This is a genomic window from Hominiventricola filiformis, assembly GCF_020686965.1.
In the GTDB taxonomy this organism is placed as follows: Bacteria; Bacillota; Clostridia; order Lachnospirales; family Lachnospiraceae; genus Hominiventricola; species Hominiventricola filiformis.
Genome location: NZ_JAJEPS010000002.1, coordinates 1 through 230,686, shown reverse-complemented (window position 1 = coordinate 230,686; position 230,686 = coordinate 1). Strand labels below are relative to the sequence as shown.

239 protein-coding genes, 3 tRNA genes, 1 pseudogene, 2 riboswitches and 1 other annotated feature (1 of these 246 cut by a window edge) are annotated in these 230,686 nt (G+C 44.5%); of the genes and pseudogenes, 212 read left to right on the top strand and 31 right to left on the bottom strand.

Annotated elements, in window-relative coordinates; genetic code table 11:
- The 19 genes from LKD36_RS03985 to LKD36_RS03895 form a co-directional block, all read left to right on the top strand.
- Positions 1 to 410, top strand: the 3' end of a protein-coding gene (locus LKD36_RS03985; protein ID WP_308458784.1) for a bi-domain-containing oxidoreductase. It extends 1,732 nt beyond the left edge of the window; the window shows 410 of its 2,142 coding nt (coding positions 1,733–2,142); its start codon lies beyond the left edge, outside the window; the stop codon is at positions 408 to 410.
- Entirely contained in the window at positions 391 to 1,383 is a 993-nt protein-coding gene (locus LKD36_RS03980) for a glycosyltransferase (RefSeq protein WP_308458782.1), read from the top strand. The genes LKD36_RS03985 and LKD36_RS03980 overlap by 20 nt, the downstream gene beginning before the upstream one ends.
- 59 nt (positions 1,384 to 1,442) lie before the next feature.
- Positions 1,443 to 1,949 (top strand): SEC-C metal-binding domain-containing protein, encoded by a 507-nt coding sequence (locus tag LKD36_RS03975; RefSeq protein WP_118770238.1) that lies wholly within the window; start codon positions 1,443 to 1,445, stop codon positions 1,947 to 1,949.
- 68 nt (positions 1,950 to 2,017) lie between these two features.
- Positions 2,018 to 2,224 carry a hypothetical protein gene (locus LKD36_RS03970; protein WP_308458781.1) on the top strand — a complete coding sequence of 69 codons (207 nt, stop codon included), beginning with the start codon at positions 2,018 to 2,020 and terminating at the stop codon, positions 2,222 to 2,224.
- Entirely contained in the window at positions 2,209 to 3,057 is an 849-nt protein-coding gene (locus LKD36_RS03965) for an acyltransferase (RefSeq protein WP_308458780.1), read from the top strand. Before LKD36_RS03970 ends, LKD36_RS03965 begins: the two co-directional genes overlap by 16 nt.
- Positions 3,058 to 3,379: 322 nt before the next feature.
- Positions 3,380 to 5,308, top strand: a complete 1,929-nt coding sequence (gene thrS / locus LKD36_RS03960; protein WP_308458779.1) for a threonine--tRNA ligase — start codon at positions 3,380 to 3,382, stop codon at positions 5,306 to 5,308.
- A gap of 5 nt (positions 5,309 to 5,313) precedes the next feature.
- The gene (locus tag LKD36_RS03955; RefSeq protein WP_308458778.1) at positions 5,314 to 6,489 is read left to right on the top strand and encodes a hypothetical protein; all 1,176 of its coding nucleotides are present in this window, start codon (positions 5,314 to 5,316) and stop codon (positions 6,487 to 6,489) included.
- 93 nt (positions 6,490 to 6,582) lie between these two features.
- A tRNA-Met gene (locus LKD36_RS03950) sits at positions 6,583 to 6,656 on the top strand.
- A gap of 74 nt (positions 6,657 to 6,730) precedes the next feature.
- Positions 6,731 to 8,488, top strand: a complete 1,758-nt coding sequence (locus LKD36_RS03945; RefSeq protein WP_308458777.1) for a CotH kinase family protein — start codon at positions 6,731 to 6,733, stop codon at positions 8,486 to 8,488.
- A 27-nt stretch (positions 8,489 to 8,515) separates the two neighbouring features.
- Positions 8,516 to 9,373 carry an alpha-1,2-fucosyltransferase gene (locus tag LKD36_RS03940; protein WP_118770233.1) on the top strand — a complete coding sequence of 286 codons (858 nt, stop codon included), beginning with the start codon at positions 8,516 to 8,518 and terminating at the stop codon, positions 9,371 to 9,373.
- 13 nt (positions 9,374 to 9,386) lie between these two features.
- A complete protein-coding gene (ispF, locus tag LKD36_RS03935) occupies positions 9,387 to 9,920 on the top strand; it encodes a 2-C-methyl-D-erythritol 2,4-cyclodiphosphate synthase (protein ID WP_118770232.1) in 534 nt (177 codons plus the stop codon).
- A complete protein-coding gene (locus LKD36_RS03930) occupies positions 9,908 to 10,753 on the top strand; it encodes a GNAT family N-acetyltransferase (protein ID WP_308458776.1) in 846 nt (281 codons plus the stop codon). Before ispF ends, LKD36_RS03930 begins: the two co-directional genes overlap by 13 nt.
- A 71-nt stretch (positions 10,754 to 10,824) precedes the next feature.
- Entirely contained in the window at positions 10,825 to 12,384 is a 1,560-nt protein-coding gene (locus LKD36_RS03925) for an NAD(P)/FAD-dependent oxidoreductase (RefSeq protein WP_308458775.1), read from the top strand.
- A gap of 39 nt (positions 12,385 to 12,423) precedes the next feature.
- Positions 12,424 to 12,649 (top strand) — a binding site (T-box leader).
- Positions 12,650 to 12,710: 61 nt separating this feature from the next.
- Positions 12,711 to 13,376 carry a serine O-acetyltransferase EpsC gene (epsC, locus tag LKD36_RS03920; protein WP_118770229.1) on the top strand — a complete coding sequence of 222 codons (666 nt, stop codon included), beginning with the start codon at positions 12,711 to 12,713 and terminating at the stop codon, positions 13,374 to 13,376.
- Positions 13,376 to 14,782 (top strand): cysteine--tRNA ligase, encoded by a 1,407-nt coding sequence (gene cysS, locus LKD36_RS03915; RefSeq protein ID WP_118770405.1) that lies wholly within the window; start codon positions 13,376 to 13,378, stop codon positions 14,780 to 14,782. The genes epsC and cysS overlap by 1 nt, the downstream gene beginning before the upstream one ends.
- Positions 14,767 to 15,198 carry a Mini-ribonuclease 3 gene (locus LKD36_RS03910; protein ID WP_118770228.1) on the top strand — a complete coding sequence of 144 codons (432 nt, stop codon included), beginning with the start codon at positions 14,767 to 14,769 and terminating at the stop codon, positions 15,196 to 15,198. Before cysS ends, LKD36_RS03910 begins: the two co-directional genes overlap by 16 nt.
- Positions 15,195 to 15,935, top strand: a complete 741-nt coding sequence (gene rlmB / locus LKD36_RS03905; RefSeq protein ID WP_308458774.1) for a 23S rRNA (guanosine(2251)-2'-O)-methyltransferase RlmB — start codon at positions 15,195 to 15,197, stop codon at positions 15,933 to 15,935. Before LKD36_RS03910 ends, rlmB begins: the two co-directional genes overlap by 4 nt.
- Position 15,936: 1 nt before the next feature.
- Positions 15,937 to 16,527 carry a sigma-70 family RNA polymerase sigma factor gene (locus tag LKD36_RS03900; RefSeq protein WP_308458772.1) on the top strand — a complete coding sequence of 197 codons (591 nt, stop codon included), beginning with the start codon at positions 15,937 to 15,939 and terminating at the stop codon, positions 16,525 to 16,527.
- Between the two features lie 39 nt (positions 16,528 to 16,566).
- Positions 16,567 to 16,639: transfer RNA gene (locus LKD36_RS03895), tRNA-Thr, on the top strand.
- Positions 16,640 to 16,656: 17 nt separating this feature from the next.
- On the opposite strand, the gene LKD36_RS03890 is transcribed toward LKD36_RS03895, so the two are convergent.
- The 4 genes from LKD36_RS03890 to LKD36_RS03875 form a co-directional block, all read right to left on the bottom strand.
- Complete coding sequence (locus tag LKD36_RS03890) at positions 16,657 to 17,778, bottom strand: tyrosine-type recombinase/integrase (protein ID WP_308458771.1); 1,122 nt, start codon at positions 17,776 to 17,778, stop codon at positions 16,657 to 16,659.
- Positions 17,779 to 17,950: 172 nt separating this feature from the next.
- Positions 17,951 to 18,433, bottom strand: a complete 483-nt coding sequence (locus LKD36_RS03885; RefSeq protein ID WP_308458770.1) for a hypothetical protein — start codon at positions 18,431 to 18,433, stop codon at positions 17,951 to 17,953.
- A gap of 2 nt (positions 18,434 to 18,435) precedes the next feature.
- On the bottom strand, positions 18,436 to 18,888 hold the full coding sequence (locus LKD36_RS03880; protein ID WP_308458769.1) for an ImmA/IrrE family metallo-endopeptidase: 453 nt from the start codon (positions 18,886 to 18,888) through the stop codon (positions 18,436 to 18,438).
- An 11-nt stretch (positions 18,889 to 18,899) separates the two neighbouring features.
- Positions 18,900 to 19,322 (bottom strand): helix-turn-helix domain-containing protein, encoded by a 423-nt coding sequence (locus LKD36_RS03875; RefSeq protein ID WP_308458768.1) that lies wholly within the window; start codon positions 19,320 to 19,322, stop codon positions 18,900 to 18,902.
- Positions 19,323 to 19,554: 232 nt separating this feature from the next.
- Here LKD36_RS03875 and LKD36_RS03870 point away from each other — a divergent pair, with 232 nt between their 5' ends.
- The 17 genes from LKD36_RS03870 (at position 19,555) to LKD36_RS03795 (ending at position 28,250) form a co-directional block, all read left to right on the top strand.
- Complete coding sequence (locus LKD36_RS03870) at positions 19,555 to 19,743, top strand: helix-turn-helix domain-containing protein (protein WP_308458767.1); 189 nt, start codon at positions 19,555 to 19,557, stop codon at positions 19,741 to 19,743.
- Between the two features lie 10 nt (positions 19,744 to 19,753).
- Entirely contained in the window at positions 19,754 to 19,954 is a 201-nt protein-coding gene (locus tag LKD36_RS03865) for a helix-turn-helix transcriptional regulator (RefSeq protein WP_308458766.1), read from the top strand.
- 107 nt (positions 19,955 to 20,061) lie between these two features.
- The gene (locus LKD36_RS03860) at positions 20,062 to 20,310 is read left to right on the top strand and encodes a hypothetical protein (protein ID WP_308458765.1); all 249 of its coding nucleotides are present in this window, start codon (positions 20,062 to 20,064) and stop codon (positions 20,308 to 20,310) included.
- Complete coding sequence (locus LKD36_RS03855) at positions 20,310 to 20,507, top strand: hypothetical protein (protein WP_308458764.1); 198 nt, start codon at positions 20,310 to 20,312, stop codon at positions 20,505 to 20,507. The genes LKD36_RS03860 and LKD36_RS03855 overlap by 1 nt, the downstream gene beginning before the upstream one ends.
- Positions 20,437 to 20,655, top strand: coding sequence for a helix-turn-helix domain-containing protein (locus LKD36_RS17650; protein ID WP_408610909.1), 219 nt, complete (start codon positions 20,437 to 20,439; stop codon positions 20,653 to 20,655). The genes LKD36_RS03855 and LKD36_RS17650 overlap by 71 nt, the downstream gene beginning before the upstream one ends.
- Complete coding sequence (locus LKD36_RS03850) at positions 20,652 to 20,930, top strand: hypothetical protein (protein WP_308458763.1); 279 nt, start codon at positions 20,652 to 20,654, stop codon at positions 20,928 to 20,930. Before LKD36_RS17650 ends, LKD36_RS03850 begins: the two co-directional genes overlap by 4 nt.
- A 10-nt stretch (positions 20,931 to 20,940) precedes the next feature.
- Positions 20,941 to 22,371 (top strand): AAA family ATPase, encoded by a 1,431-nt coding sequence (locus tag LKD36_RS03845; protein ID WP_308458762.1) that lies wholly within the window; start codon positions 20,941 to 20,943, stop codon positions 22,369 to 22,371.
- Positions 22,372 to 22,381: 10 nt separating this feature from the next.
- The gene (locus tag LKD36_RS03840; protein WP_308458761.1) at positions 22,382 to 23,053 is read left to right on the top strand and encodes a hypothetical protein; all 672 of its coding nucleotides are present in this window, start codon (positions 22,382 to 22,384) and stop codon (positions 23,051 to 23,053) included.
- Positions 23,050 to 23,847, top strand: a complete 798-nt coding sequence (locus LKD36_RS03835; protein ID WP_308458760.1) for a PD-(D/E)XK nuclease-like domain-containing protein — start codon at positions 23,050 to 23,052, stop codon at positions 23,845 to 23,847. The genes LKD36_RS03840 and LKD36_RS03835 overlap by 4 nt, the downstream gene beginning before the upstream one ends.
- A gap of 2 nt (positions 23,848 to 23,849) precedes the next feature.
- Entirely contained in the window at positions 23,850 to 24,161 is a 312-nt protein-coding gene (locus tag LKD36_RS03830) for a cytochrome c-type biogenesis protein (RefSeq protein ID WP_308458759.1), read from the top strand.
- Positions 24,158 to 24,556, top strand: coding sequence for a RusA family crossover junction endodeoxyribonuclease (locus tag LKD36_RS03825; protein ID WP_308458758.1), 399 nt, complete (start codon positions 24,158 to 24,160; stop codon positions 24,554 to 24,556). Before LKD36_RS03830 ends, LKD36_RS03825 begins: the two co-directional genes overlap by 4 nt.
- Positions 24,557 to 24,664: 108 nt before the next feature.
- Positions 24,665 to 25,015 carry a hypothetical protein gene (locus tag LKD36_RS03820; RefSeq protein WP_308458757.1) on the top strand — a complete coding sequence of 117 codons (351 nt, stop codon included), beginning with the start codon at positions 24,665 to 24,667 and terminating at the stop codon, positions 25,013 to 25,015.
- A gap of 4 nt (positions 25,016 to 25,019) precedes the next feature.
- The gene (locus LKD36_RS03815; RefSeq protein ID WP_308458756.1) at positions 25,020 to 25,751 is read left to right on the top strand and encodes a hypothetical protein; all 732 of its coding nucleotides are present in this window, start codon (positions 25,020 to 25,022) and stop codon (positions 25,749 to 25,751) included.
- Positions 25,717 to 26,520 (top strand): ATP-binding protein, encoded by an 804-nt coding sequence (locus tag LKD36_RS03810; protein ID WP_308458755.1) that lies wholly within the window; start codon positions 25,717 to 25,719, stop codon positions 26,518 to 26,520. Before LKD36_RS03815 ends, LKD36_RS03810 begins: the two co-directional genes overlap by 35 nt.
- Entirely contained in the window at positions 26,517 to 26,696 is a 180-nt protein-coding gene (locus LKD36_RS03805; RefSeq protein ID WP_308458754.1) for a hypothetical protein, read from the top strand. Before LKD36_RS03810 ends, LKD36_RS03805 begins: the two co-directional genes overlap by 4 nt.
- Positions 26,697 to 26,701: 5 nt before the next feature.
- Positions 26,702 to 26,968, top strand: a complete 267-nt coding sequence (locus LKD36_RS03800; RefSeq protein WP_308458753.1) for a hypothetical protein — start codon at positions 26,702 to 26,704, stop codon at positions 26,966 to 26,968.
- A 121-nt stretch (positions 26,969 to 27,089) separates the two neighbouring features.
- Positions 27,090 to 28,250: a hypothetical protein gene (locus LKD36_RS03795; RefSeq protein ID WP_308458752.1), complete on the top strand. Its 1,161-nt coding sequence runs from the start codon at positions 27,090 to 27,092 to the stop codon at positions 28,248 to 28,250.
- Positions 28,251 to 28,279: 29 nt separating this feature from the next.
- On the opposite strand, the gene LKD36_RS03790 is transcribed toward LKD36_RS03795, so the two are convergent.
- Positions 28,280 to 28,352: transfer RNA gene (locus LKD36_RS03790), tRNA-Ile, on the bottom strand.
- A gap of 94 nt (positions 28,353 to 28,446) precedes the next feature.
- On the opposite strand from LKD36_RS03790, the gene LKD36_RS03785 reads away from it, so the two are divergent.
- The 14 genes from LKD36_RS03785 to LKD36_RS03720 all read left to right on the top strand — a co-directional run bounded on the left by LKD36_RS03785 (position 28,447) and on the right by LKD36_RS03720 (position 34,940).
- A complete protein-coding gene (locus LKD36_RS03785; RefSeq protein ID WP_308458751.1) occupies positions 28,447 to 28,593 on the top strand; it encodes a hypothetical protein in 147 nt (48 codons plus the stop codon).
- Positions 28,580 to 29,992, top strand: a complete 1,413-nt coding sequence (locus tag LKD36_RS03780) for a DNA cytosine methyltransferase (RefSeq protein WP_308458750.1) — start codon at positions 28,580 to 28,582, stop codon at positions 29,990 to 29,992. Before LKD36_RS03785 ends, LKD36_RS03780 begins: the two co-directional genes overlap by 14 nt.
- A gap of 37 nt (positions 29,993 to 30,029) precedes the next feature.
- Positions 30,030 to 30,452: a DUF551 domain-containing protein gene (locus tag LKD36_RS03775; protein ID WP_308458749.1), complete on the top strand. Its 423-nt coding sequence runs from the start codon at positions 30,030 to 30,032 to the stop codon at positions 30,450 to 30,452.
- Positions 30,453 to 30,454: 2 nt separating this feature from the next.
- Complete coding sequence (locus tag LKD36_RS03770; protein ID WP_308458748.1) at positions 30,455 to 30,628, top strand: hypothetical protein; 174 nt, start codon at positions 30,455 to 30,457, stop codon at positions 30,626 to 30,628.
- Positions 30,615 to 30,920, top strand: coding sequence for a Lar family restriction alleviation protein (locus tag LKD36_RS03765; protein ID WP_308458747.1), 306 nt, complete (start codon positions 30,615 to 30,617; stop codon positions 30,918 to 30,920). Before LKD36_RS03770 ends, LKD36_RS03765 begins: the two co-directional genes overlap by 14 nt.
- A gap of 359 nt (positions 30,921 to 31,279) precedes the next feature.
- The gene (locus tag LKD36_RS03760; protein WP_308458746.1) at positions 31,280 to 31,552 is read left to right on the top strand and encodes a hypothetical protein; all 273 of its coding nucleotides are present in this window, start codon (positions 31,280 to 31,282) and stop codon (positions 31,550 to 31,552) included.
- A complete protein-coding gene (locus LKD36_RS03755) occupies positions 31,549 to 32,037 on the top strand; it encodes a YopX family protein (RefSeq protein WP_308458745.1) in 489 nt (162 codons plus the stop codon). The genes LKD36_RS03760 and LKD36_RS03755 overlap by 4 nt, the downstream gene beginning before the upstream one ends.
- The gene (locus LKD36_RS03750; RefSeq protein WP_308458744.1) at positions 32,009 to 32,443 is read left to right on the top strand and encodes a hypothetical protein; all 435 of its coding nucleotides are present in this window, start codon (positions 32,009 to 32,011) and stop codon (positions 32,441 to 32,443) included. The genes LKD36_RS03755 and LKD36_RS03750 overlap by 29 nt, the downstream gene beginning before the upstream one ends.
- Entirely contained in the window at positions 32,430 to 32,927 is a 498-nt protein-coding gene (locus LKD36_RS03745; protein ID WP_308458743.1) for a hypothetical protein, read from the top strand. Before LKD36_RS03750 ends, LKD36_RS03745 begins: the two co-directional genes overlap by 14 nt.
- Before the next feature lie 2 nt (positions 32,928 to 32,929).
- Positions 32,930 to 33,061 (top strand): hypothetical protein, encoded by a 132-nt coding sequence (locus LKD36_RS03740; RefSeq protein WP_308458742.1) that lies wholly within the window; start codon positions 32,930 to 32,932, stop codon positions 33,059 to 33,061.
- A complete protein-coding gene (locus LKD36_RS03735) occupies positions 33,058 to 33,639 on the top strand; it encodes a hypothetical protein (RefSeq protein WP_308458741.1) in 582 nt (193 codons plus the stop codon). Before LKD36_RS03740 ends, LKD36_RS03735 begins: the two co-directional genes overlap by 4 nt.
- Positions 33,636 to 33,974 carry a hypothetical protein gene (locus tag LKD36_RS03730; protein WP_308458740.1) on the top strand — a complete coding sequence of 113 codons (339 nt, stop codon included), beginning with the start codon at positions 33,636 to 33,638 and terminating at the stop codon, positions 33,972 to 33,974. Before LKD36_RS03735 ends, LKD36_RS03730 begins: the two co-directional genes overlap by 4 nt.
- A 77-nt stretch (positions 33,975 to 34,051) precedes the next feature.
- Complete coding sequence (locus LKD36_RS03725) at positions 34,052 to 34,531, top strand: hypothetical protein (RefSeq protein ID WP_308458739.1); 480 nt, start codon at positions 34,052 to 34,054, stop codon at positions 34,529 to 34,531.
- 4 nt (positions 34,532 to 34,535) lie between these two features.
- Positions 34,536 to 34,940 (top strand): sigma-70 RNA polymerase sigma factor region 4 domain-containing protein, encoded by a 405-nt coding sequence (locus LKD36_RS03720; protein ID WP_308458738.1) that lies wholly within the window; start codon positions 34,536 to 34,538, stop codon positions 34,938 to 34,940.
- 46 nt (positions 34,941 to 34,986) lie between these two features.
- On the opposite strand, the gene LKD36_RS03715 is transcribed toward LKD36_RS03720, so the two are convergent.
- Genes LKD36_RS03715 through LKD36_RS03700 form a run of 4 tightly spaced genes read right to left on the bottom strand, consistent with a single transcriptional unit; the run spans position 34,987 to position 37,105 of the window.
- Positions 34,987 to 35,889, bottom strand: a complete 903-nt coding sequence (locus tag LKD36_RS03715) for a hypothetical protein (protein ID WP_308458737.1) — start codon at positions 35,887 to 35,889, stop codon at positions 34,987 to 34,989.
- A gap of 13 nt (positions 35,890 to 35,902) precedes the next feature.
- Complete coding sequence (locus tag LKD36_RS03710) at positions 35,903 to 36,193, bottom strand: hypothetical protein (protein ID WP_308458736.1); 291 nt, start codon at positions 36,191 to 36,193, stop codon at positions 35,903 to 35,905.
- 48 nt (positions 36,194 to 36,241) lie between these two features.
- Entirely contained in the window at positions 36,242 to 36,553 is a 312-nt protein-coding gene (locus tag LKD36_RS03705; RefSeq protein ID WP_308458735.1) for a hypothetical protein, read from the bottom strand.
- Between the two features lie 48 nt (positions 36,554 to 36,601).
- Positions 36,602 to 37,105: a DnaJ domain-containing protein gene (locus tag LKD36_RS03700; RefSeq protein ID WP_308458734.1), complete on the bottom strand. Its 504-nt coding sequence runs from the start codon at positions 37,103 to 37,105 to the stop codon at positions 36,602 to 36,604.
- A 175-nt stretch (positions 37,106 to 37,280) separates the two neighbouring features.
- Between LKD36_RS03700 and LKD36_RS03695 the strand changes: the two genes are divergently transcribed.
- The 22 genes from LKD36_RS03695 to LKD36_RS03590 all read left to right on the top strand — a co-directional run bounded on the left by LKD36_RS03695 (position 37,281) and on the right by LKD36_RS03590 (position 58,803).
- Entirely contained in the window at positions 37,281 to 37,643 is a 363-nt protein-coding gene (locus LKD36_RS03695; RefSeq protein ID WP_308458733.1) for a hypothetical protein, read from the top strand.
- Positions 37,644 to 37,775: 132 nt separating this feature from the next.
- Positions 37,776 to 38,249 (top strand): hypothetical protein, encoded by a 474-nt coding sequence (locus LKD36_RS03690; protein ID WP_308458732.1) that lies wholly within the window; start codon positions 37,776 to 37,778, stop codon positions 38,247 to 38,249.
- A 414-nt stretch (positions 38,250 to 38,663) separates the two neighbouring features.
- Complete coding sequence (locus LKD36_RS03685) at positions 38,664 to 40,151, top strand: hypothetical protein (protein ID WP_308458731.1); 1,488 nt, start codon at positions 38,664 to 38,666, stop codon at positions 40,149 to 40,151.
- The gene (locus LKD36_RS03680) at positions 40,145 to 42,064 is read left to right on the top strand and encodes a hypothetical protein (RefSeq protein WP_308458730.1); all 1,920 of its coding nucleotides are present in this window, start codon (positions 40,145 to 40,147) and stop codon (positions 42,062 to 42,064) included. Before LKD36_RS03685 ends, LKD36_RS03680 begins: the two co-directional genes overlap by 7 nt.
- Positions 42,045 to 42,224 carry a hypothetical protein gene (locus tag LKD36_RS03675; protein WP_308458729.1) on the top strand — a complete coding sequence of 60 codons (180 nt, stop codon included), beginning with the start codon at positions 42,045 to 42,047 and terminating at the stop codon, positions 42,222 to 42,224. Before LKD36_RS03680 ends, LKD36_RS03675 begins: the two co-directional genes overlap by 20 nt.
- A gap of 64 nt (positions 42,225 to 42,288) precedes the next feature.
- The gene (locus LKD36_RS03670) at positions 42,289 to 43,107 is read left to right on the top strand and encodes a hypothetical protein (RefSeq protein ID WP_308458728.1); all 819 of its coding nucleotides are present in this window, start codon (positions 42,289 to 42,291) and stop codon (positions 43,105 to 43,107) included.
- Positions 43,108 to 43,122: 15 nt separating this feature from the next.
- Positions 43,123 to 43,521: a hypothetical protein gene (locus tag LKD36_RS03665; RefSeq protein ID WP_308458727.1), complete on the top strand. Its 399-nt coding sequence runs from the start codon at positions 43,123 to 43,125 to the stop codon at positions 43,519 to 43,521.
- Between the two features lie 14 nt (positions 43,522 to 43,535).
- Complete coding sequence (locus LKD36_RS03660) at positions 43,536 to 44,537, top strand: hypothetical protein (RefSeq protein ID WP_308458726.1); 1,002 nt, start codon at positions 43,536 to 43,538, stop codon at positions 44,535 to 44,537.
- Between the two features lie 297 nt (positions 44,538 to 44,834).
- A complete protein-coding gene (locus tag LKD36_RS03655; protein ID WP_308458725.1) occupies positions 44,835 to 45,083 on the top strand; it encodes a hypothetical protein in 249 nt (82 codons plus the stop codon).
- 17 nt (positions 45,084 to 45,100) lie between these two features.
- Positions 45,101 to 45,703, top strand: coding sequence for a phage adaptor protein (locus LKD36_RS03650; RefSeq protein WP_308458724.1), 603 nt, complete (start codon positions 45,101 to 45,103; stop codon positions 45,701 to 45,703).
- 3 nt (positions 45,704 to 45,706) lie between these two features.
- On the top strand, positions 45,707 to 47,563 hold the full coding sequence (locus tag LKD36_RS03645) for a hypothetical protein (protein WP_308458723.1): 1,857 nt from the start codon (positions 45,707 to 45,709) through the stop codon (positions 47,561 to 47,563).
- A 4-nt stretch (positions 47,564 to 47,567) separates the two neighbouring features.
- On the top strand, positions 47,568 to 48,161 hold the full coding sequence (locus LKD36_RS03640) for a hypothetical protein (protein WP_308458722.1): 594 nt from the start codon (positions 47,568 to 47,570) through the stop codon (positions 48,159 to 48,161).
- Between the two features lie 12 nt (positions 48,162 to 48,173).
- The gene (locus LKD36_RS03635) at positions 48,174 to 48,827 is read left to right on the top strand and encodes a hypothetical protein (RefSeq protein ID WP_308458721.1); all 654 of its coding nucleotides are present in this window, start codon (positions 48,174 to 48,176) and stop codon (positions 48,825 to 48,827) included.
- An 82-nt stretch (positions 48,828 to 48,909) separates the two neighbouring features.
- A complete protein-coding gene (locus tag LKD36_RS03630) occupies positions 48,910 to 49,257 on the top strand; it encodes a hypothetical protein (protein ID WP_308458720.1) in 348 nt (115 codons plus the stop codon).
- A gap of 111 nt (positions 49,258 to 49,368) precedes the next feature.
- Complete coding sequence (locus LKD36_RS03625; RefSeq protein ID WP_308458719.1) at positions 49,369 to 49,686, top strand: serine/threonine protein kinase; 318 nt, start codon at positions 49,369 to 49,371, stop codon at positions 49,684 to 49,686.
- 12 nt (positions 49,687 to 49,698) lie between these two features.
- On the top strand, positions 49,699 to 50,193 hold the full coding sequence (locus tag LKD36_RS03620; RefSeq protein ID WP_308458718.1) for a DUF2829 domain-containing protein: 495 nt from the start codon (positions 49,699 to 49,701) through the stop codon (positions 50,191 to 50,193).
- Positions 50,194 to 50,203: 10 nt separating this feature from the next.
- Positions 50,204 to 50,521 carry a hypothetical protein gene (locus tag LKD36_RS03615; RefSeq protein WP_308458717.1) on the top strand — a complete coding sequence of 106 codons (318 nt, stop codon included), beginning with the start codon at positions 50,204 to 50,206 and terminating at the stop codon, positions 50,519 to 50,521.
- A 3-nt stretch (positions 50,522 to 50,524) separates the two neighbouring features.
- Positions 50,525 to 50,788 (top strand): DUF6275 family protein, encoded by a 264-nt coding sequence (locus tag LKD36_RS03610; RefSeq protein WP_308458716.1) that lies wholly within the window; start codon positions 50,525 to 50,527, stop codon positions 50,786 to 50,788.
- A gap of 15 nt (positions 50,789 to 50,803) precedes the next feature.
- Positions 50,804 to 51,127, top strand: a complete 324-nt coding sequence (locus LKD36_RS03605; protein ID WP_308458715.1) for a ribonuclease — start codon at positions 50,804 to 50,806, stop codon at positions 51,125 to 51,127.
- A 57-nt stretch (positions 51,128 to 51,184) separates the two neighbouring features.
- Positions 51,185 to 52,192: a glycoside hydrolase family 25 protein gene (locus LKD36_RS03600; protein WP_308458714.1), complete on the top strand. Its 1,008-nt coding sequence runs from the start codon at positions 51,185 to 51,187 to the stop codon at positions 52,190 to 52,192.
- Between the two features lie 53 nt (positions 52,193 to 52,245).
- Positions 52,246 to 53,265 carry a hypothetical protein gene (locus LKD36_RS03595; protein ID WP_308458713.1) on the top strand — a complete coding sequence of 340 codons (1,020 nt, stop codon included), beginning with the start codon at positions 52,246 to 52,248 and terminating at the stop codon, positions 53,263 to 53,265.
- Positions 53,266 to 53,280: 15 nt separating this feature from the next.
- A complete protein-coding gene (locus tag LKD36_RS03590; RefSeq protein WP_308458712.1) occupies positions 53,281 to 58,803 on the top strand; it encodes a PBECR3 domain-containing polyvalent protein in 5,523 nt (1,840 codons plus the stop codon).
- Between the two features lie 53 nt (positions 58,804 to 58,856).
- Here LKD36_RS03590 and LKD36_RS03585 read toward each other — a convergent pair whose 3' ends face one another.
- Positions 58,857 to 59,300, bottom strand: a complete 444-nt coding sequence (locus tag LKD36_RS03585; RefSeq protein WP_308458711.1) for a hypothetical protein — start codon at positions 59,298 to 59,300, stop codon at positions 58,857 to 58,859.
- A 357-nt stretch (positions 59,301 to 59,657) separates the two neighbouring features.
- On the opposite strand from LKD36_RS03585, the gene LKD36_RS03580 reads away from it, so the two are divergent.
- Positions 59,658 to 61,325 carry a glutamine--tRNA ligase/YqeY domain fusion protein gene (locus tag LKD36_RS03580; protein ID WP_308458710.1) on the top strand — a complete coding sequence of 556 codons (1,668 nt, stop codon included), beginning with the start codon at positions 59,658 to 59,660 and terminating at the stop codon, positions 61,323 to 61,325.
- Between the two features lie 62 nt (positions 61,326 to 61,387).
- Here LKD36_RS03580 and LKD36_RS03575 read toward each other — a convergent pair whose 3' ends face one another.
- Complete coding sequence (locus tag LKD36_RS03575; RefSeq protein ID WP_308458709.1) at positions 61,388 to 61,681, bottom strand: hypothetical protein; 294 nt, start codon at positions 61,679 to 61,681, stop codon at positions 61,388 to 61,390.
- A 161-nt stretch (positions 61,682 to 61,842) separates the two neighbouring features.
- On the opposite strand from LKD36_RS03575, the gene LKD36_RS03570 reads away from it, so the two are divergent.
- On the top strand, positions 61,843 to 62,838 hold the full coding sequence (locus LKD36_RS03570) for a peptidylprolyl isomerase (RefSeq protein ID WP_308458708.1): 996 nt from the start codon (positions 61,843 to 61,845) through the stop codon (positions 62,836 to 62,838).
- Between the two features lie 57 nt (positions 62,839 to 62,895).
- On the opposite strand, the gene LKD36_RS03565 is transcribed toward LKD36_RS03570, so the two are convergent.
- Positions 62,896 to 64,020, bottom strand: coding sequence for a pyridoxal phosphate-dependent aminotransferase (locus tag LKD36_RS03565; RefSeq protein ID WP_308458707.1), 1,125 nt, complete (start codon positions 64,018 to 64,020; stop codon positions 62,896 to 62,898).
- A gap of 108 nt (positions 64,021 to 64,128) precedes the next feature.
- Between LKD36_RS03565 and LKD36_RS03560 the strand changes: the two genes are divergently transcribed.
- The 14 genes from LKD36_RS03560 (at position 64,129) to LKD36_RS03495 (ending at position 81,544) form a co-directional block, all read left to right on the top strand.
- The gene (locus LKD36_RS03560) at positions 64,129 to 67,239 is read left to right on the top strand and encodes a DUF5717 family protein (RefSeq protein WP_308458706.1); all 3,111 of its coding nucleotides are present in this window, start codon (positions 64,129 to 64,131) and stop codon (positions 67,237 to 67,239) included.
- 14 nt (positions 67,240 to 67,253) lie between these two features.
- Complete coding sequence (locus LKD36_RS03555; protein WP_308458705.1) at positions 67,254 to 68,417, top strand: DUF5716 family protein; 1,164 nt, start codon at positions 67,254 to 67,256, stop codon at positions 68,415 to 68,417.
- Positions 68,338 to 69,039: a tetratricopeptide repeat protein gene (locus LKD36_RS03550; RefSeq protein WP_308458704.1), complete on the top strand. Its 702-nt coding sequence runs from the start codon at positions 68,338 to 68,340 to the stop codon at positions 69,037 to 69,039. Before LKD36_RS03555 ends, LKD36_RS03550 begins: the two co-directional genes overlap by 80 nt.
- A gap of 128 nt (positions 69,040 to 69,167) precedes the next feature.
- Positions 69,168 to 70,070, top strand: coding sequence for a transporter substrate-binding domain-containing protein (locus LKD36_RS03545; RefSeq protein WP_408610908.1), 903 nt, complete (start codon positions 69,168 to 69,170; stop codon positions 70,068 to 70,070).
- Positions 70,071 to 70,196: 126 nt separating this feature from the next.
- Positions 70,197 to 70,883 (top strand): amino acid ABC transporter permease, encoded by a 687-nt coding sequence (locus LKD36_RS03540; RefSeq protein WP_118770218.1) that lies wholly within the window; start codon positions 70,197 to 70,199, stop codon positions 70,881 to 70,883.
- A 13-nt stretch (positions 70,884 to 70,896) separates the two neighbouring features.
- Positions 70,897 to 71,682 carry an amino acid ABC transporter ATP-binding protein gene (locus tag LKD36_RS03535; protein WP_118770217.1) on the top strand — a complete coding sequence of 262 codons (786 nt, stop codon included), beginning with the start codon at positions 70,897 to 70,899 and terminating at the stop codon, positions 71,680 to 71,682.
- 225 nt (positions 71,683 to 71,907) lie between these two features.
- Entirely contained in the window at positions 71,908 to 73,356 is a 1,449-nt protein-coding gene (gene purF, locus LKD36_RS03530) for an amidophosphoribosyltransferase (RefSeq protein WP_308458701.1), read from the top strand.
- A gap of 60 nt (positions 73,357 to 73,416) precedes the next feature.
- On the top strand, positions 73,417 to 74,850 hold the full coding sequence (purB, locus tag LKD36_RS03525) for an adenylosuccinate lyase (RefSeq protein WP_118770216.1): 1,434 nt from the start codon (positions 73,417 to 73,419) through the stop codon (positions 74,848 to 74,850).
- A gap of 30 nt (positions 74,851 to 74,880) precedes the next feature.
- Entirely contained in the window at positions 74,881 to 75,780 is a 900-nt protein-coding gene (locus LKD36_RS03520) for a putative ABC transporter permease (RefSeq protein ID WP_308458700.1), read from the top strand.
- 91 nt (positions 75,781 to 75,871) lie between these two features.
- Positions 75,872 to 76,321, top strand: a complete 450-nt coding sequence (locus tag LKD36_RS03515) for a MarR family winged helix-turn-helix transcriptional regulator (protein WP_118770214.1) — start codon at positions 75,872 to 75,874, stop codon at positions 76,319 to 76,321.
- Positions 76,314 to 78,068, top strand: a complete 1,755-nt coding sequence (locus tag LKD36_RS03510) for an ABC transporter ATP-binding protein (RefSeq protein ID WP_118770213.1) — start codon at positions 76,314 to 76,316, stop codon at positions 78,066 to 78,068. Before LKD36_RS03515 ends, LKD36_RS03510 begins: the two co-directional genes overlap by 8 nt.
- Entirely contained in the window at positions 78,061 to 79,953 is a 1,893-nt protein-coding gene (locus LKD36_RS03505) for an ABC transporter ATP-binding protein (protein ID WP_118770212.1), read from the top strand. The genes LKD36_RS03510 and LKD36_RS03505 overlap by 8 nt, the downstream gene beginning before the upstream one ends.
- Positions 79,950 to 80,609 carry an HAD family hydrolase gene (locus tag LKD36_RS03500; protein ID WP_308458699.1) on the top strand — a complete coding sequence of 220 codons (660 nt, stop codon included), beginning with the start codon at positions 79,950 to 79,952 and terminating at the stop codon, positions 80,607 to 80,609. The genes LKD36_RS03505 and LKD36_RS03500 overlap by 4 nt, the downstream gene beginning before the upstream one ends.
- A gap of 32 nt (positions 80,610 to 80,641) precedes the next feature.
- Positions 80,642 to 81,544 carry a DMT family transporter gene (locus tag LKD36_RS03495; RefSeq protein ID WP_308458698.1) on the top strand — a complete coding sequence of 301 codons (903 nt, stop codon included), beginning with the start codon at positions 80,642 to 80,644 and terminating at the stop codon, positions 81,542 to 81,544.
- A gap of 219 nt (positions 81,545 to 81,763) precedes the next feature.
- Here LKD36_RS03495 and LKD36_RS03490 read toward each other — a convergent pair whose 3' ends face one another.
- From LKD36_RS03490 to LKD36_RS03480, 3 genes are read right to left on the bottom strand one after another with little or no spacing between them, the layout of a single operon-like run.
- The gene (locus LKD36_RS03490; RefSeq protein WP_308458697.1) at positions 81,764 to 82,633 is read right to left on the bottom strand and encodes a deoxyribonuclease IV; all 870 of its coding nucleotides are present in this window, start codon (positions 82,631 to 82,633) and stop codon (positions 81,764 to 81,766) included.
- 16 nt (positions 82,634 to 82,649) lie between these two features.
- On the bottom strand, positions 82,650 to 82,973 hold the full coding sequence (locus LKD36_RS03485) for a PTS lactose/cellobiose transporter subunit IIA (protein WP_118770208.1): 324 nt from the start codon (positions 82,971 to 82,973) through the stop codon (positions 82,650 to 82,652).
- A 4-nt stretch (positions 82,974 to 82,977) separates the two neighbouring features.
- Complete coding sequence (locus LKD36_RS03480; protein WP_118770207.1) at positions 82,978 to 83,277, bottom strand: PTS sugar transporter subunit IIB; 300 nt, start codon at positions 83,275 to 83,277, stop codon at positions 82,978 to 82,980.
- 77 nt (positions 83,278 to 83,354) lie between these two features.
- Here LKD36_RS03480 and LKD36_RS03475 point away from each other — a divergent pair, with 77 nt between their 5' ends.
- From LKD36_RS03475 to LKD36_RS03410, 14 genes are all read left to right on the top strand, one after another.
- Positions 83,355 to 84,068, top strand: coding sequence for a MurR/RpiR family transcriptional regulator (locus tag LKD36_RS03475; protein ID WP_308458696.1), 714 nt, complete (start codon positions 83,355 to 83,357; stop codon positions 84,066 to 84,068).
- A gap of 224 nt (positions 84,069 to 84,292) precedes the next feature.
- A complete protein-coding gene (locus LKD36_RS03470) occupies positions 84,293 to 85,699 on the top strand; it encodes a family 4 glycosyl hydrolase (protein ID WP_308458695.1) in 1,407 nt (468 codons plus the stop codon).
- 18 nt (positions 85,700 to 85,717) lie between these two features.
- Positions 85,718 to 87,016: a PTS sugar transporter subunit IIC gene (locus tag LKD36_RS03465; RefSeq protein WP_308458694.1), complete on the top strand. Its 1,299-nt coding sequence runs from the start codon at positions 85,718 to 85,720 to the stop codon at positions 87,014 to 87,016.
- Positions 87,017 to 87,166: 150 nt separating this feature from the next.
- Positions 87,167 to 88,252, top strand: a complete 1,086-nt coding sequence (locus LKD36_RS03460; RefSeq protein ID WP_308458693.1) for an LURP-one-related/scramblase family protein — start codon at positions 87,167 to 87,169, stop codon at positions 88,250 to 88,252.
- A 4-nt stretch (positions 88,253 to 88,256) separates the two neighbouring features.
- On the top strand, positions 88,257 to 88,919 hold the full coding sequence (locus tag LKD36_RS03455; protein WP_308458692.1) for a hypothetical protein: 663 nt from the start codon (positions 88,257 to 88,259) through the stop codon (positions 88,917 to 88,919).
- Between the two features lie 97 nt (positions 88,920 to 89,016).
- Positions 89,017 to 90,783, top strand: a complete 1,767-nt coding sequence (gene argS / locus LKD36_RS03450; RefSeq protein WP_308458691.1) for an arginine--tRNA ligase — start codon at positions 89,017 to 89,019, stop codon at positions 90,781 to 90,783.
- Positions 90,784 to 91,611, top strand: a complete 828-nt coding sequence (locus tag LKD36_RS03445) for a CPBP family intramembrane glutamic endopeptidase (RefSeq protein ID WP_308458690.1) — start codon at positions 90,784 to 90,786, stop codon at positions 91,609 to 91,611.
- A 370-nt stretch (positions 91,612 to 91,981) separates the two neighbouring features.
- Entirely contained in the window at positions 91,982 to 93,130 is a 1,149-nt protein-coding gene (locus tag LKD36_RS03440; protein ID WP_308458689.1) for an ABC transporter substrate-binding protein, read from the top strand.
- A gap of 76 nt (positions 93,131 to 93,206) precedes the next feature.
- Positions 93,207 to 94,010 carry an ABC transporter ATP-binding protein gene (locus tag LKD36_RS03435; protein ID WP_308458688.1) on the top strand — a complete coding sequence of 268 codons (804 nt, stop codon included), beginning with the start codon at positions 93,207 to 93,209 and terminating at the stop codon, positions 94,008 to 94,010.
- Complete coding sequence (locus LKD36_RS03430; RefSeq protein ID WP_308458687.1) at positions 94,007 to 94,897, top strand: ABC transporter permease; 891 nt, start codon at positions 94,007 to 94,009, stop codon at positions 94,895 to 94,897. The genes LKD36_RS03435 and LKD36_RS03430 overlap by 4 nt, the downstream gene beginning before the upstream one ends.
- Before the next feature lie 4 nt (positions 94,898 to 94,901).
- Positions 94,902 to 95,588: an L-2-amino-thiazoline-4-carboxylic acid hydrolase gene (locus LKD36_RS03425; protein WP_308458686.1), complete on the top strand. Its 687-nt coding sequence runs from the start codon at positions 94,902 to 94,904 to the stop codon at positions 95,586 to 95,588.
- Positions 95,589 to 95,600: 12 nt separating this feature from the next.
- Complete coding sequence (proC, locus tag LKD36_RS03420; RefSeq protein WP_308458685.1) at positions 95,601 to 96,407, top strand: pyrroline-5-carboxylate reductase; 807 nt, start codon at positions 95,601 to 95,603, stop codon at positions 96,405 to 96,407.
- Between the two features lie 101 nt (positions 96,408 to 96,508).
- Positions 96,509 to 97,231, top strand: a complete 723-nt coding sequence (locus LKD36_RS03415; protein ID WP_308458684.1) for a class I SAM-dependent methyltransferase — start codon at positions 96,509 to 96,511, stop codon at positions 97,229 to 97,231.
- Between the two features lie 101 nt (positions 97,232 to 97,332).
- A complete protein-coding gene (locus LKD36_RS03410; RefSeq protein ID WP_308458683.1) occupies positions 97,333 to 98,844 on the top strand; it encodes a 4Fe-4S dicluster domain-containing protein in 1,512 nt (503 codons plus the stop codon).
- A gap of 82 nt (positions 98,845 to 98,926) precedes the next feature.
- Here the strand turns inward: LKD36_RS03410 and LKD36_RS03405 are convergent, their stop codons facing one another.
- Together LKD36_RS03405 and LKD36_RS03400 are read right to left on the bottom strand one after the other, a co-directional pair.
- Complete coding sequence (locus tag LKD36_RS03405) at positions 98,927 to 99,487, bottom strand: biotin transporter BioY (protein WP_308458682.1); 561 nt, start codon at positions 99,485 to 99,487, stop codon at positions 98,927 to 98,929.
- A gap of 143 nt (positions 99,488 to 99,630) precedes the next feature.
- Positions 99,631 to 99,990 carry a metal-dependent transcriptional regulator gene (locus tag LKD36_RS03400; RefSeq protein ID WP_118770191.1) on the bottom strand — a complete coding sequence of 120 codons (360 nt, stop codon included), beginning with the start codon at positions 99,988 to 99,990 and terminating at the stop codon, positions 99,631 to 99,633.
- A 151-nt stretch (positions 99,991 to 100,141) separates the two neighbouring features.
- On the opposite strand from LKD36_RS03400, the gene LKD36_RS03395 reads away from it, so the two are divergent.
- The 26 genes from LKD36_RS03395 to LKD36_RS03270 all read left to right on the top strand — a co-directional run bounded on the left by LKD36_RS03395 (position 100,142) and on the right by LKD36_RS03270 (position 127,419).
- A complete protein-coding gene (locus LKD36_RS03395; RefSeq protein ID WP_308458681.1) occupies positions 100,142 to 101,482 on the top strand; it encodes a vWA domain-containing protein in 1,341 nt (446 codons plus the stop codon).
- Positions 101,479 to 102,948, top strand: a complete 1,470-nt coding sequence (locus LKD36_RS03390; protein WP_308458680.1) for a MoxR family ATPase — start codon at positions 101,479 to 101,481, stop codon at positions 102,946 to 102,948. Before LKD36_RS03395 ends, LKD36_RS03390 begins: the two co-directional genes overlap by 4 nt.
- The gene (gene yfcE, locus LKD36_RS03385; RefSeq protein WP_308458679.1) at positions 102,926 to 103,468 is read left to right on the top strand and encodes a phosphodiesterase; all 543 of its coding nucleotides are present in this window, start codon (positions 102,926 to 102,928) and stop codon (positions 103,466 to 103,468) included. Before LKD36_RS03390 ends, yfcE begins: the two co-directional genes overlap by 23 nt.
- Positions 103,469 to 103,571: 103 nt before the next feature.
- Positions 103,572 to 104,465: an ABC transporter substrate-binding protein gene (locus LKD36_RS03380; RefSeq protein ID WP_308458678.1), complete on the top strand. Its 894-nt coding sequence runs from the start codon at positions 103,572 to 103,574 to the stop codon at positions 104,463 to 104,465.
- Positions 104,466 to 104,693: 228 nt separating this feature from the next.
- Positions 104,694 to 105,416: an amino acid ABC transporter permease gene (locus tag LKD36_RS03375; RefSeq protein WP_308458677.1), complete on the top strand. Its 723-nt coding sequence runs from the start codon at positions 104,694 to 104,696 to the stop codon at positions 105,414 to 105,416.
- Entirely contained in the window at positions 105,403 to 106,125 is a 723-nt protein-coding gene (locus tag LKD36_RS03370; RefSeq protein ID WP_308458676.1) for an amino acid ABC transporter ATP-binding protein, read from the top strand. Before LKD36_RS03375 ends, LKD36_RS03370 begins: the two co-directional genes overlap by 14 nt.
- A gap of 53 nt (positions 106,126 to 106,178) precedes the next feature.
- Positions 106,179 to 106,418 (top strand): preprotein translocase subunit SecG, encoded by a 240-nt coding sequence (gene secG / locus LKD36_RS03365; protein ID WP_118770184.1) that lies wholly within the window; start codon positions 106,179 to 106,181, stop codon positions 106,416 to 106,418.
- A 106-nt stretch (positions 106,419 to 106,524) separates the two neighbouring features.
- Positions 106,525 to 108,657: a ribonuclease R gene (gene rnr / locus LKD36_RS03360; RefSeq protein WP_308458675.1), complete on the top strand. Its 2,133-nt coding sequence runs from the start codon at positions 106,525 to 106,527 to the stop codon at positions 108,655 to 108,657.
- A gap of 7 nt (positions 108,658 to 108,664) precedes the next feature.
- Positions 108,665 to 109,129 carry an SsrA-binding protein SmpB gene (gene smpB, locus LKD36_RS03355; protein WP_308458674.1) on the top strand — a complete coding sequence of 155 codons (465 nt, stop codon included), beginning with the start codon at positions 108,665 to 108,667 and terminating at the stop codon, positions 109,127 to 109,129.
- Between the two features lie 126 nt (positions 109,130 to 109,255).
- Positions 109,256 to 109,522 carry a 30S ribosomal protein S15 gene (gene rpsO / locus LKD36_RS03350; protein WP_118770181.1) on the top strand — a complete coding sequence of 89 codons (267 nt, stop codon included), beginning with the start codon at positions 109,256 to 109,258 and terminating at the stop codon, positions 109,520 to 109,522.
- 187 nt (positions 109,523 to 109,709) lie between these two features.
- Positions 109,710 to 111,800: a polyribonucleotide nucleotidyltransferase gene (locus LKD36_RS03345; protein WP_118770180.1), complete on the top strand. Its 2,091-nt coding sequence runs from the start codon at positions 109,710 to 109,712 to the stop codon at positions 111,798 to 111,800.
- A 237-nt stretch (positions 111,801 to 112,037) separates the two neighbouring features.
- Entirely contained in the window at positions 112,038 to 112,880 is an 843-nt protein-coding gene (locus LKD36_RS03340; RefSeq protein WP_308458673.1) for a tyrosine-type recombinase/integrase, read from the top strand.
- A 376-nt stretch (positions 112,881 to 113,256) separates the two neighbouring features.
- Complete coding sequence (locus LKD36_RS03335; RefSeq protein WP_308458672.1) at positions 113,257 to 117,102, top strand: InlB B-repeat-containing protein; 3,846 nt, start codon at positions 113,257 to 113,259, stop codon at positions 117,100 to 117,102.
- Positions 117,103 to 117,150: 48 nt separating this feature from the next.
- A complete protein-coding gene (gene lepB, locus LKD36_RS03330; protein ID WP_118770402.1) occupies positions 117,151 to 117,636 on the top strand; it encodes a signal peptidase I in 486 nt (161 codons plus the stop codon).
- A gap of 156 nt (positions 117,637 to 117,792) precedes the next feature.
- On the top strand, positions 117,793 to 118,851 hold the full coding sequence (locus LKD36_RS03325; protein WP_118770401.1) for a QVPTGV class sortase B protein-sorting domain-containing protein: 1,059 nt from the start codon (positions 117,793 to 117,795) through the stop codon (positions 118,849 to 118,851).
- Positions 118,852 to 119,416: 565 nt separating this feature from the next.
- Positions 119,417 to 120,154 carry a class B sortase gene (gene srtB / locus LKD36_RS03320; protein ID WP_308458671.1) on the top strand — a complete coding sequence of 246 codons (738 nt, stop codon included), beginning with the start codon at positions 119,417 to 119,419 and terminating at the stop codon, positions 120,152 to 120,154.
- Positions 120,155 to 120,178: 24 nt separating this feature from the next.
- Entirely contained in the window at positions 120,179 to 120,868 is a 690-nt protein-coding gene (locus tag LKD36_RS03315) for a Spy0128 family protein (RefSeq protein WP_308458670.1), read from the top strand.
- A gap of 126 nt (positions 120,869 to 120,994) precedes the next feature.
- The gene (locus LKD36_RS03310; protein ID WP_308458669.1) at positions 120,995 to 122,434 is read left to right on the top strand and encodes a tyrosine-type recombinase/integrase; all 1,440 of its coding nucleotides are present in this window, start codon (positions 120,995 to 120,997) and stop codon (positions 122,432 to 122,434) included.
- A gap of 454 nt (positions 122,435 to 122,888) precedes the next feature.
- Positions 122,889 to 123,794, top strand: coding sequence for a stage III sporulation protein AA (spoIIIAA, locus tag LKD36_RS03305; RefSeq protein ID WP_308458668.1), 906 nt, complete (start codon positions 122,889 to 122,891; stop codon positions 123,792 to 123,794).
- Positions 123,788 to 124,306, top strand: coding sequence for a stage III sporulation protein AB (locus LKD36_RS03300; protein WP_118770173.1), 519 nt, complete (start codon positions 123,788 to 123,790; stop codon positions 124,304 to 124,306). Before spoIIIAA ends, LKD36_RS03300 begins: the two co-directional genes overlap by 7 nt.
- A gap of 18 nt (positions 124,307 to 124,324) precedes the next feature.
- Positions 124,325 to 124,519, top strand: coding sequence for a stage III sporulation protein AC (spoIIIAC, locus tag LKD36_RS03295; protein ID WP_118770172.1), 195 nt, complete (start codon positions 124,325 to 124,327; stop codon positions 124,517 to 124,519).
- Between the two features lie 15 nt (positions 124,520 to 124,534).
- Positions 124,535 to 124,918, top strand: coding sequence for a SpoIIIAC/SpoIIIAD family protein (locus tag LKD36_RS03290; protein ID WP_118770171.1), 384 nt, complete (start codon positions 124,535 to 124,537; stop codon positions 124,916 to 124,918).
- 4 nt (positions 124,919 to 124,922) lie between these two features.
- The gene (locus LKD36_RS03285) at positions 124,923 to 125,951 is read left to right on the top strand and encodes a stage III sporulation protein AE (RefSeq protein ID WP_308458667.1); all 1,029 of its coding nucleotides are present in this window, start codon (positions 124,923 to 124,925) and stop codon (positions 125,949 to 125,951) included.
- Between the two features lie 21 nt (positions 125,952 to 125,972).
- Positions 125,973 to 126,203: a stage III sporulation protein AF gene (locus LKD36_RS03280; protein WP_118770169.1), complete on the top strand. Its 231-nt coding sequence runs from the start codon at positions 125,973 to 125,975 to the stop codon at positions 126,201 to 126,203.
- Complete coding sequence (locus tag LKD36_RS03275; RefSeq protein WP_308458665.1) at positions 126,200 to 126,739, top strand: stage III sporulation protein AG; 540 nt, start codon at positions 126,200 to 126,202, stop codon at positions 126,737 to 126,739. Before LKD36_RS03280 ends, LKD36_RS03275 begins: the two co-directional genes overlap by 4 nt.
- Complete coding sequence (locus tag LKD36_RS03270; RefSeq protein ID WP_308458664.1) at positions 126,736 to 127,419, top strand: SpoIIIAH-like family protein; 684 nt, start codon at positions 126,736 to 126,738, stop codon at positions 127,417 to 127,419. Before LKD36_RS03275 ends, LKD36_RS03270 begins: the two co-directional genes overlap by 4 nt.
- Before the next feature lie 65 nt (positions 127,420 to 127,484).
- Here LKD36_RS03270 and LKD36_RS03265 read toward each other — a convergent pair whose 3' ends face one another.
- From LKD36_RS03265 to LKD36_RS03255, 3 genes are read right to left on the bottom strand one after another with little or no spacing between them, the layout of a single operon-like run.
- Positions 127,485 to 128,339 (bottom strand): TlpA disulfide reductase family protein, encoded by an 855-nt coding sequence (locus tag LKD36_RS03265; protein ID WP_118770167.1) that lies wholly within the window; start codon positions 128,337 to 128,339, stop codon positions 127,485 to 127,487.
- 18 nt (positions 128,340 to 128,357) lie between these two features.
- A complete protein-coding gene (locus tag LKD36_RS03260; RefSeq protein WP_308458663.1) occupies positions 128,358 to 129,236 on the bottom strand; it encodes a 4Fe-4S binding protein in 879 nt (292 codons plus the stop codon).
- The gene (locus LKD36_RS03255) at positions 129,229 to 129,369 is read right to left on the bottom strand and encodes a CD1871A family CXXC motif-containing protein (protein WP_308458662.1); all 141 of its coding nucleotides are present in this window, start codon (positions 129,367 to 129,369) and stop codon (positions 129,229 to 129,231) included. Before LKD36_RS03255 ends, LKD36_RS03260 begins: the two co-directional genes overlap by 8 nt.
- A 96-nt stretch (positions 129,370 to 129,465) precedes the next feature.
- On the opposite strand from LKD36_RS03255, the gene LKD36_RS03250 reads away from it, so the two are divergent.
- The 3 genes from LKD36_RS03250 to LKD36_RS03240 are packed head-to-tail and all read left to right on the top strand — an operon-like array spanning position 129,466 to position 132,639.
- Positions 129,466 to 130,152: a response regulator transcription factor gene (locus tag LKD36_RS03250; protein WP_308458843.1), complete on the top strand. Its 687-nt coding sequence runs from the start codon at positions 129,466 to 129,468 to the stop codon at positions 130,150 to 130,152.
- A complete protein-coding gene (locus LKD36_RS03245; protein WP_308458661.1) occupies positions 130,149 to 131,306 on the top strand; it encodes a sensor histidine kinase in 1,158 nt (385 codons plus the stop codon). Before LKD36_RS03250 ends, LKD36_RS03245 begins: the two co-directional genes overlap by 4 nt.
- 25 nt (positions 131,307 to 131,331) lie before the next feature.
- Positions 131,332 to 132,639 carry a putative ABC transporter permease gene (locus tag LKD36_RS03240; RefSeq protein ID WP_308458660.1) on the top strand — a complete coding sequence of 436 codons (1,308 nt, stop codon included), beginning with the start codon at positions 131,332 to 131,334 and terminating at the stop codon, positions 132,637 to 132,639.
- 57 nt (positions 132,640 to 132,696) lie between these two features.
- Here the strand turns inward: LKD36_RS03240 and LKD36_RS03235 are convergent, their stop codons facing one another.
- A complete protein-coding gene (locus LKD36_RS03235; RefSeq protein ID WP_308458658.1) occupies positions 132,697 to 133,482 on the bottom strand; it encodes a Uma2 family endonuclease in 786 nt (261 codons plus the stop codon).
- A 255-nt stretch (positions 133,483 to 133,737) separates the two neighbouring features.
- Here LKD36_RS03235 and LKD36_RS03230 point away from each other — a divergent pair.
- Positions 133,738 to 134,172 (top strand): annotated as a pseudogene (locus LKD36_RS03230) (FKBP-type peptidyl-prolyl cis-trans isomerase); the annotation flags it as partial.
- Positions 134,173 to 134,213: 41 nt separating this feature from the next.
- Positions 134,214 to 134,855 carry a class I SAM-dependent methyltransferase gene (locus LKD36_RS03225; RefSeq protein WP_308458657.1) on the top strand — a complete coding sequence of 214 codons (642 nt, stop codon included), beginning with the start codon at positions 134,214 to 134,216 and terminating at the stop codon, positions 134,853 to 134,855.
- Between the two features lie 57 nt (positions 134,856 to 134,912).
- On the opposite strand, the gene LKD36_RS03220 is transcribed toward LKD36_RS03225, so the two are convergent.
- Complete coding sequence (locus LKD36_RS03220) at positions 134,913 to 135,407, bottom strand: hypothetical protein (RefSeq protein ID WP_308458656.1); 495 nt, start codon at positions 135,405 to 135,407, stop codon at positions 134,913 to 134,915.
- Between the two features lie 224 nt (positions 135,408 to 135,631).
- On the opposite strand from LKD36_RS03220, the gene LKD36_RS03215 reads away from it, so the two are divergent.
- From LKD36_RS03215 to LKD36_RS03180, 8 genes are all read left to right on the top strand, one after another.
- The gene (locus LKD36_RS03215; protein ID WP_118770158.1) at positions 135,632 to 136,111 is read left to right on the top strand and encodes a DUF2975 domain-containing protein; all 480 of its coding nucleotides are present in this window, start codon (positions 135,632 to 135,634) and stop codon (positions 136,109 to 136,111) included.
- A 12-nt stretch (positions 136,112 to 136,123) separates the two neighbouring features.
- Positions 136,124 to 136,363: a helix-turn-helix domain-containing protein gene (locus tag LKD36_RS03210; protein ID WP_118770157.1), complete on the top strand. Its 240-nt coding sequence runs from the start codon at positions 136,124 to 136,126 to the stop codon at positions 136,361 to 136,363.
- Entirely contained in the window at positions 136,344 to 137,624 is a 1,281-nt protein-coding gene (locus LKD36_RS03205) for a DUF4153 domain-containing protein (RefSeq protein WP_308458655.1), read from the top strand. The genes LKD36_RS03210 and LKD36_RS03205 overlap by 20 nt, the downstream gene beginning before the upstream one ends.
- 128 nt (positions 137,625 to 137,752) lie before the next feature.
- Entirely contained in the window at positions 137,753 to 138,427 is a 675-nt protein-coding gene (locus LKD36_RS03200; protein WP_308458654.1) for a response regulator transcription factor, read from the top strand.
- 156 nt (positions 138,428 to 138,583) lie between these two features.
- Entirely contained in the window at positions 138,584 to 139,807 is a 1,224-nt protein-coding gene (locus LKD36_RS03195; protein WP_308458653.1) for a dicarboxylate/amino acid:cation symporter, read from the top strand.
- Positions 139,808 to 139,865: 58 nt separating this feature from the next.
- The gene (locus LKD36_RS03190; RefSeq protein ID WP_308458652.1) at positions 139,866 to 141,353 is read left to right on the top strand and encodes an AAA family ATPase; all 1,488 of its coding nucleotides are present in this window, start codon (positions 139,866 to 139,868) and stop codon (positions 141,351 to 141,353) included.
- Positions 141,354 to 141,375: 22 nt separating this feature from the next.
- Positions 141,376 to 142,080: a FadR/GntR family transcriptional regulator gene (locus tag LKD36_RS03185; protein ID WP_308458651.1), complete on the top strand. Its 705-nt coding sequence runs from the start codon at positions 141,376 to 141,378 to the stop codon at positions 142,078 to 142,080.
- A gap of 127 nt (positions 142,081 to 142,207) precedes the next feature.
- Entirely contained in the window at positions 142,208 to 143,338 is a 1,131-nt protein-coding gene (locus tag LKD36_RS03180; RefSeq protein WP_118770151.1) for an Ldh family oxidoreductase, read from the top strand.
- Positions 143,339 to 143,435: 97 nt separating this feature from the next.
- Here LKD36_RS03180 and brnQ read toward each other — a convergent pair whose 3' ends face one another.
- The gene (gene brnQ, locus LKD36_RS03175; RefSeq protein WP_308458650.1) at positions 143,436 to 144,536 is read right to left on the bottom strand and encodes a branched-chain amino acid transport system II carrier protein; all 1,101 of its coding nucleotides are present in this window, start codon (positions 144,534 to 144,536) and stop codon (positions 143,436 to 143,438) included.
- A 145-nt stretch (positions 144,537 to 144,681) separates the two neighbouring features.
- Here brnQ and LKD36_RS03170 point away from each other — a divergent pair, with 145 nt between their 5' ends.
- The 18 genes from LKD36_RS03170 (at position 144,682) to LKD36_RS03085 (ending at position 165,101) form a co-directional block, all read left to right on the top strand.
- Positions 144,682 to 145,389: a hypothetical protein gene (locus tag LKD36_RS03170; RefSeq protein ID WP_308458649.1), complete on the top strand. Its 708-nt coding sequence runs from the start codon at positions 144,682 to 144,684 to the stop codon at positions 145,387 to 145,389.
- A complete protein-coding gene (locus tag LKD36_RS03165; RefSeq protein WP_308458648.1) occupies positions 145,386 to 146,423 on the top strand; it encodes an N-acetylmuramoyl-L-alanine amidase family protein in 1,038 nt (345 codons plus the stop codon). The genes LKD36_RS03170 and LKD36_RS03165 overlap by 4 nt, the downstream gene beginning before the upstream one ends.
- A gap of 87 nt (positions 146,424 to 146,510) precedes the next feature.
- Positions 146,511 to 147,893: a uracil-xanthine permease family protein gene (locus LKD36_RS03160; RefSeq protein ID WP_308458647.1), complete on the top strand. Its 1,383-nt coding sequence runs from the start codon at positions 146,511 to 146,513 to the stop codon at positions 147,891 to 147,893.
- Positions 147,894 to 148,023: 130 nt separating this feature from the next.
- Entirely contained in the window at positions 148,024 to 149,469 is a 1,446-nt protein-coding gene (locus LKD36_RS03155) for a uracil-xanthine permease family protein (RefSeq protein ID WP_308458646.1), read from the top strand.
- A complete protein-coding gene (gene yqeC, locus LKD36_RS03150) occupies positions 149,459 to 150,091 on the top strand; it encodes a selenium cofactor biosynthesis protein YqeC (RefSeq protein ID WP_308458645.1) in 633 nt (210 codons plus the stop codon). The genes LKD36_RS03155 and yqeC overlap by 11 nt, the downstream gene beginning before the upstream one ends.
- On the top strand, positions 150,084 to 150,926 hold the full coding sequence (gene yqeB, locus LKD36_RS03145; protein WP_308458644.1) for a selenium-dependent molybdenum cofactor biosynthesis protein YqeB: 843 nt from the start codon (positions 150,084 to 150,086) through the stop codon (positions 150,924 to 150,926). The genes yqeC and yqeB overlap by 8 nt, the downstream gene beginning before the upstream one ends.
- The gene (locus LKD36_RS03140) at positions 150,919 to 151,971 is read left to right on the top strand and encodes an XdhC family protein (protein ID WP_308458643.1); all 1,053 of its coding nucleotides are present in this window, start codon (positions 150,919 to 150,921) and stop codon (positions 151,969 to 151,971) included. The genes yqeB and LKD36_RS03140 overlap by 8 nt, the downstream gene beginning before the upstream one ends.
- Positions 151,958 to 153,109 carry an aminotransferase class V-fold PLP-dependent enzyme gene (locus LKD36_RS03135; protein ID WP_308458642.1) on the top strand — a complete coding sequence of 384 codons (1,152 nt, stop codon included), beginning with the start codon at positions 151,958 to 151,960 and terminating at the stop codon, positions 153,107 to 153,109. Before LKD36_RS03140 ends, LKD36_RS03135 begins: the two co-directional genes overlap by 14 nt.
- A 15-nt stretch (positions 153,110 to 153,124) precedes the next feature.
- A complete protein-coding gene (gene selD, locus LKD36_RS03130) occupies positions 153,125 to 154,168 on the top strand; it encodes a selenide, water dikinase SelD (RefSeq protein ID WP_408610906.1) in 1,044 nt (347 codons plus the stop codon).
- Positions 154,169 to 154,181: 13 nt separating this feature from the next.
- Complete coding sequence (gene yedF / locus LKD36_RS03125; protein ID WP_308458640.1) at positions 154,182 to 154,790, top strand: sulfurtransferase-like selenium metabolism protein YedF; 609 nt, start codon at positions 154,182 to 154,184, stop codon at positions 154,788 to 154,790.
- 1 nt (position 154,791) lies between these two features.
- Complete coding sequence (locus LKD36_RS03120; RefSeq protein WP_308458639.1) at positions 154,792 to 155,031, top strand: DUF3343 domain-containing protein; 240 nt, start codon at positions 154,792 to 154,794, stop codon at positions 155,029 to 155,031.
- A gap of 32 nt (positions 155,032 to 155,063) precedes the next feature.
- Positions 155,064 to 155,858: an FAD binding domain-containing protein gene (locus LKD36_RS03115; RefSeq protein WP_308458638.1), complete on the top strand. Its 795-nt coding sequence runs from the start codon at positions 155,064 to 155,066 to the stop codon at positions 155,856 to 155,858.
- Positions 155,858 to 156,385 carry a (2Fe-2S)-binding protein gene (locus tag LKD36_RS03110; protein ID WP_308458637.1) on the top strand — a complete coding sequence of 176 codons (528 nt, stop codon included), beginning with the start codon at positions 155,858 to 155,860 and terminating at the stop codon, positions 156,383 to 156,385. Before LKD36_RS03115 ends, LKD36_RS03110 begins: the two co-directional genes overlap by 1 nt.
- Complete coding sequence (locus tag LKD36_RS03105; protein ID WP_308458636.1) at positions 156,372 to 158,711, top strand: xanthine dehydrogenase family protein molybdopterin-binding subunit; 2,340 nt, start codon at positions 156,372 to 156,374, stop codon at positions 158,709 to 158,711. Before LKD36_RS03110 ends, LKD36_RS03105 begins: the two co-directional genes overlap by 14 nt.
- A complete protein-coding gene (locus tag LKD36_RS03100) occupies positions 158,712 to 159,410 on the top strand; it encodes a nucleotidyltransferase family protein (protein WP_308458635.1) in 699 nt (232 codons plus the stop codon).
- Positions 159,411 to 159,650: 240 nt separating this feature from the next.
- Positions 159,651 to 159,822, top strand: a riboswitch (Lysine riboswitch).
- 104 nt (positions 159,823 to 159,926) lie between these two features.
- On the top strand, positions 159,927 to 161,441 hold the full coding sequence (locus LKD36_RS03095; RefSeq protein ID WP_308458634.1) for a Na+/H+ antiporter NhaC family protein: 1,515 nt from the start codon (positions 159,927 to 159,929) through the stop codon (positions 161,439 to 161,441).
- A 564-nt stretch (positions 161,442 to 162,005) separates the two neighbouring features.
- Positions 162,006 to 164,129 carry an ATP-dependent helicase gene (locus LKD36_RS03090; protein ID WP_308458633.1) on the top strand — a complete coding sequence of 708 codons (2,124 nt, stop codon included), beginning with the start codon at positions 162,006 to 162,008 and terminating at the stop codon, positions 164,127 to 164,129.
- 39 nt (positions 164,130 to 164,168) lie between these two features.
- Entirely contained in the window at positions 164,169 to 165,101 is a 933-nt protein-coding gene (locus tag LKD36_RS03085) for an AEC family transporter (RefSeq protein WP_308458632.1), read from the top strand.
- A 69-nt stretch (positions 165,102 to 165,170) separates the two neighbouring features.
- Here the strand turns inward: LKD36_RS03085 and LKD36_RS03080 are convergent, their stop codons facing one another.
- The 3 genes from LKD36_RS03080 to LKD36_RS03070 are packed head-to-tail and all read right to left on the bottom strand — an operon-like array spanning position 165,171 to position 167,756.
- Positions 165,171 to 166,346: a M20 metallopeptidase family protein gene (locus LKD36_RS03080; RefSeq protein ID WP_308458842.1), complete on the bottom strand. Its 1,176-nt coding sequence runs from the start codon at positions 166,344 to 166,346 to the stop codon at positions 165,171 to 165,173.
- A 2-nt stretch (positions 166,347 to 166,348) separates the two neighbouring features.
- A complete protein-coding gene (locus LKD36_RS03075) occupies positions 166,349 to 167,035 on the bottom strand; it encodes a hypothetical protein (protein WP_308458631.1) in 687 nt (228 codons plus the stop codon).
- Between the two features lie 13 nt (positions 167,036 to 167,048).
- Positions 167,049 to 167,756 (bottom strand): DUF5058 family protein, encoded by a 708-nt coding sequence (locus LKD36_RS03070; protein ID WP_118770132.1) that lies wholly within the window; start codon positions 167,754 to 167,756, stop codon positions 167,049 to 167,051.
- Positions 167,757 to 167,944: 188 nt separating this feature from the next.
- On the opposite strand from LKD36_RS03070, the gene LKD36_RS03065 reads away from it, so the two are divergent.
- The 12 genes from LKD36_RS03065 (at position 167,945) to LKD36_RS03010 (ending at position 182,995) form a co-directional block, all read left to right on the top strand.
- Positions 167,945 to 169,564, top strand: coding sequence for a PucR family transcriptional regulator (locus LKD36_RS03065; RefSeq protein ID WP_308458630.1), 1,620 nt, complete (start codon positions 167,945 to 167,947; stop codon positions 169,562 to 169,564).
- 112 nt (positions 169,565 to 169,676) lie between these two features.
- On the top strand, positions 169,677 to 170,957 hold the full coding sequence (locus tag LKD36_RS03060; protein WP_308458629.1) for a 2-hydroxyacyl-CoA dehydratase subunit D: 1,281 nt from the start codon (positions 169,677 to 169,679) through the stop codon (positions 170,955 to 170,957).
- Positions 170,954 to 172,657: an acyl-CoA dehydratase activase gene (locus LKD36_RS03055; protein ID WP_308458628.1), complete on the top strand. Its 1,704-nt coding sequence runs from the start codon at positions 170,954 to 170,956 to the stop codon at positions 172,655 to 172,657. Before LKD36_RS03060 ends, LKD36_RS03055 begins: the two co-directional genes overlap by 4 nt.
- Before the next feature lie 683 nt (positions 172,658 to 173,340).
- Entirely contained in the window at positions 173,341 to 173,628 is a 288-nt protein-coding gene (locus LKD36_RS03050) for a WYL domain-containing protein (protein WP_408610905.1), read from the top strand.
- 9 nt (positions 173,629 to 173,637) lie between these two features.
- Entirely contained in the window at positions 173,638 to 174,876 is a 1,239-nt protein-coding gene (locus LKD36_RS03045) for a WYL domain-containing protein (RefSeq protein WP_308458626.1), read from the top strand.
- A complete protein-coding gene (locus tag LKD36_RS03040; protein WP_308458625.1) occupies positions 174,877 to 175,788 on the top strand; it encodes a WYL domain-containing protein in 912 nt (303 codons plus the stop codon).
- 202 nt (positions 175,789 to 175,990) lie between these two features.
- Positions 175,991 to 177,457, top strand: a complete 1,467-nt coding sequence (locus LKD36_RS03035; RefSeq protein ID WP_308458624.1) for a DUF2828 family protein — start codon at positions 175,991 to 175,993, stop codon at positions 177,455 to 177,457.
- A gap of 29 nt (positions 177,458 to 177,486) precedes the next feature.
- A complete protein-coding gene (locus LKD36_RS03030) occupies positions 177,487 to 178,722 on the top strand; it encodes an RtcB family protein (protein WP_308458623.1) in 1,236 nt (411 codons plus the stop codon).
- A gap of 489 nt (positions 178,723 to 179,211) precedes the next feature.
- Positions 179,212 to 179,451 (top strand): hypothetical protein, encoded by a 240-nt coding sequence (locus tag LKD36_RS03025; RefSeq protein WP_308458622.1) that lies wholly within the window; start codon positions 179,212 to 179,214, stop codon positions 179,449 to 179,451.
- 16 nt (positions 179,452 to 179,467) lie between these two features.
- Positions 179,468 to 181,375: an SRPBCC family protein gene (locus LKD36_RS03020; RefSeq protein ID WP_308458621.1), complete on the top strand. Its 1,908-nt coding sequence runs from the start codon at positions 179,468 to 179,470 to the stop codon at positions 181,373 to 181,375.
- Complete coding sequence (locus LKD36_RS03015; RefSeq protein WP_308458620.1) at positions 181,359 to 182,240, top strand: hypothetical protein; 882 nt, start codon at positions 181,359 to 181,361, stop codon at positions 182,238 to 182,240. The genes LKD36_RS03020 and LKD36_RS03015 overlap by 17 nt, the downstream gene beginning before the upstream one ends.
- Positions 182,240 to 182,995 carry a DUF6339 family protein gene (locus tag LKD36_RS03010; protein ID WP_308458619.1) on the top strand — a complete coding sequence of 252 codons (756 nt, stop codon included), beginning with the start codon at positions 182,240 to 182,242 and terminating at the stop codon, positions 182,993 to 182,995. The genes LKD36_RS03015 and LKD36_RS03010 overlap by 1 nt, the downstream gene beginning before the upstream one ends.
- A gap of 40 nt (positions 182,996 to 183,035) precedes the next feature.
- On the opposite strand, the gene LKD36_RS03005 is transcribed toward LKD36_RS03010, so the two are convergent.
- From LKD36_RS03005 to LKD36_RS02995, 3 genes are read right to left on the bottom strand one after another with little or no spacing between them, the layout of a single operon-like run.
- Positions 183,036 to 184,637 carry a DNA cytosine methyltransferase gene (locus LKD36_RS03005; protein WP_308458618.1) on the bottom strand — a complete coding sequence of 534 codons (1,602 nt, stop codon included), beginning with the start codon at positions 184,635 to 184,637 and terminating at the stop codon, positions 183,036 to 183,038.
- 1 nt (position 184,638) lies between these two features.
- Complete coding sequence (locus LKD36_RS03000; protein ID WP_308458617.1) at positions 184,639 to 184,851, bottom strand: helix-turn-helix domain-containing protein; 213 nt, start codon at positions 184,849 to 184,851, stop codon at positions 184,639 to 184,641.
- A 60-nt stretch (positions 184,852 to 184,911) separates the two neighbouring features.
- Entirely contained in the window at positions 184,912 to 185,433 is a 522-nt protein-coding gene (locus LKD36_RS02995; RefSeq protein WP_308458616.1) for a GNAT family N-acetyltransferase, read from the bottom strand.
- Positions 185,434 to 185,735: 302 nt separating this feature from the next.
- On the opposite strand from LKD36_RS02995, the gene LKD36_RS02990 reads away from it, so the two are divergent.
- From LKD36_RS02990 to LKD36_RS02935, 12 genes are all read left to right on the top strand, one after another.
- Complete coding sequence (locus LKD36_RS02990) at positions 185,736 to 186,185, top strand: very short patch repair endonuclease (protein ID WP_308458615.1); 450 nt, start codon at positions 185,736 to 185,738, stop codon at positions 186,183 to 186,185.
- A 217-nt stretch (positions 186,186 to 186,402) separates the two neighbouring features.
- Positions 186,403 to 186,975 carry a hypothetical protein gene (locus tag LKD36_RS02985; protein WP_308458614.1) on the top strand — a complete coding sequence of 191 codons (573 nt, stop codon included), beginning with the start codon at positions 186,403 to 186,405 and terminating at the stop codon, positions 186,973 to 186,975.
- Between the two features lie 377 nt (positions 186,976 to 187,352).
- Positions 187,353 to 187,694 (top strand): arsenate reductase family protein, encoded by a 342-nt coding sequence (locus tag LKD36_RS02980; RefSeq protein WP_308458613.1) that lies wholly within the window; start codon positions 187,353 to 187,355, stop codon positions 187,692 to 187,694.
- Positions 187,695 to 187,813: 119 nt separating this feature from the next.
- Entirely contained in the window at positions 187,814 to 188,119 is a 306-nt protein-coding gene (locus LKD36_RS02975) for a HigA family addiction module antitoxin (RefSeq protein WP_308458612.1), read from the top strand.
- Between the two features lie 97 nt (positions 188,120 to 188,216).
- Positions 188,217 to 189,470, top strand: a complete 1,254-nt coding sequence (locus LKD36_RS02970) for an RNA-binding domain-containing protein (RefSeq protein WP_308458611.1) — start codon at positions 188,217 to 188,219, stop codon at positions 189,468 to 189,470.
- A gap of 25 nt (positions 189,471 to 189,495) precedes the next feature.
- Positions 189,496 to 189,984: a YaiI/YqxD family protein gene (locus tag LKD36_RS02965; protein ID WP_308458610.1), complete on the top strand. Its 489-nt coding sequence runs from the start codon at positions 189,496 to 189,498 to the stop codon at positions 189,982 to 189,984.
- On the top strand, positions 189,956 to 191,707 hold the full coding sequence (locus tag LKD36_RS02960; RefSeq protein ID WP_308458609.1) for a DUF2075 domain-containing protein: 1,752 nt from the start codon (positions 189,956 to 189,958) through the stop codon (positions 191,705 to 191,707). Before LKD36_RS02965 ends, LKD36_RS02960 begins: the two co-directional genes overlap by 29 nt.
- Positions 191,708 to 191,717: 10 nt before the next feature.
- Positions 191,718 to 192,038 carry a nucleotide pyrophosphohydrolase gene (locus LKD36_RS02955; RefSeq protein WP_118771435.1) on the top strand — a complete coding sequence of 107 codons (321 nt, stop codon included), beginning with the start codon at positions 191,718 to 191,720 and terminating at the stop codon, positions 192,036 to 192,038.
- A gap of 140 nt (positions 192,039 to 192,178) precedes the next feature.
- A complete protein-coding gene (gene yfcC / locus LKD36_RS02950) occupies positions 192,179 to 193,699 on the top strand; it encodes a putative basic amino acid antiporter YfcC (protein ID WP_308458608.1) in 1,521 nt (506 codons plus the stop codon).
- A 97-nt stretch (positions 193,700 to 193,796) separates the two neighbouring features.
- Positions 193,797 to 194,945: a beta-aspartyl-peptidase gene (gene iadA, locus LKD36_RS02945; protein WP_308458841.1), complete on the top strand. Its 1,149-nt coding sequence runs from the start codon at positions 193,797 to 193,799 to the stop codon at positions 194,943 to 194,945.
- Positions 194,946 to 195,130: 185 nt separating this feature from the next.
- Complete coding sequence (locus tag LKD36_RS02940) at positions 195,131 to 195,397, top strand: type II toxin-antitoxin system Phd/YefM family antitoxin (RefSeq protein ID WP_118771432.1); 267 nt, start codon at positions 195,131 to 195,133, stop codon at positions 195,395 to 195,397.
- Positions 195,390 to 195,653 carry a Txe/YoeB family addiction module toxin gene (locus LKD36_RS02935; protein ID WP_308458607.1) on the top strand — a complete coding sequence of 88 codons (264 nt, stop codon included), beginning with the start codon at positions 195,390 to 195,392 and terminating at the stop codon, positions 195,651 to 195,653. The genes LKD36_RS02940 and LKD36_RS02935 overlap by 8 nt, the downstream gene beginning before the upstream one ends.
- A gap of 107 nt (positions 195,654 to 195,760) precedes the next feature.
- Here the strand turns inward: LKD36_RS02935 and LKD36_RS02930 are convergent, their stop codons facing one another.
- Together LKD36_RS02930 and LKD36_RS02925 are read right to left on the bottom strand one after the other, a co-directional pair.
- Entirely contained in the window at positions 195,761 to 196,204 is a 444-nt protein-coding gene (locus tag LKD36_RS02930) for an Rrf2 family transcriptional regulator (RefSeq protein ID WP_308458606.1), read from the bottom strand.
- Positions 196,205 to 196,492: 288 nt separating this feature from the next.
- Entirely contained in the window at positions 196,493 to 197,125 is a 633-nt protein-coding gene (locus LKD36_RS02925) for a TetR/AcrR family transcriptional regulator (protein WP_308458605.1), read from the bottom strand.
- Between the two features lie 173 nt (positions 197,126 to 197,298).
- Between LKD36_RS02925 and LKD36_RS02920 the strand changes: the two genes are divergently transcribed.
- The 29 genes from LKD36_RS02920 (at position 197,299) to LKD36_RS02780 (ending at position 230,427) form a co-directional block, all read left to right on the top strand.
- Complete coding sequence (locus LKD36_RS02920) at positions 197,299 to 198,069, top strand: ATP-binding protein (protein ID WP_308458604.1); 771 nt, start codon at positions 197,299 to 197,301, stop codon at positions 198,067 to 198,069.
- 85 nt (positions 198,070 to 198,154) lie between these two features.
- The gene (locus tag LKD36_RS02915) at positions 198,155 to 199,087 is read left to right on the top strand and encodes a MoxR family ATPase (protein WP_308458603.1); all 933 of its coding nucleotides are present in this window, start codon (positions 198,155 to 198,157) and stop codon (positions 199,085 to 199,087) included.
- Positions 199,088 to 199,093: 6 nt separating this feature from the next.
- Positions 199,094 to 200,911: a cobaltochelatase CobT-related protein gene (locus LKD36_RS02910; RefSeq protein ID WP_308458602.1), complete on the top strand. Its 1,818-nt coding sequence runs from the start codon at positions 199,094 to 199,096 to the stop codon at positions 200,909 to 200,911.
- A gap of 16 nt (positions 200,912 to 200,927) precedes the next feature.
- Positions 200,928 to 201,122, top strand: a complete 195-nt coding sequence (locus LKD36_RS02905; RefSeq protein WP_055149523.1) for a hypothetical protein — start codon at positions 200,928 to 200,930, stop codon at positions 201,120 to 201,122.
- A 20-nt stretch (positions 201,123 to 201,142) separates the two neighbouring features.
- Positions 201,143 to 201,769: a DUF3786 domain-containing protein gene (locus LKD36_RS02900; RefSeq protein WP_308458601.1), complete on the top strand. Its 627-nt coding sequence runs from the start codon at positions 201,143 to 201,145 to the stop codon at positions 201,767 to 201,769.
- A gap of 96 nt (positions 201,770 to 201,865) precedes the next feature.
- A complete protein-coding gene (locus LKD36_RS02895; RefSeq protein ID WP_118771424.1) occupies positions 201,866 to 202,642 on the top strand; it encodes an ATP-binding protein in 777 nt (258 codons plus the stop codon).
- 49 nt (positions 202,643 to 202,691) lie between these two features.
- The gene (locus tag LKD36_RS02890) at positions 202,692 to 202,898 is read left to right on the top strand and encodes a hypothetical protein (protein ID WP_308458600.1); all 207 of its coding nucleotides are present in this window, start codon (positions 202,692 to 202,694) and stop codon (positions 202,896 to 202,898) included.
- A 428-nt stretch (positions 202,899 to 203,326) separates the two neighbouring features.
- Entirely contained in the window at positions 203,327 to 203,533 is a 207-nt protein-coding gene (locus LKD36_RS02885) for a transposon-transfer assisting family protein (RefSeq protein ID WP_308458599.1), read from the top strand.
- Between the two features lie 157 nt (positions 203,534 to 203,690).
- Positions 203,691 to 205,010, top strand: a complete 1,320-nt coding sequence (locus LKD36_RS02880) for an AAA family ATPase (RefSeq protein WP_308458598.1) — start codon at positions 203,691 to 203,693, stop codon at positions 205,008 to 205,010.
- Positions 205,003 to 205,599 carry a hypothetical protein gene (locus tag LKD36_RS02875; protein WP_118771420.1) on the top strand — a complete coding sequence of 199 codons (597 nt, stop codon included), beginning with the start codon at positions 205,003 to 205,005 and terminating at the stop codon, positions 205,597 to 205,599. The genes LKD36_RS02880 and LKD36_RS02875 overlap by 8 nt, the downstream gene beginning before the upstream one ends.
- A gap of 160 nt (positions 205,600 to 205,759) precedes the next feature.
- The gene (locus LKD36_RS02870) at positions 205,760 to 205,885 is read left to right on the top strand and encodes a hypothetical protein (RefSeq protein ID WP_278321588.1); all 126 of its coding nucleotides are present in this window, start codon (positions 205,760 to 205,762) and stop codon (positions 205,883 to 205,885) included.
- Positions 205,886 to 206,060: 175 nt separating this feature from the next.
- Positions 206,061 to 206,192: a hypothetical protein gene (locus LKD36_RS02865; RefSeq protein WP_308458597.1), complete on the top strand. Its 132-nt coding sequence runs from the start codon at positions 206,061 to 206,063 to the stop codon at positions 206,190 to 206,192.
- Positions 206,193 to 206,202: 10 nt separating this feature from the next.
- Entirely contained in the window at positions 206,203 to 206,967 is a 765-nt protein-coding gene (locus LKD36_RS02860) for a PDDEXK nuclease domain-containing protein (protein WP_331465111.1), read from the top strand.
- A complete protein-coding gene (locus LKD36_RS02855) occupies positions 206,964 to 207,104 on the top strand; it encodes a TnpV protein (protein WP_331465099.1) in 141 nt (46 codons plus the stop codon). Before LKD36_RS02860 ends, LKD36_RS02855 begins: the two co-directional genes overlap by 4 nt.
- A gap of 1,782 nt (positions 207,105 to 208,886) precedes the next feature.
- Positions 208,887 to 209,981 carry a tyrosine-type recombinase/integrase gene (locus tag LKD36_RS02850; RefSeq protein WP_308458596.1) on the top strand — a complete coding sequence of 365 codons (1,095 nt, stop codon included), beginning with the start codon at positions 208,887 to 208,889 and terminating at the stop codon, positions 209,979 to 209,981.
- A gap of 152 nt (positions 209,982 to 210,133) precedes the next feature.
- Positions 210,134 to 210,317: riboswitch (cobalamin riboswitch) on the top strand.
- 58 nt (positions 210,318 to 210,375) lie between these two features.
- On the top strand, positions 210,376 to 210,690 hold the full coding sequence (locus tag LKD36_RS02845; RefSeq protein WP_308458595.1) for a homing endonuclease associated repeat-containing protein: 315 nt from the start codon (positions 210,376 to 210,378) through the stop codon (positions 210,688 to 210,690).
- Positions 210,687 to 210,998, top strand: coding sequence for a hypothetical protein (locus LKD36_RS02840; RefSeq protein ID WP_118771406.1), 312 nt, complete (start codon positions 210,687 to 210,689; stop codon positions 210,996 to 210,998). Before LKD36_RS02845 ends, LKD36_RS02840 begins: the two co-directional genes overlap by 4 nt.
- A gap of 229 nt (positions 210,999 to 211,227) precedes the next feature.
- A complete protein-coding gene (locus tag LKD36_RS02835; protein ID WP_308458594.1) occupies positions 211,228 to 212,166 on the top strand; it encodes a DUF4430 domain-containing protein in 939 nt (312 codons plus the stop codon).
- Between the two features lie 29 nt (positions 212,167 to 212,195).
- Complete coding sequence (locus LKD36_RS02830; RefSeq protein ID WP_308458593.1) at positions 212,196 to 213,077, top strand: energy-coupling factor transporter transmembrane component T; 882 nt, start codon at positions 212,196 to 212,198, stop codon at positions 213,075 to 213,077.
- The gene (locus LKD36_RS02825; protein WP_308458592.1) at positions 213,050 to 214,714 is read left to right on the top strand and encodes an ABC transporter ATP-binding protein; all 1,665 of its coding nucleotides are present in this window, start codon (positions 213,050 to 213,052) and stop codon (positions 214,712 to 214,714) included. The genes LKD36_RS02830 and LKD36_RS02825 overlap by 28 nt, the downstream gene beginning before the upstream one ends.
- Positions 214,690 to 215,574: an ECF transporter S component gene (locus LKD36_RS02820; protein WP_308458591.1), complete on the top strand. Its 885-nt coding sequence runs from the start codon at positions 214,690 to 214,692 to the stop codon at positions 215,572 to 215,574. Before LKD36_RS02825 ends, LKD36_RS02820 begins: the two co-directional genes overlap by 25 nt.
- Complete coding sequence (locus LKD36_RS02815; RefSeq protein WP_308458590.1) at positions 215,571 to 216,272, top strand: ABC transporter ATP-binding protein; 702 nt, start codon at positions 215,571 to 215,573, stop codon at positions 216,270 to 216,272. The genes LKD36_RS02820 and LKD36_RS02815 overlap by 4 nt, the downstream gene beginning before the upstream one ends.
- Positions 216,269 to 218,377, top strand: a complete 2,109-nt coding sequence (locus LKD36_RS02810; protein WP_308458588.1) for a COG1361 S-layer family protein — start codon at positions 216,269 to 216,271, stop codon at positions 218,375 to 218,377. The genes LKD36_RS02815 and LKD36_RS02810 overlap by 4 nt, the downstream gene beginning before the upstream one ends.
- Positions 218,370 to 220,004 (top strand): ABC transporter permease, encoded by a 1,635-nt coding sequence (locus LKD36_RS02805; RefSeq protein ID WP_308458587.1) that lies wholly within the window; start codon positions 218,370 to 218,372, stop codon positions 220,002 to 220,004. Before LKD36_RS02810 ends, LKD36_RS02805 begins: the two co-directional genes overlap by 8 nt.
- Positions 220,005 to 220,019: 15 nt before the next feature.
- Entirely contained in the window at positions 220,020 to 220,508 is a 489-nt protein-coding gene (locus tag LKD36_RS02800; RefSeq protein WP_308458586.1) for a hypothetical protein, read from the top strand.
- A gap of 134 nt (positions 220,509 to 220,642) precedes the next feature.
- On the top strand, positions 220,643 to 221,878 hold the full coding sequence (locus tag LKD36_RS02795; protein WP_308458585.1) for a hypothetical protein: 1,236 nt from the start codon (positions 220,643 to 220,645) through the stop codon (positions 221,876 to 221,878).
- A gap of 223 nt (positions 221,879 to 222,101) precedes the next feature.
- Positions 222,102 to 225,980, top strand: coding sequence for a DUF5018 domain-containing protein (locus tag LKD36_RS02790; protein ID WP_308458584.1), 3,879 nt, complete (start codon positions 222,102 to 222,104; stop codon positions 225,978 to 225,980).
- Positions 225,981 to 225,995: 15 nt separating this feature from the next.
- Complete coding sequence (locus LKD36_RS02785; protein ID WP_308458583.1) at positions 225,996 to 229,457, top strand: InlB B-repeat-containing protein; 3,462 nt, start codon at positions 225,996 to 225,998, stop codon at positions 229,455 to 229,457.
- A gap of 130 nt (positions 229,458 to 229,587) precedes the next feature.
- On the top strand, positions 229,588 to 230,427 hold the full coding sequence (locus tag LKD36_RS02780; RefSeq protein WP_308458582.1) for a leucine-rich repeat domain-containing protein: 840 nt from the start codon (positions 229,588 to 229,590) through the stop codon (positions 230,425 to 230,427).
- Positions 230,428 to 230,686 lie beyond the last annotated feature (259 nt).

Below are 230,686 nucleotides of genomic sequence, written 5' to 3'. Positions count from 1 at the left end.
ACCTGGATGGCAGCGAGCTGACGGATATGAACGTGACCGCAGCTTCCAACAATGCTTATCCTATGAATGACAATGTGCTGATTACGCTGAAGTTTGCATCCGGAGCAGTTGGAAACATTGTGTATTCTTCCATGGGCTCCAAAAAATATCCGAAGGAACAGCTGCGCGTATTATCCAACGGATCTGTCTATGAGATGGACAACTTTATCCGTCTGAAGAAATACGGAAGTACGAAGACTGTTACCCATAAGTTGAAACAGGACAAAGGTATTAAGGCAGAGTATGAGTATATCTGTCAGGTACTGAAGGGCAAAGAGAAGAATACCGTGATCCGGGATGCATTCCGTGGTCAGGAGCTTCTGATCAAAGCCATGAACAAGGTGAAGACCGATGAGAACGCTCGTTTATGATGTAGCGGCAGACAGCGGCGGAGCAGCGACGGTTCTTCAGAGCTTTTATGAAGAATTTAAGAAAGATACAGAGAATGAATACATTTTCGTGCTCAGCGTCTATAAACTTCCGGAGACAGACAATATCAAAGTCCTGAATTTCCCGGAAGTGAAGAAAAGCATGCTGCACCGGCTGTATTTTGATCACTTCGTGGCCCATAAGCTGGTAAAGAAATATAAAGTTGACCGGGTATTGTCTCTGCAAAACATTGAACTTCCTCATACAAACGTGCCGCAGACGGTATATGAACATAATGCGCTTCCCTTTTCGGAATATAAATTCAAACCATGGGAGGCATTCCGCCCTTGGTACAGCCAGCAGATTTTAGGCCGGATGATGAAAAAGTCCATTTGCAGAGCAGAAAAAGTGCTGGTGCAGACCAACTGGATGAAGGAAGAGATCATCCGTCAGTGCGGCATTCCGGCTGACCGGGTGGAAGTGAAGTTTCCGCCGGTAGAGATGCTGAAAACTCATCCATGGAAGATGGATGAGGCCTGTCCTACATTTTTTTATCCGGCAGGCCCGCCTGCATATAAGAATCACCGGACATTTTTAAAGGCCTGTGAACTTTTAAAAGAGCAGGGCATGGAAGATTACCGGGTGATCTGGACCGTGACGGGAGAAGAAAATGAGGGTATGAAGAAGTTGAAAGCGGAGGCAGAAGAAAATAAGCTTCCGATCGAGTTCATCGGCCCGGTGCCGAGAACACAGCTCTTTGAACAGTATGCGTCTTCTGTACTGGTATTCCCGTCTTATATTGAGACTATAGGACTGCCGCTTCTGGAGGCAAGATCTGTCGGCGCGCCGATTCTGGCGGCAGACTGCCTGTATGCAAGAGATGGCGTGGGAGATTATGATAGGGCGGAATTTTTTGAAACCTTTGACAGTGAGGCATTAAGCCGGCTGATGAAACAAAAAATCGTTGAAAAATAGAGGAAAATAGTATATATTATCCCTATATGTTTATTTATTGAAAAAGGATGGTTAAGAACATGGCTTTATTAAAAGAATGGCAGAAAATTGCCTATGATGAGAAAAAAGATAAGGGAGCTCTTCAGAGATTCTGGGCAAATTACTTCAACCTGGAAAAAGGTGTGTATGAGAAACTTCTCTCTGATCCGGATACCGAAGTAAAAGGAACCGTAAAAGAGCTGGCTGAGAAATATGGTTTAAGCGTTATGGAGATGACCGGATTCCTGGATGGTATTAATGAGAGCCTGGTAGAGGCAAACCCGATTGAGGAGATGGAAGAGGATACCGTTGTCAGCCTGAAATTCGACAAAGAAAAACTGTACAAGAACATGGTTGACGCAAAAGCTGACTGGCTGTATGAACTGCCGCAGTGGGATGAGATCTTCGACAAAGAGAAAAAACATGCACTGTATCTGGAGCAGAAAAAGTCCGGTACCATCGTAAAAGGTAAGAAAATTGGCCGTAACGATCCGTGTCCGTGCGGAAGCGGCAAGAAGTATAAACAGTGTTGTGGAAAAAAAGCATAATCATAATAACTTGAGACTCCAGATGACGTGACATGTTGTCTGGAGTTTTTTACGAATGGGAAAAGAGTATGAATGAACGAAAAAAAGAATGGGATATGATTCGGATAATTGCGTGTTTTTGTGTAGTTGTTATTCATGTTGCCGGATATGGAATGGAAATAAAAGATCCCCATACAACTGATTGGATGATACGGAATTTAGTTGTTTCTATGGTAAGATGTGCTGTACCAATTTTTTTATGCTTAGTGGAATTCTTTTCATGGAAAAAAAGCTGAGCATTTTCGAATTGTACAGAAAATATGCAGCAAGAATAGTAATTGCCTGGATAAGCTGGTCTTTTCTGTATGCGTTGATTGATTGTGTTGCATATAAAAAAACACATGAAATTACAGGAGAGTATTTTTGGACTCATTTTTTGGGAGGACATTATCATCTGTGGTTTCTGCCTGCAATTCTGACAGCGTACCTGTTTTTGCCTGTTTTACAAAAAATGATTAAATATCTTGAAATAGAAGATTTGTTATATATTGGAATTCTGATTTTGACAGGAATCATTTGCAGAGAAACACTGCAACCACTAATAAACAGTGTAATTTTAGATACTGCTCTGAAAAATTTTCCTCTGGCTGAAATCCCAGTAGGAATTTTGTATTTCATTCTGGGCTATTATTTGCATCATTATATTGATTATTTTTCCGGAAAAAAATGTTTTGCCATCTATCTTGGTACCTGCATTTTGGCGGCCGTAGTGAATGCATTGTACTCATTAGCATATAAGCAAAATATGTCAGTGACTTCAGGATATCTCTCGATTTGGGTTGTAATTTCTTCGGCGGCGGTATTTGTTGCTCTTGAAAAAGGACTGAAAATAGAGAAAAGAAAAATTTTAAATGAGGCAATTTTGAGATCAATATCAGAATGTACATTTGGAATTTATCTGATCCATACTTTGTTTATCGAGCAGGTTTATAGAAGAATAGGATTAACTCAGGAAAAGTTTCCGGTGATAGTAACAATTATACTTTTTTCAGCCATGACATTTTTGATTAGTTATGTGATCATATGGTGTCTGAAAAAAATACCATTCATAGGAAAATGGATGGTTTAAGTTGTGAAAATCACCTTGACAACCTTTCGTACCATGTTATAATGGAAGCCAGTTAATACAAAAAAGCAAAGACAGGAAGAGTAAGCTGACAGAGGCATCCAGAGAGAGATACGCAAGGTGCGAGTATCTTATGAAGAAGTCAGTGGAAGACCACCCTGGAGCGGCTCCAATAAAGCCCGGCCGACACCGTTATCGTCTGAATGAGTGGTGATTACACAAGATGGGTGGAACCGCGGTAAGAGTAAGTCTATCGTCCCTGAACAGTTAAGTGGCTGTTCAGGGATTTTTGTTGTATTACAAAAAAATAAAGGAGCATGAAAAGATGAAAGTGACATTAAAAGACGGATCAGTTAAAGAGTATGCACAGCCGATGGCAGTCATTGATATTGCCAGAGATTTAAGTGACGGTCTTGCACGTGTAGCCTGTGCAGGTGAGGTGAATGGAGAAGTTGTAGATCTTCGTACAGTCGTAGAAAATGATGCAGAGGTAAATATTCTGACTGCAAAGGATGAGGCAGGTCTTGCTGCACTGAGACATACCGCAAGCCATGTGATGGCACAGGCAGTAAAGCGTTTGTATCCGAGCACCAAACTGGCAATTGGACCGTCTATCGCAGATGGATTCTATTATGATATGGAGTTTGAGACTCCGCTGACCAGCGATGATTTTGATAAGATTGAAGCAGAGATGAAAAAGATCATCAAAGAGGATCTGAAGATTGAGCGTTTCACCAAACCGCGGGCAGAAGCCATTGAGTTTATGAAAGAGAAAGGCGAGCCGTATAAAGTAGAGCTTATTGAAGATCTGCCGGAGGATGCAGAGATCAGTTTCTACAGTCAGGGTGAGTTTACAGACCTTTGCGCAGGACCGCATCTCATGAGCACCAAGGGTGTTGGTAAAGCATTTAAGATCATGAGCCTTGCAGGAGCTTACTGGAGAGGTGACGAGCACAATAAGATGCTGACCCGTCTCTATGCAACTGCTTTCGCTAAGAAAGAGGAACTGGAAGCTTACATCACTATGATGGAAGAGGCGAAGAAACGTGACCACAGAAAACTTGGAAAAGAGCTGGGGTTGTTTATGATGCATGAGGCAGGACCGGGATTCCCGTTCTTCCTTCCGAATGGAATGGTTCTGAAAAATACGTTGCTTGATTACTGGAGAGAAATCCACAAAAAAGCAGGTTATGTAGAGGTTTCTACTCCGATTATCCTGAACAGAAAACTGTGGGAGACTTCAGGACACTGGGATCATTACAAAAACAATATGTACACCACTGTAATTGATGATGAAGATTATGCAATCAAACCGATGAACTGTCCGGGTGGTGTTCTGGTATATGCATCCGAGCCGCGTTCTTACAGAGACCTGCCGCTGCGTGTAGGTGAACTGGGACTGGTACATCGTCATGAGAAATCCGGTCAGCTGCACGGACTGATGAGAGTTCGCTGCTTCACTCAGGATGATGCACATATCTTCATGACTCCGGATCAGATCAAAGATGAGATCAAGGGCGTTGTAGCACTGATCAACGAAGTTTACTCTCTGTTCGGATTTGAGTATCATGTAGAGCTGTCCACCAGACCGGAAGATTCCATGGGAAGCGACGAAGACTGGGAGATGGCAACCGAGGGCTTAAGAAGTGCCCTTGATGAGATCGGCCTTCCGTATGTAGTAAATGAGGGAGACGGCGCATTCTACGGACCGAAGATCGACTTCCATCTGGTAGACTGCATCGGCAGAACCTGGCAGTGCGGTACCATTCAGCTTGACTTCCAGCTGCCGCAGCGTTTTGAACTGGAGTATATCGGAGCAGACGGCGAGAAACATCGTCCCATCATGATTCACCGTGTCGTATTCGGATCTATCGAACGTTTTATCGGTATCCTGATTGAGCATTTTGCAGGTGCATTCCCGACCTGGCTGGCACCGGTACAGGTTCGTGTACTTCCTATTTCTGACAAGTACATGGATTATGCAAAGAAAGTGGAAGCACAGCTGAATGAAGCAGGTATTCGTGTTGACGTAGATACCAGATCTGAGAAAATCGGATACAAGATCCGTGAGGCAAGAAAAGCAAGAATTCCGTATATGCTTGTTGTAGGTGAGAAGGAAGAGGCAGAAGGAAAAGTATCAGTCAGAAGCCGTTTCCTTGGAGATGAGGGACAGAAAGATCTTGGTGAGTTCATTGCTGCAATCGAGGAAGAAATTCAGAACAAAGTAAACCGTAAAGTAGAAGTGACGGAGTAAATAGTTTGAAAAAAGCGGTAAGCTATCTTGCAATTGTTATTTTTGCAGTGCTTCTTCTTTCTTATAGTAAATATGGTTCTCTTCAGGCGGTGAAATCACCGCTTGAGGAGGAATTATTTTATACTACAGAAGGATTTGAAGAACCGGAAGAGGCAGTTACTTATTTTTTGTATCAGGTACAGCAAAATAATATGGATGGTGCCCTGAGAGTGTGTGCGATCAGTGATCTTGCAGAATATTTCAGCCTGACGAATTTTATCGAATATACAGGTCAGTTTCCGAAAATTTCCATGCTTCCTCCTGCAGAAATGGAGAATAAAGCATATATTGAAATTTCCAGAATGCGGCTTGCCTATAAATATGGCCTTTTGTTTCAAAAAGAGTATAATGCATTAGCTCATGGACAGCAGATGAAAATCCTGGATGTACGGAAAATAGAACCGGAAAATCCAGATGGAATGTATTATGAAAACAGGAAAGCAATCAGCCAGATTATGGGTGCCAGAGAAGTAGCTGAAGTGTGTGCGTACGTGCAGACGGATGAACAGATTCGGGAACTGCATTTTTCGTTGGCTCGATACAAAAAGTACTGGAAGATGATTTTATGTAATGATCTGGAAAAATGGCATGATCCGAAGCCGGCAATATTGCTGGTAGAAGAAAAGAGTGATTTTGACGCCGCAGGAGTTGCATTGGATGGTATGGATGAAATCATTCTGCCTCCAAATTACTATATCCTGACACCGCAGAAAGCAGATACAAAAGAAATACTGGCATCCGATTTTTTCCTTTATCTGCAGAGAGGTGATACATTGTCTGCAATTTCTTTTTTTTATCATCCCGGGGAAACAGATGCGGTTTCTGTACTGGAAACATTAAGATTGCAGAAGGAAGCAGCAATCAGGCTGCAGAAAATGTATTATGGAATGTTGCTGTATGATCAGCAGACTGTGGAATGGGCCGAAAGACACTATAGTGATGAGCCGGATGCGATTCCCAAACTTCTTGATACCAAAAATATGATTTTTTCAAGTTATAGTGGAGTGGATAATCTGATAGAAGATGGCAATTATTCAGCAATAAAAATAAATTATGGATATGCGAATCAGTGGTATAGTGTGATTTTAAATCTGATAAATAGAGATGGTTGGTACATAGATTCATTCAGTTCACAAGAATGAAAAAAGTGTGTCAAGCATCAATGAAAAAAGTATTGACAACCGACTTCATATTTGGTATCATATTGAAGTCGGTTGAAAAACCGGAATATATATGGCGAGATAGCTCAGTTGGCTAGAGCACACGGTTCATACCCGTGGTGTCGAGGGTTCGAATCCCCCTCTCGCTATTTTAAGCTTCCTAAGAGATTAGGGAGCTGTTTTTCTTTATAGGGAAGATGGAAACTTATGGAGGAATGAGCATTTGACAAAAAAATATGTGTCAGCAATGGTTATCATTATATTGTTGGCTGTTTTGACTGGAAGTGTGATTCTGCTATGCGTGAGGAATCCGGAAGTGCATTTTTCCAGAAAGGATGCTTTTCAGGAAGAAGCTTTTGATCTGACGTTAAGTGCAGGTATCCGTGGAGGAACTATTTATTATACGCTAAATGGGGATACACCGACGACAGAGTCGGATGTTTATACAATGCCTATCCGTGTGGAAGCTGGACTGCCTATGGCAACAACAGTGGTGAAAGCCATGGTGGTGCAAGGCGGCATTGAGAGTTCTGTGTATACCCAGACTTATTTTGTGGGTCGGGGCGTATCGGAACTGTTTGATACTATGGTAGTGTCTCTGACTACGGATCAGGCGAATCTCTACGATGAGAAGACCGGTATTTTCACAAATTGGGATCAGGTTAATGATGAAAACGGAAGCTGGGAGCGCCAGGCATACATTGAATTCTATGAACATGATGGAACACCCATGATTGCTCAGGGAACCGGTATTGCCGTATCAGGACATGGCTCCAGGGGATATGATCAGAAGAGCATCAAGCTGATTGCATCAAAACAGTATGATATGGAACATCCTGTTTTTGACTATGATTTTTTTGACACTGATATGGCAGGAAATGCAAAGGGACAGTCTTATAACCGGTTGGTGTTGAGAAATGGCGGTTCCGATCATGAAGGAACCATGATCAAATGGAATGTGGTCAGCAGACTTGGAAAAGAAGCTGGAATTGTCTGTGCGGGCGCAAGACCAGGCGTGCTTTTTGTTAATGGAGCATATTATGGTATTATTCAGCTTCAGGAGAAGTATAGTAGATATAATGTAGCTTCAGCCATAGGTGCCAGAAAAAAGGATATTACAAAGTATGAGCCGAATGAAATAAACAGCTCCAGGTTTGGCGAATATTACGGACGACTCCATTCGGATCTTAATGATCCAGAACGCCAAGAAAAGCTGGAAGAGTCCGTGGATATGACGGATATGCTGCAACATTATGCGGTGAACTGTATTATGAATAATGTCGACTGGCCGTTTCACAATTTCCTCTCCTGGAAATGCGCAGCCGGAACCAACAGTTCTTATGCGGATGGAAAGGTTCGATTCTTCCTTTATGATCTGGATGCGGTATATGGAGATACCAGCAAGGGAGAAATTGCAAATGAGTTTGATTATCTGATGCAGGAGCCTGTAGAGGATATGACAGATACGCTGTCTATTCTTATGAAGTCGGATAAATATCGGACCCAGTTTGTAAATATGGTCTGTGATCTGACTAATACGACATTTGCAGCCGATCATGTGCTGCAGGTGATTGATGAAGAAGATCAGAAGATTGCCCATTCCATGGCACTCTACTATACAGATGAGGAACGGACGCGGCAGCAGGAAGCAGTAAAAGTTATGAGAGAAAAAGCATCGGAGAGCTGTGTGGTAGTACATGCAGGACTGCAGAATAATCTGGGAGCCGCAGAGCCTTATACATTGAAGCTTCAGGTTCCGAATGGATTGTCAGTGGCATTCAGCCAGATTCGACTTTCTGGAGAGACAGAATATGAAGGGGTCTATTATCATAACTATCCGCTTACTCTTGTGGTAAATGACGACGATGGAAATTCTTATCATTGGATGATTAACGGAGAGCGGGTGGATGGTTCTGAACTATTGTTAGATAGCAACTATACAGACAATGAGCTGAATATCCAGCTTGTAGTAGATAAGTAAATACACTCATAAAAAGAGGAGATCCGTATGAATATTATCTGGATTGATGGCGGCCTTGGAAATCAGATGTTTCAGTATGCACTGGCTTTAAAACAGCAGCAGATGGGAAAGACAGTGAAGATTGATGTGACTAAATATGAGACTCATCATTGGCACAATGATTTTGAACTGGATCGGGTATTTGGATTGGAATGTCCATTTGCAGATTTAAAAGAGATAAAGAAGTTTGGCTACAGAAAAGCTAACAGATGGACAGAATTTTTGAGGAAAACGCCTTTTGGCAAAAAGACAATCTATAATCATGAATCATATTCCTTTGACTCTTATGTCCTGGATCTGGATGGATATTATATAGAGGGCTACTGGCAGAGTGAACAATATTTTTCGGATATCGAAGAGATTGTCAGAAAGACATATGTTTTTCCAGAATTAGAACAGGACTGGCAGAAAGAGCTGGTACGGTCAATGAGAGAAACGCATTCTGTGAGTGTTCATATCAGAAGAGGCGATTATTTAAATTATCCGAATCTGAATGGAATTTGTACATTGGATTATTATAAAAATGCAATGAACTATTTCCGGGGCAGATATAATGGAAATGTTTGTTTTTATATTTTTACAAATGATTTTGAATGGACAAAATCGCATTTTACAGATGCGGACTGTTGTTTTGTACAGGGGAATACCGGAAAAGAGAGTTATCGAGATATGCAGCTGATGAGTTTGTGCGAGCACAATGTGATTGCGAACAGTTCTTTCAGCTGGTGGGGGGCATGGCTGAATGCGAATAAGGAAAAAACAGTTATTGCACCGGAGAGATGGGTGAATTCGGAAGAAGATACATCGGCGGTAGTTCCTGAAAGCTGGATAAAAATGAAAGGGTAAAAGGAGGTTCACTATGCGGGTAGGTATGGGATATGACGTACACCGTCTGGTAGAAAACAGAGATCTGATTCTTGGAGGCGTGAAGATTCCTTATGAAAAAGGCTTGCTGGGACATTCGGATGCAGATGTGCTTTTGCATGCGATCATGGATGCACTTCTGGGAGCAGCGGCGCTGGGAGATATTGGAAAACATTTCCCGGATACAGATCCGGCTTATGAGGGCGCTTCCAGCATGAAGCTTCTGGAGCATGTGGGAAAACTTCTGGAAGAGGAAAATTATCAGATCATCAACATTGATGCGACGATTATTGCACAGAGACCGAAGATGCTGCCGCATATTCCTCAGATGATTGAGAATGTGGCATCTGTCCTGAAGCTGGAGAAAAATCAGGTGAATATTAAAGCCACGACAGAAGAGGGACTTGGATTTACGGGAAGCGGCGAAGGTATTTCTTCTCAGGCAATCTGCTCTCTGATGCCGATTGCGGCATATATTGATGATGACAGAACAGCAGGCTGTGGAGGCTGCATGGGATGCCAGAGATAATAGAACAGGAAGAAAAGATCTGGAATCCAAGGTATCTGAAGCCGGAAGAGCGGGGACTTACAAGGGAACTGTATCATGCGGTGTTCGCAGAGGATACGGAACGGTTTGTGGACTATTATTATCAGTATAAAATAAGAAATAATGCGATTCTGGTTCTGGAGGAAGAGGAGAAGATCATTTCCATGCTGCACCTGAATCCATATACCATGATTGTAAACGGGTATGAGTTTCCCTGCAATTATATCGTGGCAGTGGCAACTGATCCGGATTACCGTCATCAGGGGTGTATGCGGGCATTGCTGGAGCGTGCACTGAATGACATGGCTGATCGAAAGATGCCGTTTACGTTTCTCATGCCGGCCAGTGAGAGTATCTATGCGCCCTTTGATTTTGTATGGATCTGCCCGTTTACGGAACTGCCCATGCGGGTGTCTCGAATGAATGCGGACGGTCAGAACCGATATCTGGCTTCTCATTATCAGATGTTCTGTAAGAGAACAGAAAACTATATGGAGAATCTGGCAGCAGAGAAGAAGGCGGAAGAGGGAGAGATCGCTTCAGATAAGATGCCGCCGTTCATGGCACGTATTACCGATGTATGCGGTATGCTTTCTCTGGCGTGCGGCAGACAGGATCAGGAACTGTATTTGCAGATTAAAGATCCGATTATCGGGAAAAATAACGGTTATTTTCAGTGGAAGATATCCGGTGAACAAAGTACAGCAGTAAAACTGTCAGGGAAACCGGAATATGTAGATCTGGAACTGACTATCGGAGAACTGGCTTCCATGATTTTTGAGGGATTTCATATTTGTCTTACGGAGGTTGTATAACCATCCCTTTGCAAATGCGGACAGATATGTTATAGTTAAAAATAGTGTAATCGGAAGCAGGAGGAAATACATTGAAGAAAAAAGCGTTGATCATAGGTGCAGGACCGGCAGGTCTTACCGCAGCATATGAATTATTAAAAAGAGGAAATGACATCGAAGTCGTGGTTTTCGAAGAGAGCGACTGTTTCGGAGGCATTTCCCGTACGGTGGAATATAAAGGAAACCGGATGGATATGGGCGGACATCGCTTTTTCTCCAAGATTCCGGAAGTCAATGCGTGGTGGGATCAGATGCTTCCCATGCAGGGAGCACCCAGCTACGATGATCTGGAACTCGACCGTGAGGTGCCGCTGGAGAAGAACGGTCCGGATCCGGAGAAGGAAGATCGGGTTATGCTGACCAGACATCGGGTATCCCGTATTCTGTTTGATGACAAATTTTATGATTATCCAGTATCTTTAAAGCTGGAAACACTGAAAAATATGGGAATCTTTACCACGATGAAGGTAGGATTCAGTTATCTGGCATCCCTGCTTCACAAGAGACCGGACGACAACCTGGAAAATTTTTATATTAATCGATTTGGCAAGAAGCTGTATTCCATGTTTTTTGAATATTATACGGAGAATCTTTGGGGACGTCATCCAAGAGAGATTGATGCATCCTGGGGTGCACAGCGTGTCAAGGGTTTGTCTATTGTAGCGATCCTTCAGGATATTTTTGGGAAGATTTTCAACCAGAAAAACCGGAAGGTGGAGACTTCTCTTATTGAGCAGTTCAAATATCCGAAACTGGGGCCGGGAGAACTCTGGGAGGTAACGGCATCAGAAGTGGAGAAGATGGGTGGCACTATCATTAAAGGAGCAAAGGTAACGAAGCTTCATAAAGATGAGAATAATATGCTGACGGGTCTTATTTATGAAAAAGATGGTGCAGAGCAGGAAATGAGCGGAGATGTGATCATTTCTTCTATGCCGGTCAAAGATTTGGTGGGTGGTATGAACGATGTGCCGGAGACTCCGGCCAGAATCGCCAAAGGACTTCCGTATCGTGATTATATGACGCTCGGTGTACTGGTTCCGAAGATCAAACTGAAGAATAAGACAAAGATGAAGACGGTTGGAAATATCGTTCCGGATTGCTGGGTTTATGTGCAGGACCGCCGTGTAAAGATGGGACGTTTCCAGATTTACAATAACTGGTCTCCGTATATGGTAAAAGATCTGGAGCATACTGTGTGGATCGGACTGGAATACTTTGTCAACGAGGGTGATGAGTTCTGGAACATGACAGAGGAAGCATTCTCGAAATTTGGTGTGGATGAGATGGTGAAATTAGGTCTCATCGACAGTGCGGATGAAGTACTGGACAGCCATATGGAGCGTGTGAAGAAAGCATATCCGGCTTATTTTGATACCTATGACGAGATGGATACACTGATCGAGTATCTGAATACCATTCCGAATCTGTACTGTGTAGGACGTAATGGACAGCATCGGTACAACAATATCGATCACTCCATGGTAACTTCTTTTGAGGCAGTGAAGAATATTCTCTCCGGAGAGGCTGACAAGTCCAATGTCTGGAATGTCAACACGGAAAAAGAATACCATGAGGAAAGCAAAGCTTGACAAAATCCGCTAAATTTCATATTCTATAGAAAGAATTGAGTAAATGCGTGGAACGGATAGAGTAATCTGCCCAGAGCCATCAGAGAGAAATTGCCACCGGCTGAAAGCAATTTCGGGCTGCTGAAGAGGAAAGTGCATCCGGGAGCAGACAGGAGGAACTTCTTCTCAGTATTCCTGTACGCATGGCACACGTTACGTGCATTGAGTGGAAAAGGTGAACTGCCTTTTTCAGTAGAGTGGAACCACGGATACCTTCGTCTCTATATTGGAGACGGAGGTTTTTTTGTATCATTAAAAATCAGGGAAAAAGAGGAAGTAGAGCAATTATGGGAATCATCAGTTATGTAAAAGAGGAGATTGCGGTGATTCGGGAACGGGACCCGGCAATTAAGTCGAATATGGAAGTATTTCTGTATCCGACTTTTCATGCGATCCTGAAATATCGACTCGCACATAAGCTGTATCAGAGAAAACATTATTTCTGGGCCAGATGGATTTCACAGCGGACCGCCAGAAAGACCGGAATCGAGATTCACCCGGGTGCAACTATCGGAAAGGGACTTTTCATTGACCATGGAACTGGTGTGGTCATCGGTGAGACCGCAATTCTGGGCGATAATGTAACTCTGTATCAGGGTGTGACCCTTGGTGGTACGGGAAAAGAACATGGAAAGCGCCATCCGACGCTGGAAGACAACGTTATGGTCAGTGCCGGTGCCAAGATCTTAGGATCATTTACCATTGGCGAGAATTCCAAAGTAGGAGCCGGAAGTGTGGTATTGCAGCCGGTGCCGCCCAACTGTACGGTAGTCGGTGTTCCTGGGCGCATCGTAAAGAAAGACAATGTGAGAATCCCGAGAACGGATCTGGATCAGGTGGATCTTCCGGACCCGGTACTGGATGCAATTTCAGAATTACGTGAAGAAAACAACAAATTACGCGAAGAATTGGAAATACTGAAAAAAGAAATCAAAGGAGGAAATGTACAGTGATTCGCATTTATAATACCTTATCCAAGAAGAAAGAAGACTTTGTGCCGTTAGAGGAAGGAAAGGTCCGCATGTATGTGTGCGGCCCAACTGTTTACAACTTTATCCATATCGGAAATGCACGCCCGATGATCGTGTTCGATACGGTTCGCCGTTATCTGGAGCACAAAGGATATGAGGTAAATTTCGTATCCAACTTTACGGATGTGGATGATAAGATCATTAAGAAAGCCATTGAGGAAGGCGTTCCGGCAGAAGAAATTTCCCAGCGTTATATTGCAGAGTGCAAGAAAGACATGGAAGGTATGAACATCAAACCGGCCACCACCCATCCGCTGGCGACTCAGGAGATCGGCGGCATGATCGAGATGATCTCAGAGCTGATCGAGAAGGGGTATGCTTACGAGAAAAATGGAACCGTTTACTATCGTACCCGTAAATTTGCAGAGTACGGAAAGCTTTCCCATAAGAATCTTGATGATCTGCAGGGAGGAAATCGTTCTCTTCTGGTATCCGGTGAGGATGAGAAGGAAGATCCGCTGGATTTCGTCCTCTGGAAACCGAAGAAAGAGGGCGAGCCGGCATGGCAGTCTCCGTGGGGCGAGGGCCGTCCGGGATGGCACATTGAGTGCTCTGTCATGTCCAAGAAATATCTGGGTGAGCAGATCGATATTCATGGTGGCGGAGAGGATCTGATCTTCCCTCATCATGAGAACGAGATTGCCCAGAGTGAGGCATGCTCTGGAAAATGCTTCTCCAGATACTGGATGCACAATGCATTCCTGAACATTGACAACCGTAAAATGTCAAAATCCCTTGGAAATTTCTTTACTGTTCGTGAGATCGGTGAGAAATACGATCTGCAGGTACTGCGTTTCTTCATGCTGAATGCACATTACAGAAGTCCGCTGAATTTTAGTGCTGATCTGATGGAATCTTCAAAGAACGCACTGGAAAGAATCCTGACCGCTGTTGAAAACCTGAAATATGTGGCAGAGCATGCATCACTGCAGGAGATGACCGAAGAGGAAGTTCTGAAATTGGAAGAGACAAAGAAATTCGAGGAGAATTTTGATGATTCCATGGATGATGATTTCAATACCGCAGACGCTATTGCAGCTGTTTTTGATCTGGTCAAATTTGCAAATACCAATGTGGCAGAAGGTTCCAGCAAGGCATTTGCAGATGCGTTGAGAGGGAAAATCCAGAGCTTGTGCGATATTCTTGGTATTATTACAGAAAAGAAAGCGGAACTTCTGGATGCTGATATCGAGCAGCTCATTGAAGAGCGTCAGGCAGCCAGAAAGGCTAAGAACTTTGCGAGAGCAGATGAGATCCGTAATGAGCTTCTTGAGAAGGGCATCGTTCTGGAAGACACCCGTGAAGGAGTAAAATGGAAGAGAGCATAAAATATTTAAAAGAGCAGTTTGATCTGCAGCCGGTGGATATCCGCACCTATTCACCGGTGGTGCTCGCCTATATAGGAGATGCAGTCTATGAACTGGTGATCCGTACGATTTTGGTGGATCAGGGAAATCGACAGGCGAATACACTTCATAAAAAGGCGAGTACTTATGTCAAGGCATCTGCACAGGCTGCCATGGCAGAAGCATTTCTTCCGGAACTGACGGAGGAGGAGCTTTCCTATTTTAAACGCGGCAGAAATGCAAAGACGGTCAGCATGGCAAAACATGCGACCATGCATGATTACCGCCATGCGACGGGTTTTGAGGCGCTGATGGGATATCTGTATCTGACGGATCAGATGAAGCGCATGATTGATCTGATTAAAATCGGTATGGAACGTACAGGAGGAACCCCATGAGATATGAAGAACTGACCATCGAGGGCCGAAATGCGGTCATGGAAGCTTTCCGCTCAGGCAAGACCATCGACAAGCTCTTTGTGCTGAAAAATTGTCAGGATGGCCCGGTAAACAGTATTTTAAGAGAAGCCAGAAAACATGATGTAATTGTAAGCTTTGTGGCAAAAGAACGTCTGGATCAGATGTCAAAGACCGGAAAGCATCAGGGTGTCATTGCATCTGCTGCAGCCTATGAGTATGCAGAGGTAGAGGATATTTTAAATCTTGCACGGGAGAAGGGTGAACCGCCTTTTATCTTTCTGTTGGATAATATTGAGGATCCTCATAACCTGGGAGCTATTATCCGTACTGCCAATCTGGCAGGTGCTCACGGAGTCATTATCCCGAAACGTCATGCTGTGGGGCTGACGACAACCGTAGCAAAGACGTCTGCAGGCGCTCTTAATTACACTCCGGTTGCGAAGGTGACGAATCTGGGTGCTACCATGGAAGAACTGAAGAAAGAAGGACTGTGGTTTGTCTGCGCGGATATGGGCGGAACGACCATGTACGACCTGAATCTGACGGGTCCGATTGGATTAGTTATTGGAAATGAAGGTGAAGGTGTAGGCCGTCTGGTAAAAGAGAAGTGCGACTATGTGGCATCAATTCCCATGAAGGGGGATATCGACTCCCTGAACGCTTCTGTGGCAGCAGGCGTATTGGCCTATGAGATTGTAAGACAGAGGATGAACTGATTTGAGAGCAGCATATCCTGAGATGACGGATAAGGAGCTGTTTGAACGGCTCGGCAGAGGGGAGTCCGAAGTGGCGGACTTCCTTCTGGAAAAATATAAACCTATGGTAAAGAGGCAGGCCAGAACGCTGTATCTGATCGGCGGCGAAAACGAAGATCTGATCCAGGAGGGGATGATTGGTCTTTATAAAGCAATCCGGACGTATCGTCCAGGCGAGAGTGCTTTTGCCAGTTATGCGCAAGTGTGCGTGAACAGGCAGATGTATACAGCGGTACAGGCTTCCGGCAGAAAGAAACATGAACCGTTGAACGAATATATTTCCCTGAGTGAGGATTTGAATCTTTTTCTTCTCGATAACCCGGAGTCCAGAATGATTGCCCAGGAAAATATGGAGAAGAGATATCAGCTGATTGATAAGCAGCTCAGCAGTATGGAACGACAAGTGCTGAAACTTTATCTGGAAGGCGGCAGTTATGAGGAAATTGCCGAAGAAATGGGCCGGTCTGAGAAGTCTGTCGACAACGCAATTCAACGTTTGAAAAAAAAGTTAAAAAAAGTTGAAAAAAGTGTTGACACTCAGGGTGCCCTGTGATATTATAATCAAGTCGCGAGCGCAAGCGACACAAAACAAGCTGCTGTGGCTCAGTCGGTAGAGCGTCGCATTGGTAGTGCGGAGGTCACGGGTCCGATTCCCGTCAGCAGCTTTGTAAAAGCCCTGTATTTACAGGGCTTTTTCTTTTTCATGTTGCATTTCGTGTTGCATGATCTCATTGAAGTAAGTATCCATTATATCATCAACTTTTACTCTTTCTTCTGAAAAAGTCTGCATATAAATCCCTTTCATAACTTTATCTGATTTCCAGCCGCCTCGTTCCTGCGCGTATTTGTCTGGAATCCGAAGCAGCGCCATGACAGATGCGTTTAGGTGACGCAGATCATGGAATGTGATCGGATCCATACTGTGCTTCTTTTGGAGCCGGATCCATTTATGGTAGAGAGCACTGCTGGACATAGGAACAATCTCGTCGCCCGGCACCCGGTCAATTAACTCTTTGATGTATACAGGGATTCGGTGACGCCGGTTCCGGGTTTCGTTTTTTGCCAGCTCTTTTCTGTAGGGTCCATCCGAGGTATTTACGACGACGCTCCGGATGGTTAGATAATCTCCGTTTACGGATTGTGATTTTGTAAGTCCTTTGATTTCTGACATCGTAAAGGATAGCCATGCAGCAAGCAGAACAGGAAGTTCTATTTCTGTTCCGCGAATGATCTCAATGACTTGTCTGGCAGGCGGAAGCTCTACCATGCGTCGTGTGACCGTAGGAAGCTGAATATCGTCCAGATCAAGGTCTTTCCTGTATTTATGCAGCACTGCGGTTACAAGCCCCCATTCGTTCTTTAGGCGCTTTGCAGAGATGGGTTTCCGATCCCGATTATTGGCTGGACGTTGCGCCTCTGCTATGATAGCATCCTGCAGCAGATCGGCGTTGATGTCTTTTAATGGAATATCCCATAAGTCCTGAAAACCATTTTTCAAGATACATCGGTAATCCTGTGTGGTTGTAGGGGAACGTTTTATCGTTTCGCACATTTCTATGTACATGGTGGTAGCCTCTCTCAAGGTCTTGTGAGCCATTTCACGGCGTTTTGAAAGGTTCGTCTTAGACTTATTTAATTGGAACTCTGATGCGGCAAATTCCGCTTCTGCGCGGGTGTCAGCTGTGAACGATTCATAAATGCGCTTGTCCTTCATTTTTCCGGTTTTGGGATCCAGAACCCTCTCTGTGTGGCTATAGGCCAGACACCTCCATGCTCCAGATGGTAACTTTTTTGCTTTTGCCATAGTGTATCCTCCTTAAAAATGGGTATAAAAATAACAGCCAGCAGGAACATTCGTTCCGCTTGCGTGGCTGCCTCCGGGATGATACAATATAGTTGTTCGATATGTTGTATCTCTTCGGAGGTATAATCAACGGTCTTCTGTTCCAGCAGAGGGCCGTTTTTATTTTGTTGACTTACTGACAATCTGCACATGGTTCATAGCCAGCAGATTCTGCATCTTCTTTGAACCAATGATAAGTAGAGTGTCCACTTAGGTGGTAACAATCATATGAATGATATTTGTTGCCAGATGGAGTAGTAAATACTATGTGAGTGTCTAAAAATAGCGTTTTCTCAATTGATTTATCATATTCAGTTTGCAAATTTGAGTAACGTATACTCAAATTACTTAAACGGGATTTTGCTGTTTTAAGTTCATCAGAGTTCTTTGCGAGCTCTTCGTTGAGCTGTATTACTTGCTGCAATTGGTAATTGTATCCGGTATACCAGAAGTATGAGCATCCAGCGAGCCCAGTACATGCGATTACCAGAATCCATATAAGAACTTTTGATGAGAACAGTTTCCTGATTCTAAAATACTTTTTTCCGCATCCGGTGCATTGCCCGGATTCATTATCAATAACAGAACCGCACTTTTTACAATAAACAGTTTTCATTTTTATTCACCTAAAAATAATTTATTAAAAATTTTTTTATACTTTAAAAGAGTTTCATCATATCCGGTCATTCTAGCCAACTGTCCAATTGTGAGATCTGGATTTTCAATAATCTCCGTGTCTGGCACAAGAAGCTCGATAGCGAATGTGTTAGCTTCAATTTCAATTCTATCTGCAGACAGAAAAGTCTTGTTCCGAATGAAATAGCAGTTTTGCCGTGGATGCAGAATAGCATGCCCTAATTCATGAGCCATGACAAAACGTTGCTCCTGTTCGTCCAAATTTTCATTCAGAAAAATGCATTTATGTCTTTTCATATACATATAGCATCCAAGCCTGGATCCCATGTTTCCGATAGCAAGTTCGATATTTAGTTCCTTGGCAATTTGAAACGGATCAGAAGTCTCATATTTTTTTACATAGTAAGAGACTGTTTTATGTATATCCTTTTTCAAAGTAATCTCACCTACTTCTTTTTGTGCGGATTGTATTTTTCTTTGTTAATAGCTTTCAACCGGCGAAGCATGAGTTCGATTTGTCCTGCAAAGAGTTCAAGATCATCCTCCGGGATATCCGTTCCTTCAAAGCTAGCAGGACCGTCTTCTCCGTTTCTCAATTTTTCCATGATAGAGTTCAGATCTTTGGCAATGTCTTTTTCATCTCTTGTGGTCAATCCAGAATTTTTTTCTTTTGTCTCATCTTTTCCTGACATTAAATAATCTACTGTCACACCAAAATAATCGGCTATTTTCTTTAGTGTTTTTGTGGTTGGCGTACTTCTTCCAGATTTCCAATTACTTAAAGCAGTTTGTGTAACTCCGGCTTCTTTTGCAACTTTGTAAGCTGTAACGTTGTGTTTTTGAAGAAGTTGCTCAAAAACTTCATACATATTTTGTGCTCCTTTCACAAAAAGAAAATACTTTCGTAAAAATAAGCATAAAGTATTGACTACTTACGAAAAGAGTAGTATAGTTTAGTTACGCAAACGAAAGTAGGCGGAAGGAAATACTAATGCCATTAAAAATACTTTCTTTTATAAGATGTGGTAGTTTTATATTTGAAAGTATATCATGTGACGAAAGTATTTTCAATAGGTGAAATACTGGGAAGGAGGTGTAATTTTGTACGAAAAGTTCACCGAATTATTGAGCAAAACAAACAAAACATCGTACCAAGTAGCAAAAGATACAGGAATTAGTCAGACTGCTTTTTCGAATTGGAAAGCCGGAAGATGTAAGCCAAATCTGGAAAGCATGAAGAAACTTGCAGATTATTTCAGCGTACCGATTGAGTATTTTCTGGAAGAGTAGGAGGTTCTATATGGACAAAACATCATTTGGAAATTTTCTCAAGAATGCAAGGGAAAGCGCAGAAATGACGCAGAAAGAACTTGCAAAGAAGGCAGGATTTTCCGACAGAGCAATATCTATGTGGGAAAACGGCACAAGAGAAATATCTTTGTACAATGCTGACCGATTGCTGAAATCATTGGGGCAGCCCTTTGTGATTGGAACAAAGTAAAAATTCCCCGCCTGTACATCCAATAAACAGGCAGGGAAAGGTGCGTACCATTTTGGGAGAAAGCGGTACGACCTCATTATATCAAAAAGATGAGGAGGTAACAATATATGCCAGCATTAAAATCTTCCGCAACTGAACAGATGAACCGGGAAGTCCGGGCGGCTGTGAATGCGGGACAGGAGCGAAGATCCTTGAATGATGAGCGGACAGCAAAGATGCTCGGAATTTCCAAAGGAACTTATCAGCGGCATAAACGGGAACCGGAAAGGATCTGCCTGGCAGAGTTCCGGCGAATGGTAAAGCTTCTGAAATTACAGGATTCGGATATTCTCCGGATGGTAAGGGAGGAGCAGTAATGGGAATGGCAATGACATTTGCGGGAATCGGATTTTTCCTGATGAGCGCAGATAGTAAAGCTTTCTGCGTAGCTGGTTTAGCGTGCCTTGGTGCCGCTGCGATTAAATTATGGAGGATTGATAAGCGTGATAAATGTATCACTTACGGAAAAACAGCATATCGCGCTCGTCGCCGTCATAAAAAGCAGGTTAAATGACCGGGGATGGAGTGCTGCTGATTTGGCCAGAGCGACCGGATACAATGTGCACACAATATACCGGCTGTACAAAACAAATATTAAAGCTTCCAGAGCGTGCGTGTATGAAGTGACACGGGTGCTCGGAATAAATCTGGAGGACTTATGATCCATGTTATTGATTACTATTACGTGGACCCGGCGGGACTGGATTACACAGTGCTGCGGAAGAAAACGGGGAATCGTAATGGCGAAGAAAAAGAGGTGTATGAGCCGAAAGGTTACTACAACTCATTAAAAGCCGCAGTGAAAGCGGTTGGAAAGCTGTATAGAAAAGACCTGCTGAGCAAGCAGGACTATGAGCTGGACGAAGCCATAAAGGTGCTTCAAACGGCTGATGACGTATTAGAGAGTGTTCTTTACAGGGCGCTCGGTGAAAAGTAGGAGGTGTGTAATGAGAATTACGAAAGTAAAAATAACAAACCTTTTTGGAATTACAGAAAGCGAGCTGGACGGTGAGTCAGTAGAGCTGTCCGGAAAAAACGGAGTAGGAAAATCTTCCGTAATTGATGCAATCCGCTATGCACTGACGAACAAGTCAGATCGAAAGTACATTGTTCGTAGAGGTGAGACAGAAGGGGAAATTTTAATAGAGACCGATAATGGGTTGAGAATTAACAGAAAAGCAAGAACAGCACAGGCTGATTATAAGTCAGTAAAACAGAATGGCCGTGAGGTTGGCAGCCCGGAAAGTTTTTTGAGAGACATTTTCACACCGCTGCAGCTTAATCCAGTAGAGTTTTTAGGAATGAGCGAAAAGCAGCAGAATGCAATCATTTTGGATATGATTGAGTATTCATGGGGACTTGACGATATACGGGAATGGTTCGGTGAAATTCCATCTTGGATAAATTACGACCAAAATATTTTATCCATTTTGAACGATATTCAGAGTGAAAACGGAGAGTATTTTCAGAATCGACAGAATATAAACCGTGATATTCGTAATAAACGCGCTTTCATTGAAGAGATCGCAAATACAATTCCGGCGAATTACGATGTTGATAAATGGGAAAATGCTAATGCTGGTGAGCTCTATACAAAAATTGAACGTATCCGGAAGAGTAACGAGGATATTCGGAAAGCACAGGCTCTTTTAGAAAACCGGGATAATAAAGTCAGGGCGTTTGATGCAGAACGTGAAATTGCAAAAGCATCATTGGAAAGAGAAATTACTTCCAGAAGGACACAGATTGATTCTGATATTACAAAATTGGAAGCACAGATTAAGGCATTGCAGACAGCTAAACAATCATTGGATGAAAAAATGAAAGACCGACTGGCAGTGATTGAGGAAAGTTATAAGGCCAATGTGGCAAAATATGATGCAGAAGTTGAAAATTATGCGGAGTACCGGGATAAAGAACCTTTGAGCACGAAGGAGTTGGAAGAAGAGGCTGCTACTATCGAGGCTATGAAAGCCCATATCAATGAGTACAATCGGATGAAATCTCTCCAGAATGAAGTTGATTGCCTGACAGCGGAATCCCAGATGTATACGAATCGTATCGAAAAAGCCAGATTATTGCCGGGTGAGATTCTTGCGACAGCGAAAATTCCGATTGATGGGCTGACCATCAAGGAGGGTACACCACTGATTCATGGTTTGCCGGTGTCTAATCTTTCAGACGGCGAAAAATTGGATCTCTGCATTGATGTAGCTATTCAGAAGCCGAACGGTCTGCAGATCATTCTGATTGATGGAGTGGAAAAACTTTCCACCAGTGTCAGGGAAACACTGTACAAAAAATGTAAAGATAAAGGTCTGCAGTTTATTGCGACCAGAACCACGGATGATCCGGATTTGACGGTGATTACATTATAAGGAGAAAAATATGGAAGAAGTAATGATTCAGGAAAGAAATGAGGTTGCGGTAGAATCCGCATTCAGCAACCTTGCAAATTTTAAGGAACTATACGATATCGGAAAGATGTTTGCAAGCTCCAGTCTTGTTCCGGCAGCATATCAGGGAAAACCGATGGACTGTGCGATTGCAGTGGATATGGCAAACCGGATGGGGGTTTCCCCGATGATGGTTATGCAGAATTTGCATGTAATCAAAGGAGTACCGTCATGGAGCGGACAGGCATGCATGAGTCTGATTAAAGCATCCAGAGAATTCAAGGATGTACACCATGTGTATTTTGGCGAACGACATACGGATTCCTGGGGATGCCGTGTAGTAGCCACAAATAAGAAGACGGGTGAAGAAATCAAAGGACCTGAGGTCTCCATCCAGATGGCAAAGGATAATGGATGGTATTCCAAAAAAGATAAAATGGGGAACGAGACTTCCAAATGGCAGGCAATTCCAGAGCTGATGCTTGCTTACAGGGCAGCAGCTTTCTTTGCTAGAGTTCATACACCTAATTCACTTATGGGTTGCAAAGTTGAGGGCGAAGTGGAAGATATCCAGCCATCGGAAGCACCAAAAGCAGTTGACCCATTCATCGTTCCACCTGCAGATGATGCGGTGATGAAAGAAGCGGAGGAGGTATTTGGATGATCTTAACAGCTGAAAACTACTACAGCCAGGAGGCGAATCGGGAATACATGAGTGTATCCCAGTACAAAACACTGTTTGGCACATTTGGAAAGGTCGCATGTGAGGCACGGGCAATAGCAGAACTTAACGGAGAGTGGGAGCAGGAAAAGACCACTGCCCTCTTGGTTGGCTCTTATGTAGATGCTCATTTTGAGGGAACGTTGGATTTGTTCCGGGCACAAAATCCGGAATTATTCACGAAAGCGGGACAGCTTAAAGCGGAGTTCCGCAAGGCAGAAGAAATTATTGCAAGAATCGAAAGAGACTCGTATTTCATGAAATTCATGAGCGGTCAGAAGCAGGTTATCATGACCGGCGAGATCGGCGGGGCAAAATGGAAAATAAAAGTAGATAGCTTGATTCCAGATGTCTGCATTGTAGATTTGAAAGTCATGAAAGCATTGAGAGATGTATTCCGAACCCATGATGCAGAATACATGGGGTTTGTAGAATACTGGGGATACGATCTGCAGGGGGCAGTGTATCAAGAAATTGTCCGGCAGAACACAGGAAAGACATTGCCGTTCTTCATTGCCGCTGCCAGCAAGGAAAAGGAACCAGATATTGAAATTATCCAGATCGACGATGCTCACCTGAAAGAGTGCCTGATCGGAATTGAAAGTAACGTTCCGAAAGCTCTTGCTCTTAAATCTGGAGCCTATCAGCCTATTCGGTGTGAGTCCTGTGATTACTGTAAGCACACCAAAATTCTGACCAGCCCGATTCACTATACAGACCTGATGATGGGAGCGTAAGCATGGACAGTATCATAACAAAGTATCGTAGCAATTGTATGTTCTGCGGGAAACCGGTGACATCGCAACATCATTTCCTTTTTGGACGTGGAGTTAGAAATCTTGCGGAAGAAGATGGAATCAAAGGCCCTGTATGTGACGAATGCCATACCACAGGTCGAGTGATTGACCGGATCCATGACAATGTGATGGCTGAAAAAATGAGCAAAATCATCGGTCAGCTTGCCTGGGAGAAAAGGAAGGTTGCCGAGGGCGTGACAGAGGATGAAGCCAGAGAGGCTTTCCGTAAGAGATACGGAGGGAGCTGGCTATGAAATTTAAAATTGAGGGTCGCTACTGGAAAGGTGAAAAAACTTTTCCATCATTGAATGATTACATTCATGAGCTTGGGCGTAATCCAAAGGCAGGAGCAAGAATCAAAAGTAAATTCGAAGGGATAGCGTGTGACGCTGTTCGGATGGGTTTGAAGGGGCATAAAGTCTCTGGTCTTGTAACTCTGCACTATGTGTTTTACGAACCAGAGAAAGGGCAGAGAAGGGATCACATGAATGTGTTCTCTTTCGCTGACAAAGTAATTCAGGACGCATTGCAAAAATGTGGGACTCTGAAAGACGATTCTCCAAAATATGTAGACGGTAGCCAGATTAAGCATGAATTCCACTACACATCTGGAACGCCATACATCGAAGTGGAGATCGTGGAACTGTAGGTGCTAACCATATTGGCTTAATAATATATCACGAAAAGCCATGATGGAAACATAAAAATCCGATTGTTTTTTCCCGGTGGAGATTTCTGCCGGGAGAAAGGAGGGATCATGAGCGGAATTGCTGAAAGCATTTTCAACCGGATCGGTATTGGAAAAGAAAATGCGGTACCGAGACCGACAAATAGAAGTGATGATCGGAAGCTTCGAGAATTGATCTCTGTATGGAACGGAGATAGTGAGCATGATCCGATTATCAACGTAGGGAACGGCTATTATAAACCGCGTCCTTGGGTGCCAGCGGAAGCGTTGGAATTCAAAGAGTACATGGCGAAGGAATCCGCAAGGATGGAATTCATCCGTACAAAATTGGTGCCTATGAAAAGATCATTTGAGAGGATGGCGCGGGATGGTGCAGAGCTTACCGGAGGGTATGAGCAGCTAATCCTACCGCTGGAATGATCGTATGGGACATATAAAGATTGACAGAAGGATCCTTGAATGGGAATGGTACAAAGACCTGAATACGTGCCGATTATTCTTTCACCTGCTTCTGCGGGCAAACTGGAAAGACGGCAGATTTCAGGGCATGGAAATTCCAAGAGGATCACTGGTTACATCATACAATAATTTGGCAGCCGAAACAGGGTTGTCGGTAAAGAACGTAAGGACAGCTCTAAAACACCTTGAAACGACAGGGGAAGTGGCAGTCAACCGACACCCAAAATTCAGCGTAGTTACAGTAAATAACTATAATTTGTATCAATCAGACGGCACAATAAACGGCAGTCAAGTGGCAGACAACCGGCAAACAACCGGCAAGCAAGTGGCAACAATAGAAGAAGTAAAGAAGGTAAGAAGTAAAGAAAGTAATAATAATATTCCTTCTGCGCCGGACGATAAATCGCCTTGCGCCGGAAGCTTCCTGCTCAACGATGGAACATCGTATGAGATCACGGAGAACGACGTGGATAAATTCCAGCAGCTCTATCCGGGGATAGATGTACGTCAGGAGATCAGGAATATTACCGGCTGGTGTATATCGAATCCGAAGAATCGTAAAACCAGAGCCGGAGCAAAGAGATTTTTGAACGGCTGGTTATCACGGGCACAGAACAGTGCAAGACCGAATAAAGGATATTCCAGAGAGGAGGAAAAGACAGATGTCAAATCAGGAAGCAGTTTCAGAGCATGGTGAATGCCCAATCTGTCACGGACTGATGGTGGAGTTTTACAAGGTACCGGTTGAGATCACGGAGATCTTGGAAGACGGGAGCGAAAAGAAACACATCGAGCAGCACGAGGTTGCACGGCCGTGTCCAAGATGCACGGTACAGCTTCAGGCAGGCGCAAATACCGGTATACCGGCACAGTTCCAGGATGCTGAGATTGAAAAGTTTGATTTTGGTATTTATGGTGTCGACCTGTCAAAGCTCCGGAAGATCATCAAATCATACTGCGAGCAGTTCGAGATGGTCAAAGAATCTGGAAAAGGATTGTACTTGTGGTCAGCAACGGCAGGAAGCGGGAAGACGTATCTTTCATGCTGCATCCTTCGGACACTGATTTTACAGAGCGGAATACAGGGACGTTTTGTCACAGCCGTTGATTATCTAGCAGCGGTCGGAAAAAGCTACGAGAAAGGCCGTGAACGCGGTGAGACAGACCCGAGTGCGGTATACCGAACCTGTTCGGTTCTTGTGCTGGATGATCTGGGAACACAGAAGAACGGTGAATGGCAGGAACAGGAACTTTTCCGACTCATAGATACCAGACTCAACAATGGTCTGGTGACGCTGATCACTTCAAACCTTCCGCCGGAAAACCTCAACCTGAACTTCCGGATCGTCGACCGAGTTCTGAAATCAAGCATCATATTACAGATGCCGGAAGTGAGCGTGAGAAGAGCACAGGCTGAGCGTGAACAGGAGAAATTCTTGAGCAAGCTTCTGGAAGGTGGAGCATGACAGTAACATACAACGTCACAAACATAGAGATCGCAACAGTTATCATGCGGAACCGCACCATGCAGCAGATTCATGATCTGTTGGGTGTGGATATGGAATACCTCCGCCGGATCACCCGGTATAGCGGGGTAACGTATGGAAAATACATCATTGAGAGAGCAAGAACAATGGAGTGAGAGGTATGACTAAAGCAATTTTGGTTATGGATATGCCGAACTCATGTGGAAAGTGCAAATTCCTGTATGAGTTTCAAGGTATTAAGAAATGCCAGCTTATGAATGTGCTCAATAATGGGGCATCAAGGCTGTCGCAGAATACATTCACAGTAAAGCGGTATGAAAAGTGTCCGCTTCGGAAGTTACCAGAGAAAGTAAATCATCCTGAGTATTGTGATAATGGACGATTTGATAAAGGCTGGAATGCCTGCTTAGATGAAATTTTAAAGTGAATTGAAAGGAGTGAGAGGTTTGCTGGCCAGCGTGAAAGAGCTCTTTACTCCGTGAATAAAATTGGAATCAGTAAAAGAAAGAATGGAGCGGCTGGGAACGTATGAAAAGATAGCATCATTTATGCAGAAGGAAAAACAGCCGTATGAATTTAAGCGGAAATACGCACAAATCCGGGCAGAGGAATTTGCCAGGGAATGTGATGGGCGCGGACTGAACTATCATGTTTCCGTTGGAGGATTGGACAGTATCGTTTTATATCTGTTTCTCCATGAAATCTGCCATATCAATGCTCCGGGAGTGAGTGCTTCAATGTTGGAGGATAAGTCGATCCGGCGGGTACATAGAGCGCTAGGGATTATCCGGGTACCACCATTACGGAGAGAGGACGGGACTCTCTGGACGAAAGCCAGGGTAATACAGGAATTTGGCTTTCCGGTGATATCGAAGGAAGTGGCAGCAAAGATCGAACTGCTTCAGAATCCGTCGGAAAAGAATAAGACGGTCCGCCATGCCATCATCACCGGCGAAACAGGAGAGTATGGTGGTTGGCAGAAGGACTCCAACATGAAACTGAAGCAGCGGTGGCTTGAACTGTTCGGAGGATATGAAAACGAGAATGAAGGATGCAATTATCAGAAACCGGATTTCTTGGTATCTTCCAAGTGCTGTTATTACCTGAAGGAGAAGAACTGCGATAACTGGGGAAAGGAACATAACAGCGTTCCCTTCCTCGGTCTGATGGCATCCGAGGGCGGCAGACGTGCCAAGAGCCTGCGGATGAATGGGTGCAACTATTTTGGAAAGTCAACCATCAGATCAGCACCGTTTGCAATCTTCCATAGACAAGATATTTTGACCCTGGCACTGGAGATGGACCAGATGTGGAAAGATGGATTGAAAGAAAAGTACCATGAAAAGCTTCTGGAGGAAGAAAAGATTGCAGAGAGCTTCCAGATGCCGGACAGCATTATTCCGGAGATCTACGGATCCATCGAAAGAAAACCAGACGGAACACTGTATACCACAAAGGCACAGCGTACCGGTTGTTCAATGTGTGGATTCGGAATTCACATGGAGAAAAGACCGCACCGATTCGATATGTTGTACAAGGAAAATCCGAAAGAGTGGGATTACCTGATGTTCCATATATGCAAGGATCAGGCCGGGAACGATTACGGTTGGGCGAAGGTGCTGGATTATATCGGGGTTGAATGGGACCCGACAACCATTGGCGGGAATTGCAAGGGACAGATGAGTCTTCCATTAGATATGATGATATAACGAACAAAGGCACCCGAAGGTGCCTTTAGCAGGGGCAATGGGACTCGAACCCACGACCGTACCTTTATGAGAGGTGTGCTCTATCCACTGAGCTATGCCATCTAATACTCTACATTAAAGAAATATATTAGTCAAGAAGAAAGGAGCCGAACCTCCGGCCGGGGTAATGATATATCGGGTTCCTTAAGAAAATAATATGAGCAAATCAAAATATGCAAAAACCAAGGCAGCAGGGCAGCTGGTAGGTATGAGCAGATACGGGAAACAGTTCGGACAGCAGGCACATTTAGTGAATGCGAATAATCGGCAGATGAGGAGAATGAGAAAAAATGATTCACAGTGAGCTGATCGTAGACAATTTTGCTGGTGGGGGCGGTGCTTCCACGGGCATTGAGCTGGCAACAGGATATAGCGTGGATATTGCCATCAATCATGATCCGGAAGCCATTAAGATGCACATGGCGAATCATCCGAATACAAAGCATTACTGTGAAAATGTGTGGGCGGTAGATCCGGTAAAGGCATGCAAAGGGCATCCGGTAGCACTTGCCTGGTTCTCACCGGATTGCAAGCACTTTTCCAAGGCCAAGGGTGGAAAACCAAAAGATAAGAACATCAGGGGTCTTGCATGGGTAGCCTGCCGCTGGGCGGGGTTGGTGCGACCGAGAGTTATCATGCTGGAAAATGTGGAGGAATTTCAGCAATGGGGTCCGCTAAACCGGCGGCACCATCCAATTAAGAAGAAAAAAGGGCAGACATATCGAAAGTTCATAAAACAATTGTGGGAATTGGGATATACGGTTCAGACAAAAGAATTGATTGCTGCGGATTATGGTGCACCTACAATGCGGAAAAGATTTTTCTTGATTGCCAGGTGCGATGGTGGACCTATTATCTGGCCAGAGCCAACGCATGGACCAGTGGACAGTGAAGCTGTTAAAACAGGACTGCTGAAACCATACGTAGGAGCATATACACAATTTGATTTTTCGTTACCCTGTCCGAGTATCTTTGATACTTCGGAAGAAATCAAAGAAAAGTACGGAATCCGTGCAGTCAGACCGCTGGCAAAGAAAACAATGGACCGGATAGGAAGAGGACTTAAAAAATTTGTTATAGATGAGGATGATCCGTTTATTGTAGATGGGAAAATCCCGTTTCTTATTCAGTATCATTCCTATGCTGGAAATGATGTCAGAGGACAGAAAATAACGGGTCCGCTTATGACATTGGATGGATCAAACAGATACGGCCTTGTATGTGCTTTTATCAGCAAATTTTATAAGAGTGGGACTGGACAGGATGTAAGAGAACCACTTCATACGATAACTACTTCGCCGGGACATTTTGGACTGGTAATGGCATATCTGATTAAGTACTACGGTTCAGAAGCGGGAGGACAAGATATCCGGGAACCGCTGGATACTTTAACATCGAGAGACCGCTTTGGATTGGTGGAAGTATATGGAGATAGATACCAGATTTATGATATCGGCCTGCGTATGTTGGAGCCAAGAGAACAGTATAACTGCCAAGGTGTACCGGATGATTATATTATCGATCATGATTGTGATGGAAAAGCAATATCGAGATCGGAGCAGGTGAAGAAATGCGGGAATATGGTGTGCCCGCAGATACCTGCAGCCTTGGTAAAAGCCAATCTGCCAGAGCTTTGTGTGGCGGAGAGAACACCGAATATGCGGATACAGGCAGAGCAGACCGGGCAACTCCGGTTTGCGTAACTCAACTTAACTCGACTGATGAATTGGAGGATGGGAAATGAATATAGGAAAAGCGTGTGCAATTTTTGAACAAATTCAGAAAGAAAAATATTCAGACAATGAGAAATTATGGGCGATCAAAGATGTGTTAGGTATGCCAACACATAACGGAATTACGAAAAACACGATTCTGAATGCATTTAAATGGTTTTTCGATTATGCAATTGAGGAATCTCAGGAAAAATCAACGAAACCTGAAGAGCAGACCCGATGGATTCCGGTAGATGAAAAACTGCCGGATCCAGATGAGCTGATATTACTGTCATTTGAGAATTTTACAGTACCAATGATCGGGCGGTACACAGTGGATGATGATGACTCTGGAACATTCCGTGTTGGCGATACAGATGAAAGTTTTGTTGAAAATGATTTGTATGTGAATGCCTGGATGCCACTGCCGGAGCCGTGGAAAGGAGAATGAGTATGTACTGTAATGGAAACTGCGAATTTCTGGATAAAAAACGCAAGAAATGCAAAGAAGACGGAAAGATTATTGCAGTTATGAAAGTGAAAGGAAAGCCCCTTTCCTATGACTGCTATGAGCATATTGTAGGATGCGTGAAAGACAGGGAGGGAGAAGCTGATGGAGAAACTTAAACCGTGCCCGTTCTGTGGTAGCAAAAATATACGTTTGTGGGGAATAACCTATCATTGGGTGCAATGTGAAAAATGTCTTTCTTCTACGTCAATAAGTTACAAAAAGGAAAAAGCAATCGAGTATTGGAACAGGAGGGCGAACGATTCGGACAAGATTATATCTGAACTTCAAAAGAAACAGGAAGAGCAGAGGGAGTTGTATATGCAGACTGGTAGAGACGAACACATTCTGGCAATGGGAGCATATGCGTACTCAGAGAAGATCGTGAAAGGCGGTGGAGTAGATGGTTGATTTACCGGATTTGACCAGGGCGTGATCGGAAAGCCGCTTCCGGCAGATTCTACGCTTAATAACATGAAAAAATATGAACTGATCGAGTTGTTACATATTGCAGAGAGTAATCATAGGATATTAGCCGATGCGTATGCAAACGCTGTTGATACTAGCAAGTGTAATAGGTGTCCTCTGATGCAGGCGGCGAAAAAAATGAGGTGCGAAGATGCATTTTGAAAGATTCGACTTTCTTGTTGATATACTGGATGTATATATTCTACCAACAATCAGAATAAGCACACAGTATGAAATGATTGATAAAAATTTCAACATTCAGATTCATTTTGCAGTATTTCATTTTAGATGGAGGTGGGTAGATGGCTAAGAAAGTAAAGTGCTGTGAATGCGATTGCCTGATGCAGTGGGCACTTCCACAGAAAATTACAAAAGACAATTATGAGTATGCGAAAAGCTGCCTGGACTACGCAAAAAGAACAGGAGTGTGCGGCATAACTAGCAAAACAAAATTGAAGACTCATGAGCAATATTGCAAGTATTTTGAGCCAATTGTTTTAAGAACAGACGAAAATGAACGAATAAAACGGTTTGAAGAAAAAATTAGAAAGTATGAGAAGGAGAACGGGCTATGAGAGAGATTCTTTTCCGTGGGAAGCGGATTGATAACGGCGAGTGGGTAGAAGGTTATTATGTAAAAGCACTGGATATGTATGATAAGGAAATACATACAATTTTTGATACAGCGACAACTTTTTACTCATGTGGAGAAACATCCGGGTTTGAATTAGTAGATCAAGAAACTATCGGTCAATATACAGGATTTACCGATAAGAACGGTAAGAAAATATGGGAGAATGATATTATTTCATACCAAAGAGACAATGATGATTGCCCGTTTCCGAATAAGGATACGAAGAAAAGACTTGGGAAAGTATTCTATCAAGGTTTTAGATCGACTTTTGCTATTGGCATGGGAAGAAATGGAAGTAGATCTATAAATGATGATTTGTGGAAATACGTTCAGAATGGAAATCGAGTTGAGGTTATCGGAAACCGGTTTGATAACCCGGAATTGTTGGAGGAGCAAGATGGAGAGATTAACAAAAACGTACAGTGATGGAACACATGGAGCTGCTGATAACTTACCATGTGGAGAAAATTCTTACGCGTATAAAGGGTTATTGCTTGAAGCGTTAGGAAAATACGAAGATCTGGAAGAGCAGGGAAGGCTGCTGCGGTTGCCGTGTAAGGTGGGAGATGCAGTTTATGTAGTCACTTCTCCATTTAATGTGTTTGATGATATTGAATATGATGAGAATATGAAAGACGAAGTCTATGAATCTTATGTTTCTAGTGTATCATTTTATGAAAGCGGAGAACAATATAGAATTTACGCTAAGGCAACAAATCATTTTATAGGAGCATATTTTAGAGAATGCGATTTTGGTAAAACAGTATTCCTCGCCAGAGAGGAAGCAGAAGCCAAGCTGAAAGAAATGGAGGAAAGCCATGAAGGGGAATGAAGTAGAAAATCTGTTGAGAGATATGCAGGAGTATCGTGAATTGACAGATCGTGTGAAAGCTATTTACGGAGATCAGATGACTCTAAAAGATATGGTGGATGTAATGGAACGAATAATCCGGGAGCCTGGAAGAAAAGATCCGGTCAATGCCAGAATTCTTACATACGATGAAGCGGCCATGTGGGATGAATACAGGAAGTCTGGTACACCAGAAGAACTGAAAGCAGCATCCAAATATCTGCAACTGGTCAAGAAACATGGAACTGTTGGAAAAACTATTGAGGAATGCGCGGAATACGAAGCGATAGGCACGGTGGAAGAATGCCGGGCGGCTATGGAGAAGCAGAGAAAGAAACTTGTGAAAAATCAATATGGAACAAGTTATATCTGGAAAGCTGGATATTGCCCTGTATGTGGCTGCGGAGTTACAGCAAGGTGGGATTATTGCCAGTGCTGCGGGCAGAAGTTGAACTGGCAGGTATAACTATGGACGATGATTATGACTATTGCTATGAATGCATCGGGTACGGTGATAACTACTACGAAAATGAGGACGGAGAGCTGATCTGCAGGTGCTTTGAGTGTCCACGGTTCAATGAGGGAGGTGACTGGGATTGAAGAAAATACATAGAACCAGAGCAGAGCTGCTGCGGGAGCTGAACTACACGGCGAAGTGCCGGAGAAACAGCTATTCGGCGTCGTTTTCAGGATTGTCGGTATATCTGACTCATATCTTGGTATTCCAGGAAAAATGGAGACCAGGGCAGATACAGAAATTATATCAGGCAATTACTGACGGCTTGGCAGATGAGTCCTTTGATATTGATACAGCCAATGCCCGGCTAAAAGAGAAGACAGGGGTCGCGTTTGAGGTTGTCAGACATGAAGATAGTGACATCCATATAAGCAAAAAGAAGAAATACCGATACATGATTGTGCAAAAGCTGAATGAGGCGGAGGATGAGATCTGCACGTATTGTATGCGCTGGTGCCTGATTGCTTATAGTTACCTGATGGACAACGGTTTTGGGAAAAAGCGAATAACCCGTATCAATGACGCATTGAAAGATTGCCTGGAGAAATCAGAAAGCGGTGTGGTTGATGCGAAAGTTGCCGTGATGCGTCAGGAACTGATTGATGCTGGTTACATCATCGAGATGCCAAAAGAATGGATTTTGTTAAGGAGTAGAACATGACAATCAAAGAAAAAATCAAAACGATGCTTGTGAATTACACGATGAAACAGTTTCCGGAAGAGTTTTTCAAGGAACCCGTTATTGAATATCATGATGCAATCGTGAAAACATTTATGGTGGAACAAAAGGTTCCGCTGCTCGGTATTCCAGAAACCGATGATTTTGAAGATTATATGAAAAAGAAGCTTGCAAGTATGATTGCGGAAGGTGTTATGCAGTATATGGAATTCTACACGCATGAAGAGACAGAAGATAGATTTCCCTGCAGAATATATAAGGCCAGTCTGAAAGTGGTAACAAGTGAGGAAGTATGGCGTACGTGCAAAATGAAATAAAAAAGAACGGATCCGGTTATAGTGATCCTACAGCCTATGAGGCATTGAAACATATAACGAAGATGGAGGAGAAAACTATGGAATTTTACAGAGGCGACATCGTGGAAATTGAAACGAAAAACGGCAATCTGAAAGAGGCAGTTGTATTGCAGACTCATGAAAAGTATTCAAATATTCTGATTCTGACGAATGATGATAGAATGCCGTACAGCGTAAATTGCAGAGGTGAGAGATATGCGAATCCGGGAATGGTTCAGTATGTGTTCAATGACAATGTGGCAGGCTTCATCCGCTCAATGACAGATTCTGAATATGAATCTATCATGAATGCAGTCATTGATTCACTGGGTTATTATCCGAAGCATGCTCTTGCCAGAAATGAGGCTCCAGAGCCAGACCGAGAGAATGAACAGAAAAAATATCTGCAGGCAGTTATTGAAAAGGAGAGGAAGGACGCCGATCTCTTGAAGAAAGAACTGGCACAGGCGCAGACTGAAAGAACGGTGTACAAAGACCTGTATACAGATATTTTGGACAGAGTTATGAAAGGGGCGTGATACAATGGACTACGAAGCAAAAAAACGATTTCTCTGCCAGTACGTAGAAGGAAAGGGAGAGATCGCAGCACTGAAAAATGATCTGGAGTTCTGGCGGGGCGTAGGAGAATCTACCTCGGCAGGATCCGGCAGCATAGGGAATCATTCCGGTGGAAGCAAGGTGGAAAGCGCTGCTGTGCATATCGCGCAGATAGAACGGCAGATTGATGTTGATATAAAAACCTGCGAAGAGACGAGGGAAAACGTCAGAAACGCCTTGGAACGTTTCAAGACAGGTAAATACAAAACTATTCTGTGTGACTTGTACATAGACGGGAAAAGCAGGATCCAGATTGCGAATGATAGGGGCATGACCATTAGAGCAGTCAATGCTATGATTCACAGGGCCATTGATATGATTGATATTTAACAAAAGAGAAGGGTATCCTCCGTAATTCCGGGAGATACCCTTTTTTCTATGAGATATTCAAAATTTTTTGTGCGTCATACTCTGCATTTTTGGTGAGCTGACGTTGCCATGCTTGATTCCTGGGAGACCAGCGGAAACCGTGGTTTTTAAGAGCCTGCCGGATGTCTGCCGTCGGGATGTCGTCGAAAATGATTTGCAACCTGTTCGCGGTAGTGTTCCGGACGATTGTGCCGTCTGCGAATTCCATGCCCAGATCTGGCACAGATTGCTGGAGCTTGTCCAGATCATCAAGCCGGGTCTGTATACGCTTGGCCTTGCTGCGCAGGCTGGTCAATTCATAATCCGGATAGGGCTTGGATATGTAAGGGGCGCGCTTCTGGAGATCTGCAAAGTCGGCATCCATCTTTTGCGCGGTTTCTTCTGCCAGTCCTTCAAAACCAACAAAGGTTTTATGCTTACGCCAATATGCATTTAAGGCTTTAGCACGCTCTAAACTCTTCTGAACACGCTCTAACTGGTCAGAAAGAATGTCTTTTGCGTTCGGGTCTGCGAGATCTACGGGTCCGGTTCCGATACTGCGGATTTTGTCAAGGATGGCGTCAATCTCCTTGTACTCCTGCCAAAGAGATTCGCGGCGGGCGTTCTGCTTTTGTTTTTTGCGTACCGGGAAGTTGCTGCCGCCGCAAACAAGGATGGAGGGGCAAGCCGATTCGTTGCGGTAATAGGCATTGTAGTAGTCGGCAAGGCGGCGGGAGTAGCGGTCAAGCAGGGCGTCCAGCTTGTCGTGATAGTAGGGGCTGATCTTGGATTTTTGTGCCTGCACCAGCGCGGCGGCCTTGTCCACGGCGGCGCGGTATTCTTCCGTGGCGCTGCCGTGGCGGTAGTCCCTCATGGAATTAACATCGTTTGCCCGGCGGGCGGTTTCTTCGTTGATTTCATAGTATTTCATTTTTACATCCTCCTTAATATCTTGAATCAATAGATCTGACATCAATAATTTCATCATCAAGCACGGATTCCGTACCCTTGGTATCAAAAGACACCTGCACCAGTTCGCCATCTTCAAAGGGTTCTGCGTTTTCATCCATCAGCCAGGTATTACCGTCTACGGTCTCAATGACCATGTAATCATAATAGTTTCCTGTCATGGCTCTGATTTCCGGCTGCTGGGTCTGTGCGGTGGTCTTGCCTGCGGCGAATCCTGCCAGAAGTGCGATAGTTGCGATTGCTACGGTTACGATATTCTTTTTCATGTTCTATTCCTTTCTGCCCTCGTTACCTCCGGGGCGGCAATTAAAAGTCTAAATTCTGCAAAGCCCACAGCTATTTACTATTTCATTAGTCCCATTCGGAAGAGGAGATTTATATTCGACTTTGTAAATGAGCCGGATGTTATGATAGAGATCAAACTTTTTTATTTCCTCCGGGTCAGCTCTATAAATGTGCTGTGGGGTGTACTTTGTAAATTCATTTTCGTTATTTCCGCCGCTTAGAATGTCAATGCTATCCACGTCCGGCATTGAAAAATAATATTCAGCGGTTTCTTTGATGTCTGCATTGATTAGGGTGAAAAAATAATCCCCATCAATTTTGTTTACTCTGATTTCTAACATGTTTCCTTCTTTCTCCGGGAGATTTGCCGCTCCCGGACGGCTATGTAGTTAAGCTGTAAGGCTTTCACGTTCTTCTGTTCTGGTTGCGTATTTCTCGGATCCGTACATGTTCCGGATGTCGTCCATGCTCTTTTCACTCTTTCCATGTTTCCGGTACGGCTCGGAATGAAAGTACCACGCCTGTTTTTTAGAGGAGAATCGGAAGCCAAGTGCCTTGAGCTGATCTTTTACCGGTCTTGTGTTGCCGGTGATCCAGAGCCAGGAGCCGCAAAGCTCAATCATAAGACCTGGAATATGGAGCAGCTGGTTAATCAGGTCGGCGTATTCGGTAGCGGTCTGCTTTGTTTCTTTCTGGTAGGTCTCGCCGTTGGCGTTCTGGTGAATGTCTTTCAGCCGGTTGTAGGCTTCTTCATACTGTCTGGACATCTCCTGGAATTCTGCGGTGGTGTCTCTGCCGGGGTTGCAGTCAGGGTGAAGGTCCCGCGCCAGTTTCTTATACATCTGCTTTACATCTTCACAGGTTACACAGTCTTTAAAATAATATCTCGTCACCGTCGTTTCCTCCGTTTCGGTTGTTCTTGTTTCGTTGTGCCATCATAATAGCATCGTAGTGCGCACTACGTCAATAATCACAATCACCAAAATCATAGTGCGCATTTTGTGCAAGTTGCATAGTGCGCATTACTTTTCTTCTATGTTACAATGTTCAACAGCAGGAGGTGAGAAGATGCCAGAAGATGCAAGAAAAAGAAACGACAGGCAGTATGCATGGCAGAAAGAAAACACAGATAGAATCAATTTTACAATGCCAAAGGGCAGGAAAGATCAGATCAAGGAAGCGGCAGAGATCGCCGGAGTATCTGCGACGGTTTGGATCAATCAGGCTATAGATGCAAAATTTGAGGATGCCGGAATAGTAGCGCCTAAAGATATGATGGACCTTGGAACCATAAAAGACTTGGAAGCATACGCACGTAGTGCCGGGAAGACATCCGCGGAATATGTACGGGAAGCAGTCAGAGAGAAGATGGAAAGACAGGACGCGGACTACCAGGAAGATGTAGAAAGGGTAGATATCACCTCATTTTAGTATAAACACGTATTGAACGAGACCAGAAACCAGTATATTATGATAGCATAAGAAAAGCCGGGAAGGACCGGCGGGAGAGAGACGGAAAAATAGAACCGTCTCTTTTTTTATGCCCGGAAAGGAGGCGTTACGATGGCAGGCAAGCAGGAAAAGACACCAGAAGAGAGGAGAGCAACCAGAGAAAAGCAGAATGCTAATCTGATTACACCGCAAGAGCTCAACGCTCGTAAGACACCGGAAGAGCGCCGAGAACAGGCGAGAAAGGCCGGTATCGCATCCGGAGAAGCCAGAAGGAGGCGCAAGACAGCAAAAGAGATCTATGAAACGCTGCTCAATAAGGAGGCAAGCGCAGGGCTTAGATCTGGCTTAGGACTGGAGGAAGGCGCTACCAATTATGAGGTAATGCTTGCCCAGATGATGATTCAGGGGCAGCAGGGCAATGTAAAAGCGGCCACATTTGTTAGGGATACGGCCGGAGATATGCCGACAACCAAGGTGCAGGCAGATGTAGGTATGACAGACGCAGACAGAGCGCTCCTTGCTAAGGTTGGCGCACGTCTGGGACACGATACAGACAGCGAGAACGAGCCGGAAGATGCCGAATAATTGGAACGCGTCGCAAAACATTACATTTGACGACATGTTTGAGAGACTGAAAGCGTTATAAATATATGCTGATTGTAACAATGAGCAGTAACGCATGATTGCGGGCACGATCTGGCACGAATGTCCGCGCGTTACGTACATTTCCGGTATCTATAGGGCTATCTATTGCCGGTATCAATACGATGCACTGGCACCGAATGCAGGGTAACGACACACAGCAGAGCCTTGCCTGATCTGTGCATCTATCTGTATCAACGCATCAATGACCAGGGCTGTATTTTTTTCTGGCTCTTCGTAGCTCTCCCGGTCCTCGTCCATGCATCAGCACGCACCCATCCCCCCCTGTCAGGGTCGCCCCTCATCGGCGATACCTCCTGGGTACTACGAAAAAATTTTTATTATTTTTTGAAAACCATGAACATTGAAGAAATCAGAGAAAGTGAGATCGAGTATTGCCGGAGCAATCCGGTGTACTTTGTAGAGACATATTGTCATATTGAGGATAAGGATGCTGATGAGCTGATACAGCCTTTTACATTGTGGCCCATGCAGAAACAGGCGTTGATGGATATTCATACGCACAGACTGAATGCGATTTTGAAAGCACGGCAGTTGGGTTTCTCTTGGCTGGCAATGAGTTATGCGGCGTACCTGTTGCGGTGTTGGACGGGTCGTACAGCAATCGGTATTTCCCGAACAGAGGATGAGGGAAAAGAGCTTGTCCGTAGACTTGGCGTTATTTTTCGTCATATGCCGGAGCTGGTGGCAGAAAAGGGAAGCGTGCCGGACGGATGGTCTGGACCCGTGTTTGAAGCGCAGACGTTGAAGGTCATTATTTCATTTCCGAATGGGCCGGACAGTACGTTTATGGCGTTCCCGTCGTCACCGAATGCGGCGCGTTCATTCACTGCGGATTTAATCATCTTTGACGAGTGGGCGTTCCAGCAATATGCTGCAGAAATTTGGACATCGGCGTTTCCGGTTATCAACCGTCCATTTGGCGGTAAAGTGATCGGATTGTCAACCATTGATCGAGGAAGCCTGTTTGAGGAAATCTTTACAGATCCGGACAACGGATTTTTTAAGATCTTCATTCCGTGGTATGCGGACCCGAAACGAGACCAGGAATGGTACGAAAACACAAAGCGTACAATGGGCGCGCTGATAACGCAGGAGTATCCGGCAACCATAGAGGAGGCGCTGACAGTTCCGGGAGGTTCTTATTTCCCGGAATGGAGCAAAGAGCACCACGAAGTGCAGGATCTTCCGACGGGGCCGGTATCGAGATATGTGTTCATCGACTATGGCCTTGATATGTTTTCGGCACACTGGATTATGGTTGATACCGAAGGAAATGCGACTGTATATCGAGAGTATGATTCTCCAAACAAAACGATCGGAGAGGCTGCGGACATTATGATTAGTATGTCCGAAGGTGAGAAAATTGAATTATTCCTTGCTCCACCGGATTTGTGGAACAGGTCGCAAGAGTCTGGCAAAAGCCGGGCTCTTTTGTTTTCCGAAGCGGGCGTTGATCTTACGAAGAGCAACAACGATTTTGAGGACGGCTGTGCGGCTATGAAGGAATGGACAAGGCCGCGTGCAGACGGTAAGGCGCGTTTGAGGGTACTTGAAGGCTGTGCCCCGAACCTTTTCCGGTGCATGAGCAAAATCCAACGGGATAAGCGCAGGCCAAACGTGTATGCAAAGGATCCGCATGATCTGACTCATGACCCGGATGGTCTCCGGTATTTCTGTATTTACTGGGTGAACCCGCCAGAAGCAGGAAGAACCCGGAAAAAGAAGAAATGGACCGAGGATATGTACGAAGATTATCGGAATGCGAATGCGGCAGACAGAAAACTGCTGCTTGAAATGTGGGGAGAGCCGGAAAGATGGTAGGGAGACTGAAAAACATGGTGAAAAATATGTTAAATCCAGCAAAAACAAAAAAATTGAGGCTGTGGCAGGGGAGATTTGAAACTGCCAAAACAGCATATGCACAGCAACGGCAGGATATGGCAACCTATGAAGGCTACTATGACGGGATCCGGGAGGTACAGCCGAATCCAAACACGAACAAGGACCCGAAAAAGAAGGCGACGAATGTCAGAAACATTGTTTATGAGCTGATTGAGTCACAGGTGGACAATTCCATTCCTATGCCAAAGGTTCGCCCTATCCATCCAGAGGATAAAGAGCTTGCCAAAAACATTGAACAGGCATTGTGCAATGAAATCGCCAAAACAAAGTATCAGAAATTGAATGACCTGCAGGAAAGAACAACGCCGATTCAGGGCGGAGATTTCTTCCATGTGGAATGGGACGCGAATGCCGGTATGCATTGTACGCTTGGGGACGTTTCAGTGTCTGAATTGCATCCAAAACAGGTGATTCCGCAGCCTTGTGTGACCGAGCTTGAAAAAATGGACTATGTTTTCTTGATTTTCACGCAGACAAAGTCCTTCATCAAGCGCAAATACGGCGTAGATGTGCAGGATGCAGCGGAAGAACAGCCGGAAGTAAGGAAATCTGATGATACAGCCTTTAATTCTGAAATTGTGAGTCAGATTGTTGCCTATTATCGTAACGAAAAAGGCGGAATTGGCATGTTCTCATGGGTTGAGGACTACATTCTGGTTGACATGGACGATTATCAGGCTAGAAAAATGGAACGCTGTAAAAAGTGCGGGACATTAAAAGAGGGTGATGTGTGCCCTGTCTGTGGTGGCAGAAAATTTGAAGAGGTTCAGGAGGATTCAGAGGAACTTGTAGCAGATATTCCACTTACGAACGGTGATTTTATTTCTCACATTTCTGGAACGGAAGAAATCCCGATGGAGGATGAGAGCGGAAATCAGTTGCTCGACGAATTTGGACAGCCTATAACCGAAACAAGGACGATTGCGGAAAAGATTCCGTACTATAAACCGAATGTCTTCCCGCTTGTTCTTAGGAAAAATATTTCAAAGAACAAACAGCTGCTTGGTGGATCCGATGTAGCTGTTGTTATCGACCAACAGGACACCATCAAAAAGCTGGGGACAAAAATCAACGAAAAGTTAATCAATGGGCAGTCATTTGCAACGTTGCCGAGAGGGCTTGATATCAGAAAAGACGGAAATGAAATGAACGTTGTGAGAATTGAGCAGAAAGATGCCAATTTGATCGGCGTGTATAACCTGCAGGGAGACATTTCAAAAGACCGTGTGGCTCTGGAAGATAACTATGATTGGGCCAGATCAGCGCTTGGAATTACAGACGCATATCAGGGTAAATACGATTCCTCTGCAACGTCTGGTACTGCAAAACAGTATTCCATCACGCAGGCAGCAGGCCGTCTGGAATCCAAACGAATCATGAAAAACAGTGCTTATGCGGCATTGTACAAAATGATTTTCCAGTTTCTGCTGGCATATGCCGATGAACCTATTCCAATCAGCTACAAAAAGGAAGATGGCACCTATGATTTTTCACATTTCAACCGGTATGACTTCCTGAAAAAGGATGATGCAGGGGAATGGTATTGGAATGATGAGTTCATTTTTGAAACGGACACGACTTCAACTATTCTCACAAATCGGGAGGCCATGTGGAATGCAGCTGATGTGAAATATCAGGCCGGAGCGTTCGGACCTATTGGAGATCTTGAAAGCCTTGTGCTGTATTGGAAATTCATGGAGAAGGCGAACTATCCGAACGCAGGAGAAATCCTTACAAACCTTCAGGAACGCCTTCAGAGGCAACAGGAAATGCAGGCCCAGCAGATGAATATGCATGCAGGAGGTGGAACTGATGAAGTGTCCGTTGTGTGATATTGAAATGATGATCCAGAAAACTTACATGGAGGTGGAAGGCGATACCAGCCCAGATACTGTTACGAAGGTTTTCAATGTGCAGGATATGACCTGTCGGAATCCGAAGTGTGAAAACTTTGAAAAGGTTGTAGAAACCGTAAAAAACCAAATTCTGTAATTAGCCGCGAAAAGCGGCTTTTTATATTTTCGCAGGAAGAGCGCAAAAATCCAGGAGGTATTAAATGTACAAGATTCCTATGAATTTGCAGATGTATGCAGAAGGCGGAGAAGGACCGGACATCGCCGACCCGGTATCAGAGGAACCAGCAGAAGTAGTCGATTTTGTTGATCCGGAAGGAGACACAGGCGAAAAGGACCCGGAACCCGCCGAACCGGGAGTTGATGAAAACGCGATCTATGCACAGGCAAGGCGCACAGCAGAAAAGCAGATGAATGCCATGAATGCCAGAGTGATGAGCCGGTTCGCTGGTATGACAAACCCCGAAACAGGTCAGCCGATCAAAACGGTTGCAGATTACTTCGAAGCTCTGGACGCACAGGAAAGGGTGAATACGCGCCATCAGATTGAGCAGAGAGGCGTGGATCCTGCGCTGATTGACCAGATTATCAATCAGAATCCAGTTATTCAGCAGGCGCAGCAGGTTCTTCACGAAAATTCTCTCCGGGAAGGCGAAGCGGAGCTGAACAGACAGATTCAGCAGATTTCCGCTTTTGATCCCACTGTGAAGTCTCTGGAGGATATTGCAAAAATGCCGACTTTTGCCGCTTTTGACTCTTATGTGAGAAATGGATTAAGTCTGCCGGATGCATATCGACTTGCCAATTTTGAAACACTGACGCAGCGTGATGCCGCAGCCAGCAGACAGGCGGCGATTAACGCAGCAAAGGGAAAGAGCCATTTGTCCCCGATGGGAGGAGGGGCTGATGGACAGACCGCACAGCTTGTGGATATTCCACAGGAGGCAATTGAAGTTTGGAAAGCGGCATATCCGGATCTTTCCTACAAAGAATTGAGAGAAAAATATAACAGATCTCTGTAAAGAAGGAGGAATTTTATGTTTAGTTTTGTAAAGGCAAATGCAAAACCGGAGTTTCCGGTTATTAAAACTTTACCAACAACGGCGTCCACCGAGTACAAAATCGGGGACGCTTTAATTTTGTCCGGAGGTGGTCTGGTTAAGGCTACAGGAACTACAAAACCGGAGTATATTGCGGTGGCAAATTACAGTGCACCAGCAACAGGAATGGAACCTCTTCCGGCTTATCTGATTGCGCCTGGAATGGAGTGGGAAACCACTTTCGCAGCCGATGCAACGGCAGTAACAGAGGGTACTAAAGTAACCATTCACACCGATGGAGCGCAGGTGACGGCAACTGCTACGAGCGGAGTCGCACAGATTCTTAAAAAACATGGTACAGGCGCTGTAGGTACCAAGGTAACTGTAATGTTTTAAGGAGGGATAAATTTATGGCAATTATTTTTTCACAGAATAGTGGACTGAATGATGATTTTTGGAAGGTGGAAGGTCAGGTAGTAAAATCTATCATGCAGGACACCGATACAGAAAAAACGGAGTATGACAAGTTGGTGTCCGATGTGGCAAACGTGGAAACATCCAAGAAATATGCCGAAAAAGCAACCGGCCTGACTTCAATTGGATCTTTTGAAATTGTTGATGAAGGAGATGCGCCGGAGGCAGACGAGATCCAGGAGACTTTCCCGAAACTGATTGTTCATAAGCAGTTTATGAAGGAGATCGCCTGCACGCAGCAGATGAAGGAAGATGGCGACATCAATATCATGAAGACAATGGGACGAAATCTGGTTCTCGGATACAAGCGTACCCGGGCAGAGCTTGTTACCAAAGCAATTGCAACCGAGGGTAAGGAGTTTTCTATGGGTACCAGAAAGCTGGATAAGACTACGGGTGATGGTGAAGCGCTTTTCTCTACTGCTCATAAGGGCGTGAAGGCGGGGGTTGCTGCTCAGTCCAATGTATTTACCAATGCTTTCGGCAGTGATTCTGCAATGCTTCGTAGACTGGCAAATATCGGAAGAAACTTTAAAAATGATTCCGGTATCGTGCAGGGATATACTTTCGATACAATTATTATCCCTGGCAACTGCTATGAGCTGGAGGATACGATTTCCAGAATTATTCGTTCTGATCTGATTGTCGGAAGCAACAACAACGACGTCAACACGCAGAAGGGATTATGGAAACTGATTGTACTTCCGACATGGCAGGCAGCGGATGGAAAGAATCCGTATATCATCATGTCTTCCGAGGCAAATAAGGAGCTGCGAGGCACCGTGCTGTTTGACAGAACTGTTTTGGATGTTCGCAACTGGGTTGACGACCATACAAGAAACCTTCTGTGGAATGGACGTGCGCGTATGTCTTGCGGATTTAACAACTGGAGACATATGATCCTCGGTGGAGCTGACGCTGGAACTACTCTTTCATGATAAGGTGACATAGGTTATACCTCCTGATAAATATTTTGAGCACTGCTGTCTTCCACAGAGAATTCGGCTGTGTAATCACGTAAATAAAAACGTCGATGCGTTAACAAACTGATTAACAGTAATAGACGAAAAGCTGTGGTCTGAGTCACCTCATACCAGTCAAAGCTGTAAAGTTATAGGTACAGATCCACAGTGCCTTTTCAAAATATAACAGAGATGGAAATAAATACCCAGTGTTAGCTGGGAGAAAGGAAAAATCCAATTACCATCTAAGATAATTGGATTATACGAGACGTTATGATTAAGAAGGGAATGGAGGTGGGAGCCGTCTTTGAGGACGGCGGCTCCCATTATGTTGTTACAGCACTTTCCGGAGAAAATTATATTTCCAGAAGACTTACCAACAAGGAAGTGGAAAATCTGGAAAGCGAAAGTGGAAAAGTAGAGCCGGAGAAAGAGGAAACTGCTGATTCACCGAAAAAAGCTGAACCTGCAGTAAAGAAAGCTCCGGCCAGAAAAGCAACTGTTCAGAAGCGCGGACGTTAAGCATATATGGAGGTCTTATGAAATGGAAAGATATTAAGCTGGCAACATTGCAAAAGATGTTTTCGGCAGAAGGAACGAGTATTCCATCGGATGATTCTACCAGAGATTATCTTGCGGGAATGCCATATGTTGCCAATGAAGGGCTCCAGATGATCTGTACCTCCAAGAAATATATTGTGAAGTCTGTTGATCTGGATTCTACGATGGGAATAGTAGTAGGAAAGTACAGAAAATTTGTGATGCCTGATATTGCAAAAGATTTCTTTGAATTTGCAGGAGAAATCTATTATACGGACGATGCGGGCAGGGAAAGGACGCAGGCATATTACACGGAGGTAAACAATGTGCTGGTGCTTCCGGCGAATTTTACGGGAGTATTCACAGTGTATTATAAGGCGTATCCGGAAGAGATCACATCTGATACGGATGATGAGTACGAACTGCAGATTCCGCCTGATATTGTTGCGATTCTTCCGCTATACATGGCATCACAGCTGTACAAAGAAGACGATAACGGTATTGCAACTTCGCTTCGAAACGAATTTGAAGTTGCGTATGAACGGTTAGCGCAGAATAATCCTATGTGTACCTATGAACCTATGGATGAAAGTGGGTGGTAAAGCATGGCAGTTAATTTTTCAGTTCCATCCAGTCCAGCCAGAAGTATCGTTCAGATCAATCAGTTTCTCGGTGTGGACTATACGAACAGTCCGGCGAATGTGGATATTGAAAAAAGTCCGAACGGGCAGAATATGATTAGGGATGTGCCGGGGAAAGTCAGAAAATGCATGGGGTACCATACAATCCAGAGCTATGATGCACAGATTAACGGATGCCATTACAGAAGAGGAGACAGTGGTTTTATTGTTCATGCCGGAACGAAAATATATAAGGGTTCCACGGTTCTTTACAGTGCTGCAAACAATGAAAGAAGCAGGAGCTGGCAGTTCGGCGACAAATTGTATATTGCTGATGGGAAAAAGCTTCTTATTTATAATGGTTCAACCGTTGTAACCGCTGAATCCACCGCGTATGTGCCGACAGTCACGATTGCAAAAGCTCCTGCAGGTGGAGGTACGCAGTATGAGGCGTTAAACCTGTTGTCAGCGGCGTTTGAAGAGCTTTTCGCAGGTACGGCTAATGATACTGCATATCATTTGTCATTCGGTGGATTAGACAGTACAACAGTGGTTATAAAAAAGCTGAACAGCTCTGGAAGCTGGTCTACGCTTACTGAAGGAACGCATTTTTCAGTAGACAGAACAAATGGAATCGTGAATTTCAATTCAGCGCCGGGTGTAAGCCCGGTTACCGGTGAAGATAATATCCGGATCCGAGCATACCGTACAGTATCTGGATATGCGGACAGAATCAATAAATGCACAATCGGCATTTTATATGGCGTGAGCGGAGCTTCGGACCGGCTCTTCTTGTCTGGCAATCCGAATTACATTAACTATGACTGGTATAGCCAGTATAACGATCCAACATATTTCCCGGATACTGGATATTCAGTTCTCGGAAGCGGAAGCTCTGCTATTGTTGGTTATTCCATTATCAATGATCGACTGGCAGCACATAAAGACGATATGGAACTTGATCGGAATATCATTCTTCGGGTGGGAGAGCTTGTTGATGATGAACCTGCCTTTAAGATCGTGAATACTCTGCAGGGTGCCGGAGCAGTGGCAAAATGGTCATTCGGATACCTTGCAACCGAACCTCTGTTCCTGACAAAATTAGGTATTTATGCTGTTACACCGCAGGATGTGACCGGAGAAAGATATTCCCAAAATCGAAGTTTTTTCTTAAACGGAAAACTGTTGGAAGAAAATAATTTGCAGGATGCATATGCGTGCACCTACAAAGATATGTACTGGTTGTGTCTTAATGGCGTGGCATACATTTTGGACGGTTTGCAGCCGTTACAGACGGACAAAAGCATGCCATACGCAACTAGACAGTATGCAGGGTTCTACCGCACTAATATTCCTGCGAGAATCATCTGGACATACGACGGAAAGTTGTATTTTGGTACTGCAGATGGGAAAATTAAAGAGTTTTACCAGGATCCTGTTTCACTGACATCATACAACGATGATGGAGAGCCGATAAAAGCAATATGGGAAACACCGGATTTTTGCGGAAAATCGTTTTACAAAAACAAAACCTTCCGCTACATGGCAATCCGCCTTGCTACGGCATTAAAAACATCCGTAAAGATGTATGCGCGAAAAAAAGGAATATGGTCGTTCGTAAAAGAGGAGAAAGATAAGACCAGATATTTTTCTTTTGCTTATGTGATTTTTTCGTTGCTTACTTTCAGAACGAATATGTCACCGGCAACAGTTCCGACAAAAATTAAGGTCAAAAAAGTAGATAGTGCAAGATTTCGGTTTGAAAATGACGAGCTTAATGAACCGTTTGGCTTGTATGACATAGCTTTTGAGTATATTGAGAACGGATATTATAAGGGGTGATGATATGAGCTTTACGAGAATTTTAAGCAGTGACACAAAAAATAAAGGTGTAATCGGATTGCCGGACACACCCGGATTATCAACGGAAGATATGCAGAAAAAGTTTGATGAGATTGCTCTGGATGTCATTATCCCCAAATTAAATGCGCTCATTGGTGAGCTGGAATCTGCGGCCGCTGCTGTATCGCTTGGAGCCTCTGTCCCGGATGGGATCACTGCAGAAGAAAATATACAGAGCATTCTTGCCGCTATTGCGGTATTGGCTTCAGAAGCGAGCAAAGTAGCTGGAGAAGCGAAACAGATTGCTTCTTCTGCGCAGTCTCAGATTGAGATTGCTGTAAATGCTTCTAATGCGGCTCTTGTGTCCGCAAATCAGGCAGTTAATATTGCACAAAGCATTGCATATATGGTAGACCCGGTAACTGGTCAGCTGCTTCCTATAGATCAGGTTATCAATAATATGTATGATGCGATCAGACCTGCACCGTTGACTGCTGGGGAATATGATGCACTGGGACTTACAGCAGCAGAATTTGATGCATTCCAGATTACAGCACGAAACTACGATATGTATGCAAAAAATATTCTTACGAATTGAAAGGGGTAACATATGGCATCTTCAACGAAAACAGAAAACTATCAGCTGAATCAGTACAGCGCAAACGATCAGCCTACGTGGGTAGGTGATTACTCCGGTGACATGCTGAAGATTGACACAGCACTCGGAAATGCTGCAAAAAGAACTGGTGATAAATTCAATGAAACGGAGACATATGCAGTTGGAAATCTGTGTATCAAAGACGATCTGCTGTATAAATTTACTGCGGCAAAAGAGGCCGGTGCATGGGATGAAACGAAGGTAAAGGCGACCACAATCGAGGCAGAGTTCGAACAGCTAAATGGGGATATTACACAACTAACTGAGAAAAGGGAATGGACAAAAGTATCGTTCATAGGTGCTGTGGATGTTACTGCATCCGTACCAAGCGACAAATGTGCTAGAGTTCCAAGCACAGCAGAGGAAATCTGTGTAGAAATCACTGTAAAAAGAAATGCATCTACAACTATAAAATTTTCTCAGTATCTAAAAACTCCTGGTGCCTATAATGGCGGCTATTATAATTCCGACAAATATTATGCTTCATATCAAATAGGATATAGCAATAATATTATCTACCTAAATAAATCATGGCTTAAAGTAGTTGATAATGGTACAGAATACAATAACGCAGATACAGTGAAGGTTGACGTATATTACAGATAAGTTCTCAGTTAGATAGGTTCAGAAGATGCCCGTCCGGTCAGTCCGGGGTATGCAACACACAGAAAAAGAAAGGAAAATTAAAGTGAATGAAATCAATACAGATCAGATATTGAAAACAGAATATTCACAGGCCTTTGATGAAAAAAGAAAAGGTCTTGTCCTGCAGAGCTATTTTAAATATGGCAAAGCCTCTCGGAATTTTAAGACCGGGAATGTGGATGCAATCGGAAGCCTTAAAAAGTGTTTGGCAAAATTTGAAGAAACCGGAAACACGGAATATCTTTGCGACGTAGCGAACTATGCCATGTTCCGATTCATGTTCCCGCAGTCAGGTGATTATTTTCGACATACAGATTCGGACGAGTCAGCCGGAATCGTGGGAATGAGCGTGAAAGAAATGGAATCCTTTTCAGAAAATGCAGAATATTAAATTTACCAGAAAGGAGGCTCTATGATAAGAGCACCGACCAATTTCACACGATAAGATGCCGCTCCCGATCAGGGAGCTTTTTACGTTCAAATAATGAAAAGAGGTGATACATTGGAATCACAGATCTGGACAATCCTTCTTGCAGCCGGAATTCCATCTACCATCATAGGAGGAATAGTGGGAAGTATGCTTAAACGCATGGAAAGAAGAATGGATGAGAAAGAACAGGCTAGAGAACAGCAGGAACTGTATCTGGTCAAAGGAATCAATGCCAGTATTGCGCTGGGAGAGGCAACAGCAAAAGCGGTGGCCAGAATCCCGGATGCTCACTGTAATGGAGATATGCATGCAGCATTGGAATATGCACAGAAAATCAAGCATGAGCAGAAAGATTTCCTGAATGAGCAGGCAATCCATGCAATTGTATAGGAGGCGAACATAATGAAATTTTCAGAAGCATTCAAAACGATGAAAGAAGGAAGAGGAGTAAAACTCCCGTCATGGGGAGGATATTGGTGGTGGGATGAAGAATCTCAGACAATTCTCATGTACACGAAAGACGGTGACTGTCTGGATATAAGAGAGACACAGAATGTGGAATACACTCTTACGAATATTCTTTCTGATGAATGGGTTGTTGCAGATGGTCAGAACTGTCCGATTCTTGGCGGAGAGGCTACATTCTCCTTTGGGGAAGCAATCAAATACCTAAAACGTGGAATGAAAGTTGCACGTAAGGGATGGAACGGAAAGAAACAGTACATCCAGCTGGCAACGAGAATTTCCTATGTGTCGGCTGATGGTGAAATTGTAAATTGTAAGCATGATGCGATTGGCAACAAAGCAATTGCATTTGTTGGTACATCTGGAGTGCAGATGGGATGGCTGGCATCCCAGGCAGACATGCTTGCAGAAGACTGGGTCTTCGCAGAATAGGAGGAGAATCATGAAAAAATTATTTATTTCACAGCCGATGAAAGGTAAAACAGACGAGGAGATTCTGGCAGAACGCCAGAGAGCTATTGAGAAAGCAGAGGAGCAGCTGGGAGAAAAGGTGGAGCTGATTGACTCTTTCTTCCAGGGAGCGCCAGAGGTAAAAACTAAAGGTCTGTACTATCTTGGAAAGTCACTGGAACTGCTGGCTGCAGCAGATGTGGCATTCTTCTGCAAGAACTGGGAGAACTACAGAGGTTGTAAAGTGGAAAATACCTGCGCCATTGAGTACGGGGTTCCGCTGGTTATTGAGGATTATGAGGAGAAATAGAAAATGGGAAATGAAGAATTTTTGAGAATCTGTAAGGAAAAGGTATGCGATTACTTTAATGAGCATGCGGATAAAACAGATGGTAAAAGGCTTACGGTTCAGGATGTGTTTGTGGTATGGTCATGCAAGACTTTACAGAATAATAAGGCACTGCTGAGCACAAATGTCTCTGATGGTATGTATTATGAGCTTACATATAATGGAGACAAACACGAGTTGTATTTTGACGCATATAAAAAATGGAGAAATATCTGTTTTGAGATGTAGAAGGGAGAAAAGTAAATGAATATGGAATTATTACTGCAGTATGTAACTTATGCGCTGATGGCGGTTGGTGTCGTAGCGTTTCTGGTTTCTTGCGTAACGCAGGTAATCAAAGATCTGCCGTGGTTGACGCTGGTACCTACCAGTGTAGTGGCATTGGTTGTGTCAATGATCCTGTGCCCGGCGGCTGTGGCGGTCGCGTGCCAGTACTATAAGATCGTGATTGAGTGGTATTACATTTTTGCATCATTTGTCGCAGCATTTATTGTATATTTAGTTTCCACTGGTGGTTGGGAGCGCTTAAAGGACATTTGGGACAGAACAAAATATAAGAAAGAGTAATTATTGGGCAGCAGACAGCTGCCCTTTTGCGCCGGCGCAATGGCAGAAAGGAGAATCATGAAAGGAATTGATGTATCAGCATATCAGGGAAAGCCTGACTGGTCTGCAGTGAGAGCGGCTGGCATTGAGATGGCAATTATCAGAGCGGCTAACCGAAAGGGAAAAGATGCCAGTTTCGAGCACAATTATACAGGATGTGGCCTTGCTGGAATCAAAAGGGGTGTATACAGATACAGCTATGCCAAAACAGTGGATGCGGCTGTTAAAGAAGCAATGGAAGTAGTGCAGATTCTTAATGGCCGAAAACTGGAGATGGGCGTATGGCTTGATCTGGAATGGAAGGAGCAGCGTGCTCTTGGCCGGAAGGCAATCACAGCAATTGCAAAAGCGTGGATTCAGACGATTCAGGCAGCAGGGTATGTTTGCGGTATCTATTGTAATTTGGACTGGCACAAGAATATGCTGGATACAGCCGCACTGCAGGTGCCGTACTGGATTGCCAGATATCCGAATACTGATTCCGGAAAGATCAATGAGAGCTTAAAGCCGAACAGAGGAGAGAGTGCATGGCAGTACAGCTCAAAAGGACGGGTTACCGGAATTGCAGGTAACGTCGATATGGACCAGTGGTATGGCACTGTAGATATGTCCGGAAAACGGGAGATTGATGAAGAAGCTCTGGGAAGCCTGCAGGAAGCACTCAACGCGGACGGAATCCGGGACAAGAACGGTAATCCATTGAAAGTTGACCAGAAGAAGGGAAAACTGACGGATTCTGCGATTCAGAAATCTCTGATGAAATCTGGGGCATTTGACCAGAAGAAGGGAAGATATACCGTAGGAAGCGAGGGAGAGGTTGTTAAGTGGCTGGAAATGCGCCTTGATACGGTTATCGGAGACAGCATCAAAGTTCTGCTTGGACATACTCTGACAGAAGGACGTCTTCCGGATGGCAAATACGGCAATGACGTTCGGCTGGCTGTAGGGCTCCTGCAGGAACTGCGCGGACTTACAAAAGATTATATTGCAGGTCCGAAGACTATCACTGAGTTGCTTTATAAATAATTTTTAACGGGGATTTTTATAAGTCCCCGTTTTTCTTGTATATGGAGGGCATTATGGCATTAAATTTAACTTCCAAACAGTTAAAAACAGCAATGGCAAGGGGCGAAGCGCTGAACAGAAAGTATGGTTTATCATCATCGAATAGCAAAAAGACGTCAACTGCATCAACAACAAAGAAAAAGTCAACTGCATCAACCAATGTAAACAGTGGCGCGAGTTCGTACAGTCAAGCGCAGGCTGCAGCAGAAGCACAGGCTGCAGCAGAAGCTGAGGCAGAACGTCTCCGGCAGCAGCAGGAAAGAATTGCGCAGCGGTCATATGACAGCAATATGTCAGCGCTACAGCAGGCATACGATCAGAAAACAAACTTGCTCAAACAGAATCTTGATTCGACCAAAGGCACACTGGGAAATGCGTATAATACATCAAAAGGAAACATAAATGCTCAGAGCGATAAAGCATTGAAGGAAGCATATGTAAATCGTATGCTATCACAGAAAAATCTTGCTCAGAATATGGCCGCCCAGGGTATCTCCGGTGGATTATCAGAAACGACGTCTGCAGGTCTGTACAATAACTACGGAAATTCCAGAAACAATATTGAGCAGACCAGATCAAATAATTTGACTGATCTGGAAAATACTTATCAGAATAATCTTGCATCAGCTGAGCAGCAGTACAATTCTCAGTTGGCGGAAGATGCAGCTGCAAAAGCTGCTCAAGAGATTCAGTTAAGAAGTGATCTGGCAAATTTGGTAGCAAATTCATACAGCGATATGTATAAGAACATTCCAACACTTACAGAAGCATATGCATCACAGATGCAGAAGTTGCTTGCTAACCAGTCTGCGTATGCTCCTGCTCAGGAAGCAAAAGCAACTAATGATGTCGTAAAAGCAAATACGGAATCAGCGTTAGATCAGGACTATAGCAAGTACAGCAACTATCTTGGATGGGCTAAAAAGGTGAGAAAAAACAATCCGGGATATACAGATGAGCAGATCGCAACGTTGCTTAATCAGAATGGTGTGAAAAATGCTGATGCTATTGCTTATATTCTGAATCAGCTTTAATGAAAGGGGATAACTATGCCGTATACCGCGAAAGATGTAAATAAGATTCTTGAAAAGAAGGTGCAGACCAAAAGAAAGGCGTACACAGCTGATGATGTGAATGCTATATTAAGTTCGGGCAAAACAGGGGCACAGGTCATTGAAGAGCATAACAATGCAAGAAAAGCACAGCGGAGGGCAGTCACCAACGCGAATGCGGCACAGAGTTCCCAGCAGTATACTCCTTCTTATAAGAGCAAACGTGAGACTGTTCAGAAAATTCCGCAGTTAAAGAAAAGCGAAAAGAAATCGTCAGCCGGGCAGATTCCATATCTTACCGGAGAGTCTGGACAGAGTCCTGTTTCTTATGCAGCAAAACAGCAGACGAAAAAGACTGCAGAAGTCCAGATTCCAAAACTAGAAAATTTGAAAAGAGGATCCGCGGATACAGAAGCTTTGGTAAAAAAAGCGCTGTCCAGTAATTATAAAATGACTTCTGCAGAGAAAAAGCAGTTGCAGAAATATAGTTCCGAATGGCTCAAAGACTATAACCAGAAGATATTGTCCGGAGAAATCACACAGGCCCAGCAGGTGAAAGATTCTACAGATAAAAATTCTGAATATGCCAAAATGATTGCGTTGAAAAACAAAACCAATGCAGTAGCGTCCTTTGCTGCAGGACTCATGTCTTCTGCGGAAAATCTTCCGGGAGTGAAGGCGTTTGCTAAAAAGGCAAACCCAGATCAGTATGAGAATTTACAGGAAACTATTCAGAATGCAAAAACACAGAATCCATTTGCAACCGGAGCAGGTAACATGGTTGGCGAGATGGCAAAATACCAGAATGCGAATGCGATTATGTCTGGCATTCCGGCAGTACAGAAAGCAAAAGATGCTGTTTCTGGTGCGGTTGCATCTATCCCATTTTTAAGTGCAGGGGGAAATGCGGTTGCAGCAGAGGTTGCCGGAAACCAGATTCCTAAACTTGTAGGTGATTCTACGGCCAATATATTAAGTGACCTTACGTTAGATACAGCCTTTGACACAATTCCTTATTTGATGGACAGTAAATCCAATGGAGACGATGCGGGAGATCTTGCGAAAAAGGCAGTTCAGAGAACCGGTTACAATCTGGGAATGAATGTTGCCGGTGAAGCTATCCCGTATCTGGTGAGCGGAGCAGGGAAAGCAGCGAAAAATATGTTTAAGTCTTCTACTGATGACGTGGCTAATACCGGACGTGAAATTGCTGATATGAGCAGTTCTGCCAGAAGTATCGAAAATGGCGTGGAAACGGCTGCTGACGGATTAAAACAGGGTGATTCAGTGGCAAATCAGATTTCAGAATTGCAGTATGATTTTTCACAGCCGCAGTCCGCAAGTCAGATCGAAAAGATTCTGACTGATTCCAAAGCAAAGAGAGAATTTCAGCAGCAGTCCGGCGTTGTACTGGAAGGAACAAAAGCGGAACAGCGCAGGCAGGTACAGGAATGGCTTGGAATGACGGAAGAGGAGAGGATCGCAAGCAAGATTTCAAAAGATGCATCTTCTGGAAAAAGAATTACTGACCCTGTAGAAAAAGCATTTTTTGAGGGAAATGTTGCAGAAACACATACGCCGGAAGAGATTAGCCGGATGAGAGAGTACCTTCAATCAGCGGATCAGGATATTCTGGATTATGTGGACGAAGTCAGAGCAGGTAATAGTAAAACAAAGTTTTATGATTTACAGCCTGTGTCAGATCGTGCGGCCGATGATATTAAAAGAATTACCGGCATTGATGCGTCTGGCAATAGAGTAGTCATGGATAAGGATACCATTACGCATATTGATAAGAGGCATGGAGTAAATGGATCTGCGGACAAAAGCATGGCAGATGATCTGACTTTATCTAGAATTCAATATATTTTGGACAACTATGATGAAGTAGAGGCTGGGAAAAATACAACGAAAATAAGAACGCAAGAAGGGAAAAAGGCGCCGACAGTTGTATTCCAGAAAAAAATTGATGGTACATATTATGTGGTTGAAGCTGCTACAGATGCTAAATCTAAAAAGAATGTTATTGTAAGTGCGTACACAACGACAAAACCTGTGGTTGAAAGCACAAAAATAGCAGCCCATCCGGCGACAAATGCTGACTTAAAGTCCCCCTTGCCTACGTCCAAAATCGAAGCGGAAGCTGCTGCTACTTCTAATATACCTATGCTGGGATCAAATGTCAACACTTCCGGAACAAGCCGCATGGAAATGGAAGGAGATCTTCCGTGGACAACACCTGGAACTGAATCGACGTCTATTCCGATGCTGGGAGATACGCAGAAAAGTTCTACTAGACAGGTTAATCCGGATGGAACATATCCTAGCCGGACCGCAACAAACACTTTGCGGAATTCCGAACTGGTAAAAAGCGTTGAGGGTGCAATGGATGATCTGGAAGCCGGCATTAAAGATGGATATTATGACATTAAACCAATGACTGAAAAAGAAAGTATTCAGCAGGCAGCAGACGCACTGGATAAGGACTATGCTGGAGAATTGCAGAGATTATCTTCACAGGTATGGACCAACGGAAGCCGTGATGTGGATGAAGGAATGATTATTCTGGAAGACAAATTGAAAGCCGCTGCGGAGTCTGGAAATTTCGATGATGCCCGTGCCTGGATGCGAAAGGTAGTTGAGCAGGGAAGTGAAAAAGGAAAAGGTCTGCAGGCTTATGCAAAATATTCTCGCACGGCAGAAGGAAGCCTTGTAAAAGCACAGAATCTTATTGATAAGCAGGTGTCCCGTTGGGAGAAAACATATGTGTACGATGCGCAGGAGGCAAGAGAATTTGCTGATAATATCGTCAAAGAAGTAGACTATCTTATGGAGAGTCGCAAACTGGATCCAATGAATCCAATTGGAATCGAAGAAATCGAAAAGGCGGTAAGAAATATTATTTCTGATAACCGGATTGCAAATCAGATTGACGATGATACGATTGAGAAAATTTCTGAAATGCTTATGAAAGGTTCCACGGCGAAGGATATTGAAAAGTCCGTGGAAAGCTTCATGGCAATTGGACAGTATGGGATTTCTGATGAAACTATTGAGCAGGTGCAGAATATCTTTGCGGAGGCAGCCAAATACGGGGAAAACAGCAGAGCTCGTGTTGAGATGGAGAACAAAGCGTATGCGCTACTGGCCAATGAGGTAACTACATCTGATTGGAGCGATAAGTGGGATGCATGGAGATATTTTTCTATGTTATCCTCACCGACTACCCATATTCGTAACGTACTCGGAAACACTGCCATGAATGCGGTCACGAACGTAAAAGATACGTTGGGGGCAGTGATGGAGTCAGCGGTTGATGCGGCGTCTCCGAACGGAATCAGTAGAACAAAGTCTATCCTGAATCCGCTTAGCCAGAGTGACAAAGCACTTCTCGATGCAGCATCTAACGATGCAGTAGAGGGTGTATACCGGCAGTTATCCGGCAGCAAGTATGGCGTCACTGCAGGCATTGAATCACAGTCAAAAGCGTTTAGAGGCAAAGTGGGTTCAAAATTCCAGAAATTACTTGATGCAAACAGCGATCTTCTGGAGAAAGAAGACTGGTTCGGACTGAAGAAAAAGTACCGGCAGAGCTTGGCAAGTTATCTGAAAGCCAATGGTGCGGACAGCGGAATTTTCTCCGCGACGGATGATGCAAGCAAAGCACTCTTGAATAGGGCGAGAGCTTATGCAATTAACCAGGCACAGGAAGCCACGTTCCATGAGACAAGCAAACTTGCGCAGAATCTGACAGAGTTCAGCCAGAATTTGAAGGACAGCGGAAGTTTGGCCGGAGAATTTGCGCACGCAGCTATTGAAAGTGTGATGCCATTTAAAAAGACTCCTGTTAATATTCTGAAACAAGGCATTGAATATTCACCGGTTGGCATCGTAAAGGGAATTGCGAGCGCTGCAAAATCATTGAAAAACGGTTCAAAGAGTGCATCAGAGGTTATTGAGCAGATGGCAAAGGGTCTTACCGGAACCGGTCTGCTGTCGCTTGGCGCTTATTTGAGCTCTACCGGCCTGCTCAGGGGGAATGGTACGGGAGATGCCGATCAGGATTCCTTTGACGAACTGCAGGGAGCGCAGAATTATGCTCTCCAGATCGGAGGTAAGAGTTATACATTAGACTGGATGGCACCCTCCATTTTACCGGTGCTAGTCGGTGCGGAACTGCAAAAGGCTTTTTCCAATGGATCCGATTCATCAGATCTACTGAACGCGCTTGGCGGTATTGCAGATCCCATTATTGAGACATCATTTATGACAGGTGTAAGCAATGCGCTGGATGCGGTACAGTATGCCGAGGACGGGGAGACCTTACAGACAATGGGTGCCAACATGCTGATGGGGTATGCGCAGCAGGGCGTTCCGACAGCACTTGGAAAAGCGGCACGGACCATTGACAATACCAGAAGATCGTCTCTCACGGATGATACCGGTCTTGCTGGTCAGATTGAGTATAATGCAAATAAGGTAAGAGGAAAGATTCCGTTCCTTTCACAGGACCGTCCGGCTTATGTGGATGCATGGGGCAGGACCCAGGAAAACTTCCAGGGCGGGAACACTTTGACCAATGCTTTATACCAGTTTGTGTCACCTGGATATTATTCGCAGAAAAATACCACTCCAGCAGATGAAAAAATGCAGGAGCTGTACGATGCAACTGGAGACGCAAGTGTTCTTCCGTCCAAAATCAGCAGATCTTACGACGGGCAGAGACTTACGGCAGAGCAGTACGAAAAGGCACAGACGATTGCTGGTCAGAATGCATATGATTTTATCAATAACATCACTCAAACGGAAAGTTACGATTCTCTTCCGGATGAGGATAAGGCAGAGGCGGTCAACGCAATGTATGGACTGGCCAAAGCGATTGCATTACAGGAGACAGTCGGCAAGGAAATGAGCTCGACGAATCAGAAATTGTATAAGATCTATACAGAAGCAGGGCCGGACGTTATGGCGCTGTATTATATGTACAAGAAAGTTGAGAAAACCGATGATGCATCAAAATCTGAGAATTTGCAGACCGCTTTAAACCAGAGCGATTTGAGCAGAAAAGAGAAGAGGGAGTTATATTCATATTTGAATCCGGGAACAACAGCGAGAAACAATCCATACACCAAAACAAATGAAAAAATCTCTCAGTCTAAAGACAGAATTTCGGTAGAATATGAGATGGGATTGTCGGGTTCGGATGCTTATAGATCAATGGATATTGCCTCCAGATATGATTTTGATTCGAAAATGGATAATTTTTTGAATGCATATGCTGAGTGGAACACTACTCAAAAAGAGATGAGTTCAACAAATAGGAAATATCAGCAAATCTATGAAAATCTGGGATCAGACGGACTTGCCCAGTATTATTTGTATAAGAAGGAAGCCGATCTGGATGGAAACGGAAGTCTGAAAAAGAAAGAGGTTATAAATTACCTGAATTCTCAAAATATGACGAATTCGGATCGCAGAGCCTGGTTCTCATATTTGAGCAAAGCGAAGAATCCGTATTAAAATGAAAAGGCTGACATTGAGTTATGATAGGTGTCAGCCTTTTACTTAAAAAGTTACAGAACTTCTTTGTGTTCTTCTAACATATCCAGAATTTCATCTATATTATGGCTTAGTGTATCTCGAGTTTTCTCGTCGATAGGAGCAGGAGTTTCTAAATAAATATTGTTTTCGACATTATAATTAGTAATATTAACGGACTGGCCAAATACGAATCCAATCAGGATTTCAATTGATCTAAGGATTAGTTCAATTTTCTTTGTAAAATCTGATTCGGCGTTATTTTCTACAGGAATTCTTTTAGATTCCGGTACAGTAGCATTATACAACCTTATAGAATTTTCGCATAAAGTTTTGATTTTCTCCCAGATTTCTTCGGAAACAGTGATTTTTCCGGTTGCTATTTGTAAGAGTAATTCTTGCTTGTCGGAATCAATCTGGTCACAGGTGAGAGAGCTTATTTCATCACATGTGAAAGTATTTAATTCAGAACATTTCATATTAGAAGCCTCCTTTTATATGGTATAAATATTGTAGCATATGAAGTGCATGAATATCTATTAAATATGAAGAAATCGTGTTGCATTTCGTGTTGCATAGCAACTCGAAATGTGACATTGCAGAACTTATGTTCTTATTTGCAAATGTCGAGTTTTTGTTGTAATATCAATAGAATATGAAAAAAGATGGAATTTACAATATAAGCAAATTTCCGCATTGTCGGGTCCGATTCCCGTCAGCAGCTTTGAGAGCGGAAATTCAACAGAATTTCCGCTTTTTTTGTATCTGCTACTTGCATGTTGGGAATAGCTTATGCTATGATAAAAAACAGTTTTAAACCCGAGGAGGAACAAGTGATGGAGAATGAAGTCGTTTCCAAGAATTTTATAGAGACAGAGATTGACAAAGACCTTGCAGAAGGCGTTTATGATACCGTGCATACCCGTTTTCCGCCGGAGCCCAACGGATATCTGCACATTGGACATGCCAAGTCCATTCTGCTGAATTACGGACTGGCAAAAAAATATGGCGGAAAGTTCAACCTGCGTTTTGATGATACGAACCCGACCAAAGAGAAGACAGAGTTCGTAGAGGCCATCAAAGCCGATGTAAAATGGCTGGGGGCAGAATGGGATGACAGACTGTTCTTTGCTTCTAATTATTTCCAGCAGATGTATGAGGCCGCTGTGAAGCTCATTAAGAAAGGAAAGGCTTATGTGTGCGACCTTTCTGCCGAGCAGATCAGAGAGTATCGTGGAACCCTGACTGAGCCGGGTAAGAACAGCCCTTACCGTGACCGCAGCGTAGAGGAGAACCTGCAGCTGTTTGAGGACATGAAGAACGGAAAATTTGCAGATGGAGAGAAAGTACTCCGTGCAAAGATCGATATGGCTTCTTCCAATATGAATATGAGAGATCCGGTTATTTATCGTGTGGCACATATGACTCATCACAATACCGGAGATGCATGGTGTATTTATCCGATGTACGATTTTGCTCATCCGATTGAGGATGCCATTGAGGGAATTACTCATTCCATCTGTACGTTGGAGTTTGAGGATCACAGACCGTTATACGACTGGGTTGTAAGAGAACTGGAGTATCCGCAGCCGCCGCGTCAGATTGAGTTTGCAAAGCTGTACCTGACCAATGTGGTAACCGGTAAGCGTTACATTAAGAAGCTGGTAGAGGAAGGCGTAGTAGACGGATGGGATGACCCGCGTCTGGTATCCATCGCAGCTCTTCGCCGCCGTGGATTTACACCGGAATCTATCCAGAAATTCGTAGAGCTTTGCGGTGTAGCGAAAGGACAGAGTTCCGTAGACTACGCAATGCTGGAGTATTGCATCCGTGAGGATCTGAAGATGAAGAGATCCCGTATGATGGCAGTCCTTGATCCGATCAAACTGGTCATCGACAACTATCCGGAAGGAGAGGTTGAGTATCTGGATGCAGCTAATAATCTGGAAAACGAGGAACTGGGTTCCAGAAAGATTCCGTTCTGTAAGGAGCTTTATATTGAAAGAGATGACTTCATGGAGGAACCGCCGAAAAAATACTTCCGTCTGTTCCCGGGGAATGAAGTGCGCCTGATGCATGCATATTTTGTAAAATGCGTAAGCTTTGAGAAGGATGAGAATGGTAACGTAACGGTTGTTCACTGTACCTATGATCCGGAGACCAAGGCAGGAAGCGGATTTACCGGAAGAAAGGTCAAAGGAACGATTCACTGGGTTCCGGCACCTTATGCCGTGGATGCAGAGGTACGTCTTTATGAGAATCTGATTGATGAGGAGAAGGGTGTTTACAACGAGGATGGCTCCATGAACATCAATCCGAATTCGCTGACCGTTGTACAGGCAAAATTGGAGCCAGCTCTGAAGGATGTGAAAGCATACGACAGCTTCCAGTTTGTAAGAAATGGTTTCTTCTGTGTAGATGCGAAAGATTCCAAAGAAGACGCACTGGTATTTAACCGGATTGTATCTCTGAAGAGTTCTTTCAAATTGCCGAAAGCAGAATAAATAAAGATATCGTAAAACCCCCGGCATGGAGTACCATGCCGGGGGTTCATATCATAGAAATCCTATTCTTCAGTTGCTTCTTCTTCGGTTTCTTTTTCAGCCTCTTTTTCAACAGGCTCAGCCTCGGATTTTTCCTCAGCAGGCGCTTCTTTTGCTTCGTCTTCAAAGATTTCCGCGTCATTATCGAAAGCTTCTACCTCATCAGTATCGTCCTCATCTTCCTCGAAGAGATCGTCGTCATCGAAATCTTCCAGTTCCTCATCCGGATTGAAGAATTTGCGGATCAGGCAGATGCCTCCAGTTACAGCTAAAGCCGCAGTTCCGAGAAATGCGACGGTTTTCCAAAATTTCTTCATGTAAATGCTCCTTTCTGCTAACTCCCATTTGTGTATATTGTATCTCAAACAATGGCAGCTGGAAAGTAGGAAATCATTAAAATTTAAGAAAATATTCATTGAGCTTTGCAGCGAATTCGATTACACTATAAAGATAGTAACTGATGGGAGAATTGGAAGATATGAAAACTCAGAAAAATCGTCTGATGGCACTGTGTCTGACTGTCATACTGGCAGCAGGGACATTGACCGGATGTAAAAATACAAAAGTAGTCGTGACCACAGGGCTGGCATCCAACGAGCTGTTTCGGATCGGGGATGTATCCTGTATGATGCCAGAGGCGCTGGTCTATCTGAATAATCAGAAGAATCAGTATGAAAATATCTATGGAATTGAAATGTGGGAGCATGATTTCGGAGATACCACACTTGGCGAGTATCTGAAATCACAGGTATTGTCTCAGCTGGGACAGATGAAGAGCATGGTCTATCTGGCGGAGCAGCGGGAGATCACCCTTCCGGAGGAGGATCAGCAGAAAGCACAGCGGGCGGCAGCGGAATATTTTGCTTCGCTGGATGAGACAGAAGTAAAGAAGCTGGGAGTGGATGAAGCATCCATTCAGAAGATGTATGAAGATTATTGTCTGGCGCAGGAAGCTTATAACCGGATTACGGAGGACGTGGCGGTGGAAGTCAGTGATGACGAAGCGAGAATCATTGAGCTGGATCAGATCTTTGTGGAGGAAGAGACGCTGGCACAGGAATTAAAGTCCCGTCTGGACAATGGAGAAGATTTTGAGACGCTGGCAGCCAATTATTCCAAAGCTTCCAAAGTGACGGTAAATGTGGCAAGAGGAGAGAAGAGTCAGGAGTATGAAGATGTGGCATTTGATCTTGATAATGAGGAGATCAGTGATGTCTTTGCTGCGGATGGCGGGTATTATATTCTAAAATGCCTGAATACTTATCTTCCGGATGAATCGGAAGCCAATAAAGAAAAAGTGGCGCGTCAGGAGAAGCAGACCCGGTTTCAGGCTATCTACGATGAACTGATGGCAGATACGATTTCCGAATATCAGGAGAGACTGTGGGAAAAGACCGATCTGACAGATTATGAAGATGTGAAGACGAATACATTCTTCAAGGTATATGAATCTTACTTTGGAGATGGAGAATAAAAGAAGAGCCGGTTCCGGATGGAAAAACATCCAGGGGACCGGCTCTTCTTTGTTCAGTTACTCCAGAATTTCCCGTAGACATTCGAGAAGTTCTGTATTTTTTTCCGGCATCATAAAGCAGAAGCGGAAGAAGGTCTCATCTTCCAATCCAGGGAAGGTGGAGCAGTCACGGAGCATCAGTCCCCGTTTGATGCAGTGGACGAAGACATCGTAGGAAGTAACGCCTTCTTTCAGGATCCGTACCAGGATGAAGTTCGCATGTGGTTCATAGACTTTTACGTGTTTCCATGTCTTCAGCTCTTCATAGATCCGTTTTCGCTCGGAGGAGATGAGATCTCTGGTCCGGTTGATGTATTCCTGATCATGGAACATATAGGCACCGGCGACTTCTGCCAGACTGTTGATGGTCCACGGATTTTTATCTTCCTGAATCTTCTGAAGAAGAGTGAGATTGGAAGTCATGGCATAGCCAAGACGCAGTCCGGGAGCGGCGAAAAATTTGGAGATGCCTCTCATAATGGTAAAGTTTTCAAATTCAGAGAGCAGTCCGACGGAACTGATACTAGTGCTGACCGGAGCAAATTCCGCATAGGTCTCGTCAATCATGACGAAGATACCAAGTTCCCGGCAGCGGGACAGAATTTTCCGCATTTCGGAGGGAGCTGTCGCTGTGGAAGTGGGATTGTTCGGATTGCAGATGACGCAGAGATCTGCGCCCTCCCGTTCCAGCGTATTGCAGAAATCTTTCACATCCAGCTGAAAATCATTGGATTCCTGCAAAGCATAATAATCAACTTCTCCGCCATTTAAACGGACCTCCCGCTCATATTCGGAATAGGTGGGAGAGACGATCAGAGCTTTCTTCGGATGGTTGATCTGGATGAAGAGGGAGATCAGTTCTGTACATCCGTTTCCGACCAGTACTTCTTCCGGCCGGCATCCGGTGTAATCAGAGATGTGCTTTCGAAGCTCTGTGTATTCCGGGTCAGGGTAGGTGGTGACCACATCAATGTGTTCTTTTAATCCTTTCCGCATTTTATCGGAAATACCAAGTGGATTTACATTGGCACCGAAGCCGGTGATCTGCTCTTTCGGAATGCCAAAGTATTTTTCAATTTTTTCCAGGTCACTGCCGTGAAAATGTTCTTTGCCTTCTATTTTCTGTTGTGTATCTGTATTCATTTTCTACCTCGGTCTTCTGTCCTGCGGTTGCGTAGAGCAAAACAAGAGTGATATAATAACGATATTACAAATTATATACAAAAACGCAGAAAATGCAACGGGGTTCACATGAAAGAGAAAATCATTGATTTTTCCAACGGAATATTTACCTATGAACAGGTTAGACTTCGGACAGAGCCGGAAGCGCTGTATCTGAGATCGGAAGAGGGAAGAACGGTAAAGGGAAGTTTTATCATCAACTCGCTGGATGAGCGGAGGGTGAAAGGAGTTCTTTATACGGAACTGCCGGGACTTCGGTTTCAGAAGACGGCATTTTTTGGAAGAGCATCCCGGATAGAATATGAATATCATCCAGATAATCTCATTCCGGGGGAGAACTGTGAGGCAGAGATTCTGCTAGTCTCCAATGCCGGGGAATACCATATTCCGGTAAAAGCGGAGTATGTCGTACCGGAGGTCCGGGAAGAAGAGGAGATTCCTCTGCCGAAAGAGGAGCCTTCCGGACAGGCAGTTGATCAGCCTTGCAGGATGGGAGGCGGCAGACGGGAAGAATGGAAGACAAAACGGGAGCTGGAAAAACAGACAGCAGAGCTCTTTCAACTGCTTGAACAGGAACGGAGGGGAGCGATCAGTGAAAAACGGGCAACAGAGCAGTATAGGGCACTGACAGGGCGTCTGGCGGCATTAAGTCCTGATCTTTCCTTTGGACCGGTGCTGGACGCGTGGGTCATGTTAAGGGAAGACCGGAGAGAAGAAGCAGGATGGCTTCTGCGAAAATATGAGAAGACCCGTTTCTTTCAGCTGCGTGATTCAACTGTGCGTGCGTTTTTTCTGTATGTGAAGGACCTGTGGAAACAGAACGGCGAAGAGGAATTTCCGTCTCTTCCGCAGGTGCAGAAGCTGTATCAGAAGCAGCCGGATAACTGGCATCTGGTACTGCTTCTCATGAAAATGGATCACAGGCTCATGGAAAATACAAGAATGAGCTATAAGCTTTTGGAGAGGCAGTTCAGGGCGGGGGCCAGAAACAGACTGATCTATCAGGCAGGCTTTGAACTGTTGAAGAAAGATCCGGCACTGTTTAGTACACTGGATCCCTTTGCACTGCAGATTTTTGCATGGGCATCCGCGCATGGGTTCCTGACGCCGGAGATGGCACTGATGGCAGCCGGACAGGCGGGAAGTGTCAGGCGATGGTCACTTCTGTCGATGAAACTTCTGAAAGCCTGCTATCAGACTGTTCCGTGCAGGGAGACGGTCGGAGCTGTGTGCGCAGCTTATATCCGTGGACAGCGGACGGACCAGGAGGCGTTTGTCTGGTATCAGAAGGGTGTGGAACTGGATGCAAGGATCACGAATCTCTATGAATATTTTATGTATGCGCTTCCGGATGACTATAACAGGCTTCTGCCCCGGCAGGTAATTCTGTATTTTGATTATCATAATACGCTGACCGGAAAACAGAAGACGGCTTTCTATTGTAATCTGGTCCGTTACGGAGGACTGGAGGATCCGGAGACGGAGAAACTGGGACGGAAACTGCAGGAGTACCTGCTTGAGCAGCTGAAGGGGAGAAGAATCAATGAACAGCTGGCATGGCTTTACGGAAGATGTCTTCTGACGGATACACTGGATCAGGAAAGCCTGTATGCACTGGCAGACCTTCTGCTTATCCGGAAACTGATCTGTACGGATCGGAGAATTCGTCAGGTGGAAGTGAGTTACAGCCAGCTTAAGCAGGTGACGACGGTTCCGGTGTCCGGCGGGAGTGCGCTGATTCCGGTCTATACACCGAATGCCCGCATTGTTCTGCTGGATGAGCAGGGAAGACGGTATGAAAAGACTGTAAGCTACGATCTGAAGAGGCTTCTCATTGAACCGAAATTTCTGCAGGTCTGCATACAGAAGCTTACCGGACACACTGGACTGAACCTTTACCGCCTGGATGGAAACGGAAGCCACCGTCTCTCAGGGGAAAATGTAGAGACAGCGCTGGCACTTCTGAGCAGCGGAGAACTTTCAATGGATTATGAACGTCAGCTGAAACTGGAGTATCTTCAGTACGAACGGAAACACCGGAGACTGGAGACTTTGAGCGAAGCATTTTTTATAAAAGATGCAGAGAAGCTGTCAGGAAAGGAACAGGGAGTGTATATAGAAATCCTGATTCTGCTGTCAAGAGACCGGGAGGCATGGGATCTTCTGCGTCGTGTGCAGTGTCATACGGTGGAGCCGCGCATATTGATGAAGCTGATTCTCCGGCTGAAAGAAGAGGAGACAGCTGATCGGGTGGAATTGCTGCCATGGATCAGGGAACTGTTCCGGAAGGGAATCTGTACGGAATGGACGGTGTCTGTGCTGGCTGAATTTTGTGAAGGAAGTATGGATGATCTACTGGCAGTCTGGAAAGCAGCAGAGCAGTTTGAACTGGTATTTCCCCATCTGGAGGAACAACTGCTGGGGCAGGCGCTGTTTACGGAAAGCCGGATCGAGGAAGTATTTCCGGTATTCCAGTCTATGGATGACAGAGGCGGTGATCCGGTACTGATCAGTGCATTTTTAAATTATGTATCCTGGCTTGATTTTGTGAAGGAAGAGCCTGTGCCGGAGGGACTGTTTGACAGTTTGGAGACACATCTGATCTGGGAGGATCATCTGGCAAGGGTGGCGGATCTTTCTTACTTAAAACAGCTGTCAGCCCTCCTTCTGCTGACGGACAGCCAGAAACGGCTGGTAAAGAGGCTGCTGGGACAGCCATGGCTGGAACGGAGAAGATTTTCTTTCCTGAGCAGTCTTGCGTCTTATGCGGAGGATCCGCTGAGCATGAAGGATTATATGACGGTCGAGTATCGCTGCAACCCAGAGCACAGGGTAGTGCTCCATTATGTGCTGGAATACCATGGAAAGAAAAATTTTGATTATATGACGGAGCAGCTGTATCCGGTATGCGGAGGTGTCTTTACAAGGGCATTTATTCTGTTCTACGGAGAGCGGCTGACCTGGTTTTTTACAGAAGAAAAACCGGACGGAACGGAAGTGTCCACTGCCTGCAGAACATTTGAAAACCGGGAAGAACATCCGGAGGGCGTCGGCAGGTACGAGCGTCTGTGCAGAATGCAGAAGAGTCTGGACTACCGGCAGGAGCGTCCGCTGAAACGGATGATGCGGGAATATGATGCTCTGTCGGAAATGGTGGCAGAGCAGTTCCGGAAGAGATGAGAGGAGGAATCCGCATGAAACTGACAAAGGAAGGAGACCTTCTGATTGCGGGAATCGATTATCGAAAAGAGGTTCCGGTAGTGTGCTGTATGACCGGGCAGATGCAGGAACCGGAATATGTGCCGATGGAATTTTCACGGCCATGCGGGAAGAATGCCTGTTTCCGGAAGATACTGTCCACGCTGAAAAAATATGGGGCGAAGGAAAAAATCCGTGCGGTGCTGGTACTGCCGGATATGTCGGAGGACAGTATCCGCCAGTATATCCAGGAAGCCTGTCAGGCAGGATTTGACAGGGAACAGCTGAAGGTGATTTCTGAAGCAGAGAGTATCGCGGATTTTGTAATGCGGCAGAGCAATGATATCTGGCAGCACCGGGTATATGTGCTCGGATTTGAACCGGAGACGGTACGGGCGGTCTGTGTCAGGGTAAATAAAAGAACGTCCCCCATGCTGGTACAGGTGGAGGAACCGGAAAGCTGGAGAGTGGGAACCCTGCTGGAAGGTGGACGGGATGAGAAACTGGCAGAATATATCGGAGATCGTTTTTCGGGGGAGCCGGTATCTGCGGTATTTTTGACAGGAACAGATCTGAATGCCGCCGATTACCGGAAGAGCAGAGAGGCCCTGTGTTACAGAAGAAGGGTTTTTCTGGCGGAACAGATCTGTGCCAGAGGTGCCTGCATGAGTATGACGGAGGAGAAAAGGCAGTATCTGTTTTTGAGTGAGCAGACACTTCTCTATAATGTGGCAGTGAGGAGCAGGCGGGGTGGAAAAGAAAGTCTTTATACGTTGGCAGAAGCCGGAGAAAACTGGTATGAAGTTCATAAAGAGCAGGAAATGATTCTTCTTGGTGACTCGGTGCTGGAGCTGGCATTTCAGCCTATGTTGGGCGGGGAAGCCATCCGTGCTGGCATGAGGCTGAATGATATCCCGAAAAGACCGGAAGGTGCGACGAGAATTCTGGTGGAGCTTCATTTCTCCGGTCCGGCTCAGTGCGAGGTCAGAGTGACGGATCTGGGATTTGGAGAATTGTATCCGGCTTCCGATCTGTACTGGATGGATACATTTACATTGGATGAAGAGGAGGAGACGGCGTATGGGGCAGGCAGTGATCTGTCAGAACCGGCGGACGAAGACCGCATATATGGTGGAACAGACCGGACTGAATCTTTATAGTCTGGAAGAGTTAGCCTTTTTCCTGTATCACAATATCTGTCTGGTCGATCAGGGATTCTTCGATGAAAGACTCTGTCGGTGGCTGGAACAGGAGCTCGGCTGCGGGGATCTGGCAAAGCGAATACGGAAGGGAACAGCGTCAGGAGGAAACCTGACCAATCTGGTTATCTCAGTGGTCGGAGCGTCGGATCTTTATGACAGCCGTGAATTGACGGAGCTGGGAGAGCAGATGAAAGCCATCGGTTCCATGCAGGAGCAGGAGCGCCTGAAATTACGGGCAGATGAGCTGCTGGACAACGGAAATGACTGGGCGGCAATGGAGGAATACAGGCATATTTTAAGAATGCACCAGAATCTGAAGCTGGGAGTGTCATTTTATGGGGCGGTCTGGAATAATCTGGGTGTCTGCTTTGCCAGACAGTTTTTGTTCGAACGGGCAAAGGACTGTTTTGAGCATGCGCTGGAATATACTCCGGACGAAGAGATCCGGAAACAGGCGGAGCTGGCGGAGAAGCTGATGTATGGTCCTGCTCCGTTATCGGGAACGATAAAGAATGAAGATCAGCCGCAGAGACAGCTGCTTTCCTGGGAGCAGGAATACCGTACCAGGAGGAGACAGTAAAGTTGAACTCCCAGGCTCTAGCACCTGAAAGAAACCTCTTGACAATCTGTATCTGAACTGGTATGATTCTATCATCGTCAGTCACTTTACTGTGGTAGAGTGGTAGCGGATGGAAATATCAGGAGGATATGATTATGAAAAAGTTAGTAGTTCTGATGCTGGCAGGTATGATGTCTGCAGCAATGGTAACAGGATGCGGAAGTTCTTCAGCAGATACCGCTGCTCCGGCAGAGGCAGAAGAGACAGATGCTGCAGCAGATGAAGCGGAAGCAGCAGATACGGAAGATGCTGCAGCAGACGAGGCAGAAGCAGCAGATACCGCAGATTCCGATCTGGCATATGTACAGGATAAAGGAACTCTGGTAGTAGGTATTACGGAGTTTGAGCCGATGGATTATAAAGATGAGAGCGGCGAATGGGTCGGCTTTGATGCAGATATGGCAAAAGCATTTGCCAAGAGCCTTGGCGTGGACGCTGAGTTCGTAGTGATTGACTGGGATAACAAGATTCTGGAGCTGGATGGAAAGACCATCGACTGCGTATGGAACGGTATGACTCTGACCGACGAAGTGACAAGCGCCATGGAGTGCACCAACCCGTACTTGAACAATGCACAGGTTGTTGTTGTTCCGGCTGACAAAGCAGACCAGTATCAGGATGAAGCAAGTCTTGCAGACCTTTCCTTCGCAGTAGAGACCGGAAGTGCCGGTGAGGCAGAGGTAAGTGCACTGGGACTGAACTATACTCCGGTAGCAGCACAGTCTGACGCATTGATGGAAGTTGCAGCAGGAACTTCTGATGCAGCTGTTATCGACTCTCTGATGGCAGGCGCTATGGTAGGAGAGGGAACCGGTTATGAGAACCTGACTTACACCATCGGACTGAACAGCGAGGAGTACGGCGTAGGATTCCGTAAAGGATCTGATCTGGCACAGGCACTCAACGATTTCTTCAAAACCAGCTCTGAGGACGGATCTCTTCAGGCATGTGCAGAGCAGTACGGAGTACAGGCAGCTCTGATTCAGCAGTAACAATTAGAAAAATGATCATGAGCCGGAAAAGGTTCCGGTATGATACGGACAGCCGGGAGCGTAATTTTGCTTCTGGCTGTCACTTGTGTCTATGACACAATAGAAAAAAGAAGGCAGGAAAAGTACATGGAACTCATATTACAACAGATGCCGGTGGTGGTACATTCACTGAACATCGGCTTTATACAGACGTTAAAGCTCTTTTTTGTAACACTGATCGGAGCATTCCCTCTGGGACTGATTATCGCCTTTGGCTCCATGTCCAGATTCCGTCCGTTAAGTTATTTTACAAAAGTTATTGTCTGGGTTGTCCGCGGAACACCGCTCATGATCCAACTTCTGATTATTTATTATTTTCCGGGACTGGTACTTGGAAATGCCATCTGGGGAGGAGGAGAAACAGGCCGTTTTGCAGCGGCAGCCGTATCCTTCATCTTTAACTATGCATGTTATTTCTCCGAGATCTACAGAGGAGGTATTCAGAGTGTACCGGTAGGACAGGAAGAAGCAGGACTGGTGCTTGGCATGACCAGAACCCAGATTTTCTTTAAGATCACACTGCTTCAGATGATTAAGAGAATTGTGCCGCCCATGTCCAATGAGATTATCACTCTGGTAAAGGATACTTCTCTTGCAAGAATCATTGCACTGCAGGAGATTATTTGGGCAGGACAGGCATTTATGAAAGGTTCCCAGGGAATTTCGGGAGCTATCTGGCCGTTGTTCTTTACAGCAGTTTATTATCTGATCTTCAATGGTGTGCTGACCGTATTACTTGGCAGACTGGAGAAGAAACTGGATTATTTCAGGTAAGGGGGAAGACGAGATGCCAATTCTGGAAGTAGAACATATTAGTAAATCCTTCGGAGGTACGGAAGTCTTAAAAGACATCAGTTTTTCTCTGGAGAAGAGTCAGGTGCTGTCTATCATCGGTTCTTCCGGCAGCGGTAAGACGACCATGCTGCGCTGCCTGAATTTCCTGGAGAGACCGGATAGTGGAATTATTCGTGTCAATGGAGAGACTTTGTTTGATGCGGCAGATTCTTCTGCCAAGCAGGAAGAGGAGATCCGTAAGAAACGGCTTCACTTCGGACTGGTGTTCCAGTCCTTCAATCTTTTTCCACAGTATACGGCTCTTGATAATGTTATTCTGGCAAAGGAGCTTCTGGCAAAGGAGCAGCCGGATTACAAGGCAAGAAAAAAAGAGATTCACGACGAGATTGAGGCGCTTGCAGAACAGCTTTTAAAAGAGATGGGACTTGGTGAACGGATGAAAAATTATCCGCACCAGCTTTCCGGCGGACAGTGCCAGCGTGTGGCGATTGCAAGAGCTTTAGCACTCCGCCCTGACATTCTCTGTTTTGACGAGCCGACATCAGCGCTGGATCCGGAGCTGACCGGTGAGGTGCTGAAGGTGATCAAAGGTCTGGCTGACCAGAAAATGACCATGGTCATCGTTACCCATGAGATGGCATTTGCAAGAGATGTGGCAAATCATGTGATTTTCATGGATGACGGACGCATTGTGGAGCAGGGCACCCCGGATGAGGTATTCGGAAATACAAAAGAAGAGAGAACCCGTCAGTTCCTGTCACGATTCAATCAGGGCTGATAAGGGGAGAAAAGCTGTTTTGCGGCTGGAATTTATTTTCAACAGCAGGACGGCTTTCTTTATGCCTGCTTATGAAAAAGTGGATAATTACGCGTGTTTTCTTATAAATAAGTAACAATTTATAAAATTTTCTAATTGAACAGTTGAAATTCTGAAAAGCGCAGGTTATACTATTGGCAGAAACGCGAAAGAACAAGAAAGATACATTTTGGAAGGATAACGCGGATGGAAGGAAAGAACAGGATGGAACAGGGAAATGTACTGGATGGTCTGCACGAGGAGTGCGGTGTCTTCGGTATCTACGATTTTGACGGGGGAAACGTAGCTTCTTCCGTATATTATGGTCTGCTGGCATTACAGCACAGAGGGCAGGAAAGCTGCGGTATTGCCGTAGGGGATACGGATGGTCCAAGAAAAGTGACGACCCACAAAGGCATGGGACTGGTAAATGAAGTGTTCACACCAGAGATTCTGGAGAACATGCATGGGGATATCGGAGTGGGTCATACCCGTTATTCTACCGCAGGCAGCAGTACCCGTGAAAATGCACAGCCGCTGGTTCTGAACTATATCAAAGGTACGCTGGCAGTCGCACATAACGGTAATCTGATCAATGCACCGCAGCTTCGCCGGGAACTGGAGTACAGCGGAGCAATTTTCCAGACCACCATTGACTCTGAGGTCATTGCTTATCATATTGCAAGAGAACGGGTCAATTCTGCATCCGTAGAGGAAGCAGTATCACATGCCATGAATAAGATTCAGGGAGCCTATTCCCTGGTGGTTATGTCTCCGAGAAAACTGGTGGGAGCAAGGGATCCCTATGGTTTCCGTCCCCTCTGTATTGGAAAACGCGACAATACCTACATTCTGGCTTCTGAGTCTTGTGCTTTGCAGACCATTGGTGCAGAGTTTGTCCGTGACGTGGAGCCTGGCGAGATCGTCAGCATTTCTCCGAAATACGGCATCGTATCAGACAAGAGTCATTGCCTGCCGAAGGAGAAAGCAGCCAGATGTATTTTTGAATATATTTATTTTGCAAGACCGGACAGTCACATTGATGGTGTCAGTGTCTATGGTTCCCGTATTGAAGCCGGAAAATATCTTGCTATGGACAGCCCGGTGGATGCAGACCTGGTAGTGGGTGTGCCGGAATCCGGCAATGCCGCAGCCCTTGGCTATTCCCTGCAGTCCGGAATTCCCTACGGAACCGCATTTGTAAAGAATAGTTACATTGGAAGAACCTTCATCAAGCCGAAGCAGAGCAACCGCGAATCCAGTGTACAGGTAAAATTAAGCGTATTGAAAGAAGCTGTAGCCGGAAAACGTATCATTATGATTGATGATTCCATTGTCCGCGGCACTACCAGTGACCGGATTGTGAAAATGTTAAGAGATGCCGGAGCAACGGAAGTTCATATGCGCGTCAGCTCTCCGCCATTTTTATATCCGTGCTATTTTGGAACCGATGTTCCGGCACGGGAGCAGCTCATCGCCTACAACCGTACTGTTGAAGATATCCGTCAGGTCATCGGTGCAGACAGTCTTGCCTACTTGAAACTGGAGCGACTAAGTGATATGGTAGGAGGACTTCCTTATTGCAGCGGATGCTTTACCGGAAAATACCCTCTGGATCCGCCGACAGAAGATATTCGTGGTGACTATGATAAGTAAGTGCATAGTCCGGAAAGCTTAGCATTGACAGTACACAAACACAGAAAGGAAAATAATCATATGAGTACAGACAGATATACAAGCCCGTTATCAGAGCGTTATGCCAGTAAGGAGATGCAGTACATTTTCTCCCAGGATATGAAATTCAAGACCTGGAGGAAACTGTGGATTGCACTGGCAGAGACTGAGAAAGAGCTGGGACTGCCCATTACCCAGGAACAGATCGATGAGCTGAAAGCCCATGCAGAGGACATCAATTATGATGTGGCAAAAGCCCGCGAAAAAGAGGTTCGTCATGATGTAATGTCCCACGTTTATGCGTATGGTGTGCAGTGCCCGAAGGCAAAAGGAATCATCCATCTTGGTGCAACTTCCTGTTATGTAGGAGACAACACGGATATTATTATTATGACCGAGGGACTTCGTCTGGTTCGCAAAAAACTTATCAATGTAATTGCAGAGCTGGCAAAATTTGCTGACCAGTACAAAGCACTTCCGACCCTTGCATTTACGCATTTCCAGCCGGCACAGCCGACTACCGTTGGCAAGAGAGCATCCCTGTGGCTCAATGAGTTCTGCATGGATCTGGAGGATCTGGAATATGTATTAAGTACCATGAAACTTCTTGGTTCCAAAGGAACAACCGGTACCCAGGCAAGCTTCCTGGAACTCTTCGATGGAGATCAGGAGAAGATTGATCAGATTGATCCGATGATCGCAAAGAAGATGGGCTTTGAAAAATGTGTTCCGGTATCCGGACAGACCTATTCCAGAAAAGTGGATACCAGAGTAATGAACATTCTGGCAGGTATCGCAGCCAGCGCCCACAAGATGTCCAACGATATCCGTCTGCTGCAGCATTTGAAAGAAGTAGAGGAACCCTTTGAAAAATCCCAGATCGGTTCTTCTGCTATGGCATATAAGAGAAATCCTATGAGAAGTGAGCGTATTGCTTCTCTTTCCAGATATGTGATGATTGACGCCCTGAATCCGGCTATCACTTCTGCTACCCAGTGGTTTGAGAGAACCCTGGATGATTCCGCTAACAAGCGTCTTTCCATCGCAGAGGGATTCCTGACCATTGACGGTATTCTGGACCTGTGTCTCAACGTCGTAGATGGTCTGGTGGTTTATCCGAAGGTAATCGAGAAGAGACTGCGCAGCGAGCTTCCGTTCATGGCAACCGAGAACATCATGATGGATGCGGTAAAAGCAGGTGGAGACCGCCAGGAGCTTCATGAGAGAATCAGAACTCTTTCCATGGAAGCAGGTAAGAATGTCAAGGTAGAAGGAAAAGACAACAACCTTCTGGAACTGATTGCAGCAGATCCGGCATTTAACATGACGCTGGAGCAGCTGGAATCCTGCATGGAACCTTCCAGATACGTGGGCCGTTCCGAGATTCAGGTAACCAATTTCCTGCGTGATGTGGTACAGCCGATCCTGGATGCCAACAAAGACGTTCTGGGAGTGAAGGCAGAGATCACTGTATAGTTTTCAAAAAGAATCGGAGGAATTACCGTATTGTATAGCTACACGTTCAGACAGTGGTTATCCTTCTTTTATCTCTATTGTATATTTGGCTGGTGCTTTGAGTCGGCGTATGTATCCCTCAAACAGCTCCGGCCTGTGAACCGGGGCTTCCTAAAGGGGCCCTGGCTTCCTTTATATGGAAGTGGTGCGATTTTGGTGCTGTGGATGACCTTGCCATTCCAGAATTCACCGGTGGAAGTGTATGTTGTTGGCCTGGTGGGGGCTACCGTATTGGAATACTTTACCGGAGAAGCCATGGTGCGGCTCTTTAAGGTACGGTACTGGGATTACAGCAACCAGCATTTTCAGTATAAGGGACATATTTGTTTAAGTTCCTCCATTGCATGGGGATTTTTAAGCATTGCCATGGTCTATGGCATTCAGCCTCAGGTGGAGCGGTTTGTCTTCTGGATGAATCAGGAATTTGTATCGGTAGCAACCTTCCTCATTACCGTCTGCATGGTTTACGATTTCAGCGGAGCTTTCCGGGAGGCTATGGATCTGCGTCATATGCTGGAGCAGGCAGAGCAGCTGATGGCAGAACTGGAGCAGCGGGCAGCAGAGAAGAAGCGGCTTCTGGAAGCTGCCTCTACCTTTGCGAAGGAAGCGGTCTCTGAGAAGCTGGCCGATACGAAGGAAGCCCTTGCGGAACGACTTCCGTCCGTGGAGACACCTGATCCGGGACAGCTGAAAGAGAAAGTACTGGAACGGTTGGAAAAAGAGATGGCACAGCTGGAAGACCGTCAGGAGCAGTTAAAAGGGCGGATGACCAGCGGCGCCGCGTGGTTTCTGACCCACAACCCGGGTTCCCGGTTTATGAATGCGGGAATTGACCGGTCTACGGAGATCCGGGAGCGGATTTTAAAACGGAAGAACACAAAAAGTTCATAATTTATGAAGGATTTCCTTCTTGACTTTGTTAGAACTCTAACGTATACTCGTTAGAGTTCTAACTTTTTATAGGCAGGAAAGGAGGAAATAAATGCTGCAGACAGAAGACCATCCGATTAAGACGATTATGGATTTAAGCTGTCTTTTGCGTCGTGCCATGGAGCAGGAGATGGAAGAGTTCAAACTTTCGTCCATTCAGAGCCGGATTCTGGGATTTCTCTGGTACAAGAGAAATCATCATGAAAAGGCATTTCAGAAAGAGCTGGAATCCGAATTCAAGATTCGCAGGTCTTCCGTAACCAGTGTGATTCAGGGATTGGAAAAGCATGGACTTGTGGAGCGCAGGAGTGTGAGTACCGATGCCAGACAAAAAGAGCTGGTATTGACGGAAGAAGGCGTCCGGGTACAGCGTCAGGTCATTGAGCGTATTGAAGAGATGGAAAAGCGCGTCAATGGATGGCTGAGTCCGGAAGAGCGGGAATGGTGGCTCCGCTGCGTGAATAAGATAGAGACTGGATTAAAGGAGGCTGAATATGATTAAAAAACTCATGTCCTATATCGGAGAATTCAAGAGAGATACGATTCTTTCCCCGGTATTTGTAACAGTGGAAGTATTTCTGGAAGTACTGCTCCCCACTTTGATGGCGCTGGTCATCGACAACGGAGTAGAGACCGGGGATATGAATTATGTAATGAAAATGGGACTCATAATGCTGGTAGTTGCCATGCTGTCCCTGGCTGCAGGTACCCTGTCGGGTGTATTTGCGGCGAAAGCGTCCATGGGATTTGGACGTAATTTAAGAAGAGGAATGTTTGATAATATTCAGGATTTTGCATTCCGGAATATTGATCATTTCTCCACGGCAGGTCTGGTTACCCGTATGACTACGGATGTGACCAACGTGCAGAATGCATACCAGATGCTGGTGCGTATGTTTGTGCGGGCGCCGATCATGATGATTTCCGCACTGATCATGTGTGTGAAAATTAATGCAAGGATATCACTGATTTTCCTGGCTGCGCTGGTATTTCTGGGATTGGTGCTGTCATTTGTAATCAGAAGGGCATTTCCGCTGTTCAATGAAATGTTCCGCGGCTATGACAGTTTGAATGCCAGTGTGCAGGAGAACCTGACAGGCATTCGTGTGGTAAAGGCTTATGTAAGAGAAGATCATGAAAATGACAAGTTCTGCAAAACAACAGATCGTCTGAAAAATTTAAGTGTCCATGCAGAAAAACTGGTCATTATGAACCAGCCGGTCATGCAGTTGACGGTATATACCTGTATTCTTTTGATTTCCTGGATTGGTGCAAAAATGATTGTAGTGAATGGCACCATGACCACTGGAGAACTTATGAGTCTCTTTACTTATACCATGCAGATTCTTATGAGTCTGATGATGATGTCCATGGTATTTGTCATGGTCACCATGGCAAGTTCTTCTGCAAAGCGTATTACAGAAGTGCTGGATGAGAAGAGTACTCTTCACAATCCGGAAAACCCGGTATATCAGGTAGAGGATGGTTCTATTGAATTTGACCATGTAAATTTTGCTTACAGCGAAAATGAGACGAAGGAAGAGCGGGAGGAGAAATGTGTCCTTGCTGATATCAATTTCCAGATTCATTCTGGAGAGACCATCGGCATTATCGGTGGAACCGGAAGCTCCAAGTCTACGCTGGTACAGCTGATTCCGAGACTTTACGACGTACTGGATGGTTCCGTGCGTGTAGGCGGAAGAGATGTCCGGGAGTATGATATCGAGACCCTTCGAAATGAGGTATCTATGGTACTCCAGAAGAACGTATTGTTCTCCGGTACCATTCTTGATAATCTGCGCTGGGGCAACAAGGAGGCAACGGAGGAAGAATGCCGTCATGCCTGCGAGCTTGCCCAGGCCAGTGAGTTTATTGACAAGATGCCGGATGGCTATGAGACCTTCATTGAGCAGGGGGGAAGTAATGTTTCCGGCGGTCAGAAACAAAGACTCTGTATTGCCAGAGCCCTCTTAAAGAAGCCGAAGATCCTGATTCTCGACGACTCCACCAGTGCGGTGGATACGAAGACCGATGCTCTGATCCGGAAGGCATTCCGGGAGGAGATTCCGGCTACGACCAAAATTATCATTGCCCAGCGTATTTCTTCTATTGAAGATGCCGATCGGATTCTGGTTCTTGACCAGGGACGTATCTCTGGCATGGGAACCCATGAAGAGCTCTTAGAGACCAATGAGATTTACCGGGATATTTACAGATTACAGCAGAAAGGAGCAGGTTTGAATGAATAAGAAGAACATGAATGGACGCGGCAGCAAGAATCCGGGCAAGACCCTGATGCGCCTGCTCTCCTATGTGTGGAACTATTATAAAGTGGAATGTGTGTTTGTTGCTATCGGCATTGCGGTCAGTTCTCTGGCTGCTGTGGCAGGCAATCTGTTTATTAAAAATCTGATCGATGATTATATCATGCCGTTCCTTTCCGAAAATAATCCGAGTTTTGCTCCCCTTGTACGGGCACTGCTTATAATGGCAGGAATTTACTATATCGGAACCTTTGCCACGTTTCTTTATGCGAGACTGATGGTCAATGTGACCCAGGGAACTTTGAAACGGATTCGTGATGATATGTTTACCCATATGGAGCGCCTGCCCATCAAATACTTCGATACCCATGCCCATGGCGATATCATGAGCTGCTACACCAACGATACGGATACACTTCGCCAGATGATCAGCCAGAGTATTCCACAGATGTTAAGCTCTGTGATCACCATTGTAAGTACGTTCATTTCCATGATTGTGCTGAGTATTCCCCTGACGCTGCTGATCATTGTTATGGTTGCTGTTATGGTCGGAGCGGTCCGGAAGATTGGTTCCCAGAGTGGAAAATACTTTATCCGCCAGCAGAAGGATCTGGGAGTTCTGAACGGTTACATTGAAGAGATGATGGAAGGCCAGAAGGTGGTCAAAGTATTCTGTCATGAGGAAGAGACGAAAAAGAAATTCTATGAGCTTAACGACGGACTTTTTGACAGTGCAAAAAATGCAAATATTTATGCCAACATTCTGATGCCGGTTATGGCAAACCTTGGAAATATCAACTACGTTATTACTCTGGCAGTTGGTTCTATTCTGGCCATCAATGGTGTGGGCGGTCTGACCCTTGGTGCACTGGCATCTTTCCTGCAGCTGACGAGAAGCTTTAATATGCCGATCACCCAGGTGTCCCAGCAGTTTAACTCCATTATTATGGCGCTGGCAGGAGCAGAGCGTGTCTTTGATCTCCTGGATGAGCCGGTGGAAGAAGATCATGGTTACGTAACTCTGGTCAATGCGGTGGAGGAGCCGGACGGAACTCTTAAAGAGTCTCCGGTGAGAACTGGTATCTGGGCATGGAAACATCCCCACCAGGCAGATGGTACTATCACCTACGAAAAACTCCAGGGTGATGTGGTATTCAACGGTGTAGACTTTGGATATACGGATGACAAGATCGTTCTTCATGATATTAAGATGTATGCAAAACCGGGACAGAAAGTTGCATTTGTCGGTGCAACCGGTGCCGGAAAGACGACAATTACCAACCTGATTAACCGTTTTTATGATATTCAGGATGGAAAGATCCGTTATGATGGTATTAATATTAATAAAATCAAGAAACCGGATTTAAGAAGATCTCTTGGCATGGTACTGCAGGATACCCATCTGTTTACCGGAACCGTGGCAGACAATATCCGTTACGGAAAATTGGATGCAACGGACGAGGAAGTTATCGCAGCGGCAAAACTGGCCAATGCCCATTATTTCATTACCAAACTGCCGCAGGGATACGATACGGTCTTAAGCGGCGACGGTTCCGAGCTTTCTCAGGGTGAGCGTCAGCTTCTGGCCATTGCGCGTGCAGCCATCGCAGATCCGCCGGTACTGATTCTTGACGAGGCAACATCCAGTATTGATACAAGAACCGAGACCATCGTCCAGAGTGGTATGGATAAGCTGATGAAAGGCAGAACGGTCTTTGTCATTGCCCATCGTCTCTCTACTATTAAGAACTCTGATGTTATCATGGTACTGGATCAGGGACGCATCATCGAACGTGGTGACCACGAGTCTCTGCTGGCAGAAAAAGGACGTTATTATCAGTTATATACGGGAGCATTTGAATTATCATGATAAAAGGCGTATTATTTGATCTTGACGGGACACTGCTTGATACTCTGGAGGATTTGTACCAAAGTGTCAATGCAGCCCTTGCTGCCTGCGGTTTCCCGGAACGAACCAGAATGGAAGTCAGAAGTTTTGTAGGAAATGGAGTCCGGAACCTCATGGTCCGTTCCGTACCGGACGGAGAAGAGAATCCGAAGTTTGAGGAGTGTTTTCAGAAATTCCGGGAACATTATGCGGTGCATTTAAACGACCATACGGCGCCCTATGCAGGGATTATGGAACTGCTGGCAGAGCTGAAGGAAAAAGGAATTCCCACGGCGGTTGTCTCCAATAAATCCGATGCGGCAGTGAAGGAACTGTGCCGGGAGACCTTTAGAGATCTGGTGCCGCTGGCTATCGGAGAATCTGAGCGGGTGAAGAAAAAGCCAGCGCCGGATACCGTGATTGAGGCGGCAGCAGGAATCGGTGTTCCACTGAAGGACTGTGTCTATGTAGGGGATTCCGAAGTAGATCTTGCTACTGCAGAAAACGCCGGGATTCCGTGTATTTCTGTCTCCTGGGGATTTCGTGATAAGGAACTGCTGGAAAGTCTGGGAGCAAAGACGCTCCTTGACACGGTGTCAGAATTAAGAGACTGTCTTCTGGACATGGCATCAAAATAAGAAGAATAGACAGTCGGAGGATGAGTGAGAGAATGAAACAGATGAAAAATAATGTGCTGCTGGTGCTGACAGCCCTGATCTGGGGCTGTGCATTCGTAGCACAGAGCGTGGGAATGGATTATGTCGGACCCTTTACTTTTAATGCAGTCCGGTGTCTGATTGGTGCGGCAGTGCTGATCCCGGTGATTCTATTTATGGATAAGAGCGCCAGAAAAAGCGGACTTACGGATGAAGAAATGAAAAGCCGTCGTGGAGATACAAAGACGCTGGTTACCGGAGGTATTTGCTGCGGACTGGCCCTTGGTATTGCGAGCAGCCTGCAGCAGTGGGGCATCTTGTTTACAACGGTAGGAAAAGCCGGATTTATTACCGCCATGTATATTGTACTGGTTCCAATTTTCGGTATTTTTCTTGGAAAGAAAGTCCGTCTGCTCATCTGGTTCTGTGTGGCACTGGCGGTAGCAGGTCTTTATTTTCTCTGCATGAATGAGACATTTCGTCTTAACACAGGGGACTTTCTGGTGATCCTGTGTGCGGTATGTTTTTCAGTGCATATCCTGGTTATTGACCATTTTTCACCAAAAGTGGATGGCGTACGGCTGTCTGCAATCCAGTTTTTGGTGGCAGGTATTGCCTGCGGAATCCCTATGCTGATCTGGGAACACCCGGAATTAACGGGCATTCTGGCAGCATCTATGCCGCTTCTGTATGCGGGAGTCATGTCCTGCGGGGTGGCTTATACGCTACAGATTATAGCCCAAAAAAATGCGGACCCCACTGTGGCATCTCTGCTCTTAAGTCTGGAGTCCGTCTTTTCCGTGCTGGCAGGATGGGTGATTCTGCATCAGAGCCTGAGCATCAGAGAACTGTTCGGTTGTGTACTCATGTTCGGAGCTATTATTCTTGCACAGCTGCCGGAGAAAACGAAGGCATAAGGAAACTCACATGTGGTAAACCGGCAGAAAAAAGGTGACAGGATGTGAGCGGAACCGCTCGCGCTAAGTCCTCGATCCAGCGGTACTAACACTCGAACATCGCAAAAAGCTTGTTCTCGTGAAGTACCGGGACTGCGGACGTTCCTTTCACATCCTGTCACCTTTCTCTGCCTGATTCAGCAACTGTGAATCATAGCCTTCTATCTTCCGAAGCATTGTCTATGAATGATAGCCCGCGCGCAGCATAGCAATTTCTTCTTTATAAGGGGCTCTGGTATTCTTTTTATCACCGTCAACGGGAATCCACGGCGTTTCGAGAATCTTCGGAACATCCGCAAAATCCGGATGATGGACGATGTAGTTCAGAGCATCAAAACCAATACAGCCTCTTCCAAGATTCTCGTGGCGGTCCTTTGCGGCTCCACGGGGATTTTTGCTGTCATTGATATGGAAGGCAGCAATCTGATCTTTTCCCAGCACCTGGTCAAAGTGTGCAATTACCCCGTCAAAATCGTTGACAATATCATAACCACTGTCATGGGTATGGCAGGTATCGAAGCAGACACGAAGCCGGTCTTTTTTCTCTACGCCGTCATAAATCCGTGCCAGCTCCTCAAAATTCCGTCCAATCTCAGAACCTTTTCCAGCCATGGTTTCCAGTGCTACCATACAGTTTGTATCGTCTGTCAGTACTTCATTTAATCCCTTTACAATCGAGGCAATACCGGCATCCACACCGGCTCCTACGTGGGCACCCGGGTGAAGTACCATGATATTGCTGCCCATGGCGTCGGCACGGGTCAGCTCCAGCCGGAGAAAATTGACGGCCAGTTCATAGGTTTCCGGTTTGACGGTGTTGGCCAGATTGATGATATAGGGAGCATGGATAATGAACTCATCGATGCCATTTTCTTTCATCAGTGCGTGGGCAGCGTCAATGTTCAGCTCACTGATCTCTTTTCGGCGGGTATTCTGGGGCGCGCCGGTGTAAATCATAAAGGTATTTGCCCCGTAAGAGAGAGCTTCTTCCACAGAGCCGAGCATCATTTTTTTACCGCTCATGCCTACATGGGAACCGAGTTTTAACATAAGAAAGTCCTCCGACTCAGTTGATTCTTTTGTAGACTTCGATTAGTTCTTCTGCCATGATTCGGGCCATTTCGGCCATTGCCAGCTGATCCTCAGCATGAACCAGAAGTAATCGGGTCAGAAGTCCACCTTCTGTACCGGTTTCTTCCTGAAGTAATCCAAAATGTGCTTCATGGGCATGCAGGTAGTTTTCATTTCCGCGTTCAATAGCTGCTTCAGCCTGTTCGAAGTCTCCCGATTTGGCACATTCAACAGCTTCCAGATAGTCACTTTTTGCAGCACCGCTATAGGAAATCAGTCCCAGGCAGGATTGTTCCAGAACTTCCTGAGTAATTGTCATAGGATCAGTCCTCCATATATTTTTTGATGTCGGAATATACTTTTTTACCATCCATCATTCCATAGGCCATCATATCAATGACTTCTACCGGTTTTCCGGGTGCCATCTCACTGATACGTTTCTGAAGATAACGGATCTGCGGCCCAAGCAGAATTAAATCCGCTTTTCCAACATGTTCTCTTGCTTTAATTTCACTGGCAGCCCAGATATGAAGCTCTTTTCCGTCTTCTTTTGCAGCCTGTGTAATTTTTTCACAGAGCATTCCGGTAGACATACCCTGAGAACAAAGTAATAATACGTTCATTTGAAAATCCTCCTGATTAATTTTTTGTTAAAGTGTGTTATAATATGGCAATGTACATTCACAGAGAGGTGATTTTTTTGAAAAACCTGCATTTTTCACAGCAACACTTATTAAATGAAACAGAGCATAAAGTCCTGTCCTGTATACTGAATGCAATCGAACAGGGAGATACAAAGATTAATATCCGGATGATAGCACGTCAGGCTTATGTCTCTACAACTACGGTAATAAAGCTGGCAAAGAAACTTGGCTATCAGGGTTATAGTGATATGATCTATTCTCTGAGACATTCGGTTGACGAGGAACAAAAACCGGCAGAAGGTATTGAACTGACCAGTATTCTTGATCCTGTGAATGAGCCGGCCATAGATATGTTTGTCGAATTGCTTCTGAAACATCAGAATAACTGTATCTTTGTCATAGGACTTGGCTTTTCTACCATAGCCTCTTCTTATTTTATGAGAAGACTGGCTACGCTCGGATTTCTTGCCTATGATGGATCCCCTTCTGATATGATGCGGAGGGAAGACACCCCGAGCCTTTGCATATTTTTCTCTAAAAGCGGTGAGACAAAAGATCTGATCAATATTGCCCAGTGTGCAAAGGCCGCAGGTCATGATATCGCACTGATTACAGCTAATGGGTCTTCTGCTTTGGCGGACTTGAGCAGTCCGCATTTGGTGATCCGGTCAACAGGTTCAGTTGCTTATAATGTGCCGGATTTTTTTATTGGAAGAACGATCATTCTTCTGGAATATATCTTGTCCAAATTAGTACTTTATTTGCACTGAATATGCGTAAATATGCATATTCAGTGCTTTTGATACATTCTATCATTTTCGTTGCCGCACTTCAATCCTTCCGTTGAAAGAGTAACATGTTTTTTCTTGAAGTTACAAATTTCTTTGTCTTTCCAATCTCTTGAAAAAAAATCGCAAATTCCTTATCCTTTGTACAGATGAAGTCCTGCTGAATATGCAGGCGTATAAATATGCAAAAAAGGAAGGAAGCATGTATGAAAAAAAATTTTTCAGTTGCAATTGCCGGCGGCGGGAGTACCTATACTCCTGATATGCTGGAGATGCTTTGTCTGGTACGAGAGGATTTTCCTCTCCGGAAAGTCGTTCTCTATGACATTGATGCCGACAGACAGGAACATATAGGAAAATTTGGTGAGATCCTGTTTCGGGAATATTATCCGGAAGCTGAGTTTTCCTATACAACGGACCCTCAGAAAGCGTTTGAAGATATTGATTTTGTGCTGGTACAGATTCGTGCAGGCGGATTGAAAATGAGGGAACTGGATGAAAAGATTCCGCTTAAATATGGAGTGATTGGGCAGGAGACCTGCGGACCTGGAGGCTTTGCCTATGGAATGCGTTCTGTTCCGGCAATGATTGAACTTGTAAAAACCATCCGGCGCTATTCACCTGAAGCATGGATACTTAATTATTCCAATCCGGCTGCGATCGTGGCAGAGGCAACTAAACGGGTATTTCCGGATGATTATCGTTTGATCAATATCTGCGATATGCCGATTTCCATTATGGATATCTTCTGTCCGCTGGCAGGAGGAAGAAAGCGGACAGATGTGGAACCACGTTATTATGGACTGAACCATTTTGGCTGGTTTACCCATATGTATGACAAAAAGACCGGTGAAGATGTCCTTCCCGAGATGTTGGAAAAATTGAAGACCGGAGATTGCGACAGAGAACTTGGATATTCTGGAAAAAATGATGATTACTGGAATTTCACGTTTCGTCATCTGGAGAAAATGGTACAGGATTTCCCTCATTCTCTCCCAAATACGTATATGCAGTATTATCTTTATCCTGACACCATGGTGAAGCACAGTGATCCAAATTATACAAGAGCGAACACAGTCATCGACGGAAGAGAACGCCGGGTGAAGGAATACTGCGATGGTGTGGCCAGTCTCAATCAGATCCGCGGCACACAATATGATCTTGACTTGAAATACAGCCGCGGATCACATCTGGATGCAGATGGAAGTTTTGCATCTGCGACGGTTGCCCACAATGATGCACATGCCACCTATATTGTGGAACTGGCCATGAGCATTGCTTATAATCAAAATGATATTTTCTTGATTATTACAGAAAATAAAGGAATTGTTCCCAATCTTTCTGAAGGCATGATGCTGGAAGTTGCCTGCAGAGTTGGTATTAACGGGGCAGAGCCGCTTCGCATCCAGGAAGCAGGTGCCTTTGAGAAGGGGCTGCTGGAAGGACAGTATGCGTATGAAAAACTGACAGTAGATGCTGCACTGGAAGGCTCTTATCAAAAAGCACTGATGGCGCTTACAGTCAGTCGTACGGTTGGCGATGCGGAACTGGCCAGAACGCTTCTTGACGAATACATTGCCGCCAATGGAGAATATTTTCCGAAATTAGTCTGATTTACGAGGGAGGAAGACATGAAACATTTATCAAAGCTGATTGAAACTTATTTAATGCCATTATCCCAGAAGCTTTCAAGCAACAAATATCTGGTTGCCCTGCGTGACGGTCTGATGCTGTCCATGCCACTTCTGATTGTTGGTTCACTTGCAATTGTTATTGGTGATTTCCCAATTCCGGCTTTTCATGAATTCATGACATCCATCGTTGGTGATGTATGGAATACCTGGTGCTGGGATATGGTAAATCCGGCAACTATGGGACTGGTTGCACTGTTTGCGGTGGTTGGAGTGTCCCATAGTCTTGCATCGGAAGAAGAGGTTGAGCCGCTTCCGGCAGTGGCAATCTCTATCAGTGCCTATTTTCTTCTGCTCCAGCAGATAGATGGAGGCGGATATGCTACATCCAGTTTTGACTCCGCAGGTCTTTTTACTGCAATGCTGACAGCGTTAATCGCAACGAAGCTGTATGCAGTTCTTCTGAAGAAAGATATTAAGATTAAAATGCCGTCTACTGTTCCGGGATTTGTGACAAGACAGTTTGAAGCACTGATTCCGGCAACCCTGATCGTGATTCTGTTTCTGATTTTGCGGTTGATTTTTGAAGCAACTCCCTATGGAACTGTATCTAACTTTATCGTTACAGTGATTCAGATGCCGCTCACCAATATAGGAACAACCTTCATAGGAACAATTTTCATTACTGTGCTGAATTCTATATTATGGTTTTTCGGTATTCATGGAACGGCGGTAATTGATTCTTTTATGGGGCCTTTGTGGTATGCAGCACGTTTTGCAAATCTGGATATTTTTCAGACCACAGCAGACGCTGTCAGACCGTATATTGCAACGCAGGATTTTGCTAATCTGATTATTTTCCTTGGCGGTACCGGTAATACAGTTTCCCTGGCTTTGATCATGGCATTTAAATGTAAATCAAAACGCCTGAAATCTCTCGGAAAACTGAGCTTTCTGCCGGGTATCTTTAATGTAAATGAACCGGTTATTTTCGGACTTCCGCTGGTTTTGAATCCGATGATGGCGATTCCTTTCTTTATTGTACCGCTTGTTACGGTAGGAATCTCTTTCGCGGCTATGTTCTTCGGACTGGTACCGTATCCTACGGGTGTCACTGTTCCGTGGACCATGCCTGCACCGTTTGGAGGATGGATGATGTGTGCTGATATCCGAGGCGGTATTCTGCAGTTGATAGTACTGGTAATCGGAGGATTGATCTATTATCCCTTTATCAACGCACTGGATCAGCAGTATCTGAAAGAGGAAAGTGCAGAAGCACAGACAGAACTGAAAGGGTAGAACGTATAATGAAATGTGGCATAGCTCCCTGATAGCGGGCTATGCCATTTTTTTGCTCTAAATGTCAACCCTACCCATCCGAGTAGTGCCATAACAGATAGATTTCAGTAAAATTAAATTATTATGTTACGGTGGAAAAGGGGTGTACATATGAAGATGCGGACGTTTCTTTATCGACTGGTGGGAGCTGTGATTGTGCTGCTGGGACTGGCATTGCTTTTTAAATTCTGGTACAGTAAATTCTTTATTTCTGTATCAACGGTGATCGTGATTATTGGAGTTGCGGTTTTTATGATGGCAAGCCCGGAATCCTATAATGCCTCGACAGATGTGGTGAAGATGATTGGCATGGGAGATACGGTACGGACCATCGAGGATTTTTACGAGGCATTTAAAAATGTACCGACGCCGCTGGGCAGCGGTTATCTGGGACATTTTTATACGATGAAGCAGCCGGCACTGATCTTTGGACCCGATTTTCAGGGCAATTATCTCTACTTCTGGCTGAATGGTTCCGGACTGAATGGTTATCTGGGTTATTCTTTTTTGGAAAGTATGATCAAAGATCGGATCAATGAGCCGCTGATTCCCATGAAGGAAGACTTTGGCGAGGATCTGGCAGGCTATATTTGTTTCCAGGCGGATGTGATGCTTTTGCAGAAATATTTATATGACAGCTTAAGTTCTTTTGCAAAGACGGGGGAGGTGCTTCCGATTCCGGCATCGGAGCCATCGGAAGTATATACTTTTACGGAAGATTTCAAGCTTGCAGGTCAGCAGTTTGATCTCTGCGATAAAGATGGAAATTTCATCTATCATATAGAAGGAACAGCACCACTTCTGAAGTTCTATGTGCGGGATGGACAGGAACGGGAAGTGTTCCGGGTGGAGAAGGAAATTCTCCATGTGCTGCCTGCCTACCGCTTCTATCTGAAGGGCGAGCTCTACGGAAAATTGGAGAAAAAACTGGAATTTATCAGAGATCATTTCACTATGGACGTAGCAGAAGGAAAGCTGGAGCTGCGGGAGTATGCCGGTTCTATCGGACGCAATTTCAGTGTGACCCTCAATGGCCGGATGCTGGGAGCTGTTATGGAGGATATGCAGTTTACCCTTCATAACATCGTTTTTGATAATTCGGTACTGATGGTTTACGACAGGGATTATCTGCCGCTTATGACCGCCATGGCCATTATGGTGGCAAGAGAGATTGCAAGAGACGAGGAGGATGAGTAAGCACATGAAGAGGTACAAAAGAAATCTGGCTCTGCTTTTGACTGCTGTGACGGCAGTTCTGTCAGCGGGGTGTGAGATTGAGGAGGTGCCAAGGGCGGCTGTGGAAGAGGAGCGTCAAGTGCTGGAAGAGGCATCCTCACTGGCCTACACAGGGGATCTGGAGGATATCACCCTTACCTCGGATCTGACGGCGGATGGTGTGATTGCCGGAAGTATCAAAGAGACCGGATTCTGGAATACGAAGTATACCGTGACAGCAGGAGGAGAAGACTGGTTCTATCTGGGTGACCCGAAGGATAACTTTATCTACAATCTGGAAGGCGTCAATTCCGGCACCACTTATGCATATTATGATATGGATGACAACTGCCTTGGCTATGCCCAGACGCGGATTATGGAGACCGATGGACTGGAACATGACTGGTATATAGTTTTTCTGGATGCGGATGGAAATATCAGGGCAGATTATCTGACCGATGAAAGATGTCATTATGTCATGGACTTTGACGGAAATGTTCTGGGCACCTGCTCTGCAACGGGGGAGACTTTTTCGGATAAGTATGAAGTAAAAGTACAGATGAATGAGGGGGAGCAGATGGATCTGATGGATAAGGTGGCCATCTGCCGCCAGCTGGCGCATTGGTATGCGTTTGATCACAGCTACTAGAGAGATTGCCACTCCTTGACAAACGCTTTTATTTTCCCTATACTTGAAAGAAGTTCTTTAATGGAAAATGGAGAATTTAAGGAGGAAGATTCAGCATATGAAGAAAATACTGGATCTGCTGAGTGCAGAAGTAGCAAAAGCGTTTGCAGCAGCAGGCTATGATGAAAAATACGCGCGTGTATCGATTTCCAACCGTCCGGACCTCTGTGAATATCAGTGTAACGGAGCCATGGCGGCAGCGAAAGAGTACCACAAAGCGCCGATTATGATTGCAAATGGAGTCGTGGAGCAGCTTGCCGGTTCCGAAGTATTTGGAGAAGTACAGGCGGTAAATCCGGGATTCATTAACATGAAGATCAATGATGCGTTCCTGAGCAGCTATTTAAATGGCATGGAAGCAGACGAGCGTCTGGGATTTGAGAAAGCAGAACATCCGAAGACCATCGTCATTGATTATGGCGGACCGAATGTGGCAAAACCGCTTCACGTAGGACATCTGCGTTCTGCCATCATCGGAGAGAGTGTAAAGAGAATCGCGCGGTTTGCAGGACATCATGTCATCGGTGATGTACATCTGGGAGACTGGGGTCTGCAGATGGGTCTGATTATTACCGAGCTTCATGAGAGAAAGCCGGAGCTGTGCTATTTTGATGAGAATTACGATGGTGCTTACCCGGAGGAAGCTCCGTTTACGATCGCAGAGCTGGAGGAGATTTATCCGACCGCCAGCAAGCGTTCCAAAGAGGATGAACCTTATAAAGAGGCTGCCATGCAGGCAACCTATGAACTGCAGCATGGAAGAAAAGGTTACCAGGCACTGCTGCAGCACATTTTAAATGTATCTGTTACCGACTTAAAGAGAAACTATGCAAACCTCAATGTCAGCTTTGACCTGTGGAAAGGTGAGTCCGACGCACAGCCATATATTCCGGACATGGTGCAGAAGATGAAAGACGATGGATTTGCTTATGTGAGCGACAATGCCCTGGTTGTTGACGTTAAGGAAGATACCGATACTAAGGAAGTACCGCCTTGTATGCTTTTGAAATCTGACGGAGCATCTCTCTATACGACTACCGATCTGGCAACCATCGTAGAGCGTATGAAGCTTTATAATCCGGATGAGATTATCTATGTAGTAGACAAGCGTCAGGAGATGCACTTTATTCAGGTATTCCGCTGTGCAAGAAAATGTGGTCTGGTGACAGATGAGACCGGTCTTAAGTTCCTTGGCTTTGGTACTATGAATGGAAAAGACGGAAAGCCCTTCAAGACCAGAGACGGCGGTGTTATGAGACTGGAATATCTTCTGAAAGATATCAATGAAGAGATGCTGAAGAAGATCGAGGCAAGTCGTCCCATGGATGAGGAAGAGGCAGAGAAGATCTCCAAGATCGTCGGTCTTTCCGCTGTTAAATACGGTGACCTGTCCAATCAGGCGTCCAAAGACTATATTTTCGATGTGGATCGTTTCACGTCTTCAGAAGGAAATACAGGTCCTTACATCCTGTATACCATCGTTCGTATTAAGTCTATTTTAAGAAAATACGAAGAGATGGGAGGCACTGCAGGTGACGGACAGATTACAGCCAGTGCCAACGAGAGTGAGAAAGCGCTTCAGCTGGAACTGACGAAATTCAACAGCATGATGGAGACTGCTTATGAGGAATCTGCGCCTCACAAGATCTGTGCGTACATCTACGATCTTGCCAATGCATTTAATAAATTCTATCATGAGACCAAGATTCTTGGTTCTGAAGATGAGGCAGCAAAGAAGAGCTGGATTGCCCTGCTTCTGCTGACCAGAAAAGTGCTGGAGACCTGCATTGACCTGCTGGGCTTTGAAGCACCGGAGAAAATGTAAATGAAAATTTATAAAGTATGGAGGGCCATGTATCCCATGGCTCTTTATGTTATCATCCAGAATGTAGTAGTCGCGGCAGGAATGGTTGTTGCAAGGCTTTTCTTTCCACATGTTCTTTCAGAAGCAACAACGTCAGTGTCTGCCTGGTCAGATTTATATGTGACATTTCTGACTGTCAGTGCAGTAATTTCCACTGTGCTTTTTGGAATGCTGTATCGAAAAGATATTCGGAAACGGGCATGGAGGATGACTTCGGATATGGATGGCGGGAAGCGCAGGATGACAGGACGGGATGCTTGTCTGATTGCAGCAGCCAGCATTGCTTTTTCTATTGCAGGTAATAACCTTGTCAATATCAGTCCTTTGCCGGAACTGTCGGACAGCTATGAGGAGACCAGTGCCATGCTTATGTCGGGAAGCCTCGTGCTGCAGCTTCTCTGTGTTTGTATGCTGGCACCCATTGTAGAAGAACTGGTGATGAGAGGTCTTCTCTATGAGAGACTCCGGGAGTTTATGAAACCGAAATGGGCCATTTTTCTAGGGGGTGTCCTGTTCGGTGTTTTTCACGGAAATCTGGTGCAGGGAATCTATGCAGCATGTTGTGGATGGTTCCTGTGCTGGCTGATGGAGACTTATCATTCCTTGAAAGCAACAGTGCTCTCTCATATGGTATCTAATCTGGCGGTAACTCTCATTGTGAGTACCAGTCTGTATGAGAATGATATGGTATTCTGGATTGTCACAGCAGCCGCGGCCGCAGTATTTGCACTGGCTATCTTCCGGCTGGCAACTCATCAGGAAGTCGACGATCAGCAAACAATCGAATAGAATATATAGAAACAAGGAAGTTTCAGAGTGATTCTGGGACTTCTTTTTCTTTTGACTAAATTGTTTCAAAATGTCCAGGCCGGTAGAGCGATACACTGTGAAAGGAACGTCCGCAGTCCCGGTACTTGATGAGAACAAGCTGTTGGCGTAGTTCGAATCTTAGTACCGCTGGATCGAGGACTTAGCGCGAGCGGTTCCGCTCACAGTGTATCGCTCTACTGGCCGGAAGCTTTTTATAACAAGCCTACTATTCCTACTAAATATATATGAAAAACTATTGACAGATAAAAAAAGCCGTAGTATAGTAAGTGACATCAAGAAACATATAATTCCTATATACAAAGTAGGAATATAACAAAGGAGGAACATTATGAAAAAACGAGCACTTACCCTGTTACTGACGGTAGCACTTTCAGCAGGACTTCTGGCAGGCTGTGGCTCTTCATCAGATAGCAGCACAGCAGCATCCGATTCACAGACCAATGCAGAAACGACAGACAGCGAGAGCGATGATATAGCAGAAGCAGCAGATACAGCTTCTGACAGCAAAGGTTCTTTAAGAGTTTTAGGATGGAACAGCATGGTTGGACATATCGATTCCGCACTTGCCTATGCAGCAGGTTATTATGCAGACGAGGGGCTGGATGTGGAGATGACCTACAATAACTCCAACCCGGATAATATACAGGCACTTCTTCAGGACAAAGCAGATCTGGTATCTGCAGGTGCAACCGCAGTCCTGAACTACATTGATCAGGGCTCTGATATTGTAATCATTGGCGGACAGATGTCAGAGGGAGCTTCCCTTTATGCTCTTCCGGATCGGGCATCCGAGTTTACTGAACTGAATGAAGAGACTCTGGCAGGAAAGAAAGTAGGTGTTACCCGGTTAAATACTGGTGATATTGCATTTCGTAAGATGCTGAAAGACAGAGGCGTGGATGTATCCAAGATCGAATTTGTGGAGCTGGATTCCCAGGCAACCGTTGTAGAGGCAGTAAAAAAAGGAGAGGTTGATCTTGGTATTGCATTCCTGACCTATCGTCAGAGTGCAGAAGCACAGGGACTGGTTCCGGTCAGCTACCTGGATGGCGAAGATGAGTGGCCTGGATTTATCTGCTGTCGTATGTTTACCACCAGAGAGAAGCTGGAGGCAAACAGAGACGCTTACGTAGCAGCACTGAAAGCGAATATCCGTGCATATGAGCTGATGCAGACGAATGAAGATGAAACAATTAAATATGCACTTCAGGAACTGGAGACCGACGAAGATACCATCAGAAGCCAGGTATATGAATATGGCCACATCGGATTCAGCCCGAACCCGGATGTAAAAGATACCGACCAGTTCTTCCAGGCAATGGTAGATATCGGATATTCTGAGGGTAATGTAGATATGAAAGATTACATTGACTCGACCGTATTTGAAGATGCACTGAACGAGCTTCTCCAGGAAGACCCGGATAATGAGGTATATCTGCAGCTTCAGGCAGAGGATCAGGCAACCAATCAGGATTGAAGAGAAGACACCAAGGCAGAGGAAAGCTGCTGCGGCTAATAACAAAGAATTATATTAAAAACGGAGATACATGGAAATGAGTAAAATAGAGTTAAAAGACATCACACTCGATTATACAGACCAGGGAAATGTCTACCATGCACTGGATGGAGTCACATTTTCTGTGGAAGAAGGTGAATTTGTGAGCCTCATCGGTTCCAGCGGATGCGGAAAAAGTACCACATTAAGCATTCTGGCAGGCCTCAACAATCCCAAGAACGGAAGCTTTCTGATCGACGGACAGGAGACAAGAGGAACCGAAAAAGACAGAGGCGTGGTATTCCAGCACTATTCTCTCTTTCCATGGATGTCCGTAAGAAAAAATATTGAATTTGGCATTAAGCAGAATTTCCCGAGACTTTCCAAAAAGGAACTGACTGCAAAAGCCATGGAATACCTGGAGAAGGTAGGACTGAAAGGCTTTGAAAACAAGTATCCATACCAGCTCTCCGGTGGTATGCAGCAGAGAGCTGCCATCGCCAGAACACTGGCCATGGAGACGGATATCCTTTTGATGGATGAGCCTTTTGGCGCCATCGACGCCAAGAACCGTGTTCTTTTACAGGATCTGCTGTTACAGATTCTGGACGCAACGGAGAAGAAAAAGACCATCGTGTTTGTCACTCATGATGTGGATGAGGCGATTCTCATGTCTGACCGGATTCTCTTTATGGAGGACAAAAAGATCGCCCATGAGGTAAAGGTTCCCTTTGCAAGACCCCGAAACCGGGAAAAACTGACCAGTGATGAAGCATATCTCAGCCTGCGAAGAAAAGTTGTGGATCTCTTTTATCACGAACAGGAACAGAAACTGGAGTTTGAAGGAGGAGAAGGAATATGATACGGAAAATACACGGGGCACTTCCCCATCTGTTATTCCTTGTACTGGTGTTCCTGATCCTTCAGCCATCAGTCGAAGGCACCAAATCCTATACGGCATTTCTGATCATTGTCATTGCCGTGGAAGCAGCGCTTCTTGCCAACAGGAAGAAAAAAGCGGCCATTGATATTGGAATTATCGTATTTGCAGCGCTGATTCTCTGGGAGTACATTACCGCCAAGGTGGGAGTAAAAGATGCCATGCTCTATCCGGCACCGGAAAATGTATTCAACATTTTTGTAACGGATTATGAAAAAATACTGGAAGGTGTGGGAAGCTCCCTGCGGCTTATGGGACTTGCGTTTGCACTGGCCCTGTTCTTCGGTGTTGGCTTGGGACTGATCGTCGGCCTGTCAGACCGCCTGAGCAGTACAGTGATGCCTATTGTCCGGGTTATCAGCCCGATTCCGCCGATTATTTATTCCCCGTACGCGGTAGCACTGCTGCCCAGTTTTCGTGCAGCGTCCATCTTCGTCATCACCATGACGATTTTCTGGTCCATCTTCATGAACATGGTATTAAGCGTGCGCCAGATTGACCGGAAGATCATGGATTCCGCGAGAACACTGAATCTGAACCAGAGTTCCATGATTCTTCATGTACTGCTTCCTTACAGTCTGCCTGGAATCATCAACAGTGTGTCTGTATCGGTATCCACTTCCTTTCTGGTACTGACAGCGGCTGAGATGATCGGAGCAACATCCGGACTTGGATGGTATATCAAATATAACGCAGATTTTGCAAACTTCACAAAAGTGATCGCAGGTATCTTTGTGATCGGTGTGGTAGTTACTGTGCTGAACGCGCTGATCAGTCTGGTGAAGAGACTGCTGATCCGCTGGAGGTAAGAACATGGAATTTAACGAACGGATTCATGCCTACATTGCGGCAAAATATTATGTACATCTGACGGAGCGTTTCGGAGAGCGCGGGAAAAAAGCATTCCTGCATGCCACCCAGTATTATGCTCTCCAGAGAGGCCGGAGAATGGCACAACGGGCCATACGGGACGGGCAGGAGCTGACCCAGGCAACGTATAACTACTATGGAGAATGGGTCAATACGGAATCGGCCAAAGAGGAAGGCATTTCCAATATCATGACACCGGATGGAAACGGTGCATTGAAAATTACCCGATGTCCCTGGTACACCCAGTTCCATGATATGGGGCTTACAGAGGCGGGAGCGGCTTACTGTAAATATCTGGACAGTTCCATTTCCAGGGGATTTAACCCGGATCTCGGTTACGAGGTAGACCAGACCCTTCATACGGCGGACTGCTGTATTCACCGGCTTTCTACCGGGAAAGATATTGCCGAAGGCAGTGGACGGGGAAAGAATCCTGCGGGAATTAAAAATTTTGAATATCACTGTGCTCATTCCTACTGGGCGTACAACGAAGTGACGGCGGCTATTTTTCAGGCAGAAGGAGAGGCAGTCAACGCGGAAGTATTGGCCGATGTGGCAGCAGAGTACGGACAGGAAGCGGCAGACACACTGATGAAATATAGAAATACGAATTTCAACGTATGTGAGTAAGGAGACGAGAAAATGAGCAAGAGCATTGGATTTATCGGCGGTGGAGCTATGGCTACCGGCATTATCAAAGGAATTCTTTCCGCAAATACTCTGACAGCAGAGGAGATCTATGTAAAAGAGCTTCTGCCGGAGCGTCAGGTATATTTAAAAGAAACCTACGGACTTCAGCTGGCAGACAGCCTGAAGGAACTGGCTGAGAAAGCAAAGGTACTGGTACTGGCAGTCCGCCCCCAGGATGCAGAGAAAGTAGCAAAAGAGCTTTCTGAAGTCATCACACAGGATCATGTACTGGTATCTATCTGTGCAGGAATCCAGATCGAGAAACTGTCAGGATGGATCGGTGAGAAAGTCACTTATGCAAGAATTATGCCGAACACCATGACCGAGATCAAACGCGGTTACAGTGCCCTGACCTTCAGTGAGAATGCTTCTGAGGAAGCAAAACAGAGCGTACAGAGAATTACCGATTCCATCGGTTCTACACTGGTAATCCCGGAAAAACAATTTGATGCATTTACCGCATTAAGCTGTGCAGGTCCGGAATGGCTTCTTCTCTTTGCAGCAGCTTTGATGGATGCAGGCGTAGAGTGCGGTATTTCCAGAGCAGATGCAAGAAAAATTGTCACTCAGAACCTGATCGGTACCGGACTTCGTCTGGAGGGTACAGACAGCCATCCGTTCCAGATTACCGACGAGATGAACACGCCGGGAGGTATTGGCATTGCAGGATATCACACTTTCGTAAGTTCAGGTCTCAATGGTATCGTGATGGATGCAGTACAGGCTGCATTTAAAAGAACCACAGAACTGGGTAAATAAATACATACGGTAAAAACATATCCCCCGGGGAGGCTTGTACCGTTTCTTTTCAACAGGTATACTGAAACGATAAATGTTGAAAAAAGAATCGGAGACAAACTATGAGTCAGACATTGGAACAGATCCGTCAGTACTGGAACAGCCGGGCGGAGGGATATACATTAAGCAACAGAGAAGAACTGGAGGACGAGCATCGCATTTTCCTGTGGGAACAGCAGATCAGACGGGCACTGAATGGACGAATCTGCCGGCATGTGCTGGATGTGGGATGTGGTCCGGGGTTCTTCTCTGTTTTGCTTGCCAGACTGGGATATGAAGTCACTGCTGTAGATTATACGGAAAATATGTTGGCAGAGGCACGGAAAAATGCGGTACATTATGGAGTGGATATTGATTTCCGCCGGATGGATGCACAGAAGCTGGATTTCGAGGACGGAATCTTTGATCTGGTGATCAGCCGAAATGTGCTCTGGAATCTGGAACAGCCGGAACAGGCTTACAGAGAGTGGCTTCGGGTTCTGAAACCGAATGGTACGGTGATGAACTTTGATGGAAATTTTTATTATTATGTGACGGATGCGGAGTATGGAGACCGAACCCGCTGGGAGCATAAGCATATGCAGGGAATTAATGCGAACTCTATTGATCGGATCGGGGAACATCTGCCTATGGCAAGAAGACTCCGACCGGAGTGGGATGTACAGGAACTCCAAAAGCTGGGAGCAAAGGAAGTCTGTTCCAATGTGACCAATGAGAAAATTCTGGAGGACGGACATCACCTGATCCTGAATTTCCAGGTAAGTGCGGTGAAAGCGCAGGTATAACAATCTGTTGGTTTTCAAAATAGCATATTGATGATAAAATGGTATCAATTGTGTGTTGATACCTTTTTTATGCAAAAACAGAATGGAGAGTGTGACAGAAGATGAGAGGATTATATTCATCCAAAACGAAGATTCGCCACGAAATTTTTACGGAAATTGCCAGAATGGCATATGAGGGCGGAGACTGCAGCCGTCTGGACGAGCTGCCCTATAAGATTGTACCGGGAGAGATAGCTTCTTATCGTGAGAGCATCTTTCTCGAGAGAGCGGTAGTCGGAGAGCGTCTGCGGGTAGCCATGGGACTTTCCCTGAGAAAGATTTCTGAACATTCCAAAATTTCTCAGGGTGTGGAGGCCAGCCTGGTGGAAGAAAAATATTATGAGCCGCCTCTGATTAATATTATCAAATTTGCCTGTCATTCCTGCCCGGAGAACCGGGTGCTGGTGACGGAAGGATGTCAGGGATGTCTGGAACATCCGTGTATGGAAGTCTGTCCGAAAGGTGCAATTTCCATGGTAAATGGGCGTTCCCATATTGATCCTGACAAATGTATCAAGTGCGGACGTTGTGTGAGTGCCTGTCCGTACAGTGCCATTATCCATCAGGAACGTCCGTGCGCGAAGGCCTGTGGCATGAATGCTATTCATTCGGATGAGCACGGAAGAGCCGATATTGATCAGGACAAGTGTGTTTCCTGCGGTATGTGTCTGGTCAGCTGCCCGTTTAGCGCAATTGTGGATAAAGGTCAGATCTTCCAGACGATTCTGACGATCAACAGCGGCGCACCGGTCTATGCTATTGTAGCACCGGCAGTAGCAGGACAGTTTGGCCCGGATATGAAACCGGAGAAAATCCGTCCGGCATTCCAGGCACTGGGCTTTAAAGATGTAGTGGAAGTGGCGGTAGGTGCAGATTTGTGTACCATTGAAGAGGCGAAAGATTTCATGGAAGAAGTGCCGGAAAAAATTCCATTTATGGGAACATCCTGCTGTCCGGCATGGTCTGTGATGGCAAAAAAATTATTCCCGGAGTATGCAGACTGTATTTCTATGGCACTGACGCCTATGGTATTGACCGCCCGCCTTCTGAAAGAGAAAGAACCGGACTGCAAGATTGTTTTTGTAGGTCCCTGCGCAGCGAAGAAACTGGAAGCCAGCAGAAAGAGCGTCCGTAGTTATGTAGATTTTGTCCTGACCTTTGAGGAAGTGCAGGGCATGTTTGATGCAAAGAACGTGAACTTTAAGGAACTTCCGGATGGAGAACCGTTAAAACAGGCAAGTTCCGACGGACGAGGCTTTGCTGTCAGCGGCGGTGTGGCTGCTGCGGTCGTGAAGGCCGTGAACCGGATGGACCCGACCAGAACCGTGAAGGTAGTCAGTGCAGAAGGCCTTGCGAACTGTAAGAAAATGATGCAGCTTGCCAAAGCAGGAAAATACAACGGCTATCTGCTGGAGGGTATGGCCTGTCCGGGCGGTTGTGTAGCCGGAGCCGGTACGATCCAGCCGATCAAAAAGACAGTCACTTCGCTGGAATTGATGAAGAAACAGGCTGAATTTGAAGAATGTATGGATACGAAATATGAGGAGATGCTTCCGAAACTGGAGCAACTATAAAAGAAAAAGCGAAGAGGGGCAGTTCAGCGATTAGTCTGAACTGCCCCTCTTCAGGATAGCAGAAATGAAACGAAAATCAGAGCTATGCAGCAGTCTTTGTGTTGAGAATGATACCGCTCTTAGATAATGTCTTTTTAATAACCAGTGCCACTACCAGTGCACCGATGATAGACAGAACATCTTTTACCAGATACGGTACGGATACCAGCAGAAATGCAGGTCCGAAACCGGTTGCTGCAATGACAGAATAGTGAAATGCACCAAGTACATGGCAGATCAAAAGTCCCACAACGCCAACCAGTACGCCCACAGCATGATTTTTCAGCTGGCTTCCCAGACCGCAGAAAAATGCAAGGAACAGGAAACCATAAAGAAATCCACCGGTGTAACCGAACAGTTTACCAATACCTGCGGTCATTCCGGTAAATACCGGGACTCCAACGAAGCCAAGAATCAGATAAAGGGCAACGCAGAGCGTTCCGTTCTTTTTGCCGAGGCAGTAGCCGCACAATGCAACGGCAAACGTCTGCAGCGTGATCGGAACTCCTGACGGCATTGGGATCTGAAGAATGGATAATACAGCCAGAACGGCGGTGAACATACCGATCATGGCAATAGACTGTGTCTTGGAAGATGTTTTCATAACAGTTAACTCCTTTTTACTTTCTGGTAACTATTATAAGCAGACAGTCAACTGGAGTCAATAGTAAAGTTGACAGATGCAGCCGGACAGATCGGTGTATTCTACAACAAAAAAGAGCCGCCCTGCAGGCAGCTCTTCTGCTTTTAGCGCGGAAGCATTTTGATCTTATCAAAGCTTTCATCGCTGATTACATGTTCCATACGGCATGCATCCTTTTTCGCGGTTTCTTCACTGACTCCGATGGAGATCAGAAACTGTGAGATTACCATATGACGTTCATATATTTTCAGGGCAATGGAAAGTCCTGAACCGGTCAGTACCAGATTGCCATGATCATCAAGCGCCACAAATCCATTTTCACGAAGACGTTTCATGGCAACGCTGATACTCGGTTTACTGTAACCGAGATAGTTTGCCACGTCAATGGAGCGGACGTTTCCGAGTTCTTTGGTAAGAACAAGAATAGCCTCGAGATAATCTTCTGGAGATTCCTGCATTTTCATGTTGTATGTCCCCCCTTTATTGCATTACAGAGAGAAAATCCCTATGCTGTCAGCATACCACATTGGTGTTTGGATTGCAATTGAAAATACGTCACAGACAGCATATAATAAGAGCAGTGTTAGAGTTCACAGGTAATGTGAGGGAAAATAAGTGGATATAAGAGACAGAAAAGAACAGCTGGCCACAGACATCTTAAAACTGACCCGGCTGCGCCTGCAGATGAAGCTGCCGGTAATGAGTGGTGCACTTTTACTGCCGGAATGGAAGTATCGGAATGATGGGAAAAGTACCGGAACGGACGGCATTTGTCTGTATTGGAATCCGGAGGAGGTGCTCCGCTGGTTTCACGATGCACCGATACAGGTGGAGAGGAGATATCTGCATCTGGTTCTTCACTGTCTGTATCTTCATCCGCTGCGGGAACCAGCCGCTGAAAAGACCATATGGAATCTGGCCTGTGATCTGATGACGGAATACCGTATTGATCAAATGGCGGTGCAGGAATTTCAAAGACCGGTGCCGGCAGAGAGAAGCCGGTGTTACAGAAAACTGCAGGAAGCTCATATTGCATTTCGTGAGCAGGCGGTGACAATATGGCTTGAAGCAGACTGTACTATGCAGGAACGAAAAGAACTGGAAACTGTATTTTCCGGAGATGATCATGCTCTCTGGAAATCCGGTGGGATGGAAAATAACCCGATAGTTCGTTATGAGCAGATGCCGGGCAGGGCAGAGCAGCTGCGAAAGCAAGTAGAAGTGATTCATCGGTGGCGGACGATATTTGAGGAACTTCCCGTCAGGGAACAGGAACATAAGCGCCAGGCTGGCGGAAGTGCCGGACAGCAGGTACAGACCATGGTACCGGGGGAAGACAGGGAGTATGATTACTGCAGATTTTTGCAGCGCTATGCCGTGTGGGGCGAAGAACTGGAGCCGGATATGGACAGCTTTGATTATCTCCCTTATTATTATAGCAGGAGCTATTATGACCGACTGCTGATGCTGGAACCGCTGGAATACAAAGATGTGCAGAAGCTGCAGGAATTTGTCATTGCCATCGATACGTCAGGCTCCTGTTCAGGGGCGTTAGTCCAGCGTTTTTTACAGGAAACGTGGACCATTTTTCAGGAACGGGAAAAATTCTTTGCGCACATGAATATTCATATCATTCAGTGCGACTGTGTGATACAGGAACATGTGAAGATTACCTGCAGAGACGAATGGCAGCAGTATCTGGAAACGATTCAGATCAAAGGGCACGGAGATACGGATTTTACACCGGTGTTCCGACTGGTGGATCAGCTTATGGAAGACGGAGAGTTCCGGCATTTGAAGGGACTTCTGTATTTTACGGACGGGGACGGAATTTATCCGGATGTGGAACCGGTATATGAGACGGCCTTTGTATTTATCAATCAGAAATTGAAAAAGGGGAAGACGCCGGACTGGGCATATGACTTAAACCTCGGACTGGAGACTGAATCAGTATGAATATACAGGAAGCAAAAGAAGAGATTATCAGAACTATAAAGGTATACACAGCGCGTGACGAAGATGGAATGTTCCGGATCCCCTCTATACAGCAACGGCCGCTTCTTCTGATGGGTCCGCCCGGTATCGGGAAGACGGCCATTGTGGAACAGGCAGCAGCAGAGTGCGGTACGGGAATGCTGTCCTATGCCATGACTCATCATACCCGCCAGAGTGCCATCGGACTTCCGGAACTGGCGACGCATCAGTATGAGGGGAAAAAATATACGGTGACGGAATATACCATGAGTGAGATTGTGGCTTCGGTCTATGTTTATATGGAGCAGACCGGATATCGGGAAGGAATCCTGTTTCTCGATGAGATCAACTGTGTATCAGAGACACTGGCGCCGGTCATGCTGCAGCTTCTACAGTTTAAAAAATTTGGAACGCATAAGGTGCCGGAAGGCTGGATTATTGTGGCAGCAGGGAATCCGCCGGAACTGAATCATGCAGTGCGTGAAATGGATATGGCTTCTTTGGATCGAGTGCGGACACTGAATATTGAGGCGGATGTAACTGTCTGGAAACAGTATGCAGCATCCAGAGGAGTTCATCCGGCTATTCTTTCCTATCTGGAGATGAAGCCGGAGGCATTTTACCGGGTGGTGGAAGAACGTAAGAAAAAAGAGTTTGTGACAGCCAGGGGCTGGGAAGATTTATCAACGGTTTTGAAAGAATATGAACGCCAGGGTCTTGACATAAACAGATATTTTGTGGAAGAATTCATAAGGAGTCCCGAAGTGGCAGCGGATTTCGATGCGTATTACCGGATGGACAGGACTTGCATGGGAGGATACCGGATATCGGAACTCTTTGCGGAGACGGTGGAACCGGAAGAAAAAAGATGTCTGCTTGACAGGCTTTCGTCTGCCGGACCGGATGTGCGGTGTATGTTTATCCGGCATTTTCTGGCAGCAGCGTCAGAAGAGATGAGCAGAGTCGGCGGGCTTTTGCGCAGGGAGACGCGGTGGGCAGAAGTGAAAAAGCATCTGTCAGAATATCTGTCTGCTCACCAGGCAGAAGGTATACAGGGATTTCTCACCGGACGGGAACGGGAACTTTCCATAAAGAAAGAGCATGGCTTGTTGAAAGGTGGAGAAGAACGGATGGAGCAGTGGATAAATCATCAGATTCTGGCACGGTTTGTTGATAACTCTGCGGAATCATGTCGGAATGGAGCTGAAGAAAAAGAAAAGCTTCAGAAACACCTTACGGCGGGTACACAGCTCATCAGGCAGCTGTACGGTGAAGGGCCGGAGCTCTGCGACTGGCTGGAAGGCATCCGGCATCATGGAGACTACAGGCTCTGCGGCTATGTCTGCCCGGAATATGGAAGCTTTTCGGAACAGAAACGTCTGGAAGAACAGTTAAAAAAACAAGTACAGGAGATGGAGGAATTATATGAAACTCGTAATTGCATCTGATATTCACGGATCTGCATATTATTGTAGAAAACTACTGGAAAGACTGGAGGAGGAAAAAGAAGACCGTCTGATTCTGCTGGGCGATGTACTATATCATGGTCCGAGAAACGATCTTCCGAAAGATTATGCACCGAAGGAAGTCATTGCCATGCTGAATCCTTTGAAGGAGAAGATTCTCTGTGTCCGCGGGAACTGCGATACGGAAGTGGACCAGATGGTACTGGAATTCCCGATCCTGGCGGATTATGGATTTTTATACGAAAAAGGACGCATGATTTTCCTGACCCACGGACATGTATTCAATGAAAAGAATCTGCCGATGCTGGGAAAAGGAGACATTTTACTTCACGGCCATACTCATGTGCCGGTATGCCGGGAACATGAGACATACACCTATCTGAATCCGGGCTCTGTCTCTATTCCGAAGGAAGAAAGCGCCCATAGTTATATGACCTATGAGGACGGACTGTTCCAGTGGAAGAATCTGGATGGACAGGTCTATATGGAATATCGGATCTAAAATATTTATATTTATTCACAAAAAGGCTTGCAATCGTGAATAAATGCATTATAATTAGTCAATGATAAAAGTTTATGATACTTTTTATGAGGAGGAAACTATTATGAAAAAGAAAATCGTAAGCGTAATGCTGACAGCAGCTATGGCAGCTACTCTTCTTGCAGGATGCGGAAGCAGCAGTGCAACAACTGATACTGCAGCAGAGGAGACCACTGAGGCAGCTGATGAGACCGCAGAGGACGCAGAAGCAGCTGATGAGACTGCAGAAGATGCAGAAGCAGCTGAGGATACCGAGGCAGCAGCAGAAGATGCAGCAGAAGTAACGACTGTAGAGCCGGGTGTTCTGACCATGGGTACTAACGCAGCATTCCCGCCGTATGAGTACAAAGATGGAGATGACATCGTAGGTATTGATGCCGAGATCGCACAGGCAATGGCTGACAAACTTGGTCTGAAGCTTGAGATCGTTGATATGGACTTTGACTCTCTGATCGCTTCTATCCAGTCCGGCAAGATTGACATGAGCCTTGCTGGTATGACTGTAACCGAGGAGAGAAAACAGAACGTAGATTTTACTGATTCTTATGCAACAGGTGTTCAGGTTATCATCGTAAAAGATGATTCTGACATCGCTTCCGTAGATGATCTGCAGGATAAACTGATCGGTGTTCAGCAGGGAACTACCGGACATCTGTACTGTGCTGATGACTTTGGCGAGGATCATGTAAATGCACTTCCGAATGGTGCTACTGCTGTACAGGCACTGCTTCAGGGCAAGGTTGACTGTGTAGTTATCGACCAGGAGCCGGCAAAAGCATTTGTAGAGGCTAATGAGGGACTGAAGATTCTTGATACTGCATACACCACAGAGGATTATGCAGCAGCAGTTTCCAAAGACAACCCGGAACTGACTGCAGCACTGAACAAAGCGCTTCAGGAGCTGAAGGATGATGGAACCATTCAGGAAATTCTTGATAAATACATCAAAGCAGAATAAATTCTGAATCTGAAAAGAACAGAGGCGGAGGTGTTCCGTATTGAACACCTCCGTTTTTCCTGTATAGAAGCCTAAAACATCCGGGCAAAAACCGCATGGATATATAAGAAGCAATCTAAGACTTGCTTTTTATATATCCATACTGTAAAATGAATGCATATTTATGCGTAAGAGCAAAGCTTATTTGCACAAAGATACGAAACGAGGGAAATGAAAGGAGCCATAATTATGTGGGAAAGTCTTAAGATGGGATTCTATCAGACATTTATACTGGAAGACAACTACCAGTATTTCGTAAAAGGTCTGGGAACCACACTAACGGTAACTATTTTTGCATTGATCATCGGTGTGATCATCGGTGTACTGGTGGCAATCATCCGTTCTGCATATGACCAGCAGCCGGAGAGAAAGAAAGGACTGCCGCTTAAAATTCTCAATGGAATCTGTAAAGTGTATTTGACGGTAATCCGTGGAACGCCTATGATGGTACAGCTTCTGATTATGTGGTTTGTAGTGTGGGCAAGCGCCAGATCCACAGACAGCAATATGATGAAATGTGCGATTCTGGCATTTGGAATTAACTCAGGCGCATATGTGGCTGAGATCTTCCGTTCCGGCATCATGTCCATCGACAAAGGGCAGATGGAGGCAGGCCGTTCCGTTGGTCTGACTTATGCATCGACCATGCGTTATATCATTATTCCGCAGGCATTCAAAAATGTACTGCCGGCACTGGGCAATGAGCTGATTACCCTTGTAAAGGAAACATCCGTTGTAACCGTTATCGGTCTTCGCGATCTGACCAAAGGAGCTATGATCGTCCAGTCTAAGACTTATCAGGCGCTGGTTCCCTACGTTGCGATTGCAGCAATCTATCTGGTGATAGTAATGTTCCTGACATGGATCATGGGAAAAATGGAAAGGAGACTGAGACAGAGTGATTTACGTTAAAGGATTATCCAAATCATATGGTGACAATCAGGTTATCAAAAATATTGACATGCATATTGCTCCCGGGGAGAAAGTCGTTATCATCGGACCGTCGGGTTCCGGAAAATCTACCTTCCTGCGCTGCCTGAATCTTCTGGAGCAGCCGACCTCCGGAAGTATTGTATTTGACGGACAGGAGATTACCGATCCGAAAGCGGACATTAATGAGATCCGCCGTCATATGGGAATGGTATTCCAGCATTTTAATCTGTTCAACAACCTGACGGTTCTGGACAATATTACACTGGCTCCTATCAAATTAAAGATCATGACGAAGAAAGAGGCAGAGGCAGAGGCCATGCGTCTCTTAAAGCTGGTCAATCTGGAAGAAAAAGCAAGTGCTTACCCGGCACAGCTGTCCGGTGGACAGAAACAGCGTATTGCCATTGTACGTTCCCTTGCCATGAAGCCGAAGGTAATGCTCTTTGATGAGCCGACTTCCGCGCTGGATCCGGAGATGGTTGGTGAGGTTCTGGATCTGATGAAGAAACTGGCTGACGACGGTATGACCATGGCAGTGGTCACCCATGAGATGGGATTTGCAAGAGAAGTGGCTACCAGAGTGGTATTTATGGATGAAGGTATTATTATGGAAGAAAACAATCCGAAGGATTTCTTCGGCAATCCGCAGAATGAACGATTGAAAAGTTTTCTTGCAAAAGTGTTGTGATTTCTGGAATTATATGATAAGATGTATCTGTTTGACACGTAGGAGGTGTAAAAATGGAGATTTTAAGATATATCCTCATGGGGATTTTCGTGTTATTATGTATCGTAGCTACCGTGCTGGTACTGCTTCAGGAGGGCAAATCCCAGGGTCTCGGTGCCATCGCAGGTGGATCTGAGAGTTATTGGGGTAGAAATAAAGGACGTTCCATGGAAGGAAATCTGGAAAAATGGACGAAAATTCTGATGGTTGTATTTTTCGTTCTGGCAATCGTTCTGAATCTGAGTATTTTCTAAGATATTAATATCAGAAGAAACTGGGCACTCTTGTTATAAGGCAGGAGTGCTCATTTTGTTTTTATAAAGAATTTACAGACCATTTTTGAATCCGGGAGGTGACGATATGACGGAAGAACAGATGAAAGAGAGAAAGAAGATGCTCTGTGATCTTATGGACAATGACCTTTATGTACCCATGAAGATCAAGGAGTTGGCAATCCTTCTTGATATTCCCAAAGAAAAGCGGTCTGATCTGCAGAAAGTGCTGGATCAGCTCATGCTGGAGGGAAAGGTGGAAGTTTCCCAGAAGGGTAAATACAGTAAAGGCAAAGGAAAGCTTCTGGCAGGCGTATTTACGGCTCATGCCAAGGGCTTTGGATTTGTGACTGTAGAAGGCATGGAGGAGGATATCTTTATTGGAGAGGATAATACCCATGGGGCCATGCATCAGGACACGGTGCAGGTAATGGTGAAGCCGGGCATCAGCGGAAAGCGCCGGGAGGGCGTGGTGACGAAGATTCTGTCCCGAGGTACAGTGAAGCTGGTGGGAATTTATCAGGAAAGTAAGAATTACGGTTTTGTGATTCCTGATAATGAACGGTTTATCCGGGATATTTTTATTCCGAAGGAACAGTCAAAAGGTGCCATGAACGGTCATAAAGTAGTAGTGGAACTGACAGATTATGGCACGGAGCGGAAGAACCCGGAAGGAAAAGTGGTGGAGATCTTAGGCCATATCAGTGACCCGGGTACGGATATCCTGTCCATCGTAAAAGGCTATGATCTGCCTACAGAATTTCCGGAGAAGGTGATGAATCAGGCGGAGAAGGTGCCGGATGCCATCAGTGAGGCGGATATGGCAGGCCGGATGGATTTAAGAAACCTGCAGATGGTGACCATCGACGGTGAAGATGCCAAAGATCTGGATGATGCGGTTTCGCTGACAAAAGAAGGTGAAAACTATGTACTGGGTGTACACATTGCGGATGTAGCCAACTATGTGCAGGAGAGAAGTGCTCTTGACCGGGAAGCTTTGAACCGCGGTACCAGTGTCTATCTGGTAGACCGGGTGATTCCTATGCTTCCAAGAAGATTATCCAATGGAATCTGCTCCCTGAATGCAGGAGAAGACCGTCTGGCCATGAGCTGCATCATGACAGTGGATAAAAAAGGAACAGTGATAGATCATGTGATCACCGAATCTGTCATCCATGTGGATCAACGGATGAGTTACACCGGCGTACAGAAGATTCTGGATGGAGATGAGGATGCACTGGCAGAATACGAAGTACTGATCCCCATGATCCGTGATATGAAAGAACTGGCGGATCTCCTGCGTGCAAAGAGAAAGAAGAGGGGTTCCATCGACTTTGATTTCCCGGAGACGAAGGTGATCCTGGATGAGCAGGGCAAACCGGTAGATATCCGCCCCTATGACCGGAATGCAGCAACAAAAATTATCGAGGATTTCATGCTCATTGCCAATGAGACTGTGGCAGAGGATTATTTCTGGCAGGAAGTTCCCTTTCTTTACCGGACCCATGACAATCCGGATCCGGATCGGATGCGGAAACTTGCCACTTTTATCAATAACTTCGGTTACAGCATCCGTCTGAAAGATGATGAAGTCCATCCGAAGGAGCTGCAGAAACTGCTGGCAAAGCTTGACGGCACGCCTGAAGAAGATCTTATCAGTCGGCTGACCTTACGTTCCATGAAGAGGGCAAGATATACGACAGACTGTACCGGACATTTTGGACTGGCAGCCAAGTATTACTGCCACTTTACTTCGCCTATCCGCCGGTATCCGGATCTTCAGATTCACCGGATCATCAAGGACTGTCTCCGCGGACGGATGAACGAGGAAAAACGGCAGCATTATGAAGCTATACTGACAGAGGTGGCGAAGCAGTCCAGTGAGCGGGAACGGAAAGCTGATGAAGCGGAGCGGGAGACCATTAAGCTCAAGAAGGTAGAGTATATGAGCCAGCATCTGTGGGAAGTGTACGAAGGTGTTATTTCCGGTGTCACTGCCTGGGGTATCTACGTGGAACTGCCGAATACCGTCGAAGGTCTGGTGCGCGCTGCCTCTTTACAGGGGGATTATTTTGAGTATAATGAAAATGAGTATGCCATGGTCGGAACCCATACCGGAAAAGCTTACAAATTAGGTGAGAAAGTCCGGGTGCAGGTCGTGGCAGCAGATAAAATGACCAGAACCATTGACTTTGAACTGGCAGAAGACGAAGAAGAGTGAGGACGACATGGCAAAGGATAGTATTAAACTTATTGCAAATAATAAGAAAGCATATCATGACTATTTTATAGAAGAGACTTATGAAGCAGGCATTTCTCTTCATGGAACGGAAGTAAAATCCCTTCGTATGGGGAAATGCAGTATCAAAGAATCCTTCGTCCGTATCGAGAAAGGCGAAGTTTTCATCTATGGCATGCATGTAAGTCCCTATGAGAAGGGAAATATTTTCAACCGTGATCCCCTGAGAGTGAAGAAACTTCTCCTTCACAAAGGCGAGATTAACAAGCTGGTGGGAAAGATAGCGGAGAAAGGTTTTACGTTGGTTCCTTTGAAAGTGTATTTTAAGGGAAGTCTCGTGAAAGTAGAGATCGGTCTTGCCAAAGGTAAGAAACTCTATGATAAGCGTGCGGATATTGCAAAGAAAGATATGCGGCGTGAGGCGGAGAAAGAATTCAAGGTGAGAAACCTGTAATTAGTGCTTTACAAATATCTGAGGGTATGGTAAAGTAATCGAGTATGAGTTTAGCCGTCATTCAGAGCCCGGACGACTCCGACCGACCCTTAATGACAGGCGATTAATAGAACAGGAGGAAATATCATGATTTCAAAGGAAAAGAAACAGGCAATTATCGCTGAGTACGGACGCTGTGAGGGAGACACCGGTTCACCGGAGGTTCAGGTAGCTATCCTGACCGCAAGAATCCAGGAGCTCACTGAGCATCTGAAAGAGAACCAGAAGGATCATCATTCCAGAAGAGGTCTGCTGAAAATGGTTGGACAGAGACGTGGAATGCTTGCATACCTGAAAGAAAAAGATATCGAGAGATATCGTGCTCTGATCGCAAAATTAGGTCTGAGAAAATAATCAACCATCATAGGGCGGAGATTTCTCCGCCCTGTTTTTGAAGATGGGCACTTGCCTGGTAGTGGAAGATAAGTTCCGAGACCACTGAAAAGGACAGAAAAAATGAGACAAGGGTCTGTATTTTTCAGTAGTTTCGGTATCTTCCGCTATGAAACTTATGTAAGAAATGGAAAGGAGATACAAGAGTATGTACAAAAGTTATACCATGGAGCTTGCCGGCAGAACCTTAAGAGTAGATGTAGGCCGCGTGGCAGCTCAGGCAAATGGTGCAGCATTTATGCACTACGGAGACACCGTTGTTCTCTCCACTGCAACTGCATCTGACAAACCGCGTGATGGAATTGATTTCTTCCCGCTGAGTGTTGAGTATGAAGAAAAATTATATTCTGTAGGAAAAATCCCGGGAGGATTCAATAAGAGAGAGGGAAAAGCATCTGAGAATGCCATCCTGACTTCCCGTGTTATTGACCGTCCGATGCGTCCGCTGTTCCCGAAGGATTACAGAAATGACGTTACCCTGAACAATATGGTTATGAGCGTAGATCCGACCTGCCGACCGGAGCTTGTTGCCATGCTTGGTGCTGCAATCGCAACCAGCATTTCTGACATTCCCTTTGCAGGACCCTGTGCCATGACTCAGGTGGGCATGATTGATGGAGAGTTTATCATCAACCCGACCCAGGAGCAGTGGAAGAAAGGTGATCTGAACCTGACCGTTGCTTCTACCCGTGAGAAAGTGATCATGATTGAGGCCGGAGCAAATGAGATTCCGGAAGCAAAAATGATTGAGGCTATTTACAAAGCTCATGAAGTAAACCAGACCATCATCAAATTTATCGATGAGATCGTAGCAGAGGTTGGCAAAGAGAAACATGCTTACACCAGCTGTGCAGTTCCGGAAGAGCTGTTTGCAGCCATCAAAGAGATCATTCCGCAGGAAGAGATGGAGAAGGCTGTATTTACCGATGACAAGCAGACCCGAGAGGAGAATATCCGTGTCCTGACTGAGAAGCTGGAAGAGGCTTTTGCAGAAAATGAGGAGTGGCTTGCTGTTCTTGGTGAAGCTGTATATCAGTATGAGAAGAAGACTGTCCGCAAGATGATCCTGAAAGATCACAAACGTCCGGATGGACGTGAGATCACCCAGATTCGTCCGCTGGCAGCTGAAGTAGATATTATCCCGAGAGTACATGGTTCTGCTATGTTCACCCGTGGACAGACTCAGATCTGTGACGTATGTACGTTGGCTCCGCTGTCTGAGCAGCAGAAGCTGGATGGACTGGATGAGCATGAAGTAAGCAAGAGATACATGCATCATTACAACTTCCCGAGCTACTCTGTAGGAGAGACCAAACCGTCCAGAGGACCGGGACGTCGTGAGATCGGTCATGGTGCACTGGCTGAGAGAGCTCTGGTTCCGGTACTGCCGAGTGAGGAAGAGTTCCCTTATACGATCCGCTGTGTATCCGAGACCTTTGAGTCCAACGGTTCCACTTCCATGGCTTCTACCTGTGCATCCTGTATGTCCCTGATGGCAGCAGGTGTGCCGATCAAGAAGATGGTAGCAGGTATTTCCTGCGGTCTGGTAACTGGTGAGACTGACGATGATTTCGTACTTCTGACCGATATCCAGGGTCTGGAAGACTTCTTCGGCGACATGGACTTCAAGGTAACCGGTACGACTGACGGTATCACGGCGATCCAGATGGATATCAAGATCCATGGACTGACCAGACCGATCGTAGAGGGTGCTATTGCAAGATGCCGTGAGGCAAGACTCTTCATCATGGATAACTGCATGAAGCCGTGTATCGCTGAGCCGAGAAAAGAGGTAGGCGAGTACGCTCCGAAGATCATCCAGATGAGCATTGACCCGCAGAAGATCGGTGATGTAGTTGGTCAGAGAGGTAAGACCATCAACGCAATCATCGAGCAGACCGGCGTGAAGATCGATATTACCGATGACGGTTCCGTATCTATCTGCGGTACTGATAAGGCAATGATGGACAAGGCTAAAGAGCTGATTAATATCATTGTAAGCGAGTTCGAAGAGGGACAGGTTTACGTAGGTAAGGTTGTCAGCATCAAAGAGTTTGGTGCATTCCTTGAGTTTGCTCCGGGTAAAGAAGGTATGGTTCATATCTCAAAGATCGCAAAAGAGCGGATCAATCATGTAGAAGATGTTCTGACTCTCGGTGATGTTGTGAAAGTTGTTTGCCTTGGCAAAGACAAGATGGGACGAATCAGTTTCTCTATCAAAGATGTGAAAGAAGATTAAGCAGTTATCTTCTAAAAAATAGGAAATAAAGTGACTCTGCAGATGAGTAATCATCTGCGGAGTCTTTTTTTTCGACATTTCTAAAAACTGACAAATTTTGATATCCCGTTTGTGTTACTCTGTTTCCACTGAAAAATGTTATCAAAAAACTGTAAGGCTGGGAATACATAATGTTAAGATAACAGTTCATCCTAACATAACAGGAATGATACAAAATCAGAAGAGAGGGACAAATATATGGATCATATCATCAGGATGACATTATTGGATACATTTAAAAGGGAGTTAATCAATGAAGAAAAGAGTGATCTGACGATTGAAAAATATATCAGGGATGTAGGTGCATTTTTTCGCACTATGGAAGAGGGGACTGTAGTGACGAAAGAAAAGGTGATTCAGTACAAACGTAAGTTGATGGAGCAATATACACCGTCCAGTGTAAACTCCATGCTTGCATCCATTAACCGTTTCTTTAAGATGATGGAGTGGTACGACTGTACTGTCCGCAGCCTGAAGATCCAGAGGAGTAGTTTCCGGTCGGAAAAACAGGAGCTGACCATTGGAGAGTACAAAAAGCTTTTGAAAACAGCAAAAGATCATAAGGATGAGAGAATGTATCTTTTGATCGAAACGCTGGGGGCAACCGGAATCCGGATCAGTGAGCTGCCGTTTATTACAGTGGAAGCTGTGATGCAGGGAAGGGCTACTGTGTCACTGAAAGGAAAGACAAGAATGGTATTGCTTCCGATGGAATTGCGAAGAAAACTGCGCGCATATGCCCGTCAGAAGAAGATCAGTACAGGAAGTCTTTTTGTTACACGGTCCGGGAGACAGATGGATCGCAGTAATATATTGCATGCAATGAAGAAGCTGGCTTTAGAGGCAGGCGTTGCACCGGAGAAAGTCTATCCCCATAATCTCAGGCATCTCTTTGCGTGCACATATTATCAGAAAGAAAAAGACCTGTCCCATCTGGCGGACCTGCTGGGACATTCCAATATTAATACCACACGAATCTACACATGTATCAGTGGGGAAGCACAGGAGGTGAAGCTGAAAAATCTTGGACTGGTCATATAGACAGAAAATAAAAATACCACATAATATCCATTATGCGGTAAAACATTCATTGACTACATAGAAATTGCTATCATTTGGTAATAACATAGCACATTTTTCTGATAATTACAATATCTATTGCTGTTAAAATTTCGACAAGAAATGTTAGTATGCACTCTTTTTAAAAGTGGGCACACAAAACTGACGAACCAGCTGTTTAAAAGCTGTTTCGCCTGTTTTGTGTGCTTTTTAATTCGGAAAATTGTGGAAATTCAGAACCTTTTTATGCATCCCGATACCTCATAATGGATATTATGTGGTATTGCAATTTGGCTGATATTGCAATCATGGAGGCTACAATATACTCCAAATAAGAAAAAGGATGGGAGAATGCGGGATGAAAAGGAAAGTGAAAGCATTACTGGCACTGGCACTGACGTTGGCACTTGTCTCCACGACGCTTGGGGACAACTGGCTCTACGTATCCGCAGAGAATGCAGCAGAGGCAGAAGAACAGACTGATGAGCCGGCAGCTGCAGCAGAAGAGGAGACAGAAGAGAAGCCAGCAGCTGCAGTAGAAGATGAGCCAGCAGCGCCTGAAGAGACAGCATCAGTGGAGGAGGCAGCTGCAGTCGAAGAAGAGACAGCTCCGGCAGAAACTCCGGTTATGGAAGATGATCAGAAGCAGCCAGCAGAGGCTCCGACTGAGCAGCCAGCAGACAACCCTGCCCCGGCAGATGAACAGAAGCAGGCAGCAGAAAGCCCTGCCCCGGCAAATGATCAGAAGCAGCCGGCAGATGCAGCAGCACCTGCAGCCCCGGCAGAGACTCCTGCAGCAGATGCAGAAGTGAAAGAGGCAGAGAAGACTCCGGAAGTAGAAGTACCGGGAGTGGATGAAAAAGATATTGAGACAGTGGAGGAAGAAACCGGCCTGACAGAACAGACGATAGAAGCTTCTGTGGACACGGAGGAAAAAGATGTCGTCATTACCCTGACGGGTGAAATGCCGGAAGAAGCAACGGCAAGTGCCTGTCCAGTGGATATTACCATGGATGGTGTGAATATCATCTCTGCTTATGATATCACCATCTATGATGCAGATGGCCAGGAATTCCAGCCGTCTGAGGAGAAACCGCTTCAGGTGAAGATTGAAGATGACGCTGTACGGAAAGCTCTGGAAGAAAAGGCAGAACTGGAAGTATATCATCTTGAGGATGCCGAGGCAGAACCCGAGCAGGTACAGGAAGTAAATCTTGAATCAGCAGCAGTTGAGTTTCAGGCAGAGAGCTTTTCCATCTATGCAGTAGTAACACCAGAACAGCATTTTACACATACGTATCAGTTTATGGATGAGGATGGAAGTCCAATAGTGGGAATTCAGGAACAGATCTTATCTGCAAATGAGACACTTACAGAACCGAAAAGTCCGACAAAAGATCATGCGGTATTTGAAGGCTGGTATACGGCACAGAATGGCGGAGAGAAATTTAACAAATTCGGGCAGCAAGAGCCGGAATTGAAAGCAAGCGTAACAACAACGTTATATGCACGGTTTACCACGGTGTATTACGTGTACTATAAAGCTGGAAGTCAGGCAGACAGTAAAGTATTGTTTACACAGACATATCATGACGGAGCAGCTACGATAGTTACCGGTGATATTCCATTTACTCCGGAGAGTACGGAAGAGGCCTTAGTTGGATGGACGACTGTAGCAGGAGGGACGGAGCCGGAAACTTCTCTTGTTATAAAGGATGATGATGTAACTCTTTATCCTGTTGTAAAAAAAGCACATTGGCTGAATTATCATTCTATGGGTGGAACATCTGTAGAACCTGTATATGTATTGGCAGGAAATCCGACGCAGGATGACAAGGTCCCAGAAAGAAAGGGATATACGTTTGATGGATGGTATATAGATCAGTCGTATAGTCAGAAGTTTGGATTTGGTAAAATTCTTGGTCAGGATCAGGATCTTTATGCAAAATGGAATCCTGCAATGGTAGAGTATACTGTCGCGTACTGGCAGGAGAATGCAGATAATGATGACTATAGTTATGTGGAATTCGAAAAGAGGCAAGGACTGACCGGAACGGAAGCAGGTTATGATAAGGTGGAGAAGTATCATAATTTCTCTCTGGACACTGCAAAAACGGATACAGAGAAGGTTATTATTTCCGCAGATGGAAGCAGTATTAAAAATGTATATTACAAGAGAAATATTTATACGATCAATTTTGTAAAAGAAAGCAGTAATAGACCTACATGTGGAAAAGAAGAGCATACCCATACACATGGATTTTTGGGAATTGGAAGCTGTTATGACAGATCCGGAAATTTGAAGTGCGGAAAAGAAGAGCATAAACATGACGCCAGCTGTTATGCGGGAGGAGCTATTTTAACAATTAGCCAGAAGTATGATTCTGATATTAGTAAATATTGGGAAGAAGATCCTATTAAGGCGTTGTTAGATGAGGGGTATGTCTGGAAATCAAGTTTGACAGGAAAATATTATACATTTCTGCAAAAAATGCCAGAAAATAATATTATCATGACACAAACTAAATGGAGTGGGCAGAAATATACGTGGTATTACTATTTGGAAGCTCTGGATGGCAAGGCACCAAATGGAGAGAAAATAAGAAAAGATGGCGGAAAAACGTATTATTTGTATCATACTACTTCAGTTTATGGAACTAATATAAGCCTGACATATGATGAAGATTATTATCCACTCACTGGATTTAAACAAAGGAACGAGAATGTACCTAAATTTACGTGGAATATAAGAAAAAATTGTTATGAAGCTTCACTATATTATCTAAGAGAAGCTTATGAAATTGATTTCCACACCAATGACATGGACAGCCGTGTAATAAATGAGAAAGGTATTTTATATGAATCTGATTTATCCAATATTGCACCGAAAGAGTATGTGATTGGTGAAACAACAAAAATTTTGAATGGTGTGACCTATTATTTTGATGGATGGTATGACAATCAATATCTTCAGGGCAACGCTTATGATTTTACTGGCAAAAAGATGCCGGCAAAGAATCTTGCATATTATGCAAAGTGGAGCAGCAGAAAGGTAACTCTTTCTTTTGATAGTACAGGGGGTACTGAAATTAAAAGTCAGATTCTTGATCAGGGAGCAGCAGGAGTAAAACCTGAGAATCCTGTCAGGAATGGATTTAAGTTTGCAGGCTGGGTAAAAGAGGATGGAACACCGTTCAGTTTTGCAACTGTGATTATGAAAGATACCACGATTTATGCAAAATGGATCAGTAACAGCCAGTATATGCTTACTTACGACCCTGGTGCAGGATCTGGTGATACAGTCACAGATCCGACTGGTTATGTAAATGGTGCAGAAGTGAAGTTGGGAGAAGTACCGGAAGGTTTCCAGCCACCTAAGGAGCATTATGGATTTGTCTGCTGGAATACGGCAGAAGATGGAAGCGGAACGGATTATTACCCGGGTGCAGGATATGTTATGCCTGAGGAAGATGTCACATTGTATGCAAAGTGGGCACCAATTCGTAAAACGATACTGAGTTATGATTATACTGGCGGTATGTTTGGTGGCAAAGAAAGATCAGATGCCATTGAAATTGCAATTCCTAATTCAGAATATGAAATTGATGATAGAATGCCGACAAGAGAAGGGTATGAATTCCTTGGCTGGAGTATTACAAAAGAGATTGCGGCAGGAGGAGCCCTCTTGACTAAGGGTGACAAGATCCAGGTAGACACTTTGGCTGAGGAATCCAATGTAATCTATGCACAGTGGAGAAAGCTGAAAGAAGTTACCTTCACAGTAGAAAAATTAGTGGATGGTAATATGGGAGACCACAACCGGGAATTTGAGTTTAAGTACTCTATTATCGACAAAGAGGGTGCTGTAAAAGACAGTGATACATTTAAACTGAAATCGAGCGTTAGTACGGAACTTCCAAAAGTAGCAGAGGGTTACACTATTGTAATTCAGGAAACTTCGGTAACAGGATATACAACAACGATTGATGCCACCGTAGATAATGCTTCTTCGGAGGCAGGAAAATTCAGTTATACGGTAACCAAAGATAGTTCAGATGCTATTAAAGTTACGTATACGAACAGTAAGACAATGGTTACTCCGACTGGAGTTACTACAAACGGGATGACCTCTATTCTGATGCTTCTGGCAGGCCTTGGTATGGCAGTGGTGATGCTGTTCCCAGGAAAACGCAGAAAGATCTGATCATAAAGAATGAAGGCTGAGAAAAAGAAATGGACGAAGAAGGCGGCTATGGCAGAGGTCAGATTATTTCTGACACGCCTGACTGCCATGGTACTTCTGTTGTGGGTACTGTTCGGACTGATCTTCGGTATCTGTCCTATGAAAAATGAGGATATGATGCCGAGAATCAGTTCCGGTGACCTGCTTCTCTACTATCGATTACAGCAAAGCTTTGTATCAGGTGATGTAATTGTCTTACAGAAAGACGGAAAACGATATGTGGGAAGAGTGGCAGCTCATGGCGGAGATACCGTAGAGATCACAGAGGATGCACAGCTCTCCGTAAATGGAAGTACTGTGATCGAAAATGATATTTATTATTCCACACCCAGGTATGAGAGCGGAATTGTCTATCCGGTGACTTTGGCAGAAGATGAAGTTTTTGTATTATGTGATTACCGGGAAGGCGCAAAGGACAGCCGGTATTTCGGACCAGTAAGTAAGTCCGAGATCAAAGGTAAAGTGATTACGATTGTCCGGCGGTCCAATCTTTAAGTGGTATATTACGGAAACAAAGGACGGGGGAGGCGTGACTGGATGAACATAGAAACATAGACCGTCATAGTTCCGTGATATAGACTGTGCCGAAAGTGCAGCCAGATTATATAACAAAGTCAGGGGAGAGAATCCCGGGAAAGAGAGGTTCATATTATGAAATTTAACAAAATCTCAAAGAAATTGGCAGCCTGTTCACTGGCAGGAGTCATGATGGTATCAATGCTTGGAATGACCGCATTTGCAAAGACTGGTGATACAGAAGCGGTTACTTTCACAAAAACATTGGATATGTCTGAGGCAGAAGGGGCAAGCGTACCGGATGTAGAGTTTGCATATGAGATCGCTCTTGGTGCTCATCTTGAAGCAACAGAAGCTTCACCGGAGATTTTAGCTGGAATTCCAGGAGCGAAGATTGATAATGTAGCATTTAGTCATGATAATGCTGTTGATTCAAACAAAGAAGTTGTAAAGACAGTAACTGTAGATTTCAGTAAAGTAAAATGGACAGCACCTGGTATCTATCGTTATACCATTACTGAGAAGGATAGTGGAAATGCTGATATCACCAATGATGCAGTTACTATCAGAACTTTAGATGTGTACGTAGTAAATGATGGTGAAGGTGGATACAAAATTGCGTCCCAGGCTATGATCAAAGGCACTGATGCACCGACAACTGAAGGAGCATATAATTCTGAGAGTAAGAGTGATGGATTTACAAATTCTTATAAAACCTATGCACTTAGCCTGAAAAAAGTAGTAGATGGCACGATGGGTGACAAGGGAAGAACTTATAACTTTACAATTAATTTTGAAGGTCCGGCATATGCTTCTTTTAACATGAATGGAGAGCAAATTACGTTAGATGATAAAGGAAAAGGCAGCGCAAATATTGCATTGACAAATAACAGTCTGAAAACTATCAAAGGTATCCCGTCTACTGTTAAATACACTGTAGTTGAGAATATTGATAAGAAAGATGGATACACAGTCAGCTATACTGTAAACGATACCGATAAAACCAGTGATACTTATGCAACATCTAATGAGAATACAATGGGTAAGATGAATAATGCAGTTGTATGTACTAACCTGAAGAACGCAGTTACTCCGACCGGTATTGCTATGACTGTAGCTCCGTACATTCTGATGGTAGCAGTTGCTGGTATCTTTGCAATCCTGTTCCTTCGCAGAAGACACGAAGAAGCTTAATCAGTGAAGTAAAAGCTTCCCCCGGAGACAGCGTTTTCATGAATGAAGGCGTTCTCCGGGAAACAAAGAAGCTTTAAAGGAAAGTCTGACTGGGCAGAGAGCTAATTTTGGGCATATGCGTGGAATATGCTTCAAAAGCGCCAAAATGTACAGAAGTGTAGCCAGAATGGGAATTTGTTGGGCGGATATGGGCATATGGAGCAACTATTTCCTCAAAAGTCCAAAAAGAGAGTTGGTTTTGGGCAGAAAAGCTATGGAAGATTTTCATACGCCCAATACCTATCAGAAAAGCCAGAAAATCCGGCAGATTACATGTAAAATCAGCAATTGGGAGACTTGTCGTGGGCGGAGATGAGGCACAACAAGCTATATGCCCAATGAAGTCCCCAGAGAGCGGTTTTTCCGGCAGCCGGGCAGTAAAATGGCCCAACAAAGCCCCGAGCCAGTGCGATTTTCGGCAGCTGGGGTGTGAAATGGTCTCATAAAGCTTCCCCCGGAGACAGCGTTTTCATGAATGAAGGCGTTCTCCGGGAAACAAAGAAGTTTTCAAAAGGAGGAACCCGTCATGGAGATTGCTGGCACATTAGCCAGGCTGGGAAATCGAATATTGAGCATGATTGCAGCAATTATGATTCTGCTCATGCTGCTCTATGGCGGATATTCTCTCTGGGATACGGTGATGGTGTATCGGGGAGCATTTCTCTCCAGTGACCTTCTGCAGTTCAAACCGGCGGAGGATGCGGTGGAAAGTCCGACGCTTCTGGAGCTGCAGGCTATCAATCCGGATGTACAGGGCTGGCTTACCATAGACGATACACACATAGATTACCCGGTCGTGCAGGGGGAGAATGACATGGAATACGTCAACAAAGATGTTTATGGAGAATTTGCACTGTCCGGAGCAATCTTTCTGTCCAGTCTCGACAATCTGGAATTTGATGAGGGATACCATCTGCTGTATGGGCATCATATGGATAACGGCGGAATGTTCGGGGATATCGTGGAATTTCCGCAGGAATCTTATTTTGACAGCCATACATCCGGTGTGTTTTATCTGCCGGATGCAGCCTATGATATTACACTGTTTGCCTGCCTGGAGGTAGACGCTTATGATCCGGTAGTCTACGACTGTGATTCAGGGGCAGACAGGAAAAAACTGTTAGATTATATTAAGAAAAATGCTGTTCAGTACCGGGAGATCGGAGTGACAGCAGAAGATTCGGTCATTGGTTTCTCAACCTGTGCCGAAGCGGAGACAAACGGCCGTGTTGTTGTGTTCGGGCGGCTTACCAAAAGAAGCTAAACACAAGAAGGAGGTTATGAAGCGATGACAAGTAGAAAGAAAGGCCTTCCCGGCGGATTGCTGATTCTGCCGTTGCTGTTCCTGTTTCTGATGATGCCCGGACAGGTAAAGGCAGCACAGAACAGCTGCGAGGTGACAATTCCGGTGCAGATTGAAGTATCCGGTGATAAGATCCCGGATGGAGAGACCTATCAGATTACGATGGAAGCAGTGACAAAGGATGCACCCATGCCGGCACAGAATGTTCAGGAACGGAAAAATGCAGGAAGTATTTCCTTTGGACCGATGACATATACAGTGCCCGGAGATTATCAGTATAAAATCTCCCAGACTGTAGGAAAGACAGATCGTTTTACCTATGATACCAGTACGTATCTCGTGACTGTCAGAGTAGTAAATGCAGAAAATGGTACATTGAAATCAGAAATGTGGGCAGTAAAAGATGGATCAGAGACAAAATCTGGAACCATCTCTTTTGGAAATCATTATGATACCCCGAAATCCGGAGGTTCCAAGAAGCATCATCACTCCAGTAAAACGGAAGAGACTACGGTGACTCCGGTAACTGTGCAGACTCTTCAGACACTGGCTTCACCGAAGACAGATGACAGTGCAAACGTACTTCTCTGGGGTGCATTTGCGGCAGCAGCGCTGCTTGGTGTTGCAGTTATGATTTTGATCACTGTGCGAAACGGAAGACGGAACGAAGAATAGCTGTAAAACAGAAATGGAGCATGAGAATGACTGAGAGACTGCGTCCGGGTGCGAGAGTATTCGGACGCAGTTTTTGAAGTGTTGTTTTAGGCGGATGCGAAGTGATACAGAGGGGATGGTACAAAGATGGCAAGGACGGGAAGAGATCTTACCGGGCAGAAGTTTGGAAAGCTGACAGTGCTTGGGTTTGGCGGCTATGAACAGAATACGAGACAGCGTGTGGCGATGTGGAACTGTCATTGTGACTGCGGAAATGATTGTCAGGTGGAAGGATATTTGCTGGCCAGCGGACGGAGGAAAAGCTGCGGCTGTATCCGGCGGGCAGCAGGGCAGATGGAAGGAGAACGCTTTGGAAAACTGGTGGTTCTGGGAGAAGATCCTGACAATCAGACCACATTGAAGAAAGTACTTTGCCGCTGCGACTGTGGAAATATAAGAAGTGTGGCAACAAGAGATTTGAAAAGCGGAAAAATAACGAGTTGTGGATGTGATGAACCACTCAGACACAATCCGTCGGATTTTTTGGAACGGCAGTATGATGTGGAACTGGAAAGCCTGAGACAGGCATTCCGGCAGGGAAACTTTACGCAGATTCACACATTAAAAGAATGGGTTTATGTGTGGATCAGGGAAGTGTTGCAGGGAGTCGTAAAACCGACTACCATACGTATGTATGCAGAGACTATGGAGCATCATATTTTTCCGGCTCTTGGTGAGGAGCAGCTTCAGGAACTGTCCGGAGAGCAGCTGGAAGACTGGCTTGAATTATTGAGCAGACAATCAGTGACAGGCACCAGAACCGGAAAGATGACAGAGGGAACGGTCAGAAACGTATTGTCAGTCTTAAGCGGAAGTCTCAGGGATGCACAGAAATATGGTCTCATTGACAGTAATCCATGCCTGGACGTGCATTTCTTTGAGAAAAAGGATCAGAGTAGTGATTGCAGGTCATGGCTTCAACCGGAACAGATCCGACAGCTGGAACCGGTACTTGTCTCTTATAAGGATGAAGATGGCTATCCGCTGGGATTGGGATTCCAGCTGGTGCTTTATACAGGGATTACCTTGAGTGAAGCTGCAGCCCTCAGGTGGAAAGATGTGGATTTTCAGGAGAAGATTTTGAATATCCGTTATTTTGTGGCAATGAAAAGAACCCGCCTGGAAGACGAACGGGTATATGACCTGGAAAAGCTGACAGGCCGTAAAAACAGAAAAGTACCAGTTCCGGATTTTATGGTGCAGATGCTTAAAAGCATAAAGGAGAGATATCAGGGCAATCTGGAGGATTTTGTATTAGGTAATCAGGCACAGGAACCGGTACGTGTAGACCGGATGCGGGCAGCCCTGCAGCGCCGTTCCCATATGTGCGGCATGGATACAGTAACGCCCCGTATGCTTCGGGATACCTATGCCATGCGAGCAGTGCAGGCAGGAGCCACTTCTGATTTGATCGCACAATTAATGGGATTTGCCTCCTCTCAGCAAGTGATCAGGCGGTATATGCCTGCAAATAAAATGAACGAGAGGGAACTTTTGGACCGCATGTTTGGAAACAGAACCTCTTGATTTTTTCTCTGAAACTGATCAAATTGTAAGGGGCTGTTGTAAAATGGATGAGTACTCATCTGTTTTACAACAGCCCCTTTCTGCTGTAAGCCTATAAACCTTAAGGAACTTTTTCGTAGTCAGAGTCTGTTGGGTCCCTTAACCGCCTGGACAACCCCTAATTTTGCCCCAAAAGTGGAACTTTCACACAAGAAATTAAATATAGACCCATGCACACCCAAAATAGACTGCCCCACGCAGCTGAAAGAGTTCTCCCGCGGCATTAGTGTCCCCAGGTGTAAACCTTTTCCGCGAACTTGCTTTGGGTGGAGCAGACAGGATATATTCCATATGTCCAGCACTGCCGTCAGGAAAAGTGCCGCTCAATCACCTATTCCGGTGATTTTGCGACACTCCCTTCTTTTTACGCATAAAACCTGTCCCGGCTCATATATTTTGATAAGGGGTTGGGACAATGAAGTGCAATGAAATCATAGAGCTGTTTCCGGATATTTTGAAAAATCCGCTGCAGGCGGCGAAGGTGGATCTGTGGGAGACGGAAGAAATCCGGGTACGGGCAGGGCAGTGTCTTTCCGTTCGGGTGCGGGGCAGAGAATGGAGACTGGAAGTTCGTTATACGGTGGAAGAGATCCGGCAGATCCTTTCTTATCTGGCCAATTATTCTCTCTATGCTTATGAGGGAGAGATCCGCCAGGGATATCTTACGCTTCCGGGAGGACATCGGCTGGGACTGGTAGGAAGAGCGGTGCTGGAGGGAGACCGGATCACATCGTTGACGGAGATCTCTGCCCTTAATCTCCGGCTGGCCCATGAGAAGAAGGGCTGCGCGGATTCGGTGATTTCCTGTTTATGGGAGCAAGACAACCTGTGTGATACGCTGGTGGTGTCACCGCCTGGCGGCGGCAAGACGACCCTTCTCAGAGACTGTATCCGTCAGATTTCCAATGGGACAAAAGAACATCGTGGAAGAACGGTAGGGGTCGTGGATGAACGGTCGGAGATTGCAGGATGCTGCAGGGGTGTGCCGGAAAACGATGTGGGGATGAGGACCGATGTGCTGGACGGCTGTCCGAAAACCCTGGGGATGCGGATGTTACTTCGTTCCATGGCACCGGAAGTATTGGCCGTGGATGAGATTGGAAGTGAGGAAGATGTGCGGGAAATTCAGTATGCGGCAAACTGTGGATGTACGGTTTTTGCCACCGTCCATGGAGACAGCCCGGATGCGCTGCAGAATCAGCCGAATCTTCGGAAATTACTGGAAACAGGAGCATTTCAGAGGTTACTGTTTCTGGAGGGGCGGGATGCACCGGGCAGAATCCGGCAGGTGACGGATCACAGAGGAACCGTGTTATGCTAAAATTTCTGGGCATTGGCCTCCTGCTATCAGGCACGGCTGGAATTGGATTTGGAAAGGCAAGAGAACTGGATCAGCGTGTGGAAGAGCTGCGAATGCTTCGGCAGTTGATCATGCTGCTGGAAGGAGAGATCCGCTGTACCCATCGGCCGCTTCCGGAGCTGTTGATTTCTCTGGGAGAGCGGTCGAGGCCTCCTTTTCAGTCTTTTTTGTTGGAGACCGGCAAGGAGCTGGAGGCTCATAAGAGTCTTACAGTGCAGGAGGTATGGAAGGAACAGCTGACCCTTGGCAGAAAGAAATTTCATCTGAACAGACAGGAGTATGAAGAACTGTTGGAATTTGGCGGAATGCTGGGATATCTGGATATTCAGATGCAGACGGAACTGTGTCTTTGGTATGAAGAGCGGCTGAAAATATCGGTGCAGACTGCCATGGCAGAGGCAGGAGAAAAACGGCGGCTGTATCGGTGTCTTGGAATTTTAAGCGGCGTTGTGCTGGCGGTATTTATCATATAGGACAGGTGGAATCAAAGTATGAGCGTGACACTGATTTTTAAAATTGCCGCAGTCGGAATCCTGGTATCGGTTCTCTCCCAGGTTCTGAAGCACAGCGGCAGGGAGGAGCAGGCATTTCTTACAAGTCTGGCGGGTCTTCTGCTGGTCCTTTTCTGGATTATTCCTTATGTGTATGAGCTCTTTGTTACGATGGAGAAACTGTTCACACTGTAAGAAAGAGGGGAAACCATGATAAAAATTGCCCTGATCGGTATTGTGGGAATTCTTCTGGCACTTCAGATAAAAGCGGTAAAATCGGAATATGCCGTGTATCTGTGTATGGGTGTCAGTCTGCTCATTTTTATGGGAGTGACTGAGCAGCTTCAGATCATTGTGGATGCCATACAGGCCATCGAAACTTACCTGCCGTTAGATCAGAGGTATATAAAAATTCTTCTGAAAATCGTGGGGATTACCTATATTGCGGAATTTTCCTCGGATCTTTGTAAGGATGCGGGATATCAGACCATTGCCGGACAGATTCAGATCTTTGGGAAACTGTCTGTACTGGCAGTCAGTATGCCAGTGCTTCTGGCTCTTTTAGATGTGATTCAGAACTTTCTGGGAGCGTGAGCAGATGGGGGAAATTGATTATGGGGAAATTCAGCAGGTGCTGGATGACCTGCTGGGGCAGAATGTGGATTTTCAGAATATGGCCGAGCAGGGAGCATCCGGAAACAGTCCCATTTCTTTTCAGAATCTGCTTAAGATGGCGGAAGGACTTTTTTTCCGGGAACTGATGGAACAGAAAGAACTGTGGGTGCACATCCTGATACTGGCAATAGCAGCTGCGGTACTGCTTCATTTTGCCGATGTATTTCAGAATAAGGGTGTGTCCAGGATCAGTTTCTGCATGATCTATATGATGTTATTTTTACTGCTCATTACTTCTTTTCAGGGAAGCATGGAAATAACGACAAATGTGCTGGATGCAATGAAAGACTTTATGACGGTACTGGCTCCGGCTTTTTTTCTTGCCATGACGCTGACATCTTACATCAGTTCTGCGGGAATTTATTATGAATTTACGTTATTTCTGATTTCCGGGGTGAGGTGGCTGACCAGTGTATTTTTGCTTCCTTGTATCGAAATCTATATTCTGCTGGTGCTGGTCAATCATCTGTCGGGAGAAAAGCGGCTGGGACATCTGGCGGAACTGCTGTCTATGCTGGTGGGATGGAGTCTGAAAGCGCTGCTGGCGTTGGTGTGTGGTTTTCATATGGTCCAGGGGCTCATTTCGCCGGCAGCGGATGCTTTTCGTACCATGTCGGTGAGCAGAGGGATAGAGGCAATTCCAGGTGTGGGGGATGCAGGAAGCTCTGCCACGGAGCTGGTACTCGGCTCTGCCATGCTCATAAAAAACGGTATCGGTGCGGCGGCTTTGATGGTACTGATTCTGCTTTGCATGGTGCCGCTTATCAAGCTGGCAGTGATTATGCTGGTATATTATGTGCTGGCGGCAATTCTGCAGCCTGTGTCGGATGAACGGATTACGGAATGTCTGCTTGGCATGGGGAATGGTGTGAAGCTTCTGTTTCAAGCGGCATTTACGGTGCTGGCATTATTTTTGCTGACCATTGCACTGACGACGGCAGTGACGGGATGAGGAACAGACAGGGGGAATAAGATGCAGGCAATTCTGGATATGGTGCGGATGATTGCGGTCTTCTATTTATTGGAACAGATGGTATTGCAGCTGATTCCCGGAGAGCGGTATGAGCGGTATGTGCGGTTTTATCTTGGACTGCTGCTGGTATTGCTTTTACTGCAGCCGGTCTTTCAGATTTTCAGATTGTCGGAGCAGCTGGATCAGAAAGTATTTCTGCAGGAAAGGGAGATGGAGGAGATGCCGGAATGAAGGAAAAATGGGAAGCACTGCGAAAAAAATACTGGCCCCCAGGAAAGGATCAGTTCCTGATTATGGCGCTGTGTGGACTTTTACTGGCAGTGATTGCTGTTCCGGTGGATTCCGGAAAAGAGAAAGGAACACAGGAGAACAATGGGCAGAAAACAGAGATCCCGCAGGAGACAGATAGCTACGAAGAGCAGATGGAAAAGAAACTGGAAGATTTGCTTTCAAGAGTGGAGGGCGTCGGACAGGTCCGGGTTATGCTTACCTTTGAAGGAAGCGGGGAGCGGAAAGTAGAGAAGGATAAGCAGGTGGGGACGGGCGGAACAGAGGAGGAGACCGTATATGAGGAGTCAGGGAGCTCAAGCCGCAGGCCTTACGTAACGTCGGAAAGCAATCCGCAGGTGGAGGGAGTTCTGGTCATTGCAGAAGGGGGTGATAAGAGCAGCGTCAAAGAAGAAATTATCGGAGCCGCTCAGGCATTATTTGGCATTGAACCTCATAAAATTAAAATAATGAAAATGGAGGTGGAGGAAACAAAGTGAAGAAGCTTGTGAAAAAGCCTGTATTTAAGAAAAATCAGATGATTATCACTGCGCTGGCGGGCATGATTGCCATAGCAGGATATCTGAACTATGCGGGAACGGATGTAAATCCTTCCCTGCTGAGTGTGGACAGTGAGGCGGTAGAAGATGTGGCTGAGACAGATCTGGCGCAGGATATTTCCGCAGAAGATACCTACGCTTTGACGGGAGAGGTGGATGAAGGAAGTCAGGATATTGCGAGTCTTGATGAAAATGAGGACGGAGATGTGGCAGTCGAAGAAGGTACGGATGCCGGGCAGACCGTGATGGCCAGTACCACTGTGGGTGTCGGACTGGTATCCGAGGCAAAGGTGACCCGGGAACAGAACCGCTCCAGAAATAAAGAAATTCTCATGGAACTTATCAACAGCACTCATATTACAGACGAACAGAAGCAAAGTGCCATTGATGAGATGGTAGCCATGACAGATGCGGCAGAAAAGGAGCTGGCAGCAGAAACCCTCCTGACGGCCCAGGGGTTTGATGAGGTAGTGGTGAGTATCAATGATGCCTGCGCTGACGTGGTGGTGAGCAGCTCGCAGGTCAGTGATGCAGAACGGGCACAGATTGAGGATGTGGTAAAGAGGAAGACAGGAATCGAGGCGGCGAATATCACGATCACACCAGTCACGGCTGAATAATGAATGCTCATAGCAGCAGGGACAGGATAAAAAACCTCTGGCTTTTATCCTGTCCCTGATTAGAATTATTTATTCGAGCTGTCAGCATCAATGACTGATTGAATCTGTTTCATCAGAGCATCATAGTTGTCCTGATTGTCAATTCCTCCAAGGAGGGGATCTCCCACAATATTGCCGTTTCTGTCGACCAGTATAGTGGTAGGAAATGCCATAATGTCGGAGGCATATTTACCTGCATCGGAAGCAGAGTCGATGGAAAGGTTGCGGTATTTGGCACCCTGACTTTCAAGAATCGCGGATGCTTCCTGAATGGCGGCTTCATTTCCGTCAAAGGTTTCTGTATTGATGCCGACTACCTCGCCACCCATTGATTTGATTGCATCGTTCAATTCATTAAGCTTAGGCAACTCGGCAACGCAGGGCTTGCATCCGGTAAACCAGAAATTGAGGACAGTGACAGCATTTCCGGAAAAGAGACTTTCATCAACAGGATTTCCATCAAAATCCAGACCGGAAAAATTTTTAAAGGGAGATACATTTTCAGCATTATTTTCCTGACCGGTGGTATCTGATGCCGCATTTTCATTTTCCATTTCTGCTATCTGCTCCTCAAGATTTCGTATCGTTTCTATATCATCCGTCAGTGTTTTCAGCTCCTCATCCGTAAAAGCCTCTTTGCCTGATTCGATGGTGTCAGCCAGATAATCCGCATAATTTCCATTGGGATCGGCAGTGCTTTTATCCATCATGCCAAATACTTTGTTCCATACATCTTCATGATCTGCAAAGACCTGGTTCTCCTGCTGATACAGGTCATCCAGGCTGGTGGCGGAATTGTCCGCAGATTTTTTTGTGCTGCATGCCGTAAGCAATGCCATGCTAAGTATCATAACAGCAATCAATGTTCTTTTGGTTTTCATAAATAATAGCTCCTTTCACTATTTCGTTTTCGATGATTTTCCCATAAACTGGTAGTGGATTGCATCTTTAGGACAAGCTTTGATACAGGCCCCGCATCGGATGCATTCCGGATGATTTGGAGTTTTGCACACATCCACATCCATTTTACATGCCTTTGTACATTGGTTACAACCGACACATTTGTCGGTTTCAATCTTTATATGAAGAAGGCTGACCTTGTTAAACAATGAATAAATTGCACCAAGAGGACAAATCCATTTACAGAAGGGTCTGTAAAATAAAATGCTTAACACCACAACGGTAATTAAAATAAAGCATTTAAAAGAAAACAGCGTTCCCAGTGCGGACCTTATAGATGCATTTCCAAGGGAAAGTGGGATAGCACCCTCTAAAACACCCTGGGGACAAATATATTTACAGAAGAAGGGGTCGCCCATTCCGACTGAGTTCGTTACAAGCATTGGCAGAAGGATAACAAAAACGATAAGAATGAGATATTTCAGATATCTTAGCGGTTTCAGTCTGGCGGTGGAAAGTTTTTTTCCGGGGATTTTATGAAGTAAATCCTGAAACCATCCAAAGGGACACAGGAAACCACAAATAAATCTTCCAAGGGTCACGCCGAGCAGAATAAAAAAACCGGTTATGTAGTAGGAAAATTTAAAGCGGGACGATCCGACAACCGCCTGAAAGGCTCCAATAGGGCATGCTCCCGAGGCGGCGGGACAGGAATAACAGTTTAATCCTGGTACACAGATTGCTTTCGCCTTGCCTTGATATATTTTGCCTTTCCATAAATTAGGAATATGAATATTGGTCAGCAACGTTGCGGCTGCCTGTATCCACCCGCGTAGTTGAGCTGTTTTTTCTGATAGTAATTTCTTTTTCTTATCCAATTCCGACACACTCCAGACATAATTTGATTGCTTTACCAAGCACGACAGCCGCTTCTCCTCTGATTACACCATAGCCCATCATGGTAATACCTGCGAGGAGCAGGACGGTCGGAACGATTTTTCCGCACTTCAAGATAGGGTCATTCCTTTCGTTTGTTCTATTTATTGACCAGCTGACTTAGGTATTATACAATAACGGTTGTAAAATCTTTGTTAAGAAACAGGTGAAATCATTTTGAGATTATTAATTGTTGAAGATGAGAAACAAATATGTGACACAGTTGCGAAAAGTCTGTATGGTGCCGGGTACGAGGTGGACACCTGTTATGATGGAGAAGAGGCGCTGGAATGTATTCTGGCGGAGAATTATGATCTGATTGTCCTGGATCTGAATCTGCCCGGTATGGATGGTATGGAGATACTGAAGGAACTCAGACAGAGAAATGAAGAGACAAAGGTTCTTATATTATCGGCAAGAGGCCAGATTGCGGATAAGGTGGAAGGACTGGATGCAGGGGCAAATGATTATATGGAAAAACCATTCCATCTGCAGGAACTTGAGGCACGGATCAGAAGCCTGACAAGAAGAAAATTTGTGCAGAAGGATGTATGTCTGGAAAGTGGCGGGATAAAGTTCGATACGATCAAACGGGAGGCATATGCAAAGGGAAAAAAAGTTTCCCTGACAAGAAAAGAAAATGGGATTCTGGAATATTTGCTTCTTAATTTAGGCCGACCGGTGAGCCAGGAGGAATTGATGGAACATGTCTGGGATGCATCTGCGGACAGCTTTAGTGGAGCCATCAGAGTACATATGTCTTCCCTCAGAAAAAAGCTTAAGGCTGTGCTTGGATATGATCCGATTTTGAACAAAGTGGGAGAGGGATATCAAATACGGGAGGTATCCGACAGATGAAAAAAATATCACTGCAGTGGAGACTTACCTGTATCATTACCATCTATATTGCGGTTATATGTGGATGTCTGACGATGTTTGTCTATAAAAACGGGGTATATTACATGGATACTCTGCAGGAAAGGGTGGATGCCCAGGGAGATGACAACGCGGAGGATGCAGACGAAATATACATCAGCATTCCGGATGATAAGTGGGATGAGTTTGCAACGGATTTTTCGATTCAGGTATACAATAATAAGGCAGACTACAAAAAAAACAGTCTGCTTATCTCAGCTTTTCTTGCTCTTCTTGGCGGGGTAGCCACATATTTTATAAGCGGACATGCACTCAGACCAATCAAAGAATTTTCTGATAAAATTGAAAAGGTGCAGGCACAAAATCTGGCAGACTCACGAATAGAAGAAAATCAGGTGAAAGAACTGAACCAGCTTAGTATTTCCTATAATAAGATGCTGGGACGTCTTTCTCATGCATTTGAGACCCAGAGACAATTTACTGCCAATGCGGCACATGAGCTTCGAACCCCATTAGCTTTAATGCAGGTACAGCTTGATCTATATAATTCCACCCGTCATCCGGACAATGATGCAGAGACTTTGCAGACGATAAAGATGGTCACGGAACAGAACGACAGGCTTGGCAAAATGGTAAAGACGCTTCTCGATATGAGTGAGTTTCAGACGGTAAGCCGGGATGAAAAAATTATAGTGGATGCCCTTGTTGATGAGGTGCTGGCAGACTTGGAACCTCTTGCCCAGGAAAAAGATATCACACTTATTGGAAAATGTGAGAGTATTACGATGATGGGAAGTGATGTTCTTATTTACCGACTGGTGTACAATCTCGTTGAAAATGCTATAAGATATAATCATCTGGGAGGTCAGGTTACCGTAACTGCCTGCCGGAAGGAACAAAAGGTGTGTCTGTCGGTATCTGATACGGGAAGCGGAATTCCTGAGAATCTCAGGGAGCGGGTGTTTGAACCCTTCTTCCGTGTGGATAAATCCAGAAGCCGGGAGCTTGGTGGTGTAGGACTTGGACTTGCTCTGGCTCGTGAAATTGTGAGGGTGCATGAGGGCAGTATTACGGTCAGACCGAACCCATCAGGAGGAACGATTTTTGATGTGACCTTCACCCAGGGATCAATTTAACTATTATCATAAAGAGGAGACTTACATGGAATATACGATTTATGAACTGTTGTTTTTCTTATTTTGCTACTCGTTTATTGGATGGTGCGGAGAAACGCTTTTTGTTGCCGTGCGCAGAGGCCATTTTCATAATCGCGGTGTGTTTGGTGTTCCCTTCAGCCTTTCTTACGGTATTATGATGGATCTTCTGATTCTGGTACTGCCGACATTGAAAGACCGGTATCTTCTGCAGGTAGTGGCATATATGGTCATTACCTCTGCATGCGCCCAGCTGGCAGGAGAGTTTTCGAACCGGATGACCAAAGCCGTGCTGTGGGAGCAGGAGGAACATTCGGTCTATGCTGGTAAAGGAAGAGGATTCTTGGATGTGCTGGGCATGAGCGCAGTGGCAGTGGTGGCAATGCTGCTGATTCAGCCTATGCTCTTCTTCCTGACTCAGATCATTCCAGTGCTGGTCCTGAAAATCATTGTATTTGTGCTGATGGCGGTGGTTATTCTTGATTTTATCGCTGTGGAATATGCGGTTCACAGAAAGCCTCTTCCGGAGAAAATGAAGAATCTGGAGCGCGGTATCTGGGAGCGGAAAGTAGGAATTGGTACCTGGATCGCCGATCGGTTCTGGCGGCGTATTCAGCTGGCATATCCAAACCTGAAGGCAGGCGAAGAACCAGTGTCAGAGGCAGAGAAGCAGTATACCTTTGCCAGGGGACTGTGCCTTGATAAAATTATCTGGGTATTTTTTATCTGTGCTCTGGGCGGTGATATCATCGAGACCTTTTATGTGCATTTCACCGCAGGTATCTGGATGAGCCGTTCCAGTGTGCTCTACGGCCCTTTCAGTATTGTGTGGGGATTTGGAGCAGCACTTCTGACCATGCTTTTATATCGTCTTGCAAAGTTGGAAGACCGATATATTTTCCTTGGAGGATTCTTCCTTGGAGGTACTTATGAATACATGTGCAGTGTCATTTCAGAGAAAGTATTTGGCACAGTATTCTGGGACTACAGCAACATGCCTTTCAATATTGGCGGAAGAACAAACCTTCTGTTCTGCATTTTCTGGGGAATTTTGGCCCTGATCTGGGTGAAAATCATTTATCCGCCCCTCAGCCGTCTGATCGAGAAAATTCCGCCCATTGCAGGAAAAATCATCACCTGGGTGTGTGTGGCGCTGATGGTCTGTGACCTGGCATTATCGGCTTTTGCCATGATGCGGTATGTGGAGCGAAAAGGTGGTGTCCCCGCAGAGAATGCAGTGGAAAGCTTCCTGGATGAACAGTATCCCGACGCGTTTGTGGAATTTGTGTGGCCGAATATGAAGATTACGAAATAGAAAGTGAGAGAACCCGATGGCATATGAGTGACCATCGGGTTCTTTTTTTGCATGGAATTATAGTCTGGCTTTGATTTCTGCAAAATTGATTTTCAGATTTTCCTGATAGATCTGAACAGGGATAATATCATTAAAAGTGTATAACTGCGGATAGTCTTCCGTTTCGAAGAAATAACAGAGTATCGTTTCACGTTTGGGATCGACGATCCAGTATTCCCGCACACCGGCACTCATATATTTATCAACTTTCTTTGAATAATCTCGCTTGCGGCTGGAGGGTGAGACAATCTCGATACAGAAATCGGGTGCGCCGTAAACACCTTTTTCTACGATTCTCTCCTTCTGACAGATCACAGAGATATCAGGCTGGATCATGGTACGGTTATCACAGTCCAGCTGAACATCAAGTGGAGCAGGAAGAACCTTACAGGGACCTTTATTGTTTCGAATATAATTTCCGATATCTAATAACAATTCTGTAATAAGTTCCTGATGAATAGATGAAGGCGCTTCCAGAAAGATCAGTTCTCCGTCGATCAACTCTGCCCGGACATCATCAGGAAGTGCATAGTAATCATCCAGTGTGTAGTCACCCTGCTTTTTAGGAGCAACTGCATACGCAGGAAGAGCTTCTCCGATTCGATCAGCAGTTGAATAATTGCTGTCCGGGATGGAAAGAACATGATTTAAGGCGTTTAAAGTATCATATCGGGGAGATTTTGTTTCACCATTTAAAATTTTATTGATGGTACCGACAGGGACACCAGACAGTCGTGAAAGCTGTTCCGTTGTTATACCGAGTTCGGATTTCTTCTTTTTCAATTCTTCATATAATGCTGCCATACGTTCATCCTCCTGTTGGTTTTAATTACTTAAATAGATACTTATAGTATATATTTTGAATGCGTAAAAGTCAATAAAAATATCCGCAAAGTAGTAAATAACCGAAAACGGATATATTTATACAGGAAAGGGTATATCCATTTAATTTTCAAATTTTTACCCATCTTTTTGCGGAAATATTTCTTGCACAAACGGTAAAGATTAGGTACTCTTATAGGGAATCATTTTGAAAACAACGGAGGATTTATCATGGACAACCTGACAGGACGCAATGTAGGCAAGACCTGCCGTACTCATTACAGAGGAACTTTTAACGATGGAACCCAGTTCGACTCATCCTATGACCGCGGCGAACCGCTGGAGTTTGTATGCGGTGCAGGTCAGATGATCAAAGGTTACGATGCTGCAGTGGCAGATATGGAAGTTGGCGAGGTGAAAGAGATTCACCTGATGCCGGAAGAAGCATATGGAATGCCGAATCCGGATGCCATCTTTGAGATGGAGATCGCAAAGCTTCCGGGCTCCGAAGATCTGGAAGTAGGCCAGCAGGTATATCTGACCAATCAGATGGGCCAGCCGTTCCCGGTAAAAGTAACCGCAAAGGATGAGGTAAACATTACTTTTGATGCCAATCATGAGATGGCCGGAAAAGAGCTGAATTTCAAGATTGAGCTGGTAGAAGTGAAATAAGAGACTTCTCAGAAAGAGATCATTTCAGGAGGAGCAAGACCATGAAAACACAGGAAGAGGTGACACGCATCGGCAATCCGCGCAAGCCGGAGGGCACGGAAGGCGAGGAAATGCTGGAGCGCATGAACCAGAGCCATTATGAGGTGACCGGCTGGGCCCTTTCCTACTGGGAGATTCAGGAGGATGACAGGGTTCTTGATATTGGCTGCGGCGGTGGAGCAACGCTTCACCGGATGGCGGAAAAGGTAACCTCCGGTCATGTGACAGGTGTGGATTATTCGGACGTATCCGTGGAAACTTCCAGGAGGAATAACGAGAAGAATATCAAGAGCGGTAAGATGGATGTACTGGAAGGTTCGGTGGAAAATCTTCCCTTTGCAGATGATTCCTTTGATAAAATCATCACCGTGGAGAGTTTTTATTTCTGGCCGGATCCACAGGAAAACCTGAAAGAAGTACGGCGTGTGCTGAAAGCAGGCGGAACCTTCCTTCTGGTGGCAGATATTTACCAGAATGGAAATCTGACGGATCGGGAAAAAGAGAATATCCGGAATTATCATCTCTTTAATCCGACGAAAGAAGAATTTGAGCAGCTGTTCATAAATGCCGGATTCACAGATATTCAGATTCATACCAGGAAGGGCGAGAACTGGATCTGCGTCGAAGGTGGAAAAAGAGCATAAGATAAGAAAAACGAAACCCTGCCGGAAACTAAAAATTCCAGGCAGGGTCGTTTTCGTTTAGAAGGAAGTCTGTACATCTGTACATGGTTCAGCACCATAGTAGGGAAGTCTGCCTTCGCTGTATCCATACGCAAAGTAATGATTCAGAAGTCCTACAGCATCCGGTCCGATGACAGCGGCTACATCCGGATAGTTATTGTAGTAGTAGATCGGGTCGAATTTCGGAAGGTCGGAATTGGCATTCTCCGGATTGGGGGATGGGATCTGCATCATGAAAGCGGTTCGTTCTTCCTGAGTGGCCACATATCCGGCAGCAGCTTTCCACTCGGATTCCCGGTTCGGAAAACGGCCTTCCTGCATGCCGGCCGTCTGATAATGGTTGAACAGGGCCTGGGTATCGAAGCCGTATTCATTTGCTACATCCACGTATTTCTCAAAATAGTAGCTGGGATCAAAAGCGGTCTTCGCCTCAGAAGGAAATGCCCCAAAGATGGATGCAAGGAACACGGCAGATACTGCACATAAAACAGTTTTCATTTTTGTAAATTTCAATCTGGTCACCTCCGTAGATACGATTATTCTTACAAATAGCTTATCATTAAAATTGTCAAATTTCAACAAAAATTGTCAGAAAAATAAAAAACATGCTGATCATAAAAAAATGAGAAGTCTTGAATTACAATTATAATTTATCGTAAAACGATAAAAATGTATTGACAAATATCTTTATACCAACTATACTGCACCTATAAACAAACATAAAGGAGCGAAGTGGTATGGAGCAGCACAGACTGATTAAATGGTTAAAATTTCTGGTGATTTTCGCAGCGGGATGCGGAATGGTGATGGATCTGGGAGTCCTGCCGGGAGTAGGAAGCTGGATGGTGGATCTGGCACCGGAGTTTGGCGGATATTTTTGGCCATGGCTCATATTTTTATGGATTCTGTCCGTGCCCTGTTATATGGCATTATGGATGGCGTGGAAGATTTTTACAGATATTGAGAAGGACAAAGCATTTACCATGGAGAATGCAAAACGTATGGGGAACGTTTCCTTTCTGGCAGCGGCGGATGCGGTACTTCTGGTTGTTGGAAATGTAGTTTATCTGATTCTCCATATGAATCATCCGGGGGTGTTGCTGGCTTCATTTCTTATTGCATTGGTGGGAACTGCCATTGCCATCGCGGCGGCCATGCTGTCCCATCTCATCCGGAAAGCGGCGAGGCTGCAGGATGAGAGCGACTGGACCATATAGGAGGATGCGATCATGTCAATTATTATCAATATCGATGTCATGCTGGCGAAACGGAAGATGAGTGTGACAGAGCTCTCTGAACGGGTCGGTATTACCATGGCAAATATTTCCGTGCTGAAAAATGGCAAGGCGAAAGCTGTTAAGATCAGCACTTTGAACAGTATTTGTAAGGCCCTTGACTGTCAGCCGGGGGATATTCTGGAATATGTGGAAGACGGAGATGATGAAAACGATGAAAACGAAAGATCTTAATCAGATCATGTCAGTTCTTTACCTGGGGCTTGGCTATGGGTTTGTTTATCTGTGGTCTTCCTGGACATCGGAATGGAGACTGACTTTATTTACGGCTGCTTATGCAATCGCAGTGCTGGGGTATTGCTATGGAAGCGGCAGAAAACCGGCCCGTGAGAGCTGGTTCTGGCTGACAGTCCTGTTCGCCATTGCCATACCTATGAATTTCTATCTGACATTTGGTATTTTGCAGATACTGGCGCTTATGATGGCAGCGGCCTACTGGACGGAGTCGGTAGGCGGAAGCCTCCTGGATCACGGAAAGACGTCCCATTTTATTGCATTTGACCTGTGGAATGTATTTGTCCAGGTGCCGTTTCGGAATTTTTCAGCCCAGATCCTGGTGTGGTTCTCGGAAAAAGAAAACGAACAGGAAGAGGGAACAGAGCAGAAGAAAATGAAGATGAGCGGTGTAATGGCAGTAGTTTGCGGGCTGGTGCTGGTCATTCCGGTTCTCTGTATGATTCTTCCCCTTCTGTCCCGGGCAGATGCAGGATTTGCAAGGGCGACGGAAGAAATCACAGAGTATTTGCAGTGGCATTTGGCAACTGTGCTGATGAGGCTTCTGTTTGCCATTCCGGTATCTCTTTATCTGTTTGGACTGGTATACGGGAGTATTTACAAAGTTCACACGGACGACATCAAAGTGGAACAGCTCCGGAAAATGTCTGTACAGGTGAAGAGATTACCGCAGGTGACAGTCTGTACGGTGCTTCTGGTGATCTGTGGGGTCTATGGTTTTTTTATGGGAATTCAGGGAAATTATCTCTTTTCCGCTATTGCTGGGAGATTGCCGGAGACATTTACCTATGCAGAATATGCGAGAAGGGGATTTTTTGAACTGTGCCAGATTGGTATCTGGACGCTGGGCATTCTGTTTCTGGCCAATATGTTTGCCGGACAGACTGCGAAAGCATTGAAATGCTGCAATATACTGCTGGCAGGAGAGACGCTTTTATTACTTATCACGGCAGCCAGTAAAATGTTTCTCTATATAAGAAGCTACGGACTTACCATCAACCGGATTCTTCCCATGGTGTTTATGATCTGGATGGGAATGGTGCTCATAAGTTTTGTTCTGCGGCAGAGAAAACGGTTTCCCATGGTGCGGATCTGCGTACTGGCCGGAGCAGTGCTGTTTTGTATGCTCTGTGTGCTTCCGGTGCAGCATTTGACCGAACTGTATAATACATGGGCGAGAATGAGAGGACTTATTCCGTAAAAAGATTCATAAAGAGAGCGGCATCAGATACTGGTTGAAAAACGTTAAAAATTAAAATTCTTCACAGAATTGTCATATTCATTTGTTATACTATGAAATCATGAGAAAAATAGATGGAGGCTTGCAGTATGGAAAAGCTGAAAATTTTAGTCGTAGATGATGAGAGCCGTATGCGGAAACTGGTTCGTGATTTCCTGGTAAAACAGAACTTTGATGTGCTGGAAGCAGGAGACGGAGAGGAAGCAGTTGATATTTTCTTTAAGGAGAAGGACATTGCATTAATCATTCTGGATGTGATGATGCCGAAGATGGACGGCTGGCAGGTTTGTCGGGAGATCCGAAAATACTCCAAAGTGCCGATTATCATGCTGACGGCCAAAGGAGACGAGCGGGACGAACTCCAGGGATTTGACCTGGGGGTGGATGAATATATCACCAAGCCCTTCAGTCCGAAGATTCTGGTGGCGAGAGTGGAAGCGATTTTGAGAAGATCGAACCTTCTGACCAACGATGATGTGATTTCAGCAGGAGGTATTGAACTCGATAAAGCAGCGCATCAGGTAAAGATTGATGGACAGGAGATTGAATTAAGCTATAAGGAATTTGAATTGCTGGCATATTTTCTGGAAAATCAGGGCATTGCTCTTTCCAGAGAGAAAATTCTTAACAACGTATGGAATTATGATTATTTCGGAGATGCCAGAACCATTGATACCCATGTGAAGAAGTTAAGGAGTAAGCTTGGTGAAAAAGGTGAGATGATCAAGACCATCTGGGGTATGGGCTATAAATTTGAAGTATAGGAATTTACGAAAAATACCGTTTTTTATTGCGTCTGAACTATGCATATGTTACAATAAATACGTTGGAATAAGACATTACATTCATAGAGTGTAGTGTCTTTTTTGCTGTAGTGATGAGGCAGCAAAAATACAAACGAGAAAGCGAAGGTGATAAGAATGAAAGAAAAGAAGAAACTGTCCCTTGCAGCGCAGATATTTATTGCGTTGGTACTTGCTATTATTGCAGGTCTTTTAATGCAGAATTATGCAGATTTTGCAAATTCCTACATTAAACCATTCGGAACTATTTTCCTGAATCTGGTGAAGTTTATTGTTGTACCGATTGTATTATTTTCCATCATGTGTGGTATCATTTCCATGAGTGATATCAGAAAAGTAGGATCCATTGGTCTGAAAACAGTTGTCTATTATCTCTGTACCACTGCATTTGCGATTGCCTTTGGCCTTTGCGTTGGAAATCTGTTCAAAGGAATGTTCCCGGTAGTTGCAACGACGGATCTGGTATATGAAGCTTCTGAACCGGTTTCCTTTATGGACACGATTGTTAATATTTTCCCGTCCAATTTCTTTGATCCGATGGTAAATGCCAATATGCTGCAGGTCATTGTCATGGCAATTCTCCTTGGATTTGCCATTATCCTGGTTGGAGAAGAAAAGAACAGCCGTGTGATTCAGGGATTTCAGGATCTGAATGACATTTTCATGAAATGTATGGAGCTGATTTTAAGACTTTCTCCTATCGGTGTATTCTGTCTGCTGTGTCCGGTCATTGCAGCCAATGGTCCGGCAATTATCGGTTCACTGGCCATGGTGCTTCTGGCTGCTTATATTTGCTACATCATTCATATGGCAGTGGTATATTCTCTGACGGTAAAAGCAATCGGCGGTCTGAGTCCGCTTGATTTCTTTAAAAATATGTTCCCGGCCATGATTTTTGCATTTTCCAGTTCTTCTTCTGTAGGAACACTTCCCATCAATATGGAGTGTGTGGAGAAGATGGGAGTATCCAAGGAAGTATCTTCTTTTGTACTTCCCCTGGGAGCAACCATTAATATGGATGGAACTGCGATTTATCAGGGTGTCTGTGCCATTTTCATTGCATCCTGTTATGGTATTCAGCTGACACTGCCGCAGATGCTGACCATTATTCTGACTGCAACGCTGGCATCCATCGGTACTGCAGGTGTTCCGGGAGCCGGAATGGTGATGTTGGCCATGGTGCTGACTTCTGTCGGACTTCCGGTGGATGGTATTGCCCTGGTAGCAGGTGTGGACCGTATTTTTGATATGGGACGTACCGTTGTAAATATTACCGGTGACGCTTCCTGCTGTGTAGTTGTACATAACCTGGAAAAGAAAAAAGAAATGAAAAATAATTAGTTTTATGTTATGATTCCTTTATTGAATGAAATTTGAAAGATAGAGGAGCAGATGTAACATGCCAGTATTTGATTTTAACGACGTATCCGATGAGAGAAATCATGCGGAGTGTACGTATACAACCTTCCGTTCCGATGCAGGAGAGGCAACTCCGGAACAGCCGATCCTTCTTCTGGATAACCACAGCAGACAGTGGAAGCATCATTCTATCGGTGTCTTTACCAACCCGGTGAAACGTTCTTCCTTTGAATTTGAAGAGGAAGACGGCAAGTTCAGCGCAGATATTCTGGAGATTGATGCCAGATTTGTAAGCCTTTTACGCTGGCTTGGCGAGAACCACATCAATGTGCGTCTGTCCGGTAAGAATCGGGAGGATGGATATGCTGTTTACAAGATTCGTGAGATTGCATTTGGCGGCGGCACCAAGTTATCTGCAGAGGATGGATTTCTGCAGTTTATGATGGAACGTCTCTTTGCCAGCCATGCTCCGGAGGAGATTGAAGAGGATGAGGATTACGAGGAAGTAGGAGATGAGATGAAACTCACCAGCCTGCAGAGCATCACAGATTTCATGACCTGCGCCGGAAATACCATGCCAGAAAATATCCGCCTGTGGGCCAGAAGAAACCTGGCTGTGGCCCGTTCCCACGAGGTGTCCCCGGAAGAGAGAAGACATGCACAGAGAGCACTGTCCATTATGATGAATGTACAGTGGAAAAATAATTATTTTGAAGCCATTGATCCGGAAGAAGCCAGAAGAATTCTGGATGAAGAATTATACGGTATGGAGCGGGTAAAACAGCGAATTATCGAGACCATTATTCAGATCAACCGCACCCATACTCTTCCGGCTTATGGGCTTCTGCTGGTGGGACCGGCGGGAACCGGAAAATCCCAGATTGCCTATGCGGTAGCCCGGATTCTGAAACTGCCGTGGACGACCCTGGATATGAGTTCCATCAATGATCCGGAGCAGCTGACCGGAAGCTCCCGTATTTATTCCAATGCAAAGCCAGGTATTATTATGGAAGCCTTTTCAGCAGCAGGAGAGTCCAATCTGGTCTTCATTATCAACGAGCTTGACAAAGCTGCATCAGGAAAAGGCAATGGAAATCCGGCTGATGTACTTTTGACACTTCTTGATAACCTTGGATTTACGGATAATTATATGGAATGTATGGTGCCGACAGTCGGTGTGTACCCGATTGCGACTGCCAATGATAAATCCCAGATCAGTGCGCCTCTCATGTCCCGTTTTGCAGTGATCGATATTCCGGATTATACGAAGGAAGAGAAGAAGATTATTTTCTCCAGATTTGCACTGCCGAAGGTACTGAAGCGGATGAGCCTGAAGAAAGAGGAGTGTATTGTCACGGAGGAAGGACTGGAAGCGGTAATGGACATTTTCGCCCATACATCTGGTATTCGGGATCTGGAGCAGGCAGCAGAGCATATTGCAGCGAATGCGCTCTATCAGATCGAAGTAAATCATGTAGCTTCTGTCTCCTTTGACGGAACCATGGTAAGAGAATTACTGGCACAGTAAGGAACTGGAAAGGTAAAGACAGATGTTCACAGAAATTCGAAAAGAAAACCCCTTTCAGGAAATTATTGATCAGATTCTTGAAAATGTGCAGTCAGGAAAGCTTCATAAGGGAGATGCGCTCCCGGCAGAGCGGGTCATGGCAGAGTCTCTTGGAATCTCAAGACCTATGCTGCGGGAGGTGCTGCGGGCGCTGAATATTCTCGGTGTGATTACAACGGTACATGGCGGAGCCAATTATATTTCCGAGAATCTGGAAAACAGCATGATCCGGCCCCTCTCTATTCTGTTTCGGCTGAATAACAGCAGCGTTTATCAGAATCAGCAGCTGCGTGCTGCGCTGGAAGTAGAATGTGCCATATTGGCAGCCAGGAACTGTTCTCCGGTGGATGCAGCGGAATTGCAGCTGATTATTGCAAAGCTGGATGCTTCCCAGGATGAAAGTGAGCGGGCAGATCTTGACCGACAGCTTCATATCAAGATCGGAGAGATGGCGAAAAATCCCATGATTTTCGGAGTCATGAGTGCTTCTGCCCAGTTGACGGAAAATATTATCACCGGCATCCGGGCTTATATCATGCAGAAGCAGCAGTCGGTGGCTCATGTGGATGAGCAGCACCGGAATCTGGTCAGTGCCATCATCAGCCATGATGAAGAGCTGGCAGAGAACTGTATGAAAGAGCATATGCGGACCATAGAAAATTATATCAAAGAAATCTCTGGTATGTAGAAAATGAGAAAGAGAATGATTTGCGGAGTATAAAGATTCCGTAAATTATTCTTTTTTTTATTGTATTTTTACATATGAAGTGGTATAATCTGTTCATAAATTGGTAATACCAAAAAGGAGAACGAGTATGGGGTATGTAAAATGGAGTTATCAGGTATTAGAGAAATTTTGTTATGAAGCATTTCGCGCTTTCGGGTTCAGTGACGAAGAAAGCAAGGATATTGAAGATGTACTTCTGATGGCGGATCTTTATGGAATTGAGAGTCACGGTATGCAGCGTATGGTGCGCTATCACAAGGGAATTGAAAAAGGAACCATCCATCCTCAGGCAAAGCCGGAGGTGGTATTTGAAACACCAGTATCCGCAGTGATCGACGGACACAATGGCATGGGACAGCTTATTTCCATCTTTGCCATGAAGAAGGCCATTGAGAAGGCGAAAACTACCGGTATTGGCATGGTAACTGTTCGGGAATCCAACCATTTTGGCATTGCGGGGTATTATGCAAAGATGGCAAGTGATGAAGGCCTTCTTGGAATGGCATGTACCAACTCAGAAGCAATTATGGTACCGACCTTTGGCAAGAAAGCCATGCTTGGCTCCAATCCAATTGCAGTCGCTATGCCTGCAGAACCTTATCCGTTCCTTTTTGACTGTTCCACTACGGTGGTAACCAGAGGAAAGCTGGAGATGTACAACAAGATGGGCAAAGAGCTGCCTCACGGATGGGCACTGGGAAGCGACGGACAGGAAAGTACCAGCGCACCGGATGTGCTGGCAAATATCGTCGGCAAGAAGGGCGGTGGAATCATGCCTCTTGGCGGCGACAGGGAAGTGAGCGGAGGCCATAAAGGTTATGGTTACGGTATGCTCTGTGAGCTGTTCAGTTCTATCCTTTCCATGGGAGTAACTTCTGATAAATGCTGTACCTTCCCGGACAAAACCGGTATCTGTCATGGATTTATCGCAGTGAATCCGGCAGTCTTCGGTGATCCGGAAGCGATCAAAAAGCATTTTTCAGATTATCTGGAAGCATTACGGGAGAGCCCGAAAGCAGACGGAGCAGAGAAAATCTATACTCACGGAGAAAAAGAGGTTCTGGCTCAGAAAGATCGTATGGAACATGGCATTCAGGTCAATGATAATACTATGGCAGAGCTGGCAAATCTCTGCGATTACCTGAAACTTGATTTTTCTTCTTATTTTAAGGATTATCAGCTGCAGCGCGACAGCAAGTTTTTTACCGGAAATTATTAAGCTGCAGAGTTAATCATAAATCCGCAGGAATGCGTGGAAACACGCAGACCTGCGGTTTTTTTATTTTTTTGCCACAACAGCCATGAAAAATATCTGTTTAAGGTTTACGAATTAATCCATAGACCGTAATCAGAATCGCAACTGGGCACATGATCTGCAGCACCGGAAGGGACATAGTAAGAATAAAGTTCAGTCCGGCACTGGAAATGACGAAGCTGGACACTGCAAAAATGATCAGCCATGCCACATAAGAAATCTTCGGAAGCAGCTCATGGAAGAAAGTGGCACAGCAGCAGAGAAGTCCTACGCATACGTTAAAACAGGCGATGAAGAAAATAGCTCCGATGATCAGCTGCCCATAGATGCCGTAGCATGCTTTGACAGCCCAGGTCAGGATTTCTGCACCGTTCTGTGCGCCCGGAAAATCCACACTGCACACGGCTCCAATGTAGGAAGTGGCACCGTAGACGATGATCAGCATGACACCGGCCATGATGCCGGCGCGAATTGTCTCGGAAGCGACTGCTTTTTTATCTGTAATGCCAAAGGACCCAATGTTCATGGAGATAACTGTGCCGAAGTTGTAGGCGGCCAGAATGTCCATAGTCTGGTAGCCGGTGATAAATCCGCTGCGGATGGGGTGCCCTGCATAGTAGGCATTGGGTGCGGCAAAAAGTGCCGGCAGTTTTACAAGGACGCCGAAAAAGGTTACGGCAATCAACACCAACAGGACCGGCGTCATGATCTTCCCGAGCAGGTCTTTTAAATGGGTCGGTTTCAGCGCAATCATGATAGCTGCTGTGAAAAATACAAAGGAGTAAACGCAGCGGATCAGGAATAAAGTCTGATCACTGTTGTGAAGAAACGGAGCCACCGCCATCTCAAAGCTGGTGGATGCGGTTCGCGGAATAGCCACGCAGGGTCCGATCATCAGATGAACAAAGACGGCGAACAGGACAGCCAGTACCGGATGAATACTGCCGACCAGATTGGTGAGTCCATCGTGCCGGGCCACAGCCATGACAGACAGGATCGGCAGCAGGACAGCTGTCAGACCTAATCCTGCCATGGCAATAAGGGTGTCTCTTCCCGCCTGTGCCCCCAACAGAGGCGGGAAAATCAGGTTCCCGGCACCAAAAAACATGGAAAATAATGTAAATCCAATGATGCACCGATGTTTCATGGATAAGTTCTGCATAAAATCTCCCTCTTTTCCAATATGTTTCTTTCCAGTATAAACAGAAAATGAAAATAATTCAAGCTGCAATATTTATAAATGAGCTGAATTAATATTGTGTAAGATGCACAGGTATGCGTATAATAGGAGCCATGGAGGAAGAGACATGCTGGATAGAGAAATGTTATATGAGGCTCTTCATAAAGAAATTCCGATTCTGACTACACAGATCAGGAAACTTTATGCAGAGTTGGATCAAAAATTCCATCTGGAAGGGGCGAAGGTGCCGATGACGTTCGGAATGGACCGAGATTGCCTTGGCTCTTATACACAGGCAGGAGGCGGAGAACGGGAACATTTTCATTTTTCCCTGCTGTTTGTGGGATATTCCGTGGAACATCCATTAAGCCGGGACGACCGGATGGATTTATATAAACATGAATATGCCCATTATATGCAGGCACATATGAAGATTCCGGAGAAGTACCAGTGGCAGACGGGAAAGCACGGAAGCGCCTGGAAATACTGCTGTTCTCTGGTTGGAGCGGCGCCGACGCCTTATTATAAAGCCGGGGAAGCGCTTATGAACCATGACTATGACAAGGTGCTGAAATCGAAGATTCACGACCACACGGTTCCTATGCGGGATCATTACCGTCGGGAGCAGGAATATAAGAAAACCAGAGACAGCAAGGTGCAGTATCAGGTGGGCGACAGTGTGGAACATCCGAAATTCGGAGCTGGAAGCATCGAGAAAGTGGAGCAGCGGGCCGGTGGTGTCCATCTGCATATCCGGTTTGAGGATGGAGTACGAAAGATGGATCAGAAATGGGTGCTGCAGACCACCCGTTATCGGAAAGCAGGTGACAGATGATGAAACAGAAAATGGTGATGTGCCTGCTGACGGGCGTACTGGTGCTGGGAATAGGCGGCTGCGGGACGCAGGAGGTGGAGGTGCCGGAAGTGGAAAATGTAGAGACTGCGGAGGAAGAACCTGTGCCGGAGGAGACAGCAGAAGAAGAAGGTGACGAACAGGAGAAGATTGATGCAGAAGATCAGTTGAAAGAAGTCCCAACGGTGGATGATGCAGCAGAATCGGGAAAAACCGAACCGGAAGAAACCGAAGCGGCATCTGCCTCGGTGGTTTATGAGGATGGCGGTCAGATCACCCTTGATCCCTCCTGGACTTACGCGGACCACTCGAAGATCAATTCCGGTGCGGCAGTGCTTTATAAAGCTGCGGAGAACCGAAAAGAAATCGTGGTAGGTGTCAATGCCGGACATGGCACTTCTGGCGGTACAAAGGTGAAGACTCTGTGCCATCCGGACGGTTCCGCCAAAGTGACCGGAGGCACCACCGCAGCCGGAGCGACAGAGGCTGTCGCTGTATCTTCTGGCATGACGTTCAACGATGGCACACCGGAGAGCAGCGTCACTCTGCGGATGGCGCAGATCTTAAAAGAGAAGCTGCTGGCAGCAGGATATGATGTTCTCATGCTTCGTGACGGGGATGATGTACAGCTTGATAATGTGGCACGTACGGTTATCTGCAACAATGCAGCAGACTGCCATATTGCCCTTCACTGGGATGGGGACGGGCTTAATTATGACAAAGGCTGTTTCTACATCTCCGTACCGGACGGTCTCAAATCTATGGAGCCGGTGGCCTCCCACTGGAGCGAACACAATGCACTGGGTTCAGCCCTTGTAGAAGGTCTGCGGGCACAGGGAACAAAGATCCATGGTGGCGGAAGTATGAGCATTGATCTGACCCAGACTTCCTACAGTACGATACCGTCCGTGGACATGGAGCTTGGAAATGCCTGCTCTGACCATTCGGACAGCGTGCTGGACCTTTTAGGCAATGGACTGGTACAGGGTGTGAACAGTTATTTTGGACAATCGTAATTTCACTCTTGTATTCAAAAATAAATAATCCTATAATAACAGTTAAAAAGGTCAAATTAACCAAGCCAAAGAGGAAAGGAAAAAGTTATGAATGAGTCCAATGATGTAATTCGCGATGCCAGACAACTGGGTGTGCCTAAAATGCTCATCCTTGGCCTTCAGCACATGTTTGCCATGTTCGGAGCCACCATCCTGGTGCCGATTCTGGTCAACAGCTATTTTGTGGGTGCCTGCGGAGAGGGACCAACCCGTGGTCTGACCGTAGCAGTCACTCTGTTCTGTGCCGGATTTGGTACGTTATTGTTCCACGTGTGTGCAAAATTTAAAGTTCCCGCATTTCTGGGTTCTTCCTTTGCATTTTTAAGTGGATTTTCCACCGTTGCCCATCTGGATACCGGCATGTATGCGGGAATGAGTGCGAACGACAAGGCTGCCTATGCCTGCGGAGGTGTGGTAGTGGCAGGTCTTTTGTATCTGGTACTGTCATTGATTATCCGTATGGTAGGTGTAAAACGTGTCATGAGATATCTCCCGCCGGTAGTCACCGGACCGGTTATCATCTGCATCGGTTTAAGCCTTGCATCCTCTGCCATCAACAATGCATCCAACAACTGGTTCCTTGCTTTTGTGGCACTGGCCGTGATTATTGTATTTAATATCTGGGGAAAAGGAATGTTCAAAATCATCCCGATTCTTATGGGTGTTGTCATTTCCTATGCAGTAGCACTGTTTATGAACATGATCGGCATCACCAATCCGGACGGTTCTGCTATCCTTGATTTCTCTGCCATTGCCTCTGCAGGTATTGTGGGAATTCCGCCTATTCAGATCTGCAAATTTGACGTGACGGCCATCTTAGTTATGGCACCGATTGCCATCGCAACGATGATGGAGCATGTAGGTGATATGTCCGCAATCTCAGCAACTGTTGGAGAAAACTATCTGGCAGATCCGGGTCTTCACAGAACCCTGCTTGGTGACGGACTTGCGACCTCTGTTGCCGGATTCCTTGGCGGACCTGCCAATACCACTTACGGTGAGAATACCGGCGTTCTGGAGCTGAGCCGTGTGCATGACCCAAGAGTTATCCGAATTGCTGCGGTATTTGCAATTATCATCAGCTTTATTCCGAAGGTATCTGCCATTATCAGTACCATGCCGGCTTCCATCATCGGAGGCGTCAGCTTTATGCTCTATGGTATGATTTCTGCGATCGGTGTCCGCAACGTGGTAGAAAATAAAGTTGATCTGACGAAATCCAGAAACCTGATTATTGCAGGAGTTATCTTTGTGTGTGGTCTTGGATTCAGCAGCGGACTGACCTTCACCATCGGTGGAACTTCCATCACCCTGACTGCTCTGGCTATTGCAGCCATCGCAGGTATTGTTCTGAACATCATTCTTCCGGGTAATGATTATGAATTCGGTGTGAATACTTCCGGTGATGAGAACAGAGGTATTCACGCATAACTTATTTATAAGAAAAACTAATGAACGTTAAGTAGGAAAAATAAGGAAACATGCCATTGACCAGGCCTCCGGAACTTCGTAAAATATTAGTCGGTTTAATATTTTACGAAAGTTTTGGAGGCTTTATTTTATGAAAAAAAATTCTACCCCTTATGATTTCGAAGGAAGAATTCCACTTTCACAGGCCATTCCGCTGGGATTACAGCATGTAATGGCTATGTTTATTGGAAATCTGACCCCGCTGATTATTGTGATGGGTCTCTGCGGACTGACTGCGGATGCCGGATTTGGTGATCTCCGTACCGCTTTGCTGCAGAATGCCATGGTTATGGCAGGTATCGTAACCCTGGTACAGCTCTTTTCTATCGGACCGGTAGGTGGTAAAGTGCCGATTGTTATGGGAACTTCTTCCGGATTCCTCGGGGTGCTGAATAATACAGTGGCTGCCTGTGGAGGCGGAATCCTTGCATACGGTGCTATTATGGGAGCCTGTATTGTGGGCGGTATTTTCGAGGGCGTTCTCGGAATGTTTTTAAAACCGCTTCGCAAATTTTTCCCGGCCATTGTAACCGGCTCTGTTGTCATTGCCATCGGTCTTTCCCTTCTGGGGGTGGGGATTAACTACTTCTGTGGTGGAAGCGGAAAAGCAGATTATGGCTCTCTGCAGAACCTGTTTCTTGGATTTGTAGTACTGATTGTCATTATTCTGCTGAAGCATTTTGCACCGCAGGACAGCGTGCTTTCTTCTGCAGCCATTCTGTTCGGTATTCTGGCAGGCTATGCAGTGGCAGTCGTTATGACACTGGTACTTCCGACCGTAGGTATCAATGCAGATGGTGCAGAGTATACCTATTCCTGGGTTGTTAATTTTGAGCAGATTAAGAATGCAGCATGGATTGCAGTGCCGAGTTTTATTGGATTCGGTGCCCTGTCTGATCTGCATGTGGTTTTTCAGGCAAATGCCATTATCCCCATTGGCATTATGTTTATTGTAACAGCTATCGAGACGGTAGGTGATATTTCTGCCTGCATCGAGGGTGGTATGGCGCGCGAGGCAACAGATACGGAGTTATCCGGTGGTGTGATCTGCGATGGACTTGGTTCTTCATTTGCGGCACTGTTCGGTGTATTGCCGAATACCTCTTTCTCACAGAACGTAGGTCTGGTATCCATGACGAAGGTTGTCAATCGTTTTGCGATTTCCATGGGCGCTATTTTCCTGATCCTTTGTGGTTTCTGTCCGAAAATCGGAGCCATCATGTCTGTGATGCCCCAGTCTGTACTTGGTGGTGCTGCTGTTATGATGTTTGCATCCATCCTGATCTCCGGTATCCAGCTGATCACTAAGGAACCCATTGGAAGCCGTGAGATTACGATTATTTCGGTAGCCATCGGTCTGGGATATGGTCTGGGTGCAACCAATGGAGCAACCTCCCAGCTGCCCTATTATATTCAGCTGGTATTTGGCGGCTCCGGTATTGTACCCTGTTCTCTGGCAGCTATTCTGTTAAACATTGTTCTGCCGAAGAATTCAAAACCAGTCCGCAAGATGTGGGATATTGAAGATGAAGAATAAAAAGATTGCAGTTGTTGGTGCGGGTGGGAAAACCACCCTCATCCATCGGCTGGCTGAAGAATATCGCAGGAAAGGTGCTTCCGTGCTGGTAACGACGACCACACATATGCTGGTGGAATCGGACACGGATCTTTCCTGCGATTCTTTTGCTATAAGGGAAAAAATAAAAAGAACCGGATACTGCATGGCGGGAAGTCTGTGTCCTGGGCAGAAGCAGAAAATAGGTTCTTTGCCGGAACCTGTGTTTCGTGACTTGCTGATCGCTGCCGATTATGTTTTAATAGAAGCAGATGGTGCGAAACATTATTCTTTGAAATACCCGGCAGAGCACGAGCCGGTCATTCCGGCAGAAGCGACAGATGTGATTCTGGTGCTTGGAATCTGGGATTTGGGAAAGTCCTGTCAGGATGTAATCTTCCGATTTGATAGGATGGCAGAGCTTACCGGAATTTCCGGTAAAAAAACAGTCGGAATTGCAGAACTTCGTCTGATTCGGAAGGCCTATGAGGAAAAACTCCGGGAAATGAACTTTTCCGGAGAATTTCATGTGCTGCTGTCAGAGAAAACAGAGCAGGAGTTTTTGTTTCGCACCTGGCAGGAGGCAGTGGGGGATTATGAATAAAAAAATTTTGATTATCTGCAGGGGAGGCGGAGACCTGGCCACAGGCATTGTGCATCGGCTGTTTCGGGCCGGATTCCCGGTGCTGGTGCTGGAAACCGACAGTCCTGCGGCTATTCGACGGCAGGTATCCTTTTCCGAGGCAGTCTATGATGGAACGGCGACGGTGGAAGGTGTGACGGCAGAGCGGATTGCTTCAGCGGACAGAGCCTCTGTAAACCATGTGCTGGAAGAGGGACGTGTACCCCTCCTGGTGGATCCGGAGGGCAGTTCCATCCCATTGTTGAAACCGGATATTGTGGTGGACGCCATTATTGCAAAGAAAAATTTGGGGACTGCAAAAGAGATGGCACCGCTGGTTATTGGAGTTGGTCCCGGATTTACCGCAGGTGAGGATGTGGATCTGGTGGTGGAATCCATGCGGGGCCATAATCTGGCGCGCATTTTTACGACCGGGTCGGCATTACCCAATACCGGAATTCCCGGTAACATCGGCGGTTTTACGAAAGAGAGGGTTCTCCATGCGGAGACAGCCGGTTATATGAAAAATATCTGTCAGATCGGAGATATCGTGGAAAAGGGTGAGGAGATTGCCCGGATTTATGAGAAAATGACAGAGGACGGCACATTTTCCGGTTCTTATGTGTCAGTGGAGGCATCTATTTCAGGCATTATCCGGGGACTCATCCGGGAAGGCTATCATTTTCAGAAAGGATTCAAGATCGCGGACATTGATCCGAGAGAGAGCGAGCTTGCCAACTGCTTTACCATCTCGGATAAAGCGCGGAGCATTGGCGGCAGCGTGCTGGAAGCGGTCTGTGGATATGTAAATGGATAGAACAGATCATTTTTATGCCTCTGTCGGGGCATGGAACAGAGAGAAAGAAGCGTTTCTTGCTACGGTGACAGAGGGATCGGCTGCAGGCGGGAAAGTGTTTGTGGAAAACGGTACGATGCAAAGCCGAAAGGGTGCATTTTTTACAGAGTCCCGCATCCGGCAGTTGTGTGGAAAAGGACTTCAGCGGATAGACGGGCAGGAAGTATTTGTGCAGCCCCTGGGAAAGCAGGCAAAGCTTGTGATCTGCGGAGCCGGGCATGTGGCGACTGCGCTGATCCGCATGGCAAAGCTTCTGAATTTTGAAATTGTGGTGTTGGAAGACCGGCCTCTTTTTGCGGAGAGCGCCAGAAGAGAAGGCGCTGATCAGGTGTTCTGTGGCGACTATGCAGAACTTCTGCGGCAGATGACGGGCAGCAGGGATCACTATTTTGTGTGCATGACCAGAGGACATCGGTTTGATCAGGAATGCCTGCTGGAAATTTTTAAGAAATCCCATGCGTATATCGGTATGATGGGATCGAAGAAACGGTCTTTCCTTATGAAAAAAGACTTGGTGGAAGCCGGATTTGCACCGGAGCTGGTGGAGTCCCTTCATGCACCCATCGGATTGTCTATCGGAGCACAGACACCGGCAGAGATTGCCTTGTCGGTGATGAGTGAAATCGTAAAAGTGAGAAGTGAGCATGCCAAAGAGACAGCCCTTGATGAGCAGGTGCTGGAAGAACTGACAAAAGCGCCGGAGGATGGTGAGCAGAAAATGCTCTGTACCATTATTGAAAAACACGGAAGTGCACCGCGAAGCGCAGGCACCCAGATGGTGGTGACTTCTTTGGGACGTGTGGTGGGAACCATCGGTGGAGGATGTGCGGAAGCGGAAGTGATCATGGCATGCAGGAAACATTTTTATAAGATAAGGGAAGGAGTTCCCCATCCGGCCTGTGAAAAAATCAGAATCCGTATGACTACGGATAATGCGGAAGAAGAAGGCATGGTCTGCGGTGGAACGATTCTGGTTTTGCTGGAGGAAACAGATGATCTATCTTGATAATGCGGCGACCACCCTGCGGAAGCCGGAAGCGGTGATCGAAGCGGTGGCAGATGCCATGAAAAATATGGGAAACTCCGGCAGAGGATCAGGAAGCACATCCCTTCGGGCATCCAGGGTGATCTATGAAGCAAGACGGACTCTGACAGAATTTTTCGGTGGAACAGATCCGTCGAGGCTTGTTTTTACCTCTAATTCTACCGAAGGGCTGAACATGGCAATTCGCGGAATCTTTGTACCGGGAGACCATGTGATCACTACGGAACTGGAACATAATTCCGTGCTTCGCCCCCTGTATGGGGAACAGGAACAAAATGGAATCTCTCTTACCATTGTGAAAAGCGGGAAACAGGGAACCGTCGATTATGAGGGGATCGAAGCCGCCATCCGGCCGGAGACAAGGGCTGTCATCTGTACCCATGCCTCCAATCTTACCGGAAATGTGGTGGATCTGTATCGTATGGGACAGATTGCGAAACGGAATGGCCTCCTATTTGTGGTAGATGCGTCCCAGACGGCGGGAGTGCTGCCCATTGATATAGAGAGAATGCAGATCGACGTACTCTGCTTTACCGGACATAAGAGCCTCATGGGTCCCCAGGGAACAGGCGGACTTTACGTGAGAGAAGAGGTAGAGATCCGTCCCTTTAAAAGCGGTGGTACCGGAGTCCACAGTTTTCTGAAAAAGCAGCCCGATGACTATCCGGAACATCTGGAGGCCGGCACACTGAACGGACACGGCATCGCTGGACTGTTGGCAGCGGTGCGGGAGATTCAGAACATTGGTTTGTCCGCTATTTATGAGAAAGAACACCGATTCATGCAGCAATTTTACGATGGGGTCCGGGAAATTCCGGGTATAAAAATCTACGGTGATTTTTCCGATCCGGCGGCAGTCCGCTGCCCTGTCGTCTCATTGAATATCGGTGATATGGACGCATCCGAAGTCAGTGACTGGCTCCAGGAAGAGTTTGGTATCATTACCAGAGCGGGTGCCCACTGCGCACCTCTCATGCATCAATATTTTCAAACGGAAAAACAGGGGATGGTAAGATTCAGCTTTTCCTATTATAATAAAGAGGAAGAAGTGCTTGCGGCAGTCCGTGGGGTGAAGAACATTGCAGCAGCACAGCAGTAGTTTGAGATTTTGACTATGAAGGAGGAACGAGTGGCGGAAGAAATTGTATTTTGTAAAGGCGGTGGCTGCACCGCGAAGCTTGGTCCGGATCTTTTAAGTCATGTACTGGATAAACTTCCAAGAGGAGAGAAAGATCCCAACCTGCTCATCGGATATGACAGCAAAGATGACGCGGCGGTGTACCGTGTCTCTGACGAGGTGGCAGTGGTACAGACTTTGGACTTCTTTCCGCCCATGCTGGATGATCCCTATCTCTTTGGGCAGATTGCAGCGACGAATGCCTTGAGTGATATTTATGCCATGGGCGGAACAGTGAAGACAGCCCTTAATATTGTCTGTTTTCCGGAACAAATGGATCTGAATATCCTGGGAAAGATTATGCAGGGCGGTGCAGAGAAAGTGATTGAAGCAGGAGGCACGCTGGCAGGAGGACATTCCATCATGGACAACGATGTAAAGTATGGACTGTCTGTGACGGGGGTAGTGCATCCGGATCATATTTACGGAAATAATCAGGGACAGCCATCGGATGTGCTGATTCTTACGAAAAAACTGGGAGTGGGACTGGTGTGTAATGCAAATCGCGTGGGACTGGCCCCGGAAGGAGCTATGGAGGAAGCGGCGGCATCCATGACCACTCTGAATAGAAAAGCAGCGGAAATCAGCCATCACTATGAGATCCATGCCTGCACGGATGTGACAGGATTCGGATTTCTGGGGCATTTAAGTGAGATGATCAACGAGGAGATTTCTGCTGAGATTGATTCCATTTCCATTCCGGTAATCCGGGGCGCCATCCACTGTGCGGAAGAATTTCTTCTGACGGCGGCAGCCCAGAGAAACCGGAACCATGTGGGAGACCGGGTGGAATTTTCCAGCTGGATTCCATTTTCCATGGAAGAATTATTATTTGATCCGCAGACCTCCGGCGGACTTCTGTTCGCAGTAAAACCGGAGCAGGCGGGGGCATTTTTAAAAGAATTACAGGGTGCGGGACTTCCGGCGGCAATGGTCGGCAGGTTCGTATCCAAAAAAGAAAGAGACATTTATGTAAGATAGGAGAAAATGAGCGATGATGACAGTCAATGCTATGGGGGATGCATGCCCGATTCCGGTGGTGAAGACGAAGAAAGCCATGGAGACTTTAAAGGCAGGCGATGTGGTGGAAACTTATGTAGACAATGAAATTGCGGTGGAAAACCTGACCAAGATGGCAAAACAGACTGGATGTGCAGTGACAAGCCAGAAGCTGGACGAAGGAAAATACAGCGTACAGATTACGGTGTCAGAAGCAGCAAGAGAAGCCGGAAATATGCCGGAAGTGAACTGTGGCCCAACACTGGCATCCAACAAAGTCGTGGTCATCCGCAGCTCGGTTATGGGTGAGGGGGATCCGGAACTTGGAAAAGTGCTGATCAAAGGATTTATCTATGCCCTGTCCCAGCAGGAGGATCTGCCGAAAGCCATATTGTTCTACAATGGCGGGGCCTATCTGACCTGCGAAGGTTCTGCATCTCTTGATGATTTAAAAGAGTTGGAGTTAAGAGGGGTCAGAATTCTTACTTGTGGAACCTGCCTTAATTTCTACGGACTTTCTGAAAAACTGAAAGTCGGAGAAGTAACGAATATGTATGAAATCGCAGAGACCATGTCAAAAGCGTCTCTGATCGTGAGTCCGTAAGATGCGGACCAGACATCTGCAGCTGGTGGTGACCTTTGCGACAACCACCGCTGCCATGGAAATGGAGCGAAAAGCAGAGGAAGAACAGATACCGGGAAGGCTCATTCCCCTACCGTCGGAGATTTCTGCCGGATGTGGATTGGCCTGGAAGACGGAGCTTTCAGAAAAAGAGAGTCTGATACCATTTCTGGAACAGGCGAAGCTTCGGTGGGAAGCCATGTATGAGTGCAGTCTGTTCTGAAAAATACAAAAAAGATAAGAAGAAAGGGAGCCATGCTTTATTATAATCAGTATGTGAGGGCGGAAAGTCTCGAAGAGGCTTACGATCTGTATCAGAAAAAGAATAATTTCATTCTGGCCGGTATGCTCTGGCAGAAAATGAGAAATAAGACGATGGGAACTGCCATTGATCTGTGCGGCCTCGGCCTTGATAAAATTGAGGAAACTGAGGAGGCGTTCCGCATTGGCGCATATGTTTCCTTACGTGATCTGGAGACAGATGAAGCATTAAATACTTATACGGGAGGTGCATTCCGGGAATCTGTGCGTCATATTGTAGGTGTGCAGTTTAGAAATGTAGCAACCGTAGGCGGCAGCATCTGGGGACGCTTCGGATTTTCCGATGTGATGACCATCTTCCGCGCCCTGGGTGCGAAGGTGGAGCTTCATCATGCAGGTATGATGGATCTTAACGACTTTGTAAAACTTCCGAGAAAAACAAGAGATATTCTGGTGGCGGTTATTGTGCCGAAAAATGTGAAAGGCGTTGTCTATGTAAGTCAGCGGAACCAGTCCACGGATTTTCCGGTGCTGACCTGTGCTGTGGCAAAACGGGCAGACGGATATGCAGCGGCCATTGGTGCGACCCCTCATCTGGCGGAAGTAGTCGTGGTTCCGGAGCGGGAACTTTCGGAACTCAGTGATGAGCAGATGGATGCATTTGCCGGACAGGTATGTGATGAAATTCGATTTGGCAGCAACATGCGAGCAGGTGCGGCTTACCGTAAAACGGTCTGTCGCGTGCTGGTAAGACGTGCCATGCAGGCACTGAAAGGAGAACTCGACTGATGGATGTGAAAATAACATTAAACGGAAAAGTAGTCACCGATTCCGTAGATGCAGATATGGTTCTTCTGGACTTCTGCAGAAAACACAGATGTTATTCCGTAAAACGCGGCTGTGAGAGCGGCAACTGCGGACTCTGCACAGTTCTGCTTGACGGAAAGCCGGTGCTTTCCTGCAGTACGCCGGTGGGGCGTGCCAATGGACGGAAAGTCGATACACTGGAAGGATTACAGGAAGAAGCGAAAGCCTTTACGAATTTCTTCGCTGCTCAGGGAGCAGATCAGTGTGGATTCTGCAATCCCGGATACATTGTAAATATTGTGGCGCTGCTCAGAGAAAATCCAGATCCGACAGATGAGGAAATTCTGGAATATCTGTCCGGCAACTTATGCCGTTGTACCGGATACCAGAGTCAGCTTCGCTCTCTCAGAAATTATCTGAACAGCAAAAAAGAGGGCGCAGACCTTGATCTGGAAGCAGGCGTCTATGGAGAAGATATCGGAAAGGAGTGGAAGCATGAAGGAATTTGAACGTGACCGGAAAGATTACCATGCGGTTGGAAAATGCATTCCGAAGAAAGATTCTGAGCAGCTGCTCCTTGGAAAACCGGTATTCATGGATGATATTGTGCATGAGGACTGTCTGGTGGTGAAGATTTTGAGAAGTCCCCATGCTCACGCCCTGATCGAAGATATCAATACGGCAGCAGCAATGAAAGTACCGGGCATTGTGGCAGTTTATACATGGAAGGATGTACCGCAGAACCGATTCAGTATTGCAGGACAGACCTTCCCGGAGCCGTCCCCCTATGACCGTCTCATTCTTGACCAGAGAGTCCGGAGTGTAGGTGATGCAGTGGCAATTGTAGCCGGAGAAACAGAAAAAGCAGTGGACAAAGCACTTCGTGTCATCAAAGTTAAATATCAGGTGTTGGAACCGGTGCTGGATTTCCGCAAGGCCCTTGACAATCCGGTGCTGGTGCATCCGGAGGATAACTGGATGTCCCATGGAAATACCGGTGATGTGAAGAAAAATCTCATTCATCATGAGGAGGATGCTCATGGTGATGTGGAAGCAGTGCTCGCTGACTGCGAAGAAGTCATTGAGCATACGTACCGGATTAAAGCTGCTCAGCAGGGGTATATGGAGACGATCCGTGCTTACTGTGAAATTGACCGTTACGGACGACTTCACTGCATTAGTTCTACCCAGATTGTCTTCCATCTGCGCCGTATCCTTGCCACGGCTCTTGGCATTCCCAAATCCAAGGTCCGTGCTGAAAAACCGCGGATCGGTGGTGGGTTTGGTGCCAAGCAGACGGCAGTCTGTGAGGTGTATCCGGCGTTTGTCACCTGGATGACCAAACGACCCAGCAAGATTATTTACAGCAGAAGAGAATGCCAGACCATTGCGTCACCCCGTCATGAGATGGAGGTAACCGTTCGTCTGGGCGCTATGAAGGACGGACGTATCCGTGCCATTGATCTTTATACACTGTCCAATGGAGGCGCTTATGGAGAACACAGCACGACGACGGTAGGACTGTCAGGTCACAAAGCAATTCCTCTCTATACGGGTGGCTGTGAGGCAACCCGATTTTCCTGTGATGTGGTCTACACCAATGTGCAGGCGGCAGGTGCGTACCGTGGTTACGGTGCGACCCAGGGAATTTTCGCACTGGAGTCCACGGTCAATGAACTGGCAGAGAAGCTTCATATGGATCCGGTAGAACTTCGAATGAAAAATATTGTGCGGGAAGGCATGTTTATGCCGGCATATTTTGGAGAGACAGCCAATGCCTGCGCACTGGACCGCTGTATCGAACATTGTGCTGACAATTTCCACTGGAAAGAAAAATATCCGGTGAGAGATATGGGCAACGGTAAAGTGCGGGCATCCGGTATGGCCATTGCCATGCAGGGCTCCTGTATTTCTAATGTAGATGTTGGGTCCTGTACACTGAAGCTTTCCGATGAAGGAACTTATAATATGATGATCGGTGCAGCAGATATGGGTACCGGATGTGATACGATTCTGGCGCAGATGGCAGCAGAAGTACTGGACTGTGAGCCGGATCAGATCGTAGTCTTCGGTGCAGATACGGATGCGTCTCCTTATGATTCCGGTTCCTATGCCTCCTCCACAACCTATATTACCGGTATGGCAACGCAGAATGCGGCTATGGAACTGCGGGGAAATATTATGAAGATTGGAGCCCAGCTTCTTGAATGCCTGCCGGAAGAGGTGGAATTTGACGGTGAAAAAGTCTATCTCGTAAATGGGGATAAATCTGTCAGCCTGGCAGATATTGCCACCAAATCCCAGGTCAATAACCTGATTCCGGTAGATGTGACCGCAACCTATTCTTCACCGGTCTCTCCGCCTCCCTATATGGTCGGCATGGTGGAAATTGAACTCGACAAAGAAACCGGAAGCGTGGAAATCCTTGATTATGAAGCTGTCGTGGACTGCGGTATCCCGGTCAATCCGAATCTGGCGAGAGTCCAGACAGAAGGCGGCATTGGACAGGGGATCGGTATGGCACTCTATGAAAATGTCAGCTACAATGCCAATGGAAAAATCGCAGAAGGCGATTTCATGCAGTATAAGATTCCTACCCGTCAGGATGTGGGAAATATTCATGTGGAATTTGAGACCAGCTATGAACCGTCGGGACCCTTCGGTGTCAAATCTATCGGTGAGATCGTTATTAATACGCCGGCTCCGGCACTGGCCCATGCCATCTACCGTGCAACCGGTGTGTGGCACAGAACTGTACCGTTCACCCCGGAAAAAATTCTTATGGGTATGATTGATCCGGAATGGAAAGAGACCGATCACCGGGTAAAAGAATAGATGATACATGTGATTTATATGGCGGCTGGAAACAGCCGCCGTTTTGGAAGTAATAAGCTGTTATATCTGTATGAAGGTAAGCCTTTGTACCGGCATGGCCTGGAGTTGTTGCTGAAATTGAAGCAGGAGATGGGAGAGAAGCTGACCGTCACTGTTGTGACCCAGTATGCGGAGATTTTAGAGGAAGTACAGGATATCTTTGAAAGATGCGGGATGGCAGGCATGCAGGCAGTGTTCTGCGAGGAGAGCAGGCTGGGAACATCTTATACGGTCCGGGCAGGAATTGAGGCGGTCATCTCACAGGATCCGGCCTCTGGACAGCCGAAAGAAGGGCAGTCCATGATCGGAGAGAAGGACTATCTCATGTTTATGGTAGCAGACCAGCCCCATCTTACCTTGGACAGTGTCCGAAAACTGGTTGAGGCAGCAGTCAGCTGTGAGCAGTCAGCTTTCTCCGGGCCACTGGCAGAGGAATGTTCCCGATGGGAGACCCTGTCTCTCCGCTGCGGCAGCACCCCCGGCAATCCCTGTATGTTCCGCGCAGATCTTATCCCGGAGCTTATGTCCCTCACCGGCGACCAGGGAGGCCGGAAAGTGTTGAAGCGGTATGCCTGTAAATATGTAGATATTCTTGATGAGAGAGAACTGGAAGATGTGGATGAGATGTTGCAGGTTACGGAAAATCTGGGAGAGAAGTGACATTCTGTGAAAGGAACGTCCGCAGTCCCAGTACTTCATGAGAACGAGTCAGAGACGATGTTCGAATGTTAGTACTGTTGGATCGAGGACTTAGCGCGAGCGGTTCCGCTCACAGAATGTCACTTCGGTTGGTCAGTTTGTTCGTGATCTGCAACATTGCTCCCGGGTTTTTCAAAAAAATTTAAAGAAAGGGTTGCTCTTTTCTAATAACCGTGGTAGCATAGCAGAAAAAGAAAACGTAAAAATGATAGAGGCGCGGGCTTCATGAGTACAGACTGATACAGGTCGGAAACTGTCAGTCATGGAAAGGGAATACCGCCGAAGAGATCCGGACATTTCCGAAGAAAGGATTTCTGGTCTGCCGCAGAAGATGTGTCAGACTGTCACAGGACTGTGGAGAGCTATCATTGGTCAGACAAAATTATAAGGCCATGAACGCAGTCAAAGGAATTGTGTTCATGGCTTTTCTTGTTTCTGGATCTATCATGTTTACAAAAGAAGGGAGAACTTTTCGTTATGGATTATGTACCTGCTATGTACGCCACATTTTGGGCGCTTGTACCGCCGGTTGTGGCAATCGCGCTCGCACTGATCACCAAGGAAGTGTATTCCTCACTGTTCCTTGGAATTTTAGTTGGAGGCCTGTTCTATTCAGGCTTTAGTTTTGAAGGAACTATCGTTCACATTTTCCAGGACGGTGTTGTAAGTGTGCTGTCTGACAGTTACAACGTCGGCATTCTGATTTTCCTGGTTATCCTAGGAGCAATCGTGTGTCTGATGAATAAGGCAGGCGGTTCTGCTGCATTCGGACGCTGGGCCAGCGAACATATCAAGACCCGCACCGGAGCACAGCTGGCTACCGTTGCACTTGGTGTTCTGATTTTTATTGATGACTATTTTAACTGTCTGACGGTAGGAAGTGTTATGCGTCCGGTCACTGATAAGCACAATATCTCACGTGCAAAACTGGCTTATCTGATTGATGCAACCGCAGCTCCGATCTGCATTATTGCACCGATCTCTTCCTGGGCAGCAGCAGTTACCGGATTTGTAGAGGGGGAAGACGGACTGGCATTGTTCATCAGTGCTATTCCTTATAACTTCTATGCATTGCTGACGATTGTTATGATGGTGACTATTGCAATTCTGAACATTGACTTCGGTTCTATGAAAGTGCATGAAGACAATGCAAAAAATGGTGATCTGTTCACTACACCGGATCGTCCATATGGTGACGGTAATGATGAAGTGACTGTTGGAAATGGAGGCGTAAAAGACCTGGTAATTCCGATTCTGTCTCTGATTGTCTGCTGTGTCATTGGAATGATCTGGACCGGTGGATTTTTTGCAGGTGAGAATTTTGTAACTGCATTCTCCAACAGTGATGCATCCGTAGGTCTGGCTGTAGGAAGTGTATTTGCACTGGTAATAACGATTGCACTGTATGTGAGCCGTAAAGTGCTTGGATTCAAAGAGTGCATGGACTGCATCCCGGAGGGCTTCAAAGCCATGGTACCGGCTATTATGATCCTGACCTTTGCATGGACCTTGAAAGCCATGACTGACAGCCTGGGTGCTGCAGAGTTTGTGGCTGCGATCATCAAAGGAGGCGCATCTGGAATTGTAAATCTGCTTCCGGCAATCATCTTCCTGGTAGGCTGTTTCCTGGCATTTGCAACCGGAACTTCCTGGGGTACCTTTGGTATTCTGATTCCGATTGTTGTAGACGCATTCCAGGCAACCAACCCGACCCTGATGACCATCGCTATCTCCGCCTGCATGGCAGGAGCTGTCTGCGGTGACCATTGCTCCCCGATCTCCGATACAACGATCATGGCATCTGCCGGAGCCCAGTGCAACCACGTAAACCATGTATCCACACAACTGCCTTACGCAGTCAGCGTGGCTGCCATTTCCTTTATTACCTATATCGTTGCAGGCTTTGTCCAGTCTGCATGGATCTCCCTTCCGGTCGGCATTGTGCTGACACTGGGATATCTGATAGTGATGAAGAAAAGAAGCGAAGCATAATATCAAAAATAGAAGATAGAATATGGAAAAGGAGAACCGCTCGGTGGTTCTCCTTTTCTTTGTTGCAAATTCTTGCAAAGGATGCCAGAGATTTTTTGTCGCGCAGCTGATCTTTGCTGAAGTTTGGGCATATAGAGATTTCCTTTTGAATTTTGCCCTCACGAGCTTGCACGGATGATGATTTTTGCCGTTTTTCTGACATTTCCGCGAGCTTTTTTCTGGCTGTTGGGCAGATTGTCGTTGAGGCTCTCGTTACATCCAACTTGCTTTTCAATTTTGGGTATCAGAGCTATTGAAAAGTTGTATATAGCCAAATGATCTGCTCCAACCGCGAAAAATCAAGAAAATTGATTGCATGACAGATCAAAATGGGTGTCAGCAGAGATTAAAACTGCATATGCCAAAACTCTGGAAAAAATATTGAAAAACTGCGAATAGCTACAGAATTAGAGACGAATTGACATGGACTGACAACTGATTCTATAATAGAAAAAGTAATCATCCAGAGTCATGTGTATGGCTCCGAAAATGATAGGAAATGAAAGGACGGGAGACTTTATATTCATGACCTGGCAGGAGTTTGAACAGCAATTTTCCATTCAATTAAATGAGCAGCAAAAAAGTGCCGTGCAGAGTGTGGATGGGCCAGTGCTTCTTCTGGCGGTGCCGGGATCGGGTAAAACGACAGTGCTGGTGACGAGGCTGGGTTACATGATCTATTGTAAAGGAATGAATCCGGGAAAAATTCTGACAGTCACCTACACGGTGGCGGCAACGAAGGATATGGCAGATCGGTTTGCGGTAAAATTCGGACAGGAGATGGCAGAACGACTGGAATTTCGGACCATTAATGGTATCTGTGCCCGGGTGATTCAGTACTATAGCTGGAAGACGGGCAGGATGGCATTTCAACTTCTCACGGATGAAAAACGCATTACTGCCATGCTGTCTGGCATTTATCAGCAGACGGAGCGGGTATACCCAACAGAAGGTGATCTGAAAAATGTCCGGACATTGATTACTTACATAAAAAACCGGATGCTGAATGAAAAAGAAATCCAGAAGCTGGAAGAAGAAGCGGAGATTCATCTGGCAGCGATCTACAAAGAGTACTGCAGACAGCTCCGGAAACAGCAGCTTATGGATTACGATGACCAGATGGTCTATGCCTATAATATGCTTCGGAAAATTCCGGAACTTCTTGCATATTTTCAGGAGAAATACCCTTATATTTGCGTGGATGAGGCACAGGATACATCGAAAATCCAGCATGCCATCATTGCACTGCTGGCATCGAAATCCGAAAATCTTTTTATGGTGGGAGATGAAGATCAGAGCATTTATGGATTCCGTGCCGCTTACCCGGAGGCATTGCTGGAATTTGAGCATCATTATCCGGGAGCGAAAGTGCTGCTCATGGAAGAAAATTTCCGTTCCGATGGAAACATTGTTTTGGCAGCAGACCGGTTTATCCAGAAAAATACCCTGCGTCATGAGAAACATATGCGTCCCTCCAAAGAAAGAAAACAGGATGTGACGGAAATCTCCGTTGGTACCAGAAAAGCGCAGTATTCCTATCTGGTGAAAGTGGCAGAGGGATGCACAACGCAGACGGCAGTGCTTTACCCGGAGCATGAATGTGTACTTCCACTCATTGATCTGTTGGAGCGAAGAGGAATTCCTTATCGTATGCGAAACGTAGAGTTGACCTTTTTTACCCATCGGGTGGTGCAGGATATCAGTAACATTGTTAAACTGGCAGCTGATCCGAAAAATACAGATCTATTTCTGTTGATTTATTATAAACTCAATACTTATATCCGGAAACAGGACGCACTTCAGATTGCAGAACTAAGCAGGGGAAAAAATCTATCCGTATGGGAGACAGCTCTTTCTTATGAGGGACTGGATGGATATGCCAAAGGAAACATCAAATCAGTAGCAACACATATGGAACATTTATTGACAGAACCGGCATCCAGAGCAATCCATCGGATTGTGCAGTTCATGGGTTATCAGGATTATTTGAAAAGAAGCGAGATCAAAGACACGAAGCTCGACACTTTGAAAATGCTGGCTTCATTGGAGGAGACTCCACTTCGGCTGGTGGAACGGTTGAATGAACTCAGGAAGCTTATCGAGAAAAAAGAACAGGACCAGACCTGTCCATTTATATTATCTACGATTCATGCCAGCAAGGGACTGGAATATGATACGGTCTATCTTCTCGATGTAGTAGACGGCATTCTGCCGGATCAGATTCCGGTCAATCTAAAGACGGCACCGAGAGAAGAACTGGAGACCTACGAAGAAGAGCGGCGGTTGTTCTACGTAGGAGCCACAAGGGCGAAGAACCGGCTCTTTTTATTTACCATGAAGCAGACCTCCAGCTTCTGCGATGAATTACTGGGAAAGGCAGCGCCGAAGAAACGTGTCATCCAAGCAACAGCTGGAAACATTCATCTGCCAGAAGCGGATACAAAAGCAGCAGCTCCAAAAGCATTGTCAGATAGTGAATTTCAGAAATTTATGGAACAGCTGGCAGAAGGAGTGATGGTGACACATAAGATATTTGGACAGGGTGTGGTGGTGGAACTAAACGAGAAGAAGATACGAATTGACTTTGATGGAGAAGTAAAAACATTCAGCAGCCGGGTGTTGGCCGGAAGCGGGATGCTGAGATTATAAGAAACTGAGAGAGACATCATAAGAAAGAAGGAACAGAATATGCAGATCAGTTTACTATTAATGGAAGAAATTATAAAGCTTTTTGTGATCATGTTTATGGGGTATGCCGTGGTGAAAGCGGGACTGATGAAATCTTCGGAAAGCAAAAGCGTATCCGTAATTCTCGTCTATCTGGTCATTCCATGTGTAATTATCAAAGCATTTCAGGTGGATTATACACCAGATGTACAAAAAGGTCTATTTCTAGCCATTGCTGCAGCGGTTGCTGTTCACATTTTATTTTTGCTGATCACCATACCACTGAAGAAAATATTCCAGATGGATGTGATAGAACAAGCTACCAGCATTTATTCAAATGCCGGAATTCTGGTCATCCCGCTGGTGCAGGAATTATTAGGTCAGGATTATGTGATTTATTCCAGTGCTTATATTGCAGTGCAGTTGATTTTGCTGTGGACGCAGGGAAAAAATATGCTGTGTGAAGAGGAAAAGCTGGAATGGAAAAAAATATTTCTGAATGTCAATATTATCTCTATCATTGCAGGAATTGTACTGTTTCTGTTCCGTATCAAACTTCCGGCTGGAGTTCAGGATGTACTTGGTATGATGAATAATATGATAGGGCCTCTTGGAATGCTGCTTGCAGGAATGGCTATTGCAGAAGTGCCGTTAAAGTCGATATTTACAAAAAAAAGAAATTATCTGTCGGTTGCGTTGCGGCTGCTCTTGTATCCGGTACTTGGATTATTTCTGATGAAAGCAATTCAGATTGTTGTGAATCTGGAAAATTCCAGCCAGATTCTTTTGACAGTATATCTTGCCTGTGTAACACCGGCCTGTGCGTCTGTGACTTCTATGGCACAACTCTATGATAAAGATGCCGCATATGCCAGTTCGTTGTATGTGCTGACAACATTATTGTCGATTGTGACTATGCCGGTGATGGTGTATTTGTATGAGATGATGATGTGAGGAAATGATTAATGGAAATGCGGCAGCATAAAACGGGCGCCCCAATCAGGGCGCCCATTCCTTTTTCTACTATTTCAAAAATTCTTCTACAACGGCCACGAATACAGCGGCACCTTCCCAGAGGACATCTTCATCCACATTGAATTTTGGATTATGATGAGCCACATCTGTTCCTTTGGCCGGGTTAGAGGAGCTTAAGAACATGAAAGCACCCGGCAGTTCTTCCAGATAGTAGGCGAAATCTTCGCCGCCCATGTTCGGAGCCGGAAGTTCAGTGATCACGTTATCTTCACCGAGGACTTTCTTTGCAGCTTTTGCAGCCAGAGCAGCCATATTGTTATCGTTAATAACGGGCGGTGCTCCCCAGATCATTTCATAATCGACGCTGCCGCCGAAGACAGCTGCAGTTGCCTGGGAGATTTCACCGATGCGTTTTGCAGCAAACTGGCGAACTTCCTCTTCCAGAGTACGGATAGTTCCCTCGATGACAACCTCGTCTGGGATGATATTGTACTGGCTGCCTCCCTGAATCTTACCGATGGTGAGTACCAATGGTTTGGTAGCATTTAACTCTCTGGTGGTGATGGCCTGAAGTGCAAGCACAATATGAGCTGCAATATTTACCGGGTCAATGCCCTTTTCAGGAGCGGAGCCATGGACGCCTTTTCCCTTTACTTTAATAACAAATTTGTCAAAGGCGGCCATACAGCAGCCGGATGGAATAATAAAGGTTCCGGCGGGAATCGCTTTGTCAACAAGAGTTCCGATATGTGTGCCGAAAACTGCATCAGCGTCTTTGACTGCACCATTTTCAATCATGATTTCCGCACCGCGGGACTGCTCCTCAGAAGTCTGGAATAACAGACGTACCGTACCGGCGATTTCCTGACGGTGTGCCCAGAGTACTTTTCCGGTTGCCAGAAGCATGGCAGTATGGGTATCATGGCCGCAGGCATGCATACAGCCCTCATGTCTGGAAGAGAAGGGAAGACCGGTTGCTTCCGTGACCGGAAGTGCATCCATATCCGCTCTTAAACAGACAGTTTTACCGGCTTTGTCGCCCTCGATGGTAGCGATAATACTGCTGTCCTTTTCGGAACATACATAAGGAATGCCGATTTTGTCCAGTTCTGCGGTGACATAAGCCTGTGTCTCCGGCAGATCAAATCCTACTTCAGGAATCTGATGAAGATCCCTTCTTAAACCTACGATATACTCCTGTAAATCTTTACATTCTTCCCACATCATTATGCATTCTCCTCACTATTATTTTCTTTTTTCTGATCGCTGTTATAAAACAGACGGGCAATTCCAAGTGTACCGAATACGGCACATACGATGATCATCCATGCCGGAACCGGAATGAATAATTTCAGAACTGTAGGAATTAAGAGACCAAATACAGCAATCTTTGGATATTTGACTGCAAAGTTTCCAAAGGTTCCGCCAAAGATGGCTGCGGCTGCATAATTCTTCAAGGCAGCATCCAGAAAAGCCGGAAGGATTGCTACTACTGCGGAACCAACTAAAACGGCGCTGGTGGTAGCAATCAGGTTGGTAATAATGGAACCGCAGATAGCCATGGTGGACACAACCTCTGCCTGTATGGTTCCGCTTTCGCTCTCGGTGACATCCAGTGCCAGAGCAGCACAGGGAACACGCATGTTTCCGATATTACCGGACAGGAAGCCAAGATAAGTACCGCTCATACCGAGGGCTGCGTAATAGGAAATCGGCTCTACGATGTAAAAAGCACCAAAGGACAGAGCGGTAAGAGCCCAGGCTGATAATACAACTTCCAGACTTGGCCAGCAGTTATAGCGGCTGCACAGATAGAGAACCGGAATAAAAGCGGTGAAGGCAGCCAGAATACAGGTTGGTGCACCGATGCGGATGCTGTTTCGTTTCCATTCAGTCATATATTTATTTTCCATAAGTATGTTCCTCCTATGCAATTGACAGATCATAGATGACTGCAAAGACCATACCAATGATCATTGCAATACCCAGAGAATATTCTGCTAATTTCGGATATTTTGGTACAACGAATTTCATAAGTGCCACCATACCAAGTGCACCTGCCAGACAGGCAATGGTATTTCCCCATCCTTTTTTGATCTCGTTTGCATTCAGGTAACCGAAGATACCAAGGGAACAGGCACCGGATAAAACTGCCAGCCATTTGGTATCACCACCGCTTAACTTGCCTCTCAGCTTTTCCAGTGCCGGTGTTACCGTGCCGCTGACTAAGAGCCATCCTGCACCGTTCAATGCCATTGCGAACCAGGACACTGCCATAACCGTGAGAGTATAACCCTGACCGCCGAATTCCACACCTGCCGCCTGTGCACCCATAGAAGCTGCGGATAGCTCCGTTGCAGCAGCACCGATAATGGAGAGACGAAGCCATGCCATAGGTCCACCGATGGAAGCCATGAGGCCTACCATTACGATAAATACACCACAGGCAGGCCCGATTGCTGAGATGAGACCAATCTTAAAAGCCTTATTTGCCAGTCCTTTTTCCAGATTTACCTCTACGGCCGCTTTTTTTGCCTGCCGCATAAATAACAATGCCTGCGCCAGAGAAATCAGAACCGTAATTCCGCATAATCCCCAGAACACGGGTGAATTTGCAATTGTTAAGTAATCCATAACACTCCTCCTTGGTAGTTCGTTCAATTTGTTTGTTGGAGACATTATAACATTTAAAAAACTGTATTTCATTGTCTCTGAAAGCCAATAATTCAAAAAGATAGTTGTTATTTGTTTCTTGTATTGTGTATAATGGATAGTAATAGAGGATAAATATTTGTACTATGAGAACAATGAGGTGAATGACCATGACCATATCTGATTTTTTGAATCTGCCGAATTTTTCTGATCTGAATCTGCTGGCCGGTGAAAATGGACTTGACAGAGAACTGACCAATGTAACGGTTGTTGACACGCCGGATGGAACCAACTGGCTGAATGGCGGTGAATTTGTCATTACGACAGCCTATATGCTCCATGAAGAGAAGGATCTCCTGGAATTTCTGCAGGTTCTTCATGAAAAACAGGCGGCAGGTGTGGGGATCAAAGAAAACCGGTACATCACCACGATCCCGGAGGCAGCTCTGAAAATGGCCGATGAGCTGAATCTGCCATTGATTTCCGTCCCGGAAGCCTATCCATTTGTGGATATTATCAATCCGGTACTGACCCAGATCATCAGTCGTCAGTCTTTGCTTTTGACTCAGGCAAATAAGATTCACAAAGAATTTCTGGGATTAGCCATAAATAATAACAGCGTTCCGGAGATCCTGAAGACGCTGAGCAGCATTATCCGAATTCCCTGCGCGTTCATAGATACTCATTTCCGAAATATCTTTTTTTCAGATGAATCATCTTCCCTGATGCAGAAGCTTCAGGATGCAGATATGGAAAGCATTACCAGTGAATTTCTGGAACAGTACGACTATTATACAGTGGCGAATAAGAATGAGCAGTTTGGTTTCCTTCTATTTGAAAAGGGATGCCTGCAGATGCAGGAAAATGGAAATATGCAAACGGCACTGGAATATGCCAGCATTGTCCTGATCCTTCACATTCAGGTACAGATTGCCAACCAGCAGATGGCGGAGAAATATAAGGCATCTTTTCTGGAAGATCTTTTGACCAATAATGTAAAGACGGATGTGGAGATCCACAATCGTGCAAGACTTTATGGCTGGGATTTTACGAATGGTGGTCTGGCCGCGGTCGTAGACATTAATAACATTAAGAAATATTTCACCGATCACCTGGATTCCAACACCAACCGCATGTTGGAAGAAGCGACGGAAATCATTTTCCGCCATTCTATTCAGGAAATGCATCAGATGTTCCCCCAGTCCAAATATTTTCGACAGAGTGACCTGATCGTATTTATCATCTCTATGCCGGAGGACAGCAGGGAAGGGCTGCCGGAACAGCTGGAGCAGACCTTCAGGCGCCTGCAGAGCCGCCTGAAAATGGTCAGCCCATTTACCATTACGCTTGGTATCGGACAATATTATGAAAATATTCGTGATATTTCCAAAAGTTACTCCGAAGCCAGAGTTGCCATCAATCTGGGATATTCTCTCCAATGGTTTGACCGGATTCTCTTCTATAACCGGCTGGGTCTTTACCGGCTTCTGGCTCCGGTTATGAACAGTCCGGAATCAGAGGAACTGTGTATACAATATATTCAGCCGCTGGAGGATTACGATCGGAAATATCACGGAGAACTTCTGCCCACCCTGCAGGAAATCCTGCAGAATGGCTGGAATCTGAAAGAATCCGCTGCAGGACTTTATATTCACTATAATTCCATCAAATATCGATACTCCAAGATCTGTAAAGTACTGAATCTGGATCTGGCGGATCATAATAACCGGTCGCTTGTGGAAATTGCGATGAAGCTGTATCTGCTGAAGCATAAGCCGGAGAGTAACTGAAAAAGGATGCTTGCAAATTAAAAAATGCAAGCGTATAATTTCATCTGGGGATAGCATTCACTTTAGAGGGGAATGCTATTTCTTTTTTGTTATGATTATGGAGGTTATGAGAATGAGCATTACAGACAAATTTGGATCAGCAGTGGGCAATATGTCTCTGGAAAACTCGGAAAAAGCTCGAAAGCTTCTTCTGACAGGATACAGGCTGCAGGAAAAGCGGTTGTTAATCTTCCCGGACAGGGGACTTCCCGCATCAGGACAGTATGCGGCAAGACTGGTTATGCAGAGAATTATCCAAGCACTGGAAAAGCCGGAAAGTGCTGCTATGGTAAGTATTTTTGTGCCGGGTGAACTTCTGACGGCAGCAGGTCTGACTCCCTATTCGGTGGAAGCCTTGTCCTGTTTTATGGCGGGAACCAAATGTGAGCAGACATTTTTAAGAAAGACGGAAGAAGAAGGATTTCCGGAGACTATGTGCTCTTACCACAGAGTATTTCTGGGGGCTGCGCTGACAGGATTGCTGCCAAAGCCCAAATGCATGGTCTATACCAACCTGGCCTGTGATGGAAATATGATGACATTTCCATATTTGAAAGAAACTTATGACATTCCGGGATTTTATATTGATGTTCCCTATGAGAAAAATAAGGACTCTGTTGTCTATGTGGCGGAGCAGCTGCGGGAACTGAAGCATTTTCTGGAAGAAGTTACCGGAAAGAACATTTCCGAGGAGGCTGTCCAGCAGGCAGTTGCCAACAGCCGGAAAGCATCTTCCAATTATCAGCAGCAGTTGACGTTGCGGAAAGATCACGATCCGGTTACCACGATTACCAATGAGCTGTATGCGATTTTCATGTGCCATCTTCTGGCAGGGTCAGAAGCCTCTGTCAAATATACGGAAATGCTGTTAAACGATGTGAAAAAAGCGCCAAAGGGCGAAGGACTGCATGTGATCTGGATGCACATCATGCCATTTCTACAGGCCCCGGTAAAAGAGATCTTTAATTACAGCACGAAAATGCATATCCGCGCCTGTGATTTCGTGGCGGATGGATTTCAGGAGATGCATGAGGAAGATCCTTATGAGGCATTGGCGGAGAAGATGGTCTACAGCATTTATAATGGAAGCGTCAGCCAGAGAATTCAGGTAGCAGAGAAACTTGCCAGAGAAACCGAAGCCGACGGTGGCATCCTGTTCGCACACTGGGGATGCAAAGGAACTATCGGCGCATCCAGCCTGATCAAGAGTTCACTGGAAAAAGCAGGAATCCCGACCATGATTCTAGATGGTGACGGCTGCAATCCGGCCAATACCAGTGATGGACAGGTGTCCACCAGACTCCAGGCATTTGTGGAAATGCTGGAAGAAGGCAAGGAGGAGAAAGAGTTATGATACATTACGTCTGTAAATACACACCGGTAGAGCTGTTCAAAGGATTTGGCGAAGAATGTGCAGTCCTTGAGGAAATGCCGGAAAATTTTGAAATGTCCGATCAGATCGCCCATGCCAATCTGTGTGGATTTGGAAAATCCGTTATCCAGGCCGTGCTGGAAGGAAAAGCCGACGAGCTGGTCATGGTAAACTGCTGCGATTCCATGCGAAGAGTCTACGATATTGTGAAGAACACCGGGAAATGCAAATTCCTCTACATGCTGGATCTGCCTCATGAGGACAATGAGTGCGAAAAAGTAAAATTTGCCAGAGCAATCCGCAGACTGAAAGATGCTTATGCAGCATATTCCGGAAAAGATTTTAATAAGGAGGCATTTTTTCATTCCTTCCGGAAATACGAAGCGCAAAAGAAACCTTATATCGGAGTCATGGGAGTGCGTGTCAGCGGTTTGATGGAGCAGATGATCGAGGAAAATATCCGGATGGATGTGGAAAATTTCACCTGTACCTGCGGAAGAAAGCTTGCAGTAGTCCCGGAAGAAATGCAGAACCTGGACGAAGACGCCCTGTTTCTCGCCTATGCGGATGCCCTTCTCGGACAGATGCCCTGCTTCCGAATGAACAACAGCACCAGAAGAAGAGCACTGTATCTGGACCCAAACCTGAAGGGAATCATTTACCATACCATCAAATTCTGCGACTATTACGGATTTGAATATGCCAGCATTAAAAAGGAAATCAAAGTGCCGCTGCTCAAGATCGAAACAGATTTTACCAGTCAGAGTGCTGGGCAGCTACTCACTAGAATTCAGGCATTTTCAGAGACAGTAGAAGGATCGGAGAATGGAAATCCAGGAAAAGAAATCAGCGAGGAGGCAAGAGAGAAAATGAAGACAGGAGTTTATTATACAGCAGGAATTGACAGCGGGTCTACCAGTACAGACGTCGTGATTCTCGATCAGGACGGAAAGATCAAATCCACCATGATCATCCCCACCGGCGGCGGAGCTATGATGAGTGCGGAAAAGAGTCTGGATCTGGCAGTGGAAAAAGCAGGTATTCAGAAAGAAGAGATCGTCAGAATCGTCACCACCGGATACGGACGCGCCTATATCGACAGTGGCGATGACAGCGTCACAGAGATCACCTGTCATGCCAAAGGAGCTCACTACCTGAATCCCAATGTCCGTACTGTCATCGATATCGGTGGACAGGACATCAAAGCCATCAGCATTGACGAGAATGGCGCGGTGAAAAATTTCCTGATGAACGATAAATGTGCAGCCGGAACCGGTCGTTTTCTGGAAATGATGGCAAGAACCTTGGGACTTTCCCTGGAAGAAATGAGTACCAAAGGACTGGAATGGAAAGAAAATGTAGTCATTTCCAGCATGTGTACCGTCTTCGCCGAGTCAGAAGTGGTCTCTCTGGTGGCACAGAATAAAGAAGTGGCAGACATCATCCACGGCCTGAATGTGTCCGTCGCATCCAAAGTAGGCGCCCTCGCGGCCCGCCTCGGAAAAGATAACCCGGGCGAATATATGATGACCGGCGGCGTTGCCAAAAACCAGGGTATCATACAGGCACTGGAAGAAAAACTCGGCGCCAAACTCTATATCTGCGACGAAGCACAGCTCTGCGGAGCACTGGGAGCAGCGCTGTTTGCATATGAAGAGTGTAAAAATGAGCTGACAGATTAAATAAATGTGGAAGTGACAGTCTGTGAGCGGAACCGCTTGCACTTTAGTCAAGATCCAACGGTACTAACATTCGAACATCGTCTTCGACTCGTTCTCATGAAGTACCGGGACTGCGGACGTTCCTTTCACAGACAGTCACTTCCGCTTTCGTTATCTGTAAGTTTCAATAAGATACAAAAGGACGCTTGAAATGACAAGCGCCCTAGTGTATAATCAAATCAGAAAGTGAATCGGATGTGACTCCGATTTGCCCTCAGTAAAATTTGTATCAAATTTGAAATAGCATCTACTTGGGCGAGTGGGATGCTATTTCTTTTTGTCGAAATGATTGTCTATGTAAGACAGAGCCGCGAAAATTGCTAACAACAAAGTTAAGACTTCCATTGTGTTCATAGGGCATCACCCTCCTTTGGAACTAGAGGGCATCTGACATCGGAAAATCACATCCTGCTTTCTGAATGATTATACAAATAGTATAGCAAAAAACAAATATTAGTTCAATGGAAGAATTGGGTGACAATTTGCATGATATAGCAGATTATTTTTTGAAGAACTGTTATAATGTGAGCATAAATACATCCGAAAGAGGGGAGCCATCATGTCCAAAAGTTCCAATCAAAAATTAAAATTAAGTTATCTGACAAAAATCATGCTTGCCAAAACAAATCTTCAAAAATTTTGATATGGCAGCCTATGCGAAAGCAACGTTTGGCCTGTATCAGGGAAATAAAGAAAAAGTACATATTCAGTTTCCTAATAGTATGTGTGGTGTGTTTATCGATCGCTTTGGAAAAGATATTACCTTCCGACCGGTCAATGCAGAGTACAGCGAATGTGCGGTGGATGTCAATGTCAGTCCGCAGTTCTTCGGGTGGATATTCAGTCTTGGAAAAAATGTAAAAGTTACCAGACCGGTATCGGTGGTGGAACAGATGCGGAAAGCGGCAGAAGAGTTTGTGGAAAATTATTAAGGGGAATATATGGCATATAGTGAACTGGTGAAAAATTTTAATCGCATTCGTGATTATATGAGAGAATTTTATGTTTATGGATTCAAAAGCCGAGAAAAATACACCAGAAAAAGCGCGAGATCTTATGATGATGAAAAACGTAGATTGGAAAGCTGGCTCGGCAATTATATGAAGTTTCGGCAGACTGCGGAAGGAAAAAACGTTTTTATTTCGATAGACAGTCGTTTGTCCGGTCACAATCCTCTCTTTAAAGCATGGAAAGCAAAGAGTTTTACAGATGGAGATATTACGCTTCATTTTATTCTATTTGATATTCTGTCAAATCCTGACATCAGTATGTCACTGGGAGAAATTACCCGAGAGGTGGATGAGTATCTCTCACAGTTCTCAGAGCCAAGAATGTTTGATGAGTCGACAGTGCGGAAAAAACTCAAAGAATATGAAAAGGAAGGTCTTCTGACTACAGAGAGAAGAGGAAAAGCAATTTATTACAGGAGATCTGACAGCAGCATCAACGTGGATCCGGATCTGTTGGATTATTTTTCAGAAGTACTTCCATGCGGTGTGATCGGATCGTTTCTCCTTGATAAAATAGATGATCATGATAATCATTTTGCATTTAAGCATCATTACATAACAGGAACGATGGATAGTGAGATTTTGTACACCATTTTTTCTGCAATCAGTGAAAAACGTGGCATCACATTAAAAATGATAAGCAGAAACAGGGACCGTGACCTCAATATATATGTAATTCCTGTGAAAATCATGCTCAGTGTGCAGAGTGGAAGGCAATATCTTATGGCATATGAACCACAATTTAAAAGAATCCATGCATTCAGAGTGGATCATATGGTATCTGTAAACGTAGAAGAGATAAGTGAGCAGTTTGACACGGTACGAAGTAAATTTAACCATATGATTCCTCATATATGGGGCGTCAATACACAAAGCACTTCGGGTGCTCGAATGGAACATGTCGAGTTTACAATTCATTATGCGGATGATGAACAGCATATCAAAAATCGCCTGGAGCGGGAAAAACGATGTGGAACGGTTGTGCATCTGGATTCAAATACCAGTCACTTTTCTGCGGATGTATATGATTCAGCAGAGATGATTCCATGGATCAGAACTTTTATCTGCAGAATTACAGAGGTTCATTTTTCAAATCAAGAGTTAGAGAAACAGTTCAAAGCAGATTTAGAGGAAATGTATGCACTTTATGGAATCGGAGGTGATGAGTGATTGATTTTCAGTGAGTTCTATGGTGTTTATTACAATACAATTGCAGCAATACTTACGGAAGCGGTTGCACATCCCGTATTTGAGCAGGAGATGAAAAGAATCATACAGCAGTATGCATTTGAAGAGAGTAAAGTAACGATTCCGGATGCAATCAGGGATGAAAAATGGCAGTTGATAAAAAAAGATGGGACAACTCCTATAAAAAACAGACCATCCATGCCGCTATCAACCTTACAGAAAAGATGGCTAAAAGCAGTTTTCTGTGATCCGCGCGTCCGCTTATTTGGAGAAATGCAGTTTGATTTTCCAGATGTAGAACCGTTATTTCTTCCATCAGATGTGATTATATTTGATCAATATAATGATGGGGATCCTTATCAGGATCCCACATATATTGCAAATTTTCGTTTGATTCTGGATGCAATCAGAAAAAAATATTCTCTGGATATTGTGGTGCGAACCAGAAAAGGAAAAACGGCCAGATACGTGATGGCACCTCAGTATCTTGAGTATTCAGAGAAGGATGATAAATTCAGACTGATTGGAGCAGATGAACGTTTTGGGTGTACGATTAATCTGGGAAGAATCATGAGTTGTAAGCCTTGTGGTGAAACATTTGAGCCAGGGCAGGAAAAGCGAATTGTGCCAAAACCAAGAAGCGTGGTTTTTGAATTGACAGATCAGAGAAATGCACTGGAAAGAGTTCTTTTACATTTTGCACATTTTCAAAAGACAGCAGAGCAAATAGATGAAAGCCGGTATTCTGTAACGGTTTATTATGATAAAGAAGATGAGACGGAGCTTGTTATCAGGATACTTTCATTTGGCCCAATGATAAAAGTTACGGCGCCTCAGAGTTTTGTAGATCTTATAAAACAGAGATTGATCCATCAGAAAAGTTGTGAGCACTAAGTGTTCGCAACTTTTTTTCCGTGAAAAAAGAATAAAAAAAAGTAAAATAACAGTAAAGATGCTCACAGCAATGGAAAAAGAATACAATCGCTTATGTAGAAGAGCACCTGACTCAGACTCAGGCTGTTGCCCGGTGTGATCCCGGGTTTGTATTACGGAAAGCATCTTGTATCAAAGACAGCGTAGAAAAGGAGGAGTTCTGATGTTGGATTTGCTGAAACAGAAGGTGCGGATGACGGAGACAGAAAATGGTGCAGCTACATATGAAACCAGTGGATCGGAGTGTTTGGATCTGTTTGCGTCTATTGGTGCATTCAGACATGCAGGTGATGAAGAGATCATCAATTGCTTTATACGTGCATATACGGAAAATGCAGATCTGGCTATGAAGATCCTTTTCTATGCCAGAGACATAAGAGGAGGTCTGGGGGAACGCCATGTATTTCGCACCATCCTCTTATGGCTTGCGAAAAATGAAACAGAATCTGTGAAGAAAAATTTAACATATATTTCAGAATATGGCAGATTTGATGACTTGCTTACACTTCTGGATACTCCCTGTGAAAAAGAAATGTTAGATTTGCTTAAGTTGCAGTTTACGGAAGATTTGCACTGTGCATCAGCAGGAGAACATGTATCACTTCTGGCAAAATGGCTACCTTCTGTAAATACATCTAATAAGCAGGCGGTTCGAAATGCCAAAAGAATTGCACAAGCATTTGGCATGAATGATGCTGCATACCGGAAAAATGTAGTACTGCTCCGCTCCAAAATTCATATCATTGAGAATTATCTTCGCGAAAAGGACTATTCCTTTGATTATGAAAAACAGCCCTCCAGAGCAATGTATAAGTATAGAGATGCATTTGAACGAAATGATGAAGAACGGTACCATACATTTCTTTCACTGCTGTCTGAAGGAAAGGCAAAATTGCATGCAGATCATGTGTGTCCGTATGAGCTGGTGGAACCATATTTGAATGCAGATCTGAAAAATATTTCTGAAGCTGAGAAAAGAATATTGAATGCGACATGGGATTCGTTACCAGATTATGGAAACAATGAAGATGCCCTTGCTATAATTGATACTTCCGGATCAATGTACTGGTCTGGCAGACCACTGCCTGCTGCCGTGGCATTATCCCTTGGAATCTATTTGGCAGACCACAACAAAGGAAGATTCAGAAATCATTTTATTGAATTTTCAGCCCGGCCGCAGTTGATAGAAATGAAAGGGAAAACATTTGCAGACAAGCTTCGGTATATTATGACATTTAATGAAATTGCAGATACGAATCTGGAATCTGTATTTGATTTAATATTGCATACAGCTATGGAAAATCATATGTCACAGGAAGAAATGCCGTCTAAACTTGTTATTATTTCGGATATGGAATTTAATTGTTGTGTTGAAAATGCTTCTGAAACAAATTTTGAAAATGCAAGAAAAAAATATGAGGAGAATCACTACAGACTGCCACAAATTATATTCTGGAATGTCGCGGGCAGATATTGTCAGCAGCCTGTGACTATGAATGAGCAGGGAGTCGTGTTGATTTCAGGAGTAACACCAAAGCTGTTTCAGATGACAATGGGAGGACAGCTTTCGCCTTATACATATATGATGAAAATATTGGAAAGTGAGCGCTATGCGAAAATAACGGCATGACGTCAAAAACAGGGGATAGAGAGGATATAATGTTGGAGATAAAAGGGAAAGTAAATACGGCGGTTTGTTATGCAAAAACAGTAGAGGACAGTGCAATAGAGCAGATTCGCAGAATGTGTGATTACGGGCTGACAGAGGGCAGTCAGATAAGAATTATGCCAGATGTACATACAGGAAAAGGATGTACCATAGGAACTACAATGACTGTAATAGATAAAGTATGTCCTAATATTGTAGGAGTAGATATTGGTTGCGGAATGTATACGGTAAAATTAGAAGACCTACATCTTGATTTTGAAAAAATAGATGAAGTATGTCATTATATTCCATCTGGGCTGGATACCTGGGGTGGCAGAATAGAGAGGTTTGATCTTACAGGGCTTCGGTGTTATCGTGCACTGCAAAATACAAAAAGACTGGAAAGATCACTTGGAACACTTGGAGGAGGAAATCACTTTATAGAAATAGATAAAGATACAGATGGAACTTGTTATTTAATCATTCATTCTGGAAGTAGGAATCTTGGTAAGCAGGTAGCACAAATCTATCAACAGCTTGCAATCGACCTTCATTCTGGAAAAGAAGATTATTTTATAAGAAAAGATGAGATTATCCGTACCTATAAGGCTGCTGGAAGGCGTAAAGAAATTCAGACTGCTTTAGGAAATTTAGAATCGGAATATGATGTAAAGATACCAGATGTCCCGGCTGATTTATGTTGGCTTTATGGAAAATTTCTGGAGGATTATTTGCATGATATTGAGATATGTCAGAAGTTTGCATGCAGAAACAGAGAGAAGATAGCAGAAATCATCTTGGAAAGAACTGGAATACGTTCTGTTGATACATTTCATACCATTCATAACTATATTGACACTCAAAAAATGATTCTGCGTAAAGGAGCTATTTCAGCCTATGCAGGAGAGAAAGTTCTGATCCCGATTAATATGAAAGATGGTTCGATTATAGCGGTTGGAAAAGGAAATCCAGAATGGAACTATTCGGCGCCGCACGGGGCTGGAAGAGTTATGTCTCGTGCGATGGCAAAAAACACACTCAGTCTTGAAGCGTATAAAGATTCGATGGAAGGAATTTATACCACTTCTGTAAATGAGGGAACAATTGATGAGGCCCCTATGGCATACAAATCGCTGGACGATATTATGGACGCGGTGCAGGATGCAGTAGATATCGTAACAGTGATTCGCCCAGTTTATAATTTTAAAGCGTCAGGTACTTGCAAATGTAAAAACCCTAGTGTATGATCAAATCAGAAAGTAAATCGGATGTGAAGTCTGATTTGCCCTCAGTAAAAATGATTATCTATAAGAAATAGACATCCTACACTTTGGACGGTAGAGGATGTCTGTTTTTTTGTCAAAAAAGAGAATTAGTTCGTAGTTTGTATGATATACGTGTCCGATAGTATACTGACAAGTGCATGGAAAAATGTAATTCTCTGTCATGTTTATTTTGAGAAAATGAAATTTGGACTATAAGGTGAAATTTACTTTTGATTTTGAAAAAGTTCTTATATATTAACGTGGTGTTTTTAATAACTAATCAATTATTTTAGAAAAAATTTTCTTAAAAGATTGCAATGGATAGTGATTGAAAATAAATATAATTGAAATGTGGTATATAAAAGAAAAATAATTATAATATTTTCAAAATATTACTAATATTTTAGAAATATTATTGACGCATAATTGCTAGTGTGATACGCTAGGATTAAGAAGAGAGGAGGACATCCGGTGAAAAAAAAGGCCGAAGAAAGCAAACACGAAAAGTTTGTAAGATTAGCAGAAGCAAGAACAAACAAAATAATTGATACGTTGCAGTTGCTCGGAAATTGTTCAAATACATCGGTTTATGAATACTCCCAAGATGATGTAGAACAAATATTTCAAGCAATAGAGGATGAGGTTCGGGAGGCAAAAAAGAAATTCAGCAAGACGGAAACCGATAAACCTCAAAGATTTTCACTAAAGTGAAAGGGGCTATAAGGGAATGTTTAACTTAACGCAAAAATGGAATTTTCCGTCAAATAACTATGGACAAATTTTTGGAATAGCTGATTCAGGAATTGAGACCTTCAAGGGTACACCAATAAAATCTTTGGCAAGAGAAATTTGTCAGAACTCTCTTGATGCAGGAATTGAAAATGGAAAACCAGTAAAAATTGAATTTAGTACATTTGAAATCGAACCGAAGAGTATTCCAGATTTCTCAAATTTGGAATATGCTTTGGAACAGTGCCTTGATTTTTGGTCGCAGCAAAAATCAGATAAGGCAAAAACTTTTTTCAGAAAGGCATTGGGTGCAATTCATAAACCAACTATTCTGTGTTTGAGAATTAGTGACTTTAATACATCAGGTTTGACAGGTGCGCGTGAAGAATATAATTCACCATGGAGTAACCTTATAAAATCGAGTGGAGCATCAGATAAGGGTGGAAGCAATGGAGGCTCGTTTGGAATAGGAAAATTTGCACCGTATGCTTGCTCATCAATAAGAACTGTGTTTTATAGTACGAATGATATTGAAGGAGCTTCTGCATCTCAGGGAGTATCACGTTTGACTTCGTTTAAGAATAAAAAAAGTGAAATTACACAGGGAACCGGATTTTATGGAAATGATAAAAACAGTCCTACATATAAACAATATTCTCTGAATCCAGATTATCAGAGAAAAGCAGGAGATACGGGAACTGATATTTTTATTGCAGGTTTTACTGGAGAAAAGGGCTGGCAAAATCAGTTGATCGCATCTGTTCTGGATGGTTTTTTATATGCTGTTTATAAAGAGTCTCTTATTGTTGATGTAGATGGAATTACGATAAGTAAAGAAACATTACCTGAATTAATGGCAACATATAAAGAATATTTTAATGAGCATGCGGATGAGTATTACCAGACATTGACGGATGAAAAAAGAGCACGTACATTCACGAATGAAATTACTGATGATCCAGAAATTGCAGGAAAATTGACGTTGAATATGATTATTATGCCGGCGTATCATAGACGGGTTGCAATGATTAGACAAACAGGTATGAAAATCAAGGATAAGGGAAATATCAATGGGCTTATACCATTTGCCGGAACATTGTTTATTGAAGGAGATGCAATAAATGCCTATTTACGAAACCTTGAAAATCCACAACATATAGAATGGGAAGTTGAGAGAGCCGACAATAAAGCAAAAGCAACAAGGCTTTTGAAATATTTAACTCAATTTATTAAAAGATCCCTCGATGAAATGAAAAATGATGACACAGAAGATGCATTAGATCCGACAGTTGGTGAATACCTTTCTGCTAATGATGTGGAAGAAACTGAGAATGAGGAACGTGTCGAAGCTATTAGAGACTCAATCAAGGATATAAAAGTCAAAGTCACAGAAATTGCACCGAAACAGTCAGAGGTTCCGACGGGAGATTTGGGAAATACATTGGTCGATGACGAGGATGGTGAAGTCGTAGTAACGGATATACCGGGCGAAGGCGGAAGTGGTAGCCAGGGTGCCGGTGGACATGGTGGCAATGGCGGTGGAAGTAATCCTGGTGATGGGGGAGGAAATGCACCGATTGAGCATAAAAAGAAGTTATCTTCAATAGCAGCCATAAGCGTTCGGAGTATGATGAAAAATAAAAATACTGGTGAATACACTATTGTATTTACACCGAGTGTTTCAGCAACAAATGGGTTGCTGGATGTGTTCATGTCTGCAGAGTCACAAAATTATGATGCAACTATAGTAAAGGCTATATGTTCTGATTGTCCGGATTTAAGAGTTTCTGGTAATCGAATATTGAATCTTACATTTAGTGAGAAGAAACCTGTGAGAATTGATATTCAACTTGCTTATAAAGATTATTGTTCATTGGAGGTAAAAGCGTATGGAAATCAAGTATAAGTTGTATCCGTATCCAGTATTGTCTCCGTACTCTAATGACTATAAAGAAGGGATATTTCAACCGACCATAGATATTGTAAGAGATGGATACAATCTTAGAATAGATTTTGTGGCTTCTCTTACGAGTAAAAGTTTATTGGAATGTATTAGAACAGGAGTTGCAAAGTATGTTTATCATATAGAGTGTGCTCAAACAGGATTTCGTACAGTTGTGCAAACGGATAAAGTAAGTGAAGTTTATACATTGCTTAGTAAATCAGTAAACGGAAAACTTCAAATCTGTTCATTTGTTGTTGCGGTTAAAGATATTACCGGTTATAGTAGTCCAGAATTTCATGATGATTATAAAGGCCGGTCTTTTGATATTGAAGCAGGCTGTGTGATGGCAGTAGGAAAAATGTATACGGTAGATATTACAAAGGATATTGATGATCTTGCAAATACGCCGTCTATTTTTAACATTACAAGGAATCCAGATCCTAGTTGCAAGCAAATGCTGGTAGATATGTCTCAGCGAAAAATCATTATCAAGTTACCTATGAATGATTTTTACAGCTATAAAGCATTGAGTACAACGCCTCAAGCACAGGCTATCTTAAATTCACTTACAGTTGTTCCGGCACTTGTGTATGTATTGGAGGAGCTTAGGGCAATGTCACCGCAGGAAAGATCTGAAAATTCTGATACGTTATGGTATAAGGTTCTGTCAAAGGCATTGCTTACACAATTTGATTGTGATATTGAGGATGAAGCTTTTGATACGTTGAATTTTATGATTCTGGCGCAAAAATTGATAAATGATCCTTTGTCGGATGCTTTCGCATTTATGACAAGTAGCTTTGGTGTTGCTGGAGGTGATGAATAATGAAGTTACAATTTATCAGTTACGATAATATTGATTTAATCAAATCCAATTTAGATAAATGGGTAGATAACTTCAAACTGAGTTCATCTGAATGGTTACAGGATGAATTGGGAAATGCACTTTTTTCAGATACGAAATTTCAAGATATACCAGAGTTCTCACTCGATATGTCTGCAGATCCATCGAAAGCATTTCTTACAGAGGCAGAAAATGCAATTCGAGTATATAGCAACTTAAATTTCTTGAGTGATTCTCAGGCTTCAGATGAGCGGTTGTGGGCAGGACTTTGTCTTGGGTCGTTTTGGAATTATGTAAAATATAGATGGAATATAGATGGGAAATGTACAGTAAGTTCAGTTAAAGACCATTTCTTCTTTGGACAAAAATCTGGAAGAAGATCTTTGACAAGAAATGCAATGTCAAGATTATGGTGGATAGGACGACTTACATATGATGAGAAACGTACAGATCCATGGGAACTGACAAGATTTATATGTGAAAGTTCAGACTATATCATGCATGCACTTGAGAGAAATACATCGAATAATCCGGCGATAATTCGACCATTTTTAAGTGCCATCATTGATGCCAAAGCGAATGGACTGGCAATTAATACGGATCGCTTTGGAGATCTGGCTAAATATTTGAATTTATTAGGTGGTATTTATATTTTGGATTGCCTTCCAGAACAGAGAATATATGATAAAATCTATGCACGTGCAATAGAGATATGTGATAAAGTGAAAGAGGCTTAATAGAAAGCCGGGCTACCGTGTAAACGGAAAGCCCGGTTTTTTAACATTTATCCAAAATGGAGATGATGCTGTTGGCAATTGCGCGAGCAAGGAAAGGCGGAACGGCATTCCCAACTTGCTGGTACTGAGAATCTTTTGTGCCCTCAAAAATGAAAGTGTCTGGAAATGTCTGCAGTCTGGCTGCTTCTCTGATGGAAATTGCTCGATCCAGTTCGGGATGAATCCACATAGACTTTCTAACATTAACAACAGTTCCACTAGGTTCTTTATATTTCAGCCGCATGTAAATTGTATTTTGCGTTCTTGCAGCATTACTGTAGGTAGTTTTTAATGATGGATCTAAGTCATGAAAATTTTCTCCAGCTTTAAGTGCTTTGAATCGTGCCATAGCAGTTTCTCTAGTTGCTGTTGCAATATGGTTGTAAAGAAGTTTTCCTCTTAACTCTTTTTCAAGTCCAGTTGCATCAGGATGTGGTGGCAATTCAATATAATCTGCAGTCAACTCTGTAAAAGGTGTAATCTCTTGGATATCTGAAATGGCATCATATACAGTACGATAATTTCCTTCCGTATATTGAGGAGTAGGAATTTTGTATTCTGCATTTAGATTATCTTTTAATCCAACAAGAATAAAACGTTCTCTCCGCTGAGGAGCACCATAATTTATTGCATTTAACGTGTTTTCGCTCAATTTGTAATTATATGGTTCATGTTCTAAAATACCTTTGATGTAATCAAGGACGGCATAAGACTTTACAATGGCGGTTATATGTTCGTCGTTTTCCCGGTATTCAAATATATGTATGTTATTGTCTCTCAGCTCATCCATTTTCATTAGTGCACGTTGAATGGAAATGGCTTTTTCGATGGAAATAATTGTTTCGGAAAAATCCTGTTTGCAGTCCATATAATGCAATAACTGATTTGCCATATTGATATCATATTGCTGTAGAACATTTGTAAGTTCGGACTCTTCTGAAAAGCCTAAGATTTCTTTTAGCTGAAAGGCCAATTTGGCTGAATGCTTTTCTAATGAAGAATTAAACTTCGGCTGATTGATACGATATCTGTAAAGCAAATTTATTGTTTTATAAAAAGATTCTGCCCATTTATATTGGGAATCCGCAGCCGCAAGTTTAATTAAATCTTCCAAGGAGATATCACAACTTTGTTTTTGGAGAAGCTCAATTGCATCCTCTTTGAGTGTAAGCTTCAAGATTCGTTCATCCTGCAAATCGTTTTCTTCAATTAAAAAGCGATGGACTTGAGAACGAAGCATAGCGACATTTTCCATTACAAAAGCCTTGGGCTGTAGTTCACAGATAGCGCGAACATATTCTTTGACAAGTCGGTTATTCATACTAATAATTGTAGAATGCTGGCGATTGGCGTTGGAAAATCCTTGACAGGGCGGGCCACCTATAACAATATCCACTTTACCTACGCTATCTTTCAGCTCTGCATAATCAATGGTTCTTACATCAGAATATAATCGTTCAACTTCTTTGAAATTGCGTTTGTATGTTTTCCTTGCATTGGGATTGTTTTCGGCCGCAGCGACAATATTTATTCTATTTGTCTGCTTGAAACCGAGGCTGAGTCCTCCGGCTCCGGCAAAAAGATCAATTACCGTATATTTCATTCTATTCCTCCGATGATTCCGAACTTGGGTCATAATCAATTCCCCGGATTGCACAAAAGTTCTTTATTAGTGTTTTGGTTTTGAAATTGGGCTGATTTTTTCCTGATTCCCAGCGATTTACAGTAGCAAAAGAAACGCCCAGTTCTTTTGCGAAATCTTGCTGGCTTAGTAGGCATTTATGCCGAATGGATTTTATATCCTTGCTAAAACTCATACAATACCTCTATAACATAAATATTGCAATAATATAACATTTTTTGAGGCTTTTTACAAATCAAAGTTTGTAAATCACTTTTGAAGAATCCTCTATGCAATCGACAAATCCATTTTTAAGATAAAATTTTTCTGGAGTATTTTCGTTCACAGTATTTTCGGATCCAAATATACTTTGTAAAAAATTAGTTGATGAATAAGTATGGGGGACAGTCACTCCATAACTAGGATGTACAATTATAAGTGATACATTATTGTTATGTGCAATGTCTTTCGCATAATTCATTAATAATGTGCCGAGACCATGCCCTTGTAATATGGGATGAACAGCTAATCGGTCAAGATAAATTTCTTCTACGGAACAATATAATCGCATGTAAGAAATTTTGACAGAATTGGAAGGTGGTAAAATTTGAGGATCAATATTTTCAGGTGATATGGCGGATAAGGTTACCCATATATTATCAAACTGGTCTGTATACATGTGAAGGGCAAAGGGGATAGAATGGTTTATCTTTTGAAGAATACCATTTAGCTGTTTTTCAATTGTTGGTAGAGTTTGCGTGATATATGATTGGAACATATTTGTTTCTTCCTTTGCTGTAGTATTGTTATGGTACTGAATCAAGATGGTGCAATTGAAAAGGAATTATTGTTATCAGAAGAAATTATATTACAAGTAGAAGGGATTATGCAAAAAAAATTGTAAAGAGAATTCCTGTAATTTATTAAAAGCACCAATTGAATAAAAGTGAACCTCAAGGTAAGATTGAGTAAGTAATAGATGTAACAATGATTTGTGGTGTTGACAAAAGAGATAGAGTATGACAGATTTAAAATGATTTGCAGAATACTATAGGAATATGATTTTTATGAGGTGATACTATGGATAACCTTACTAAAGAGCAACGACATAAAAATATGCAACGTATTCGATCGAAAGATACTCGGATAGAGGTTATATTGCGTAAAGCATTGTGGCAGAAAGGCTACAGGTATCGTAAAAATTGTAAAGATATTCCGGGTAAACCAGATATAGCACTCACAAAGTATAAAATTGCAATATTTTGTGACGGAGAGTTCTTTCACGGAAAGGATTGGGAAGTTCTTAAGCCCAGGTTAGAGAAAAGTAATAATGCAGAATATTGGGTTAGCAAAATTTCTAAAAATAGAGAGCGTGATATTGAAGTCGATAAGAAACTTTTTGCGGAAGGATGGACAGTGATTCGTTTCTGGGGGAAAGACATTAAAAAACATACGGATGAGTGTGTTAAGGTTGTAGAAGAGACAATATTTGAATTGCTGATAGAAGCTGATGAGCAATTATTGGATTGAGATTTTTAAAAATAAGATAAATGAAAGGACTTGAAGAGTAGGTGAAAAATTTTCGATAAGCTATGTGATTTTATAAATATAACATAAAATAGATTACATTTATAAAAGTGGTGGATATGCGTACATGCAAACGAAAATAAAAGTTCTGAAGAAAAATGAATGCCAGAATAGAGCAATATAAATTAGGAAGATATTATTATTTAAATAGAGAAAATACATGGAATACGATGAATATATTAAATTAGTAGATAAATACTATAAGAATGATTGTAGAGAGTGCAATTTTCAAAATCGGATTATTATTCCTTTCCTAGAATCGATAGCAGAAGAGTTTGATGTTGTTGATGTGTCAACACTATATAGAAATTGGAAAGGAATATCGAGAGAAAAATTTGCAGATCAATATACTCCAGATGTTTTGGTTACTCGTTATTGGAAATTGGGTGAGGAGAATAAAGAAAAACCTTTATTAATCGTGGAGGTGAAAACGCCGAAAGCGAGAGATCGAGTGCATGCAGAAAAGGAAATAGAAGAGTATTTAAAGAAAAGTAATGTGGTTATATTGACAAATTGTATTACTTGGGAAATTTATGACAATCGAAGGCATAAGGATTTGTATATGTTGGAAACTACATATAGTCAAGAGCATAAAGGAAAAAGGATACAATATCCCACTGATGTCTGCTGTCGTTGGGAAAATGATGAACATGATATAAAATGGAATAAAGATGCAAATAAATGGAATGATTTGAGAACAAAACTCATTAATATATTGCCTAGTAAAAACTGAATGTGTAACCGAAATTTTATCGATTTAAGATGGGCGTAAAAGCAATCGTAAAAAATTGCGATTGCTTCCAGTCGCTAAATGAATAAAAATTGGTATTATTTTATAAATGTAACATAAAAAGAGTTACATTTATAAAGAAGGATCGGAAGGATTCATTCGGAAGAAAGTCAAATGGAGTTGATATCTTTCCGAATAATATTGATATTTATCGGAAAGATATCAATATTTTGCAGAAAAAGCAGGGCTTTAGGAATATGTCATTGGACTAGCAGTCTAATGATATATTTTGAATAAGAGATATAATATATGTAAAGGTTTTCAAATTTTTGAGAAAATGGTACAGATGGCAATGAAAGATGCAGAAGGGATAAGCGGATATGAATATACAGATATTTGGTACAAGGAAATGTAATGACACGAAGAAAGCGGAACGATTTTTCAAGGAACGAGGGATTAAGTACCAGTTTATTGATATGAAGGAAAAGGGCATGAGTAAGGGAGAATTTAATTCCGTTGCTCAGGTAAATGGTGGCCTGGAAAATATGATTAACTGGGAAGGAAAGGACAAGGATTTGCTCGCGCTCATTAAATATACGGTAGAGGAAGACAAGCTTGCAAAGGTGCTGGAAAATCCACAGGTGCTGAAAACTCCGGTAGTGAGAAATGGAAAGCAGTCGACGCTGGGATATCAGCCTGATATTTGGAAAAGCTGGAATTAATCGTTTACAAACGGTCAAAAAAGCAATCGTAAATATTTGCGGTTGCTTTTTGAACACGCGATAAATAAAACAAGGCAAATAATGGACAGTTGGGATATGTGTGGAGGTGAGCAAACATTGTGAGTAATTACATAGAATGTAATGATACAGTTGTATTTCATCCGGGATATTATATTGAAGAAATCATGGAAGAAAGTGAATTAACACAGAAAGATTTCGCAGAGAGATTAGATATTACACCTGAAAATTTGAGTTTGTTGATTCATGGAAAACAGAGTCTGTCTATGGATGTTGCAATGAAGCTTTCTGAAATGATTGGTACCAGCGTAAAGTATTGGCTTAATCTTCAGAATGCTTATGATGCATTGATAGCTGAATTTAAATTACAAGAAGAACGAAATTGGAATGTACAGTCGATTAATTAAAAATGACCGCAAAAACAATCGCAAAAATTTACGATTGTTTTTGCGGCTGTTTTTATATATAATATAACCAATAAGATTTAGAAAGGAAGCAATCGGTATGCGGGAAACAAGGATATTAGAATTCAAGGAAACGATTACGAATACTTTCTTAAAGACGGTCAGCGCTTTTTCAAATTACGATGGCGGTACAATCTATTTTGGAATTGATGACGAGGGAAATATCAAAGGATTGCCGGATGTGAAGCAGGCCTGTCTGGATATTGAAAACAAAATTAATGACAGTATTTCTCCACAACCGAATTATATGCTTGAAATACAGAATAATAATCGGACGATAAAGCTTACTGTACAAAGTGGACTTCAGAAGCCATATTTATATAAATCAAAAGCGTACAAGCGAAATGATACAGCAACGATAGAAGTAGATACTCTGGAATTATCAAGGCTTATTTTAGAGGGGAAAAATATCAGATTTGAAGAACTGCCATGCGAAGATCAGGATTTGTCTTTTGAGATTTTGCAGCATAAATTAAAAGAGTGTATCCAAATCGAAATCTTTAATCGAGATACATTAAAAACATTGAATCTGTATAGCGATGGTAATGGATATAATAATGCAGCCGGACTTTTGGCGGATAGAAATCATTTTCCGGGAATTGATATTGTGAAATTTGGTGAAAACATCAGTGTCATTCAGAAAAGGGCAATATTTGAAAATATCTCAATATTAGAAGCATATGAAAAAGCGGTAGATATGTATAGAGATTATTATCAGTATGAGGTGATACAGGGCGCTGACAGAAAGAAGATGGAAAAAATACCAGAAGCTGCGTTCAGGGAAGCAATTGCAAATGCTTTGATCCACAGGGTATGGGATGTGGAAGCTCAGATCAGGGTTTTAATGTTTGATGACAAAATTGAGATTATTTCTCCTGGAGGTTTGCCCGCTGGAATAACAGAGGAAGAGTATTTATCCGGAAAGCTTTCTATATTGAGAAACAGAAATCTGGCAAATGTGTTTTACAGATTGGGATTTGTCGAAATATTTGGAACTGGGATTACAAGGATAAAGCAGCTATATGAAGGGAAACTGATACTGCCGGAGTTTGTGGTGTCAGAAAATACAATTACAATTGTTCTTCCGATTCTGGAAAATGCGCTGAATTTAACGGAAGACGAACGGGTTATCTATAAAATATTAAGCAAGACCATGCCGAAGCCAATCAGTGAAATTGAACCGTATGTACCTTTTGGAAAATCAAAGGTAACAAAGATATTGAAAGAAATGGTGAAAAAAGGTGTTGTGATCGTTGAGGGGAAGGGTAGAGGCACGAAGTATAGAATAAATTAACAGAAAGTAGAACTGAACAACAACCATGCAAATATACATTGACGCAGATGCCTGTCCGGTGGTAGGCATCGTAGAGAAAATAGCAGAGAGATACAGAATCCCGGTCACCCTGCTTTGTGATACCAATCATGTATTACGTTCGAATTACAGCGAAGTGATCATCGTAGGTGCCGGGGCGGATGCGGTGGATTACAAATTGATTGGCATTTGCCACAGGGGAGATATTGTGGTATCCCAGGATTATGGCGTGGCAGCCATGGCACTTGGAAAAGGAGTCTATGCCATTCATCAGTCCGGCAGATGGTATACCAATGAGAACATTGATCAGATGTTGATGGAAAGGCATTTGAATGGAAAAGCGAGACGGGGATCTCACAAGAATCACATCAAAGGACCGAAAAAGCGCACGAAAGAGGACGATGAGTGCTTCGCACAGTCTTTTGAGAAAATGGTACAGATGGCGATAAATAAAAATGGGGCAAAAGATGACAAACATAGCAAAGCCAATTATTAAGCAGATTAAAGACAATCGGGAAGCGTTGGACTTTTTTGAAAATGTATTGCTGCCTGCAGAGGATGAGAAGACACAGGAAATCATTGCGAATTTTCCAACGGTTTATATTCACAATTGGCAGGACTCCGGAGATTTTGAGGTCTATGTCGGAGAGTCGAATGATATTTTCAAACGGACACGTCAGCATTATGATGCGGCTGTAGATAAATCAAAATGGCAAAGAAAGCTGATGGAAAAGGATGCGAGGCTTTTCATTATAGGGCATGAGCATTTCAATAAATCACTGACCATGGATATTGAAAATCGTCTGATGCATTATATGATGAGTGCAGAGCGTGTAAAGCATGTGCACAATCTGCGGGACAATCCGCAGACCAGTTATTATCCAGTGGAAGAACTGGATGAGATATTCGGCAGGATCTGGCGGGGACTTCGGAAGGAAAATAAGGAACTATTTCCGACAGAGAGTGCAATCAAGGATTCCGCGATTTATAAAGCATCGCCACTTCATAAGCTGACCAAAGAGCAGAAAGATGCAAGAGAACTGATTCTTCAGAAGGTTTCAAAGGCACTTGAAAATGGCGAAACCAGGCAGCTGATTTTCATAGACGGTGAGGCCGGAACTGGTAAGACGGTTTTGAACAGCAGTACCTTTTATGAACTGTATTGCCAGGCAGAGGAAGAAGAGAAGACGCTGAAATGTTATCTGTTGGTAAATCATGATGAGCAGATCACGGTATATGAGCAGATTGCAGAGAAGCTTGGTTTAACTGCGAAGTATGGAAAAGTTGTGAGCAAGCCGACGACATTTATCAATAATCATTCGGAAGATGATCCGGTGGACGTGGTTTTTGTCGATGAGGCGCATTTGCTTCTGACACAGGGTAAACAGTCCTATCATGGGGAAAATCAGTTAAAGGATATTATTGCCAGGGCGCGGGTAACGGTGGTGATGTTTGATGAAAATCAGATCCTTACCACAGAACAGTTCTGGGAGGCACAGATTCTGGAACATTACAGAAATCAGGCGAAGGCGGCGGAAAATCACATTGTGCTGGATAAGCAGCTCCGTATGCAGGCGGACCCGGTAACCATGGACTGGATTGATTCCTTCACAAAGAAGGGGCAGTTAAAGGAAATCCCGCATACAGTGGATGGTTATCAGATCAAGGTGTTTGACGATCCGGAAATGCTGGATCTGGAAATTCAGAAAAAAGCAAAAGAGAAAGATTCTGCTTTGTCTCGTGTGCTTGCAACTTATGACTGGGAATATAGTCAGAAACGGAAACCCGATGATCGATTAAGAGCATATTGGGAAGTGGTCATTGGAAAATGGCACAAGCCATGGAATCGAGAACTGGGCGCGGAACTTTCCAGAAAGGAAAAGCGGAAGATCAGTGGTCTGGCATGGGCGGAGCAGCCGCAGACGATCAATGAAGTCGGTTCTACATTTACTATTCAAGGATTTGATCTGAATTATGCGGGTGTGATACTGGGACCATCTGTGAAATATCGGAATGGAAAGATTATATTTGCTCCATCGGAAAGCCACAATAATAAGGCAATTCGAAACAGAACGATGTCAGATGGAACAAAACAAAAATTTGGAGAAATGTTAATTCAGCACGAAGTGCGGGTACTTATGACCCGTGGCGTGAACGGCATGTACATTTACGCCTGCGATCCAGAATTACGGGCAGCCTTGCTGAAAGCAGTAAAATAAAGGAGAAGGTATGAAACAGGAAACCATAGACAGAATCAGAAAATTTACAGAAGACAGAGATTGGGATCAGTTCCACTCACCGGCGAATCTTGCAAAATCCATTGTGATTGAGGCAGCCGAGCTTCTGGAGTGTTTTCAATGGTCTGATGAAGAATATGATTTGCAGCATGTGAAAGAAGAACTGGCAGACGTCATGGTCTACAGTCAGAATCTGCTGGACAAGCTTGGGCTGGATGCGGATGAGATCATTAACATGAAGATGTCACAGAACGAGGCAAAATATCCGGTCGAAAAAGCAAAAGGCAGTGCCGCCAAATACGATCAGCTGTAAAAATAAGAAACGGATCTTTATAATCTTGTTTTTATGACAGGAGCGTTAAATTTTTGCATTATATGCAAATTTTTAGTTAGATTTTAAACATTCTATGGTACACTAATATAGTATATCAAAAATGGGAGGAAGACTCAAACATGAACAAAAAAGAAGGAAAAGGATTAAAGTCTTTTAACAAGGGATTCCAAGTGCCTGATACTTACATTATCATCTTTTTAGTAGTTGTTATCGCAGCACTTCTGACATTTCTTGTTCCAAAGGGATTTTACGAAACGCAGGATATTTCATATATGATCAATGGTGTTGAGAAAACTCGTACAGTAATCAAAGACGGAAGTTTCCAGTATCTGACAGATGATGCAGGAAATGTAGTAACAGAAGGAGTAGCACTCTTTAGTGGAGATGGTGGAACAGGATTCTTTAACTATATGTATAACGGAATCGTAAATAGTTCTGCAATCGAGATTATCGCATTCCTTATGGTAGTAGGTGGTGCATTCGGTATCATGATCCGTACAGGTGCGATTGAATCCGGATTGATCGGATTGATCCGTAAGGCAAAGGGAGCAGAAAAACTACTGATTCCGGTGCTTTTTGTACTGTTTTCTCTTGGTGGAGCAGTTTTTGGAATGGGAGAAGAAGCACTTCCGTTTACTATGATTCTTTGTCCGCTGTTTGTAGCAGTTGGATATGATTCAGTGATTGCAGTTCTTGTTACTTATGTTGCAACACAGATTGGTTTTGGTTCATCTTGGATGAATCCATTCTCTGTAGGTATTGCACAGGGTATTGCAGGTATTGACGTATTCTCCGGAGCAGGATTCCGTATGGTAATGTGGGTAGTATTTACAGCACTCGGCTGCGGAATGACGATGTTCTATGCATCAAAGATCAAAAAAAATCCGACAATCTCTATCGCATATAAGACGGATGCATATTTCCGTGAGCAGAATGAAAAAACAGGAATTGACGAAGGCCATTCATTTGGTCTCGGACACATTTTAGTTCTTCTGACACTGGTTGCTACAGTAGTATGGGTAGTTTGGGGAGTCATGATCCAAGGATACTACATGCCAGAGATTGCTACACAGTTCTTCATTATGGGAATTGTTTCCGGTGTGATTGGAGTTATCTTTAAATTGAACGATATGAAACTGAATGATATTGCAACATCATTCAAAGATGGAGCAAAAGATCTGATCGGTGCTGCACTTGTTGTTGCTATGGCACAGGGTATCATGCAGGTTCTTGGTGGATCTGATCCGACAACACCTACAGTTATCAATACAATCATGTATAATATTTCAAATACACTGTCTGGAGTTTCCGGAGCAGTTGCAGCAGTACTTATGTATCTGTTCCAGTCCATATTCAACTTCTTCGTTGTATCCGGAACAGGACAGGCTGCGATCACAATGCCGATCATGGCTCCACTGTCAGACCTGTTAGGTGTTTCACGTCAGACAGCTGTAGTTGCATTCCAGCTTGGTGATGCTTTTACAAACCTGATTGTTCCTACATCCGGATGTCTGATCGGCTCTCTTGCGATTGCAAAGATTGAGTGGTCTAACTGGATTAAATTCATGTGGAAATTCCTTGGCGTCTTAATGATTGGTGCAATCATTACAGTTCTTATTGCAGTTGGAATTGGATTCTAAAACATGCATTTGAACGCAGATTGCGAAGCGACTGCGTTCATGAGCAAGTAGCGAAGCGGATTGCGAATGTCCGCTTTACAATTGGGAGTGATTTATGATGAAATTAATTCAGAATATTGATGTTTATGCTCCACAGCATCTGGGGAAAAAAGATGTGCTTACAATCAATGATAAGATTGTTAAGATTCAAGATGCAGGTTCCATATCCGCAGACGGATTTCTTTCTGAGGCAGAAATGATCAATGGAGAGGGGTTAATTTTAACCCCGGGATTCATTGATAGTCATGTGCATGTACTCGGAGGCGGTGGCGAAGGTGGATTCGCCAATCGTACTCCGGAAGCAACGATGGAAGGACTTACGAAGTTTGGAGTAACAACAGTTGTTGGCTGCCTTGGAACAGATGGAATTGGCCGTGATATGTGTGCACTGGTTGCAAAGACAAAAGGATTGAATGAGCAGGGAATGACTGCATACTGTTATACGGGCAGTTATCAGATTCCGGTTCGCACACTGACTGACAGTATTGTGAAAGATATTATGATGATTCAGGAGATCATTGGAACTGGAGAAATTGCGATCTCTGATCATCGTTCTTCACAGCCGACTTTTGAGGAATTTACACGTGTCATTGCGGATACAAGACTTGGTGGTGTTCTTTCCGGGAAAGCTGGTATTGTAAATGTTCATCTTGGCGACAGTCCGAGATGCTTAGATCTTATTGAACGAGTAGTAGATGAGACAGAGATACCAGCTTCTCAAATATTGCCAACACATATCAATCGAAATGAGATGCTTTTCTGCAAGTCGCTTGAGTATGCACTGAAAGGCGGAGCAGTAGACTTTACCGGAAATGAGGATATTGACTATTGGGAAACTATCTGTGATGAGGTACGTGTATGTAATGGTATCAAACGGATGTTAGATGCGGGAGTAAATCCCGACCGCATGACAATTTCTTCTGATGGACAGGGAAGCCTTCCGATGTACAGTAGTGATGGCGAATTCCTTGGAATGGGCGTTGGACAGTCCAGCTGCCTCCTGAAGGAAGTAAAGGAATGTGTATTTAAAACAAAAATTCCTTTAGAAATAGCTATTTCTACAATTACATCTAATCCGGCAGATATTCTTCGTCTCAAAGGAAAAGGCAAGGTTGAAGAAGGCTATGATGCTGATCTTTGTATTCTTGACGCGGAACTTCAGCTTGTTGAAGTAATTGCAAAAGGGAATACAGTTTATACAAAATAAAGTATATTTGTGATAATCCAAAACTTAGAAAGTAAATCGGAAGTGCCTCCGATTTGCCCTCTGTATTAAAACTGGAATAATTTGTATGAGCGTATCATAATATAATATAAATACTTGACGTACAGAAAACTGTACAGTATAATAAAAGTACAGAAAACCGTACATTATATTATGGAGGTGTTGATATGTTGGCAGTTAATTATACGAATTTGCGTGATAATATGAAAACTTACATGGATAAAGTTACTGATGATTATGAAACAATGATTGTAACACGAAAAGATAATAAAAATGTTGTTATGCTGTCTGAAGAAGCATATAACAATTTGATGGAAAATGTCTATGTAATGGGAAATAAAGCTAACTATGATTGGTTGATGGAATCTAAAGCACAGCTTGAAAAGGGAAAGTTTTCTACACATGATCTTATAGAGGTATCTGCTGATGAATAAAGTTTTCACTGACAATAGCTGGAAGGACTATATTTACTGGCAGACAGAGGACAGGAAAACATTAAAAAAGATAAACAATTTAATAGAAGATATATGTAGAAATGGTAATGAAGGAATTGGAAAGCCTGAATCGTTAGTTGGAAATTTAACAGGTTATTGGAGCAGGCGAATAAACGATAAAGAAAGACTTATATACAAGATTGATGATGAAAATGTGTATATTGTAGCTTGTAGATACCATTATAGTGATACGTAAATCATAAGCACCAACAGAGCAAAATCTGAAGGTGCTTATTTTATGTCCTACTGCTGTAGAACTTGTTGAAGCAGGAATTGGAACATGCAACTATGCCAGAGTGTTTGCTAAAGGGATAAGTTATTTTCTATAGATATCCGCTGATAGTAGATATCTATGATATCCTGTAAAGTAATTGTATTCATTTTTTCTTCGGCAGTCTTTTGAATTTCATTATAAAATCCCTGCAAAGATAACTGAATGTTAATGCCAACGCCACAATCTGGATTGGTATGAGTATCTAAATGAAGCAATGGTTTATCACCTTCAACTGCTTTATAAATATCCAGCAATGTAATCTGATCTGCTGGTTTTGAAAGAGAAGGACGGGCATGTCCCGCTACACTGGTCATAAGTCCCGCTTTTTTAAGTTTTAACATAAGCTGGCGTACAAAGCCGGGATTTGTATGGACACTTTCTGCAATTGAGGCACTGGAGAGGGATTTTTCCTGATTGATAGCAATCAGAACCATTACATGAACAGTATCGCTTAATTTCGTTGAGTATTTCATGATAAGAAACTCCTTGCAGTATGATATAATAATTTTATTTTCACATTTTTTAATGTTTTGATGATTGTAAATAATATAATTACAACTATAATAGGGGTTAAAGGAAAAGTCAATACAGCCCTTGTATAAACATTGATTATTACATGATATTATAAATATTCACAAAGGAGAACGTAAGGAATACAAAAATCAAACAGAAAATCGTGCATTTCAGGAAATGTTACAGGCAGCAGTAAAACGGCTGCAAAATCGTTCTGGAGAGGATCTTGCTGCAAAAAGTGGGGCTGTTTATCCGGTAACAGTTGGAAAAATTTTGCTGCAAAAATTATCGGAAGCATTTTCTTCCCTCTGATCATGAATCAGAAAACTTTCCAGTCCGGCTTTGATAAATTTGTCAATGGTTGTCTGAATCTGTTTCCAGTCATTACAGTGATTGCGGAGCATCAGCCTGTTGATGGAAAGACAGCCATTCATTTGAAAATAAAAAACCGATTCTGCCTGCTCAAAGGTCAGGAGGCTGTGTGACATAAGCCAGGTCACATAGCCTTCTTTTGTATTTTCTGCTATTTTTTCCAGAAGAATGGAAGCAATTGTATCATCCAGAAACAGAGATCTGTATTTTGTTTCCATCTGAATCTTTTGGCAGAAGGGATAGGAACAGTTTTTCTGGTTTGGGCAAAATAAGTGTTCTACCGTTGTTTTCATATCCTGTGTTATATCATTTAAAATATCTTCCAACACGTCATGGATATCGTAATAATGCAGATAAAAAGTACCTCTGTTTATTTCAGAAATTTTACAGATTTCAGTGACCGTGATTTTTGTGAAATTTTTCTGTTTTAATAATTCTAAAAAAGTTTCCTTTATGCTTTGTCTGGTATATCTGGTACGGCGGTCCTGCTTGCTTGTTTTTTCCGACATAATGGCCTCCATTGAATGTATGCTTTACAATGTATCATTTCTCAACAGTTTTTCTGATGTGTTGAGTAACCATACAAATCTCACAGACTGATTATTGTAATTCATATAGTAACAACTATAATGAGATTTAAAGAAAAAGTCAACAGATTGTTCAGAAATTTAGGAGGAAAAATATGGGACATGTAATTGCAGTATCAGGAAAAGGCGGTGTAGGGAAAACAACCCTTTGTGGATTGTTGATTCAATATTTATGTGAAAATGGAAAACATCCGGTTTTAGCTGTAGATGCAGATGCGAATGCGAATCTGAATGAAGTGCTCGGCGTTGAACCGGAGATTACACTCGGAGAACTGAGAGAAGAGATTGAACGTGCAGGAGTTGATCCACGATATCAGATTCCGGCAGGAATGACAAAACAGGCTTATCTGGAGATGCGTCTTTCTGATGCGATTGCAGAAGAAGACGATTATGATTTGATGGTAATGGGGCGAACCCAGGGACAGGGCTGCTATTGTTTTGTAAATGGTCTTGTGCAGACCCAGGTTCAGAAACTGCAAAGCCATTATCCATATATTGTGGTTGATAACGAAGCAGGTATGGAACATATCAGCAGAGGAATCCTGCCAATGATGGAAGTTGCGATTCTTGTAAGTGACTGTTCCAGAAGAGGTGTTCAGGCAGCCGGGCGTATAGCAAAGCTGATGAAGGAGTTAAACTTTAAACCACAGAAAACTGGATTAATCGTGAATCGTGTTCCAGATGGAAAACTGGATGCCGGAACTCTGGAAGAAATCCGAAATCAGGGACTGGAACTGTTAGGGGTTGTACCACATGATGATCAGGTATATCAGTATGACTGTGATGGAAAACCAATCATACGGCTTCCGAAAGATTCTCCTGTAAGAAGTGCACTGGGAGAAATTATAAAGAAGTTAGGATTGTGAGTTGGAGGATTGAAAGTTTGAAGATTGAGTAAACAGAAATAGTATCTGATTTGGTATAACCAATTGCAAAGAAAGGAAAATCTTCATGAAAAATAATTGGACAGAAATAGAAAAATATTTAGAAGACCAGAAGATAGCACAGGAACTGATTGGAGAACTGAGAGATTTTCACATGCGTTATGAGGTGGAGGATCAAGTAAAGGAACGGATAGAAAAACCGGATATCCTATTCTATGGGAAAAAGATTCTGGAAATGTCAATAGCAGCGCTTCTTCAGGGAGATAACCTGTTACTTTCCGGTGCGAAAGCTACAGGAAAAAATGTACTATGTGAGACACTGGCATGGATATTCGGAAGACCGGAATACGACATTTCTTTTCACGTAAATACAGACAGTGCCGATCTGATTGGAACGGATACCTTTATAAATAATGAAGTTCGCCTTCGGAAAGGTCCCATCTACCAATGTGCGGAATTTGGAGGATTTGGAATCCTGGACGAAATCAATATGGCAAAAAATGATGCGGTTTCTGTACTGCATGCCACACTGGATCATCGGCGCAGAATCGATATTCCAGGATATAACAGGATTTTACTTCATCCGGCAACACGATTTATCGGCACGATGAATTATGGTTACGCAGGTACCAGAGAGTTAAATGAAGCATTGGTTTCAAGGTTTATGGTAATTGATATGCCTGAAATGGATGAGGATAGTGTCCTTTTTGTATTAAGACAACATTTTCCAGAGGGGAAAAAAAGTGCATTGAAAGCTTTTGCAGGACTGTTTCTGGATTTGCAGATCAAAGCTTATCATGGAGAAATCTCAACAAAATCTCTCGACCTGAGAGGATTGGTTTCTGCTGTAAAGGCAACAAGAAGCGGACTTTCTCCAATTGAAGCAATCCAGATGGGGATCATAAATAAAAGTTTTGATGTATTTGAAAAAGAGATCGTAGAAGATGTGGTTTCTACCAGAATCCCATCTTCCTGGACCGGAAAAGACATATGGGGGTAAACTTGTATGGAGGATGTCAGATGGCCGGCGGAACAACTGGAAGAACATCGTCTGGAGATCAGCAATCGTATCAGAAATCTTTTTTGGACAGTCAGTGGTGATTATGATATGGAATTTGAACCGGACACAGAAAAATATGATTATTCAAAACAAACGGTTCTGTATGAGGCAGTGAAGCAGGGTGCCTTTGCACGATATTTTGATCAGAAGAAACTTGGCATGTATCTGATGAAAAAATTACATTTTTCTGCTGGAGAAGATATGCTTTTGCCTCTTGCTGGATTATGCATGGATGCTGCAGTGGAGCGTGTTATCATTCGAGAACGTTTGGGAACAAAAGAAATCAGAGAACAGGCATTCAGAGAATTGGAAAAGGCCGAAGAAGAGCAGGTATCAGACAAAGCCGGAACAGACCTGATTCACAGGATCAGGCTTCTGTATATAAGGCATGTTCTGGAGAACACAGACGATAAGGGAATGGATCCACAGGCAGAGATTGCATTGTACAAGATTCTATCTCTGAAGGATGCGGAAAATACGGAAGATGTCATAAACGTGATAGATGAGATTTATAATCATGTTCTGGATCCTTCTTTTGAAAAAAAGAATGGAAATCTGGAGAAGATTCTGAATTTACCGGATATGGCATTGGCCAATGACGCGTGGCAGGAATGCATGACGGATGAACAGATGGAAGACATCATTCAAAAATATCTTTCTAATATCAAAAAAAAGATGATGAGTCTGGATATCAGAAACAAAAAGAAAAAAAGATCTTATTTTTCTCCGGAAAAAGAAGAAGTTCCGGAAAGCCCGGAGAATATAAATCCACAGGCAGTGCGACGGATACGGGAATATGTGGAACTGAATTACGGAAAATCGTATCTAAGTGAATCGGAACAGGCCAGAGTCAACCGGAAATTTTGTACAGGAATCCACAAAAACTGTAACCTGTATCTTACAGACGGAATTTTACAGAACCCTGTGATAAAAAATAATCAATACCGTTTTGCTCAGCTGCAGTTTGAAAAAAATAAAGCCTATTATGGAAAAAATCACTGGATCATCAAAAGAAATATTTCTGTGTTGGCAGAGTCACTGAAACGGGCATTTATAATCCGAAAGGATGATTTTGTCAGCAGATCTGATGCAGGGCAGCTTGTTCCAGAACGGTTATGGAAAATTGGAAGAACAGACGATGACAAGCTATTTAATAGAAAAAAGAGATCAGAAGATTCTGAATTTGTAATAGATGTCCTGATTGATTCCAGTGGTTCCCAGGCTGGTAGACAGGCTCAGGTAGCGGCGCAGGGATATATTATCAGTGAAGCATTAAGTCAGGCAGGAATTCCTCATCGGGTGACAGGATACTGTGCTTTCTGGGGATATACAGTACTTCAGAGATTTCGGGATTATGAAGATCCAAGTGAAACAAATGAAAGAATCTTTCAATTTCGGGCATATGCTAATAACAGAGATGGGCTTGCACTGAAAACAGTCTGTTCCTCTCTCATGGATCGACCGGAAAGAAATAAGATTTTAATTGTATTAAGTGATGGAAACCCTTGTGATATGAGTATACAACGACCAGGAACCCGCCAGCCCAGGATCTATGACGGAGAAGGAGCTGTGAAAGATACTGCATATGAGGTGCGTCGGGCCAGAAATCAGGGGATTTTCGTAATTGGTATTTTTGTAGGGAATGAGGAAGAACTCTCCGTGGAAAAGAGAATCTATGGAAAAGACTTTGCCTATATTCGTAATATCAGCAATTTTTCCCGTATGATAGGAACTTTTTTGCGAAGACAAATTGATATGGAATGAAAATGGAGGAATCACCATGGGTAAAATTGAATTTGCCAATTGCCAGGATGTAAGAAATCAGAAAAGGATACAGGAATTAGATTGTCCACACTGTCATGAACCGGGAGGCATTGAAGCCTTTGTGAAAGACGGGATACTCGCAGAGGACGGAGTATGTGATAACTGCGGATATATTCTTCCGGAAGGAACAGAACTGGAGGAAGTGGAGTAAGAATCATTTAAGGAGAACGTATGGAATACAAAAATCAAACAGAAAATCGTGCATTTCAGGAAATGTTACAGGCAGCAGTAAAACGGCTGCAAAATCGTTCCGGAGAGGATCTTGCTGCAAAAAGTGGGGCTGTTTTTCATAGCAATCGAAATATGCTTGAGGTACCGAGTTTTCATGAAGCGATTGAAATTCAACTTCCTGAGTTTCGTATTAACTCAAACATGGACGAATGGCATTATCTGACATTGCTGCATTATCTGGACATGGCAGATGGAACAGAAGGCTCACAGAAGCTCATTACTTTTGGTAACCTGAAAGATGGATTGATTCGGGGAACCAAGTTTGACCGGACTGCAGAGCAGAAACTGGAAAAGCTTTTGCAGGACAAAGATCCTGAGAAAATTCAGAAAGCATGTAAAAGTCTGGGTGCAGAATTCATAGAGACAAAGGCGGATTTGTGTGCTGTTTTTCCGGTTCTGCCAAGATATCCGGTAACTTTAAAGATATGGTTTGCAGATGAAGAATTTCCTGTATCTGGCAAACTATTTCTTCAGGATCATGCTGATCATTATCTGAGTGTAGAAGATGCGGTAACAGTTGGAGAAATTTTGCTGCAAAAATTATCGGAAGCATTTTCTTCCCTCTGATCATGAATCAGAAAACTTTCCAGTCCGGCTTTGATAAGATTGTTCAGAAATTTAGGAGGAAAAATATGAAACATAGTAAGTTGGAGGATTGAAACTATGAAGATTACAGTATGTGGCAAAGGTGGCTGTGGAAAAAGTACAGTATCAGCGCTGCTTGCCAAAGAATTTGAACGAATGGGAAAGACGGTTCTTGTAGCCGATTCTGATGAATCAAATTATGGGCTGCATCGCCAACTTGGCGTAAAGCTTCCAAGGGATTTTACAGAGTTTTTTGGCGGTAAGGAGAAAGCTTTTAAAACAATGATGGCAGGAGAGATTCTTGATACAGTGAAGTTGTCTGCATTTGCAAAAAAGTTCTATTCGGAACCATTTACATTGAATGAGATACCTGAAGAATATATTTCACGAAACAATGGCGTGATGCTTATTTCCAGTGGAAAAATACATCAGGCAAATGAAGGCTGTGCCTGCACAATGAATAGTATTTTAAAGCAATTTATCAAACATCTGACGGTAGGAGATAATGAAGTTGCATTGCTGGATATGGAAGCTGGGGTAGAACATTTTGGACGTGGTGTAGATAACAGTGTAGATTTGATTTTAATGATCGTAGATCCTTCGTTTGAATCATTGAAGCTGACGAAAAAAATCCAACAGCTGGGGGAAAGCATTGGAAAACCTGTATTTTTTGTGTTAAATAAAGTAAATGAACTGGTTTTGCCAACAATGTTAGAGTCTATTGACGATCAGAGTAAGGTGTTGGCAGTTATTTCAACAGATACAGAAATCGCAAGAAAGGGATTGCTTGGAGATGAACTAATGATGGAAATTCCGGAAATTCATACGCTTGCAAGGAAAATTTTGAAGCAATAAATGATAGGTTAAGAAAATAGTAAAATGTATACAGGAAAAAAGTGAAAAAATGGGATTTTTTTCAGGATGTACGGATGCCAGAAATATGATTTCAATTAAAGAAGTTAAATGTCCGAAATGTAGTGCAGATATGGAAGTATTTGTGAGATATGGAAAAACAGTTGGCGACATTGTATACGATAAAAGAAAACCAGGTTACACAGCTGTGATTTGTAATGATAGCTCCGTCGATGTAGATGATAATGAACCTGTGTAAACAGGATAGGCTTGATGCCTGGGGCAGCCTTCGGGTTGCCTTTACATAGTCTCCGCTTTCAAAAAATAAAATATTTTGTGTTTTTGAAAGCGATCTCTTGCACATACTATTAGCAGACAGTATAATAAGTACATCGAAGCAGTTTCAAAAAATGAAAAATCTTCGACTTTTGAAATGATGGAGATTACAGAAAATTGTATCAGGTTGCAAAAATCCTTCCTGAACTTTTTACATAGCAGTCATGCACTATGGTGTGTGGCTGCTTATTTTTTGCGAAAGGAGCAGATGCAAATGAAATTAGTTTATGTGAAGCTTTATAAAGGAGAAGTTGGCGGAGAAAAGGGCGGTCATAGAGCAGAGAGATAAGACAGAGCGTACTTCACCGGAAAAGGAAACCGAGAAAAAATCACAGAGGGAGATGTAAGAAGATGAGTAAATTCACAGTAGAAGATATCGATTTCATGTGTGTGTTTGAGACACAGGACAGGACGAATATGATTGGGCAGATCAGACAGGTAATGCCGCACATAAAGGACAGCGACATGGAGGAGCTTGGAGAGCAGGTGTTAGGTAAGCTCCAGAGTATCACCGATGAGAAATTTGCAGAAATTTCTCTGGAAGCGGCAGAATGCTAATTGAACCTTGTTGAGTAAAAGGTGAGTAAAACGAGAGCGAGATTCGTAAAAAAGGAAAATATAAATTGCTTATATTATGAAATATATTGCATATAATAATGTTAATATAAAAAATACGCAAAAAATACTTGCATTTTATTAAACGAGGTGATATATTATGAGTACAATAAAAGAAAAAGGATGTGTCAGTATGAAGATTCAAGCTGTTTTGATTGATGGCTTCAAAAATTTATCAAACGTAAAAATCTCTTTTGATAATATTACTGCTCTTGTTGCACTTAACAATTTTGGTAAGTCAAATGTGCTTTCCGGCATTGATTTTGGATTAGCATTTATTAAAGCTACAATTGAAGATAAAAAGGAAATGATGGCAAATTCTAATTTAATTCCAATTAATTGTAATATGATTGGAAAAAATTATAAGTATGAGATGGAGGTGTCTACTGATATTCATGGTCAGGAGTACATCGTCCAGTATGGCTTTGAATTTGTATGGAAAAACAGTGAGGATATGGAGCCGGGAATTGTTTCTGAGTTTCTAAAAGTTAAGCTTAACGAGAAAGGACAGAAGTATACTCAATTAATCAATAGAACACTGGACACAGCATTATATAAAAGTTCTGAGACAGGACGATGCTCGTCAAAGATAAAAGTTGATTCTGCAGAGCTTGTTGCAAATAAACTAAGAGCCTACGATGAGTTATATTATGCAGAGATTATTACAAAGCTAAATGGAATGAAGATATATATGGAAAATAATCTGGATGCAAAGAGTTTTTATCAGCCAGACCCAATTATTCGTAAGGGATTTGAAAATGAGATGATTAACGCTGATAATCTTCCACGTATTATCTTCAATTTGAAGAAACAGAATCCAGATAAATTTGAATTGTTGAAAGATGTGTATTTTCAGTTATTTCCAGACATTGAGGATGTTATTGTAAAGAATTTCAAAATCAATGCAGATGAAAGTGACCAGTTTCCTGACGATGCGCCATTTGTATTTACGAATTCTATCTATGTATTATTTGTTAAAGATAAAAACTTAGCGAACCCAGTTAACTTTTCAATGATGTCAGATGGATCAAAGAGAGTATTTATGATACTGACCAAGATAATTGTATCTAGTGTAAGCAATATCTCATTGATAGCGATCGAAGAGCCTGAGAACTCTGTTCATCCCGGACTATTTCAAGCATATATACAAATTATAAGTCAGTTGTTAGATGATTGTAAGGTAATTATTACTAGTCATTCGCCATATATTATCAGCTATTTAAACCCTTCTTGGATTCATGTTGGTATGAATAGAAAGCCCGGCGTGGCTGAGTTCTTTACTTTTAAAAAATCAGGTCAGAAACAGTTAGAGAATGATGCAGCTGGATTTAATATGAGCATGGGAGACTATCTGTTCTCAATGCTTGCCGATTCAGAGAGTAACATAAGTGATTATTTGGAGTGTGGAGTCGATGAGTAAATGTCTTGTACTTTTTGTAGAGGGAGATACTGAGGTCGAATTTTACAAACAAGTAGTCGCAAATGCCAGAAAGCTACACCCTGCGGGAAGATTCGATACTAATATTGAATACAGAAATGTTAGAGGTGTAGGTGGTTTTAAAAGTATTGCTCTCAGAAAATTCACAAAAGAAATCAAGCCTAAATATGGGGATGACTGTGAGTTCACAATTGTTTTATGTAGTGATACGGATGTATTTGATTTTGCACCAAAACCACCGATAAAGTGGGATGAAGTGAAGAAAGATCTTGCAAATAGTGGAGCTGCTAAAGTTATTCACGTGCAGGCAAAGAGGTCAATTGAAGACTGGTTTTTATATGATATAGAAGGAATTTTAGGATTCTTGAGGCTGGGTAAAAATACAAAAGTATCAGGAAAGAATGGATACGATAAGCTCCAGCGTTTGTACAAGCAAGCCAATAAAGTTTATTACAAAGGAATACAGAGCAATGGTATGATAGAACGCTTGAATATTGAAAAAATTGCAAATGCAGTGAAAGAACAGCTGAATCCATTATATAAGGCTCTTGGAGTAGAAAAAATTAAATAATAGTATGTAAGAGCATTGCTCTTTACATAGAAAAAGCCAGAGATTAACTCTGGCTAACTCCCTTGCCAAAGAAGGTCTTTGGACTTATTTTTCTCGCAAACTAATAATACCAAAGAAAGCCTTCTTCTGCAAGGAGATTTTGCAAAGGAGGTATAGCGATATGGCAGTACACCACGGTGGAAAAGTAGGAAAAGCGGGTAAGACTCTTGCTAGTAAATCGTCTAGTAAACAGTCGAAAAGCAAAGCTGGAACTACATTAGCTAATCACAAAGCTAAATGTCATTAATGACTAATACGGACCTAAGCATGTCTTTAAAAGGCTTTATTTTATAGAGAAAAACTATTGTAATTTTTTTGTTTTTTGAATATACTATATGTAACAGAGTTGCCCGAAGTCTTTTTGACATTGGGGACCAAGCTGAGACTTGTACTCAGCTTTTTTTACGTTAAGGAGAGATTTTATGGATTTGAAAAAACCATTGACCTTCGATGAACAATTGGATAAGTTAGCAGCCCATGGTATGATTATCACAGATAGAGAGAAAGCAAAAGATAATTGCTTTTCCAGAAAGCAAAGGATATTCTGTTCGTAATTTGAAGTATATGGCAAAATTCGCAGAGATTTATCCAGACCGAGAATTTGTGCAACAGGTTGTTGCACAAATTCCATGGGGTCACAATATAGTTCTTCTGGATAAGGTCGCTGATATGGATGAACGTAAATGGTATATTAAAAAGTCAGCGGAAAACGGCTGGTCTCGAAATGTTCTTGTCCATCAGATTGAAAGCAACTTGTATCAGCGGCAGGTTCTGGCAGATAAGGTCACAAATTTTGAGCACCGCTTACCGTCTCCGCAAAGTGAATTAGCAGTACAGACTATGAAAGACCCATACGTCTTTGATTTTATTCCTTTCAGAGAAGATATGCTGGAACGGGATATTGAGCAGGCACTGGTTCGGGATGTCACAAAGCTTCTTCTGGAGCTTGGAACAGGATTTGCATTTTTGGGAAATCAGTATCACCTGAATGTGGGCGGTGATGATTTTTACATTGATTTGTTGTTCTACAACCTGAATCTCCGCTGTTATGTAGTTATCGAATTGAAAACCGGTGACTTCAAACCGGAATACGCCGGTCAGCTAAACTTTTATCTGTCAGCTGTGGACGGAATTTTGAAAAAAGAGCAGGATAATCCGTCCATTGGTTTGCTTCTGTGCAAAAACAAAAATAATGTGGTCGCAGAATATTCACTCAAGGATATTTCAAAGCCGATTGGTGTAAGCGAATATAAAATAACCAGTAGTTTGCCGGATAATCTGGAAAAGCAGCTGCCATCTGTTGAAGATATTCAGAAACGGATTAAATGAGTTACTGGCTAATTATCAGACTCTGGACTTACCTTGCAGATATAAATGAGCAAGTGCAGGACAGATTACAGATTATCATCAATCAGATGCAAAAAGCTGAGTCTGTAACTGAGAAAATGAAAGAAGATAATCAGTGAGAGCTTGTATTCTTTTTTAGAAAAGGAATCTTGACAGCCACAATAAAACTTGTGGGAAAAGTTGTAGCGGCACCATTCTGCCTGATGGAAGAGTTAAGAAATAGATTGGCGATGTTCATTGTTTCGTAAGTTGCCAGGTGTTAAAAAGCCCGAGAGTCCAGTTGTCTGGATTTTCGGGCTTTTTACTTTGTATTTAAGCAAAAAAATAGAACGCCGTCCTTACAAAAACCAAAGGTTTTTATGATTCTGGAATCATTCCAAAACAAAAAGTGTATATGATGCGTACCGGAAATCCGGATACAGCAGAGTTTTTTATGAAGAGAATAAAGAAGAATATACAAAAGTGTTGGAACAGAAAAAAGAATGGTATCGTGAATATCGGGAAGTAAGATCAGAAATGAAAAAATTTCAACTTGCACAGGAAATCACAAGAACATTTTTAAATGAAGAACAACAGATGCCGAAGGGTGGCCTCATCGAAAGATGAGTTTCAGGGGATTGGGGATTCCCCAACAAGTGGAGCGTAGCGGAAGTCTTAGTTTAGACGAATGTATAAACAAAGACACTGCTTGCCAATTTGCCAATTTGTATTTTACTCCTAGGCAAAAAATCCTGTCTTGTAGAAACCGGATTTCGATGAGTAGAAACACAAAGAGAACCCCCACGAATGGCAGTTCGTGGGGGTTCTTTGTGTACCGGCGTGCGTTTCCAGCAGATGTAAGTTCTGAATCTGCCCGCATAGTGTTGTGAGAGAACGGCGGTTAGTCACTGGCTCCTATAAATGTTTAAAAATCATTTCCACGCATAATGCTGCATAGATGTACAGGATCCACATAAATTTGGAATTAACCATTCGATTTTTAAAGAACCATATGTAAAATAAAGCTTCGACTAAACATAAAATATTGATTATCCAAACTATGACATTACCATTACTGAAAGAAATATGCATTGAATTTGCAAGTATTTCAACATTGTCAATCATTAATGAAGTTCCAAGAAAAATGCATACAGTTATGGTAAGGCAAATGAGCATTATATGCTGTACGCTTTTCGATGTTGCCTTTGTAGTTGAATAATATAAAACGATATAATAGCAAATGTGAATATAAAAAATAATACAAATAAAAAACATGCTATTGGAAACACCTCTTTCTAAAAAATACTATGTCGTTTTACAGTTAATTCGGCAGTAGTTGTTCGTTTGAATCAACGGATTCTTTCTCAATGGTAAAAAAACAAAGAATGCATTTCAAAACAGATTATATGTTTTGAGATGCATTCTTTGCTCATGAGCGCAAGCAACAGATGCGTATAGAATCAGAGTCTGGCTTTGATCAATGATCGTTCACAGAGTCGCAATCGCGTCGGAATCACACCGGCTATCTGATAATTTCTATAATCCAATCATAGCATAATTGACAGAATAATCAATAAGTAATCAATGAGTAATCAGAAAATTAAGAAAATATTAAGAATATATGATATACGATTTGGGGTATGGAGCAGTTTAATGAAGAATCGGAACAAAGAAAGATAAAGACTTGTTGATCATGCCTATTTTGATCAACTATTTTCTTAGAATATACCCATCTAAGAGGCATTCACTACTATGAATCATATATGTATCCGGCTGTTTTGTCAATTGTTTTTGAGCAGTTTGTCGAAAATCAGTTGTTCAGACGTTTTTATTATGTAGGTATTTTTCCTACTTTGCACAAATCTGTACGATATAAGCCGTCAGAAAACTGGTCATCAGAGAAACTCCGGAAAGGGAAATGTATGAGAAAAGGACAGAATGTATACAAGAGAAAAGATGGTCGTTGGGAAGCAAGAATTATCACTGGTCGGACTGCGGAGGGAAAGATTTTATACAAATCACTCTATGCCCCAACCTGTCGTCAGGCTCTCCAACGCAAGAAGGATTATGAAATTGAGATGGTGATTCATCCACCTGTCGTTGAAGACCCTATCACATTTTACGAGGCTTCATTGAAATGGATTTCTGAAAACAGTGCTGACTGGAAACATTCTACACGAATGAAATACCAGAACTATCTTGAGCGCTATATTATTCCAGAGTGGGGATACAGAACGATCACGGAGATTGATGAAGAACTCTATAAAAATTTGATTTTGCAGTTAAAAAATTCACTGTCGGAAAGTTCTATTCAAACAGTGAATACCATTTTAAAAAATTGTCTGGCGCAGGCTCCGGGTAGTTTGCATATTGTTCCGAAACAAAAAAAGATAAAAGATAAAGCAAAGCAGATCGAAGTTCTGACCAATTCCGAGTCAGCCGTTCTGGTTCATAGCTGTATGAATAGCCGGGATACAACCGCCCTTGGAATCCTGATTGCTCTTTTTGAAGGTATTCGCCTCGGCGAATTGTGTGCACTCCGATGGCGGGATATTGATACAGAAGAAGGGGTTCTTCATATCCGGCATACATTGCAGCGCGTCCAAAATCTGCCAGAGCAGGTCGCAAAGCTGGGGAAGACAAGATTGCTTCTTGATACGCCGAAAAATCATAAAGAAAGAACGATTCCCATTCATCCTCAGTTAAGAAGCTGGTTGGAAGTGAAAAAGAAACTGCATTCAGATGCCGATTTTGTATTGTCAGGCAGTCTTAAACCCGTAGAACCCCGAACGATGACTTCACGGTTCAAAAAATTTTGCGAGACTCATGGGCTGCGGGATTTTAAATTTCACACGCTGCGGCATACTTTCGCTACCCGGTGCGTAGAGTCCGGGATGGATATCAAAGTGCTTAGTGAACTTCTTGGTCACTCCTCCGTGAAGATTACATTAGACAGATATGTACATCCATCCATGGAATACAAGAAGTTTCAGATCAGCAGCCTGTGTATGTCATAAGATCTGTCAGCCGTCAAAATTCTGGTCAGAAAAAGCTGAAACATGCTGTTTTACAGTCCAAAACCGGATTCATTCTTAGATGGGTATAATCTATGGCAAATTGTATTGTCAGTACTTAGTATATCCACTTTAAGGCAGAATAAATCAATACTGATATCAAATAAAGTAAATGAGTCAGAATCGAATCCGGTTCTGGGAAAGCAGTGAGAATCTGCTACAGTTTTTATCCCTGCTGTAATGATCTACGAAAGTCGCAATAACCATTGGGCAACTGAGAAGGGCGACGAGTAGGCAGGAAGGTCTAAGTCAGAATACAGCATTTACTAGTTGATATATCATGGAATATCTTTGGAGGCACGTCAAAGATTCATTTTTGATGGGCGAAGGGGAAAAGGTGAGAAGAGAAGATCCTAAGAAAAGCAAAACTGGAAATAAGTTAAAACAGGATCAAGTGCAGCGATGGAAAAAAGGTGATCCGTTGACAGAAGATGATCATAAGATGTTGGATTTGCTGATCCGTTATTATGAAAAGCATGGATATTCACCATCACAAAAAGATATGCCGAACAGTGCTGCTTTGAAACGACGGTTTGGTATATGGAAAAATGTTCTCACAGTTGCTGGATTACCTATATTGAATGATCCTGATTGCATGAGAAGACGTCAGGATGCAATAGAGTGGGGCAAGCGAGTGGGTAATCCAAAATGAGTCAGGATAATCAGAGCTGGAAAAAGGCAAAAAGAAGAATCAATCATAAAGATCTGTTCTGGCAGTCGGGAGATCCATTGACGGAGAGCGATATTGCATTGCTCCAGACGGTGAAGCAGTATTACATCGAGCATGGATATTCACCCAGTAAAGCAGACATCCCCAATCAGGAAGCGTTGAAGCAGCGTTTTCGATTATGGAAAGATGTATTGGAAGCATGCGGACTGCCATCACTCAATGATAAAAGTCAGGTGATGTTGCGGACAGAAGCAGCAGAGAAGAAGAAAAAAGAAGAAATGAATCAATAAAAATATAAAGGCTGAATCAATATCAAGTCAGGCGGAACTCCTGAACATGATGTGGCACCGTAATAGTCGGACGATAGAGAAGCAGCCTGATAAGGGTAAGAAATTCGCTGAAGAATTTCATGTCGAACACACAGTGACATTACACCGAAGGTAACGGAGGGATCCAATCAATGGGTCTGTATTTTCCGTTGCCTTTTTTATTACCCATTTTCAAGGGAGGGAAAACAAAATGAAAAGGAAATGGTTAAAAAAGTCAGTCATAGCATTGATGCTGGCAACGGTACTTATGAGTACTGTCGGCTGCGGCGTTGATGATATCGGCGGTTTCGGAAGCTCCGGCAAACTGGATATTGATTACGTCGGGGAAGATGGAGAGGTCACCGAGGAAGAAGTTACACCGGAAAGCACCGGGGTGATGGCGTGGCTGAAAGGAAAATTATCATCTGATAAGAAACAGTCCGGCCGTCATGCAACAGAAGTCGCTTCTGCCAATAATAATACAGAAGAAGAGGAGAGCGGCTTAAGAGGTCTGTATGGACTGACAGAGAGCGCCAATACAGAGAAGAAGAAAGAGACGGAAGCCGAACAGAAACAGACAGTTCCGGAGCAGGAGACCGATGGAAACGATCAGAAAGCTCCATCAAGGGAAGAAGAAAAAAAGAACGAAGCTCCCATTCCGGATTCTGGAACTGATAAGAACGAGAATAATAAGAAAAATCCGACTACAGTGAAGAAAAACACCGTAACCTTCACCATTCGATGTGATACAGCTGTCAATAACGGCATGGACAAGGAAGCCAAATGGGCCGGCATCGTACCGTCCAGCGGATGTATCCTTCCGGTAACTACGATGGAATTTGAGGAGGGTGAAACCGTATTCGATCTTCTTTGCACGATAAGGGATACTTACAAATTGCAGATGGAATATACGGGAACCAATGGTGGTCAGTATATTCAGGGTATCAATAACCTGTATGAGTTTGACGGTGGCCGCTGGTCCGGCTGGATGTATTGTGTGAATGGATGGTATCCCAATTACGGCTGCGGTCAGTATGTAGTGAAAAGTGGGGATGTCATCGAGTGGAATTACACCTGTGACTTAGGGTGTGATCTGGAAAATGGAGATCCCAATGGATACGGCAAAGAATGGAAAGACAATCATGACTGATAACTGACAGACAACAACGAGGGAATGAAATGACAAAATACTTTGAACACCTTCATCCGGTGTGCATCTTTCTGTACTTTGTGCTGGTGATTGGTATGACACTGGCCTGTATGCACCCGGTGATGCTGCTCATATCTGCCACGGGAGCAGCCCTGTTTCTGTGGATGCTTGGGGGCAGACGTAAGGTAGTGGGAATCCTGCGATTCGTAGGTCCCATGTTTCTGTTAATTGCAATCGCCAATCCGCTTGTGAACCACCGAGGGGTGACGCTCCTTGGCATGTTCATGGATCAGTGGATTACGCTGGAGGCTATCTGCTATGGAATCACAGCAGGACTTTCACTGGGGGCACTGATTCTGTGGTTTGCCTGTTATCAGGAGATTATGACCAGTGATAAGTTCCTTTATCTCTTTGGAAAAATAGCACCGGCAACGTCGCTTCTGATTACCATGACATTGCAGCTGATTCCCAAACTGCAGAACCAGTTATCAGATATCCGGCAGGGACAGGAGATGCTGCGGGAACAGAAAAAAGGAATCATGGCGAAATTACATACAGCGATTCGCCATACATCCACTCTGATTGGATGGAGCGTGGAAAATGCAGTGGAACAGGCAGATTCCATGAAAGCAAGAGGGTATGGCCTGAAAAGAAGGACGACCTTCCATCTGTTCCATTTTGATTCCAGAGATGCCAGATTTTTAACAGGTATTCTGATCTTGGGAGGCATGTGCATCATTGCCAGAGCCTTTGGACATGGCACCATGGAATTCTACCCACGCATGGATGTGGTGATTACGGGGGAGAGCGGCATTTTTATGTACTGTATCTTTGCAGTGCTTGTATGCCTGCCGACCATCCTGGAAGGCAAGGAGGCAGTAAGATGGCGTTCTTACGGATTGACAAGTTAAGCTTTGCTTATCCGGATGCCAGGACAAGGGCATTGGATGAGATCAGCTTTTCCATAGACAAAGGAGAATATCTGGTGATCTGCGGCGAATCCGGCTGCGGAAAGACGACTCTTCTCAGGCAGATAAAGCCGGAACTGACTCCTGCAGGAGCAAGAGAAGGAACCGTATATTTCCATGACAAAAATGTACACGGGATCTCTCCGGAAGAGACCGCGGTAAAGATTGGATTTGTCCAGCAGGACCCGGACAATCAGATTGTGACGGATTTTGTCTGGCACGAGCTGGCTTTTGGCCTTGAAAATATGGCACTTCCCACCTCCGCGATCCGACGCAGGGTCAGCGAGATGGCGAGCTTCTTCGGCATGGAGGACTGGTTCCATAAGAAAACTTACGAACTGTCCGGCGGACAGAAGCAGATGCTCAATCTGGCATCCATTATGGCCATGAATCCGGAACTTCTGGTTCTGGATGAGCCAACCAGTATGCTGGACCCGCTGGCATCTCAGAATCTCTTGCAGATGGTTTCCCGGATTAACCGGGAATTGGGAGTGGCAGTGATCATCTGTGAGCATCGTCTGGAAGAAGTCTTTCAGACTGCAGATCGAGTCCTGCTCATGGAGAAAGGACAGATACAGCTTCTGGATACTCCGCAATGGGTAGCAGAGGAATTATCAAGAAATCTGACAGATTCATCAAAGAACATATCAAGAATCTATCCAGGGTTACCCGGGGCAGTCCGGATCTTCAGCGGACTGAGACAGGAGGGGTTGTATCCGACGGAGGAGAAGACCCCAATCAGCATCCGGGAGGCAAGAAATGCGCTTCCGAAATTGCTTGAAAATACTCATATTCATATACTTCCCGATAAAAAGATTCCGACGAAGGAATCGCAGAAACACAAGACGGTGCTGGAAGCGAAGGAGCTCTGGTTCCGCTATCAGGAAAAAAGTCCCGATGTATTAAGAGGATTATCCTTATCCGTCGGGGAAGGGGAACTGACCGCCCTGCTGGGCGGGAATGGTTCCGGCAAAAGCACCTTGTTAAAACTGCTCTCAGGTGTCTCCAGACCCTTGAGAGGAAAAGTCAAAATGGAAAAAGGCAGACGGCTGGCCATGCTGCCCCAGAGCCCCAAAGCGCTCTTTACCACAGATACCCTGTGGGAAGACCTTATGGACAGCGCGAATGGAAATGAGGAAAAGGCAAAGACCATGGCGGCAAGGATGAATCTGTCGGACAAGATTTATGCCCATCCTTATGATTTAAGCGGTGGAGAGCTGCAAAGAGCAGCCATTGGAAAACTCTTATTAAGAGATGCAGATATTCTTCTGCTCGACGAACCCACCAAGGGACTGGATGCAGGTCTCAAAGGAGATCTGGCAGGGTATCTGAAAGAACTCTGCAGGGAGGGCATTTCCATCTTACTGGTCACCCATGATCTGGAATTCGCTGCAGCCTATGCCGACCGGTGTGCGTTGCTCTTTGACGGACAGATCGTATCAGAGGAAGAACCGCATGCTTTCTTTAGCGGTAACCGGTTCTATACCACCTCTGCCGGACTTATTGCAGGTGACTGCATTCCGGGAGCCATTACCTGCGAGGAGGTGATTGCTGCATGCAGAAACGCAGCGTCTTCGTAAGCAGGCGGACAAAGATGGCAGCAGCCATCATTACACTGGTACTTCCGGTATTATTACTGGCCTATGCATGGTTCATGAACCACCGCCCGGCGCTCCATATCAAGTCCGAGTGGACCTTCCGGGATACCTTAATACAGAACAGTGATGTGATGCTGGCGTTTTTGTTTTTGCTTGTATCGGCACTTCCCTTCTATCTGGTCTTTGACCGGAAGAGAGGCCCTGACGGACATCGGGCTCAGGCGCGGGAACTGGTTCCCATTGCACTGATGGCAGCCCTGTGCGTGGTGGGAAGAACCGCATTTGCGCTGATTCCTTTACCGAACTTTAAACCAGTCAGTGCCATCATCATTATCACGGCGGCAGCCTTCGGACCGGAGGCCGGATATCTCACCGGAGCTCTGGCAGGATTCGTCAGTAACTTCCTGTTTGGACAGGGACCATGGACTCCGTGGCAGATGTTCTGCTGGGGATGTATCGGGTTTGTGGCGGGACTGCTGGTAAAAGCAGGAATATTTGGCCCCATAGGAAAAGAACAGCCACAGAAGAATGGAAAACGAAAGAAACCCATCCGCCTCTGTATCTACGGACTGGCATCTGGATTTGCTTATGGGTGGGTGATGAATCTCTTCTACATCATCGGTTATGTCAGACCCCTGACCTGGCAGACCGTGGCAGCCGCCTATGTATCCAGCTTTTTCTTCGACTTGAGCCATGGCATCTGCACCATGCTGGTGCTGTACTTCGTGGGGGAAGCATGGATTCGAAAATTATTACGGATTAAACGAAAATTCGGACTGACAGGGGAAGAACGATCCTATGTGATGCCTCCGGGCAGACATGAGGAGGAAGGAACACTATGAAACCAATCATCGAAACAAGACAGGCAGAGAAGCTTTATCAGGTAGGCGATTCCACCATCCATGCAGTGGATGGGATTAACCTGCAGGTAGAAAAGGGAGAGTTCCTCTGCATCAGCGGACGGAGTGGTTCCGGTAAATCAACCCTTCTAAGTCTGCTGGCGGGACTGGAAAGCCCCACAGCCGGGGAGATTGAGATTCTGGGGCAGCATCTGGAACAGCTGAATGAAAAAGAACGGAGCCGTTTCCGGCGGGCACACATCGGATTCGTGTTCCAGTCCTACAACCTGCTTCCTCAGTTCAGCGCATGGGAGAATGTGGCTATGCCCCTGCAGATCCGGGGAATCCCACTAAAAGAACGAAAAGAACGTGCCATGGAGATCCTTGATCTGGTAGGACTCCGGGACCACGCCTTACATAAACCAACAGAGCTGTCCGGTGGACAGCAGCAGCGGATCGGCATTGCCCGCGCCATTGTAACAGGCCCGGCCATCGTCTTCGCAGACGAGCCAACCGGAAACCTGGATTCCAGAACCGGACAGGAAGTGATGGAACTCCTGGGACGGATATTCCGGAAATGGGGGACGACCTTCATACTGGTCAGCCATGATGAAGAAATGTACCGCTATACAGACCGGGAGATCCGGTTAAAGGACGGAAAGATCGAACAGCAAACATTACGGGAGGAAAGAATGTTATGAATATGAAGAAACGATTACTGATTCTGTCCCTGTCCCTCTGTCTGGGACTCGGAGGCAGCCTGACCGCCTATGCGGCAGAGGTCAACCCTCCGGCGGCGGAAAGTACAGAAAATACTGAAACAGCCGATCAGACAGAGACAGCACCTGCAGAAAAAACCGCTGCTCAGCCAGTGGAAGCAGCTGCGCAGAAGGAGGCAGCACCGGCAGCGAAAAACACGGAAAGTACACCGGCAGCTGAAGCAGCTACGGATGATACCACGAAAGCAGCTGCAGATGACAGCAAAAAAGACGGAAGCAGCAATACCGTTACCACGGAAAAGCCGAACACAGATATTAAGGTGACTCCGAGTAATGCCAATGCCCTGATTCTCATGGATGCTGGTGCACAGTCTCCGAAAGCAGCTCCGGGACAGACAGTAGAAGTAGTTCTTCCGCTGGCAGTCAACAGAGAATATCTGCCAAGTGAAAAATACCTGCTCCGCAATATTACCATCCGTCTGGACATCCCGAAGGATTCCACGAAAGATACCTGGCCATTTAATGTAGTGGATGCTTCTTCCACCAAACATCTGGATGACATGAGTTATAACAGCACTGCAGAAGTATGGTACAAGCTCACCGTCTCCGAGTTTGCCAAAGAGGGCGTGTATCCGGTGAATTTCACTGTGAATGCCACCGTATGGAGAGAAGACAGCGTCAATGGAACCGATGTACAGGAAGACGTTACCTTCTCTATGAATGTCTTCATGACCGTTGTGGGTAACGGAAATATGTCCGGTGTTACCAGTGCCATCAGCCCGCTGGAGATTGCAGGAAGAGAAGACCATGCCATTGCATCACCCACCGGAAAACCGGGTGAGACCGTGGTTATGAGTATTCCCATCGTCAATAAAGGACAGACCCTTACTAACGTGACCGTAGCACCGGTTGTCACCGGAGATCTGGAGACCTTCCCCTTCGTGACCACTGACATCAATTACGGCAGAGAGTTGGGCACCATGGAAAATGGCACCCGCCAGACCGTTGACTGGCCCATGACGATCTCTCCTTACGCCACCACCGGAAATAAAGTCGTTACCTTCCGAGCTACTTATGAAGAAAATGGTGTTTACGGTGAGTGTACCTTCAACGCTTACGTTTACGTTAAGGACGGCTGGGTACAGGAATCTGCTCCGTCCCTCATGGTAGAGAGCTATGGCCTCTATGTGGATGACGAGGAAGTCCAGACTGTAGAAGCCGGAAAAGACGTTGTCCTAAAACTGAAACTGAAAAATAACGCAGCCAAAGATATTATCTACAAAACCGTAGCAACCCTGAAACTGGCAGATGCCAATTCTCTGATCCTGACCAGCGGTTATTCCGATGCAGCTTATGTCCGCAGCATTCCGGCAGGACAGACCACGGATATTGAGTACCATATTACCGCAAGGGCATCCGCTTCCGTAGGACCCAGCGCCGCAACCGTTACGCTGGCCTATGAAAATCAGGATGTAGTCCAGGGAAGTGCCACTTCCACCATCCAGATCCCTATTAAGCAGCCCATGAACCTGCAGCTGGATACTCCGGTGGTCTATGGTACCCCGGTACAGGGCGAGCCGGTGGCAGTATCCCTGAACATGGTCAATCTGGGACGTTCCCGTGCTTACAATGTGAGCATTGTAGCTATGAACGGCATCAGCATGCAGGATGCTTACTTCGGAGGAGACATCCTCGCGGCAGGAACCCTGAATGCAGATATCCAGATCATTCCGAATAAATCCGGCCAGTACGCAGGAACCCTTGTCGTACAGTATGAGGACGCAGACGGTGAGCAGTACACCCAGAACGTCAATGTAGACCTCGACACGGCTCCGGCGGTAGATGAGACCGCTGTACAGGCCGACAGTGAAAATGTGGAAGTACAGAAGAAGGGCGGACTGCCCTGGTGGCTGGTCACTTTCCTGATCCTGCTCATTATTATCTGTGCCCTGCTGGCATGGTACTTCCTCGTATATAAGAAAAAGCAGGAAGCACAGGCTGAAGGAGCGCCGGAAGAAAAAGCACAGGCAGACAAAGATCAGGACGAAATTCAGATCATTAATTTAGAGGATGAAGACAATGAATAAATCAGATCTCCGGATTCAGCATATGCGGGCGGGGGATCTCCTCCGCACCGGATGCGTGAACCTGTGGAGGCGCAAGACCAGAACCATCCTCACGGCCCTGTCCATGACCGTCGGTGTCATGTGTATTGTGGTGCTGATCTCTGTCGGTATCGGTTATGGAAGATCCTATGAAGAAAGCGTTGCTTCCATGGGAAGCCTGACCAAGATCGACGTCACGCCCCAGACCAAGATGAATGACAGCCAGAAGAGTGCATTGCTCAATGATAAGGCAGTGAACAGCTTTAAAGGGATTGATGGCGTGGAAGCCGTCACTCCGGTGGAACAGAGCACCGGTTACCTGAAGAGCGGAAATTATATCGCTATCGCAAAGCTCTATGGCATTGACCTTTCCACGGCGGAAAGTTTCCTTCTCACTCCTGTAGAAGGAACCATGCCGGAGGCAGGGTTAAGACTTCATCCTGAACTGATGGTGACGGACGACCTGGCAAAATCCTTCGCAGATCCCAACCGGAACTGGGAGGATGCCGTGGATGCCGACGGAAATCCTCTGGTTGATCCATTGAGTTCACCTATCAAGCTGACCTTTGACTATAATACCTTAAATGGCGAGCAGACCGCTGATAAGGAAGGGCGGGCTACCCAGTCCGGAACCTTTTATAACCTGGATATTACAGGCGTTTGCTCCAGCCTGAATTATACCTACGCAACCTCCGCCTTTCTCGATAAAGATCGGCTGAAAGAGTGGAAGGATGCAGTGGAAAAACAGACTTCCACATCTGGCAGCAGTTCCAGTGATTCCGGAAGCAGTTCCGGAAATACGGATAACAGTTCCACATCCAATAGTGGAACGAACAGTAATACCAACAGCAGCATCAACAGTTCCGATACGAACAGCAATTCCAATAGCGGAACAGGAAACAGCACAGATACCAGTAATACCGGAACGACAGCCAACAGCAGCTCCACTTCCAGTAATACACAGGGAACTCGGAGTACTACCAACAGCCGTGATACCGAGCGGGCGGCAGTGGGAAGCCAGACCTCTTCCAACAGTTCCAGCAGCGCCAGAGGCGGTTCCAGTAACCCGGCACTGAAAGACACTTACGATCTGGTCTGGATCAAAGCAGAGAAGGTATCTGATGTGGAGCGGATCTGTAAGCTGGTGCAGGACGCAGGATTTGAGACTACCTCCCTTAACGACATGCTGGAGGCGGTAAAGAAACAGTCCCGCCAGATCCAGGGCATGCTGGGAGCCATCGGACTTATGGCACTTCTGGTAGCAGGATTCGGAGTCGCCAACACCATGATGATGTCCATCAACGAGCGGACCAGAGAAGTCGGTATCCTGAAAGTCATGGGTATGGAGTTCTCGGATATTGCAAGGATGTTCCTGACGGAAGCACTTCTGGTCGGCCTGACCGGAGGAGTGGCAGGATTACTCTTAAGCTTCCTCATGGGACGGATCATCCCGGTGCTATTCGCAGATCAGGGAATCCGCTGTATCTTCCCCTGGTGGCTCATGGCAGGAGGTGTCCTCTTCGCAGGACTGGTAGCTCTGCTGGCAGCCTGGATTCCGGCAAAACGGGCTATGAATATCAGCCCGAATGAGGCCATCCGTACCGAGTAAAGGAGTGTGTCAGATATGAAAAAGAAGACAACACAGACGAAGATGGAGAAACGGTTCTTCCTGCTTATCGCTATCCTGGCTCTTATTGCCATCGGCGTGGTGGCATATGGAGTGGGATCGACTCTGACAGGTGGAAATCATGTGAAAAATACCGACAGCGGAACGGAAGAAGCAGCGGATGAAACCAGTGATTCCGGGAAAAATGATCCTCTGGCAATCCACTCCATCATCATCGGAGATACAGAAGCGTCTGTCCTGCATGACACGACAGACGGCGCAGATGATTACATCATCAAAGCGGCCCTCCCCGTGGACTTCTCCTTTGAGAAGACCACGCTGAACGTGGAACTGGCAGACGGGGCAGTGGTGTCAGATAAAAGCAACTGCCTGATCAATGATCTGGGCGGCAGGCCGGTGGTAGATTTAACGGTCGAAAAAGCCAATTTGATAATTGAAAGTGAAGGCAACAGTAGAACGTACTTTTTTATGCTTGATGTGAAATAAAATTCATATAAGGAAAATAATGAAAAGAAGGTGATTTCATTGGTGTGAGTATGAAAAGAAAATGTAGAAGCAGTTAGGTGTTAGTTGGAGAAACAATTACAAAAAGACCAAAATGGTCTGGAAAAGGAGATTGAATGAAAAACACAAATTTTAAGAGATTTACAAGTCTCGCATTAGCAGGAGCATTGATATTTACACTCAACCTTGGAAGTTTGGAGGTAAATGCTGCCGAAGCACTTAAGGCGCCAACCGCAACCACAGATATTGGACTTCCGGAGGGAGTGCAGTATATTACCATTAACAATGAGGCGGAATTTGCAGAAATCTTCCAGGATAATAATGGAGACGATACTCTGTATATCCGCCCGGCAGATTATGGAGAAAATTCAGGAATTCTGCAGTACAGTACAACTCTGGATGAACTTCAGAATGCGGCAGTTTCTATCTATGTGGATGACGCAGGGACAACTGCAGTTACATCTTCCGATGTTAATGTCAGCAAATCAGACAATGTGTATACGTTTACGGCAGATCTGCTGAATAAAACACAGACAGTTAACATTGGGGGAACAGATTATGAATTTGCAGCAGGCATTCCTTCTTATGATGAGAAACTGTCTGATATTGCAACAGTAGGTGAAGCTAAGGCGAAGGTTCATGAGAATGTTAGTGCGGGCAGATTTCCGGGAAATGCATATTATGCACAGAGCGGAACTTCAGCAACTTATTTAAACTACTACATTAAGACAACAGAAAACTTAACAGAAGAAAGTGTTAAGTCTGCAAAGGTTGTTTTAAATGGAACAGATCTTGGTACATATGATTTCAGCACAGGTACTGGAAAAATAACAACTGATGAAAGAAACTATACCGTGCTTGTAACAATTGCTGGAAAATTTATTGTAAATGAGACCAATTTCTGGATCGACTTCCGGGAACTGGAAGCATATGAGAAAGAAAATGGTGCATTGGAAGCAGGATTCGATTGGAAAACGATTAATGAACAGAAAATTGAAATTGAAAATGCAATGAAAGCATATCAGCAGGAGCACAGAGTGTTCACAGATGCAACTTGCATGGATGTCCTGCAGGATTTCTTTAAATATGCAATTGATGACAATACACTGTTTACCCATGGAACTACTACTTATGAAGATAATTGCTTATACGTAGAGAAAATCAATGGATTAGCTCCGAGAACAATCTCTGGATGCATGGATGGTTGGATGTATACAGACGATCCGTACAAGGCAAATACTTTACCGAAAAACTGGTATACAGCACCCATTGGAGCATCAGATTATAGCATGTCTCCGACTACCAACATTGCTTGGTTCTTTACAACAAATTATGGGGATCATCCGTGGTAAGTTTTAGGAAAGCGTGATGAATGTGAAAAAAGCAGTAAGGCGAATTATTCCGCTGCTGATTTCTCTAACACTCTTATTGGGCGAATGTATGACAGCATTCGCCCTGTGGAATGGAATTTCCGCGACTAGTGGTGGAATGTATAGAGGGCATGAATCTCTTGCTACAGGTTTTGGAGTTGACATTGTGCATGTATTCCAGTTGGAGGAGGGAGAATCTCCCATAATGCCATTGGAAACGTTTGAGAGAACCGCAAGAGGAAAAGAATATACATTTATACCGGAATCTGCGGAAAAACAGGCTGACTTTAGTCAGCCTGTTCCTTACAGAATGGTGGCAAAGAATGGACAGCAGGAAGGAAAATGCTGGCTGCTTGCAAGAAAATATGGATCCGTTCTTGACTGGAGTGAAGAGGAAAAGCAGGCATTTTATAAACTGGCACCCAGATTTGTAGAGGTAAGAAATCGACTAGTATCTCTACTGGATGAATTAAAGGCAGTAAATGAAGCGAAGAAGGCAGAAATAGGGGGAGTTCACCCGGATTATGGATTGATGGTAGAATATCTCCGAAAGTATAATTTTTGGGGATATTTGAATTTGTCAGAGAATGCGGCATATGGAGCAGCAGATATTGTGCTGACAGCAGGGGATGTAGAAGCTCAGATGAGAAAAATATGTGCAGGTTCTATGGTCAGCATAAATAATGTCTTATGCAGCGCAGCTCAGACAGAGGCCATGCTTTCATGTATAGAAGAATGGTGTGATGAAATTGAAAATGATCGGATTAAGAATCCCGTAATGACCAGTTTTCAGCTGGGTGCATACAAAGGAGTTATTGACGGTGCAGCGCATGTGACGGTAACGATTCCAGAGGATGCAGCGGTTCCTACACCAACAGAGGCAGTAATAGGAACAGAAAAAGGTGTGAAAGCGAACTGGTTTGCAGGCAGTGTAGAAAATGGACAGCTTCTCTATCGGCTGACTCCATATGCACCATGGACAGGAACTGCATATGATGGAAAAGATCTGATCCAGTGGGGCAATTACGGCGTTGATTTGCGAAAAAGCTGGATTGTGGAAATTGTCCGTGGAGAGCCTGTTTTGCAGGTGCAGGATTTACAGGTTCAGTTAGGAGATCATATATATCATGGAAAAATTGACGAGGAAAACAACAGAATTACATTGCTTCTTCCGGAAGGAACAGATCTGACTGCAATTACTCCAATACTGACACATACGGCAGCCAAAGCCATGATAAATGGGTATCAGGAAGGAACTGTGGTAAACTTAACTGAAACCAGTGAAATTATCCTATCCGTTGATAAATATACAAGAAAATATGAATTGCAGGTAAGTACTGGAAAGTCAGATGAATGTCAGATCCTCTCCTGGAAAATCGGTGAAAAAGAGGCGCAGATTGATGAAACAAATAATAGGATTTCATTGACTCTCCCGTATGGTACAGATCTGAAGACAGTAGAAGCAGAGATTCAAGTTTCTGAAAAAGCAAAAATCACAGAGCAGCCAGCCAGTTTGGAATACAATAAAGAACTTTCTTATACGGTGACGGCGGAAAATGGAACTAAAAAGACATATATCGTTGTATTGACCCAGGAAGAAATATCCCAGGAAAATCTGATTTTGGAGTTTTCCTATGGAAGCCGAAAGGGAATTATAGACCAGAATCAGGGAACAATTCGGCTGGAAATGCCTGTTGGAACAGATCTGAAAAAACTGGCTCCGAAAGTTTTGGTATCGGAATTTGCAGAGGTATATCCGGCTTCCGGTACAGAGGTAGATTTCAGTGGAACGATCCCGGTAGAATATACGGTTACTGCGCAGAATGGGATTACGAATACTTATCGTGTAACGATAGTATTGGTGGACACGGGCGAAAATCCATACAAAGATTACATGGTTCGTCTCAGGGACAATATTATTGATCGATATGAGACAACGGCATCAGACGATTGGGAATGGATGAACCTTGGATTTTGCAAGAGAGTTGTACAGGATAAAACGCCTGGGGCGTTACCGGTCGGTCTTGAAAAACATGTACGGGAAAAACTGGAGAAGCTGGATACGACTTCGAATGTTGCCATGACCAATGTTGATCGTACGATTATGATGCTGACAGCAAATGGAATCGATGCATCAAAACTGGATCTTTATACAACAGCAGAGAATCCTTTTAAAGATTCAAATGGAGATCCTATTACAGATTTGACAGCGGTACTTTATAATTATTCGGGAACTTATACAATTAATGGTCCTATATTTGCGTTGATCGCGCTGGATATGGGAAATTATACCATACCGAAGAATGCAGTTTGGACGCGGGAAAAATTGTTGGAGACCATTCTTACCCATAAATATGGATCAGATGGTTTTGGGGTGGATATGGTAGGAATGTTAATGCAGTCCATTGCCCCCTATCAGAATGATCCTGTCTATGGAGCGAGAGTTAAAGCGAAGCTGGAAGAAGGAATTGATCTGTTTCTTGGCAATAAAAAAGCGAACACGGTTGATAAGATGGCTGATGACTTTACTTTTGGAGGGTTTGGCTATCAAAGCAGCGAAAGTGCTGCGCAGGCAATTTGTGCTTTAAGTGCCGCCGGAGTAGATTGCCATACAGATGTCAGATTTTCTGATGGAAATGGAAAGAGTGCTCTAACAGCCTTTCTTGATTATTCGGATGGGGAATATTTTGCACATACAATGTCTGTAAAGAAAAATGCTATGGCTACTTATCAGGGCTGTTATACCGTACAGTGGTATCTTGGCTTTTTGGAAAATGGAGGAGCAGGACATCCATATTCGCTTTATTATCATCAGCAGGATTTTTCAAGACCGTTAAGTAAAGAAGCGGAGATTAAGAGTTTTGTGCTGGAAGGAAAAACAGCCGAGATCAAGGATGACCAGATTACGGTGACGCTTCCAAAGGGAACACCGCTTACTAATATGACACCGGAAGTAACATTATCCGAATATGCGACGCTGGATGCACCTAGTTTTCCGGTTACATTTGCAGAAAATGTAGCCCAGCCTTTCACAGTACGTGCAGAGGATAGAGAGACCACAAAAACCTATTATGTAACGGTAAAACTGGAAGAAGGCATTAAGGCGTCCGGTACGAATCTGGATGCAGACAGCCTGAAGCTGCAGGATGCAAATATCTTAAGGGATATTGAGATTACAGAACGAAAAGTAACTACCAATGGAGTGACCACGGATATCCTCCTTAGTGTGGCAGCTGGCGTGGATATACAGAATCTCTTCATCACGGGAATCCTGTCTTACGGAGCAACAACAGAACCGGAACATATTCTGGATGGAAAGACGAAGGTGGATTTGAGTGGTTGGACGACGATCAAAGTAACATCGGAAGATAAAGAGAATGTAAAAACATACCGGATCAAAGTGGATGCTCAGGAGACTGCATCGATAGACAGTTTCGTGGTGACCATTGACGGCATTGCGTATAGGGGTGTTATTGACAATTCTGCTAACACCATTCAGGTGTTGGGAGTTCCGACGGAGTCCGATGTAAGTTCTCTGGCACCGGAAATTGAACTTGGCGAAGGAACCAACGTCTGCAGTCCTTTATCAGGAGTAGCACAGAACTTTACTTCAACGGTGAACTATACCGTATCAGGAAATGGATTGGCAACCAGAATTTATGCGGTGGATATTTTCGATGCGGATGGCAATCATCCAACAGGTAAGAAGAATAATGACAATCCGGATACACCGAAGGAACCGGATGCACCGATTATATCAGCGGCAAAGATTAATGGCTTTACTTTGCTTGGCGTGGAAGGAACCATTGATGATGCAGCAGGAACCATTTTGATTACCTTACCGGAAGGAACAGATGTCAGCTGTGTAGCACCAACGGTGGAAGTAGGAACCGGATGTACAGTGAGCCCGGTTTCAGGGGAAGTGGTGGATCTGACCAGTCCCAGAGTCTACACCGTTACAAACGGAACAGAAACGAATACATATACCGTCATTGTAACACTGGAGAAGAGTGTATCACAGCAGCTCTGGGAGAAAGTGGAAGATGACAGTACAGTAGCGGATCATCAGGTAGTAAAAGACTAAAAGGAGGGAAAACAGATGAATAAGTGGATGAAAAAGCTGCTGTGGTTGTGGGTGTTTGGCTTATGCCTGGCATTTGCGAATCCGACACAGGTAAAAGCAGCTGGGGTTCCACAGATTACATTGACAGTACCGGATAAGGCAACATTAAAAACGCAGAATATGGAAGTCAAGTTATCTGTAACTTCCAATACATTAAGTGAAAGTGATTTTACGGACGATAAGAAACTTCCGACAAGTCTGGATGCAACGAAACTTAAGACTTATATTACGGGCGGAAAATATATTACAGCTGGAAATATTGAAGCTGATTTGGGCGAACAAAATAAAATGCTGGCGGCAATGGTATATTATTCTGATGCGGCTTGTAAAGATGCAAGTAAAACAAATGACTGGGTAGGAGAAAAAGCACTAATTAAGGCAACTATTACAGGAGATGCAAGTCTGGCATGGGTGAATAAGAGTTATATGAGTGGACGTTATGGAAGTGCTTATCAGTTTGATTTTGTAAATCCCAATCCAACGCTTCAAGCATATAGCGGCCTATGGTTGATTCTTAGTTGGAATGAAGATCAATATCTGGTTCATTATAATGCTTCTTTGAAAAGTAGTGGTCATTTGGTTTGTTCAACTGTAAGCCACAAAGATATTATGATTAAATGGACTTCGGGCGCTATTCAACAATATCAGTCTTGGGGAAAGTATGCGGATGGGGAAGTATTTTGTCAAAATTATACATCGTATGAAGATACAATGGCAACAAAGAGTAAGTCGTTTGAAATCTATCTTGCGGCAGGTGCAAGCGTAGTGGAAGATTCTTGGCCGGCTGGTTCAGCAACGTATACGAAACCGGCAGCCGGAAAGTATAATGGTACATTTAATTTAACGGAAAGTCTGCCTTTTATGGATGCACCATTTACATTCAAAGTAAAGAATGCAGCTGGAATGGTGAAAACATACACAGTTTCCGCTCAGATGCCTTGGCAGTTGAGCTTTGCAGGCTTGACAGTAAATGGAGTATGGGTAAATGACGAGCCGGCAACGCCGGTAACCAGTAATTCATGGGAAATTCCAGCCGGAGCAGATGTCCGTATACAGTTTCCGGCAGCAGAAAATCAGAAACTGATAAAGTTTGAACCTTCATTTAATAATCCGTCAGTGGAAAAGAAATTTTCAGCAGAGCTTGGATTGTCAACCGTGTCTTTTAAAATGCCAAAATCTAAGATATCAGTTGACACACAGGGTATAGAGTACAAAGACACTACAGAGAGACCTATTCGGGTTAGTATGAAGCTTAATACGGGAGAAGATTTGACAGGAAAAGGCCCAAGCGTAGTGATTCGAAAAGGGGACACAGTTGTAGAAACAGCGCAGGAAGGTGAGACGGTAACCGTTACAGCAGCTGGGTTTAGCGGAGACACGAGAGCATATCATTACGTATTTGACCATTGGGAGATAGAAGGGCAGGAACTGTCGGAGACGGATAAGAAAAACGAAGCTGTGCAGATCACGATGCCGAGTCATGAATTATCTATTACTGCGGTGTATAAAAAGAGCGGAATTTCTGTTACGATGGGAATTCAGGGAGCGAATGGAGCCAGCCTTCAGTTGATGGGTGATAAATCCAATATATTTTTTTATATCACAGATGCAAGTATGACAGATACTTTAAGAACTGGTGTATTTTTCCTGAAAGTAAGTGGTCTTGATACAGAAGCTTACCGTTTGGTTGGCTGGAAAAATGCAGATGGAGAATTTTGGAATCAGGATGTTAATACAGATGAGATAACCTGGATGGATGAAGGGCAGTATAAGATTCCGAAGTTGAATCTTAGCGAGAACTCTGAACCGATTACCTTAATAGCGCAGATTGAGGCAAAAAGTGCACGAATTGTCAATGTGGAAACTGCAGATGAATCAAAGGGAACCGTAACTGCTAAGCGGAATAATGAAACATATCAGTCTGGAGGTGTATGTTACGATGGTGATAGCTTGGCTCTGACGGCAATACCAAAAACGGGATATCGGCTGAAAACGTGGGAAGCAGAAGATTTAACTGGTTTTACAGATGCATCAAAAGTGGAAACGACATATAAAGTTCCAAGTGGAACGGAAACTTTGAATATACGTGCAGTATTTGAAGTAGATCCGGCTTATTTAAGTCCTGACTGCGAGTTAACTAAAGTGGAACTTTTAAAGAAAGACGATGGTACTGTGGTAAAACAGGCAAACAAGAATGGAACTACGTTTACGATTAAGCTTTCTGCAAAGGATATGAGTCTGGAAGAAGCAGGAAATCTTACCAGTGGTGCGTATATGCTTCGTCTGACTTATCCCGAAACAGCAACCGCTAAGATGGATGGTGGTTTTGGTGATGGTGAGAATGGAGATGACCGTTGGCTGACCGGTATTACGAATGGAATCGGAAAAGGCGGAAAAGCGACGTTTACCATTACTGCAGAACGATCAGAATTCAAGAATACTTACACCATTGCTATTGAGTATGACGATCGTCCGACTTTGACAGCAGGCACGGTAAAACGTATCAGCGACACAGAAGCCAGCGTTGGATTCCGTTCCAGCAGCGCAGGAACCTATTACTGGGCAGTTGTGGATGCCGGAGAAGCGAAGCCGGATATCCCGACGAACGTTGCAGGTACTACGTTTAAGTATGCGGATCGTGAGAATACCATTAAGCTGACCAGCTTGACAGCCGGAGCCAAAGACATTTATATTGTGGTGAAGAATGATAATGATTCAGCGAATGTGAAGATTTCAGATGTGCTGAAGATTTCCATTCCGGCCTTTGGCGGAACCGAGACGAAGTATAAAGTCAATGTCACAGACAAACTGCCAGGAGGCAAAGTCGCTGTGGACAAGACCGAAGCAAAGGCAGGCGAGACGGTGACCGTAACGGTTACTCCAGATTCCGGCAAGAAGATGACGACAAACAGTCTGATTTACTCACAGTCCAGCGCACCATACGAAGTAGTGCATATTGATGAGAAGACGAAGCAGTTTACCATGCCTGCATATGAACTGTCTGTTTCCTGTCGGTTTGAGGATGAATCTTCAACGACACCGGATACAACCACCGGAAAGATCGGAGCATTTGTAGTCAATGGCGTATCAGGAAGCGTGGACAACACCACAGGCCTGATTACGGTAACTCTTCCTAACGGAACGGATCTTACCAGTCTTGCCCCGGTGATTACCATCAGTGGAGCGAAATCCATTTCTCCGGCCAGCGGAGCAACCGTGGATCTTTCTTCACCGGTAACTTACACATTGACGCTGGAGGACGGAACAACAAAGACATATACGGTACGGGCTTATGTAGAAGGACCTTCCAAATCTGATCAGCTGTGGAATGACATGCTGAACAACGTGGACGGCAGCCCGGATCACAGCGGATCTAAGACATGGTGGAAGAAAGCCAAGGATCTGAAGAAACATAACGATTATCCGGAATACTGGTAAAACCAGACCATATACGGAAAGAAATGGCAGTATCCAGCGGGTGCGAAAAGCATCCGCTGGTGTTGTCGTCTTTACGCAATCAGCTCTGAGAGACAGGGCAGAGGGAAAGAACGGAGAAAAATAACGCCATATGATGAAATATAAAGGATCAGCGCAGCGGCCATTGCTGACGCTGGACAAGAAAAGTGCGGTGATATACAGGAAGCAGGAAGAAGTTTCAATTCCTGAGAAATATCAGATAATCGCCGCAGAAGCTTTCAAAGGAAATCCTAAGATGAAGAGCCTGGAGATCGGACCCGGTATGAAGAAAATCGGAATGCGGGCATTTCAGGGATGTATAAAACTGACGAAGGTGCGGATGGCTCACAGCGTGAATCATTTGTCGGAAGGATGCTTTTCCTCCTGCCCGCACCTGTCGGAAATGCAGATTTCCTCTAAAGTGTCGGAGATCCCGCCCTCCGCATTTAAAGAAGACCGCAAATTAAGACAGGTGGATTTTGCAGACAATAGCCTCCTGCTGAAAATAAGAGAGGACGCCTTCAATGAATGTGCCTCCCTGGCATATATCAAAATCCCGGAAAGCGTCATCGACATTGGTGACCGGGCTTTTTACCGCTGCAAATCCCTGAGCCGGATCGAATTTCCGAAGACACTGGAACGCATCGGCAAAGAAGCATTCTACTTCTGCGGCATGGAGGAACTTCACCTGCCGGAGTCACTGGAAGTGCTGGAAGAGTCCGCATTTTTCAAATGCACGAAACTGACAGAAGTCTGTCTTCCGGAAAGCATTCGCTATATTGGGAAATGGGTCTTCCACGGCTGCAACCGCCTCCGCACCCTCGAGATCCGGCATGATCCCGAATACATAGGTCCGTGGATCATCAATAAATCCGCCAAGATCCGCTGTTATCAGGGGTCAAAGGTGGATGCATACTGTCAGGAATCTGGATTTGAGGTGGAGTATCTGTAAAGGGGCGTAGGATGCCCCTTTTTTGTTTTGCCGGGGCCGTGGCTGCTCCCTTTGCTCAAGCCGCCGTGGCCGTGGACGTCCTCTTTTTGACAAAGCTACTGGGGCCGTGGATGCGCCTCCTTTGTTGCCTTGCCGGAGCCGTGGGTCTATATCACGTCCACCCCTGCTCCAGTTCCTGTTTCCCGGCGCCACAACAAGCTTTCGTAGGTGAAATGGGCCAGAAACGCAGATTGGTGGCCGCGAGTTCCTATGTTTTCGA

Excerpts from the sequence above, each read along its gene's own strand:
- rlmB (WP_308458774.1), top strand. The coding sequence starts at position 15,195 with ATGAGATATGAAGAACTGACCATCGAGGGCCGAAATGCGGTCATGGAA.
- LKD36_RS03890 (WP_308458771.1), bottom strand. The coding sequence starts at position 17,778 with ATGGCAAAAGCAAAAAAGTTACCATCTGGAGCATGGAGGTGTCTGGCC.
- LKD36_RS02910 (WP_308458602.1), top strand. The coding sequence starts at position 199,094 with ATGGAGGATGTCAGATGGCCGGCGGAACAACTGGAAGAACATCGTCTG.
- LKD36_RS03780 (WP_308458750.1), top strand. The coding sequence starts at position 28,580 with ATGATTCACAGTGAGCTGATCGTAGACAATTTTGCTGGTGGGGGCGGT.
- LKD36_RS03665 (WP_308458727.1), top strand. The coding sequence starts at position 43,123 with ATGTTTAGTTTTGTAAAGGCAAATGCAAAACCGGAGTTTCCGGTTATT.
- LKD36_RS03585 (WP_308458711.1), bottom strand. The coding sequence starts at position 59,300 with ATGAAATGTTCTGAATTAAATACTTTCACATGTGATGAAATAAGCTCT.
- yqeC (WP_308458645.1), top strand. The coding sequence starts at position 149,459 with ATGAAGAATAAAAAGATTGCAGTTGTTGGTGCGGGTGGGAAAACCACC.
- LKD36_RS03375 (WP_308458677.1), top strand. The coding sequence starts at position 104,694 with ATGTGGGAAAGTCTTAAGATGGGATTCTATCAGACATTTATACTGGAA.
- LKD36_RS02855 (WP_331465099.1), top strand. The coding sequence starts at position 206,964 with ATGAGTTACTGGCTAATTATCAGACTCTGGACTTACCTTGCAGATATA.
- LKD36_RS03610 (WP_308458716.1), top strand. The coding sequence starts at position 50,525 with ATGGGAAATGAAGAATTTTTGAGAATCTGTAAGGAAAAGGTATGCGAT.
- LKD36_RS03285 (WP_308458667.1), top strand. The coding sequence starts at position 124,923 with ATGGGGGAAATTGATTATGGGGAAATTCAGCAGGTGCTGGATGACCTG.
- LKD36_RS02925 (WP_308458605.1), bottom strand. The coding sequence starts at position 197,125 with ATGTCGGAAAAAACAAGCAAGCAGGACCGCCGTACCAGATATACCAGA.
- LKD36_RS03405 (WP_308458682.1), bottom strand. The coding sequence starts at position 99,487 with ATGAAAACATCTTCCAAGACACAGTCTATTGCCATGATCGGTATGTTC.
- LKD36_RS03435 (WP_308458688.1), top strand. The coding sequence starts at position 93,207 with ATGAGTAAAATAGAGTTAAAAGACATCACACTCGATTATACAGACCAG.
- LKD36_RS03855 (WP_308458764.1), top strand. The coding sequence starts at position 20,310 with ATGGGAATGGCAATGACATTTGCGGGAATCGGATTTTTCCTGATGAGC.
- LKD36_RS02850 (WP_308458596.1), top strand. The coding sequence starts at position 208,887 with ATGAGAAAAGGACAGAATGTATACAAGAGAAAAGATGGTCGTTGGGAA.
- proC (WP_308458685.1), top strand. The coding sequence starts at position 95,601 with ATGAGCAAGAGCATTGGATTTATCGGCGGTGGAGCTATGGCTACCGGC.
- LKD36_RS03740 (WP_308458742.1), top strand. The coding sequence starts at position 32,930 with ATGGACGATGATTATGACTATTGCTATGAATGCATCGGGTACGGTGAT.
- LKD36_RS03495 (WP_308458698.1), top strand. The coding sequence starts at position 80,642 with ATGAAACAGATGAAAAATAATGTGCTGCTGGTGCTGACAGCCCTGATC.
- LKD36_RS03690 (WP_308458732.1), top strand. The coding sequence starts at position 37,776 with ATGGCAGGCAAGCAGGAAAAGACACCAGAAGAGAGGAGAGCAACCAGA.
- LKD36_RS03410 (WP_308458683.1), top strand. The coding sequence starts at position 97,333 with ATGAGAGGATTATATTCATCCAAAACGAAGATTCGCCACGAAATTTTT.
- LKD36_RS03765 (WP_308458747.1), top strand. The coding sequence starts at position 30,615 with ATGGAGAAACTTAAACCGTGCCCGTTCTGTGGTAGCAAAAATATACGT.
- LKD36_RS03185 (WP_308458651.1), top strand. The coding sequence starts at position 141,376 with ATGTTCACAGAAATTCGAAAAGAAAACCCCTTTCAGGAAATTATTGAT.
- LKD36_RS03035 (WP_308458624.1), top strand. The coding sequence starts at position 175,991 with ATGTTGGATTTGCTGAAACAGAAGGTGCGGATGACGGAGACAGAAAAT.
- LKD36_RS03085 (WP_308458632.1), top strand. The coding sequence starts at position 164,169 with ATGCAGATCAGTTTACTATTAATGGAAGAAATTATAAAGCTTTTTGTG.
- LKD36_RS03505 (WP_118770212.1), top strand. The coding sequence starts at position 78,061 with ATGAATAAGAAGAACATGAATGGACGCGGCAGCAAGAATCCGGGCAAG.
- LKD36_RS02970 (WP_308458611.1), top strand. The coding sequence starts at position 188,217 with ATGCGGGAAACAAGGATATTAGAATTCAAGGAAACGATTACGAATACT.
- LKD36_RS03885 (WP_308458770.1), bottom strand. The coding sequence starts at position 18,433 with ATGAAAACTGTTTATTGTAAAAAGTGCGGTTCTGTTATTGATAATGAA.
- LKD36_RS03725 (WP_308458739.1), top strand. The coding sequence starts at position 34,052 with ATGGAATTTTACAGAGGCGACATCGTGGAAATTGAAACGAAAAACGGC.
- yfcC (WP_308458608.1), top strand. The coding sequence starts at position 192,179 with ATGAACAAAAAAGAAGGAAAAGGATTAAAGTCTTTTAACAAGGGATTC.
- LKD36_RS03745 (WP_308458743.1), top strand. The coding sequence starts at position 32,430 with ATGAAGGGGAATGAAGTAGAAAATCTGTTGAGAGATATGCAGGAGTAT.
- LKD36_RS03140 (WP_308458643.1), top strand. The coding sequence starts at position 150,919 with ATGGATAGAACAGATCATTTTTATGCCTCTGTCGGGGCATGGAACAGA.
- LKD36_RS03415 (WP_308458684.1), top strand. The coding sequence starts at position 96,509 with ATGAGTCAGACATTGGAACAGATCCGTCAGTACTGGAACAGCCGGGCG.
- LKD36_RS03280 (WP_118770169.1), top strand. The coding sequence starts at position 125,973 with ATGCAGGCAATTCTGGATATGGTGCGGATGATTGCGGTCTTCTATTTA.
- rpsO (WP_118770181.1), top strand. The coding sequence starts at position 109,256 with ATGATTTCAAAGGAAAAGAAACAGGCAATTATCGCTGAGTACGGACGC.
- LKD36_RS03335 (WP_308458672.1), top strand. The coding sequence starts at position 113,257 with ATGAAAAGGAAAGTGAAAGCATTACTGGCACTGGCACTGACGTTGGCA.
- LKD36_RS02935 (WP_308458607.1), top strand. The coding sequence starts at position 195,390 with ATGAATAAAGTTTTCACTGACAATAGCTGGAAGGACTATATTTACTGG.
- LKD36_RS03660 (WP_308458726.1), top strand. The coding sequence starts at position 43,536 with ATGGCAATTATTTTTTCACAGAATAGTGGACTGAATGATGATTTTTGG.
- LKD36_RS03600 (WP_308458714.1), top strand. The coding sequence starts at position 51,185 with ATGAAAGGAATTGATGTATCAGCATATCAGGGAAAGCCTGACTGGTCT.
- LKD36_RS03810 (WP_308458755.1), top strand. The coding sequence starts at position 25,717 with ATGTCAAATCAGGAAGCAGTTTCAGAGCATGGTGAATGCCCAATCTGT.
- yedF (WP_308458640.1), top strand. The coding sequence starts at position 154,182 with ATGATGACAGTCAATGCTATGGGGGATGCATGCCCGATTCCGGTGGTG.
- LKD36_RS03825 (WP_308458758.1), top strand. The coding sequence starts at position 24,158 with ATGAAATTTAAAATTGAGGGTCGCTACTGGAAAGGTGAAAAAACTTTT.
- LKD36_RS02790 (WP_308458584.1), top strand. The coding sequence starts at position 222,102 with ATGCCATTGGAAACGTTTGAGAGAACCGCAAGAGGAAAAGAATATACA.
- LKD36_RS02940 (WP_118771432.1), top strand. The coding sequence starts at position 195,131 with ATGTTGGCAGTTAATTATACGAATTTGCGTGATAATATGAAAACTTAC.
- LKD36_RS03290 (WP_118770171.1), top strand. The coding sequence starts at position 124,535 with ATGATAAAAATTGCCCTGATCGGTATTGTGGGAATTCTTCTGGCACTT.
- LKD36_RS03460 (WP_308458693.1), top strand. The coding sequence starts at position 87,167 with ATGAAGATGCGGACGTTTCTTTATCGACTGGTGGGAGCTGTGATTGTG.
- LKD36_RS03760 (WP_308458746.1), top strand. The coding sequence starts at position 31,280 with ATGGCTAAGAAAGTAAAGTGCTGTGAATGCGATTGCCTGATGCAGTGG.
- LKD36_RS03135 (WP_308458642.1), top strand. The coding sequence starts at position 151,958 with ATGATCTATCTTGATAATGCGGCGACCACCCTGCGGAAGCCGGAAGCG.
- LKD36_RS03045 (WP_308458626.1), top strand. The coding sequence starts at position 173,638 with ATGGCATATAGTGAACTGGTGAAAAATTTTAATCGCATTCGTGATTAT.
- LKD36_RS03875 (WP_308458768.1), bottom strand. The coding sequence starts at position 19,322 with ATGTATGAAGTTTTTGAGCAACTTCTTCAAAAACACAACGTTACAGCT.
- LKD36_RS03060 (WP_308458629.1), top strand. The coding sequence starts at position 169,677 with ATGAGCATTACAGACAAATTTGGATCAGCAGTGGGCAATATGTCTCTG.
- LKD36_RS03845 (WP_308458762.1), top strand. The coding sequence starts at position 20,941 with ATGAGAATTACGAAAGTAAAAATAACAAACCTTTTTGGAATTACAGAA.
- LKD36_RS03105 (WP_308458636.1), top strand. The coding sequence starts at position 156,372 with ATGAAGGAATTTGAACGTGACCGGAAAGATTACCATGCGGTTGGAAAA.
- LKD36_RS03225 (WP_308458657.1), top strand. The coding sequence starts at position 134,214 with ATGAAAACACAGGAAGAGGTGACACGCATCGGCAATCCGCGCAAGCCG.
- yqeB (WP_308458644.1), top strand. The coding sequence starts at position 150,084 with ATGAATAAAAAAATTTTGATTATCTGCAGGGGAGGCGGAGACCTGGCC.
- LKD36_RS03390 (WP_308458680.1), top strand. The coding sequence starts at position 101,479 with ATGAATATACAGGAAGCAAAAGAAGAGATTATCAGAACTATAAAGGTA.
- LKD36_RS03715 (WP_308458737.1), bottom strand. The coding sequence starts at position 35,889 with ATGAAATACTATGAAATCAACGAAGAAACCGCCCGCCGGGCAAACGAT.
- LKD36_RS03865 (WP_308458766.1), top strand. The coding sequence starts at position 19,754 with ATGGACAAAACATCATTTGGAAATTTTCTCAAGAATGCAAGGGAAAGC.
- secG (WP_118770184.1), top strand. The coding sequence starts at position 106,179 with ATGGAGATTTTAAGATATATCCTCATGGGGATTTTCGTGTTATTATGT.
- brnQ (WP_308458650.1), bottom strand. The coding sequence starts at position 144,536 with ATGCAGAACTTATCCATGAAACATCGGTGCATCATTGGATTTACATTA.
- LKD36_RS03090 (WP_308458633.1), top strand. The coding sequence starts at position 162,006 with ATGACCTGGCAGGAGTTTGAACAGCAATTTTCCATTCAATTAAATGAG.
- purF (WP_308458701.1), top strand. The coding sequence starts at position 71,908 with ATGGAAGGAAAGAACAGGATGGAACAGGGAAATGTACTGGATGGTCTG.
- LKD36_RS03205 (WP_308458655.1), top strand. The coding sequence starts at position 136,344 with ATGAAAACGAAAGATCTTAATCAGATCATGTCAGTTCTTTACCTGGGG.
- LKD36_RS03215 (WP_118770158.1), top strand. The coding sequence starts at position 135,632 with ATGGAGCAGCACAGACTGATTAAATGGTTAAAATTTCTGGTGATTTTC.
- LKD36_RS03030 (WP_308458623.1), top strand. The coding sequence starts at position 177,487 with ATGTTGGAGATAAAAGGGAAAGTAAATACGGCGGTTTGTTATGCAAAA.
- LKD36_RS02785 (WP_308458583.1), top strand. The coding sequence starts at position 225,996 with ATGAATAAGTGGATGAAAAAGCTGCTGTGGTTGTGGGTGTTTGGCTTA.
- LKD36_RS02870 (WP_278321588.1), top strand. The coding sequence starts at position 205,760 with ATGGCAGTACACCACGGTGGAAAAGTAGGAAAAGCGGGTAAGACTCTT.
- LKD36_RS03795 (WP_308458752.1), top strand. The coding sequence starts at position 27,090 with ATGCAGAAGGAAAAACAGCCGTATGAATTTAAGCGGAAATACGCACAA.
- LKD36_RS02995 (WP_308458616.1), bottom strand. The coding sequence starts at position 185,433 with ATGTTCCAATCATATATCACGCAAACTCTACCAACAATTGAAAAACAG.
- LKD36_RS03400 (WP_118770191.1), bottom strand. The coding sequence starts at position 99,990 with ATGAAAATGCAGGAATCTCCAGAAGATTATCTCGAGGCTATTCTTGTT.
- LKD36_RS03445 (WP_308458690.1), top strand. The coding sequence starts at position 90,784 with ATGAAAATTTATAAAGTATGGAGGGCCATGTATCCCATGGCTCTTTAT.
- LKD36_RS02805 (WP_308458587.1), top strand. The coding sequence starts at position 218,370 with ATGAATAAATCAGATCTCCGGATTCAGCATATGCGGGCGGGGGATCTC.
- LKD36_RS03550 (WP_308458704.1), top strand. The coding sequence starts at position 68,338 with ATGGGGCAGGCAGTGATCTGTCAGAACCGGCGGACGAAGACCGCATAT.
- LKD36_RS03000 (WP_308458617.1), bottom strand. The coding sequence starts at position 184,851 with ATGAGTTTTAGCAAGGATATAAAATCCATTCGGCATAAATGCCTACTA.
- LKD36_RS02875 (WP_118771420.1), top strand. The coding sequence starts at position 205,003 with ATGAGTAAATGTCTTGTACTTTTTGTAGAGGGAGATACTGAGGTCGAA.
- yfcE (WP_308458679.1), top strand. The coding sequence starts at position 102,926 with ATGAAACTCGTAATTGCATCTGATATTCACGGATCTGCATATTATTGT.
- LKD36_RS03235 (WP_308458658.1), bottom strand. The coding sequence starts at position 133,482 with ATGGCAGCATTATATGAAGAATTGAAAAAGAAGAAATCCGAACTCGGT.
- LKD36_RS03710 (WP_308458736.1), bottom strand. The coding sequence starts at position 36,193 with ATGAAAAAGAATATCGTAACCGTAGCAATCGCAACTATCGCACTTCTG.
- LKD36_RS03210 (WP_118770157.1), top strand. The coding sequence starts at position 136,124 with ATGTCAATTATTATCAATATCGATGTCATGCTGGCGAAACGGAAGATG.
- LKD36_RS03680 (WP_308458730.1), top strand. The coding sequence starts at position 40,145 with ATGGTAGGGAGACTGAAAAACATGGTGAAAAATATGTTAAATCCAGCA.
- LKD36_RS03685 (WP_308458731.1), top strand. The coding sequence starts at position 38,664 with ATGAACATTGAAGAAATCAGAGAAAGTGAGATCGAGTATTGCCGGAGC.
- LKD36_RS02795 (WP_308458585.1), top strand. The coding sequence starts at position 220,643 with ATGAAAAACACAAATTTTAAGAGATTTACAAGTCTCGCATTAGCAGGA.
- LKD36_RS02865 (WP_308458597.1), top strand. The coding sequence starts at position 206,061 with ATGGATTTGAAAAAACCATTGACCTTCGATGAACAATTGGATAAGTTA.
- LKD36_RS02800 (WP_308458586.1), top strand. The coding sequence starts at position 220,020 with ATGAAAAAGAAGACAACACAGACGAAGATGGAGAAACGGTTCTTCCTG.
- LKD36_RS03095 (WP_308458634.1), top strand. The coding sequence starts at position 159,927 with ATGGATTATGTACCTGCTATGTACGCCACATTTTGGGCGCTTGTACCG.
- LKD36_RS02990 (WP_308458615.1), top strand. The coding sequence starts at position 185,736 with ATGGATAACCTTACTAAAGAGCAACGACATAAAAATATGCAACGTATT.
- LKD36_RS02955 (WP_118771435.1), top strand. The coding sequence starts at position 191,718 with ATGAAACAGGAAACCATAGACAGAATCAGAAAATTTACAGAAGACAGA.
- LKD36_RS03325 (WP_118770401.1), top strand. The coding sequence starts at position 117,793 with ATGAAATTTAACAAAATCTCAAAGAAATTGGCAGCCTGTTCACTGGCA.
- LKD36_RS03180 (WP_118770151.1), top strand. The coding sequence starts at position 142,208 with ATGGGGTATGTAAAATGGAGTTATCAGGTATTAGAGAAATTTTGTTAT.
- LKD36_RS03695 (WP_308458733.1), top strand. The coding sequence starts at position 37,281 with ATGCCAGAAGATGCAAGAAAAAGAAACGACAGGCAGTATGCATGGCAG.
- LKD36_RS03850 (WP_308458763.1), top strand. The coding sequence starts at position 20,652 with ATGATCCATGTTATTGATTACTATTACGTGGACCCGGCGGGACTGGAT.
- LKD36_RS03635 (WP_308458721.1), top strand. The coding sequence starts at position 48,174 with ATGGCATCTTCAACGAAAACAGAAAACTATCAGCTGAATCAGTACAGC.
- LKD36_RS03100 (WP_308458635.1), top strand. The coding sequence starts at position 158,712 with ATGATACATGTGATTTATATGGCGGCTGGAAACAGCCGCCGTTTTGGA.
- LKD36_RS03835 (WP_308458760.1), top strand. The coding sequence starts at position 23,050 with ATGATCTTAACAGCTGAAAACTACTACAGCCAGGAGGCGAATCGGGAA.
- LKD36_RS03265 (WP_118770167.1), bottom strand. The coding sequence starts at position 128,339 with ATGAAAACCAAAAGAACATTGATTGCTGTTATGATACTTAGCATGGCA.
- LKD36_RS03005 (WP_308458618.1), bottom strand. The coding sequence starts at position 184,637 with ATGAAATATACGGTAATTGATCTTTTTGCCGGAGCCGGAGGACTCAGC.
- LKD36_RS03615 (WP_308458717.1), top strand. The coding sequence starts at position 50,204 with ATGAAAAAATTATTTATTTCACAGCCGATGAAAGGTAAAACAGACGAG.
- LKD36_RS03470 (WP_308458695.1), top strand. The coding sequence starts at position 84,293 with ATGAAAAAAAATTTTTCAGTTGCAATTGCCGGCGGCGGGAGTACCTAT.
- epsC (WP_118770229.1), top strand. The coding sequence starts at position 12,711 with ATGGGAATCATCAGTTATGTAAAAGAGGAGATTGCGGTGATTCGGGAA.
- LKD36_RS03075 (WP_308458631.1), bottom strand. The coding sequence starts at position 167,035 with ATGGAAAATAAATATATGACTGAATGGAAACGAAACAGCATCCGCATC.
- LKD36_RS03115 (WP_308458638.1), top strand. The coding sequence starts at position 155,064 with ATGCTTTATTATAATCAGTATGTGAGGGCGGAAAGTCTCGAAGAGGCT.
- LKD36_RS03640 (WP_308458722.1), top strand. The coding sequence starts at position 47,568 with ATGAGCTTTACGAGAATTTTAAGCAGTGACACAAAAAATAAAGGTGTA.
- LKD36_RS02840 (WP_118771406.1), top strand. The coding sequence starts at position 210,687 with ATGAGTCAGGATAATCAGAGCTGGAAAAAGGCAAAAAGAAGAATCAAT.
- iadA (WP_308458841.1), top strand. The coding sequence starts at position 193,797 with ATGAAATTAATTCAGAATATTGATGTTTATGCTCCACAGCATCTGGGG.
- LKD36_RS02905 (WP_055149523.1), top strand. The coding sequence starts at position 200,928 with ATGGGTAAAATTGAATTTGCCAATTGCCAGGATGTAAGAAATCAGAAA.
- LKD36_RS03455 (WP_308458692.1), top strand. The coding sequence starts at position 88,257 with ATGAAGAGGTACAAAAGAAATCTGGCTCTGCTTTTGACTGCTGTGACG.
- LKD36_RS02815 (WP_308458590.1), top strand. The coding sequence starts at position 215,571 with ATGAAACCAATCATCGAAACAAGACAGGCAGAGAAGCTTTATCAGGTA.
- LKD36_RS03515 (WP_118770214.1), top strand. The coding sequence starts at position 75,872 with ATGCTGCAGACAGAAGACCATCCGATTAAGACGATTATGGATTTAAGC.
- LKD36_RS03340 (WP_308458673.1), top strand. The coding sequence starts at position 112,038 with ATGGATCATATCATCAGGATGACATTATTGGATACATTTAAAAGGGAG.
- LKD36_RS03425 (WP_308458686.1), top strand. The coding sequence starts at position 94,902 with ATGGAATTTAACGAACGGATTCATGCCTACATTGCGGCAAAATATTAT.
- LKD36_RS03490 (WP_308458697.1), bottom strand. The coding sequence starts at position 82,633 with ATGTTAAAACTCGGTTCCCATGTAGGCATGAGCGGTAAAAAAATGATG.
- LKD36_RS03190 (WP_308458652.1), top strand. The coding sequence starts at position 139,866 with ATGCCAGTATTTGATTTTAACGACGTATCCGATGAGAGAAATCATGCG.
- LKD36_RS02900 (WP_308458601.1), top strand. The coding sequence starts at position 201,143 with ATGGAATACAAAAATCAAACAGAAAATCGTGCATTTCAGGAAATGTTA.
- LKD36_RS02880 (WP_308458598.1), top strand. The coding sequence starts at position 203,691 with ATGAGTACAATAAAAGAAAAAGGATGTGTCAGTATGAAGATTCAAGCT.
- LKD36_RS03575 (WP_308458709.1), bottom strand. The coding sequence starts at position 61,681 with ATGAAGAAATTTTGGAAAACCGTCGCATTTCTCGGAACTGCGGCTTTA.
- LKD36_RS03670 (WP_308458728.1), top strand. The coding sequence starts at position 42,289 with ATGTACAAGATTCCTATGAATTTGCAGATGTATGCAGAAGGCGGAGAA.
- LKD36_RS03160 (WP_308458647.1), top strand. The coding sequence starts at position 146,511 with ATGAATGAGTCCAATGATGTAATTCGCGATGCCAGACAACTGGGTGTG.
- LKD36_RS03565 (WP_308458707.1), bottom strand. The coding sequence starts at position 64,020 with ATGAATACAGATACACAACAGAAAATAGAAGGCAAAGAACATTTTCAC.
- LKD36_RS03970 (WP_308458781.1), top strand. The coding sequence starts at position 2,018 with ATGAATGAACGAAAAAAAGAATGGGATATGATTCGGATAATTGCGTGT.
- lepB (WP_118770402.1), top strand. The coding sequence starts at position 117,151 with ATGGCAGAGGTCAGATTATTTCTGACACGCCTGACTGCCATGGTACTT.
- LKD36_RS03815 (WP_308458756.1), top strand. The coding sequence starts at position 25,020 with ATGGGACATATAAAGATTGACAGAAGGATCCTTGAATGGGAATGGTAC.
- LKD36_RS03650 (WP_308458724.1), top strand. The coding sequence starts at position 45,101 with ATGAAATGGAAAGATATTAAGCTGGCAACATTGCAAAAGATGTTTTCG.
- smpB (WP_308458674.1), top strand. The coding sequence starts at position 108,665 with ATGGCAAAGGATAGTATTAAACTTATTGCAAATAATAAGAAAGCATAT.
- spoIIIAC (WP_118770172.1), top strand. The coding sequence starts at position 124,325 with ATGAGCGTGACACTGATTTTTAAAATTGCCGCAGTCGGAATCCTGGTA.
- LKD36_RS02890 (WP_308458600.1), top strand. The coding sequence starts at position 202,692 with ATGGGATTTTTTTCAGGATGTACGGATGCCAGAAATATGATTTCAATT.
- selD (WP_408610906.1), top strand. The coding sequence starts at position 153,125 with ATGAAGGAGGAACGAGTGGCGGAAGAAATTGTATTTTGTAAAGGCGGT.
- LKD36_RS03315 (WP_308458670.1), top strand. The coding sequence starts at position 120,179 with ATGACAAGTAGAAAGAAAGGCCTTCCCGGCGGATTGCTGATTCTGCCG.
- LKD36_RS02960 (WP_308458609.1), top strand. The coding sequence starts at position 189,956 with ATGACAAACATAGCAAAGCCAATTATTAAGCAGATTAAAGACAATCGG.
- srtB (WP_308458671.1), top strand. The coding sequence starts at position 119,417 with ATGGAGATTGCTGGCACATTAGCCAGGCTGGGAAATCGAATATTGAGC.
- LKD36_RS03275 (WP_308458665.1), top strand. The coding sequence starts at position 126,200 with ATGAAGGAAAAATGGGAAGCACTGCGAAAAAAATACTGGCCCCCAGGA.
- LKD36_RS03010 (WP_308458619.1), top strand. The coding sequence starts at position 182,240 with ATGAAGTTACAATTTATCAGTTACGATAATATTGATTTAATCAAATCC.
- LKD36_RS03540 (WP_118770218.1), top strand. The coding sequence starts at position 70,197 with ATGGAACTCATATTACAACAGATGCCGGTGGTGGTACATTCACTGAAC.
- LKD36_RS03860 (WP_308458765.1), top strand. The coding sequence starts at position 20,062 with ATGCCAGCATTAAAATCTTCCGCAACTGAACAGATGAACCGGGAAGTC.
- LKD36_RS02920 (WP_308458604.1), top strand. The coding sequence starts at position 197,299 with ATGGGACATGTAATTGCAGTATCAGGAAAAGGCGGTGTAGGGAAAACA.
- LKD36_RS02810 (WP_308458588.1), top strand. The coding sequence starts at position 216,269 with ATGAATATGAAGAAACGATTACTGATTCTGTCCCTGTCCCTCTGTCTG.
- LKD36_RS03750 (WP_308458744.1), top strand. The coding sequence starts at position 32,009 with ATGGAGAGATTAACAAAAACGTACAGTGATGGAACACATGGAGCTGCT.
- LKD36_RS03480 (WP_118770207.1), bottom strand. The coding sequence starts at position 83,277 with ATGAACGTATTATTACTTTGTTCTCAGGGTATGTCTACCGGAATGCTC.
- LKD36_RS03080 (WP_308458842.1), bottom strand. The coding sequence starts at position 166,346 with ATGTGGGAAGAATGTAAAGATTTACAGGAGTATATCGTAGGTTTAAGA.
- LKD36_RS03785 (WP_308458751.1), top strand. The coding sequence starts at position 28,447 with ATGAGCAAATCAAAATATGCAAAAACCAAGGCAGCAGGGCAGCTGGTA.
- LKD36_RS03345 (WP_118770180.1), top strand. The coding sequence starts at position 109,710 with ATGTACAAAAGTTATACCATGGAGCTTGCCGGCAGAACCTTAAGAGTA.
- LKD36_RS03065 (WP_308458630.1), top strand. The coding sequence starts at position 167,945 with ATGACCATATCTGATTTTTTGAATCTGCCGAATTTTTCTGATCTGAAT.
- LKD36_RS03820 (WP_308458757.1), top strand. The coding sequence starts at position 24,665 with ATGAGCGGAATTGCTGAAAGCATTTTCAACCGGATCGGTATTGGAAAA.
- LKD36_RS03500 (WP_308458699.1), top strand. The coding sequence starts at position 79,950 with ATGATAAAAGGCGTATTATTTGATCTTGACGGGACACTGCTTGATACT.
- LKD36_RS02860 (WP_331465111.1), top strand. The coding sequence starts at position 206,203 with ATGGCAAAATTCGCAGAGATTTATCCAGACCGAGAATTTGTGCAACAG.
- LKD36_RS03805 (WP_308458754.1), top strand. The coding sequence starts at position 26,517 with ATGACAGTAACATACAACGTCACAAACATAGAGATCGCAACAGTTATC.
- LKD36_RS03020 (WP_308458621.1), top strand. The coding sequence starts at position 179,468 with ATGTTTAACTTAACGCAAAAATGGAATTTTCCGTCAAATAACTATGGA.
- LKD36_RS03170 (WP_308458649.1), top strand. The coding sequence starts at position 144,682 with ATGCTGGATAGAGAAATGTTATATGAGGCTCTTCATAAAGAAATTCCG.
- argS (WP_308458691.1), top strand. The coding sequence starts at position 89,017 with ATGAAGAAAATACTGGATCTGCTGAGTGCAGAAGTAGCAAAAGCGTTT.
- LKD36_RS02820 (WP_308458591.1), top strand. The coding sequence starts at position 214,690 with ATGCAGAAACGCAGCGTCTTCGTAAGCAGGCGGACAAAGATGGCAGCA.
- LKD36_RS03300 (WP_118770173.1), top strand. The coding sequence starts at position 123,788 with ATGCTAAAATTTCTGGGCATTGGCCTCCTGCTATCAGGCACGGCTGGA.
- ispF (WP_118770232.1), top strand. The coding sequence starts at position 9,387 with ATGCGGGTAGGTATGGGATATGACGTACACCGTCTGGTAGAAAACAGA.
- LKD36_RS03195 (WP_308458653.1), top strand. The coding sequence starts at position 138,584 with ATGAAAGAAAAGAAGAAACTGTCCCTTGCAGCGCAGATATTTATTGCG.
- LKD36_RS03245 (WP_308458661.1), top strand. The coding sequence starts at position 130,149 with ATGAAAAAAATATCACTGCAGTGGAGACTTACCTGTATCATTACCATC.
- LKD36_RS02985 (WP_308458614.1), top strand. The coding sequence starts at position 186,403 with ATGGAATACGATGAATATATTAAATTAGTAGATAAATACTATAAGAAT.
- LKD36_RS03510 (WP_118770213.1), top strand. The coding sequence starts at position 76,314 with ATGATTAAAAAACTCATGTCCTATATCGGAGAATTCAAGAGAGATACG.
- LKD36_RS02915 (WP_308458603.1), top strand. The coding sequence starts at position 198,155 with ATGAAAAATAATTGGACAGAAATAGAAAAATATTTAGAAGACCAGAAG.
- LKD36_RS02965 (WP_308458610.1), top strand. The coding sequence starts at position 189,496 with ATGCAAATATACATTGACGCAGATGCCTGTCCGGTGGTAGGCATCGTA.
- LKD36_RS03580 (WP_308458710.1), top strand. The coding sequence starts at position 59,658 with ATGGAGAATGAAGTCGTTTCCAAGAATTTTATAGAGACAGAGATTGAC.
- LKD36_RS03620 (WP_308458718.1), top strand. The coding sequence starts at position 49,699 with ATGAAATTTTCAGAAGCATTCAAAACGATGAAAGAAGGAAGAGGAGTA.
- LKD36_RS03595 (WP_308458713.1), top strand. The coding sequence starts at position 52,246 with ATGGCATTAAATTTAACTTCCAAACAGTTAAAAACAGCAATGGCAAGG.
- LKD36_RS03055 (WP_308458628.1), top strand. The coding sequence starts at position 170,954 with ATGATACATTACGTCTGTAAATACACACCGGTAGAGCTGTTCAAAGGA.
- LKD36_RS03240 (WP_308458660.1), top strand. The coding sequence starts at position 131,332 with ATGGAATATACGATTTATGAACTGTTGTTTTTCTTATTTTGCTACTCG.
- LKD36_RS02835 (WP_308458594.1), top strand. The coding sequence starts at position 211,228 with ATGAAAAGGAAATGGTTAAAAAAGTCAGTCATAGCATTGATGCTGGCA.
- LKD36_RS03485 (WP_118770208.1), bottom strand. The coding sequence starts at position 82,973 with ATGACAATTACTCAGGAAGTTCTGGAACAATCCTGCCTGGGACTGATT.
- LKD36_RS03050 (WP_408610905.1), top strand. The coding sequence starts at position 173,341 with ATGGCAGCCTATGCGAAAGCAACGTTTGGCCTGTATCAGGGAAATAAA.
- rnr (WP_308458675.1), top strand. The coding sequence starts at position 106,525 with ATGACGGAAGAACAGATGAAAGAGAGAAAGAAGATGCTCTGTGATCTT.
- LKD36_RS02930 (WP_308458606.1), bottom strand. The coding sequence starts at position 196,204 with ATGAAATACTCAACGAAATTAAGCGATACTGTTCATGTAATGGTTCTG.
- LKD36_RS03840 (WP_308458761.1), top strand. The coding sequence starts at position 22,382 with ATGGAAGAAGTAATGATTCAGGAAAGAAATGAGGTTGCGGTAGAATCC.
- LKD36_RS02825 (WP_308458592.1), top strand. The coding sequence starts at position 213,050 with ATGGCGTTCTTACGGATTGACAAGTTAAGCTTTGCTTATCCGGATGCC.
- LKD36_RS03730 (WP_308458740.1), top strand. The coding sequence starts at position 33,636 with ATGACAATCAAAGAAAAAATCAAAACGATGCTTGTGAATTACACGATG.
- LKD36_RS02895 (WP_118771424.1), top strand. The coding sequence starts at position 201,866 with ATGAAGATTACAGTATGTGGCAAAGGTGGCTGTGGAAAAAGTACAGTA.
- LKD36_RS03440 (WP_308458689.1), top strand. The coding sequence starts at position 91,982 with ATGAAAAAACGAGCACTTACCCTGTTACTGACGGTAGCACTTTCAGCA.
- LKD36_RS03830 (WP_308458759.1), top strand. The coding sequence starts at position 23,850 with ATGGACAGTATCATAACAAAGTATCGTAGCAATTGTATGTTCTGCGGG.
- LKD36_RS03910 (WP_118770228.1), top strand. The coding sequence starts at position 14,767 with ATGGAAGAGAGCATAAAATATTTAAAAGAGCAGTTTGATCTGCAGCCG.
- LKD36_RS03165 (WP_308458648.1), top strand. The coding sequence starts at position 145,386 with ATGATGAAACAGAAAATGGTGATGTGCCTGCTGACGGGCGTACTGGTG.
- LKD36_RS03705 (WP_308458735.1), bottom strand. The coding sequence starts at position 36,553 with ATGTTAGAAATCAGAGTAAACAAAATTGATGGGGATTATTTTTTCACC.
- LKD36_RS03755 (WP_308458745.1), top strand. The coding sequence starts at position 31,549 with ATGAGAGAGATTCTTTTCCGTGGGAAGCGGATTGATAACGGCGAGTGG.
- LKD36_RS03605 (WP_308458715.1), top strand. The coding sequence starts at position 50,804 with ATGAATATGGAATTATTACTGCAGTATGTAACTTATGCGCTGATGGCG.
- LKD36_RS03120 (WP_308458639.1), top strand. The coding sequence starts at position 154,792 with ATGCGGACCAGACATCTGCAGCTGGTGGTGACCTTTGCGACAACCACC.
- LKD36_RS03560 (WP_308458706.1), top strand. The coding sequence starts at position 64,129 with ATGAAAGAGAAAATCATTGATTTTTCCAACGGAATATTTACCTATGAA.
- LKD36_RS02980 (WP_308458613.1), top strand. The coding sequence starts at position 187,353 with ATGAATATACAGATATTTGGTACAAGGAAATGTAATGACACGAAGAAA.
- LKD36_RS03380 (WP_308458678.1), top strand. The coding sequence starts at position 103,572 with ATGAAAAAGAAAATCGTAAGCGTAATGCTGACAGCAGCTATGGCAGCT.
- LKD36_RS03310 (WP_308458669.1), top strand. The coding sequence starts at position 120,995 with ATGGCAAGGACGGGAAGAGATCTTACCGGGCAGAAGTTTGGAAAGCTG.
- LKD36_RS03655 (WP_308458725.1), top strand. The coding sequence starts at position 44,835 with ATGATTAAGAAGGGAATGGAGGTGGGAGCCGTCTTTGAGGACGGCGGC.
- LKD36_RS03975 (WP_118770238.1), top strand. The coding sequence starts at position 1,443 with ATGGCTTTATTAAAAGAATGGCAGAAAATTGCCTATGATGAGAAAAAA.
- LKD36_RS03800 (WP_308458753.1), top strand. The coding sequence starts at position 26,702 with ATGACTAAAGCAATTTTGGTTATGGATATGCCGAACTCATGTGGAAAG.
- LKD36_RS03590 (WP_308458712.1), top strand. The coding sequence starts at position 53,281 with ATGCCGTATACCGCGAAAGATGTAAATAAGATTCTTGAAAAGAAGGTG.
- LKD36_RS03930 (WP_308458776.1), top strand. The coding sequence starts at position 9,908 with ATGCCAGAGATAATAGAACAGGAAGAAAAGATCTGGAATCCAAGGTAT.
- LKD36_RS03645 (WP_308458723.1), top strand. The coding sequence starts at position 45,707 with ATGGCAGTTAATTTTTCAGTTCCATCCAGTCCAGCCAGAAGTATCGTT.
- LKD36_RS03555 (WP_308458705.1), top strand. The coding sequence starts at position 67,254 with ATGAAACTGACAAAGGAAGGAGACCTTCTGATTGCGGGAATCGATTAT.
- LKD36_RS03155 (WP_308458646.1), top strand. The coding sequence starts at position 148,024 with ATGAAAAAAAATTCTACCCCTTATGATTTCGAAGGAAGAATTCCACTT.
- LKD36_RS02780 (WP_308458582.1), top strand. The coding sequence starts at position 229,588 with ATGATGAAATATAAAGGATCAGCGCAGCGGCCATTGCTGACGCTGGAC.
- LKD36_RS03980 (WP_308458782.1), top strand. The coding sequence starts at position 391 with ATGAGAACGCTCGTTTATGATGTAGCGGCAGACAGCGGCGGAGCAGCG.
- LKD36_RS03430 (WP_308458687.1), top strand. The coding sequence starts at position 94,007 with ATGATACGGAAAATACACGGGGCACTTCCCCATCTGTTATTCCTTGTA.
- LKD36_RS02830 (WP_308458593.1), top strand. The coding sequence starts at position 212,196 with ATGACAAAATACTTTGAACACCTTCATCCGGTGTGCATCTTTCTGTAC.
- LKD36_RS03675 (WP_308458729.1), top strand. The coding sequence starts at position 42,045 with ATGAAGTGTCCGTTGTGTGATATTGAAATGATGATCCAGAAAACTTAC.
- spoIIIAA (WP_308458668.1), top strand. The coding sequence starts at position 122,889 with ATGAAGTGCAATGAAATCATAGAGCTGTTTCCGGATATTTTGAAAAAT.
- LKD36_RS03110 (WP_308458637.1), top strand. The coding sequence starts at position 155,858 with ATGGATGTGAAAATAACATTAAACGGAAAAGTAGTCACCGATTCCGTA.
- LKD36_RS03775 (WP_308458749.1), top strand. The coding sequence starts at position 30,030 with ATGAATATAGGAAAAGCGTGTGCAATTTTTGAACAAATTCAGAAAGAA.
- LKD36_RS03545 (WP_408610908.1), top strand. The coding sequence starts at position 69,168 with ATGATTATGAAAAAGTTAGTAGTTCTGATGCTGGCAGGTATGATGTCT.
- LKD36_RS03015 (WP_308458620.1), top strand. The coding sequence starts at position 181,359 with ATGGAAATCAAGTATAAGTTGTATCCGTATCCAGTATTGTCTCCGTAC.
- LKD36_RS03720 (WP_308458738.1), top strand. The coding sequence starts at position 34,536 with ATGGACTACGAAGCAAAAAAACGATTTCTCTGCCAGTACGTAGAAGGA.
- LKD36_RS03940 (WP_118770233.1), top strand. The coding sequence starts at position 8,516 with ATGAATATTATCTGGATTGATGGCGGCCTTGGAAATCAGATGTTTCAG.
- LKD36_RS03465 (WP_308458694.1), top strand. The coding sequence starts at position 85,718 with ATGAAACATTTATCAAAGCTGATTGAAACTTATTTAATGCCATTATCC.
- purB (WP_118770216.1), top strand. The coding sequence starts at position 73,417 with ATGAGTACAGACAGATATACAAGCCCGTTATCAGAGCGTTATGCCAGT.
- LKD36_RS03770 (WP_308458748.1), top strand. The coding sequence starts at position 30,455 with ATGTACTGTAATGGAAACTGCGAATTTCTGGATAAAAAACGCAAGAAA.
- LKD36_RS03535 (WP_118770217.1), top strand. The coding sequence starts at position 70,897 with ATGCCAATTCTGGAAGTAGAACATATTAGTAAATCCTTCGGAGGTACG.
- LKD36_RS03070 (WP_118770132.1), bottom strand. The coding sequence starts at position 167,756 with ATGGATTACTTAACAATTGCAAATTCACCCGTGTTCTGGGGATTATGC.
- LKD36_RS03570 (WP_308458708.1), top strand. The coding sequence starts at position 61,843 with ATGAAAACTCAGAAAAATCGTCTGATGGCACTGTGTCTGACTGTCATA.
- thrS (WP_308458779.1), top strand. The coding sequence starts at position 3,380 with ATGAAAGTGACATTAAAAGACGGATCAGTTAAAGAGTATGCACAGCCG.
- LKD36_RS02885 (WP_308458599.1), top strand. The coding sequence starts at position 203,327 with ATGAGTAAATTCACAGTAGAAGATATCGATTTCATGTGTGTGTTTGAG.
- LKD36_RS03200 (WP_308458654.1), top strand. The coding sequence starts at position 137,753 with ATGGAAAAGCTGAAAATTTTAGTCGTAGATGATGAGAGCCGTATGCGG.
- LKD36_RS03965 (WP_308458780.1), top strand. The coding sequence starts at position 2,209 with ATGGAAAAAAAGCTGAGCATTTTCGAATTGTACAGAAAATATGCAGCA.